The sequence below is a fragment of the Colwellia sp. M166 genome (genome assembly GCF_024585285.1).
In the GTDB taxonomy this organism is placed as follows: domain Bacteria; phylum Pseudomonadota; class Gammaproteobacteria; order Enterobacterales; family Alteromonadaceae; genus Cognaticolwellia.
This window is the reverse complement of record NZ_CP040755.1, coordinates 4,210,016-4,440,701: the sequence shown is the minus strand read 5'-3', so window position 1 is coordinate 4,440,701 and position 230,686 is coordinate 4,210,016. Positions and strand designations below refer to the sequence as shown.

Here is a 230,686-nt window from a genome sequence, read left to right as displayed (position 1 = left end):
GAAACAAACGCAGAATTCACGCTGTCTCATTTTATCAATCATAATCTATTTTTTACCTACAACCTAAATATCAATTTACCTGATGCCCGTTACTTTCTATTTGTTTTTTAACTTCTGGATGGGTATCAAAGGCACGAACAACTGCGCTTAAACGACTTGCTGTGCCTGTAGCTCAAAACCAAGCTCATATATTTTCAATATAAATTAATCTTTAAAGTTTTATCTGCAATAACGCTAAGGTCTAATTTACTCTATGGTGAGAATAAATTAAGGTATCAAGAGTGATTTTAATAAGGATACTAAGATGATTTACCGACTCGCTGACACTAGCCCCAGTTTACATGACAATAATTTTATCGCCCCCAATGCCACACTTATCGGAGATGTTGTCTTAAGTGAACATGTCAGCATCTGGTTTAATGTGGTTATTCGCGCCGATATGGCAACCGTCAAGATTGGCGAAAACACCAATATACAAGATGGCTCAATTCTGCATGTCGATACAGGTTTCCCTATGACTATCGGACGTGATGTCACCGTCGGCCATAAGGTGATGCTTCATGGCTGTACTATCGGCGATAATACGCTAGTGGGCATGAATGCGGTGGTGCTTAATGGGGCTAACATTGGTAAAAACTGCTTAATTGGCGCTAATAGTTTAGTTACTGAGAATATGCAGGTACCTGACGGACACTTAGTATTAGGATCGCCAGCAAAAATTATTAAAGCCCTTGATGATTCTACCCGTGAAATGTTTACACAATCGGCTAAACATTATGTTGAAAATGGTCAGCGCTATTTAAATGAGTTAACTGAGGTAGAGCGTTAACAGTTAATACTTGCCGCTTGGTTCGTCCTTAAAACTTAGCGGCAGTACAAAGTAACGGCCACAACACAGCTGTTTTAAGGAGATTATTTTCATATTAATCGCTTTAGTAGACTTTATTTATACACAGCATTATGGCATTTCCTGCAATAGAGAAAATACCTTTTTATCTGTAGGCATTGAGTGATAATAGCTGCAAATATTGGTTTAAAAGGTTGAGGTTAATATACTCATATCAGGTCATCTAAAGGACAATAATCTTACCCTCATTTGGCTAGGAACCTGCTCATCACATTAAGAAGGCTAATATGCCCAAATATAGCCATCTTCGCAAAACATGCTTTTACCCTGTAAGTGTCAAAATCACAGCAGTCAAACTTAGCTTAAAAGGCAATAATCATGAATGGATATTACCTAAAGTTATTATACCAATTTTCTTCCCACTCAGTGAAATTTAAAGGTTTAGCGGCACAGGTTCACCGTTCCAGACTGAACCTAAGTACATCCATGTAGGCAAGGCATTGGTTGAAGATAATGGTTATTCTCGACAACTGCTCCTGCGTTGTTCTAATGACTCACATCCCTGTGAGAACCTTATCGACATCAATAATACGGCCTGTAAGCCTTTTAAAATCAACCTTGGGGAGCTTACAGCGGTTCGATAACCGCCGATAACTCCCTTCATTTAGAATAACTATATTGACAAAATGATCGTTGTTCTCAAAACGCTGATAAGCGCTGAGTGGGAACAAACTTAATAAACTTGGTATTATTGCTTGCTTGTTTGATTGGTTGTAATCCAAGCTGTTTTATAGGTATGATAGTACTTTGTTTTTGTTCGGAATTTTTTCTTATTAGGCAATATCACTCTGGGTTATTTAAGCAGAGTGATATTACGTAAAGGAGTATGTGGTGTCCGGTAGTATATTATCCAATATTTTTGTTGAAACATTAGATCAGGCAATTGATAGTGTTGTTGTTATCGATTCTCAAAATCTTATTTTACTCTACAACCAAGCTGCAGAAAAATTATGGGGTTACTCTAAAGAAGACGTTATCGGTAAAAACGTTAAAATTCTCGTTCCAAATGAAATCAAGCCCAACCATGATGCCCTAATTAATAAAAATAGAGATACAGGGGTTAATAAAATTGTTGGCACCAGCCGTGAAGTTCCTATTATCTGTAAAGATGGGAGCCAAAAATGGGGGGCAATGTCTATCTCTAAAGTATATTCTGACGGTAAAATTTTATATACCGCCTTTATTAAAGATGTAACTCAGGCGGTATTAAACAGAAAACGTTTAGAGCTACTCTCCTTAGTGACAGATCAAACGGATAATGCCATCATCATTGTTGATGGCTCTTGGAATACAGCTTATATCAACCAAGGATTTACGTCTCTTTTTGGCTATAATGAATCGGAAGTGCTAGGAATTTCTCCTATTTCAGTTATTGCACCTCATTTAACAATAAAGTATGCCGATATGCTAAGGCTGCGGCATAAAAATGGCGAAGCCGTTAAAATTGATGAAATGCTGCAAACTCAAAAAGGAGACCGCCTATGGTGCTCTATTATGAGCAATCCTATATTTAATGAGCAACAAGAACTCACTCATGTAGTGATTATTCTTTCAGAAATCACTAAAACCAAACTACATGAAGTATTGCATCAGCGCGTTCTGGGCGCCATTGCTCATGATGAACCTCTAGAATGTATTATGGAGTCAGTGTGTCATGAAGTTAGTTTATTGAGTGACGATGTTGCTCCGGCGATTATGAAGCTTGATGATGAAAATAACTTACAGCTATTAGCGGCCCCTAAGCTACCTTCATTTCTTCGAAAAATATTAAATAAATTACAAGTAGCAGAGGGAATATCAGCTTCAGGTACCGCTGTTTATCGTGATAAAGCTGTTTTATGTCCTGATATTCAGAGTGATCCATTGTGGGTTAATTATAAAGAAGAGATGCTCCCGCTAGGCTATACCGGCAGCCTTTCCGTTCCTATTAAAGGAAGTGAAGGCTCACCTATTGGCGCAATCACTTTTTATTATAAATACCAAAAAACACCCTCTAATTTGCATCAAGATTTAGTCAATGTATTAGATCCGCTATGTGCTTTAGCGATTGAACGAGAAAAGCAGCGAGAAAATATTAGAAAGCTTGCTTACTACGATGCTTTAACAACATTACCTAATAGAAGCCTGTTACACGTTAATGCAGAACACCTATTACAAGAGGCAAATAAAAACAAAACCAAGTTGGCCTTTTTATTTTTAGATGTCGATCGATTTAAACAGGTCAATGACTCTTTTGGACACCCCGTTGGCGATCAATATTTAATTCGATTAGCTGAAAGGTTATTAACAGCACAACATACAACAAGCGTTATTGGAAGATTATCTGGAGATGAGTTTGTTGTTGTTACCCCTTATACAAAAATTGAAGAATTAAATGTTTTTGTTGACGAGCTAAGATTAAAAATCTCATCACCGCTTACTATACAAGATAATAAACTCATGCCATCAATGAGTATTGGTATTAGTATTTTTCCTGATGATGGTCATGATGTTGCTACCTTGATACATCGTGCAGATATGGCTATGTACCAAGCTAAATCTTCTGGTAAGGGACGTTTTTCCTACTTTAGCCATGAATTAAATCAATTAGCACAAGAGCTACAAATGCTTGAGGTAGAGCTAAGGAAAGCGATTAAAAATGATGATCTTGAATTATATTATCAACCACAAGTGTCAATGCAAGATGGAAGTATCAGTGGTGTTGAAGTGTTATCTCGATGGAATCATCCTGAATTAGGTGCTATACCACCGAGTAAATTTATTCCTATTGCAGAAGACTGTGGCTTGATCGGCGATTTAAGTCAGTGGGCTTTACATAATGCTTGTAAACAAATGTCATTATGGAAAGCAAAAGGGATCATCGTTCCTACTATATCGGTTAATCTTTCACCCATTAATTTCCATAACGTGGATTTATGTGAACAGGTTATGAATGAGTTGCAAAGTTTTAACTTAGCACCCTCTGATTTGATTTTAGAACTAACTGAAAGTGTGCTACTTGATACTAATCCCAGTACGATGAAAGTGTTATTAGATATTCATCAAAAAGGGATCCACTTTTCAATGGATGATTTTGGTACCGGTTATTCGAGTTTAAGTTACCTACAAAAAATTCCGATAAAAGAACTTAAACTCGATCGTAGCTTTGTTCAGCATTTAGAAAGTGACAGTACGAGTCGAGCACTAAGTCAGGCGGTTTTACAAATAGGTGAAAGTCTTAATATTAAGGTTGTGGCTGAAGGGATAGAGAAAAATGAACAGTACCAAATACTCAAAGAACAAGGTTATCACATTGCACAGGGGTATTTATTTTCAAAACCATTAAATTCTGTAGATATTGAAATTTGGCTACAACAATTACTTATTAAAAACACACCATTGAAGGTTAATGAATCATATGTTATTTCCGAATAAAAAATTATTACTCAAAATTGAAAATCTTGAAAAAGAGTTGGCTGAATTTCATCGTATTCAGCACGATTTAAAAGAGGAAATGAATTATTTTTGTCTTGATACTAAAGGTACCATTAAAGAAGTAAACAATCATTTTTTACATTCATGTGGTTATGCAGAAAACGAAGTGTTAAATAAAAACATCAAAGATTTGATTGTAAATGACTCAATGAAAAAATTACATTGTCAAAATATGTTAGCGGCTATTAAAGTTGGTAAACACTGGCATGGGGCAATTCAAATTGTTGCTAAACCAGGTGATGAATTATGGTTTCGAAGTATTGTTCAACCGGTTGTTAATGATGCAAACAATGAGATAAGAATTGCCGTTTACTCTTCAGAGTTAACCAACACTATTGTACATTCAAGAGAACAGCAAGACATGTTAGGAGCACTCGATCGCTCTTCCGCGGTTATTGAGTTTACCCTAGACGGTATTATTCTTAATGCCAATAATAATTTTCTTGAGGGTATGCTCTATGCTAAAAATCAAATCATTGGCAAACACCATGAAATGTTTTGTAGCCCAGAGGAAGTAAAATCAGCAGCATATAAAAACTTCTGGAAAAGACTTAATAAAGGTGAATTTATTTCCAGTAGATTTAAACGCTTTGATAGTCATAGAAACCCAGTTTGGCTTGAAGCATCTTATAATCCTATATATGACGAAAGTGGTGTTTTATATAAGGTTGTTAAATTTGCAACAATAATTACCGAACAAATGACCAGGGAGTTTGCCGTTGCTGATACGGCGGCTATCGCATTTGATATTTCTAAAAAAACAGATGAAAATACAGCCAAAGGGATCAGTGTTTTACAGTCGACTATTGCAACAATGGAGCAACTTTCAACACAAATGCGCGAAGCCAGTGCTGGAGTTTTTGACTTAGACGAACAGTCTCAAAAAGTGGCAGTGTTAGTCAGTAATATTAGTAGTATTGCTGACCAAACCAATTTACTTGCACTTAATGCTGCGATTGAAGCAGCAAGAGCCGGTGATCAAGGGCGTGGTTTTGCGGTAGTTGCTGATGAAGTTCGTCAACTTGCTTTGAGGACAAGCTCAACAACCGTTGAAATTGTAGAGGTTGTTAATGATAATAAAAAATTAACGGAAAATGCAGTATTCTTGATAGAACAAAGCTTGGCAAAAGTACAAGATGCATTAGACCTCTCTAATAATGCAGGTGCCGTGATGGATGAAATTCAAATTGGAGCTCGGCAAATTGTTAATGCGGTAGGACAGTTTAATGATAACTTATAATTTGAGTTATATAGACGTTCATAATTCCTGTGGATTTTAGATAGTTAATCTTAATTAAAATAGCCTAAGCCAAAGTGATAATAATACCAAGTCTATTTAGTTTAACATTAACTCTAGGGGCTATTGATCTTTCATTTTAGTCTCTGCTATTAACTAATTTTGGATAACAAGGCTAAAAGTGTCTGATATAGTGATACCAAACCTATTAAGCTGTCTCTCTCAGCGCTTACCAGCGGTTTGAGAACAACGATCATTTTTTGAATATAGTTATACCAATTTGATTAAATTTCTTCCCAATTCAGAGCGCTTCTCGATATTCAAAAACAAGGCGAATTTGTTTCGGTTTAGTCACTCTAAATCAAATAAATGTAACGATGTTAGTCGATATCGAGAAAGCTCCCAGAGCTCGAGTTTAAAAGCTTTACCGTAAGCGTTATTAATTTTGACAAGGTGCTCACAGGGATGTGAGTTATTAGAACAACGCAGGAGCAGTTGTCGAGAATAATCATTATCTTCAATCAATGCCTTGCCTAAATCGTTTTTCTTCAAGCTGAAATTCTACACTTTGAAGTGTCATGGCTATATACCAATCAGACTAATGACTTACTCACTAAGCGATAATGAATTTGTTTGGTATGACTCCTAACGTTAATTTTTTGATAAGAAAAAGGCTGATCATCTCAGCCTTTTTATGGTTATTATGTTGAATAACGGCTTCTTTAACCCATCTATTTAATAGGTAAGCGTAACCTTAATCCACATCGTGCAATGGCCAGAGTACAATATAATCTTCAAAGTCTTCCAGTTCAACATCGTCATCTTTAATGATTTTACCACGCACTGACATGCCTGCTTGATGCATGGCTGATTTTTTACCGTTATGTAATAACGGGTGCCAAGACGGCATACCTCTGCCCTCTTTTAAGCGTCTATAAGTACAACTTGGCGGCATAAAAAACACATCATCCAAGTTTTCTTGTGTCAACTGTACACAATCTGGCACTAATACAGTACGCTGTTCATACTTTGAACACTGACAGCTTTTATCGTTGAGTAAGTGACAAGCAATGCTTGAATAATTCATTTGCTCACCTTCAGCAATATGCGTCGTTGGCATTAGCTCGGTTTCATCTGTGGTGCTTTCATCATCAATAAACTTGTGTAAACAACATTTTGCACAGCCGTCACACAATGACTCCCACTCAGGGCGAGTCATTTCATCAAGTGTTTTGGTTTCCCAAAAACGCTCTATTGGTAGTTTTTTTGCTTTATCTTTCGACAGCGAGCGATTATTTTTTTTACTCATAGGGCTTCTTATTGCTATGCAATTCCGACTATTTAATCGCAGGGTATTTAATATGATCAGATAAATGTCCCACTGAACTGACAAAATAATAGGATAAATTCCAATGCATTAAACTTTTATAGTTATTGTAGGCTAAATAAGCTCGACCTTTTACACCATCAGGAAAAACCAATGTTGCCTTAACATCAACCTTAGGGAGATCACTGCCATCAGTGCGTCGTACGCCTAACGCTTGCCACTGCGCTAAGTTTTTTTCACTTTTAGCCCATGCTTTTAGCCAATTTTTACGACCACCGGTATTTTGGGGAATAGCAAGTGAGGTATCAAAGTCACTTGGCAGTTTAACCTGGCGACCCCATGTTAAGTTATTATTCCAACCTTCATTTTTTAAATAATTTGCCATTGATGCAAAAACATCAGCTTGATTGCCCCAAATATCTTTTTTTCCATCACCGTCGCCATCAACAGCGTAAGCAACAAATGAGGTTGGCATAAATTGATTTTGTCCCATAGCACCGGCCCAAGAACCTTTCATATTAGCGCTATCAATGTGACCTTCTTTTAAGATGTTTAATGCCGCCCATAATTGCTTTTTAAAAAAAGCTTCACGGCGTCCCTCATAGGCTAAAGTCGATAATGCTGAAATAACATTATAGTTGCCCATTATTTTGCCAAAATTCGTTTCAAGTCCCCAAAGTGCGACAATAAAGCGGGCTTGTACCCCATATTCAGCGGCAACTTTATCCAATAGTACTTGATGTTTTTTGTACATAGCTCTGGCACGTTTTATTTTCCAATCGGGTAAACGCTTAGGTAAATAGGTATCAAGTGTTTCAACTTTTTCTGGTTGACTGCGGTCAGCTTTCACCGCTCGCTGATGAAAAACAGCCTTAGCAAACGATTCATCAATTAAGGCTTGTTCATAACCTTTTGCAAGCGCTTCTTGCTTAAGTTTTACTATGTATTGCTCGAAACCGGCTTGCGTAAGCGTCGGCGTTGTTTTACTTTCAGCTGCAAATGTTGACTGAGAAAATAGTACTAAACACAGTGAAACTGATAAGGCTTTTACTGATTTGATATAACGCATCATGATTCCCCTGTAGTTTTCTGCTTAGCGACTTTCATACTGGCAACATGCCCCTTTAGTAAGTCTTCTTCCTTTGGGGTTATTTGCAAGTAATAACCTTGTTCAACTAAGCTTTCTTTTACCTTAGTCAGATCAGCAAAACCAAGCTTAACTTTAGTTGCAAGATTTAATACGGTAACCATTTCAGGCTTACCAAACATTTTCATCAGCGCTTCTGGTACCTCAGAAAAATCATCTCGTTTATTAATAAAAAGATACGTTTGCGCTTTTTTAGCACTTTTATAAACACTACACAGCATAATGGAGACCTATGATTGAATGGTTTTAGGGAACTTTATCACTTTGTGACTTAACATGACTTCTTTACGGTATTAATCAAGATATTTATTCAGTTAACCGCTAAGATATCGAGCCAACGTAACACAGTAGTCTGACAAGTTCTTTGAACTTATGTAACACTTTGTTCGCCACTCGTTATGTTTAGCATAATGACTAATTTACTTTGAAGCCATTTTCAACAAATGCGAGCAATTTATCGCCGAATAAAGGTTTACGCCAACCCCGCATAATATCGACCAAGTGAATATTATTTTCAGCACCGTTAAGTTTAAAGTGCCATGATAAAAATTGATTGATTTGCTTTTTCGAGGCAAAATTTTCCGCTTGTAAATTAGTAGCTTCACTTAATTCATTGATATAACTCTTCGCTTTTTTAAAGTTTTGTTTATATCCAGGGTATTCATCTAGTCGAACAATGGCTTCAGGTAATTCAGCATTTTTCTCTTCATTGACACGTTTTAGTACCGCCAACATTGCATTACCTTTATGTTTAACATCAAGATATTCAACACCTTCAATATTGGCCATAATCGCGACATTTTCGGGGTTAACTTGTGCTAGCGCTAATAAAGTATGATCTTTTGCGATAAAGCCAATCGGTCGATCTTTTTGTTGTGCTTGTTGATAGCGCCAGATGGTTAATTGTTGTAACCGGTAGAGCTGCTGCGAATTTAAACGCCAGGCCATTTTAATATTACGATACAACAAGCTTGCGTCAATCGGAGTGAACTTACGCTCAACCATAATATCACTTTCTTCTTGTGCAGCCGCTAGCCAGCCAGACTTTTCAATATCTGACATTAGTCGAGGTAAAACATTAAATAAATGTTCAACATCGGCAGCAGCATAGTCAAGTTGCTTAGTGGTTAATGGTCGTTTCATCCAATCGGTTCGAGACTCTGATTTATCAAGTTCAATGTCAGTATAATGAGCAATCATAGCGGCATAGCCCATTGATAAACCGTGACCTAAAAATGACATGATAATTTGACTGTCAATTAAGTTAGCCGGTCGACAATTACCCGCAGTAAGAAAAACTTCAAGATCTTCAGAGCAAGCATGCAATATTTTTTGAATACTAGGATTTTCCAGTAATTGCCAAAATGGCGATAAATCAGTTAACGCAACAGGATCAATTAACGCTAATGTTTTACCATCATTTATCTGGATCAGACCTAATTTAGGATAAAGCGTGCGGGTACGAACAAATTCGGTATCAATAGCAAGCACAGAAGCTTGCGTATAACGTTGACAAATTTGGTGTAATTGCTCAGAGGTTTCGACATAAATTCTTTCAAGAGTTTCTTGCACGTATTGTCCTATATAAATTGGCTACTAAGGTAAACGAGTTACGTTACCATGATATCGTTAAAGCGAGTGATGAGGTTAAATATTACAATATCTTATTTTTTCACGCTTGCCAAAATGAAATTTAATTGTTTAACGCAAATAAAAATGACAAGTTCACCTTTATTAGGGAGCTTGTCATTATTTGGCTTTTTAAAATGCTACTGATAAAAATGCCGGTAGCTTTCTACAACTGACGATTAACGTCTACGTCTAGTCGCCTGTTGGCTACGGTGCTGATGTTTTTTCACAGAGCGACGAATTCTTCTGCTTTTCGCATTATCCATCGCTTTTTCATCTACTTTAACTTTACTTTGAGTTTCAGGTGCTAAATCAACCAATTTTCTGTAGTAGTTAACATCTTGTAAATTCAATTCTGTCCAGCCACCTAAAGGTAACTGACGTTTCATTTCCATATCGCCGTAGCGAACACGGATCAAACGGCTAACTTGTACGTCTTGGCTTTCCCATAAACGACGAACTTCACGGTTACGACCTTCAGATAACACAACATGGAACCAATGGTTACGACCTTCACCACCACGATAAGTTATTTTTTGAAATTTTGCAGGACCATCTTCTAACTTAACGCCATGGCGTAATGTTTGTAGCATGGCTTCGTTAACTTCACCAAATATGCGTACCGCATATTCACGTTCAACTTGTTTAGACGGATGCATTAAACGGTTAGCAAGTTCACCATCGGTAGTAAAAAGTAACATACCTGACGTGTTAATATCTAAACGGCCGACAGCAACCCAGCGGCTACCATCAAGTTTTGGTAAACGGTCAAATACCGTTGGACGGCCTTCAGGATCTTTACGTGTACACATTTCGCCTTCAGGCTTGTTGTACATTAACACCCGACAAAAGTTTTCTTCTATCGGTTTTAGCTTAATTTGGTGACCATCGACACGAATAAGCTCGTTGCCTTCAACACGGTCGCCTAAATAAGCAGTTTTGCCTTCAACACTGACACGGCCAGCACTGATATAGGTTTCCATTTCTCGGCGTGAACCGGCACCCGCTCTAGCGAGTACTTTTTGCAATTTTTCAGACATAGGTCTTAACTCTCTCACGTCAGTAACTTCACAGTTAATCGCGGTATTTACCACGCTACTATTACGTCTCTGTCTCTTTAAGTTTAGGGTCAATAAACCCTGCGTTTTGGTTATACTTTAGCTAAACCGTTTAATTAGCAATGTCAGTCATTGGCATTAATGCCGGCAACTGGTCGAGCGAGGTTAATGAAAAGTAATCAAGAAATTCTTGTGTACTAGCGTATAACACCGGTCGTCCAGGTACTTCTTTTTGACCAACAGTTTTAATCCAATTTCGCTCAGTCAGGGTCTTAATAATTTGACTACTGACGGCAACACCGCGAATATCTTCAATTTCTCCGCGAGTTATTGGCTGTTTGTAGGCAATTAGCGCTAAGGTTTCTAAAATAGCACGTGAATATTTCGGTGCTTTTTCTTGGTACAAGTGCGCTAAATCTTCACTAAGCTCACTAGGTGTTTGAAATCGATAGCCTGAAGCTACTTTATTAAGTTCAACACCGCGGCCTTTATAATCAGCCTGAATAGTGATAATTATATCACGAATTCGCAGATTACTAACACGATATTCAATTAAAAAATCACGTTTTAGTAATTGTACAGATAACGGTTTATCAGCAATGAATAATGCCGCTTCAACTAAACGCTGTAACTTTTCATCATCAATGTCTTTATGACGGATTTTATCGGGTATCATTACTAGTTACTTTTATCATTAGGTTGATTTATTAGCTGTCATTAATAGTTAAAACTGAGGTTTAGGCTGAGATTAAGACTTAGGCAGACTAACGTGTATTTCGCCATAAACCTGAGTTTGAATACAAGTAATGAGTGACTCTTTTATTAACTCAAGAATAGCTAAAAATGTCACTACGACTCCCTGTCTTCCCTCTTTAATAGTAAACAAGTCACTAAAGTTGCAATACGCTTGATTATCTTTAGCCTCTTTAAGGGTCGACAGTATTTTTGCCATGCGTTCTCGGGTTGATAAAGATTCTTTTTGAATATGATGATGTTCAAATGCCTGTGTACGTTTTATTACCCCTTGTAAGGCAGCAACTAACTCGGTTAAATCAACTTGCGTATTGGCAATTTCAGGAACAAAGTTTTCGGCTAATTCAACCTTGGCAATAAAACTATCACGGTCAATTCGCGGTAGTTGATCAATGTTTTCGGCCGCATTTTTGATCACTTCATATTCTTGTAGTTTTCTCACTAACTCAGCACGGGGGTCACCTTCGTCTTCTTCAACTGCTTGTTTAGGCAATAATAGTCGTGATTTAATTTCCGCTAAAATTGACGCCATCACTAAATATTCCGCCGCCAGCTCAAGTTTAATATCTTTCATTAAATCGACGTAAGTCATGTATTGCGTAGTGATCGGCGCAATAGGTAAATCTAAAATATCAAATTTTTGCTTACGAATTAAATATAATAATAGATCTAATGGCCCTTCAAACATCTCTAGAATGACTTCAAGTGCATCGGGCGGAATAAATAAATCTTGCGGCTTTTCAACCATGGCTTTACCGCGTAGCAAAGCAAAAGGTAGTACTTGCTGCATCATAATCCCAGACGTGGGATTAGGATCCTGCCTGCTCGTACTTGATAGTTTAGCCTTAAGATCAGACATCGTTAGCTTTTAACATGATAGCGTTATATTCCGGTTTATAGGTTCGCTCAATGATGGGCGTTCATAAAACTTTATTGAAACGGCGTAGGATCACCTTCACCAACACGAATAATTTCCACTTCATCATTAGAAAAGTCAATAACTGTAGTCGGATGCTCGCCTAAATGACCACCATTAATAATCAGGTCAACTTGATGCTCCAAAATATCGCGAATGTGCTCTGGATCAAACTCAGCCATTTCAGCACCGGGCATGATCAACGTTGTCGACATGATCGGCTCACCTAATTCGGCTAACAAAGCTTGAGCAATGTTATTATCTGGCACACGAATGCCAATGGTTTTACGTTTTGGGTTTAATAGCCGTTTCGGCACTTCTTTCGAGCCTTTAAAAATAAAGGTATATGGGCCTGGAGTGTTGTTTTTTAGTAATCTAAAATAACTGTTATCAACGCGCGTATATTCAGATAACTCCGATAAATCACAACACATTAGGGTAAAGTTATGCTCTTTATCGATAGAACGAATGTTACAAATACGCTCTAAGGCCTTTTTATCACCAATATGACAACCTAAGGCGTAACCCGAGTCGGTAGGGTAAACAATAACACCACCTTGATTAATAATAGCGGCGGCTTGTTTCATTAAACGCCCTTGCGGATTATCAGGGTGAACATAAAAAAATTGACTCATAATACACTCCAGCTAAATTATAGTTTGATCATGTTACTGTGCTGCAAGACTAAGTTTACTGTCAGCACAACTTTTATTCTAATTTTTTGGTGTAGCTTGCCCTTGCCATAGCTGCCAAATAGCGTTGGCCTGCTCTGGCATGACTAAATTACGCCCTAAATCACTCCAACGACTTGGCTGATGAAAATCAGAGCCCATCGAGGCATGTAAATTATATTCTAAACAAAAGCTTAGCATTAATTTACGTTGTTCCTTGTTCATCTGCGGCAGCACCACTTCTAAACCATCGCCTTGTGCAGCCTTGAAATCGACGATTAAGCGTCGTAACCATTTCGTTGATAGGTCATACCGGATAGGGTGTGCCATTACCGCAACACCGCCGGCAGCATGAATAGCCGCTACAGCGTCTTCAATACTACACCAGTTAGGATTAACATAAGCACGTTGGCCTTTGCCGATGTATTTATCAAAAGCAGCTTGCATTTTACTGACCACACCACGCTGTAGTAATACTCTAGCAAAATGCGCTCGGGTGATTGAACCTTCTCCAGCCATAGCTTTAGCGTCGGTATACACATCATCAAAACCACATTTTGCCAGTTTTACACCCATAGCGGTGGCACGATCCTCTCTGCGCTGCTGCTGTTGCAAAATTAACGTAGTTAACGCTTGATGCTCAGGAGCAATATTTAATCCAACGATATGAATTTCAAAGCCCTGCCATTGGGTTGAAATTTCGATACCATCGATCAAAGTTAATGGAATATTTTTTTCTAATATAGTTTGTTTTGCACTAACAAGACCGCTAACCGTGTCGTGATCTGTGATCGCTAACACGTCAATTTGAAAGTTAACCGCCCGTTCTATCAACTCTTGTGGCGTCAGTGCACCATCAGAGCAATTAGTGTGACTATGTAGATCAACCCGTAAGTTTGAAAAATCTTTATCATTTGTAAAATCAGTGGTTGACATCATTACGCGAATCGGTTCTTCTATAGGGACTTAAAACTGCCTAACACAAATGCAAGTCGCTATTTAGGCAAGTGAATGAAACAATTTTACTGAGATAAAACAGATAATGATACAAGTAAAACAAACTATTTCTCTAATTTGGTGGTGGCATAACTCGACATAATTGGGTTGTGATGTTTACTTGTAAGTAAAAAATTCGAAAACCCGCACCCTATTGCGGGTTTTTTGCTTTTAATTAATTGAAAATATAACGAGTTAAAAATGTTACGAATTAAAGTTAAACGTTGGTTCTTATGGTGGCTTCTGCCTATTTACGCTGGATGACCGTTGTTAAATAAATGATTAATAGGAATACCCATGAGCAATTACCAAGAAAATAATATCACTAAATCGCAGCTTGATACTGCACAAGATACGCTTCAGCCTGGTGCTGTGACGACCATCACTGATAGTCTACGTTACCAAAGCGATCCTCTCGCGGTTTTTCACACTTTATGTGCTGATAAAACAAATACACTATTACTTGAATCTGCCGAAGTTGATAAAAAGCATCAATTAAAAAGCTTACTATTGATTGATACTGCAGTAAAAATCGTCTGCAACGCAAATAGTGTTACCTTTACAGCATTAACTCACAATGGTGAAAATGCCCTTGCCTTTGCCAAGCAAGCTTTAGCTGAAGATGCCCAGATAACAGGTGATAAACAAGCATTCACCGCTACTTTCACCGAAATACCTCAACAACTCGATGAACGTTCACGCTTACTTGCTGTTAACCCTTTTCAAAGCTTACGTTTATTTACACAATTAAAGAACAGTAATCATCACCCTTTTGCCGTGTTTCTTGGTGGTGCTTTTGCTTTTGATATGATGGCAATGAGTGAAAGTCTGCCAGAGGTTAATGACGGTGAGAACAGCTGCCCTGACTTTGTTTATTACCTTGCCGAAACATTAGTGGTAATTGACCACGAACAACAATCAAGTGAAGTAATCGCCAATCTATTTACCGGCGAACATTATCAAAATGCGCAAAGCTTCGCCTTAGCAAAAATTGCCGCCATTAAAGCCAGTTTATTAGCGGATATAACAGCAAATTTTGCAGCAAAAATAAGTAGAACTACAACAACTAACAAGCCGAAAACAGCGCTAACTTGTGACATTGACGATGAGGCTTTTTGTAATATTGTTAATGACTTAAAAGAAAATATTTTGGCTGGTGATATTTTTCAGGTAGTGCCTTCTCGTACATTTAGCCTACCTTGTTCGAACACCCTCAATGCCTATAAAGCCTTAAAACACCATAACCCAAGTCCTTATATGTTTTATCTACATGACAGCGAGTTTTGTATTTTCGGTGCTTCTCCTGAATCAGCGCTTAAATATCAACAAAGCAATCGACAAGTCGAAATTTACCCTATTGCAGGGACACGCCCTCGTGGCTTTAATGCTGATGGTAGCCTATCACCGGATTTAGACAGCCGTATTGAACTCGACTTACGCTTAGACAAAAAAGAATTGGCTGAACATATCATGTTGGTTGATTTAGCGCGCAATGACATTGCTCGCGTGAGTCAACCCGGCACACGACATGTTGCTGATTTATTAAAAGTTGACCGTTATTCGCATGTTATGCATTTAGTTTCTCGTGTTTGCGGTACATTAGAAGTGGAATTAGACGCGCTGCATGCTTATCAAGCTTGTATGAATATGGGCACGTTATCGGGTGCCCCCAAAGTTAAAGCAACGTCTTTAATTCGAGAGGTTGAAGGTAAGCGTCGTGGCAGTTATGGCGGCGCTGTTGGCTATTTAACGGGTGATGGTGATATGGATACTTGTATCGTCATACGTTCAGCATTTGTTAAAAATAAGCAAGCACAAATTCAAGCCGGTGCCGGGGTAGTATTTGATTCTGATCCGCAATCAGAAGCCAATGAAACCCGACAAAAAGCGCAAGCAGTGATCAGTGCTATTAATGAAGCTGAAGATAAAGAGTTGATCGTTTCTCATCAAGAAAGAGTCCAAGTCAGCTCAAATAATACCGCGCCAGCACAGGAGGTTAAATAATGAACACTACTAATTTAACAGCCAACACCTATGCGACATCAACACCAAATACACTACCTGAAATTGTCATGTTAGATAATCTTGACTCATTTACCTATAACTTGGTGGATGAGTTTCGTTGTTTAGGCTATCAACTCACTATTTACCGTAATACGCTCAGCGCTGAGTTTATTTTTCAAAAGTTGCAAGAGAAGCAGCAAAGTAACAGTGCTGGTGTTATTTTAGTGCTTTCTCCTGGCCCAGGTGACCCAACACATGCTGGCTGTTTAATGCCATTGCTTGCGCGCTGCGCTGGGAAATTTCCAATTTTGGGGATTTGTTTAGGTCATCAAGCATTAGTACAGCACTATGGCGGGGTTATTGACCGAGCACCTGAAGTGGTACATGGTAAATCTTCAAATATGCGTCATAACAATGTTGGCGCTTTTAAAGATATTACGAATCCTTTACCTGTTGCTCGCTATCACTCGCTTTTTGCCCGTAGAGTACCGCAACAACTGACCATAACGGCAGAGGTTACTTTATCTAGCGATAAAGCAGGTATTACCTTGCCTATGGCTATTGAACATAGCTTAGATGCAGCAATCGGCTTTCAATTTCATCCAGAGTCAATATTAACCACATTTGGCACCCATTTATTAGCACAAAGTCTTAGCCATTTATCAACCTTAGCTAATCAAACCATCTACAAAGTACAAGGCCATGCTCATGACAACAACTGCTCTTAACCTTACTCGTTCACAAAACGGCCAAAAAGCAAACAATGATGATATGACTCATAGTGCGCTTAATACCTTAGTCAGTGGTGATTCGTTAACACAACAACAAAGTCACGATGTTTTTGAACAAGTAATTAATGGTCATGTTGCGCCTGAGCGTTTAGCGGCAATTTTGACGGCATTAAAAATGAAAGGTGAAACTCCTGCCGAGATTGCTGGTGCAGCGATTGCTATACGTGCCAATGCAACCCCTTTCCCTACCCAAACGACTGCGGTTGCCGACTGTGTTGGTACTGGTGGTGATGGTGCCAATACCATCAACATTTCAACTACTGCAGCTATATTAGCAGCAGCCTGTGGCTTAAAAATGGCAAAGCATGGTAACAGAAGTGTTTCCAGCATGTCTGGTTCAGCTGATTTGCTTGAAGCCTTTGGTGTTAATCTGACTATGTCACCTGAAGTGGCAAGTCAATGTTTAGCACAAGCCAATATTTGCTTTTTATATGCCCCTGCCTATCACACTGGCTTTAAACATGCGGCACCCGTGCGTAAAGCCATGGCAATACGAACCTTATTCAATATTTTAGGACCATTAGTTAACCCAGCAAAACCCGACATAATGCTGCTTGGTGTTTATATCCCTGAATTAATTACCCCGATAGCTCAAGCATTATTATTAACCGGCGTTAAACACGCTTGGGTGGTACATGGTAGCGGCTTAGATGAAATAGCTTTACATGGTAAAACTCAAGTCACTGAAATTGATGATGGTAAACTCGTACAAAAAGATATTTCACCGGCAGATTTTGGCTTGAAAAACTATACTTTGGCTGATATTAAAGGGGGCACGCCTCAAGAAAATGCCGAAATGGTAAAAGCAATATTGGCAGGTAAAGGTCAAGAAGCGCACAATAGTGCGGTGATCATTAATTGTGCAGCGTTACTCTATCTGCATCGTGAACAATTACATGGTCAAGCCGACACTTTATTGTTAGCAGCGCAGCATGCCGCTAAAGTACTTAGCTCTGGCGTGGCAGAAAAAACCTTAGCAGATTTAGTGCGAGTATCTAATTCAGGAGTAACCGTATAATGAGCAATATTCTTGAACAGATTGTCGCTAATCGCCGCTTAGAGATAGCAAAACTAAAAGCAACTATGCCATTAGTTAGTTTTATTGATGATTTAACGCCATCAAAAAAAGACCTTTATAAAGCATTAACACGGACAGCAGAAAAGCCATATGCGGGTTTTATTTTAGAATGCAAAAAAGCATCGCCGTCGAAAGGCTTGATCAGAGAAGATTTCAATGTTACTGACATTGCAGGAATTTATGATAACTATGCCGCGGGCATTTCAGTATTAACTGAGCATAAATATTTTCAAGGTGACTTTAGCTACCTTAAAACCGTGAGTGATTTAGTCAAATGCCCAGTCTTAAATAAAGACTTCTTTTTTGACAGCTACCAAGTTTATTTAGCAAGGCACTATGGCGCTGACGCCATATTATTAATGTTAAGTGTGCTAAGCGACGATGAATATAATGACTTAGCCGCGGTGGCTCAGTCGTTAAATTTAGCCATTCTAACGGAAGTATCAAATGAAGCAGAGCGTGATCGCGCTGTTGCCTTAAACGCAAAACTCATTGGCATTAATAATCGTAACTTACGTGATCTTTCTACCGATATATCACGTACCTTTGACCTAGCGCCAACGATTCCAGATGACCGTATTGTTATCTCTGAGTCAGGCATTTATAACAACGCGCAAGTCAGAGAACTTGCTCCGGCTGTTGATGGCTTTTTAGTCGGCAGTTCGATCATGGCAGAAGCTGATATTGACCTCGCCTGTCGTCAGCTTATTTTTGGTCACCATAAAGTTTGCGGCTTAACCCGCCCTGAGCATGCCGTTTTTGCCATTGATGCAGGCGCTGAATTTGGCGGTCTTATTTTTGCCGAGAAATCGCCAAGGTGCATTAGTAAAGCACAAGCAAAAACCATTGTTAGCAAAAACTCGAGTCTTAAATATGTCGGCGTGTTTGTTGATCATCCTCAACATGAAGTTATTGCCTTAGCTAAAGAGTTACAGCTCTCGGCCGTACAATTACACGGCCAAGAATCTGATGATTATATTGCCAGTTTACGTGAAAAATTAAGCCAAGACTGTCAAATATTCAAAGCTTTACCGGTAGAGAGCGTCGTACCGAGCCTTACCAACCATGTTGAGCACATCGTACTCGACGGTAAACATGCGGGTAGTGGCGCAAGTTTTAACTGGCAAGCGTTAGCTGATAGCGAACAAGACTTATCCCGCTGTTTTTTAGCCGGTGGTTTACAATTAGATAATATCACCCAAGCTTGTCAGCAACTGTGCAATCAAGAATTATTTGGCTTAGATATCAACTCAGGTGTTGAATCAAGCCCTGGCATTAAATGTCGCGATAAACTGCAACAAGTTTTCGCCCAAATACGGAATTATTAAGATGTTAAAATCTACAAATGAAGATCAGGTTAAAAAAACCTTACCCGCCTATTTTGGTGAGTTTGGTGGCATGTTTGTTGGTGAATTATTGGTACCTGCTTTAGAGCAGCTTGAACAAGCTTTTATCGAATCACAATCCGATGAAGCGTTTTTACAAGAGTTTAATAAACTACTGACCAGTTATGCTGGTCGCCCAACACCGCTGACTTTATGTCGTAATATTGTTAAAAACCCATTAGCAAAAATTTATTTAAAGCGTGAAGATTTACTTCACGGCGGCGCGCATAAAACCAACCAAGTATTGGGGCAAGCGTTACTCGCAAAACGCATGGGTAAAACTGAAATAATTGCGGAAACTGGCGCGGGTCAACATGGCGTAGCCACAGCGATTGCTTGTTCGCTATTAGGTTTGAAATGTAAAGTTTATATGGGCGCAGTTGATTGTCAGCGTCAACAGCCGAATGTTTTTCGTATGCAACTGATGGGCGCTGAAGTTATCCCCGTAACCGCTGGCAGCGGCACGCTAAAAGATGCGGTTAATGAAGCATTACGCGACTGGTCAGCAAATTACGAAAACGCCCATTACTTGTTAGGCACTGCCGCAGGGCCTCACCCATTTCCGACTATTGTTCGTGAATTTCAGAAAATGATCGGTGAAGAAGCCAAGCAGCAACTCCTTGCAGAAGAAGGTCGCTTACCTGATTACGTTATCGCCTGTGTTGGTGGTGGCTCGAATGCTATTGGTATGTTCAATGACTTTATCGGTGATGCAGGCGTGAAACTAATTGGCGTTGAAGCCGGTGGTAAAGGTATTGATACCACACAACATGGCGCAACATTAGTCGCGGGTACTAAAGGCATGTTACACGGTAACTACACTTACATTATGCAAGATAAGGCCGGACAGATAGAAGAGTCTTACTCAGTATCAGCGGGTCTTGATTATCCTGCCGTTGGTCCACAACATGCGCATTTAAAAGATACTGGTCGTGCCCAATATGTGCCTATAAATGACGATGAAGCCTTAGCTGCATTTCAATTATTAGCACGTAACGAAGGTATTATTCCTGCACTAGAGTCCTCTCATGCCTTAGCACACGCTTTGAAAATGGCTGACCAAGTTACAACGGAAACCCTATTCTTGGTCAATTTATCTGGTCGAGGTGATAAAGATTTAGCCCATGTAAACGCAATTATATCACCAGAGACTGCTGAAAAAAGTGATGTGAAACATAGAGGAGAAGCATAATGAACCAAGCAACTAACCTTGGTCAGCGTTATGACCTAGCCTTTGGAAAATTAGCCAAGAAAAATGAAGGTGCTTTTATACCTTTCGTTACCATTGGCGACCCTAATGCTGAACAGTCGTTTGCCATCATAAAAACCTTGATTGACGCCGGCGCAGATGCTTTAGAGCTTGGTATACCGTTTTCTGATCCCAGTGCTGATGGTATCACGATTCAAATGGCAGCTTTACGCGCTTTAAATGCCAATATTAATACCGATGTTTGTTTAGAAATTTTAACCCGCGTTCGCGCTTATGCACCTGACATCCCTATTGGTTTACTACTTTATGGCAACTTAGTCTTTGCCCGTGGCATTGATAACTTCTATCGTGATGTCGCGCACGCTGGCGTTGACTCTGTGCTTATTGCCGATTTACCGATACGCGAAAGTGAGCCATTTAGACAAGCAGCTACCGCACATGGCGTTGCAGCTATTTTTATTGCCCCACCTAACGCGAGCGACACGACTTTACAAAAAGTCGCTGAATTTAGCGCCGGTTATACATATGTATTAAGTCGAGTTGGCGTAACAGGCACAGAAACTGAAGCAGAAATGACCGGCCATAAACTGATTGATATTTTAGATAAATACCAAGCAGCACCATCAGTTATTGGCTTTGGTATATCAAAACCTGAACAAGTTAAAGCGGCATTAGCAACCGGCGCAAAAGGCGCAATAAGTGGCTCTGCGGTGGTTAAGATTATTGAAAATAACTTATCCGATCATCACGCGATGTTAAAAGCGTTAACTGAATTTGTTCAAGCAATGAAACAAGCAACCAAGCTATAATTATGACTAACTGAGATAGCCTAATCTAATGAAATTTGATTAGGCTAAACTCTATTGCACAACGTTATAAGAGTAAGTAACTCCTTCACATCGACATACAGGAGGTATTAATGTCGTAATACATCGACGGTGACTATTATATGTAGTCATTCAAACGTTGCCTAACACCGTTAAATATCAGAATATAACTAAATTTGACCGGTAACGATAAGCTTATTACTGTCGTTGATATTTCATATCTTAATGTTAGCTAATACCACAAAATCGACCTAATTTAGACGTGAATTTATCACCATAAAGCGTCTACTTTGCCACCATTGCTGTCGTTCGCATAATGGCAATAGTGATCTATCTCACTTGGTGATTGATACTCTTAAGAGCATATAATTATTGTTTATTGTTATTTTGGTAAATTAAGACTATAAAAGTATGGTGTTCGATACATTTTATAAGGAAATTTACTATGTCCAATATTAAATCTCGCGAAGAAATATTTATTGAATTGTCGCTTTCTCAAAGTATGAATGTAGACAACCTTCCAGAAAACCTACAAAGTCCTGAATGTGACATCGCATGGCCTCATATTTCATGGGTTCGCACAAACAATAAGGCATATATGAATTATTTGGAGGCACTTTCAGAGGGCTAAGCGAGAGTTTATGCTGTGCTCATTGCTCAGGATCATAACATTAAAGCGCAAAATTTTATTTGGAATTGTTATTCAATTGGAGGTGAAGCAGCATTTAATAAATTAGCTGATCAAGCCAATTTGCCATTCGGAGTAGGCGGATAATAAAATTAAAAAAACATACTAATGTGATTAGCCAACATTCAATGAGCTTGCAGGAGGCATCGAACCACCAATCCCGATTGATTATTCAATCGACTGGCGAGTTAGCCACCAATATAGCGGTCAAAGAGACTTTAAACCATAGCGATAGTTTTTCCTACTTTGCAGCCATTAGTACCAAAACTCAGCAGTGTATTTTTTCAACTTGTTACTTGAATAAAAATAAATAGATTAAAAAATAGCTTGAGCATACGAATCATAAGGAAAGTACAGTATGTCAGATGAAGAAGCCAAAAAACAAATCAGCCCTAAAGATTTGAATGTACTGAAACGCAATGCCGTAGTAGATGACGAAGATTTAGTATTCACTCCAAAAGTGAGAAAAAAAGTACCAGAAGATACAGAGAACACCTCAGGCTCCTTTGAAAAAGGTAAAGGCAATAGTGAAGATATTGTTCTAGATTCTATTAAAGTCGTAAATAAGCATTTAACCATCGATCTGATTGACGGGGAACCATTGTTTAATTTTGATGATAATGTACTTCAAGTGACGAATAGCGAACCAACTCCATGCCAAATCTCAGGTTTGCAAGAATACATGTATGCTTTTGGTATAGATAATGTTAGCCAAAAAGATATCCAAAACTATTTTGATAAGCATAAAGGGGAGGTAATATGCGACTTTTTAGGCTATGAACCCTTTAACCTTACTAACTTATCTCCTAGTAAAGCAATCAGCATTAGAGGTATATGCGCTAAAGCTGGCGGGAAGCCAATTGCTAACTTTTTAGGATACGACTCACTCAAACCTAATGATAAAGACCCTAATGGCGATCCACCCAACAACATAAAAGTGCCTACTAAAGTAGTTGTTGCTCAATGCTTCGCACCTGATGTTAAGGAATACCTACTCAATATTAATTTTGTTAAATCAAAAGAAGCTGAACAATCTTTGAATTTAAAGCTTCCCGTAATTGGCTTATTCAGTTATTCATCCCACAAAGTTACACTTGAGCAAAATGACGAATTTAAAGATAAATCTGTCGAATTCAACATAGGCATAAAAGTGATTCCCGTCATATGGGTACATTGGCTAGGCCATTTTTTTGTTACTTTTAAAGAAGTAGAAGTGACACCACACATTTCTTACCATTTCATCAAAAATAAAGAACAAACACTTACTGTCCTTCGTGATAAATTTGAACTTACCAAACATAGCGGTGACATAGACAAAACTATCACTAATGGATCAAAGCCAATAATTTCATCTATCGAAAAAGCAGAAAGTAAAGAAGCTTTTATAGATTTAAACGTTGGTAATATACTGGTAAATTCAGGCTTAATCCCCAAAAATATAAATTTGACAATAAACGCTAAATGTTCTTTTAAGTCTAATACGAAAATTAGTTTTGAGCATTTATTACCTGCTGGTCATATCTATAAGTTAGAGAATTCGGATTGTCCATATATCACTAATTGGCATGCGCATTAATATGGTTGCCAATTAGGGAAATCAACAGGCCTTAGGTTTAAACCACCTAAAATAATCACTTTAATCGTTTAATAATAAAGAACATTAGGTTAAAACGAATTAGTGGAACGCCCGCTTCTATATCAGTTTAAGACAATTAGGAGGTTACTATGAGTGACCCCAATGAGCTTGAAGCAGACCTTAGCCAAGACTAACTACTAATGTCGTTTTAGCGCGCAAAGTTTACATTAGTAGCTTTATAATGAACGACTGCTATGGTGAATTTTCGACTGTCTGGCTTGATTAAAACTTATAAATTAAACTGTCATATCGAGTTTGAGTTACGATATATTAGATTTTGTTACTTAACCTGAACTTTGAATAATGAGTGCTTGATGTTCAAGTGAATCAATAATTTAAGTCATTAAGCGAAGACCATCGCAAGGTTAACATCACAATAAGTACCATCAAGGCTTCATTTTATTCCATTATCAAGGCAGAACGTTTATCAATAGCGGGCTATTTATCGACGTTTTAACGCGGAGAGTGGGTGAAAAGGAAGTGTTGAGAAAGTGCTGCTTATCCAGAGTTCAGGTTACTTAGTGTTTATCTGGAACAAAAAACTGACCGTTCATTGACGTGAATGGATCTACTAATGACTCAAAATACAGGATGGATAAACAGACTTCAACATCGTCATTCCTTCACATCCATGTGATCATGACATACCGTTCATCCTGAACATAAAAAGCTCATAAGGTTTAACTTATGAGCTTTTTTTAGCACTTAACTTTTGAAGCAACGACACGACTAACTCGTCATTAGCTCTAATCGCCGATTTTTGCCCAAGTATCACGTAAGCCAACTGTACGGTTAAATACTAGTTTTCCAGCGGCGCTATCTTCTGCTGATATTTTGTTATCTAAACAAAAATAGCCTTGGCGCTCAAATTGAAATGCTTGTTCAGGTTTTGCTGTCGCTAACGATGGCTCAACCTTGGCATTGCTAATAATGACCAATGAATCAGGATTCATTACACTATGAAAATCTTCTGCTGCACCTGGATTAGGCACAGTGAACAAACGTTCATACAAACGAATTTCAGCATCAAGACTTTGCTCAGCAGCAACCCAATGAATCACACCTTTAGGTTTAGTACCGTCAGTTGGGTTTTTACCTAAAGTTTCAGGGTCATATTGACAGTAAACCGTAGTAACCTTGCCGTCTTCATCTTTGTCACAACGTGTCGCCGTGACAACATAAGCACCACGTAAACGTACTGCTTTATCTAGCACTAAGCGCTTATACTTTTTGTTCGCTTCTTCACGAAAATCTTCCGCTTCAATGTAAAGCGTTTTAGCAAATGGCACAATACGTGAGCCTTGGCTTTCATCACTTGGATGGTTTTTCACCTCAAGACTTTCAACGCTATCATCAGGGTAATTCTCGATAACTAATTTAATAGGGTCGAGTACAGCCATCGCTCGTGGTGCATTGTCATTTAAATCTTCACGGATACAAGCATCTAAGACACTCATTTCAACGGTGTTGTCCATTTTCGTTACGCCAATGCGTTTGGAAAATTCACGTAATGAACCTGGTGTAAAACCTCGGCGACGAAATGCAGCAATCGTTGGCATACGCGGATCATCCCAACCACTGACTAATTTTTCTTCAACAAGATTATTCAGCTTACGTTTACTCATCACGGTGTATTCTAGATTTAAACGTGAAAATTCATACTGACGCGGCGTAGTTTCAATAGAGATATTTTCAATAACCCAATCATATAAACGACGGTTATCTTGAAACTCTAAGGTACAAATTGAATGGGTAACACCTTCAATTGCATCCGAAATGCAATGTGTAAAGTCGTACATAGGATAAATGCACCACTTATTACCTGTTTGATGATGATGAGCAAATTTAACCCGATAAATAATAGGATCACGCATACACATGAAGCTTGATGCCATGTCAATTTTAGCTCGCAGCGCGCACTCACCCTCTTTAAAGCCCCCCTCTTTCATCTTTTCAAATAAAGCCAAGTTCTCTTCAACAGACGTGTCACGAGAAGGACTATTTTTGCCCGGCTGTTTTAATGTACCGCGATACTCTCGAGTTTCTTCAGCGTTTAAAAAACAAACATAAGCCAAACCTTTTTCGATAAGTTCAACAGCGTAGCCGTATAAACGATCAAAATAATCTGAAGAATAATGAATATCACCCGCCCATTCAAAACCAAGCCACTTAACGTCTGCTTGAATAGAATTTACGTAATCAATATCTTCTTTTTCAGGGTTGGTATCATCAAAACGTAAGTTACATAAACCATTGTAATCTTGAGCAATACCAAAGTTTAAACAGATAGCTTTCGCATGACCTATATGTAAAAAACCATTAGGCTCAGGCGGAAAACGTGTTTGTACTTTATTATGTTTGCCACTGGCAAGATCCGCATCGATGATTTGGCGAATAAAATTGGTTGGACGGTTTTCTACTTCCGACATCCACAGAACCCCTAAAATATTAAAATTTAAATAATGTAATTGAAGATATTATATCAATAGAATTAACATCAACGCACCTAAAGAATAGTAATTCTATCTTGAAAATGACATATATAATGGAATAACCTTAAGATACCAGACACCGTGATAAGTAAAGTCACGTTAAATAAGCTATTGAATGAAAATAATAGCCTCGAATAAAAAGACCCTTTATTGATCATTAACACAAAACTACTAAAAAATAACCGCTTGAAATGGATTACAGCTCCGAAAACTTATCTTAGTTAAATAATTGCTTTGCACTAGCTAAGCGCCCTATCATTGAAGATAAAACTCAATAAACACATTCACATCAGATAATTATGTTGTTATCTTATCGGTTATAAAATATTTTTTGACGGTTTAAATAGCTCTTCATGCCTGAATGTTCATCTCCATTAAACGCCAACTCAGCTAACGCTTTTGTCTTAAAAGACGCGAAGCAATGGCAACAGAAATCTAACAGTCAAATGCTTGTTAATGGCTATTATCGAGCAGGTACTAAAAACGCCAAACGTATTCATTTATTACACGGCACCGGTTTTTCCGCCATGACTTTAGCAGCCATGGCCTCACAACTGCCGAGCGATTGGTCCATTTGGTTAACGGATGTACCTGGACACGGTGGTTCAACACAGCCTACAACAAAAATGCCAAATTGGCAGAAAATGGCTAATACTGTCGCCGATGCTATTTATCAACAAGCTAACGTGAAAGAAGATGGTCCTCTTATTGGTATTGGTCATTCAATGGGTGGAGTGCTAACCTTACTTGCAGGGGCTAAATATCCTGATTTATTCAGTGAGATTATTTTACTCGATCCGGTTTTATTCCAAACAGAGATGATCATAGCGCAACAACTTATGCGTGTAACCGGGGTTTGGCGGCAAAGAGCAATGGTTAAGTCTGTCGCCAATCGTACAGCAGTATGGCCGAACGTTGAAGCGATGAGAATAAATATTGCGAGCAAGCCCTTTTATAAAACCTGGCACCCACAAGTTATTGATGATTATTGTCAATACTCGACTGTTAAGCTTAAAGACCAAGTAGATTCACTCACTCTAAGTTGTACACCAAATTGGGAAGCATCTATTTTTGGCTCTTACCCAAAAGGTTTATGGCAAGCAGTACACAATATTGATATACCAGTGAAGATACTTGTGGCAAATAAAAGCTATTTTTTTATTCCAAAAGCAGTTAAAAGAGCCGCGAAAGTTAATAAAAATATTCAATGGCAATCATTTGGTCAATACCACTGTTTTCCAATGGAAGAGCCGGCAGAAACAGCAGAAATAATTACTCGCATAATGAACGCCAAGCGTTAATAGCAAGTTTAAACATACATGCTATTAATCATTGCACTGACGTTTTATGATACTTTACCTAAATTCGACTTAAGGGCTAATAGTGTTTTGAAATTAAAACATATAACCGCTTTCCTGCGACTTGAGTTATAGCTTAACACTGCTATTTAATGACTGAGTTATTTAATGGCAAATAAATTTATCCACAATAGTGAGTTAAAATGACTGTAAATAACATTAATTTTAACGATTACTTTAACCATGCCTTGCTGAGGAAATTCTTGTTGAAATATATATTCGGCTTCATTTTTATTTGCTTTATATTTACAGTAAAAGCTAAAGACTTAAGCTTAGAAGTGGTGAGTGAACATTGGCCGCCCTTTATCATTCAAAACGCCGAGAAAGCTGAAGATGTTTCAGGTATTGTCACCAATAAAATTAAAGATATTCTGACGCTTTCTAACCTTAATTACACCATTAATACCTACCCTTGGGCTCGTAGTTATCATTTAGCAACAACTAAGCCCAACGTGCTTATTTATTCTATATATAAAACAAAAAAACGTGCCCCGCACTTTACATGGTTTTGCCCAATTCACCCAAAAACTCCGGTAAATATTTATAAGTTAAGAAATAACAAAACTGACATAACAACATTAACGTCACTTAAAAAAGCAGTTATTGGTGTTCTGCGAAATGATAACAGCCATAATTACATGCTTAATAATGGCTTTACTGTCGGTGGTAATTTAACTGTTTCGTCTAATGAAGAAAGTAACATTAAGAATCTCTTGAATGGAAAAATCGATGCTGTAATTCAATCTCGGGAAGCACTAATCTATCGTTTACAAGCAACGGGGTTCACCATAGATGACCTAGAAGTTGGCTTTCAATTACATCAGAACATGAGTACTGAGCATTGCATGGCTCTGAGTAAAGGCTCATCACCTGAAGTGATTAGTGCCCTTGAAACAGCATTTAACCTTTGGCAAGCTCAGCAGAAAAAGTAATTTTTCAAGCATTATCGAGGTGTTTTATCTTAGTCATTGATAATCCGTGTTTATTTATAAGTTGTTTGAAAATTTGATGTTCCCTATTCATAATTATAAATTGAACGATTCAAGCTCGATTACAGGTCAATATGGATAGATAATTAAAAGTTAAACTTAACGAGGTAAAAATGAATATTAGAGCATTACTAATATCTGCAATATTGTTTCCCTGTATAACGCCCCCTCTGGCGATAGCAGCAGACACTGAGTCACCCCAACAGGTGATGACGACAGGGCTAAACCATATTGGCCTCACGGTTAAAAATCTATCAGCATCAAGTGATTTTTTTATCCACACCTTAGGTTGGAAACAAGCGGGAGGCTATCCTGATTACCCATCAATATTTGTTACCGATGGCAAGATTTTTGTTACCTTATGGCAAACGAAAAATCCTGAACATGCTATTGAATTTGATAGGAAAAATAATATTGGATTGCACCATTTAGCCTTGACAGTTAATAGTGAAGAAACCCTAGAAGTATTACATCAGCGATTCAAACTGATGCCGAGTGTTGTTATAGAATTCGCTCCTGAACTCAATGGTAAAGGCCCAACTAAACATATGATTATTCGTGAACCTAGCGGTAATCGTATTGAATTTGCTTACACACCGTCAAGAAATAAATAGCGCAATGCTCCCCTGCTATTGACTTTGTATGACATAAAAAAGCGCAGTTTAACTGCGCTTTTTAGTTTTAGTTTTAGTAAAGCTAAATTGCTTATCTAAAACTGAGCAACAACTTGTTCAACAACCATTTTAATCGCTTTACTTGGATTATCTTGCTCCGAAGATTTAATACGCTTTACAGCCCAACCATGCCATACCGGTTGATGACTTTTAACATCATATACATCTATCGCCAGCTTTCCTTCAGTATAGTTTTTAACATAATTATCATTGTTTATAACCATACTGCCGTAATAGCCATGGCCCCAAAAAAAACCGCTGCGATAGGTTGATGGTAATGAGTCAACTTTAACTTTATCTCGACTCCCCATCGTATATGAAATAGTAAAATCGGCAGCTTCGGCATCACTGACCAATTGATAGCCTTTAGCAATAAAAGCTTGTTCAATAGCGTTATCAATACGTACTTTCATCACAGGATTAGCATCAACAGGCTCCGCTAATACTTTACTTTCATTAAGCCAAGCAAAGGTTTTATAATGCGATGTGCTAATTTCACTATTGCGATCAAAGTCAACTCTGGCTTGTTGTGTTGAGACACAACCTGCCATTACCCCCATCAGTGCTAGCAGTACAATTAATTTATTTTTTAACATAAATCCTTCCAAATAACTTTGCTGTATTAAAACTCGAAAACCAGACTATCATAAATAGAGCAGTATACCCATGACACTTCAAGATGCAGAATTTTAACTTGAAGCGTCAATGTGACTTTAAAAATACCCTACTTTATTATATCCCCATACCACCTTATGATACAGAATTGACTCAAACTTCCTGAAATTCGCATATTAAAGAGTTATGACTATATGACCCCGCATACCAGTAATTAATCTCAAAAGTTGTGCCCTTGAGCTAACAAAAAATAAAAACTTATAAGTAATGAGCAGTTTTTCATTGACAGCTGCAAGCAAACCCCTTAAAACTATGTGCATAGTTTTTATTATATTTATTTTCTGACATGAACTTAATTAACACACTTATTTATCTCCTCACAGTCGTCTTGGTCTTGCAACCAATGCGTGGATAAAGTTGTGTGTAAAAAATAAAATAAAATTTCAACAACAAACCCTCGCTCTGCAAAGACCGAGGGTTTTTTTTACACTTTATTCATAAAAATTTAAATTATTAAAGGGATTACATATGACAAAAGAACTATTTTCAGGTGCTGAATTGGTGGTAAAAACCCTATCAGCACTTAAGGTTAAATATCTATTCGGTTATCCGGGGGGAACAGTATTAGATATTTATGACGCACTTTTTCGCCAAGATGACGTCGAGCATATTCTGGTACGTCATGAGCAAGCAGCAACCCATATGGCGGATGGTTTTGCGCGCGCCACTGGCGAAGTAGGTGTAGTTCTAGCCACTTCAGGCCCCGGCGCTACTAACTGTATTACCGGTATAGCTACCGCCTATATGGATTCAATACCTATGGTGGTACTTTCTGGTCAAGTACCAACGGGGCTAATTGGTGATGATGCTTTTCAAGAAACCGATATCGTTGGTTGCTCTCGTCCAATTGTTAAGCACAGCTTCAACTGCCGCAATGTCGCTGATATCCCGAATACCATAGCTAAAGCATTTTATATTGCTAGCACAGGCCGACCTGGCCCTGTTGTTATTGAGCTTCCTAAAGATATTTTAATGCCACAGTATACCGCTGAGTTTATCTTAAATTCAGCGGTCAATATGCGCTCTTACAACCCGACGGTGAAAGGACATCACCGTCAGATTAAAAAAGCGGTACAAGCTATCACACAAGCAAAGCGCTTGGTTATCTATTCAGGTGGTGGCGTAATTATCGCCAATGCTGCAGAGTTACTAACACAATTAGTCGAAAAGCTTAATGCACCAATTACTAATACTTTAATGGGCTTAGGCGGAGTATCTGGCTTGCATGATAACTTTATTGGCATGTTAGGTATGCACGGTAGCTTAGAGGCGAATAAAGCCATGGCACATGCTGATGTGATTCTTGCCTTAGGAGCAAGATTTGATGATCGTGTTACTAATAATGTTAAAAAGTTCTGTCCGAATGCCACTATTGTGCATGTAGATATTGATCCCACATCAATATCTAAAACAATTAACGCACATATTCCGGTCGTAGGTTTAGTCGATATTGTGCTGAAACAATTACTTGCTGAGCTTGAAGAAAAGCAATTTTGCATTAACGAGCCAGAAAACCAAACTTGGTGGCAACAAATAGCACAATGGCGAGCAGTTAAAAGCGTTAGTTATCAACAAACTGACAGTAAAATAAAACCTCAACGCGTTATTGAAGCTATGTATAAAGCAACCAACGGAGATGCTTACGTATGCTCTGATGTTGGTCAACATCAGATGTTTGCTGCACAATATTACCCCTTTGCCAAACCAAGACAGTGGATCAATTCAGGCGGGCTTGGCACGATGGGCTTTGGCTTACCTGCGGCTATGGGAGTAAAGCTAGCCTTTCCTGATAGTCATGTTATTTGTATTACTGGCGATGGCTCAATCCAAATGAATATTCAAGAGCTGTCTACGTGTCTGCAGTATAATTTGTCCGTTGTCATCATCTCACTAAATAACCGTTCATTAGGTATGGTACGCCAATGGCAAGATATGGTTTATGGCGGTCGTCATTCCTCTTCTTATATGGAGTCTTTGCCTGACTTTGTCAAACTAGCTGAGTCTTATGGTCATGTCGGCATTCAAATTAATGCCCTTGAAGAGTTAGAAGAAAAAATACAACAAGCTTTTGCCATTAAAAACCGTCTTGTTTTTGTTGATGTGCTTGTCGATGAAAATGAACATGTATACCCGATGCAAATACGTACCGGTGCAATTGATGAAATGTGGATAAAAAAAGGAGTTAAAGCCTAATGCGCAGAATTTTAGCCATATTATTAGAAAACGAAGCTGGATCACTGTCTCGCATTGTTGGCCTGTTTTCACAACGAGCATTTAACATTGAGAGTTTAACCGTTGCCCCCACGGAAGATCCGAGCTTATCTCGTATTACCATAGCAACTAAGGGTAATGACAAAATACTTGAACAAATAGTTAAGCAAGTCAACAAACTTATTGATGTCATAAAAATTACTGATCTAACTGAAAGAAGTCATGTCGAGCGAGAATTATTACTCATTAAAGTATTAGCCATGAGTGATAAATCACGTACCGAAGTAAAACGTATAACAGATATATTTAGAGGCGCAATTATCGACATAGGTAAACAAACCTACACTATTGAGTTAACCGGTGACGCAGAAAAAATTAATGCCTTTATCAGCGCATTAGCCAATGAAACAGAGATCATTGAATCAGTCAGATCAGGATGTGTTGGTATTGCTCGTGGTGAAAAAGCATTAAGAGTAAAGCAGTAAAGCAGTAAAGCAGTAAAGCAGTAAAGCAGTAAAGCAGTAAAGCAGTAAAGCAGTAAAGCAGTAAAGCAGTAAAGCAGTAAAGCAGTATATAACAGTGTTATATTAGCCCAAAAAAGTAAAAAGCCAGCAAGTTGCTGGCTTTTTCTCAAAAGTGCTTGATTACCTTTTATTAATTCAGCTTATCGTTAGAAAAATCTACGGCGTAAGCCAACTAACATTAGTAAGCATAAACCACTAAAACCAATACCTGCGCCTTGTCTTTCAACTTTTTCTTCAACTTCACTACAATCTTCAATTTCACCATTTGTTGGCTTCAAGGTAACCGCACGTACGACATCTTCAAATAACGGCTCACCTTGTGAATCAAGCATTAACGCGCCTTTTGCATCGCGGCGAGGAACTCTAATCAACGCTGTTGCTGAGATTTCATCTGCATCATTAATGTCACGCGCTTCAATAATAGTATAAGCACTATCACAAGTTAAAAAGTCATTTAAATCAGTAAAAACTTTACTGGTAATATCATAAACAAAACCATGAGTTCTTCTAGGAGAACTACTACCGCTATCATTATGGGTTTCGACTTCACCTTCGCCGACAATTTTACCCGCTTCATTAATGGCACGAGCAGTACTTGAACTGCCGGTGAAAAAATCGGCAGGTAATATCATTTCCATTTTTTCCGCATTAGTATCAACATGATAAAACTTAGTACGCAGATTACCGTTAACATACGTACTAGCATGCCCGACAGCAATACCCTCATCATTAATATCATAGGCACGCGAATCAAAGTACTTACTGTGATCGTCAGTAAAATCTTTAACCTCACCGTCTTTAAATACCACTGCGTATAAACTTCGACTTTCATTAACGCTAGGATTCGTTTCATTCTCATCCCACCAGCCATGAGCGAAACCAACAGCAACGCCATGACTATTTACCGCTTGTGCTAAATTAGTATATTCGCGCGTGTCATCTTCATGAGGAGTAACTAGCTGCCCTAATGTTTCTGAGCTGAGTATACCTTGTTCATCAATAGTCCACTTTATTGCTTCAAGATTATAGGCACCGGCAATAGCTCGCTGCACACAAATACTATAAGGCAAATCTTTAATTACATCAGGATCAGCACACCCTCCTGAGTCATCAGTGATAGCATCAATACCGGTTTGATCAATACTTGTGCTCGCATAACCGACAGCGATGTGTGAATCACTGACATCTAATATTGCCGACTCCCCACCAAAGCGCTGCTCTTCAGGTAAATCCGTTTCACTTGGAGGAATGACTTCAATGATAGTAGTGCCACCATTGGGCGAGAAAAAACCTCTGGTGGTGAAATCTCGTGCCCAATAGGTAATTTCATCGCCATCACTATCAGTAAATTCAAATGGTAAATAAGGTGCTGAAGCATTACCGTAAACCCAACCTTCATTGGTAATACCACTAATGTAGTCTTGCGTAGAGCGTGTATAATCATCGCTTCCAACGAATTTTTCATCAAAAACATTTAATAACTCAGTGTCACCATTAAAGTTAGTCATCGCATAAATGTCACCAACTTGTTGGTAAAGCGTGTTGCCAACTCGAGCTTTGAGGAGTTGGATAACCCATGACAGATCATTCGCTGTTGGATTGCCCGCACGTAAGGCTGCCTCATTCTCAATACTTTCTAAGCCATCAATTATCTCATGATTATTAGTCGCCAATGCAACAACAGAATCATAATCATCCTCGTCAAAGTATTGAAATTGAACAGGAAAGTTATAAATATCCGTGCCTGATATCGCAGCTTCACCATTATTATTTTCTTGTTGTGAGTAAGTATATTTTAATGCGCTAACATCACCTTTATCGATAACTTGATATGTTGCAGCATTAACGGCGGATATTCCTAATGCACTAGTAATACCTAATGCTAAAATCGATTTTACAAATTTGTTCATGTAACTACTAAACCCACTTTCGTTATTAATCATCTAATTCTTGCCATCTAGCATAAGTAACTTCGAGTTTCGACTCACTTATCGCTAACTGGTTCAATATCGTATTGGTTTGCTCTGAACTCTGATTAAAAAAATCAGCGTTATTTACTTGCTCTTGAAGGTCCGCTATTAGGTTTTCAAGCTCGTCAATAACTTGTGGCAAAGACTCTAACTCTCTTTGTTCTTTATAAGAGAGTTTTTTCTTTGTCGTTAGTTCAATTTTTTCATTCACCGCGGTTACTTTTTCTTCAGGTTTTGTTTTTTTCACTGAAGGTGCCATGGCTTGACGCTGTTTGTCTTTATGCTCAAGGTAGCTATCGACATCGTCATAACCACCGACAATTTGTGTGATATGTCCAGTGCCATCAAAATAGAGACAGCTACTGACACAGTTATTGACGAAATCACGATCATGGCTAACTAAAATAACCGTTCCTGCGTAATTTGCAACGACTTCTTCTAATAACTCTAATGTTTCAATATCCAAATCATTGGTTGGCTCATCCAAAATCAATAAATTACTCGGACGTAAAAATAAGCGTGCTAATAATAAACGGTTTTTTTCACCACCCGATAAGGCGCGAACAGGAGTACGAGCGCGTTTAGGGCTAAATAGAAAATCTTGTAGGTAACCTAATACATGTCTAGGCTTGCCGTTTACAACCACTTCTTGCTTGCCTTCACCGACAATTTCTTGCACAGTTTTACTCAGGTCAAGTGCATCACGATGTTGGTCAAAATAAGCAATGTCTAAATTAACGCCAGAACGCATTTTTCCGCTGGTTGCTTGTTGTTTACCCATGATCATTTTAATCAGGGTAGACTTACCGGTGCCATTCGCACCGATAAAGGCTAAACGGTCATTACGGGTGATCAATAAATCTAAATTTTTGATCACCGCTTTGTCATCAAAAGCGATAGTTAAATCTTCCGCTTCAAACACTAACTTACCTGAGCGATCACCTTGCGTGATATTCATCGTGCTTTGATTACGTACATCACGACGAGCTTGACGTTCATTACGAAGCTTCTCAAGGGCTCTTACGCGGCCTTCATTACGCGTACGACGTGCTTTAACACCTTGTCTAATCCATACTTCTTCTTCAGCTAAGCGCTTATCAAACAAAGCGTTTTGTTGTGATTCTACTTGTAAATCATGCGCTTTTTGTTCGATATATAAATCGTAATTGCCTGGGTAGCTTTTTAATATGCCACGGTCAAGATCAATAATACGCGTAGATACACCCCGAATGAATGCTCTATCATGGCTAATAAACAATATCGTACCGGCAAAATCTTTTAAAAATGACTCTAACCATAAAACGCTTTTAATATCTAAATGGTTGGTTGGCTCATCCAATAATAAAATATCAGGTGCTGTTACTAAGGCTTTCGCTAACGCTAACTTACGTAACCAACCACCAGAAAGGTCGCAAATTTTATCATCTGGATTTAAAGCCAACGTTGTCATCACAGTTTCAATACGTTGTTCATCTTGCCAAGCGTTAGCCAGTTCAAGTTGTTCTTGAACATTGGCTAATTTAGTCAGATTTTTTTCAGATGGATCTTCAGTAACATCATGAATAATACTGTGATAGCGCTTAATTAAATCCGCATTTTCTTTCACGCCCTGAGCAATATAATCAAAAACACTGATATCTGAAGACTCTGGTGGGTCTTGCTCCAACATGGCCACTTGCATAGTACTAGATTTTAGCACTTGGCCATCATCTAAGGTTTGTAAGCCCATTAACACTTTCATTAATGTTGACTTACCTGCGCCATTTCTACCGACTAAACAAATTCGTTCGCCTGTTTGTACACTCAGATCTGCTTTATCTAAGACCTTGTCTTCACCAAAGGCTAATTCACCTTGTGAAATACGAATTAATTCCATAAATTACAACAACTCCAAAATTTGTGCTTGGTCAAATGGCCAAAATAGTTTTTTGTGATCTGATAAACGCTCTAGCACCGGAATACTAATACGATACAACTCGAGCAGTTTTTCATCATCAATAATATCGACAACGCTAATCTCTTCAACAGGGATATCGGCTGTACATAGCGCTAATGCGTCATCGCATAAATGACAGCCTAAAGTGCCATATAAATTAAACTTAACCGACATCTTAATTTACCTTACGCGTGAACAACCAACTGTTGTGAATATGCTTATTACGTTGAAAATCTTTGTCGCGAGTTTTCTCGCTCATCTCTTGCACATTTAGCCCTAACGCAGCAATAGCTTCAAAATCCATTTTGAAATTACGTTTGTTATTGGTAAAAATTAATTCTCCACCTTCTGCAACCGATTTCATACCATCAGTTATTAAGCTAACGTGATCACGCTGTACGTCAAAACTTTCGCCCATGCGCTTAGAATTAGAAAAAGTGGGTGGGTCAATAAATACCACATCAAATTTTTGTTCGTTCTTCTGTAGCCATTGCAAACAATCTGCTTGGATAAATTGATACTTATGGCCGCTAAGGTTATTCAATAAGAAGTTGTCTTGTGCCCAACTTAAATAGGTATTCGACATATCTACCGTTGTTACCGTAGTTGCACCATGCAATGCTGCTTGCAAAGACACTGAGCCGGTATAAGCAAATAAATTTAATAGTGATTTGCCTTTCGATTTTTTAGCAACTATTTGACGAGTTTTACGATGATCAAGAAATAGACCAGTATCTAAATAATCCCAAAGGTTCACTTTTAGCTTTGCGCCATACTCATCAACAACCATTGATTTTTTGGTTTGCTCAACACGTTGATACTGTTCTTTACCTTTTTGTTTTGCTCGGGTTTTAATAATGACTTTATCAGTAGGAACATCAAGCACTTTAGGTGCAAAATAAACCACTTCTTGTAGTCGTTTTGCAACTTTCTCTGGCTCAATAATCGATGGCGCACTGTATTCATGAATAACCAGGTGATCACCATAAACATCAACCGCAACATTATACTCTGGAATATCAGCGTCATATAAACGATAACACTCTATTTGCTCTTGCTTTAGCCAACCTTTTAAATTTTTCTTATTTTTTAATAATCGATTAGCAAATGCCGAGTCTTTTTGTTCAAATTCAGCATTAACATTACTGCTAGAGACTTGTTTGTCATCTAAATTATAAAGTGCAAACTGACAATCTAACGGCCCGTTTTTAAACTTATAACGTTTAAAAGTCACCATTTTCATCATTGCTAATAGCTCAACATTGGCTGTTAACACCGCTACTCGCCAATTAACAAAATGAGACTTGAATTTTTGTCCTAACAAAGCAAAACTTTCAACGAGTTCAGGTAACTCACCAATTCGCTCACCATAAGGAGGGTTAAATAGGATAGTTCCTTTCGGGCCAAAGGCATTTTTTATATCGTTAGCATTTTTACAAGAAAACTCGATAAACCTTTGTACACCGGCATTTTTAGCATTTTGTTGCGCAGTTTTTAGCACCCTGCTGTCTAAATCAACACCAAATGCTTTTGTTTTTAGTTGCGTTAAACCAACATGTGAATGCTCAATAGCTGCTGACCTTGCCGCTTTGAAATCATCATTTTGATGTCCTAGCCAATAATCAAAGCCCCAAGTAGCTCTATCAATGCCTGGCGCATAGCCTGCCGCCATCAATACTGCCTCTATAACTATCGTGCCTGAGCCACACATAGGATCAACAAGCGGTTTAGACGTATCATCTAACCAACCTGAACGGGTAATAATAGCGGCTGCTAAATGTTCTTTTAACGGTGCTGCACCGGTATTCTCACGATAGCCCCTTTTAAATAATCCGCGGCCAGAGAAGTCTAAATAAATAACTACTTTTTGTTTTAACAGTCGAGCTTGAAAGCTTACTTGCGGTGAAGACTTATCTACTGAAGGTCGGTCTTCGCCTAAATCACGAAAGTGATCAACAACAGCATCTTTAACGGTTAATGCACCAAACTGACTATTTCTAATTTCATCGCTAGTGCCGACAAAATCAATAGCAAAGGTACTCGCTGCGGAAAATTGCTCAGACCAAATGATTGATTTTGCCGCTGCATAAAGTTCATCTTTATTGTTCGCATCTCCTTCGCCCAATTTAAGCAGTATGCGAGTTGATAAACGACAGTGCAAACATATATAATATGCATGCTCAATAGTTGCGTTAAAATAAACCCCTTCAGGCTTTTGAACAACATGCTCAGCTTTCAAATCTTTAAGTTCTTGTGCCAGTAATATTTCTATACCTGGAGAGGTTAATGCTAAAAATTGCTGCATAAAGGTTTTCCAATCTAATTTATGCCCGCGATTATAAACAAAGACACGTTCCACTTATAGGCATTTTACAAATTAGCGCAAACTATCTAAAAATTTATCTTGTATTCATTGCCATTTATCGTCTACAACCGCTACTTGCTTGAAATACGATTGATTTAAGCACAAAAAACAAGCAAGAAAAATATAGAACCAATAAAAGCTAAAATTAATATAAAAACAGGTTGCAAATCACTTGATGTATCCTTATTATACGCCTCGCTTTCAGGGAAGCCTCAACGGGCAATACTTTAAGTATTCTTAAGTTAGAATTTAAATAACTTGGCTTACCTAGTTTACTAGGTCATTCGGACGCGGGATGGAGCAGCCTGGTAGCTCGTCGGGCTCATAACCCGAAGGTCGTCAGTTCAAATCTGGCTCCCGCAACCAACTTATTGAAATATAACTATTTATTTATAAATAAATGTGTTTTAATAATTCTCTAACAATCTGAATTAAAATGATTATTGGCTTCTTACTATTTAACTAAAGTAAGTCATTCGGACGCGGGATGGAGCAGCCTGGTAGCTCGTCGGGCTCATAACCCGAAGGTCGTCAGTTCAAATCTGGCTCCCGCAACCAATTCTTCTAAAGAGAATTAAAACCTTTAGGGCTTCCTACTAATAGTAGGTCATTCGGACGCGGGATGGAGCAGCCTGGTAGCTCGTCGGGCTCATAACCCGAAGGTCGTCAGTTCAAATCTGGCTCCCGCAACCAACTTGTTACTAAAGTATAAATCAGTAATTCTTTTATAACAGAATCAAATAATTATAGGCTTTCTTGATATTCATTATCAAGTCATTCGGACGCGGGATGGAGCAGCCTGGTAGCTCGTCGGGCTCATAACCCGAAGGTCGTCAGTTCAAATCTGGCTCCCGCAACCAACTTCTTATAATATTCAATGAATTAACTTATTTAAGTTATATTACATTTAATAACAAACTTACCTTTTTTGTCTAAAGTAACATTCTACTCTCATTAATATTTATATATAATTTAAACACATCAATAACTTAATCTAAAAAAATTCATTATGAATTTTGCACTATATAAAGTGCCCTTACTGTACTGTAAGGTATTTTTCATCTGTCTTTAACAATAAAGCCATCAGTAATGCATGCTATCGCTATAAAATAAACACAACCCCCTTCGATAAGCATTAACTAGTTGTATGATGAATATCATTATTACTTTCTAAGCTGCCTGTGCGGCAGTGAACACGTTTTCGCTGCATTTAAGCGTTTCTCATCATCGAACCAAAATTGCATCCAGCCTTGAAAATATTCTGTGGGTCGATATTCAGATTGGGGTGTCATCCACTCAATGGCTTGTTCAACGTCGTTGGCCATATATAAAGGCGTCCCCCCTCCCCCTGAAAAGCCGACAAGAACACCGGCTTGTGCGAGCATATGCATAGCCGCTTGTGTTATAGAAGTGCCATTACCAAGCAGCAGCACGGTTGTGTTGGCGATGGGTATATTAAAGTAGAGGTTTTCTTTCTTAGCTTCGGTTAGATAGAGAACCCTACCGTCTTTTTGCATTACACGGCAATACTCTAAATAATACATATTGGCACGCTTTGAGTGCAGAATGGCTTTCAAATCCGTTGAACTTATATTTTCCATTGTAATAACATCACTTTAATAAAATCCTTTTATCTTAATACCTTGCTCCAGTCGTTTTTTATTGTCAATAAATATGAGTGCTTATTACAATTTTTAACATTTAGCTCAACACCCTATTTATTGGTGCTAACAAACCCTGAAAATTCAACTGGTATTAAATGCTTATTCTGGACAAATAGAACAATTATATCGTTAGCTTATAGCAAGTCTATTAAGTTTGTTCCCACTCAGAAACTTAGTAAAATTGGTATGACGTTAACTTCCCGTGTTGATAATGCCATGACAATCAAAGTGATATGTGAAATGTTTTTTGCTGAGCTACTCAATAACGAAAAGCTGGTACTACTCAAGCAACAAAATAGATTATCGAATAGTTGGATGGATAAAGTGCTTAAACGTTCAGCAAATAGCAAAGTAAAAAATTGGAATTCTAGATTGCTTGGCCATGCTTAAATAATATTAAATATTGGCACAAACAGGGGTAAAAGAAATCCAATACCTTAAAATTAAGCCTCTGATTAAAACCCCAATGTAATGAATTAACATTATTCCGCTAGCTAATGGGCTTAAAATAAAGTTATTTACTGAGATCTCAAGTTTCAAAATCTATGATAGCCACGTATAAACATCGAATATAAATAACAAATTTCTTAATATAAAAGACAAAATAAAGCTTAAGATAAGGTAATATAAAGCCATACTTTACAAAAAGCTGAATAGCTAATAACTAAGAGATTACTTTTTGATGAGCGAAGACTTTACTCACATTAATGCTGACGGTAATGCCCATATGGTTGACGTTACCGAAAAAAATGTTACCGAGCGCACTGCTATTGCACAAGCTTATATTGAAATGTCGCCAGCAACCTTATCAATGATTGTTGAAGGCAAACACCACAAAGGTGATGTTTTTGCTACGGCAAGAATTGCGGGGATTATGGCCGCCAAAAAAACCAGTGAACTTATCCCGCTTTGCCACCCGCTGATGTTAACGAAAATTGAAGTCGATATAGTGGCACAGCCAAAGCAAAACCGCGTCGAAATTACCGCTCTTTGTAAGCTGTCAGGTAAAACTGGGGTCGAAATGGAAGCCTTAACCGCAGCCTCAACTGCGGCACTAACCATTTACGACATGTGTAAAGCTGTGCAAAAAGACATGATTATCACCAATATTCACCTCTGTGAAAAACATGGTGGAAAATCGGGTAGCTACTTGCATAATTCTGAAATTAAATAAAGGAGTTGGAAATGATTAAGGTATTATTTTTTGCTCGCTTACGTGAACAGTTATCAACTGATAGTTTACAAATTCAATTAAGCGAGAATATGACCACAGACACTATTCGTCAACAATTAGCTGAAACAGATGCTTTATGGGCAAAAATTATGACCGCAGACAGTTTGCTTGTTGCCGTTAATCAAGAAATTACTGATTGGTCACAACAAATTGCTGATGGCGATGAAGTCGCATTTTTCCCTCCAGTAACCGGAGGTTAAAATGATTAAAGTACAACAGAGTAATTTTGTTGTTGCTGATGAATATCTGAATTTAGCAAACGATAATCAAGATGGTGCTGTCGTCACCTTTGTCGGTAAGGTCAGGGACTTCAATGAAGGTATTGATGTCCAAGGATTGTCCTTGGAGCATTACCCTGGCATGACAGAAAAAGTACTAAGCGATATAGAAAATAAAGCGCGTGAACACTGGCCATTAAACAAAGTTACCATTATTCACCGATTTGGTGACTTAAAGCTCGGTGAACAAATTGTTTTTATTGGGGTTACAAGCCCACACCGTAAAGCGGCATTTGCCGCATGTGAGTTTCTTATCGACTTCTTAAAAACCCAAGCCCCCTTTTGGAAAAAAGAGTTAACAAGTAAGGGGAGCGTTTGGTTAGATGCCAAAAATAGTGATGACGACGCCTCACAACAATGGCAAGAAAAACTCAGTGACTAAGCTCAATAAGAAATAACTATTACACAACTAATTACAATAATGACTACGAGATAATTCATGTTGAAAATCGGACGTTATCAGCACTTTAAAGGCAACTTTTATCAAGTGTTACACATTGCTACTGACAGTGAAACCGAAGAAGCCATGGTGGTTTATCAACCTGAATACGGTGAAAGAGCCATTTGGGTTAGGCCTTTAGCCATGTTTGACGAAACCATTGAAAGAGATGGTAAAGTATTTAAACGCTTTCAATATGTTGATAGCGAAACTTAACTGTTTCTAATAATAAAGTATTCCATAACGATGAAAATATCTTTAAATACTGGGCATGCTGCGCCAACATTATTGGCGAGTAGAATTTACCTTAGGCCTATAATTAAAACCGATTATTCAGCTATCAAGCTTTATCGCCAAGATGCTGAAAACTGTCGCTATATTCGTCCTGCGGAAAGTGATACTAAAATAATGGAAATTGTTGAACAATTATCTCAACCTTGGCACTTGGCTATTGGCCGTTGGAATGCTTTAGCTATCTGTTTACAAGATGATAATTCGTTAGTTGGCGAAATAGCCTTTCGCATTGAAGATTGGGATAATCAACGAGGAGAAATAGGTTACCGCTTAAGTGCTGAAGTTGCAGGGCAAGGGCTATGTAGCGAGGCGGCAAATTTACTTATTAGTTATCTATTTCAAACTCTCGGCTTCTTTAAGCTTATAGCGCGATGTGACCCAAGAAATATCGCCTCTTTTCGTATTATGGAAAAACTAGGTTTTGTGCGAGAGGCCTTTTTTAAACAACATTATCTTATGGGTGACGAATGGGCTGATCAATATGATTACGGTTTGTTAGCCAGTGAATGGTCAGTAAAGTAATTTCAATATTATTATTGATGATGTTAGAGTGAATGCATTAGCAAGCGAGAACAAACATTATTTAGCCGTTGTAGTGGTCTATTAATAGCCTTGAATAGAAAAAGAAAATATAAAGGGAATTGAATGCTTAAGGACAATATGTTCAAGGTTACACGAATAAAAAAAACCTCCGACTTGAAAAGTAAGCCATTAAGCCTTACAGCTTTAAAAGTGTTTTTACAGCAACTCATCCTTTCGAAAAAACGATTACTAACCGCCCTCTTACTGACACTTGCCTATTATAGTTATTATGTCATATACAAAGAATACCGAGCTCAACAACAAAGCAAAATTATCGTTGCAGCACCCAAAATCAATGACATTTATTTCTTTGATTTTCGTAAAATACGCGACAATCTTAGACCCAATGAAAAATATCGACTTGCCAAAGTGGTTGATATAACAGGAGATGTTATTACGCTAGTTTATGGGAGTTTATATTACGCACGCCAACATGCAGCGCTTAATAGTATTTATTATGGACAGCTGACATATAAAGATTACTTTGAGCCAAAACGCTTTGATTACCAGCAAGAGCAGCTTAGTCAAAAATTCAGCTCAGGCGCTATTTACCTCGCTTTGCGTCCTACTCACGATAAACTTTTAGGTCATCGTGTAGGACCCGAACAAAGAAAATTTAGAGAGAGTATTTTCATTCAAGGACGAAAAGAAAATTTATATGGTCAAGCTTTGCTTAACGAACGCTACAGTGAAACTAACTTAAAACAAGCATTTGAATTATTCACTCAATCGGCCAGTTATGATTATGTTCAGGGGCAAGTAAACCTAGCGCAAATGTACATTAATGGCCAATATGTAGAGAAAGATCTTAATCAGGCACTTTATTGGTTAAATTTAGCTTCACTGCAAAGTCATAAGCCAGCCATTTTAAAATATGAGATTATTTGTAAACAGGTATCTTCATGCCATATTTATGATTTCTTTCAAAACCTAGTGGCATCAGGCGTGGAGGTAAAAGTACGAAGATTAACGCCTAACTTTACCCTACAAGACTAACCTATCCCAGTTCGGGTTATGCTACTTTACTCAACCATACTATTTATACCAATTCTACTAAGTTTGGTATAACGCCATATTAATTTATCCAGCACTGCCTTCATCATACAAAAGCTTAAGGTTGGCTCCAATATTCAAGCACTTGTTTAGCTTTACTTTTATCAGAAAAATCCACATTACTATTAACGACTTCACGTAACAAATTAAAGGCTTCGCGGTCTTGCCCCAATGCTTTTAAGGTCATTGCCATATGGTATTTAATTGCGACATTAGAAGATTCAATTGCTAAAGCTTCACGCAGTAAAGCTAAGGCTTGAGTGTAGTCTTTTGTTAGATAATATATCCAACCTAAGGTATCGAGTGAGTCTGGAGCATTATCTACTAAGGCTACCGAGCGAGTAGCGTACTCTTTGGCTTGTTCAAATTTAGACTGTGACATAGCAATAAAAGCAGCATTATTGAGTAACATAGGTTGATTACCATCTAAGCCAATAATTTTATTGTAAATTTCTTCTGCTTTAACCCAGTGTTCATTATTAATATAAACCTCGGCTAATGCACTTAACAATATTAAATTATCAGCATTAATGTTCAAGGCTCTTTCTAGTAGTGTGATCGCTTTTTCTTGTTGCTCCATGGCTTGATAAACCAAAGATAGGCCCGAAACCGTACTGATTTTATTTGACTGCTTTATCTTTAAATAGCTTTGCTCTGCTTGCTGATATTGTTTATTAAGAAAATAAGAATGAGCTAAAATTTCAATAAAACGATCCGATGCTTTAGCTGCACCATCAAAAGCAAGTAACACCTCAATAGCATCATTATAACGTGATTCTTGATTAAAATAATTTGCTAGTGCCAGAACTGGCTCTAATGAAGCCGGAGCCCAGGCTATTGCTTTTTGATAAGCAGCCACTGCAGCGGAAAATTTTCTGTCTTCTTGGTATGCTTTCGCGATAAAATAATACACTTGTGATTTATTAGCATCAAACTTAAGTGCACTACGATAGCTTTCTATCGCTAATTGCACCTGTTTAGTATTGATATACAAATGCCCTAACAATAAGTAAACATTATCTGTTTTTTTCTGGGTAAGTATAAAAGCTTTAATCTCCTCAATTGCCTCACTATAATTACCGAGGTGCACCAGAACAGAGGCAAAGTTAATAATTAATTCTTCATTGTCAGGTTGCTGTTCCAACGCCTTTTGATACATAAGAATAGCGTTGTTATCTTGGCCCATACGCTGAAAATGATTCGCTATCGCTTTTAATATCTCAATATCGGTAGGTAATTGTACTAACGCATTTTTCAGTTGTGTTAACCCTTGTTCAGGTTGTCCCATGATACTGGTGACTTGAGCTAAACTAATAATTGATTTAGTATGTTGCTTATTTAATGTTAATGCCTGTTGATACTGTGTTTTAGCTTTTTCAAAATCCCCAATAGATTGATAAACAAAACCTAAATGATGTATAAATTCTGGGTTTTTAGGTTGTAATAAACTTAACTTTAATGCAATTTTTACTGCCAGTTCAGTTTTTCCTTCCTCCAAATAAGCCTTAACCAACAAAAAACTGGCAAACACTTGTTGCTGTTCATTAAAGTCACCTTCAGTTAATAGCTGTATAGCTGGGGCTCTTTGATTGAGTGATAAATACGTTTTAGCAAGTTGAAGATCAACATTTTCAGATGAGTGTAAGCTTTTAGCTTGTTGAAAATATACTAAGGCCGATTCGTATTGCTGTAATTCAAGATAGCAAACCCCTAACAACGTCAGAATTTGATGATTATTACCATGCTGAATGAGCGCCTTAACTAGTTGAGTTTTAGCATCTTCAAAGTCGCCCTGCTCCATTGATATCCTTGCCATTAATAACTTGGCATTAGCATTAAAGTTATCTATTTTAATATATTGATTAAAGTACTCTTTGGCCAGTGCATATTGATTTTGTTGGTAAAAAATAACACCTGCTAGATATAAGTATGACGGATTTGAGTGTAAATCAGTTTTTGATATTTTCGCTAACGTCTGAGCTATTTCTGCTATTAATGTATTGCTACTAGCTAGATCATTATCTTGTACCGCAATTGCCGCTTGAATAAATTTTGCTCGTGGTTCATTTGGAACTTTTTCTAATACCAACAAGGCATCGCTTTTCGCGGCGGTATAGTTTTTCAACTCAAATGATAACGTTGCTCTTAGGATAAGTGCTTCAACGTTTTCAGGATCATTTAACAATACAGTATTAATACTGCTTAACGCATCGTCATAATTGCCTATATTTTGTTCTACACTTGCCTTTAAAAACCATGCTTTTTCAGGTGGAAATGGCATAGCCAACACCTGTTCAACTAAAATACTAGCGTCGTAATATTGAAACCGATTTACTTTTAGTTGAGCTAATCCTAATGTCGCATCTAAGTTACTGACATTGAACTTTAATGCCAGATTAAATGCATTTTCTGCGAAATTCAGTTCTCTTAAGCCTAAATGCGCTAAACCTTTTAAAACATACATTTTAGCGACAAAGATTTGATCAATATAGTTATCATCAAATAGATTGAGTACTTCATTATATTTATTTTGCATTAACAGCGCTTTGCTACGTTGTAAGGCAATTTTTTTGTAATCCCCCCCAAGCCCTTCAATAATATTTAATTCTGTTTCCGCTAACGCGCCTTGTTCAATTGCTAGTAATAAATCAACCATTAAGAAACGTGCTGGTATATTACTAGGCTGCTGTTTAATGAGGTTTTTTATATGGAGTTTAGCTTCATCATATTGATGTTCATTAAACTTTTTATTTGCTAATTCAAAAAGTTCAGTCGCATCACCAGCAAATACTGAGAATGTAAAAAATAAAAAAATAAAATGTTTAGCTAGTTTCGTCATATCACTATCAATTTAATCGAGGCATAATTACATTATCCGCATTAATAACCATAAAATGCAATTTAAAACCATATTCAATCAATATAGCTTAAAGTAAGTGTCAACTTATTTTACAATATTTAATTGCCCAACTTCTAACATACCTTTAGCTAATTGATTTTTTTTGAAGAAAAAATACCGGTATAATTCTTGCTAATAAAAAGAATGACGACATTTGTAAAAAAGAGCTTCAAATGAGAATTAGCAAACATATTTCAACATTAACTAACGCTTTAATCGCCAGTTTTTGTATATTGATGGCCTTTCCAAGCATGGCAACCCCTACAACAACCGATAAACTCATAAGTCATTATTTTGCTGGTGATAACGATTGTAATAACCCGTATTTTCAAGATCCTGGTAGTAACAGCTTTAGTACCTGTAAAGTGGCTATCGGAACATTTGATGTTGATAAAGTTTATTTAGCCGATGTCATTGCTAAATTTGACACTATTAAAGACTCTACTTCTCCAAGCTATACTGAAAGCGACAACTACGCTGCAGATATTGAGCAGGCTGATTGGACTTTTGGCAATAATGGCGGTGAGCTAGATAGTGATTATAAAGTCGGTACTTGGACATATACTGGTGGCTCTCCAGGGATACGTTTTTGGACAGCTAAAGCTGGTAATGGCTTTAATCTCTTTTGGCTGGTGGATGATACAACCGATGCAAACAATGCATGTAATCCTGAAACTTATACGCTAGCCTGTCTTAACTTAGCTAAAACAGTTACCAGTGGTAGTTGGACAACACCTGTTGGCACGAATGGAAAAAATAAAGGTCTATCACATTTAACCTTTTTCGGTGGAACAATTACTACATGTCAGCAAAACTGCAGCCCAATCGTAGTACCAGAGCCACAAACCATCATGTTATTTGCATTAGCAATGTTAGGATTCGTTGTTCGCCGAGAGCGCTCAACGATAAAACAATCTTAAATCCATAATAAATACAGAAAATAGCCCTAGGATTTGTATAATTCCTAGGGCTATTTCTTGGCTTTTAAAGAGTACTTATTTACTCTACTTCAAGTATTAACTTACCGGTATTTTCATTTTTTAACATGATTTCGTGGGCATTTTCTACATCACACCAGGAAAATTGCTGATAAATAACCGGCTTAATTTTTCCTTGTTCAAGGCATTGATAAAAGTCTTGTTTAAATGCCTTAATTAACTGTGTTTTATACTCATCGTGTCGGCTACGTAATGTTGTCGCATGAATATTTACCCGTTTAGCAAGCATTTTACCCACGTCAACATTTTCAGCAAAACGACCACCAAGTAATGAAATAATCACGATATGTCCATCTAAAGCACAGACATCGATATTTCTATTCACATATTCACCGGCAACCACATCTAAAATAACATCATAGCTACGCTTTTGCTGTTTAGTCCAAGCAACAAAATCAGTACTTTGATAATTTATTGCCTCATCAGCACCTAACGCTTGACAAATTGCCGCTTTTTTATCGTTGCCCACAGTAACACTTACATGACAGCCTAGGGATTTAGCCAACTGAATAGCAGCAGTACCCACACCACTAGCACCCGCATGAATCAACACTTGGCTATTAGGCTGTAAATTAGCAATGGTAAATAAGCATTGATAAGCCGTTAAATAAGCTTCTGCTATCGCTGCGCCTTCGACATAAGTTAAATTTTTAGGCAGTTTGATTAAGTGTTCGGTTTTAACTTTTACATATTCTGCATATGCGCCACCAGGCACAATAGCAAAAACTTGATCACCAACATGCCAATTTTGCTGTTCGCCGCCAAGCGCAATAATATCACCACAGGCCTCAATGCCCAGTATGGTTGATTCACCTGGTGGAGGTGGGTATTGTCCTTGCTTTTGTAAAATATCGGCGCGATTTATCCCAATAGCTCTTACTTTGATTAAACACTCATCAGCAGCGATGGTCGGCTTTTCGATATCATTAAAACTCAGTTGTTGTAGATTATTAATAGCAATATAACGCAATGTATTTCCTTTTTAGCAACTCATCGTTAATCTCAATTTAGGTTAAAAAACCAACAATTAATTGATTTACAAGAGTATTGATTAAATTTATTTACTGTATATTTTTAAATAATAAATTAATAGTCCTGAATAATACCAACTTTACTAAGTTTCTTCCCGCTCAGTGAAATTTAAAAGCTTTAGAGGTACAGATTCACCGTTCCAGACTGAACCTAAGTACATCCATGTAGGCAAGGCATTGATTTCAATAATGGTTATTCTCGACAACTGCTCCTGCGTTGCTCTAATGACTCACATTCCTGGGAGAGCCTTATCGACGTCAATAACACAGCCTGTAAGGCTTTAAAAATTAACTAATGGCAAAAAAATGATGCTCTTGCCAAGGTACTTGCTTTGACTCTATAGTTTTAACTTCTGCTTGTGGTGGTCCATGCGCCAACCACGCCAACATTTTATTGATACTTTGCTCTTCGCCACACATTAATATTTCGACACGACCATCCGTTAAGTTACGTGCGTAACCACTTAAACCATGATCAATAGCAATTTGCTGACTAGAAGCTCGAAAATAAACCCCTTGAACCTTGCCACTAACATGCGCCATGTAACTTACATTCATAATTCACACCTTATTATTAGCTTATCGCTGTTATTATTTTTACTTTTCATTTCTAACAAAATAGTGAAATCAAAAATAGTTAAAATAGAGCATTGCACCTATGTCATGCATTGACTACACTCGCGCAATTATTGTTAATTATAAGTATAGCCATATGTCAGCAAGAATTTATTTAAAAGTTGCGCGTGAAAAGTCACTACGCCGGAAGCATCCGTGGATTTTTTCTCAAGCCATCAATAAAATCAAAGGTAACGCTTTACTTGGTGATACTGTCGATGTCTTTGATAATAAAGGAAATTGGCTAGCTAAAGGCGCATATTCTCCCGAATCTCAAATCAGAATTCGTGTTTGGAGTTTTGATATTAATGAAGAAATTGACGCCAATTTTTTTCGTAATAAATTGTTAAGCGCACAAAAAAGACGCGATTGGTTCATCGCAGCCGGTGGATTAACCGGCTATCGCCTGATTGCTGGCGAATCAGATGGTCTTCCTGGTATCACTATTGATAAATATGATAACTTTATTGTTTGTCAGTTACTTAGTGCCGGTGCTGATTTTCATCGCTATACCTTAGTTGAATGTTTAAAAGATCTTTATCCTGGTTGTCATATTTTTGAACGTTCAGATGTTGATGTGCGTAAAAAAGAAGGTTTAGAGCCGGTAACCGGCTGGTTAACCGAGCCGCAGGAATCAACAGAATGTATTATCGAAGAGCACGGCATTAAAATTCATGTCGATATTGCTAAAGGGCATAAAACAGGTTTTTATTTAGATCAACGTGACTCACGCCTTGCTGCGGGCAAATATGCTAAAGATAAAACAGTATTAAACTGTTTCTCTTATACTGGGACTTTTGCCTTACATTGTGCGGCAAATGGTGCCAAAGAAGTCATTAATGTCGATGTATCAGAATCTGCCTTAGCGCTTGCAAAACAAAACGCAGAGCTTAATCAGCTAGACGACAAAAATATTTCATTCGTTAAAGCTGATGTCTTTAAGTTATTACGTCAATACCGTGAAGAAAAACGTACTTTTGATATGATTATTCTTGACCCACCTAAGTTTGTTGAATCAAAAGCACAGCTGACCGGTGCTTGCCGCGGTTACAAAGACATCAATATGCTGGCGATGCAGTTACTGAAACCCAATGGCACATTATTAACATTTTCTTGCTCAGGTTTAATGGAATCCAACTTATTTCAAAAAGTAGTTGCCGATGCGGCATTAGATGCAAAAAGAAATGTTTACTTCGTTGATAGACTTCACCAAGCGGCTGATCATCCTGTAGCATCTAACTATCCTGAAGGTTATTATCTAAAGGGGTTAGTTTGCCAAGTAGAATAGCTGAATAATCAAGAAATAAATCGTAGCTAGTCTCTGAGACTAGCTACGGTAAATTTGATAATGACTAATGAAAAGTGGCTAATCAATTTCAGAAATATTAATGCCAATTAAGTAACAGTTAGCGCTCTCTTCCGTTACTCTCACCACTTTACCTTTAACATCGAGTGGCTGAACAGAGCTATTAGCTGATTGCACACTAATATGTACCGCAGTATTCATCTCTAAAGGATGTTCCATTTCAATTGCTATGCCTGTGGCACTCAAATCACGACAAGTGGCTAAAATTTTACTGTTAGCTTCATCATCAATAATGGTCACGGTTACTTCACTGTTTAGCATCATGCGATAAAAATTACGTTTGTCATCGTAGTTAACCATTACTACTCCAAGGTGTTTCTATAATTAGTATTGCTATTATTTATACTCACCACAACCATCACTGTCAAATCATTGCACTAAATTTAACTGTATTCTTTAAGGTAGTTCAATATTCGTTTTGCTGAAATAGGAAAAGGTGTTTTTAAGTTTTGCGCAAAAAGAGACACACGTAGCTCTTCAATCATCCAAGAACCTTGCATTAACTCTTTACGCAAAGGTTGTCCTTTCGGTTGTTGAGCAACTACCGTATCTAACGCTTGCTGTACTTTTTCAACTTCTAACATTTTAAGTCGATCTTGATTCGGATCAATTTGCAACTTTTCTAGTCGACGCTCCATAGCTGTTAGGTATCGAGCAATATCATCTAAACGCTGATAACCGGCTTTAGTGACAAAACCTTTAAAAACTAAAGCTTCTAACTGTGCTTTAATATCGCCATGCGATTGCACAACATTAAGCGACATTTTAGCTTTTATTTTCTTGCGTACGTCATGAGCTAAACTCAGCACACGTTCAACTTTTATCGCGGCACTTAATACACAATCAGCAATTTCAGCGCGTACATGCTCTTTACAAGCTTCAAACGCTTGTTGCGCGCGTGGTAACTCGCCGTATTCATTTACTAAAAACTGACAACCAGCGACAATACAATCATCGAGTAAATCGTTAATTGAACCAAATGGATTGAAATATAACCCCAATTTAGACTTATTAGGTAGTTTCTGTTGTAGATATTTTACGGGTGACGGTATGCTTAATAAAATTAAGCGACTGACACCATCTAACATCGCTTGCTCTGCTAAACTTTCATGTTCAAATAATTCAATCGCGACTGACTTGTTTTTATCCACCAAAGCCGGAAACGCTTTTATGGTGATATTAGCCACTTTCTTTTCGTAGCTTTTCGGTAAGTCTTTAAAGTCCCAGTTAGCAATATCACTACGTTCAATGCCTTTGTCTGCGACCTTTTTAATGGAAGCTTGCACTCGACCTTGTAAACTATCTTTTAATACATCTAGATTTCGTCCTTGCTTGAGCAGTTTGCCGTTTTCATTAACAATTTTAAAATTCATTGCTAAATGTGGTACTAACTCGACACCTTGCCATGCATCTTCAGGCAAACGTACACCCGTCATTCTTAATAACTGCTTTTCAAGCGCAGCAGTTAATGCGCTATCAGCACCCGAGATTGCGGCAACGCAAGCTTCAGCATAATTAGGTGCGGGCACAAAATTACGTCTTAACGACTTAGGTAAACCTCTAATTAATGCGGTGATCAGCTCAAGTCTTAAGGCCGGAATTAACCAGTCAAAACCGATATTTTCAACCTGGTTCAATATACCAACGGGGATCAAAACACTGATACCGTCATCTTCATCACCGGGGCTAAAATGATAACTTAACGGCAGGGTTAAACTGCCCTGCTGCCAAGTTTCGGGATACTCATTGACTGAAAGCTTAACCGCAGTTTCTTTTAATAAAAAGGCTTTGGTAAAGTTTAATAACTTAGCATTGCTTTGTTTTTCAGTTTTCCACCAAGCTAGAAAGCTGCGCTGACAAATGGCGCTTTCCGGCAATTTTTCAGTATAAAAGTCGACGAGTTGTTGTTCTTCAATCAAAAAATCTTTGCGACGAGCTTTTTGCTCTAGAGCCTCAATTTCATCAACGAGTTGACGATTATCCTTTAAGAAGGCTTCTTTCATGGTGCTATCACCATTAACCAAAGCTTCACGAATAAAGATTTCACGACAAGTATCAGGTTCAAGTTTATTAAAATTTACTTTACGCTTACCGACAATAATTAAACCGTAAAGTGTCACTTGTTCGAACGCCATTACAGCGCCTTGTTTCTTTTCCCAATGTGGTTCGCTGTAGCTACGCTTAACTAAATGCTCTGCCAATGGTTCAAGCCATAAAGGGTCTATTTTTGCCGCCATGCGAGCAAATAAACGACTGGTTTCCACTAACTCTGCTGCCATCAACCATTTAGGTGCTTTTTTAGCTAATGCTGAGCCAGGGAAGATAAAAAACTTACTGCCGCGTGCGCCTTTATATTCTCGGTTTTCATCTTGTTGACCTAAATGACTCAAGAGTCCCGATAATATTGCTTGATGGACAATATCTACATTACCGTTAACGGGATTTTTTTCAGCTTCTTCAGATAAATCTAACTCAATACGGCTCATCGGGATTTTTAATTCCCGTAACGAATGCGTCAACTGACTGTAAATATCTTGCCATTCCCGAATTCGGACATAGGATAAGAACTCTTTCTGACACAAACGACGGAATTGATTATTGGTTAACAGCTTTTGCTGTTCTTCAACATAATTCCATAGTTTAAGTAAACCAACAAAGTCTGACTGCTTATTTTTGAAACGGCCATGGTTTTCATCTGCTGCTTGTTGCTTTTCATGTGGTCGCTCACGTGGGTCTTGAATACTTAGCGCGCTGACAATAATAAATATTTGTTCAATACAGCCTAAGTCTGCTGCCGTTAAAATCATTTTAGCCAAACGTGGATCTATCGGGAATTTCGATAATGAACGACCAACGGGCGTTAACTTAACATGGCTCGCGTTGGCATCAATTGCCGCTAGCTCTTCGAGTAAACGAACGCCGTCATTGATATTGCGATTATCTGGTGGCTGTACAAAAGGAAAGTCTGCAATCTCACCTAAATCTAACGCCAACATTTGCAATATAACCGTGGCTAAATTGGTGCGTAATATTTCAGGGTCGGTAAATTCAGGGCGATTTAGGTAGTCATCTTCAGAATATAAACGAATACAAACACCAGAAGATACACGGCCACAACGACCCGCCCGTTGATTGGCACTGGCTTGTGAAATAGGCTCTATCGGTAAACGTTGTACTTTTGTACGGTAACTGTAGCGAGATATTCGCGCAGTACCTGGGTCAATCACATATTTAATGCCCGGCACGGTTAAACTGGTTTCAGCAACGTTGGTCGCTAAAACAATATTACGACCACTATGTGGCTTAAATATTAAATTTTGCTCGGCAACGGTTAAACGCGAATATAAAGGTAAAACATTGGTATGACGTAAATTTGCCTTTTCTAAAGCACGTGCGGTATCGCGAATTTCTCGTTCGCCGTTAAGAAACACCAGAATGTCGCCATCCGTTGTTGCGCCGCGACCATCGGAACTCAGTTCGTCTACCGCATTGAGAATGCCGGAAATAATATCGGCATCACCATTACTTTCGTCACTCATTTCGTTCAGCGGACGATAACGCATTTCTACTGGGAATGTTCGACCCGAAACTTCAATAATCGGCGCTAGTTCCCCGTTTGCGCTAGCAAAATGTTTAGCGAACTTTTCAGGATCAATGGTTGCTGAGGTAATAATGATTTTTAAGTCAGGACGTTTTGGTAATATTTGACGTAAGTAACCCAAAATAAAATCAATATTTAAGCTGCGCTCATGGGCTTCATCGATAATTAAGGTATCGTATTGACGCAATAGCCGATCTTTTTGCATTTCAGCAAGCAAAATACCATCAGTCATTAACTTGATATAACTGTGTTCGCTTACTTGGTCGTTAAAACGTACCTTATAACCAACAGCGTTACCTAATTTAGTATTAAGTTCATCGGCAATACGATTTGCCACAGTTCTCGCGGCGATACGACGTGGTTGCGTATGACCAATAATACCGTCAATGCCTCTACCAAGCTGTAAACATATTTTTGGAATTTGGGTAGTTTTACCTGAGCCCGTTTCCCCGGCAATGATCACCACTTGATTTTCAGCGATAGCCTTAGCGATAACATCAACATTTTGAGAAACCGGTAGGCCTTCGGGATAACTCACCTTAGGTAAATTAGCGATGCGAACTTGCTTATTTGCTATTGATTGCTCAATCGAGACAGCAATTTGTTGTAAGGCTTTGTGCTGCTTATCGACATGCGTTATTTTTTTCACGCTCAATAAGCGCTTTCTAATACGGGCTTTGTCGGATAATTTAACCTGATGTAAAGCATCAAAAAGTGACTTTACGGTTATTTTTTCCGAAGATGATTCGTTGTTTATTTCAGTAGTAGAATTAGCGGGAATAACAGTGGACAAAACAGACTCAAAACAGATAACAAAAATGCAGTTTAACAGGTAAATAATAGCAAATGAATACGTATTCTTATCACGGGCATCCTTTTACTATTATTTATTCTGCAAATATATCAAATTTAAATTAGTATAATAATAGCTGTTGGCATTTGTTCGGCACAGGCATTAACTTTTATAACTTGAACGTAGATGTAAATCGATGGCTCGAAGGACATCGTTTCGAGATATAGTACCAACTAAATGTTCTCTATCATCCACCACCGGATATACCTTAGGTTTATTTTTCAACATTTGCTGGCCCAGCTCTATCACGCTGTCATAGGGTTTTACCGTTAAAACATCTTTGCGCATTAAATCGGCAACATCAGCAATATGTTCGTTATAGTAAATGGTCTCAATCATTTTAGCTAAAACATCACTTTCTGATAAAAAGCCTATTAAGTGATTATTTTTATCAATGACAGGCCCACCAATTTGCTTGGTTTTTAAAAATCGTAACGCCGCTTCTTCTATCACCATCTCTGGCGTAAAAGTGACTGGATAATGGTTCATATATTCTTTGACTAGTAATGATTCCATAGAAATTCCCTAAAAATTAAAATAACCAAACCACAAATAATCTAATTTGTGTGTATATCATTAACTGTAGACGCATTTGCAAATAAATCATCCATTTAGAAAAAATTTATCAATTTTTTTATTTTAACTGCTAGTTAACTTACCAAGGCTAATAATGCCGGTTGCGTACTTGATGAAAGCGACTGTTCAATACTTTTGTAAGCGCTGGCGAAATCTTTTCTTAAATGTGACTTTAAATGCCCTTTAACTGTTTTCATCGCTTGTTTTTTTAATAGACAAAAAAGCGCTAAGGTATATAAAGTTTCCGGCTCTGTTAAGGCCGCTTGACGATTTAAACTGGCATTATTACAAGAGCCACAACCGCCTCTGAACTGATAGGCCGTATTGGCAAAAATAACCCCAAAGCCCATAAAACAAGCCACAAGATCTATCGCTTGTGGCAAATACGCTTGGCCACCAGGCGGTAATACTTTGTTTGAGGTCACTAAAATCCCCGCAAGTGCTTGAGTAATAGCGGCAATAAAGTCTTGCGGTTGATTTACTTGTTTAGGTGTAAAGCCTAACATTAGAGGAGAATTATCTGGGCTAAGTGAAACTTCGGCATGGTCTCCACGAATCGTAGCTCCTAAAACTAAGTCTTCAATAGTCGTGGTGGATGTCGGCACGGTTGATATTAGTTCAATCGGCCATTTTTGCATACCAGCATAGTTTTTAGTGTTAACAAATATCGCTCGCGCCATTTCATCAATACTCGACACGGTACCAGGATAAAACTCATTAGTGGGTAAGATCAAACGGGCGTCATTTTTTAAGACGTTAATATCAAAATTTTCAATCGCCCATGCAAAGGTATCAAGGATCCAATTTTGAGTATTTTCGTCAATAATTTCTTTTGGGCTAAACAGTTTTGCCAACATAATTTCTACAACTTCTAAAACAATTAGCGCTTGTTTGGCTTATATTTTGTTGCTTTATAAGTTAAAAAACATAACAACCGCAACCAAGGCTAATAAAAGGTTAATTTTTAGTATTTTGCGCCAATGCCCATTGCCAAGCCTTAGTGTTATACAAAGGCACTGTTGATATTGAATGGTGATGGCTTCCTGATGACTCTTTCGTTGAATAAGACAGGTAAATAAGGGTTTTATGTTCAGCGTCATAAATGCGTCTGACTTTTAAGCTCTTAAATAAAATACTTTTAGATTCTTTAAAAACCACTTCGCCATTTTTTGAACGATCAATTTTTGCTAAAGCTTCAGCGGTTATTTCACCGGTTTGTCGACAAGCAATACTCATATCAGACGGGTCAGAAAAGTCTAAATCGGCCTCGACATGGCTAATATGGCAAGTAACGCCGGTTATAATAGGGTCTTGGTTGGCTTTTATCACCACATCTTTAGTGGTAAATAAGCCTAAACTTACTTTACCGACATCATCCGAACAACCGGCAAGCGTTATCAAAGCAATCAAACTAAGACAAAGTTTACTTTTGGGTACATTGATATTTTTTACTGATTTTTTTGCAGTCATGCTATTTTTTAAAATCGTCATATCTCTAATCATCTTTAAAAATTCCAACAAATTCTTCGCCATTTGACGATTTACTCGCACGATACATACCCGAACTATTGAATGGCATGGTAATATTTCCAGCGCTATCAATAGCAATAATACCGCCTGAGCCACCGGCCGCAACTAAAACATCATTTATCACCACGTTTGCCGCTTCTTCAAGACTAATTCCTTGGTATTGCATACGTGCACAAATGTCTGCCGCAACATGATAGCGAATAAAGTATTCCCCATGCCCGGTAGCTGAAACAGCACAACTGTCGTTATTAGCATAAGTACCTGCGCCTATAATAGGTGCATCGCCCACTCGACCAAAACGTTTCGCTGTCATACCTCCGGTACTTGTACCGGCCGTTAACGTACCTGACTTATCAAGTGCTACCGCACCAACCGTGCCGTATTTATATTCATTACTCAGGGTTTTATGGGCGGCTTGGAAGTCTTTTAACTCTTTTTCTTGTTCGGCTAACTGCTTTTTAGCTTTTAACAAAGATTGATACCTCACATTGGTATCAAAGTAATGATTATCAACCAATGTTAAACCTTGTTGTTTAGCAAATATTTCAGCACCTGTACCGCTCAGCATGACATGAACAGACTTTTCCATGACCTTTTCAGCCAATGCTATCGGGCTTTTTACGGTTTTCACACCAGAGACCGCACCAGCGTTCAAAGTTTTACCGTTCATAATAGACGCATCAAGTTCATGCTCACCATCAAAAGTATAAACAGCGCCTTTGCCGGCATTAAACAATGGTGAATCTTCCAATATTTGAATAGCAGCAACAACCGCGGCTTGGCTAGATTCGCCAGTGGCTAACATCTGATAACCTATATCGCGCGCCTGCTTGAGCTTAGTTTCATAAGCTAAACGTTTTTCGTTACTCATTTTACTTTTATCTATCGTGCCAGCACCACCATGTATGGCAATAGCAAAAGCCTGCTCTTGCTGGGCCTGTACGCCATTAACCATAAATAGCTGCATACTTGCTAAGGCCAAAACTGTTATTAATAGTGCTTTATTATTCATAATAAGCTCGCCATAAATAGTTCTAGTATAAAAACATATACCGGTAATGTGCGATAAATCAGCATCATTTACAAGTATTCACCTCGTCCGAATATAGACATTGATAAACGCTTTCGCTATGGTACTGGTCATACCATTATTATATTTGCTAACAAGCCAAGGACGCCCATGACTGAGCAACGAGTAACTGTAAAGATCATTAACAGTATAGCCCACGTTAAACTTAATCGTGCTGACAAGCTTAATGCCTTAGATATGCCGATGTTTATCGCTATTCGTAATACCATAAAAAAATTAGGTAAAAATCGCGATATTCGAGCCGTTATTGTTTCAGGTAATGGCGATGATTTTTGTTCAGGCTTAGATGTAAAGTCAATCATGAAATCGCCAACAAGTATGGTTAAACTGCTGTTTAAGGCTTTACCCTGGCAAGCCAATTTGGCACAGGTAGTTTCTACTGGTTGGCAAAATATTCCTGTACCGGTAATTTGTGCCATTCATGGTCGCTGTTGGGGCGGTGGTTTACAAATTGCGTTAGGTGCTGACTTTAGATTTGCCACACCTGACAGCTCGCTCTCTATATTAGAAGGTAAATGGGGCTTAATACCCGATATGGGTGGCACCATTGCCCTGCGTGACCTAATCGCAATCGATCAAGCAAAAAGACTGGCGATGACAGCTGAAATGTTTACTGGCCAACAAGCGCTAGCACTAAACTTAGTGACAGAAATAACAGCAACACCTTTGGCCGATGCACAAGCCTTCGCTGAATCCTTACTTAGCCAATCACCGGATGCAATCGCTGCGAATAAAAAACTTTATAACAAAAGTTGGCAAGGCAGTAAGGGTTGGGCTTTATTTCGCGAATCTTACTATCAAATTAAAGTCATGATGGGCAAAAACATGCAGCGCAAGGTTTATAATCAAACGCACGATATTGAACAGCACAAAACATTTTTACCTCGAAAAAAATGGTAAGCTCAAAAGATTAATAATGGGGAAAAATATCAAGGCAGCTTGTAGCAAGATGGAAATAAAAATTGATGATTTAACTAGCGGTGAAGTGATCTCATTATTAGAAGAACATTTAGCCGATATGTATGCAACATCGCCTGCAGAAAGCGTTCATGCCCTTGATATAAAAGCGCTAAAAAGTCCAGCTATCACCTTTTATAGCTGTTGGAAAAACGATGAATTATTAGGTTGTGTGGCACTACGAGAACTTGATATAAACCATGTCGAACTTAAATCCATGAGAACAGCCTCAAATGCACGCAAACTTGGCGTCGCTTCAAAGTTAATGCAACACATATTAGCGATAGCCAAACAACGTCATTACCAGAAAATAAGTTTGGAAACTGGTTCTATGGACTTTTTCCAACCCGCTAGGCAGCTTTATAAAAAATATGATTTTGACTACTGCGGACCGTTCGGCGATTACCAGCTAGACGCCAATAGTAAATTTATGACCCGTAATATTTAATTCATATGCAGTAGCTCAAAATCGGTCAGAGGTTTTGATTAAAAGAGTTCAATCTAACCTGACCGTCCCAAAATTCAACATCGCGGTCATACACTTTTGAGTTACCAACGATCAATTTTTGCGCAACGCGGAATAAGATGGCTCAAAATATCAAACGTCAATTTTCAAATCTTAAAGCTGACATGCTTCTGCATAATTATCAGGTATGGACTAAACTTAAAGTAGAAACAGCCTGCTTTGTGAGCAAATCCTATGAACATTCCAGACGCTAGTTTTTTGACATGGTAACAACAATTCAATACGGAGCAAGATTGTCTTAATTATCTTAAAAAGTTGAAGTGGCCAAATAGTTTTGTTTGTCCTCGTTGTACTCACAATAAAGGAACAGAACTACATTGTCGTCAGCTAACAGAATGTGAACATTGTCATAAAAAATATCCATCACCTCAGGTACTTTATTTCATAGTAGTAATTTACCGCTTCTCAAGTGATTTTGGGCTTTGTATTTTATCGGCTCAGATAAAGGAAGTATCTCAGCGTTAAGATTGAGCAAACTCATTGAAGTTAATTGGAGAACAGCTCGGCTTATTTTAACTAAAGTCAGTGCAGCAATGGGGCATAGAGACAGTCGATATCGTTTATCTGGGACAATAGAGTTAGATGATGCTTTGGTTGGTGGAAAACATAAAGGAAAAAGAGGACGAGGTGCGCAAGGTAAAACCCCAGTAATAATTGCTGTAAAAACCGTCAAAAAAGGCCAAATTTATTGCGATGAAAGCAGTTCATGCAGTAAATTTCAATACTGTTGATGACTTTGTAAAGCACCACTTACTTACAGGGCAGCATGTGAGAACTGATGCCTTTAGGGGCTTGAACATCATTAATAAAACTCAGCAGCATGAACCGAAAGTAGCCCCAAGTAATAAAGTAGATGAATGGCTACCTTGGTTTTATATAGCGATAGGTAATTTAAAAGCATTCTTGCTAAGGACATTTCATGCTGTGACTAGAAAATTCTTACAAGAATACCTTGATGAGTTCTGTTATCGCTTCAACCGTCGATTTGTAGAAAAACAAATACCTAATAGGTCGTTAAATTTAGCTATTATTCATACGCCATTTAAATCAACCTGAAAATAGTACATAAGCATATAAATAAATTATAAAAAGCAAGGTTTACATTTTAAGCAGAGCTTATTACTTTCGTCATTATCTTTAGTCTTTTTAAATCCAATTTATTCGAAGATGTAACTGTTATTCAATAAAACTAAGTAATAAATATACAGCTAAAACTACGGCAACCCACATAGCCATACTACCAATAGGATAGTTTCGTGAGAGTAATATGCTCAAACGATCATTTTTTCCAGCAAAATAACCTAAGTAGATATTAAACCTTAATTTCAAGCCATCTCGTAATGTACGATCAGCTTTCCAAATAACACTAAACATTTGTTGTAATACGTTTGGTATTGCTCGACGATAAATCCAATCAAAATCTAAGTGGGTTGAACGTAACTCTGGTGGATACATGCCTTTAAGGTTAAGCCAAACAAAAGCCAATGCTGAAAAGAATAATAGCTGAGTTTGTGCTAACACATGGGTTGCATCGTATGGATTGTAACCAGTGTCATAAGGTAGCAATGAATATAGTGCTTGTGGGTAAATACCAATAGCAATACAAAGCATGGCAGCAATTGTCATTGCTAATAACATATTGTTAGGTGGATCATTTGCCCTGATGCCTGAGTCATGAGCAAAAAAGGCAAAGTATGGTATTTTTATACCTGCGTGATGGAATACCCCTGCCGAAGCGAACAATAACATAAGCCAGATCCAGTCATAACCTTCTTCAAGCGCAGCTGTCATCACCATTGATTTACTAACGAAACCACTAAAAAGAGGAAAAGCGGAAATGGACGCTGCACCAACAATACAAAGTATGGTTGTTTTAGGCATGGTTTTATATAAACCACCAAGATCAGAGCCATTTATCCGGCCTGTCATATGCAATACAGCCCCCATTGACATAAACAACAAGCCTTTAAAAATAACGTCATTAAAAGCGTGAGATACCGCGCCATTAATAGCAAGTGCTGTACCTATGCCTATACCAACAACCATAAATCCTACTTGATTGATTAAGCTGTACGCCAATACACGACGTAAATCATTTTCAATCACCGCGAAAAATATGGGGAAACAGGTCATAGCTGCGCCAATATATACTAAGATTTCAGCACCAGGGAAAGCACGTGCCAACGCATACACGGCTACTTTGGTGGTAAAAGCACTAAGAAATACCGTACCTGTTACGGTCGCTTCTGGGTATGAATCTGTTAACCAATTATGAGCAAAAGGAAACGCACATTTTATACCGAAAGCTATCAAGATAAGCCATCCAGCAATGCTATCTAAGCCAATATATCTAAACGCTAAGCTATTATTTTCATAGGCATAAAAAAGCGTTCCCGCAAGCAATATAACACCGGAGAGCACTTGAATAATAAGATATCGCATAGCTGCATCATGGGCACGCTGAGTTCTGCGAGCCAAAATCAGAAATACCGAAGTGAATGCTAGTAACTCCCAGAAGATGAATAAGGTTAACAAATCACCGGCAAACACAGCACCTAAAGCACTTCCTGCATATAACATTGCTGCCACTTGTTGCATAGTATCGCGAAGGTGCAACGAATAAATAATGCCAATGAGTGCGGCAATGTGAAAAACATAGCCAAACATTATGCTCAACTTATCTACGCGGTAAGGCGTTAATTGATAATCAAGAAAAGCAAACTGTAAGTGAATTCCTTCTGGGACCATCCATAAGTGTATTCCACTGAGAATAGGTATTGCGATCATTATTGCACTTCGCAACATACCGCGAGTTAATAATAAAAGTAATGCACCAATGAAAAAAGGTAAAAATGGCGGGATCTCAGTCATCCACATGCTGATCTCCTTTTTTAATCGTACTACCTTTGGTTGTTTCTTTAGAATTGTCGTAATAATCTTCTGAGCGCATCAGAAAAGTTCGCATCCAACTCGCAACAATAACTAAAACCACACAGCCAACAAAACCATAGATAGGATAAAAAGCCCATAACTTGTCCCATTCATGCATAGTATGACGATGAATAATAAAATCCAAAACGACCAATAAGACACAGCACACATAAAAGATATGCATTAGACGTTTTACGTTCTTAGGATCATCAAATAGGTATTTTTTCTCATTTTTCATTAATTATTCCCTACCGGTCAAAACTGCTGAAGCCAACTCAAATAAAGGTTGAGGGTAAATAAATAACATTAAACAACCTATTGTTGTTACAACGATAGCGATCAATGAAGGCAAAGGTGCTTCTTTTATTTCAAAGCCCGACAATTTATTTTCAGAGGTTTCACTCTTATTAGTAACATTCATAGACTCTTTAAAAGACATGAGATTAGGAAAAAACGCATGAAACGGAATCGGCAATAAATAAGCAATGTTAAGTAAAGAACTCAGCATTAAAATCACCATGAGTACAAATTGTTCTGTTTCTATCGTTCCCATCATTAAATACCATTTGCTCCATGTTCCTCCAGCAGGAGGAACGCCAATAATACTGAGACTAGCAATAAAAAATGCGATCATGGTTAATGGCATTTGACGACCAATACCTCGCATTTCACTAATTTTTGATTTATGTAAGGTCACTAGAATGGCACCGGCACAAAAGAACAAGGTTATTTTGCCAAAAGCATGCATAGCAATATGCATAGAGCTACCGATAACGCCTGATGATGTTGCCAATAGCGCACCTATGGTTACGTAACCTAACTGACTAACAGTTGAGTAAGCTAACCGTGCTTTTAAATTGTCTTGTTTCATCGCAATGATGGAAGCAAGTAAAACTGAAGCGCCAGCTAAATACAGTAAAAATTGGGTAGTGGGTAATACAGCCAGTAAATCTAAACCGAAGATAAAGACACATACTTTTAGCACGGTAAATACGCCAGCTTTTACCACCGCAACGGCATGTAAGAGTGAACTGACAGGTGTTGGTGCAACCATAGCCGCAGGTAACCAGCGATGAAATGGCATAATAGCGGCCTTACCAATACCAAAAATGAACAGTACTAATAAAATACCAGCAACCCCTTTATCAACATCATCAGCAAAAATACCGCCGAGTTTAAAGTCTAATGTGCCCGCAACAAACCACGTACTAACAATTGCGAGTAGGAAGAAAACGATTGAAGTAGTTAGTAAAATACCAAGATAGGTTCGCCCACCCTTTTTAGCTTTTTCTGTACCTGCATGTGTAACTAAAGGATAAGTAGATAGGGTTAATACCTCATAGAAAATAAACAAAGTAAAAAGGTTAGCTGAGAAAGCCAGTCCCATCACCGCACCAATAGCAAGGGCAAAACACACATAAAAACGTGTTTGATTTTTTTCATGATGACTGCGCATATAGCCAATGGCATAGATGGTCGTAACTAACCAGAGAAAGCTAGCGATTAACGCGAACAACATGCCCAGTGGCTCAATATCAAAGCTTATCGATAAGCCGGGTAAAAGCTCCCACCAGAAAACACTAATAGATTCTCCCGCTAATACACCTTGATATAAATTAACCACTAAAAATATTAATATTAAACAAGATGCAATTGTTACACTTTCTCGAAGGTTAGCGGATTTTCCTGTTACAACAATCGCAAAAGTCGACAATAAAGGAGTAACAATCGCGAGTTGCAGCATTAACTCTAAGGTAATATTCATAATGCTACTCCAAATAAACTCTGAGCAGCAGCTTCTGCTACCTGCACACTAAGGCGAGTATCTATCCCAAAATAAATATTGGCGATGACAAGAATCCATATAGGAACAAGAAAACTCATAGGCGCTTCTTTAATTGCTGAATTGTTATCAAGTGGCTCGTTAAAATAAGCAACTTCTACAACTCGCCAAACATAAATAACCGCTAACATTGACCCTAAAAGAATAAGTGCAGCAACAGGCCACCAACCTTGCTCGATTAACGCCATCAGTAAATACCACTTACTGACAAAACCAACGGTTAGCGGCACACCAATTAAACTTAACCCGCCAACAACAATTGCCGCCATAGTAAATGGCATTTTACGACCTAAGCCTCGAAGGTTATCAAGCTCAACGTTACCTACTCGATAAACAACTGCAGCTAAAGCTAAAAATATTGCACCTTTCATTAACGCGTGATTAAACATGTGCAATAAGGTTGCAGTTAACCCTGTTACGGTACTCAAACTAAAGCCAACAATCATATAACCTATTTGAGCGATACTTGAATAGGCAAAAAGTTGCTTAACGTTACTTTGGTAAATTGCAGAGGTTGAAGCGACAAAAATACCAATTAGGCCAAGCGCCATGAATATTGTCTGCAACGGAATATGCGTAAAAGAAAATGAGAAGCCAAAAACTGAAAAGGTAAATCTAATGAGTAAATAGACAGCGACTTTGGTTGCCGTTGCGGCAAAAAATGCGGTCACAATTGATGGCGCGTAGGCGTACGCATTGGGTAGCCACAAATGTAGTGGAAACATCGCTAATTTTAAACATACACCAACAATCACAAAGGCAAACGCAGCGAGTACAGTACGTGATTGCTCGACCTCAGGTAAACGTTGTGACAAATCATGCATATTGAGCGTGCCGGTCATTTGATACATCAAGCCAATGCCAATCAAAATAAACGTGGCTCCTATGGTTCCCATGATCAAATATTGATATGAAGCCCAAAGCGCTTGTCTTTTATTACCCATACCGATCAAAGCATAAGCAGATAACGATGAGATTTCTAAAAAAACAAAAACATTAAAGGCATCGCCTGTCGCAACAATACCCAACATACCGGTCAGGGATAGTAGATATAAAACGTAAAAATAAATGTGTTTATCTTTCGGTATTTCTTTTTCAAGACTGGTTTGAGCTGCAAATAAAACGACCGTACTTATGCCTGAAATAATTAACAGTAAAAACGCATTGAGCTTATCAATTCGATATTCTATTCCCCATGGGGCTTGCCAACCACCCAGCTCGTAGCTGATCACGCCTGATGCCATCACTTGTTGCAATAACAAAATGCTGACAGCAAATGCCAAGCCACTGGCAATTATTGAAAAGAACCATACCAGTTGAGTACGCTTTAACATTAAACAGATAGGTGCCGCCATAAGTGGAATAATCACCTGCAAAATAGGTAGGTGTGCTATCACGCTTTTTTCTCCAAGTTACTTTCTGACAAGGCTTCATTATCTTGTTGTTGAATTTCTTCTTCTTCAATTGATCCGTAAGCTTCTTTTATACGAACGACTAATGACAAACCTAAAGCAGTGGTAGCAATACCCACCACAATGGCAGTAAGAATAAGTACATGGGGTAAAGGATTAGAATATTGAGTAATGCCATCAGCTAAAATAGGTGCAGTTCCGCCTTCAACTTTAGCCATGCTGATATAAAATATGAATACAGAGGTTTGAAAAACGGCGAGCCCAACAATTTTCTTGATTAAGTTGCCTTGAGCAATCACGATATATAAACCACTCATCATCAGGGTGATAACAACCCAGTGATTAAAAAGATCCATTAACATTATGATGGCTCCTGATTTTGCACGCGCTCTTTCTGTTGATGTAATTCTTGGCGCCCTGCAAAGTTGAAAAAGATAATAATCATCACTGAAGCAACCGTACAACCAACACCCCATTCGATTAACAAAATACCTAAATGTTGACCCGCAATAGGATCACTCGCTAGCACATTGTAATCAAAGAAATTCCCGCCGCTCATTAAGGAGACAATTCCAACACTGCCATAAAGCAACACACCAATAGCGGCAATAAGTTGAATAAATGTTTGATTGATGACCTTGCGGGCGGTACTTAAACCAAATAGCATCGCATATAAAATAGTAGCGGCGGCAAATATCACCCCGGCTTGAAAACCACCCCCAGGGCCAAAATCACCATGAAATTGAACATATAACGCGAATAAGAAAATAAAAGGGATTAACATTTTTGCCACGATACGAATAACCAAATGTTGTTCATGCATAGAATCATTTATTGATGCAATTTCTTCTTCATCTTCTTTACGACGTGCAACGGATAACAGTGTTAATACGCCAATACCCGCAGTGAATATAACCACTACCTCACCAAAAGTGTCGAATGCTCTATAACTAGCAAGTACAGAAGTTACAATATTAGGTACGCCAATCTCTGACATTGAGTCATTAATATATCGAGGTGCTACATGTTTGTGAATTGGTGCATCTGCAGCGCCAAAGTGTGGCATATCTAAGGTGCCATATATCAGCAAACCTCCCGTTATCAAAACAATGAACAAGGCCGATAATGGCTTATGACGATTTGTTTTTTCTTTTCGTCCCGTCATGGCAATAACAACCAACATCAGTAAGGTTGAAATGCCCGCTCCTACAGCAGCTTCAGTAAATGCAACATCCACCGCATCCATAGCAACAAAAAAACTCGCGGATATAAGTCCATAAATACCCAAAAGCATGACGACAACAAACAGATCTTTCGATCGAATTATCGCAATAGCAACAACAACCAATAAGGTAAGTAAAATAATATCAATTAAGGATTCGATGACGACGTCTCCTTATTATTATTTTTCTCATTATTTAAGTTTTTAGGCATTAAGCCATTATGAAAAGCGGCTTTAGCTAATACATGACTTGTTGTCGGCCCAATGAGTAGTGTTAGAAGCAGTACCATAACTAGCTTAGCGAACACTAAAAAATCTGTGCTGAGTACCATAAGACCGATCAAAATCATTCCAGCACCTAAGGTATCTGTCACTCCAACCGCATGCATACGTGTGTAAAAGTCTGGAAAACGCAAAAGACCAATACCGCCGGAAATACAAATAAAGCTGCCAAGCAGTAAAAAAAAGCCACTACATATTGTTATTACAATATCCATTTAAAGCTCCTTTTCTATCGATTCATTATCATTAGGCGCATGTTTAAATTGATTAGTATCTGAGTAACGTAATACTCCGATAACACTGATAAAATTGATGAGTGCATACACGATGGCAATATCCAAAAATTCAGGCCTGCCCATTACAAAGCCTAATAAAGAAATAAGTAACACGGTTTTAGTGCCAAACATATTTACCGCTAAAATACGGTCGTATAAAGTTGGCCCAGCAATGCCTCTAATGATTGCTAAAATCATAGCGACAAAAATAGCGAGTGTAGCGGCAATTAACATTAGCGTTCCAACATGGTTACACGGCGATCCATTTCACCGATTTCTAACGATTCAACATCCTTATACAGCAAGGCATGTACAATAATCTCATCATCAACCAAGTCTATAGCAACAGTACCTGGGGTTAAGGTAATAGAATTGGCATATATCACTTTTCCCATATCAGTTTGTTGACTAATTTTAATTTTCTTTAGCGTGGGTGATATACTCTTTTTTCCAAGCCAAATATGCTTAATTACAGTGATATTGGCTTGAATAATTTCTTTGGTGAGCCACAAATAGTAGCCAAATATATTACGTGTTAGATATAACGGTTGGGATTCTTGGTCAACAACATTCATTTTATGAGCAATAGCTAAAACTAACACGATTGACGCGAAGCCAAGAGATAATATCAGCAGCGAGTAATGACCTGAATTGAGCAGCCAAAATGCTGACAATGTAATAAACAAACTAATTGTAAGTTTCATAAATCCTCAATAAGAATCACTTTTATAACGGTATTTCGTTAAGATAAATGATGATTAATCACCTTTACGATGAAAGCTTCCGTGAAAGACTTCGAGTCGCTTTTTGAATTACACGGTCAATGACGAAATACAGGTCAACTTGAGTTTCCTCAATGACGATATTCGGCATGCGATAAAGTGACAATGTTAGCGAACAATGTTTTTCAGTATTGCCGTTTGGGCTAATATTCTCAGATATTATGAAAGTAATACACGAGATATATGCCGCCATCTTTGATAGCGCAAGCCTAAGCTTAAGTTGAATATCTTCTTCTATTGACTGGTCAAGCTCACTCAAACAATTTTGAATGTCTATTTTCATTGCTCAATTACTTTTTTCCAGACGAACATGCTGTTGTTAATGTATGCATCAGCAAAGAATTAAGCTGTTTTACTGAAAGAAATGTACTAGCTGAATCATTAGAGAGGCTTTCAATAATAAGCTCTTTTAGCTCATCAACAGTTATACAGGAATGACTTAAGGGTTTACGCTGTGCTAAATTTCCAACTCTATTAGCGTATGCTCTTTCTACTAATGTAGAAGGTTCTTTAATATTTTCGTCAATTAGTGAAACATTCTCATTACCAGCATTTAATAGACCATTAAAGAATCCTTTAATGTACATAACACACGGCAACGTTTTAGCATTATCAGTAGTCGTTTGAAAAGCATTACATGAATTAAGCAAGTATTTATCAGTATTAATCCCATTTACTTCAGTAGCTAGCGAAGAAAAAGACAAAAGTGATGTTAGTAGCACGATACCGAAGCTACGAACTTTTGCTCTACTTGTAATAAAAGCAGACTGAATAACAATCAAAAATAGAGAACGACTTTTACGATGTTTCATAATTTTCCAATTAAATAAGTTACGAATACCATATTGTTATAGCGCACTTGTTGTTGTTGGTAAATTCGAATATTGTTTACATTATCATCGAATAAAACTGATATAAAAATTATGAGCCCTTTAAATTATAATCACCTGTATTATTTCTATGTCGTCGCTACTGAAGGCAGCATTACCAAAGCAAGTACAAGATTAAATCTAACGTCGCAAACGATAAGTGGTCAAATAACTAGCTTCGAGGCGCAAATCGGTGTCAACTTATTTGAACGAAAAGGAAAGAAATTATCTTTGTCTGAAATGGGGGGTACTCATATATAGCTATGCCGAAGAAATTTTTCAGTTAGGAGATGAAGTAAAAAATATTTTAAAAAGAAAACAACCAGAAATATGGCATACATTCACTGTTGGCATAACCGACGTTATACCTAAAGTATTAGCACACGAGTTACTGGCACCTGTACTAAAAATGAGTGAACCTGTTCGCTTGATTTGCGTTGAAGGAGATCAGGACCATTTATTAACAGATTTATCAGTCAATAAAATTGATTGCATTTTAACCGATCAACCACTTCAATTGGGTAGTCATGTAAAAGCATACAATCATTTACTCACTGAAAGTGGATTTACCTTTTTTGCAGCTCAAACTTTACTGAAAAATTGCCACGAAGAGTTCCCTCAATGTTTAGCAGACTTCCCTTGGCTTATGCAAAGCAAAAAATCTGCGATGAGAGCACGTTTATCATCATGGTTAGAAAAACACAATATTGCGCCAAATGTTGTTGCTGAATTTGATGATAGCGCATTAATGAAATCTTTTGGCCAAACAGGTTTTGGGGTGTTTAGTAGCCCAACTCTTATTGAAGAATACGTTGCAGATAAATATGGAGTTAAAATTTTAGGTCGAACTGACGAATTCAAAGAGCCTTATTATATTATTTCTCCAGAGCGTAGATTAAAGCATCCAGCGATTCTTGAAATTGTTAATGCGGCTAGCATGTAATGGCGTCGTTGGTTTTGCCACCTAATTAAGTTTTTCTCGAGAGAAATATATAATTAAGCCAAGAAAAATTGATTATTATATCTCGCAAAAGGGGCGACTTAGAAATATTCTTCTAACTGTCAGTTATCTCTGGAAGTAGTGCGCATAATATTGGTGATAATTCACATAATAATGAACCTGAGATCGGCTTAAGCGACAACCATAGTGTTTAGCTCTAGATCAGATAGGTTAAGGTTAAACTTTGGCTTGTTTTCTTTCAGGCAATAAGCCACCAATCCCGCCATTAAATTAAGCATAAAGCCATTCATATTGCGATGTCTTGAGTGTTCAATAAATGAAATATTCTTTAATTGGTCGTTAATCATTTCAATGATAAAGCGCTTTGAGAGCATTGCTCTATCCCATAATGACATCGCTTTTGCTTTAATGTTTTTACGAACCGTGGTGATAAGTTTTACGCCTCTATCAAATACCTTAGCCTCTAGTACTTTGCTCAAATAACCTTTATCTCCGTATAATTAATCTGTCAGTCCACGAGCTAGTTCAGCAACCGGTTGGGTATCGTGGACGTTTCCAGTAGTCACCTTTGCTACCACTATTTCAGCTTTATAATTAACGATAATGTGAAGCATAAATCCATAAAATCATCCCATCGCTCCTTTACCTCTTTCGCTATTCCATCTTCAAGTAGCTGTTTTGGCCATTGAGGAATAAATACTTTGCAAAAATCATCGAAATCGCAGTATAAATCAACGAATTTCTTCATGCCTGTTCCTTGTGTGATTGAATCGTTCTTGGTCGAAAGATCCGATCACGGAACAGGTATTTAGTTCAATTTCTTATCCCGAACTGGGGTTAATTAGTACCGTTTTTTGGCATTAGTTAGCTGCCTGAGGTGGAATATCAACGGCAGTAATGTTTAGCTTTGTTAGTTAAACCCTGAATTTTGAATCGTTAGATAAAGCCTGAACAGCTATAATTCATCATATTAAATCACGGCTATTGGTTATTTATATACTGGGTTTTCTTACCAGCGAATCCATCAAATAGTTGTTGATGTGCCGCTTTTGAGAAGCTATCAATACGGTTTTCGTATTGTGCTATCCAGTCAATTAACATCGTTAAATTAGCATCTTGAGCTGCTTTGCTCTCGTACTTATGAGATTCCCAAGGTCGATTTTTGGCATTCTCGATACAAAGTGCTATAGGTAAATTAAGAAAAATCACTGCACTACATTCAGTTAACGTATACGTTAATAAATCACTGTAACAGCCTTCTATCACCCAGTCTTGATGCTGACTAATGAATACACTAATTTCAGCAACTGAGACATCAATGCGTTGACGTTGTGGTGGTGATGTAAGTGAAACAGCAGGCAGCCACGCTAAAGTGTCTAAATCTAAATGCGCAAGCTGCTCTTGTTTTGCTAATTTTTTCGCTAAGCTAGATTTACCCGATGCTGAATTACCAAAAATAACGATTTTTTTTGCATGGTTTATATTATCTTGCATAGCAACCGCCCTACGCTAAGTTATTATTGTCGGCTTGCCAAAATAGTGTTGAGACTTTTTAGTCTGTTGAAACTGCACTCGAATCATCAGCTAAAGTATTGCTCTGTGCTTCTTTTTCAGCAATAACCGCGCGTTCTGCCTTAGAAATATACTTAGGCTTATTGGTTTTTTGCTGCTTGGCATTCATTTTCTTAACTTTTGCTTTCAAGACTTGATTGATTTTCTTTTTACGATTCATAGTGCGGGTTTACTTATTTTGATAACTAACATTTATATTAATACTGATAATAAAATTCAATCAGCTTAGCAAGCTGATTGAATTAACAAACCAGCCAGTACTGCTTTATTTAGCCTGAATTTTTGATAACGGATATCGCTTATTAAGCGTTCAGGTTATTTCAGTAGTGGATGATCAGCCGGTAATTGTTTCGCAATCCATAACGCTAATTTATGCTTCATGCTTGCTAAATCTTCACCATCTTTTGGTAACGGTTGAATAAGTTTATCATTTACCAGTAAACGATATAAGCTTTCAATTTTTTCCTTCGCGGCATTAGTGGCTGAAAAGCCTTTATAACCGCGATTTTTTGCATAATTTTCACCAATAACAATGGCTTTTTTTAATAATTCGGCTTCATTTTTTAACTTCTTCATTTGCAGATATTTTTCCTTTCTATTCTTAAATATTAAGCTGTTAGGTAAATGCGGTAACAACATTTAAGCGATATCGCTAATCTCACGTTAAGCCGTAGGCATATCGAAATAAAAGCCATTGAGTTTATTACCATCTAAATCTCGAAAATAGCCGGCATAAAAACCTTCCATTTCAGCGCGGGGGCCTGCAGGACCTTCACAGCTAGCACCAAGTTCAAGTGCTTTTTGATAAAAGGCATCAACTTCGTCGGTAGAGTTGAGTTGCACAGCAACCATAACACCGTTACCGACACTAGCCGGTTGGCCATCAAAAGGTTTAGTAACGGCAATACCGGGTTGCTCAGGATCTCTTGACCATGCGACAAACTGCTCGGTTTCTAAAAAACGTCCTGCACCTATGGTGGCAAACAACTCATCATAAAATGCCACTGCGCGCGCTAAATTATTTGTGCCTAACGTAACGTAACCTATCATAGTATATTCCTTGTACTGGTGTTTTAGTAATCAGACAACATTGATTTATCAAACTGATCGGTTGATATAGTTAAATTTTTATTTTCTAAGCGAGTATTTAATTCGCTAAGATCTTTATTTAGTTTCGATATTGTTAAGGTATTATCATCTAATAAATATATCTGTTTTAAACTAGTATAATAAAAATGCAAAATAATCAGAGCATTAACATCTTCATTATCAGCTGCTGCTTTGATTTTTTTCAGCTTACGATAGATCAAATTTTGCTGCTGTTTAACTTGCCAAACATAATACACTTCATTAAAGAATGCGCTAGATCGTAATCTGTGTAAAGCAAATACACAGCTTAGCAAGGCCAATAATACGCCAAGAAAATTATAGCTAAAATTGCTATCTGTAGCTGCAGCATCGCTTGCCAGCTCTCCTGCAACTTCTCCTGTGGCTATTATTGTTGGCTCGGGGCTAATTATAGCCGTGTCGGCAAACAACATGATCAGTCCTTGTCCGTAGGCCAAAGCCAAAATCAGCAAACTAGCAATAAAGCTAACAATAATAATATTTAGATGTTTACGGTATACGGATTTTTCAATGTCTTTTAACTTCATGTCTCAATTTACTTCTTAAAGGTTATCAATAGTTGTGATTTTATTCACTTAAATAGCATCTGTTGCTAAGCCAGAATAGCGTTTTACTTGCTGACTAACACCAGTTTGCCAAACTTGTTGGTTACTCGCGATACTCAATTGCTGCTTTGCTCGCGTGATGCCAGTATATAATAATTCTCGCGACAATAATTTATTGTCTTTTTGCTCTGGCAATACCATAGCAACATGATTGAATTCGCTGCCTTGGGTTTTATGAATGGTCATGGCGTAAACGGTGTCAAATTTCGGTAACCGCGAAGGTAATATCCAGTCATAATCGCCATTTGCATTCTCGAACACCGCCATTAAGTGCCCTTGTATATTACGCCATAATAGCCCGACATCACCATTAAAAACCCCTAAACGATAGTCATTTTCGCTGATCATGATCGGTTGACTCGGATATAAAACATAATTGGAGTCAAAGCGATTAACAGTAATCGCTGCTTTATCACGTAAAATATCAATCACCAATGCGTTCAAGTTTTCAACACCTTGTGGCCCTTTTCGAGTCGACGATAAAATTCGAAATTTTGCCAATAAAGCAAAAGCCTCTTCAATATCGTCACATTGGCTTAACGGTAAGTAATATTGCTCAACAAGTCGTGTTAGCCAAGTGTCAATATCGCCCGATAACAAGCTTAGTTGCTTGTCATTACCTACTGCCTCGCTCTGCTGCAATAATTGCCAGCTTGCTTGATGCTGGCCTTTAATAACATAATTGGCCATGCGCCCAATAGCCCCTTCACCATCAAAGCGGCGACTTTTCATTAAAAAAGTTACGCAATCAGCATTGCTGTAGTGGCCATCATTGTTGGTCGATTCGTTATCTTGAGTCAGGGTTTGATAACCGGTAACTTGTGAAAGATAGTGATAATTATCAGAGCTATAGCCTGGATGAGGTCGTGGCGCAAAATCGGCTAAAACACTACCAACAGCTACTGATGGCAGTTGATCAGCATCACCGAGTAAAATCACTTTTGTGCTTGCAGGCAAGGCACGAAAGATACGCGTCATCATCGGCAAATCAACCATTGAAACTTCATCAATCAGTAAAATGTCAATGGCCAGTAAGTTTTCTTGATGATGACGAAAGTTAACCTGATCAGGAATAACCCCCAACAATCGATGAAGGGTTTGCGCCTGCTCAGGAATAAGGTCTAACACCTTATCGTCAATTTTACCGCGAAAGCCTTTTACTGCATCGGTGATCGACTCAGATAAACGCTGTGCTGCCTTGCCGGTTGGTGCAACTAACGCTATGCGCGGTAGCGTGTTCTCCTCGCTAACCTGTTGATTGGCCTGTTTGTTCGTATGGTCACTGGCAAGCATCACTAAAGCCGCCAGTAATTTTGTCACTGTATAGGTTTTACCTGTGCCTGGGCCTCCGGCAATAATAGCAAAATCTTTATTCATGGCATTGGCTACCGCCACGGCTTGCCAATCAATTTCACTATTACCCTCTTCTTGCTGAGTTGCCAACTCGGGAAATAATGCCGCGATAATATTTTTTATCTGTTCGACATCTGTTGAGCTGTTATCAGCTTTATCAGTAGTGGGCTGAAAAGATATCATTCTGCGCGTGGCGACAACTTGTTTTAAATCTTGCTCAAATTGATAGTAACGGCGCAAATAAAGCCGCCCGTGGCTGAGTACTATCGGCTGTTGCTCGCTTTCTATTAACGGCAATTTTGCTAATAATGCCCTTAGCGACTGAATATCACTAAATAAAAATCCAGTAACATGCTCTTTAGTGGCTTGGCTTACATGAGCATTTACGCTGTCACTGCGGTCTAAATTTGTGCCGTCACTAAAAAGTCGTTTGCCTGCGACTTCTAGCAACGGCAAGCAGCTATGTCCCTCTCTTAAACTCGCACTTAAGGCGATAAGTAAATGAAACCATTGTTGTTGATCAGATTGTAGCTCTTCACTAAAACATGCGCTGGCTGAGGTATCTGGCGCCGTAAAGGTTATACTCTGGCTAATTTCTTTAGCAAAAAAATAGTCAACGGCCATTAAACCGACTAGATGACTTGCTGCCTGATTAAATGAACTGTAAATTTCCATTGTCGGGTGATTTAGCTTATTGGCAAGTTCAGACATGGGTACTTTCTCCGGCAAAAATATCATCTAACTGTGCTAATTCTGCCAAGGTTATTTGACGATAATAAACCCCACAACCATGATGCTCAGCTTGATTACTCATACCACGTAAATAAAGATAATAAATACCACCAAAATGTTGCTTAGGATCGTAATCGGCTAAGGCATATTTTAAATGTCGATGTAATGCCAAGGCGTAAATAAGATATTGTAAGTCGTAGTGACTTTTCTCAATATTATGTCGCATAGCTGAATCATTGTAATCACTGTACTGATCCCCCAAATGGCTAGACTTGTAATCACAAACATAATATTTACCGTCGGCATGAAAAATTAAATCGATGAAACCATGCATCATACCTTTTAACTGCTGATAAGAAGGTAAATGGACTCTATGCCCATGCCGACTTGAGCTAACGCTATTAAGGGCATTGTCTTTACGGGTATTTCTATGTTCGGTCAGCAGTTTGGTTAATTGACTACTACTGGCTGAACGCATCGGGTAATAGAATTCAGTTTCACGTAAGGTATCTAACGGCTTAAGTTGTGCTAGTGACAAATCACGACTGTCAGTTAATGGCGTATGTAATATGGCTTCTAACCATTGTATCAATCGTGCTTCACTATGTTCTTGTGAGCTTAATGCACTAACACCTTTCGCATCATCATTAACTTGTTTAACTGTATCTGCAGTTGCATCGATAACACCGTATTTAACCAGTGGCCAATGGCAACTTTTTTGCCAATCAGGGGCTGAAAAATCTGTTTGCTCTAAAATATCATGTAATAAATTACCGGTTTGTGCACCTTTGGTTAAGGTAAAACGTAATTCATGGCTGTTAATGTTGCTAGGGTTATTTAAATGTGGGTTAAGGCTAGATTCTAGTTCATTATCTCCTACTGCCAATACACCATCTTGATTATCTCTGTCCGGCGCAGAAACACCATTATGACGTAAGTTTTTACTTAAGGCAGAAAATGAGCTTAGCCACCAATCACGTTCAATTTTACCGTTAAAACGCGCCACCGCTGGCTGCGGCTTCTCCGTGCTGGCAAGGTCGGAGCCAATCTTATTTTCGTGCTGACTAGCTAACTGATGATCTAACTGATTGTCAGTCGATTCATCAGACAGATAATTATCTAACACGGTAAGTGCAATTTCATTCGGATTGTCTTGTACCAATTGTTGTAAACTGGTCGCTATATCACTATCAGCAGTCCATTTTAAGGTTTTGCCTAAAGGCGATTTTTCAAAATGTTCAAAGCCCGTGCTGAGAATATAACAACGTTTCTCCGCGCGAGTTACCGCCACATAAAGTAAACGAATAGCTTCTGCATAGGCTTCTTCAGCCATCGTTGCTCGCGCTGCTACGCTGCCATCTAAGCTATGCTGTAACACGCCATTTTCATCATGATATTCGATAAAACTGACATTACGGTTACCAAATTTAAGCGGGTCTTTATGGCGGGTAGCAAAAGGTACAAAAACCACCGGATATTCCATGCCTTTCGAGCCATGTTGGGTAATGATACGGATCAGGTTTTCATCACTTTCTAAGCGTAGTTCGGCTTCAACTTCAGGGTTATCAATTTGGCTTTGTTGTTCAAACCAAAACAGCAACTCTTGTGGCTGACGATGACGTTGGCTTGCCCCTTGAAGTAATTCAAACAAATGTAACAGGTTAGTTAATATGCGATCGGCATTATTGTTGGCGCCATAACTATCAGCATTATCGCCGACATCAATATGAAAATGTTGATGCATTAACTGCAACGCCATACTGATAAAGCCTTTGAATTGCCATTCATTACGCAGCTTCTCAAAACTAATTTTTAATTTTTGCCACTGCGGTTCATCATGCTGTAATTGTAATAATTTTTCACGATCAAAGCCCATTAACGGACTAGCTAATGCCGCGGTATATAAGCGATCATTTTCAAGAAACAGTATGCCTTGCAGCACTTGTAATAAATGTTTGGTTTCATCACTTTGCAATAAGTTTGCCCGATTACTCATAAACACGCTGGCTAAACCGCATTGATTTAATGCCTGCTTTATTGCCGCAGCTTCAGTGCCATCGCGTACTAATAGCGCAATATCACCACTGCTAATATTGACATCTTGGCTCGCCAACAATCGAACAATTTCATTGGCACACCAGCTGGCCATATTCCCGCGGTAACTTTGCTTTACCGCTTTGGCTTTACCGTCTTTACTGCTGCCTTCTTGTTCAACATTAAAATGAATAAACTGCAGCGCATTAAACTCGCTATCTGCAAACAGCTTTTCATGGGCATTAGGCGAGGCTTTCACCGGTAAATAAGGGATTTGATAGCCGAACACATCAACCGCATCAGCCGATAAATCATTACCATAAAACAAGCGATTATATCCGGTTACCATCGCGGCACTTGAGCGCCAATTAGTATCCATCAACCATTGATAATCACAGTCGTTACGTGCTGAAAGATAGGCAAATATGTCACCACCACGAAAGCCATAAATCGCTTGTTTAGGATCGCCAATCATATAAAGCGCAGCGTTGGCTTGATGATAATAAATTGCTTTTAAAATAGAGAATTGTTGTGGGTCGGTATCTTGAAATTCATCAATTAACGCCACGGGAAATTGCGAAAAGATACTATTTGCTAATACTTGCTTAGGTTCATTCACTAGGCAGTGATGTAAAGTGCTGATCAAGTCATCAAAGCCCATGACATTGGCTTGTAGTTTTTTACGGGTGATTTCTGCCCTAATATGATAAATACCTGCTCTGACAACTAACAAGGCTTTGGCACGGTTCAGTTGCTTTGCCAACTCCGGATGCTGTTTTTTAACTTGATTAACGCTAGCAAAAGCTTCAACTAATTCAGCTTTCAGTTTAGAGCGACCAAAGCGGCGACCATCAATAAATGCGTCGGGCATCTTACCGTGCTGACCTTCAACATCAGCCGAAAGCGCAGCTAGCCAAGTCAATAACTGGGCTAATTCTTGTTGACGTTTTTCTCGTTCAGCGCCCTTTTTAACCTCGATCAGTGCTTCAGTTAACAAGGTATTATTTGCCTGTAAACTGGCAATCGCTTGTTCAACTAAAGCTTTAAATTCAACGCTAATATTTTCAGGATCTTGCACATGCAGGGCATTTTCTGTCGTTAAAGCTTTGGAGAATTGATTAATAAAGCTATTCGGCTCAGACCAAAACTCAGTCACTAGCCGAAAGGCTTGATTATTACTTTCATTGGTTAAGGCTAACACACGATACCAATCTTGGCAGGCTTCTAACGTAATGTCTTGGGTGTCTGTTTCCATCAGGGCATTAAAGCTGATACCGCTGGCAAAGGCATATTGATTTAGCACACGCTTACAAAAACCATGAATGGTAAAAATGGCGGCTTCATCGATATAAAGTAATGCTTGGGTTAATCTGGCTTTTACTTCACTTGCGCCAATACCTTTACCTAACAGGTTGTTACTTAAGCTTTTAAAGTAGTCGTCTTCAACCACTAAACGGTCCCAGTTGTGCAAACTTTCTCGAATAAAATCATCAATACGACCACGAATTTCTTCAGTGGCGTCTTTGGTAAAGGTCATCACCAAAATTTGTTCTATCGGTAATTCGCGCTCTAATAACAGCCGAAGAAATATACGGGTAATGTTGTGTGTTTTACCGGTACCGGCACTGGCTTCAATTAAGTGTTTGCCTTGCAATGCAATGGTATTGGCATTTAAATTTTTCATGGCTGTACTCATGACAATGCTCCCGACTTAGCGGTTACTTTAACGGTCTGCAAAGCATCGAACATAGGTTGATACAATGCGAGTAATCGCGGCGATATGTCGTCAAAGTCGGGGCATTTTCGCCAAAAATACTGTATGTAAGGCTCATCACCAAAGGCTTGAAAGCTATTACTGTCAGTCCAAAACTGTTCAAACTGTGCTTGCTCAAACACTTTACTCTTTCGTACTTTTTCAGCAAGGTCTCCGTTAAGTAACAACGGCTGATGTTGGCCTAAAAAGTAACTCGCCACTAAGCATAACAATTGTGTTTTTGCATCAACAAGTTCACTAAAATAAAATTGACTCGGTTTCTGACTTTTAGTGTCAAAGTAATAACCATGCGTTGCCGTGATATCAGCAAATAACTCATGAGTTGCCGCATCAGTTTGCGCGACTTGAATAATCAATTGATGCAAATATAAGGTAAATAAATCTTTAGCTTTGGCACTGCTACTGCGATAAAACACCGCTTTGTTAGCCACTAAGGTTAGTTTAGTACTTAACGTTAAGCGTTGAGGCAACACGGCGGTTAATATCGCTAACTCGTCTGCTAAGAATAACCCCGGCGCTGTTGATGAGGTATTTTCTGAGCTGCCAGCAAGATTATTGCTGAGAAAGTGCGCCAAATTCAGCGTAACACTGCAATCGTTCTTAGTCAGTATTAAGTCTTCACCTTGCGCCAGCTCAGTAATAATAAACTGACTAAAGTTTTCGCTGTCTTGTTGCCAGCCTTTTATTAGCTCATCGGTACTGGGTAGATCCGGCAAACTGCCCGAAAGTTTGGCACTGAGCAATAACTCCTGACAACTTTGCTTACTTTGTGTTGGTGCTAAATAATAACTAAGCAAGTCTTGTCTGAGCAGGTAACTATCAAGATGATTAGGGACAAAAGGTTCGACATCATTGATCAAGGTATTGGTATTATCTAAATACAAATAAAGTGCCTTTTGTGCATAATAACGCCCAGGATGTTGATAAAAACGAATGAGTTCACTAGCGACCAAGTGTGCTTCACTGTTGACTACATCGAGGGGGTCACCTAAATCAGCATCCGCTGACTTTATTGCTGTCGTTAGCGCTGGATTTTCTCGGCGTAAATTTAGCCAGTTGGCATCAAAGCTGGCAAATTGCCCTAAATAGTTTTGTTCACTAAACGCTTGCATCGGCAACTGCCTAACTTGGCTTAAGATATTAACTTCACTGTCACTGTTTAACCCCAGCAATTGCCAGCCATAGCCTCGCGCCAGATACTCCATCAACTCTTTCAATACTAACGAAGGCTGACGATCTTTATTATTCTTAATGTTTTTACCTTGAAAACTTAAATATAAAGCTTGGCGAGCTGAAATTATCGCCTCTAAAAATAAGTACCGATCATCGCCACGGCGTGATCTATCGCCAAGTTGCGCCGGTGTTGTGGTCATTAAATCAAAACTCAGTGGTTGGCGTTGACGTGGAAACTCGCCATCATTTAAGCCTAAAACTGCAATAATTTTAAACGGAATACTACGCATAGGCAGCATAGAGCAAAATGTGACTTGGCCAATCATAAATTGGCGACCTGGATCGGGCTGACTAAAGTGATTATTAAGAAAATCGCGAATAACCGCTAAACTGATATCAGTGTGGTAGCCCGCGTGCTGACAATATTCCACTAAAGATTCGATAGCCGAGCGCACAATAGCCAAACCATTATCATTTTCGTCATCAAACAGTTGCGTTAAAAGCTCAAACAAAAATTGTTGCCATTGCGTCGCACTTCGTGCTTTTGACATTTTGGCAGCGGTCAGTTGTAGTTGCTCAATAATTAACATTAACTTACCAAGCAACTCACTGTCACTGCCTTCAATGGTCGGCAATAGCAGTTGGTTTTGATAGATAACACGGTGATCTGCAAAAGCAAAGCCACGCATTAAGCGACTTAACCCTTGCTGCCAAGTAAAACTGTCAGTGGCATCATCTAACGTAGTGGCTGAGCTTTGAGATAAAACTTGTTGTTTATGGGTCTTATCTAGGCCCCAATGTACTGCTGATAACTCAAGCCAATGGGTAATTTTTTCAATATCATCAAGGTTAATAGCAAAGCGAGCTTGCATAGCAGGCAAACGTAATAAGGCAATTAAACTGGAGACTTGAAAACGACTATCAGGCAAGGTTAATAATTGTGAAAATGCCGCCACTAAGGGCTCAGCGTCTTTACTAATGCGATCGGCAATTGAACAAGGTAGTGGCGGCACTTCATCAGCAATATCTTGCCAACCTCGAGTAAACACGGCATTAACGTAGGGTGCGTATTGCTCTACTTGCGGACACATCACGAGTACGTCTTTCGGCGTTAAACTTTTATCTTGATTAAATTGGTGTAATAACCAATCGTGTAAACCTTGTACTTCACGCAGCGCACTATGAGCACTGGTGATCAAAACTGAGCCGTCTACTTTTGGTGCCTCTTGATAAATATTCGGGGTACTGTGACGAGCATCTGATAACGATAAAATATCTTCTTGCACACAGGCTAAAACACTTGCTTGCTTGCGTTCATCAAGGCTTGGCTGGGCTTGCTCACTGCTTGCTTTCTCGTTGTTTGCTTTCTCGTTGTTTATTTGCTCAGTGGCTAAGTCAGCAACCGCTGACTCAAAGACGTCAATATTAATGGTACTGTATTGGTACAACAGCGCCATAAACTCACGCCCTTGCTGGCCTAAGTTAGCTAACAATGGGTTGCCAACTTGCAGGTTTACATCGGCTAAATCAGCACTTTCTTGGTGAGAAAAGTCAGTACCTTTAAGCCAAGCTTCAATGGCATTTTTTTCTGTCACCACATCGCCCCAATAAGCATAACAGGGATTTAAATGGAAAAAATGCACATCAATTTGCTGGCTAAGCGCATTGATAAATTCAAGCCAAAGCGGTGCCATGGCATTAATACCAAAAAATGATAAGCGTTGAGGCAATATTTGTGCTTTTAGTTTCTCAGTATTATTTAAGTTTTTTATCGCTAATGCTACCAAATCGCGAGGGTCGTAAGCTTGTTCTCGTACCAGTAAATGCCACAGTTTACCTTGCCAAATGGCATTACTTTCAAGACTCTGCTCAGCTTCATCTGAGCCCGATGAGCTTGCATTGTCAGCTTGATCAAAAGCGTTAAATACCCCTTGATGCCAATCGTGGATCCATTCAGGACGAAATATTAAATATTGTTCATATAAATCAGCTAACTGACAAGCTAATTGATAACGTTTTAACTGCTTTGCATCGCTGTAACTGCTATTTTCGCTGTCGTTGTCAGCGCTATTCGCTTGCCAATATTGAGTAGCGACTTGAAAGCACTCGTCACCGGTGACTTCACTTGAGGCCAGTAAGGTATCAATTCGCCAAGCAAGTACTTCACGTGAATAAGGTGATTGCTCGGGCACATCTTCATCACTGGCTAAATTTCGAATTAAATTCCACAAAAACTGTGATGGCAACGCATAGCGCATATTCATGCTAATGCCGCGTTGCTCAGCAAGCGACATATTCAACCAATGTTGCATGCCTGCATTTTGTACAATAACGGTATCTTGAGCGAAAACAGGAAGTGGGGAAAGCTGCTGAATTTTATCAAGCAGAACTAATAAATTTTCCATTTTATTAGCAGGATAAAGATAGAACAAATGCACGCCTTTTTAGCCATTTTTCTGATGGTTAAATTTAACCACATCAAGCGCAAGAACACTAGGGTCTGTTGATCTTCACGGTTAAATTTTGTTTGAGATAACAGTATTTTAATCGCGGCAAGTGGTCTGTAGTCTAATCATGCTAAAAAACACGACTCACAACTACCATATTCTGCAATCGCAAAGGACCAACATCCGAGGAGACAACAAAGATAAAAATACTTTTAGCCGAACCCTTCAGACAGCGTTTGTTGGGCATTTTAACTGCGTGATCATCTTTTTATGTGAAATAATATCAGTCAATACGATGATGTTAACACCTCAAGCAAAAATTGATTTCGATGCATGAGGTGTTGGTTATTTTAGCGCTCAACTTATTGGCTTAGGCTTTATTTAGACGAAATGATTTTCAGGTATAACGTACCAAGTACCGCAGCAATAACAGAGGCAATTAAAATAGCTGTTTTAGCATATTGTAACTGTTCAGCTTGTCCTGCAAAGCCCAAAGTGGCAATAAAGGTCGACATAGTAAAGCCAATGCCGGTTATCAATGATGCGCCTACAATATGTTGAAAGTTAACACTATTAGGCAAACTGCCTAATTTAAATCTCAGGCTCAACCAACAAGCACTCGTAATACCAATAAACTTGCCAAGTACTAAACCCGAAATAATACCTAAACCAATAGGATGTTGAAGGCTGTCAACTAATGAGTTCAAGTTGACAACTACCCCGGCATTTATTAAGGCAAACAGCGGTAAAATAAACAAAGATACCGGCAATTCTAAAGCATCTTCCCAACGGCGTAAGGGCGTACTCGCCCGTTCAGCAACATCACGCACTTCAAGTACCTTGTCATGATCTTGCTTATTTGCCAGCACATCGACTGTTTCGGCACTACGTTGCAACGAACTTATCTTAGATTTCGCTTTATTAAGTAACTTATCTGCGGCTAACTTAGGACGAGCGGGAACGGTTAACGCAATTGCCACACCCGCCACTGTGGCGTGAACACCAGAATTGAGCATCAATAACCAAATAACAACACTGATAATAATATAAAACATGGGTTGACGAATGCCGGCATAATTCGCCAGCACTAAAAATGCAACCAACGCAGATGCACCAGACAAATGCCCCACTGATATTTGCTCAGTGTAAAATATTGCAATAACTAATATAGCACCAATATCATCAACAATGGCGAGGCCAACAATAAAGGCCAGTAAGCTGGCAGGAATATGTTTTCTCACTATGGTAAGCACACCAAGAGCAAACGCTGTATCGGTGGCCATCGGAATACCCCAGCCGATTTGAGAGTCAAGCGAGTAATTAAATAACAAATAGATCAGTGCTGGAAAAATCATACCGCCTAAAGCACAGAAAATGAGCATACGACGATTTTCAGGCTCCGCCAAGTCGCCCACGAGTACTTCGCGCTTGATCTCAAGACCGAGTAAGAAAAAGAATATCACCATCAAGCCATCATTAATAATGTGTTTGAGTGAAGCTTTAAATTCAAAATCGCCAAAAAACATGCCAATAGGCGTGTGTACTAAATCAACATATGTGGCTGAATAAATTGAGTTTGCCCACCATAATGCGACGATAGTAGACAATAAAAGAAACAAACTAGAAGTGGTTTGGGCACGAATAAAACTGGAAAGTGGAGGTTGAATATTCTCTAAACCACGTTGTAATAAATTTTTAGCGTTATTGGTCATCGAATCTCCTTAGTGTTCTAAATGGATTAGAAAAATGGGAGTTGGCATAATAAAATTATATCTGTGCCAACGATTAACGATTTACCCTACTAAGGTATAAACTTAACTGCGTAAATGCAAATGTTCCGCATTAATATCCCCATGCAGCTTCAAAATGCAGGGGGCAGCTGCAATGAGCAATGTCTTTAGGCAAGCATTGATTAGAGAAAATGACTGTTCTCGGTAACTGCCCATGCCTTGCCCTATTGCCCTTCATCCACCTAGGAATCTTATCAAAATCAATAACCCAGTTAATAAAACCGGTAACGTTAAGCAGCTCACATAGCAAGTAGCTCAGTCACCAACAAATCACTTAATAGCAAATTACACGAGCGGCAATTATTGTATGCCAAGCTTAGCTAACCACAATTGCCAACGTAAACGCCGATAGTGGTATTTTAGTTTACTCCGGTGATGATTAAGTGCTTGCTTACTGTCCTCACGGTTAAATTTTTGATACGAGTATTGCTCAAAGCTATCAGCTATAACGACAAAATCCGCTAATAATCTGGGGCAATTTTTGGCAATATAATCAGTAAATTGCTGACCTGTCATCGACTTCTCCTTGACTAAATCATGTTTAGCCATTAACGCTAGGGTTTGCAAGTATATTTGGGTGATTTTATGCTGGTTTTTCCCCTTCGCAGGCACAAGTTTATAGCAACTAACGACTAACACGATTAAAACTAATACTACCAGCAGATAAAATGCATTTTTACCTGCTTTTAAATTAGCTAACAACTGAGCCATCACACGACTTTGTTTTTGTCCGGTATATCCAATAACCCAACGCGTCCAGTGGTAGTCAATAGCCTCGATTTGCATTTTAAGTTGTTTATACCACTGCATAGTTCGCAAGGGCTGCAACGAAAAAAGTCCTGACGATAAATCAGCATATTCCTGCATTAAGTTGTTCGAGAAGCCACTTTCCACCCGTTCAGGATCAACCGCTGCCGTTGGGTCTATTCGCTGCCAACCTTGCTCAGGCAACCATACTTCTGTCCAAGCATGAGCGTTACGCTGATAAACACTTAAATAGTTGCCATTAGGATTAAACTCTCCCCCTAAATAACCTACCACCATACGCGCAGGAATACCCGCAGCACGCATTAAATAAGTAAAAGCACTAGCATAATGCTCACAAAAGCCAGCCCGAGTATCAAAGTAAAACTCATCCAAGCTATTGTTGTTCAAGCCGGGTGGCTGCAAAGTGTAATAATAATTGTTTTGATTAAAGTCAGCTAATACCCGACCAATTAACTTTGCATCATCACTATAACGCTGACGTAGTTGTTGTGCTTTTGCTGTTAACTTTGGGTTATTCTGTGTAGTTAATGCCAGATTCAAAGACCGTGTTGCATCAGTCAGCTGAGGAGAGAGTATAGTGTCAGGGTAACTAGTAACTTGATAACTTAATGTTTGGCTAATAATGCCATGATAAAACAAAGCAAAGTCATTACGCTGACCAATGTTAGCTTGCTCACTTGTTGCAAAGTCGAGCGCAAATAACCAAGACTGAAAACTAGGCTCAGCAATCACCTGATAACCGATCCCTTTGCCACGCAGTTCAATATTTACAGCACTGTTGGCATGGCTTAAATTAGCAAAATCATTACTCTGCTGACGACCTTGTGTTGAGTATTGCTCGGCCTGTTGCCAAGTTGTGCCATCAAAATCATCTAACACCAACGCCCGCCAATACAATTGCGCATGCGCTGGGCTGCGATCTTCAAAACTAACTCTAAAGGCTAATTCATTCGACAAAGCTAACCGCGCAATATCACCAATTTTAACCCGCTCGGAAAGCCCTACCTTTGCAGATTTAACATTCGGCACTTGCCAAAGCGGGCTTAACTTTGGAAAACCAACAAATAACACAACGGCAAAAGGTATTGAATAAAGGCTAAGCTTACAGAGCAATTTAACTTGTGTTGGTAACAGCATTTTAGCAGTAAAAAAGCTCAGTAAAATATAAAAATTAGCAAAAACTAAGACAATAATCGCTAATGAATAATAAATTGATTGCATAAAAATTAATGATGATGCGGCAACAAAAACACCTAATATCACTAATTGATATAAGTCTTTACGGTTAAGTATTTCAAACATTTTCAAACTATAAGCGAAACATAATAAATGGATCATGCTTAGCAATAATCCCAACTCACGTCCGGCTGCTGCAATAACAACACTGCCAGTTATGGCTAATAATAATATCGCCCAAGTGGGTAATATTGCCGGCGCTGGGTAATAACAGGAAGTTTGATTTGTTGACGCGTTTAACAAGGACTGTCGCGTGGCCTTAACATGCACAGCAAATTGTGTTGCTAAAGCGATGCTAGCAAATAATATATACAGCCAATGAAACTGCATAGCTAAGGTTAACAGGTTGAGAAATTGCAAAACTAACAAGGAAAAAAACACATTACTATTGAGCATCAGCGGCATATCGCTATTGCGTTTATTGTTTTTGCTATTTTTAACTTTACTCATAGCCCTCCCGTTAATCACCGACCAAGCTCAACATTTAGCAAGAATTCATTAATTCGTTTACTCTTTCCCGAATCTATTTTTATTAACTTTTGATAGCCAAAACAGCCTCAACGCCCAAACTAATAACATGCTAATGCCGTTAAGCATTTTAAGGTGTGTTGGGCACTATGATGATACGCAATACTTTGATGAGGTAACTTTAATGAAAAAGCAATTTGCTGCTCATGACAGTCTTTAATTGCAAAACTTAACCAACTTAAACGCTGTTCAAGATTACCGGCCGGTAAGTGATCAAAATCCAATTGTAGCTTTGCCGATAATGCTTGTTGATATTGCTTAGTTAACCAACCTTGGCCACGGGCTACTTGCCTCCATGCCACACGGCTAAAGGGCTCGCCAAGTTGATAATGTCGCAATTGATGAAATTCATCTTGTCCAGATTGAAAACTGTCTTGATAACTTGCAACACTATTATTTATTTCTTCACTATCTGCACCTCGTTGAGCAGCAGACCAAGCATAAGCAACAGGCTCGGGATATGCTGTAATTTGTTGAGCAAAGTCGAGTCGAGTCCAAGTTTTAAATAAGCCAAAACCATACTCACTAATAATCAACACTCGCCCAAGCGAATATTGACCACGTTGACACACCTGATATGGCACTTGTACCTTGTTTTCTCCTACAACCAATTGCTCGAGTGTGACTCCCAACAGTTTATCTTCACTGTTCAATTTATCGTGCTGGCTTTTAGTCATAGTGGCTGACTGTTCCAAAGCAAAACGAATACTAAAGCGTGCTTTGTTACTGCTGACAACAATAGGAAAGTATAACTTTGAGCCAACAAAGCCTTGCATTGATTGGGTAGCTTGAAATCGTAAGCCAGAAAGATTTAAAAAACTATGGTGTAACACGACAATGAAAAAACTCACCAACAAATAACTAAGCAAAATAATGACATTATTCTGATAATTTGTGCCAAGCAAAAATAACAACAGCATAAACAGTACAAAACAAGCACCGAAACGCGTTGGCATAATAAAAATATTACGATAATTTATCTGTTGCTGACAACCTTGAGGAATACGTCGTATTAGCCAAACATTAATCCGCTTATTTATGAAAGCTTTTAATGCTGCTGATATCGCGGTAAAGACACTGCTTTTTTCTTTGCTGAGCAAGTAGCGCTCCTTTTATGGCAATTAAATTCAATAGACTCGCTTAATGTATTGATTTAACAGAACGGCCTCGTTTTAAAGTAATGGATTAGTTGGATCAACTTGCGACAGTATTTGCTGAGAAAGCTCATTAACTTCATCAAAAATATGATGCTGCTGTGGTGCTAATCTATGTTCACATACTGCCGAAAATACCGCCTGAATATCATCAGGAATAACATAATCACGATTTTCCATAAATGCCCAAGATTTAGCTGTGGCTAACAAAGCTTTTCCTGCTCGTGGTGATAAGGCTTTTGCTTGTGATTCTACCTGCCTACTTACTCTACAGAGCGCAATAACATAATCGATAATTGCCGGAGCCACAGTAATCTGACTGATATGCAGCTGTATTTCACGTAACTGCTCAACCGTTAAGAATGCTTTAATATCAGTTGTATCATGATGGGAGCTTGTTGCCTGTAATATTTTTCGCTCCGCATCTATGTTAGGAAAGCCTAACGAAAGCCGCATCATAAAACGGTCTAGTTGTGATTCAGGCAGCGGATATGTACCGGCATGCGACATAGGATTTTGCGTGGCAATAACAAAAAAAGGTTCAGGTAGCTGATGTGTCACACCATCCACACTCACGCGCCCTTCTTCCATGGCTTCTAATAAAGCACTTTGGGTTTTAGGGCTTGCTCGGTTTACTTCATCGGCAAGTACTACTTGGTTGAATATCGCCCCTGGATGCAAGAGAAATGATTTTTTCACATCATCAAAAATAGTAATACCAATAACATCAGCCGGCATTAAATCTGAAGTAAATTGAATTCGCTGGTATGACAAACCTAAGGTTAACGCCAAAGTATTCGCTAAGGTTGTTTTACCCATACCGGGTAAATCTTCAATTAAGATATGACCTTTAGCAAGTAAACAGCTCAAGGCTAATTTCACTTGATGAGGCTTGCCAATTACCACCGATCCAATTTGAGCCAAAATATTGGCAACTGCCGTTTGCATATATTGATATCCTCATAGTAAGACTATCAGCATAAGTAATTATTAAAATAATACCAAGGTAAATAACCCCTGTTCGGCTTAATGGACATTATAACCAGTTGACTCATAGCGTTATTGATTTCGATAAGGTAATAACCTTTATCAAAATCAATGTCTTGCCTACATGGATGTACTTAGGTTCAGTCTGCAACGGTGAACCTGTGCCGCTAAACCTTTTAAACTTCAACTGAGTGGGAAGAAACTTAGTAGAATTAGTATAATACCGAAATAAGTTGTCGAAATAGATCACCGAGAAATTAATATTATTTATATCAAGCACCTAAACTTAGTTAAGAGCCACCTTATATAGGTAAAATGACTAACGGATAACAAAACATAGAGATGCAACTCAGCGTATTTTCCATCATATTAATAAGCATTTAAAGCTCAGATAAAGCAATAGAATGGTGGGATAATACTCATGTGGCGAATAACTTAATCCTAAGTCTGTTGCCTAATATTTATCCCCTAAAGTGAATGATTGGCTAAAAAATTGAATTAAGCCAACATTTCAGTAAAAATCACCGCCTTACTTGACCTCAGTCAACGACCAACAATAAAACTTTATGTCATGCTATCAAAACGGTGTAATTCAATGCACTCAATAAAAATATACATTGGCTAGTGGTTTATAGCTTTTTTAGGCAAGCTGCGCTTTAGTTTCAAGCACTCGTTTGTCATTTGCAGCACAGATTTAATAAATATTCGCGAATATCACTCGCGTTTTGAGGTAAGTTATGGATATAGATTTTAGCGAAATAAACTATTTAGTCGACCCATGCAGTCGTACGTTACATGCCGACTATCAACAGTTTTTGCTATCACTAACTGGTCTTACCGTTATAGATATCAAAGGCGAGAGTAGTAATGAATGGCGAGTTATTTCAACATTATTACATGGAAATGAACCTTCGGGTCTTATAGCAGTACATCGATGGCTGACCACGGAAAATTCATTACCTCAACCTAAAGCCAACATTCGTATTATAATTTCATCGGTTGAAGCTGCTACACATCAGCATTTATTCAGTCACCGATACTTACCGAATGGTGTTGACTTGAATCGTTGTTTTAACGAAGAGGCGATAAGAAGCAGTAAAGATGGCGAAAATAAAGATATTGACGGTTATATCCAACGCGCAAAGTTAATAGAAACGGCAATAAGAGAAGTGAACCCAAGATCAATTATCGATTTACACAATACCTCAGGCAATGGCCCAGCTTTTGCTGTTAGTACCTTGATCAGTCCAAATGTTTTATCGCTTGCTTCCTACTTTTGTGACACTTTAATCTTGTCTGATATCAGCATTGGCGCAATGATGGAGTTAGACTTCTCCTGCCCTGTGGTAACAATTGAATGCGGAGGCAGTGCTGATGACCAATCACACGAAGCGGCTTATAATGGTATTAAACAATTTGCTCAATGTGATATCCGTTCTGCTTTGCCACAAGATAAAGCCGTACAAATACTTTATAAACCTCTGCGTTTAGTGATTAAAGCTCAGCGAAAACTTTCATTTAGCGAGCATGATGAAAGCTATAGTGGTGTAACCCTAAGAAAGAACATTGAACAATTTAATTACGGTGGCTGCTGTGAAGGTTTATTACTCGGTTGGCTAGATGATAACGGTTTAGAAAATCTGGAGATGCTCAATGATCAAGGGGTTAACGTCATCGAAAATTACTTTAGAATGGATGACAATAAGTTGGTTTGTGCCACCAGCATAAAAATATTTATGGCATCAAATCAAACTGACATAGTGCGCTCAGATTGCCTATTTTATGTGGTTAATAACGTCAACAATCATCTTTAATCATCAAATTTAAAGTATCAGTGTCGAAGCACCTAGCTAAACGGTGCTTCGGCAATAGCTTGCTCAAGGGCAATACTTGCTATCCCTTGTTCACGCAGGGCATGAATATATTTTAAGGTTTTGAAACTATCAAACCATACCGTCAGTTGTTTATTAAATTGCGCTTGTTTTGCTGATTTTTGCTTGCTGATAAAAGTGAGTAAACCAATATTTTTCAACGCTTGCTGTGTTGTGTCAGACAAGCCGGCAAACCAAAGTTCGGGCTGCAGCCGGTGTTGCCATAATATGGCAAAGGCCTGTAAACACGCTTTTAATTCGATGAAAACTGTTGGATGATAATAGAGGTAATCTTGCCCTTGCTCGGTAAGTTGCATAATGTTTTGTACTGCCGGCCCGGTGCCAAACGGTACTCGTTGCGAAGGTCTAGCATCGAGCTTGATAGTCACATCGGGCAAATAAACCACATCCCCTAATTTCGCGAGTTTATTCAACAAATAAAAATCTTCTCCAGCACTACGTTTAGGAAAACCGCGCGCTTGACAATACGCCAACATATCAAAAGATAACGTACTACCAATAGTAAAGTAAGCGTAAGGAGATTGAGCATACGCCAAACCCGCAACATAATAACGTAAAGCACGTTCATAAAGCTTATTGGCTTGATAAATGGCTTGCTGATCACTGTGGTGATAAAAATTACAGCAAGTTGCTACGGCCTGTTTAAGTGCTAAATTATCGCTAGCATGTACCGTAAAGTAATTATCAGGTAAATAAGCATCGGCGTCGCTTGAATGGATCCACGGGTTTGCAATAACACCAGCATAAAACAATGTAACCGCTAAATCGGCACCAATTTTTCTTGCTAAACCTACCCCTTGCTCAGCAGGAATAGCATGATGATAACGATTAACCATTAAAATAGCGGAGTTTATTCGCTGGTTTTTATTTGCTTGACACAATTCAATTAACTGTAAGTTATCTTGCTGCCAAATGACCCCACCTTGTTGCGCAATAGCGTTACTCAAATCTACTTGTGTTTGATAATGCGCAAGGCCGAGATCATTATCAGGCTGGTTAATCACCACAATCAGTAAACAACTCTGCTCAACAAGTACTGAGTTAACAAAACGCTCAATAAACGCGGCGGTTTCCTCAAAGGCAGGGATCACAAGAACCTGCTGATAACTCAACCGCTGTGGAAACGAAGTTAAAGATTGTGTTTCTGGCTCGGCATAATGCGCTAAATATTTAGCACAGGTATTGTGTCCTTGTCGCACAGCATTAGCATGGTTCATATTGAAAATTCGAATTAATGCAAAGCAGCTCTAAACGGTAATGCCATGCAAATATCAGCCTCTATCTCTAAAACTTCATCTAAACGCTGATCAACATCAGCCTTATCAAAATATTCATAAGCGAGTTCAATAAATAAGTTTTTATGCTTTTCTTCTGATTTAGCAATACTTTGATAGAAGTCTTTATCTTTACCTTCGGGTAATGCTTGTGCCACTAAAGAAAATCGTTCATGACCGCGAGCTTCAATAACGCCGGCAACGATTAACCGATCCATAAAAAACACATCACTGCCATTACGAAAAACTTTACGAATTTGGTTAATATAAGGGTCTTTTTCATCAGCACCTAATTGGCCACCACGGGCATAAATTAACTTTAATACTTGTTTAAAGTGAATAAGCTCTTCAATGGCTAAATCGGCCATAGCTTTCACCACAGACTTACGATCGGGATAGTGAGAAATCATCGACATCGCCATACCTGAGGCTTTTTTTTCTGCTGCCGCGTGATCGGTTAAAAAGGCATCGAAGTCACTAAGCACAACTTCGGCCCATGCTTTAGGGGTTTGATATTTTAATTCGAACATAAATACGTTTTACTAATTGAAGAAGGAATAAATAATGGCGGTATTTTACACGCCTCATAATTACCGACAACAAAAACCTAAAGCAAAGCACAAGCTAAATAACAAAAGGCTGACGTGGTTTAATGGATTCGACTACCCCAGTTAAGACATAATAACCTTAACTGGAGAACATAAATGACAAAACGTAAAAAATACACCAAAGAGTTTAAACTTGATGCAATTTCTTTAGTCAGAGATCAAAATATTAGTGTATCTGAAGCGAGCAGAAATCTAGGTATTGGAAATCAAATGCTTGGCCGCTGGATCAAAGAAGCAGAACAAGAAGATGGTCAAGCTTTTCGAGGTAACGGTAAGCTAACACCTGATCAAGAAGAAATACGTAAATTAAAAGCCCAAGTAAAGCGCCTGGAGATGGATCGTGAGATATTAAAAAAAGCGACGGTCTTCTTTGCAAAAAGAAACGAAGTGAAATATTCGTTTATTACCCATCATAAGAAGATCTGGCCTGTGGTACTTATGTGCCGAATATTGGGTGTAAAAAGCAATAACTATTATAGTTATCAAAAGCGTAAATTAGATAAGCCAAGTGATTCAACACACCAAGAGATGCTTGAGTTAGTAAAGGATATTGCCAAATTTAGTGACAATACCTATGGCGAAAGACGTATTAAAGCGGTACTGAATGCGTTGAGTTTCCGCGTAAGCCGATGGACAGTAGCCAAATTAATGAAAGAGGCTAATGTTTGGGTTCGTTACAAAAAGAAATATAAAGCAACAACCAATAGCAATCACAATAAGCCGCTTTATAAAAATGAGCTTGAGCAAAATTTCATCACAGAGCAGCCAAATCAAGTGTTTGTTGGTGATATCACTTATATTTGGACTGCGGAAGGTTGGCTCTATTTAGCGGTTGTTATCGACCTATACGCTCGCAAAGTTGTTGGCTGGAGCATGGGGTCAAGAATGAAAGCTCAACTTGTCTGTGATGCACTAACGATGGCTGTTTGGCAAAGAAGCCCAGAGAAAGGACTTATTGTTCATTCCGATCAAGGTGTTCAATATGCAAGCCACCAGTACCGAAAATTACTTAATAACAATGGCTTTATTGGCAGTATGAGTAAAAAGGGCTGCTGTTGGGATAATGCCGTTGCTGAAAGCTTCTTTGGTAGCCTAAAGCAAGAGCGTGTTCATTGGAGAAATTATGAAACACGCTATGAAGCGCAACAAGATATAATGAATTACATAACCATGTGGTACAACAGTAAGCGACTACACTCTTACTTAGGGTATCAAAGCCCAAATGATTTTGAATTAAAAATTAATGAGTTAGAAAAAGTAGCTTAACTAGGGTGACTGAATTTACTTGACCAGGTCAGGCTGATTTAAAACGGCTAACAATTAATCAATAAGTATTAAGCGCTGAGCAAGATCCTAGTTTAAATTCCTCAGACATTGGAACTTCACTTCATGAAGTAAATTAACATTATTGTTAAAAATTCCCTGTATCGCTAAAAAGATACTTAATGAATAATCAAAATAAGGTAAGATCGAGTCATAACATGGATGATTTAAAATACAGAACTCATTGTAGGTATTTTAATGAGTATCACCTTAAACCTAAAAATGTTTCTATATTTATGTTCAAAAAATTATTCAATAAAATTTTTAAAAAATCAAAGAAAAACACGGCCAATCTGTACTACTTTGAAAACAGCAAAAAAACAACTAATGCTCAGCAAGAAACCGAACATAAACAAACTGACATTGAATATAGCGTTAAAAATACAGTATCTATTGCACCTATAATCCGCTCGTTTGATGAACAATATCAACAAGATTTTTATGACTATCTATTAGGCTCTTCCCCTTCGGTTAGCTCTTCGTATAACGACGAGTTATCAAAGCTTATTTCTGAAAAAATAGAAAATTTATTAAAAAGTCCAAAGTTAATTTTAGATTCATTACCAACCTTGCCATTATCGTTAACAAAAATAATGGCACAATTAAATAATGATGACTTTGATGCGAATGAATTAATCAAACTTATCCAACAAGAGCCAGCTATTGCCGCTAAGGTCATCGAGCTTGCCAACTCTTCTTATTACAATCGTCAAAGTAAAGAAATCAATGACTTAAAATCTGCTTTTATGGTGCTAGGTGTTAACGGTTTATCAGAAGGAGTTATTAACGGTTTTGTTAGTCGATTAGTGCCACACCCAAGTATTTACTTTCGACAATATGGTCAAAAAATCTGGCAACATAGTTTATCTACTGGCATAACCGCTAAAGCGCTGGTGGCGAAATCACCTTTAAAAGCTCATGCAGCTCAAGCCTACTTTATCGGTTTAATTTGTAACTTGGGTGATCTGATTATTTATCAATTATTAATAGATGCTTTTGCTGTAGTACACCCTGACTGCCAGCCAAACTCAGTATTATTTAAAAATATGATGGCTAAAAATTCAAAAAGACTAACTTACTTTATTGCAAAGTATTGGAATTTTCCTAACTCTATATTGGAAGTTTTAGCACTACAGGCACAAGTAAAAAAATCAGCGTTATTACCGGCACTACACAAGAAAATGCCCATTGCTTGCTTTATTTATGAAGCTAAAGTCATCAGCGAATTACAAATGAGATTAACGCAGCAAACAATTGATAATGATTATATAAAAGAGGTATCAACGTCGTTACTTTTCACTGAACAAGCCACGGTACAATTAAATTTGATACTAGCTAATAATCAGTTAGAAAGCGCCTAGCAAAGTGAGATCAATACTGCCTTTGGTGTTTAACTACAAAATAGTTAAACACCAAAGGCCTATCGCGGTAAGTAATACATCATTAGCACACAAAAAATAACAATACCCCAGAATGCTTTCACGAAAAAACTTAACCGTGCTTTGCCCTCGGGGTGGTGTTTTGTTAACGCCATACCGCAGTTAGTACAGTGTTCGAGTTTACTGTCATTTTTTACTTGGCAAAACAAACAAGAAACTTGTTCGTGAGACATAATGCCCCCTAAAATAAAATGCTTCGCTTATTCAATTAACTCGTTATTGGCTGGTTAATTGATGGTAAAGCTGCGGCAAACGCACCGGCAGCTGATCAGGTCTTAAAATAACCGTGTAGCCATTGCTACCAAACAAATAAGGTAAATAACTTTGCGCTTCTTGGTCAATGGTTATACAAAAAGGTTTAATGCCCAGTTTATTGGCTTCTTTTATGGCTTGATGAGTATCTTCAATGCCAAATCGCCCTTCATAATGGTCAATATCATTTGGCTTGCCGTCGGTGAGTATTAATAGCAATTTTTGTGTACTGCGTTGCTCAACTAAAACTTTTGTTGCTTGACGAATAGCCGCACCCATTCGAGTATAAAAACCAGGGCGAATAGAGCGCACCCGGCCACGAATAACATCATCATACTTTTCATTAAAGTTTTTCAACAACGTAAAACGCACATTGCTACGCTTTACTGACGAAAAACCATACATGGCAAAACTGTCGCCAACACTATTTAGCGCTTCACCAAACAGTAACATCGAGTCTTGTACTACATCGATAACACGACTATTGTCATCTAAATAAGCATCAGTCGACATCGATAAATCAGCTAGCAGTAAAGTAGAAATATCACGATTGTTGCCACGAAAGCTGCGATAGTGCCCCTTTTCTTTGGTCGGTGATATTTTTGACTCTATATGAAAATCAAGCCAAGCAGCAAGATCTAACTCTTCACCTTGGTGCTCACCCTTGAGCCAATACCGTACACTGCGCAGTTGTTCAAACTGAGCTTGTATTACTTTCGCTGTTTTTTGTAATTTAACCGGTAATTTTTGTGCTGTGCTGTCTTTAGGTAGCATAGGCTGTAAAAGACACCTATCAGCTTCTAGGCACTGTTTCTTATAGTTCCATTCGGGTATTTTAATGCCTTCGCCTAAGGGTAAATCATCTTCGGATGCTGAAGGCAAATCCATATCAATTTTTATACGGGCACTTTTTTGACTTTGCTGCTTCGCAACGGTAATTTTATCTAAGTCTTCAGCAATACGTTGATTGTCATCTTCATCATCGTCGCTGTCGTCAGTACCTCGGTCAAGTTTTGAAAATTCACTCCAAGAAAAAAGACTTTCAAGGCGAAAAATCATCATGCCATCTTTATCATCACCGGAGTCAACCCGTTCACCTTGTTTTCGGCTGGTTTCACTCTTTTTCGCTTTACTGAGTTCAGCTGCTTCTAGTGCTTCATCACTATCATCAAATTCAGGTAATACTTGCGGATCAACGTGTGCTGAAGGATATAACCACAAATATACCGCTTGTGGTGCATAGTTTACCGTTGGAAATTCTTTTACTGAGCCAGGTGATAAAATAGCTTGATTGATCGCCTGCTCCATTAATTGTTCGGCTTTAGGTCGTTTTGAATGATCGGCGCGGCTACTGACAAAAGCCTTTGCAAGGCGCTGATAACGTGGAACAAGTGCCGGAAAGCGCTCAAGTACATCGAGTACAAGTTGTTGGTTATCTATCGCCCAATGACGAAACTTACCATCATGCTGTGCGGCTAATATTGCTAACCAAATATACAAATCATGGTTTAATTCTGCGCGGGGGAAAACCGCTAAAGTTTCAGGTAAACGTAAGCTTTCATCATCTTGCCAAGCAAGACTAATTTGTTGGTTTTCACCGGCAATTTTTTCAAGAAAACTGCGACGTACAATGTAGTCACGATCACTTGCAGCTTCAACACGCTTAACGGCTGCACCACCTAAAGCACGATAAACCAGTCCTATCGCGTGGCTTACTTGTGAAAACTGCACCGCGGCATCAGCATATTCAGTGCTAGCTTTACGCGTAATATACTTATGCCAAAGACCGCCTACCCACTCTTCCATTTTGTTCTTCCCAAAAGGATTACTGTTTTATTCAACTTACTTGCAGCTATGCTAACAAAAGATTTATAAGTGAATTGTGATGTATGTCAAACCAGGTCAATTAAGCGCATAAATTTAACTCGTTATTTCTCACCGAGTACAGCTTATTTTACTTTGTCTTTTGGCACCGTTAAATCAGGTAAGTCGGCATCACCAATACTTTGTAGCACTAAGCCCATCATAAAACAAAAAAATGAAATTGAGCCATAAAAGGCTTTCATCACTTTATCTTCAGTGTCGGTTAAGGTCAGCAAATAACCAGCACAAATCAAGGCAACAATAATGCTGATTATGCCAATAATTTTTGCCGTGCGTTGCAATATATGCTTATTTTTACGTTGGGTTAATTGGTAGTCACTCAAGCATTTCTCCTCATGTTAATCCGGTTTACATTAACGATTCTATTTTCACTCAATAATAAAGCCGCGGTATTACTACCACGGCTTTAATTAACGATAGCAGTTTTCATTCAACCACTTGAATTTAAACTGTTAGTACAATGTTATGCTACTTTCTTTTCTTTAACGAAAAAGCTAGCTAAGTAAGCAATAAGACCAATAAGGAATATTACACCAGCAACTTCACGTAACCAGTAGAAGATAGCCAATTTGTCTTGTGTTGCCATAAAGCTTAAAGCTTCACCACTTTCTGGTAAGCGCTGTAACCACACTTGTAGTACACCAGCACCGGTTAAGAATAAAGTAATAAATACCATCGCCACTGTCATCAGCCAAAAGCCCCACATTTCAGTAACTTGTGCTTTATTACAGTTAGCTTCACCAATACCACGTAACTTAGGCATAGCATATGACATTATGGTCATAACGATCATTGCATAAGCACCGTAGAATGCCATATGACCATGAGCCGCAGTAATTTGTGTACCATGAGTATAGTAATTCACTGGCGCAAGTGTGTGTAGGAAGCCCCAAACACCCGCTCCTAAGAACGCCATTACTGAAGTACCAAGTGCCCATAACGTTGCCGCTTTGTTAGGGTGCTCACGACGACGACGGTTAACCATATTAAAGGCATATAATACCATAGCAAAGAAAGGTAACGGTTCGATTGCAGAGAAAATTGAACCCACCCACTGCCAGTATTCAGGCACCATCAACCAGTAGAAGTGATGACCTGTACCTAAGATACCTGAGATCAACGCCATGGCGATAATGACATATAACCATTTTTCAATAACTTCACGGTCAACACCGGTAACTTTGATTAATACAAAGGCTAAAATTGCACCCATGATTAATTCCCAAACACCTTCAACCCATAAATGGACAACAAACCACCAGAAGTATTTATCTAATGCTAAGTTAGTTGGGTTATAAAATGCGAATAAGAAGAATACCGCTAAACCGATCAAACCTGTCATCATCACCATATTGATAGCGGTTTTACGGCCTTTCAAAATAGTCATACCCAAGTTATACAAGAAGCCTAAAGCCACAACAACAATACCTAATTTAGTGATCGTTGGTTGTTCAAGGAACTCACGCCCCATGGTTGGCCATAAATCGTTACCTGTGATGTGTGCTAACGTTGCATAAGGTACAAGTAAGTAACCTAAGATAGTAGCGACACCGGCGGCAGCGAAAATCCAAAATAGCGCCATGGCTAATTTCGGGCTGTGCAGCTCGGTTTCAGCTTCTTCGGGCACTAAATAATAAGCAGCACCCATAAAGCCAAAGAGTAACCAAACAATTAGCAAGTTGGTATGAACCATACGTGCTACGTTGAAAGGGATCAAGCCACCGACAATATCGCCGATAACATATTGTAAACCCATCAGTAAGCCGAATAATATTTGGCCTACAAACAAGATCATAGCAAAAACAAAATAAGGTTTTGCAACGGCTTGTGATTGATATTTAAGAGTATTCACGCCATTATCCTTCTATGTTTGGTGGCCAGTTATTAGTATCCAATTCTGAAGTCCACTTAAGGAATTCAGCCAGATCATCAATTTCTTGGTCTGATAAATGGAAGTTCGGCATTTGACGACGACCAGGAATGTTTAAAGGCTGAGCTTTCATCCAACCGTTGAAGAATGCCTTAAAGCCAGCCTCTCCACCACGACGATCATAAACATTAGCCAGTTCCGGCGCGAAATAAGCACCTTCACCAATTAATGAATGACAGCCGACACAGTTATTGTCTTCCCATAACGCCTTACCGCGCGCTACAGACTCAGTGATATTTTCTCGATGATCCCGTTTGGGCATCTCTTTTGTTGTGTGGAAAGTCAAAGCAAGAAATATTAAAAAGAAGAATACACTTCCACCATAATAAATATTTCGAGCCATGCCTTTTGTAAAGCGCTCTGACATGGTATTTCCCTTATTAAAAATATGTAATAAAGCAAACTCATCATAAGGTAATCTCAACGTGCTCACTTTGATGAAAATCAAGTTTTTAGAAATGTGTAACAAATAAAGTCAAAATTGCTTGAATTAAAGTAAAAAAATACTGTCTTTTTATTTATAACAACGGTTTTTTCATAATATCAAGCTTCCTAAATCCTTAATTTTTGTAGGGTTTTTAATCCTAACCTCAACAGTATAGTTCAATAATAGCCCGTATATAAAATAAATTCTGCCGCTTAAAAACAGCTTATTTCATGACTAAAATTTGCCTTGACAGAGGTAAAAAATGCTTGAAATTACTGATAATTAAGAGTCAACTTTCACTAGTAAAAAGTGCAAATATCACCACGTTTAAAGTACTAAATCGTCAGTTATAAAATTAAGAAACTCACTTTTTCATACTCATTTATAGCTCTTCTAAAGCAACAAGTTAAATTTTTAATGGCTTTAACGATGAGCATTTGTTTATATTTTCAATCCTTCCTGCAAAACGTTGCCTTGTACTAGCAGTTGTTGCTCTTTTTACTGATAGCTCTGTTCGGCTTGAAAAAGAGAACTAGCGAGACCTTTAGTGTAATGTTAGCTTGTTCGAAATGCACATAAAACAACCAAAAGTAACGCTTTTTTCAAACTAATACCAAGTCGACTAAGTTTGTTCCCACTCAGCGCTTACCTACGTTTTGAGAACAACGATCATTTTGTCAATATAGTTATTTTATATAAAGGAAATTATCGGCGGTTATCGAACCGCTGGTAAGCTCCCGAAGGGTGATTTTAAAAGCCTTACAGGCCGTGTTATTGATTTCGATAAGGTTCTCACAGCGATGTGAGTCATTAGAACAACGCAGGAACAGTTGTCGAGAATAGCCATTATTTTCAACCAATGCCTTGCCTGCATGGATGTAGGTACTTAGGTTCAGTCTGGAACGGTGAACCTGTGCCGCTAAAGCTGTTAAATTTCACTGAATGGGAAGAAACTTAGTAGCATTGGTATTAAACATAAATAATGGTAATAATAATGGGGATAACAATCACGTAAGCCAACATGATATTGCGCCAAAATCGAGGGGCGTGCTTTAACTCCATAAATACATCAATAATTTGCTGACCTTTCATCGCAATAATCAGCATAACAATACTAATAAACGCTAATGTGTTGAACGAGCTCGATTGAAAGTACTGCCCTACTGCAACAGAGACAAAGGTTAATAAGATTAACCACCCCCAGCTTACTGCAAAGCGCTGCCAAGCTTTCATCATCTTAATACTCCCTAAATAACGTATATTAATGGAAATAATATAATCCAAAGTAAATCGACCATATGCCAGTAGCATGCCCCCGATTCGAAGCCGGAAAACTCATTTTCTGATTCAGGATCTCGATATTTACCTTTATAAACATTTATCGCCATATAAAGCAAAATTACCATGCCTAATAAAATATGCATAAAATGAAAAGCAGTGATTAAAAAGTACAAAGTAAAAAAGGTATTAGTTTCAATATCAATACCTTGAGAAAATAAGGCTTGATACTCCCATAATTTTAAAACCACATAGACCAAAGCAAACATTAACGCTAACACTAAACGTGAAACCGTTTGCTTGTCGTTATTTTTTCGCATTGAATGCAAAGATATAGCAACAAAGTAACTACTGGTAATTAAAGCAATGGTATTAATAAGGCCGGCAACCTTATGAAGTTGTGCCTTACCTTCGGCAAACATAGTTAAATTTAAGTTTTCGGCAACAGCAAAACCAATAAAAAATACCGCAAATACCGTTAACTCAGCCAAAATAAAAAACCACATGGCAAGATCACCGGGTAGTTTTTTATTTTCCTCATTTATATGCATAGCAACTTCTGCACCCGAAACATCAGTAGGCATGGTTATATTGTTAGGCATCAAAATAAATTTTCGCCACTTCCATAATTGAATTAACCGTTTGCAAATCATCCGACAACGGCTCCGCTAAACAACAACGACAGACTTCTATCGGATCCATGCCTGAAGACATCATTTTGGCGGCGTATATTAGCAGTCTTGTCGAAGCAACTTCATCCAAGTCGTTTTCTTCTAAGCGACGTAGTGCTTGTGCTAACTCGACTAATTTAAAGGCAATACTAGGCTCAACGCCGGTTTCCTTGATAATAATATCTTGCTCAACTTGGCTTTCAGGGTAGCCAAAGCGTAAAGCAACAAAACGTTGGCGAGTACTCGGTTTCATACCTTTGAAAAGGTTTTGATAACCTGGGTTATAAGAAACCACCAACATAAACCCTGGTGCAGCCTCAATGAGTTCACCGGTTCTTTCCAGTGGTAAAATGCGCCGATCATCAGCAAGCGGATGCAACACTACTGTAGTATCTTTACGTGCCTCAACCACTTCATCTAAATAACAAATACCGCCTTCACGTACAGCTTTCGTTAATGGACCATCTTGCCAATAAGTGCCTTCAGGTCCTACAAGGTGTCGGCCAACTAAATCAGCAGCAGTTAAATCATCATGACAAGCAACGGTATATAATGGCTTATTGAGTTTTTCTGCCATATGAGCAACAAAGCGTGTTTTACCACAACCGGTCGGCCCTTTTATCAATACGGGTAAATGGTGATTGTAAGCGTATTCAAATAACCCGACCTCATTATCTTGTTCTTGATAGTAAAGCGGCTCTTGTGAGCGTTTTGTATTGTCAGCAGCAATAGCAACCGACGCATTTGAATTCATAGTAGCCATAATTTCCTATTTACACTTTTCTATAGAGGATAACGAAATAATACTCGCTAAAGTACGCTCAAAATCAGGCCAAGGCAATTGAAGAGTGCTGAAATACAAAGAAGAATGGCGGCTATTTGATACCGATCAAGCCAAGGTGGATCTTTCAACATTCTGTGCGAAAAATCACATAACTGGCATATAGGTTTTATCCGCGCATGGCTATTAGTAGCATTAACTAAGTGTAATATCGAGGAGTAATAATGTCACCTTTGACTAATAGCGTCACCAAACCTGAAGGTTAATTAAGTCATCGCAGTACAAAAAGTTTGAAATAAAGCAGTATAAATGCCGGTTTAGCTGCATTTCTCTTTATATTGTGCAAAGTCAGCGAGATAAAGACATACCAACTGGACATTTTGAGCTATATTTCATAGTCTTTATCATAAATATTAGTCAGTAATTTGCGCTAGATATTGAAGTACATGATAAAAAATTTCTCTTTCAAAAACAGAGCAATCAATGTTTAAAATAACTAAATTATTAGCTTTGTTTTTACTATTTTCCTTAATGGCAAGTTCAAACGCCAAAGCAGCCAAAAAATTAACTTGTGCTACCACTCATTACCCACCTTACACCATTTTTGACGAGTCAAAGAATGAGTTTATAGGCTCTGATATAACACTACTACAGCTGTTATTTAAAAATATCGACCTAGACGTGGAAGTGGTTAACCTGCCTTGGGCAAGATTAAAAAAAGAAATAAAAAAAAACCATTATGATTGTTATTTTTCCTTAGGAAAATTGCCAAACAGAGAAGTATTCTTAGACTACACAGACACCCCAACACATATTACCAAGATTGCCATTTTTTCAGCTAGAGATAATAAAAAATTAGATTTAACTAATAAAATAGTTGGCGTACACCGAGGAATCAATTTCCATCTAGACATTGCTCATTTGCATCAACTAGAAAATGCTAGCTTCAAGAAGTTACCTTCCAATGATGTTTTATTTAAAATGTTAATTAACGAAAGACTCGATGCGGTTATCACCAGTAAAGTTGTTGGCGAGCATATCCTAATAAATCAACACCCTGATTTTATGGCAAATATTACCAATATTACCCGTTATCAACTGCCAACATATATAGCCTTTAAAAAAGACACCATTGATATTAGCGTGGTAAATAAAGCACTGTTGAAAATCAAAACAACAAATCCTCTACTATTTCAAAAATAATCCCTAGCTTATAACCTTCAAACATCCATTAACCATACTATAAAGCTTAATGATCGCGTGCAAAGCAAACATTTAAACCCCGTTCAATCGATATTTTCGCTTCCTACTATCAGTTTATTTACTTGCGGGTAACCACTTTAACCATGCCGAGCATTTTCGGATGAGGGCCGCACTCATAGGTAAACTCACCTAGTTCTGAGAAGGTGCGCTGGTAGTTTTCACCCGGGAAAATATAATCAGGCTCGGCTTTTACCAACTGCTTAAACCAGACATTATGGTATTGACGCTTTTCAACATTCTGCCAAATTACGGTGTCTCCTTGCATCACCGTAATTTCAGCAGGAATAAATTGCTTTTTAAATATTTCAACTACCACTTCTCTGGCATTAACAGAGCCTAAACAGCCAAGTAGTAAAATGATCACCATAAATATCCGCATATAAAATCCCTTGGTTTAAACAGCCATAAGGCTCATGTATTATTTAACCGTACACTTACTCTGATAACCAACTCACTGCATCAGCAACATTTTCAAAGTACTTAATTTCACCTGAAATAAACCAAGCACCAATTTTAGCAGCAATTTCTTGCCAGTTTTTATTGCCATAAATAGCAATTTTACGAAATTCATTATTGTGTTTTAAACCCAGCTTAAAGTCATCCCACGCCGCTCTAAGCTCCCAACCTTCAAGTTCTGTGCCGTCGATAAGTACCTTCACTTCAGGAGCTGTTACTTGTGATAACGCTGATTCAAGCATCGGCGTGATCAATTCATAATCAGCATGCGTTAGCTTTCCTACTGCTTTCAGTGCAAGAAAAACATGATTATTAATACGTTCAATGCCAATTGAAATGCCGTGTTTGGTTGTACTCATGATTGTATGCCCTTTCATTGTGGAGAATAAATAATAGTCGCAATTAGCAGAAATAAATACGCTATCAATACGCAACATTGTGCCATATCAAATAATAGTGCCATAACACTTCAAGATGCAGGATCCAGTTTAAGCTTGCCCATTTCAGGCAAAACATTGATTTAGATAATATTTATTATCGGTAACGGCTGCTGAATTTAACTAATATCCTACATCCATGTCGGAAGCACATAAAAAAAGCCTTTTGTTTACACAAAAGGCTTAGTATTTTTGCTTAAATAAGCGATATCACTTCATACTGAACTGAACTTAGCTTAGTTAAACTGAACTGAACTGAACAAGACCATAAGATTATAGTTTTGCTGCATTAATTTCAGCTTCATCATTATCAAGTGCTAACTTGTAGCCAAATGAAACATGGTGATAACGACCGCTAGTGTAGTCATCATGGATAGCAAAACCGAAGTTGTATACGGTACCTGCTTCAATGCTAACATCACCGGCTTTGTCAGACTTAAGTTTACGCTTAACCATCACAGTCCAAGTGCCATTTTCAAGACTTGCACTTACTTCGCCGCCTTGACCACCGTGCATTTGACGTTCAGCTAAAATATAACCATCTTCAACGATACCTTCACCGGCTTTATAACGCACAATATCCATAAACTTGTTTGAATCAACCGCGGCTTGTATATCGCCTTCAGCTTTTAACTTATCCCAACCGCCAAGTGCTTTACCACCTCGGCCTTTAAGTTCAAGATCAGTACGAGACTCGGTAATATATTTGGTTAAACCGTTTTTAAAGTCTAAGCGTTTGGCTAAATCAGAGCCCATTAGCACCTCGTTTTCTGGTACAAATGGCATACCATTTACATCAGCATGACATGTGCCCCAACAGCCAGCACGGTCAGCATATTCAACTTCATCAGTGGCTAACATAAAGGCAAGTTTCATTGAGTTAGCTGGGTCCATTTTACCACCATCAACAAATGGTGCTGGTGTATGGTCAGTTTCCGGCCAGCTAAACTTCAAGTAAAGGTTTTCAGCATCATGGGCAGCATTAATGGTGACATTAAAACTTCCGCGTTTACCTGGAATTAACGCTGGGTCTTCAATTTTTTCACTTTCACCTGAAGCGATATTATTACCGATATCAGCAATTTCTTCCGAGTGACATTCAGTACAACGATCCCCTTTAGTAAAAGCACGCTTACCACCATGGTTACGGCCTAAAATCCATTCCATTGATGCCGTACCTGGATAAAATACGCCAATATCTGTCGCGGTAGACTTACTCCAATCAACATTAATATCACTGCTGTTGGCAGCAGCACTATTACTAGCCGCTTTTGCTATGCCTTTTGGCGCCGCAGTCATATTACTTGTTGCATCAGCAACCGCTTTTTCAATTTGCGCTTGAATTTTTATTTTCTCAGCTTCTTTGCTCGCTTTTAACTCTGCTTTTTCAGCCGCTTCTTTGGCTTCAACACGTGCTAAACCGTCTAAATAAAGCTGTGGTACTTCACGAATGTAATCTGGATTTGGCGCTTCAAGTGCTTCAAGCTCTTCATCAGTTAATTTATCTCTCACACCATGGTGAGCAATACCCTTATGACAATCAATACAGGTTTGTCCGGTTTCAAAGGCATTTAAATGCTGCTTACGCGCGCGAGGCTTTTGAAACTCAGGGTTCATCGATTCAAAGTTATGACAGTTACGACATTCACGTGAATCAGTATCTTTCATCGCACCCCAAACACTTTTAGCGAGAGTAAAGCGATGTTCATTGAATTTTTCTTTAGTATCTAATTTGCCGGTTAACCAAGAGAATACTTCTTTTGATGCTTGTATTTTTCGCACCACTTTGTGGATCCAAGGTCTTGGCACATGACAATCAGGACAACCCGCTCTAACGCCGGTTCTATTGGAATAATGTATGGTCGGTTTATATTCTTGATAAACGTTGTCTTCCATTTCATGACAACCGATACAAAATTCAGTGGTGTTGGTTGCTTCCATTGCTGTGTTAAAGCCACCCCAAAAGATAATACCAACCACAAAGAAGATCACCGCTCCGGCAACCGTAGTACCAAGAATTAGTCGACGAGACCAAAAGCTGGGTTTGCTTACTGTGTTATTTACCATAATTGACTCTTACAGAATAAAGCGAAAATACGTGGGTATAACATCAGCTATACCCACTACTTAACTTGATACAGTGGTATTTATTTAAGTAAATTAATGCTCAACATACCACCGACCAATTAAGGTACTTATTAGGTTTTGTGGTTCATACGGTTAAATACGTTGAACTTACCTGTTGGCGTTGTTAAGCCTTTGATACGTGTTTTTTCTTTAAGTGTTTTCGCATCATAAACTACGATTTCGCCCGTTGGGTTTTTCGCATCTTTACGGTTCCATACTGAAACCCAAACTTCACTGCCGTCGTTATTGAATTCCATGTGAAGTGCCGCTTTACCTGGCTCTGTTGTTACACGGATAGTTTTAACGATTTCATGGGTTTTCTTATCAAAAACTTGTACAGATTGTTGAATTTCTGGCTCAGGGTGTTTAAGTTGATCAGCCCATACGTAGTCAGACGTTTCGTGAGTACGGATGAATACACCAGCACCGTCAGTTTCAACTTCATAACAAAGTTTCCATGCATTGTCTGGATGTCCAATCGGATCATTACCCCAAACAGATACTAGTCCAACACCTAAGTGAGTTGTGCCGCCCACTGGCCCACACTCTTCATCAACCCAGTTAGCACCTGGACCTGGATGAGGTAAGCTGTCAACTTTGATGATTTTTTCTAACGCACGTTCTTTAGTATCAACAACTACCATAGCGTTTGATGCGTTAGCAGCAATTTGGAAGTAACGACCGGTAGGATCAAAGAAACCATCATGTAAGAATTCTGCAGAAGCAATGCTAGTAATGGTTAAGTTGTCTAAATCGTTATAATCAACTTGTAACATTTGACCGGTTTCTTTAACCGCAACGATGAAAGAAGACGTATTTGGCGCAGTATAAATTGCCGCTACACGTGCTTCGTTAATAAATTCACCTTTGGTATTATAACCACGAGTTGAAACCACTTTAAGTGGGTTTAATGTTTCTGCATCCATGATAACGAAATGCGCAGGCCAGTAACCGCCAGCAATAACGTATTTACCGTCACCTGATACCGCAATATCACGTGCGTCGTATGCCATTTTAGTTTCAGCAACTAGCATTTTGTCAGGTGTTTGCCATAAATCGATTTTGTTAACTTTACCGTCACGACCAATGGTGTACCAAAAACGACCAACATCTTTCGCATGATCAACTTTATGATGCTCAGTGCCTTTAATTACATGAACCGCATAGCCAGTATCGATATGAGTAATGATTTTTTTCGTATCGCCATCAATAATTGCCGCAGTACCTGCGTCACGCTCGATAACAACAAAGAAGTTTTGCCAATTTAAACCATGCATAGGTTTAGTTGGGTAATCTTTTGGTGCAATATATTCTTTCGTGTAAGAACGCATTTGCTCTAAAGACATTTCTGGCGGTACTGGCGGAGTCATTTGAATAAATGTCGCCAAGTCACTGATTTCTTTTTTATTGAACAAGTCATCAAAGTTATTCATGCCGCCTTCTGTGCCTAAAGAAATAATTTTCTCTAAACGTGCTTGGCCTTTCTTAAGCGTGTTTTCTGGCTCAAGATTTTTACCGGTAGCGCCTTTACGTAAAACACCATGACAACCAGCACAACGCTGGAAGTAATGTAATTGTGCTTTTTCAAAATCTGCTTTAGATAGCGTTGGCTCTGCTGCTGATACGGTCATACTAAGACCAGTAGCTGCCATACCGATAGCTAAACCAAGTGCTGAAAGACTATATTTAATCGTTTTCATAGGATCATCTCCATTTACAAAATTAACTAGCTTTATGTTTTTTAAAATATTATGTTTTTTTATCCATCTAAAATTTCTATCAGCTACTTAGTAATGCAGACAATAGTTAGACAAATGAGCTGCTTATAAAATGTTGTTCTGAAATACTGAATTGAGTAACTGCTTACTTATAAATTTCAACTTCAGAGCGCAAATATAAAGTAGTGCAACTATTCATTACTTTGCGAAGAAATAACCTGATGCAGATCAAGTTTTAAAAGTTTACGAACGGAATAGATTTACAACTTGATCGAGGTCAACAAATAAATAGGTTTTACGCGCATCACAGGTAATTCGTATTAGAATCGGCGTGAGCAAGATAACTTAACCAAAACCTTTAATTGAGTACTACTTATGAATAGTCGCAATAAATCTTTAATATACGCAGCCATAGTTGGGTTGATTATTGTTGCCATATTTTTAGGCTTCTTATCAAGCATAACTAACCCGATATCTTGGCTACTCATTGTTGTCTTGGCGTTAACCCCAGTGCTTTATGAGAAAGTAAATAAAACCAACGAAATACAATGGAAAGAAGAATACAGTGTTGGTATTGAAAGCTTAGATAATGATCACAAAAAACTGATCAGTTTACTTAACCATTTTACCACTGCTTATGACTATGCAATGAGCGAAGAATTCGAGCGAGAAGCGCTTAATGACTTGATCAATTATACCAAGTACCACTTTGATCGTGAGGAAAAGCTATTAGAACAACATGATTATCCTAACTTAGTGGCTCATAAAGCCCAACATAAACAAATGATTAAACAAGTTGAACGTTTTATGGATTTATACAATGAAAAAGGTCATGAAGCATTAAATGAAATTAGTGAGTTTCTCGCTAATTGGTTAATAAATCATATCAATGGCACAGATAAAGAATATAGTGAACTGTTAAGCCAAAGAGGCGCTAAATAGCTACGCTGACCCAAGGTAATGACACTTAAACACCGGTCATTAGCCACCATGTATACTTGCTGTATTACTAAAATCTTTAGTGATACAGCAATATTTATTTTTTACTAGCAAACTGACTTGATGAAAAGTCATGCGAGTATCACTCGTAAGCATTAACAAAGTAGTAAGCATTAACAAATGGCGGATAACGCTAAAACCCGCCACTTTATCCTCGTTTAAGTGCCACACTCGGCATTCGAATAAAAAACAGCTAAAATCAAGTTAGCCGCAATTTAAAAGCCACTTTCAAAGCAATTAAAAATAAAAACCAAATTATCAGCCAAATTTTCAACTGCAGTTACAATTTATAACAAAGCAAGCTAAGATGTTAAATTCGATTGCTGATAGTATAGTAATGCAACAATTTAGCTATAAGCAGCTTAAAAATTATCTACAGGTTTCGTGGTTAAGCTCAATACAACCACTAATCTCCATGTCAAACAGCGTTTAAAGCGCTGCTGTTACCGACAATTTCTATATAAAACAAGTTATTTTTAAATCACTATTATGCCTGACTTTTTACTTTCTCAATTGCTTGTTACCGTCACACTTATTATTGAGTGTTGTGCCATGCAACTAAAAAACAAAAATTACATTCTAGCGGCCTTATCCGTTAGTTGCCTCTTTAATGGCATGCATTATTTATTGCTGGAACAGCAAACAGCAGGCTATATATTTTTATTTTCAAGTTTACGGTTTTTAATTTCAATTAAGTGGAAGTTTCAATGGCTATCAGTGGCAGCACTTAGCGTCAGCCTACTGATCACCATAGCCACCTACAACGGTGCTTTAAGTATTATTGGCTTTATCGCAACAGTATTCGTTACGGTTGGGTCATTTAGCCATAACGATAAATTTTTACGCGCGATGATGGTAACGGGCGGTTCATTGTGGCTACTGCATAACCTGCTTTTATGGACACCTGTCGGCATATTAGTTGAAGTGATTTTTGTTGGCAGTAGTGCCATTGGTTATTATCGATATTATATTGCGAAAAAAACGGTTAAACTTTCTTCGTAAACAAATCGTTAGGAAAAGTTTTGAAGATAAAAGCCTGTTACGAGCTGGTAGTTTATTATGCTATTTTTGCCTTGCTGTTGCCTTTGTTATTGCTACAAGCCGTTTGGGTGCGACTTACGATAATAAAACTACCTGAAGCGACAGGCGAACGCACAGGAAATAGCGGCAAAAACAATGCCATTAAATTACTGATTCTTGGCGACTCTGCAGCAGCCGGCGTTGGTGTTAATCAGCAAAAGCAAGCATTGGCAGGACAGTTACCGCTATTACTTACCAAGCAACATCCAATAAACTGGCAGTTAATCGCCAGTAGCGGCTTAACATCTACTGACATCATTAACGAACTTGCCTTATTACCAGCGCAAAAATTTGATCTTGTTTTAATTTCAGTTGGTGTCAATGACGTCACGCATTTCACCCGCCAAGCGCAATGGACTGAAAACATAAATACTTTGATTACGATATTGAGCAGCAAGTTTAGCGCCGACAAGGTATTATTTTCCAGCGTTCCTCCTATGCATTTATTTACCGCCCTGCCTCAACCACTGCGTTGGTGGTTAGGTTTACGCGCGACTAAGCTAAATACTTTAATGGCCGCGGTACTTGCTAATCAACATCAAGGCGCTAACAACAAGTGCTCAGTATTAACGGTTGATATACCCTTTAACCCTGAATTTTTGGCAACAGACGGTATGCATCCATCAACGTTAGCTTACAATGTTTGGGCAAAACAAGCCGCAGAGCAGTTCAGCATATTATTAACAGCGAACGAACATAAAAACGAACGACAAAGCCAGCTGAAATAATGAAGCAAAGTACGAGCTCAACACTTAACCATTATAAATTTACCGTAAATAAATTAACCGTGACAAATTAAAGGTCAGAGTTTTATGTTTAAAAAAATATTACTACTACTTATCGTAATAAGTTTAATCAGCTGTAAGAGTACAGCCGATCTTGCCTCAATTCGTAGTGTTGAAAGCTTAATTAAACAAATAAAATCTGACGATACTGATGTGGTTAGCATTGCCAATCAAGCAATTAAAACCAACAAACTTATTCAACAAGACATCACCAATATCAAAGCCTTGCTCGATGAACTAAGCAAGCATATAAATAACGTTTGGGGTGAAGATAAACCACAGCTTCCCAGCAATAAAAAACTAGTTAAATATACTAACGATTATAAAGCCCGTGCCATTGTAGACTTTGAAAAAGGCCGCATTTTAATTGAAACACTCGCCGACAGTTCGCAAGCGAAAACTATCAGCAATTTACAAAGCGCCATCGTTACGACGTTGCTAACAAGCGCAGATCCAAATAAAACCGATATATTTTCTAGCGATGCGCCAACACTTTCAGGCAAACCTTATTTATATCAGCAAGTGATAGACCAAGACAAAAAGCCCATTCAATACCAATGGCGTGCTAATCGATTTTCGAAATATTTAACCGAGTTTAAGCTGCAAAAATATACTAAAAATAGCAAACAGATTTATGCGGTTAGCATTAGCATGGTTAAACAACACCAACATTTACGTGAAGAAAAATACAGCCAATATGTACTGGCCTCTGCTAAGCGTTATCAAATATCACCGCAACTTATCTACGGAATAATTGAAACCGAAAGCAGCTTTAACCCTTTTGCTGTCAGTAGTGCCAATGCTTATGGCCTAATGCAAGTAGTGCCCAAAACTGCCGGTGCTGATGTTTATCAACGTATTAAAAAGCAACCCGGCGCACCAACCAAACAGCAACTTTTTGATCCCGCCTTTAATATTGATATTGGCGCAGCCTATTTACACATTCTCAACAATAACTATTTGAAAGACGTTACTAATGCCACCAGCCGCCACTATTCGATTATTTCCGCCTACAACGGTGGTAGCGGTAATGTATTAAAAACCTTTCATAGCAACCGTACCACAGCCATGAAAGTGCTCAATACAAAATCTGCTAAAGACGTTTATTATTTACTGACAAAGAAACACCCAAAAGCAGAGTCTCGTCGCTATTTAGAAAAAGTGACCAAGGCTGAAAAGAGTTATTTGTAAAAGTAAAATAGTGCTTAAAAGTATTAATTTTCCGATTTAGGAATACTCTTACAAAGCATTTAACACAATAAGGAATATTGATGTCTCAAACGGGTATTTATGAACAACTCATTACACAGTTGGTTGAGCAAAATTTAGATCGTGATGCCTTTTATGTTGGCGAGCGCACATTAGAAGCTGGTGAAGCCGCAACGCTATTATCACGATTTTTAACGCGAATTATTGAAATTGCCATGGACTCGGTACCCAACGGCGATAGTAGAATCCATCAGCAAATAAAACTCGCCAATACTATCGTGCAATGGCTTAGTCAGCATATTCGCGATGAAGCACTGATCAGTGAAAACCTGTTAGACAGCCAAGGTAAAATTCTTACCGCACTATTTGATAAATCCAATCCTATTGCAGCAGACTTACCCAAGTACGTTGAATCAATAATGCCGATTACTGGGCTTAGCCAAAGTGAATTATTTTGTGGCAGTAATGTTGGTATCTCGCTAGAGACTGAGATCAAAAGAGAGATCCAATCATCTGATAAAATTTATTGGTTAGTGTCTTTTATCAAGTGGGCTGGTATTCGAATATTTAAAAACGAGTTAGAAGCATTTACCCGTAGTGGCAAACAGCTAAAAATAATCACCACGTCTTACATGGGCGCGACCGATGCCAAAGCCGTTGAGTTCTTAGCCTCTCTACCAAACACCGAAGTAAAGCTCAGCTACAACACTAACCGTGAAAGATTACACGCGAAGTCTTATTTATTTAAGCGAAACACAGGCTTTCATACTGGCTATATTGGCTCTTCTAATTTATCACATTCAGCATTAACCAGTGGTTTAGAATGGAATTTAAAAATCACCTCACAAGAAATCCCCCATATTATTGAAAAGTCGCTCAGTACCTTTGAAACCTATTGGCAGTCACCTGACTTTGAACACTTTGATGGCAAAGCAGAGAGTAAAGAAAAGCTCCATGACGCCCTGCAAGCAGCAAAAGGCAGTTTTAACAATGCAGCGCCGAGCTTTTATTTCGATATAAAACCTCATTCTCACCAACTAACTATATTAGAAAAACTACAGGTTGAGCGTAATTTACATAATCGTTATCGCAACTTAGTGGTTGCCGCTACAGGTACAGGTAAAACCATTATTTCAGCTTTCGACTTTGCTCGTTTTTACGATAAAAACCCTGAAGCTAAGTTCTTATTTATTGCCCATAGAGAAGAAATTTTAAAGCAGGCACAAGGCGCATATCGTGGCGTATTAAAAAATAGTAGTTTTGGCGAATTATGGGTCGGCAATAACAAACCAAGCAAATATCACCACCTTTTCGCTTCTATTCAAAGCTTAAATTCACAAATGAGCAACCCAATTGACACTTTAGCGTTAAGTGAAGATTACTTTGATTATATTGTTATCGACGAAGTTCATCATATTGCAGCCAAAAGCTACCGCGAAATATTAAAACACTTTAGCCCGAAAATACTATTAGGATTAACCGCGACACCCGAGCGTCACGATGGTACAGATATTCTTAGTGATTTTTGCCATGTAATTGCCGCTGAAATACGCTTACCTGAAGCGATTAACCAACGCCACCTTTCACCCTTTCAATACTTTGCTATCGATGACGATACCGATCTGAGCAAAATAAAATGGTCTAAAGGCCGTTATGACATTGCTGAATTAACCAACCTTTATACTTATAACGACCAACGTGTTTTACGAATACTACAAAGTCTTGATGAAATTGTTACTGATATCGCTCAAATGCGCGCGCTGGCATTTTGTGTCAGTAAAGAACACGCAAATTTTATGGCGAAAAAATTTACTCTGAAAAATATAGCTTGTGGCGTGCTAACCAGCGATAACAGTAAAGATCGTGAAATCATGCAGCAACGCTTAAAATCAAAGCAAATAAACGTACTGTTTGTGGTCGATATCTTTAATGAAGGTGTCGATATTCCAGAGCTTGATACTTTACTGTTTTTACGCCCAACAGAAAGCTTGACGATATTCTTACAACAACTAGGTCGCGGGCTGCGTTTAACCGATAACAAAGAATGTTGCACAATATTAGATTTTGTCGGCAATTCGCGACCAGAATACGACTTTTCACATAAGTTTAGAGCATTAGTTGGCAAAACCAATCAAGCAATAGCAAAAGAAGTTAAACAAGGCTTTCCTCATTTGCCTTTGGGTTGTCGTATTGAGTTACAAGAAAAAACTCAAACCATGATCTTAAAAAACATCAGCCAAGCAACACTGAATAAAAGCCGATTAATTAACTTAATTATTAATTTCCCTCATGTTACTCATTTACCTTTAACATTAAAAAACTTCTTACATATCAACCCTAATATTACCTTAGAAGATATCTACAAAGTTAAAGTTGGAAAGTTTGGCGGTTGGCAAGCCCTAATAGCGATAAGTAAAAATAAAGCCATAGATGAAAGTAAACAGGCGCTTTATGCGGCTTACTATCGCGCTATCAACAACCGATTAATGATCTGCACTTCAATATCTTATTTACGCTTTATTAAAGCCCTTTGTGATAACAACTTTGCGTTGCCATTAACTAACTTTACAGGCGATACAGTAAACTCTGAGCATTTATTTACCCTGATGTGTCATTACGACTTTTGGGACAAAGCGGGTAAACAAGCTGGCTTTAACCGCCTTGAAGAAAGTATTAAAGCTCTCAGAGATAAAAGCCTTCAAAAAGAACTCAGCGAAGTAATCGATATACTGATTGAACAACTAGAAGTAAGTGAATTTGCTATGCCAAAAGTTGGCAACCCAATGGTAGATACATCACCGCTAAAAATGCATGTCCGCCATCCAAAAGAGCATATTTTTGTCGCTTTTGGTGAGAGTGTTTTTTCAAGAAAGTCATCAAGCCGCGAAGGTGTTTTAAACATAGCTGACGCTAATACAGAATTATTGTTTGTTACTTTGAATAAGAACGAAAATCAGTTTTCAGCAACCACCATGTACCATGACTATGCCATGAGCCCAACGCTATTTCATTGGCAAACACAAAATAGTGCTAAGCCAGAATCTGGTCGAGGTTTAGGCTATATCAAGCAAAAAGAAAACAACAAAACATTCATTTTATTTGTTCGCGAGCAAGCCAAAGACGAAAATGGAAAAACCATGGGCTTTGTAAACTTTGGCCCGGTTGATTTTGTCAAATATGAAGGTAGTCAACCGATGAATATTACTTGGAAACTTAAACATCCCATGCCAGCATATTTGTGGCATGAGACGGCTAAGTTGGCGATAGGTTAAGAGTGCATAATAAAGTCTCTAGTCATGGAGTTGCTAGATACCTTCCTTACACTAGAAAAGCATAATCAATAGTTATTTGACTATAAAGTTAAATATTTTTAGTTAATTAAATGGACTTGATTATTATTTTCAAAAAGTACTATTGTATTCTAGTAAATTGGCATAATTTACAATATTCTGTACATAAATACAGCTTGACACACATTGCAACTAATATATAGTTGCACATCCAAAATATGGACTATAATCTGAAATGAGCAGAAAGGAAAAACTCAAACAAGCATTACTCAACCGACCAGCTAAATTCAAATGGAAAGATTTAGTGGTAGTAATGAAAGATTTAGGCTTCATTATGAAGAACGCTAAACGTGGTTCAGGTAGGAACTTCTACAATCCAACAACTGGTCAGGTTGCAAAATGGCATGAACCACATCCGGGAAACGAAGTTTTACAATATGTCGTCGACGAGGCGATTGTGTTAATCAAGGAACAAAAAGATGAAAAGTAAGCTACTTGAATACAAAGGTTATTATGCCTCTATAAATGTATCGGTAGAAGATGAATGTGTATTTGGTAAGGTAGAGTTTATCAATGACAGTATCGTATTTGGAGCAGATACAGTTGCAGAGCTTAAAGTTACTTTCAAATCAGAAATAGAAGATTATCTAGAATTTTGCAAAGAAGTTGGTAAAGATCCAGATAAGACGATGACAGGTTCTTTTAATATTAGAATTGGTGAAGAACTGCACAAAAAAGCCTTGGTTCGTGCCAAGTTAGATAGTGTTACTTTGAATGAAGTGATAAAGAAATCGGTAGAGCAATACGTTAATTCAGCAACTGAAATACACAACCATGTTAATGTAAATGTTCAAAATGTAGATAATAAAAGCGTAACCACACAGCCTTTTGAATTGTCACCATCCACTGCTTGGACCGCAAGCGAGGAGGTTTCGCATGGATCTCACTAAATTAAGGTTGCAGTCGGCTGATATTACAAGCTTTAAATACGAAGATTTATCTTCAAACAAAAAAGCATCCACTTCAGGATTCTTAAAAATAATTCTTGTACGAAAAGAAGAGATAGAAGCTAGTAAAGATCGTTTACTAATGCTCTACACGGGTACTGTTACTGCATTTGAAGGAGAGGAAACGCCTTCACCAAAGATAGAAAGCAAAGTAATGAATCTTCATATTGAGTTTTCTATGAAGTACTCTGGCGTGTTTGATATAAACAAACTCCCGTCTCAGTCTCAAGAGGCTGAATGGCTTTTTAAGAAAGATGCTGGTGTATTTTTACACAGTGTTGTCAATCGGTTTTTAGCTGATACTACTTTTAAAGCGATTCAATTACCCCACCAGTAATAACAGTTAACCCTGAAAGTTAGTGGTAAACTACTTTCAGGGTTATTCATTAATTTCAACCAAATGGTTAGCATAAAATTTAAAAACTCACCACTCTCTCAACTGCTGCATTTCTTTCAATCGGCCTCGCTGCATCACCAGCGCCTCAAACAAATCATCTATTGATTCGTTGTTAGAACTTAAGCCCGGTAAGGCGATATTTGCTTCAGCAAAAAAGCGTTTACTTTGTATGGGCAGACTTGCTGTTGTTTGTTCTAGTGCTGTTGAAGGCATAAAAGATCTAGTGCTTATTTTATAGCCCACTGGCACTTCATTCACTTCATTACTTTGCGTTGAAACAGACAAGTTATTACTGTCATTCAGCCAAGCTGTTTGCCACCAATGCTGAATTCTTTCTTTCGAGGCTTTTAATTTATGCTCTGTCGGCAAGCGATCGCTTTTTTGATTGTTAATTTGGCTATCGGTTGGCAGTAAATTCCATAAATCGTTATTGGGCCAACGGGCAAATGGCATGCTGTGATCAATATCGTATTTTTGTTGTAACGATTTTGCTGACCACACACACTGAATTTGCTCACTTTTCGGTAGTTGCTGTTTAAGCTGTTCAAAACGATTTCGTACTTCGGTGGTTGTGCGTTTAGGCTCTAACCAATTCAGTGCTTGGTATAAATGAAACTGCTTTTCAGACGTTGCATATTGAGCATTACCCGAATAGCTCGCCATGGTTTTAACCCACTCACTCACAAGAACTGGTTCAATCCAACAGGCGTAACGATTAAACGCTAGCCATGTTGATTCAGGTAATGAGAACTCACCCCATTGCTCAAGGGTTTGCAAATCAAGAAAGATACTGGCTTTGGCTTTAACGGTTTTACTAGCAATATCAAATACCTTTGCACCGCTACCAGCCTCTTGATTAGGAAAGGTAATATAACGACAAGGCATGGTTTTAATATTACTGACTGCTGCTGAAATGGTTTTATGCAGTGCAATGGCATCTTCACCGGTGAATAAATTACCGATGCGATAATCTGAGGCACTACGATGGGTTAATTTGTGCCAGCCATCAGCTTTCATAAAACCCATGTTTGGGCTTTTACTCGGTGATTGAAATAACTGATGGCTATCTATTAAGTCTTTGTACTGATGACACCAATAAAGCGCGACTAAACCCGCAGGTAAAATAACGCGATCGCCAAATGGCGATGATTCTCTTCGCAAAACTGCACCGGGGTGGCCATCGGCAATGCGCAGTAATACTCTTAACAACGCCAGTTTATGAGTTGCAGCCTTGCCATCATTAATCGCGACATGGCGAATGAATGGGAATGCACCTGTGCCATCGTCTGGCATTTGCAGCACAAGGGTTTGCCAAGAAACGTGGTTTCTGCCGAGTTTATCGGTTTCTTTTGCTGTTGCTAACTTGGTAAATAGGCCAACATCAGTCGCTAGACGTTTTAACTCATCAGCACAGACGATATGCATTTTACGCTGTTTAAAGTCGTCGTCGGTCTGGCCGTGGCGAAGTGATATAACTATTTTACCGCCGGGTTTTAATAAATTGGCAAGTTTACGAATTGAACGAGCACGAGCACTTTGCGAAATATGCATCCACACCGCACTTAACAAGATTAAGTCAAAGCTAACTTCTTGTTTAGTAATAACGCTTAATGATGGCAACGCATCGTTGAGCCATTTTACTTTTAAGTCTTTGGTGACTTTAGCGCCTAATTCGGCAAGTTCAGTGGCAGGTTCAACCGCAAAAACTTGAATATTGTTAGCGGTTTTATGTGTTTTTTCAGCAAGCTCAGCAAAATACTTAGCATCTCGGCCAGCACCAGCGCCTAAGTCTAAGATACGTGCATTGGAATTTTTAAAAATGGCAGGTAAAAACTGCGACCAACTTTGGTGAACCTCTTCAAATGATTTTGAAAGGTATTGTCTAGCAAGGTCTTTGGCGTTCTCATTATAAAACTGAGGGGTCACTGCATCATCCTAATTACACTTCGTCCATAAGCTCAAAATACATTATGTCGAACCAAGACTGATTTAAGTGTAATAAATTGTCAATGAGTAATTAGATAAGTGACTAACTTAGTTGATATTAATCAAGATAGCTATGGGTGTAAGCCGCGGTATTTCGTCTTTATTCTTTTGCCTTGTAAAGCCTTAAATCAGCTTGGTTAAAATGAATGTTCAAGCTGTTGTATCATTTAGCATCGTGATTAGCATTAACCGTCAATCACGATGCAGCCTAAACTACAGGTTAATATTATTGATAGCTTGTGCGTTCAAGTTCGTATTTTTTCATTTTATCGTAAAGGGTTTTTCTGGCTAAATTTAGCGCTTCCATGGTGTCTTTAATACAGCCTTCATTGCTTGCCAGCGCTTCTTCAATAAGAAATTTCTCAAAAAATTCAACTCGCTGGGTCAGTCCCATATCGCTGTGCATTGAGTTTGCGCACGTATTTTGGTTTAGGTTAAATGCTGCCGCTTCACCCAGCAAAATATAACGTTCGGCTAAGTTACGTAACTCCCTGACATTACCCGGCCAACCATAACTTAATAGTTGTGTTTTATGTGTTTGTGATAATGGAATAAGTTCTTTTTTATAACGTGCTGAAGCTATTCTGGCAAAGTGCAAAAACAGCAAAGGTACATCTTCAATGCGCTCTCGCAAGGGAGGAATATCCACTTTCACTAAGTTCAAACGGTAATATAAATCTTGACGAAATAAACCTTGCTCGCACAGCTCTAATAAATCAACTTTGGTTGCCGCTATCACTCTAACATCAAGTTCGATGCCTTCATTAGCGCCTAAACGCACCACTTTTCGCTCTTCTAATACCCTTAACAGCTTCACCTGTAAGGCCATAGGTGTACTTTCTATTTCATCAAGAAATAAAGTGCCACCATTAGCGTATTCAAATTTACCAATACGTTTTTTATCGGCGCCGGTGTAAGCGCCCTTCTCGGCGCCAAATAGTTCACTTTCGATAATATTTTCAGGAATTGCGCCACAATTAAGCGCAACAAAATTACTGTCTTTGCGAATGCTATGGTCGTGTAAATAGCGAGCAACTAACTCTTTTCCGGTCCCTGTTTCGCCATCAATGAGGATATCTGCCGGTGCATCCATTACTTGATTAAGCATATTACGCATTTGTACAATGTTGGGCGCATTGCCTAAAATTCTTGGTCCGGGTGAGCAGTGTGTTTCTATTTCTATTTTTAGTTGTCGATTTTCAAGCACTAAAGCGCGCTTATCTAATGCTCTTTTCACCGTATCGACTAAGTCGTCATTGTTAAAGGGCTTTTCAATAAAGTCATAAGCCCCATTGCGCATGGCGCTTACTGCCATTGAAATATCACCAAAGCCGGTCAGGAGAATAGTTGGAATGTCTGAGTCAATATTTTTCACCTCAGCCATTAACTGGTGGCCATTCATTTTAGGCATATTAATATCGCTGATCACAACACCCGGCCAAGTATCACTGAGTTGATTTAGTAATTGATGCGCTTGTGAAAAGCTTTGTACTTCAAAGTTGCGTAATTCGAATGTTTGTTCAATGGCGCTACGTATATGCTCTTCGTCATCAATAACAAATACGACCCCCACTTTTTCTGTTTCCATAATATTTCCTTGATTACCTGTTTACAGGCAAGCTAATGGTAAAAATAGCGCCGCCATCGGGGTGGTTGCTGACGTTAAGTTTACCTTGCATTGATTCAATAATTCGGTGTGAGATAGACAACCCTAAGCCTAGGCCAAAGTTATCTTTGGTGGTAAAAAAGGCCTCGAAAACTCTGTCGATATTATCAACTAAAATACCAGGACCATTGTCTCGTATTTCAATAATAACCCGTTGCTTAACTTCAGCGACAGAAATCATGATTTTTTTCTCTTCTTGTTCACTAAGCGCTTGTATTGCATTGCTCAATAAATTAACCAACACTTGTTCAAAACGAATGGCATCACCATAGACATGCACGGGATCTAAACACGTTTTACTGGTAAATTCTACCTTAGCGGCTTTCGCTTGATGCTTGACGATACTCATCGCTGCAACTAGGCTCATCTCAACATCAACGGTAGTCGCGGCACCTTTACTTTTTTTAGAGAAACTATTAAATTGACTGACAATATCGCTGAGCCTGTCAACTAATCCAATGATCAGTGTCAGGTTGTTTTTTACTTTGTCTGCCATACTGCGCTCTTGATAAGCTAGGGCATTTTCTGAGTAACTGCGTAAAGCCGTTAACGGCTGATTAATTTCATGATTAATACTTGCTGACATACTACCAATGAGCGCAAGTTTTTCTGATTGAATTAATTCATCTCGCATTTTGTTGACTTGAGTTTGCGCCTGCTGACGTTGCGCTATTTCTTCATGTAATTTGGTATTGGTTGCGCTTAAATCAGCGGTGCGCTCTTTAACTTTATTTTCTAACAGCTGCTGAGACTGTTTAAGTCTGCGGGCATTTTTAACCCGTTCGTTAGCAAACAAAAATAAAAACACCATTAACAAGTAGCCACTAACACTCTGAATAACAAGTAAATTTTGCTGTTTTTTGATCGGCGCTACTGAGCTCCATAAATGCACTTGCCAATTTGCGGTTGTCATCAGTTTACTCAAAGCAAAAACCTGCTCTGTGCCTTTATTTGATGCAACCTCTAACAGTTTATTACCTAAGTTTTGCGGCAAATAACGATTGGAAATATCAATAATGTTTAGTGCCGATATTTCTTGCTCGGCATAGCGTTTTTCTGACATTAAGTTTTGTTGCTGTACTTGTGATAAATCACCAATGGTTTTTAATCGCCAATCAGGTCTGTCAGAAATAAACACTACATCATCGGGAGCAACAATTAAAAAGTTAAAACTATTATTTAATACCGTTTTTTTATACTGCTCTTCAATATCAGCGATACTTATTTTTAAGGCAATAACACCCTCAATGTTATTATCAATTATCACAGGGTAAGCATAATAAAAGCCTCGCTTACCGTTACTTAAACCAACAGCATAGTAATCGGAGAGCTTACCTTTTAAGGCGTTTTGAAAATAAGGTCTGAAAACGAAATTCATGCCAATAAATGAGGTTGGTGATTGCCAGTTGCTCGCACCAATAGTGATACCATTTTTATCAATTAGGTAAATATCAGACGCCTGAGTCATGGTTCTCACATCGGCTAATAAATGATTCAGTTTTGCCAGTTTTGTTTGGTCTTGGGGGAATAATAAGGCTTGTGCTAATACCGGCTGTTTCGATAAAACTGTAGGTACTCGGTCAAAGCGAGCAAGAATATTATCGATATAACGAACTAAATTAGATAATTGTTGGTTCGACTGTTGATACATCTTCTGATAAGCCTTGCTCATGCCTATCATTTGCGTCAGTTCAATAGTCAGTAATAAACCCGCCATGACCAAAGTGAAAACTAGATAGTTTCTACGCTTTGATTTTTCTTGATGTGCCACAATTTTACCTTATGAATAAACCAATACTAGAGCCGTACTAAAGCCAGAGTCATACCAGAGCCCTTAATTTCTCGCTTTACTGGGCTACGCGATAAAATAATCGAAGAGTCAATAAGGTTGGTATCATAGTATTTTATCAGCTTTTACCAGTCAAAACGTTGTTTACCATCATGCATTAGCTATTTGGTATGAAACAAATACATTATTCCATATCAAATGCCAAACCAGATAGTCGCAGTTTAGCGCTCTGAATTGGGAAATTTAATCAAATTGGTATAAATCAAACTTAATCTTTAAAGCTAAGCAATTTAGCTAAATAATGAATGTGACTAATATAAGTACATAACATGCTACCGCCCCATAATGACATAGGTACGCTAACATTAAACTCACTATATTTTTTACTGACGCTAATTGGCGGATCTCCACATATCTATACTTTTTCATGGGTGGATATCAATACGTAAGCTGATCAAAAATAATAACAAAAAATATAATTACCTTTATTAACAACAAGATAAAAACATGGCGTTGTCTTTGCTATGCATAAATTAGAATTATTATAAAAACACAACATTGTGAGAAAGTTTATGACTGATATTAAAGACAAAGCAACGCCATTACGTATGCTCATATTAGGACCAGCATTAATGCTGTTCACCTTATTAGTACCTTGTCCCTTTGAAGGCATGTCTGCCGAGGCCTGGCACACTTTAGGTTTAGCATTATGGATGGCCACTTGGTGGATTTCTGAAGCAACCCCAGTTTCAGTTACCGCCTTTTTACCCTTAATCGTTGCGCCAATTGTTGGCATAGCACCGATTAAATTAACTACATCATCTTATGCCCACCCTTTGATATTCCTTTTTCTTGGGGGCTTTTTTATCTCTATTGCGATGGAAAGATGGAACTTACATAAACGCATTGCCTTAAAAGCTATGTCGTTATGTAGCACTAAGCCTAGCCATCAAATAGGCGGGCTAATGCTCGTTACCGCATTTTTATCTATGTGGATGTCAAATACGGCAACCGCCGTAATGATGCTACCAATTGCTTTATCAATCATCGAAATGGTTAAACAAAAACAAGATGGTAAAAACGCAAGTAACTTTGCAAAACCGATGCTTTTAGCCATTGCTTTTTCTGCCAGCATTGGTGGTTTAGCCACATTAATTGGTACTCCGCCTAATGCACTAATGGCAGCTTATTTAGCTGATAGCTACAACATTGAAATTGGTTTTGCTCAATGGATGATCATCGGCGTGCCATTAACAATAATACTTTTAGCTTTATGTTGGGTAATTTTAACCAAGATTTGTTACCAAGTTAATGAAGGCGAACGCATCGACACTAACAGCATGTTTAAAGACAAGCTGAAAGAATTAGGCCGCATGCATAAAGGCGAGAAGCTCGTACTATTTTTCTTTGCTTTAGCAGCCTTAGGTTGGATATTTAGACCGGTAATCGCCAGCTTCACTGGCTTAGCGATATCTGATACTGGCATCGCTATGTTTATCGGTTTAATGTTATTTGTAGTACCGGTTGACCGTAAAAAAGACATTCGTATTTTAGCCTGGGAAGACACTAAGAAGTTACCGTGGGGTGTATTGTTACTTTTCGGTGGTGGTTTAGCTTTAGCAAGTTTGATTAAAAAATCAGGACTTGCCGGTTACATTGCAACTCAGCTTGAAGCAACGTCAAATATTCCGGTGATAGCCGCTGTGTTAATCGTTACGTTAACAATTTTATTTTTAACAGAAGTAACCAGTAATACAGCAACTGCCGCAAGCTTTTTACCGCTACTAGGCCCAATTGCTGTGACGTTAACTGATGGACCTTTAATGTTAGTGATACCTGCGGCATTAGCTGCCAGTTGTGCCTTTATGATGCCAGTGGCAACACCACCTAATGCGGTAGTATTTAGCTCAGGTGAATTGCGTATTGCGGATATGGCAAAAGCAGGCTTTTGGCTTAACATTACCGCGGTAGTTTTAATCGTTATCATGATGTTAACTACCGTGCCTATGGTGTTTAATATATAACCGCTAGCTGTATTTCTGAAATAAACACCAGCACATTAAGCTGGTGTTTATTTTAATTATCTATTCCAATAAATCACTGCAACAAAGTACTGCAACAAACGACTATCAAATACTTCAGCAAAACGCCTAGTACATCTCCAAGTCTTTATTTGACCCCCTTTATCAATAAGCCAGCTTAATAAAAATAAAATAATATGGATCTATAAGCTGAATAAACAAGACTATTTAGACTGTTGTTACGAGCAATTGCTCAAGGTTTTTCAGCCTGCCAGACTGTACATTATACCAAGTCTATGTACGTTCTAAATTTTAAGGCTTGTTTTGCAGGAAATTAAGGCTTTATCAACTCCTTGTAAGATAATGCCTTAGAAACTTTCAATTTATACTTAACCTCAGTTTGGGTTAATGGACTTTATAACCTGTTGATTCATAGTATTATTAGCTAAATTATTCACGACATTTTTAAGTGAAAGATTAAAAAAAGCGCAATCATGGAGTTTAGGCGCTTAGCAAGGAATTTTTACAAACCAATAGCGAGCTATTGGGCGTAAAAATAACGCTGATAAGCGTTTAAATGGCATTGTTGGGTAAAGTAGCTTAACCCGAACTGGGGTTACTTAGTTAAAGCAACTTACTGATAAATTTTACAATGATTGACTTGAATTATTTTTTCAGTTTAAGAAAATAATCAAATATTTCAGGCACGTTACCTTTGCCCATACCGGCATCAAATGCCGCTTGTAAATTAGCAGAAGAGCCTTCTGCAATTTCAGACCGCGTGTCAAATTCTTCAAGCATTTTTAGAAAATAACCTAAGTCTTTATTGGCATTAGCAATTGAGAAACCAAGGTCGCTAACACCGTCAACAGCATAGTTTTTACAAAAGTGCATGAAAGGTGAATTGGATGGTCCCGTTGACATAATTTCAAACAATTGTTGACGATCAACACCAGCAAGCTCGGCAACAGCAAAAGCTTGAGACATAGCACAAACCGTGGTCATGCCAATGAAGTTATTAATAAGCTTAGTGGTGTGCCCTGCACCCAATGCGCCTAAGTAGAAGATATTTTCACCTTGATCTTGTAAAACTGGCTGAACTTTGTCAAAAGTTGCCTGATCACCGGCAGCCATAATGTTAAGCAAACCATCTTTAGCATGTGCTGGTGTGCGCCCTAGTGGTGCGTCAATCATGCCTGCGCCTTTAGCTGCTAAGTCGGCACCAATTTTTTTAGTTGATGCTGGAATTGAAGTACCAAAATCAATCAGTACTGCGCCAGCTTTGATACCCGCTAGAATGCCATCATCAGCATAAAAAATGCTTTCAACAACCGCTGAAGTGGTTAGACAAAGCATAACAATATCACTTGCTGCGGCGAGTTCTTTTGCCGAACTGGCAACATTAGCACCACGGGCAACACAGGCTGAAACTGCGTCTTTATTTAGATCTAACACGGTTAGTTGGTAGCCCTTTTTCTGCAGGTTTTCTACCATGTTGCCGCCCATAAGGCCTAATCCGATAAAACCAATGGTTGGTTTTGTCATAATATTCTCCTAAAAGTATTCACTGAAGTTTAACGGTTAATTCATAACCGTATGCCTAGACAAAGTAAGTAACTTTTATTTCAATTATACTGATGAAATTTTTCAATAATTGATGCTAAAAAGTTTCAATATTTTTATGAGCAGCGTAAACTGCTCATCTTTATGGCTCGATACACTATGCGTTAGAATTTAGCTTTTACACCAAATTCCCACTTAGTGCCTGAGCGAGAGTAATCAGCAATAGTGGTATCGTTACCCCGGGTCATCACTTGTGGTTCGTTGGTCAAGTTAAGGCCTTTTAAGAATAAGCTAACACTTGAGTTAACTTTATACTTAGCAGACATGTTCATGTAGATAGCGTCTTGTACATATCGGTGTGAACGATCTGGAAAAGGTAAGCCGTTAGGTTGTAAATATTTAGAACGATACTTCCAAAGTAAACGAACAGTGGTGTCGTCTCCTTCCCAGTAAACTGATGCTGAGGCGACATTTTTTGAAAAGCCAAATAAGTTCGCATCTGGCACAATACCGGCACTGGCAGGCTCATCAGTGACAAAGTTAGAGCTTGCGTAGTTCCATGCAAACTTAGCACCTAAACCATTAAACGGCTCAGGCAATTCAACAAAGTGCTTTTGACCGGTGATTTCAACGCCTTTAATAATAGAGTTATCGTCAGAGGTTTGTTTAACTAAGTGGCTAACGCCGGTGTAAGTTGTATCAACACCATCTAAATTAACGATAATGTCACGTTGCTCAGTTTCGCTTTCATAGCCACCGGTGAACGATTTATGATAGAACGCTAAGGTTAAAGCAGCATCTTCTGACGGATAATATTCAAAAGATACGTCATAGTTTATCGCAGTGTATGGGTCTAAATGGTTACCATTGGCTTCACCGCTACGAATAACAGACGAATAGTCAGTATTGGTACTAGGATCACAAATTGTGTCATCTTCATCTTCACATGTTTCATAGCTTACCCCTGCCGACATCGCATTTAATTGAAAACGAGACATAGAACGATAGGCCGCTGTTCGAACATAAAATTCATCAGTTACGTGAAAAGTTAAGTTTAAGCTTGGTAATACTTCGGTGTATTCTGAAGCTAAGTTGACGCGTTCAATATCACCCGTTGGGTTAATTTGTGCACTGTAAGTACCCGTTTCTTCATCGGTGGTGATATAAACTTTGTCACCCCAACCTTGAGATTCCGTTTCTGTTTTTACCACACGAACACCAACGTTACCGTATACCGGTATACCACTGATTTCAGTATCAAAGTTACCCATAACATAGGCAGCTGTGATGGTTTCAGTTACGTCACGGTCAGCACCATCACGGCCATCTTCACGTTCACCTATATCATAAAAAGCTGTGCTCGTTGCACCGGGTAATTGCCCCAAAACTTGACCAATAAAACATTTATGATCATAAGTAGCATAGCGCGTTGCATCACCGCCACTGCCAGGCTCTTCAGTAAATTGAATATTATTTGAATGGTCATTTTGGCAACCATTGATAATGCCATTAATGAGTTCTGAGTTGGCTTCTGGGTTTAGTTCATCCCAATTATTATCTTCGTTGTCACTAGCGCCGTATTTTTGTGAACCATCGGCAATCACTAACGAGACATCATTAGTGACAAAATCAAGTAGATGCTCTTTCGAGTATCGAACACCGACTTTGACACTTGAAAAGTAATCATTGTCGAGTTGATATTCGCCATCTAAATTGATAGCAAAAATATCATCGTTACGATTATCATGTGCACGTCGATATTCTACGTAAGCATGATCATCATTAACAAAATTATTCATGTCACTTGCGTCAAATACTTCTGAAGCGGCAAACCCGTCATCACCAGGTCCTAAACGATTGTTATCTAGCCATGTTAACGTTGGTACATTACGGCCACGAAAATCTAGCGCATAGTTATAACGCTCTGTTGAACGAAATTTAGTTCGTTGGCGTAAGCGGTATCGATAGGATTCAGAGTATGATAAATCAAGCGCAAGGGTTAAATCTTCAGTTGGTGCATATTCTATTTCGATACCGCCACCGCGATATTCATCAACCTGATTACGGTTTTCGCCCTGCAACGTTGGTCTTGCTTCACCCGTTGAATAAAGTAAGGTGTGATCGTCAGCAATAATGTGATCAGCGAGATCATCGATGCGAGAATCTAAGGCTAATTCCATACGTTTTTCAGTGTACTCTAAATCAGAGTATTCATAGTCAAAATTAATTTCTAAGTCGTCGCGAGGTACCCACTGAAAAGTAAATACTGCACCGGTACGCACATCTTCATCTTCACCTGTGCGCCAGTAAGCGTCATTCGGTACATAAAAAATGCTACTTGGGTCAAAATCGGCTAAGTCGGTATCTATGCCCAACTCAGGTTCACGACCAACGCGACCTGAGCTGACACCTTGCTGCCCAGTAGCACAATTACTACCGCCTACTAAGTTTGAACCATCAGCAGCACGAAGCGCACAGACCGCCATTTGTGAATTACCACCGTAGTTTTCTTCTGGATTTGAAGAATCAGAATGGCTAAGTCCGAAAGTAAACCCCATATCGCCTAGGTTATCGGTTTCCCATTGCTGCACAGTCGAGACAATAAGCTTTTTGCCCCAAGGCGAGCTGCCGCCTTCAACATCGTCATAATACGAATTGTATATGCCTGTTGCTTGAACCGTTGTTTGCGCTTCACCATAGTCAACAGCGCGCAGAGAATTAACATCGATAGTACCTGAGGTGCCACCTTCAACTAAATCAGCTTGTTGAGATTTATAAATGACGACTTTGTCGACAAGCTCAGATGGGAATTTTTTGAAGTTAACCGCACGACCAGCGCCGGCATTGGTGATCGTTCGGCCGTTAAAGGTTGAGTAACCCCAATAAGAGCCTAAACCACGAATTGATATTTCGTTTTGGCTGCCTTTTAGACGGTGACCAGATGCACCAGAAATATTCTCAATAACATCAGACAATGATAAACCAGGTAAATCGCCAAAGTCTGCTGCGGCTACTGCATCAACAATTGCCGTACTGTGCTTTTTCTCGTTCAATGAACGAGTCATAGTACGTCGTAAGCCCCCACTGACTTCAATTACTTCAATGTCAGCTTCCACTTTCTTTTCTGTTTCTTCTTCTGCAGCCGTGGCTGGAAAAGCAAGTAAGGAGAGTAATGTAGATGCACACAAAAATTGTCTAGGATAGCTAGCCTGCTTACGCACAACTCTGCTAATTTTATTTAACTTATTGAAAGTAGCCATTGATATTTCCGATTCATTATAGTTTTTATACTCGTTGTGCTTTATTCAAACAATATAAATCACAATTGTCAACCAATCTGGTAATACAAAACATTAAAAACCACCAAAACATAACTTACCAATAAATACAATTAACATAACCAATTAACATTAATCTATAATATTGCAGTTATTATTAATGTGGAGTTTAACGATTATTTTTTAAGTGTAGTAGAATAAAATAGACATAAACAGAGATAATTATAGTAACGGCAAGGTAAGAAAACAATTACCACAAGCTTAAGCATCATACACAAGATTACCAAAACTAATTTTTGGTTGACCAAAACACACTACATAGTGTAAAACCTTAGTTAGGCCATTTTTTCGCGGGATATATTCTATTAATAACAAACTTACTCGAATAAAAGCCTGACAAAAAACACTACTTAAAATATACCGTCAGCCCACATTAGATACACAAGTTTGTGCGATTCAATTCATCTTAGCCGTTAGGACAATTATGCAAATACATAAGACTTTTTTTACTTTCGTTACCTTATTTAGCTTATTTGGCATAGTTAGCTGTGGGGGTAGCCCAAGTAACAATACCGTAACAACAACTGTCCCAAAGCAAGTTATTGATCCAGTTACCACGCCCACTGTTATCGATGACATCAGCTGTGGTGTGAGTTATCCACTACAAATTTCAGCTATAAATGATGTATCGACTGATGCCGAGCTACCAACTTTATTCGATAGCAATAAAACCAAGGTTTCCAACTGGCAGGCCGACACAACCGATAGCAAGTTATTACTAACGCTTTCAGAGCCAGCCCTGCTCAAACAGCTGATTATTACTTGGAAAAACCTAGACTATGTGCATTTATTCAATATTTACGGCTCTAAAGACCAAAAAAATTGGCAATTACTTAATAGCAAAACCCAAAGCGAAAAGAATTCACTGTTCCCTGGGGTAATTAACTTAGACCAGTTAAACACAGAAACGGCGCTGTATTTACGCATAGATCTCGCTGGTAACGACGTTTCTCAGCCAAGTAGTATTTTGGAAATTGAAGCCTTTGGTTGTCAAGAAGATGTCAGTCATAACATCGAATTAATTGATTGGTACTTAAGTGTGCCAACCGATGAAGACAACAATGGCAAATCAGACAGTATTAAGGAAACCGCGCTCGTTGGTGGTTATGCTGATCCGCGCTTTTTTACTTTGTCAAAAGATGGCGGCGTGGTATTTACCACCTCAGTTTCAGGCTATCGCACCTCAACTAATACTAACTATGTACGCTCAGAGTTACGAGAAATGTTACGCAGGGGCGACACAAGTCAGCAAACCCAAGGGGTTAATAAAAATAACTGGGTATTTTCTACTGCACCACAAGCAGACCAAGACAATGCCGGCGGTATTGACGGCGAACTCAATGCTGAACTAGCAGTCAATAACGTAACAATCACCGGCGAAGCCTATCAAATAGGTCGCGTTATTATTGGTCAAATTCATGCTAATGATGATGAGCCTGCCCGACTTTATTATCGAAAATTGCCAGGCAATTCAAACGGCGGCATTTATCTCGCGCATGAAACCCTTGGCGGTGACGATAGCTATTACGACATCATAGGCAGTCGCACTAATACCGCAAGTAACCCCGTTGATGGTATCCCGCTAGATGAAAAATTTAGTTATTCAATAACGGTTTCTGGCCATACGCTTACTGTAAAAGTTGTCAAAGCTGATGGCAAAGCGTTTGAACAAGTCGTAGATATGACGACAAGCGGCTATGACCAAGGCAACCAATATATGTATTTTAAAGCTGGGGTTTATAATCAAAATAATTCCGGCGATGCCCATGATTTTGTCCGAGCGACGTTCTATCGAATCGATAATAGCCATAGCGGTTATTCAAACTAAAACAATAAGATAAGAGATTAACCATGAAGAATTTATATTTGCTATTTTTTTTGCTCAGCTTTACCAGCATGGCTGCAGAAACTAACACTGAGCGCTTTTTCAACGACCATCTGATCATAGAGTTGTCAACAGAGTTTAAGGCCTTATCTGACTCCGCTTTAGACAAGCGTTATGGCAAACAAAAAAATCCTCCCGCTTTTGCATTTAGCGATAAAGATAAATCGGTCAGCTTTACTTTTACGCAGTATTCCACGCCAGCAGATAAGAAAAGTATGAATAAAATTCATAAATCGCTATCTAATATCTTGCGTAAATCTAATGACAAAGCCCGTTGGAAAAAAGACAAAGTATATAACCGACTAGGAACTAAAGTTGCTGTATTCGAGTACGAGATCAAAGCTATTGGTAAATACCAATTCAATCTTACTTACGCATTACCCGTAGACGGAAAATTAACCTTTATTTCATTTACCACTACCGATAAAAAATACAAAAACAAATGGCTAGCCCTAGCCAGAGCAAGTATGGATTCAATACAGATCAAGGGTATTTAAGTGATAAAACACGTAAAAAATCCTCCTTTTCATCATTAGTCACTCGCTAAAAACTGATAAACCCAACCGCAATCCTCACATATTGGTTGACAAAGTGGCAATACAAATTAGTATTAAGATTAAACCAAATAGCAGCGAAATTTTTTTACCAAAAAAATAGTAGGATTATAATAATGAAAAAGTTAATGAATAAAACGATTGCTATATCAACCATTGCATTAGCAATGGTTGGTTGTAATACCGATACATTGCCTGACAAAATAGGTAACTCGTTTGGTCAACTTTCGCTATCAGGGGAAGCTAAAGTTGGTGAAACACTCACAACAACGTTAACCGATGCAAATGGCTTAGATGCATCAGCCGTTTCTTATACTTGGATGGCAGACGACGTAGCAATTGCTAGCGCAACATCGAGCTCTTTGTTATTAACTGACACTCAAGCCGGCACAAATATAAAAGTTACCGTTTCATACACAGATAACGATAACTATAGTGAAGTAATTACCTCTAACCCTACAGCCGATGTGTTAATCAACTTTATTGGCGCTATAGAAATATCAGGTACTTTAGAGTCAGGTAAGCTACTGACTGCGACCGTATTAGATGACAATGATTTTGACCCTGAAAGCGTAGTATATAGTTGGCTTGCAGATGATGTTGCTATTGTTGATGCAACAGAGTCTATCTTTGCGCTGACCGATGATGAAATAGGAAAAACCGTCGTTGTTACTGCTGCTTATAGCGATCTTGACGGTTATACAGAAACGCTTACTTCTGCAGCGACTGGCGTTATTGCTCCTGCTTCGGCGAATACGCCAGCAACATTTTCAGGTGATTTAACAGCAGCAATTGCTAACAATGTTAGCGGTGCGATTACCGGCACAGTCGTCGTTAGTGATGATGACGCCAATGAAAACGCAATGGAAGCTCAAGCTAACTTAACCACAACCTTCGGGACATTTTCTGTGTTAGCTACAGGCGAATGGACTTATACGCTTGATACTGCTAACACAACAGTGGCTTCATTGGTTAATGCCAATGATATTGTCACAGATACGGTAGCCATTAGCTCTGTTGATGGTACTGCGGCAGAAGTTGTTTATACCATTAGCGGCGCCGAAGATGTAGCACCAACAAAAGTGGCAAGACTTACTGATAACATGACAGATGATGCCGGTGAGTTACGTTACAAGTTATCTTCAAGTGATATTATCGCTGCCGGTAAATTAACTGTGTCGTTCCTAAAAGAAGCCGCGATTGTGAAAGATGCTTACATTGGTTTATTTGGCTCTTCAACCAGCACCAATAATGCGCTGATCGATTTACGCATTCAAAACAGCGGCTTTGTTATACGCAACAATGAAGGTGTTGATATCACCATTCCATTTACTGCTGACAAATGGACTGATATTGAATTAACCTGGGATGCAACTAACGCTTCTGCAACCGTTGCACCAATGTTAACCCTGACTATCGACGGCACTAGTGTAACTACCTCACCATTTGCTTCTGTGTCTGAATCATTGAGCGATGTGGCTACTGGCGTTCAAACCGTTATCTTTAAGTTAGGTGATGATGGCTCTGTTTCTGGCGATGCCGCTTACTACCTTGATAACTTCAAACTTTATGCAGATATTGCCGGAACTACCGTACAATTTGAAGACGACTTTGAAAGTTATGATGATGGCGCGTCATTAGATACTGATAACCCAGCTTCTCCATACAATTCATCGACTGCTGAAGCGTTTGTTGAATTACTTAGCGGCGGCAACGGCAACCCTGATAATCTTACGGCAAGAATTACCGACAATATGACAGATGATGCCGGTGAGTTACGTTACAAGCTATCTTCAAGTGATATTATCGCTGCCGGTAAATTAACTGTGTCGTTCCTAAAAGAAGCCGCGATTGTGAAAGATGCTTACATTGGTTTATTTGGCTCTTCAACCAGCACCAATAATGCGCTGATCGATTTACGCATTCAAAACAGCGGCTTTGTTATACGCAACAATGAAGGTGTTGATATCACCATTCCATTTACTGCTGACAAATGGACTGATATTGAATTAACCTGGGATGCAACTAACGCTTCAGCAACCGTTGCACCAATGTTAACGCTTACTATCGACGGCACTAGTGTAACTACCTCACCATTTGCTTCTGTGTCTGAATCATTGAGCGATGTGGCTACTGGCGTTCAAACCGTTATCTTTAAGTTAGGTGATGATGGCTCAGTTTCTGACGATGCTGCGTATTATCTTGACGAATTTAAATTATTTTCTGATATAGAGGGTACAACAATACAATTTGAAGATAACTTTGAAGGTTATGCTGAAGGCGACTCGTTAGATGATGATAATGCATCATCACCTTATAATTCAGCGACTGCTGAAGCGGTTGTTGCTAAAAAAGCAAAATAGCATTTAGTTATTAAGTTGAGAATAAAAATAGCGCTTTAATGGCGCTATTTTTTCATAAACGATAACGTTTAATTTAACGCTAATTGCCTAAAGCTGTTAATAACTAAACACGATAAATAACAACGATAAATAAAATTAATATACAGGAGTGCTTTATGTTTAAAGCTGTATCTACCCTTTCCCTTGCTTTGCTGATAACCGGCTGTGCGAGTACATCTAATGTTCCTGCTGGAAAATTTGATCTCTCGCATTGGAAAATCACTATTCCGTTAGACCGAGATAACAATGGTAAGGCTGATGATATCGACACTAAGGCATTACAAAGTTATCAAAACCCTGATTTTTTCTATATTGATGCCAATGGTGAGATTGTATTCACCTCACCGAATAAAGCGGTAACAACACAGGCATCATCTAACACCCGTAGCGAATTAAGACAAATGATCCGTGGATTAGACACCTCAATTGGTACTAAATCATACGGCAACAATTTTGCTATTGCTGCACATCCAGATGCGGCTTACTTTAATCAAATAGGTGGCAGATTAGACGCAACCTTAAAAGTAAACCATGTTGCTAAAAGCGCCAAACATCCGAAAAAACCGGCTTATTCTGTGGTAGTTGGACAAATTCATGCCGGAAAAGATAAAGAAGTTATTGCACAAGGCAAGGGTTTTGGCTGGGGCAATGAACCGATAAAAATTTATTACAAAAAATGGCCAAATCACAATACAGGGTCTGTGTTTTGGACCTATGAACGCAACCTAGCTAAAGATAACCCCGATAGAACTGACATCGCTTACCCTATTTGGGGTAACACTTGGGAAAACCCAAATGATCCAAAAAATTCAGGTATCGCGCTAGGTGAAGAATTTAGCTACACGATAAACGTTGTTGGCAATCTCATGAAACTAACATTTACTCAAAAAGATAAAAACACTGTTAGCTATGATATTGATCTTTCAAATAATATCGATGCTTATGGCAAGCTAGATGAAAAGGATAACAGCGCAGGTTACAGCGGTGATTGGCTCTATTTTAAAGCCGGAGCTTATAACCAATGCTCAACCAAAGATGCTGATGGCATTTGGTATGCGGGCTGTGCCGGTACGGGTGATTGGGCAATAGACAAAGCAAACGGCGATTATACTAGCGTATCATTCTCAGTACTGACATTGAGCGAAACAGCGACAAAAAACTAGCAACAAAGAAACAGCTAACAAAGGCATTATCTAACGTAGATAATGCCTTTGCTACATAATGACAGCTTTGATTTTAATCTAACGCCGATCTAAAAATTAAGTCACCTATTTTTAAGTTCTGCCATCTAGGCTGACTTACTTCAACATCATTATTTAATAGAAAGTCTTTTATAAACTTACTATCGTTTGGGTTGCTCGTTTGCATATATTGTGGCTGCCACTGATTGTCCTCTAAAAACCAAAGAGTAGCGGAAGTAGAATAATTATTTTCTTCAATAACAATATAGTCTAATTCACTATCAGCATTTAAATCTTGGCCGATAAAGTAATAGTTATTACCTCGATAAGTAGCCCATTCATTTTTAAGTTTATCACCATAAACCTCCTGAATTAACGCCTCTGGAAAATCACTTTTATTAGGCCAATAAGTCACTAACTTATTGAAATATTCAGCGTTAAATCATCTTCGGCTATGTTTTCATGATTAATAAACATTCTATCGATCATCACGGCTTTTTCAGGTGCGGAAACTATCAACTCTGTTTTTAGCTCTTGTAACGCCAAATTGCCTTGTCGACCTAATGAGTGATCAAAATATTGATAATCAAACTTATCATAAGATATTTTGCCATCATGCAACCTTGATCATTGACTAGCTGCAGCAATGCTTTGAAAATTGAGCAGTGGTGAGTTAACCAGTAGCATAAATACCAGCACGACAATTCCCATAGATATATTCACTGTACTGAGTATCTCTAACCAAGCATCTCGTTGCTTAATAATGCCCACTAAATACCCGACGCCAGTAAAACACAAATAAGCACAGCCCAACAACGGTCAACCGTTAAGCCATACTGGTCAATACGAAGCCAATTTCCATACAATGAAATAAGGCTATAAATAGGTAGTACCGCAACACCAATAAAAATTAATCGGTGCAAAATATGATGGTAAGGACGTTCATGTGAAGCATCTTGATAAACCGTATTGACAAAAAATAGCGTTAACGCCTGAAGCCACATGACTAACATGCTTCCGGTACCGGTTTGCCAAAGCGTGTCTAAGCCGGTAAAAGGCAGTGTGGCTAAAAACCCTAAAGAAACAACGGTTAATGCTGGTAGCAAAAATTTAATCAAGGTTTGGAGTATGGCACTAAAACAACGATTGATTCAGCATTAAATTAGCGTATTCTGCGTAATTAAATACTTATTTATTTGGAAACTTTACTTTGAATAAAATTGCACAAGGCTTTTTGTTGCTATACGTTGTTTTTAGCTTATCTGGCTGCATTGCGGTTACTGTTGTATCTACCGCGGTAGGTGTCACTACAACAGCTATTGGTGGAGCTATCGACGTTGTCGATGCCGTTACTCCAGATATTATGGATGACGACGATGATGAACAAACAGAAGACAATGGTAACGACAACGGAGAAGGTTAGACGAGTAAATATATTTAAGCTTTCAACTCAACAAGCTTATCTATTACACCTTTAATTGAGACCTTAGGGTAATGCCCTATTATTATCCTATGGTCATTTTATTGAATTTAAAGCGGTATTGCCAAACTGCTTTTCCTTTTGTAGAGCCAGCACTAATGAAGAAGCTTATCTGCAGAACAACTTATCAAGTCCCCCTGATAACGTAAAATAGAAGTCATGACAACTTTTACTCTATATCCTTCATAGGGAAGTATTACCGATAATTACATCGCCAGAAAATACCCATGGCTATTTTCGCCACCACTGTCGTATCTGACCTATTTAATGTTTTTTGCTTGCCTTGGATTATTAATACGTTATCTGGTAAAGTCCGCGATTAGCATAGATCTATTCCATGGATGTTAATCAATAAAAATCATGAATAATAAAACACCAGTGAACACCAACGGACAACCTAGTATTTTGTGGCACGATTATGAGACATGGGGTATATCGCCAAAATTTGACAAGCCATCACAGTTTGCCGGTATTAGAACCGATCTTGATTTAAATATTATTGGTGAGCCTGAGATGTTTTATTGTCAGCCGCCACAAGATTATCTGCCGCAACCCGAGGCCTGTTTAGTCACAGGCATTACACCACAAAAAGCATTACGCGAGGGGTTAACAGAGGCAGAATTTGCTGATCGTATTCATGGTTTATTTTCTCAACCTGACACTTGTGTTGCCGGTTATAACAGTATTCGCTTTGACGATGAAGTGACACGTTACTTATTTCATCGCAATTTTTACGACCCGTATGCACGTGAATGGCAAAATGGTAACAGCCGTTGGGATATTATCGATATGGTCAGGGCTTGCTATGCCTTGCGACCAGAAGGTATTGAGTGGCCAACGGTTGAACGCGATGGCGAACAAGTGGTAAGTTTTCGTTTAGAGTTGCTAACAAAGGCTAATGGTATTAGCCATGAAGCTGCCCATGATGCAATGAGTGATGTTTACGCCACCATCGCAATGGCAAAGTTGATAAAAGAAAAGCAACCTAAGCTATATGACTTTATTTTCAACTTAAAAAACAAAAAACAAGTAGCTGAATTAATTGATGTTTATAATATGACACCGATTGTTCATACCTCAAGTAAAGTGTCTTCTGCGCATGGTTGCACAAGTTGGTTTGCGCCGGTTTGTTATCATCCAATAAACAAAAATGCGGTTATTACGGTTGATTTGGCACGTGATCCTACGCCGTTATTTGAGTTATCGAGCGAAGAAATCAAAGCACGTTTATATACCCGTTATGACGACTTAGCAGCAGACGAGTTACCGATCCCGGTTAAGTTAATTCACTTGAACAAATGCCCTGTGGTTGCGCCGGCAAAAACATTGTTACCTGAAAACGCTGAACGCTTAGCGATCCCGCGTGAGCTTTGTTTAAATAACTTAAAACGCTTAAAACAACATGCAGAGCTTAGAGATAAGTTAACCGATGTGTTTGCTGAGAGTGACTTTGGTGATGAACCCGTTGAAGCAGAGTTTGCGCTCTATGGTGGCAAGTTTTTCTCTCATAGCGATAAAGCACAAATGGATATATTACACCAGCTACCACCAGAGCAATTAGGCACACACCCTTTTCAGTTTCAAGATGAGCGTTTAAGTACGCTATTGTTTAGTTATCGGGCACGAAATTTCCCATTAACCTTAACCGATAGTGAGCAAAAAAAATGGCAAGCACATTGTCAAAATCGTATTCAACATGGTAGTAAAGGCTTATTGAGCGCAGATGAGTTCATGATGAAGTTAGAGAACTTGGCATTTGAATATGAGAACAACACCGAAAAAATGCAATTGTTGAAAGCATTATTTGAATATATCAATAAATAACCTCAACAGACGATTGCTGATATGGGAGGTACTCAACACTGTACCTCTCATCACTGAAAACACTTATTATCCACCCTACTTCAGTAAAATAATATGCCTAGTTACTTGTCGTAATTCATTACTAGACATAGTTAGGCATAGCTACAAGTAACTTAATATCCCAAAACATTTCAACCTTACTAAGGTTTATTACACCTTAAGTCACGAATAAAATTTATCTGCCACAAGCGACTATATTTGAGCAAAAGTGATTGAATATATGCTATAAATATTAACAACATAAACTGTAGTAGATTGAACAATATGAACAAAGTATCTTTTATTGGCTTAGGTGTTATGGGCTTTCCAATGGCGGGTCATTTACAGAATGCTGGCTATCAAGTCACCGTATATAATCGCAGCCAAAATAAAGCTGAAAATTGGGTTAAACAATATGGCGGTGCTATGGCGAGTACTCCGGCCAAAGCAGTAAAAGATAGCGACATTGTTTTTGTCTGTGTCGGTAATGACGACGACCTACGTCAAGTTGTATTAGGACCAAATGGTGCATTTGCAGGCATGAAAGCAAAAGCTATTTTGGTTGATCATACAACGGCATCAGCAAGTGTTGCCCGTGAACTAGCGCAAAAAGCGGCGGCTATTGATTTAGCTTTTCTCGATGCTCCTGTTTCAGGCGGCGAAGCCGGTGCCGTTAATGGCCAGTTAACCATTATGGTGGGCGGTGAAAAAAATATATACGCCCTTGCTGAAAGCGCAATGCAACCCTATGCAAAATTTAGCAAATTACTTGGCCCGGCCGGTAGTGGACAATTAGCTAAAATGATGAACCAAATTTGTATTGCCGGTGTTGTTCAAGGCTTAGCTGAAGCTTTACATTTTGGTAAAAACGCAGGATTAGATTGCGAGCAAGTCGTTGAAGTTATTAGTCAAGGTGCAGCAGGCTCTTGGCAAATGGATAATCGCCATAAAACCATGATAAAAGGCGAATATGATTTTGGTTTCGCTGTCGACTGGATGAGAAAAGATCTTGATATTGCATTGAGCGAAGCCAAAAACAACGGCTCTACACTGCCATTAACCGCACTCGTTGATCAATTCTATGCTGATGTACAAAAAAATGGCGGCAGTCGTTGGGACACTTCAAGTTTACTGACACGCCTATAGCAAAAAGCCACGTCGCTATAGACTTAGCAACCAGCAACCAGCAACCATGGAATAATAATTCTAGTGCGTGAATCTTGTTAATCTCACGCATTTACCTTATGCTGTTTTTAACATTGATCCGACCAGTTAACGATAATGACAAATAAAATTTACACGTTTGGTGCGACTAATTATAAAAATGAAACCATTGATTTTACTAAATATAAAGGTAAAACATTACTGATCGTCAATACGGCAAGTGCTTGTGGATTTACACCACAATATGCTGGGTTAGAAACTTTATACCAAGAATATAAAGACAAAAACTTTGAAATATTAGCTTTCCCTTGTAACCAATTTGGTAAACAGGAAAAAGCTGAAAATAGTGAGATTAAAAAGTTTTGTGATCTGAACTTTAATATTTCATTCGAGCTGTTTAGTAAAATTGAAGTTAATGGCAACAACGCACACCCGCTATACCAACATTTAAAAACTCAGGCGCCTGGCATTTTAGGCAGTAAAAGTATTAAATGGAATTTCACCAAGTTCTTGGTTAATAATCAAGGTGAGGTAATAAAGCGTTATAGTCCAACAACTAAACCGGCCGACATTGCCAATGATATCGCCGCAATACTTTAATCACCTTTGCATCTTCAGTGTTCAAACAAAACGGCAATTAATATACAATTGAGTAACACACCATTGATAAACGGTTTTGTTACTCACCGTAGTGAGTAATGCTAAGCAGACAAAACCACACTTTTTACTTTAAAGCTCATCACAATATGTTTCAGGTTTAGATTACTTGATTCCCAACAAGTAATTTTAATTCCTAATATGTATAAAGACTGGCGCCCCATACTCTAAACTTAGAGTAGTGACAAAGTATATTTAGTATTGTCACCATACTTCCCTAAGTTGTTTACATTCATTTAGGGTAATTACATTGGTGGAGAGCTTGTATGAGTGTTATTTGGAAAAACCATGCAGATCGCTTAATTGAACTAATTAACAGCAATAATGAAACCCATGCTCATTTATACCTAGAGCAGTTAATGCTTTTTCCTGTTGATATTCAAGATAAAATCATTAGTGATGTTAGCCGTTTAAAACATTGTAACTCCGACGAAGTCGCCGGAATTATTAATCGATATATGATGTTTGAAATAAAATAAATATCTAGCTTGTGCTAACACTTTTTAACGCTAGCGAATGTCATTAAGTGTTAGCTATACTTTGTAAAGTTAATTCCCTAGACTAGCTAACCAACTGTTGCTCACGTAGTTGTTTAATTTCATCGCGTACTGAAGCCGCTAGCTCAAATTCTAAATTTTGGGCATGATTAAACATCATGTTTTCTAATTCTTGTACCTTAGTATCAATCTCTTTCGTGGTTAGCAAATCATATTTACCTTCCGGCTCTGCCGCTTTTAATGCCGCTGCAGCCCGTGTTTTACCACCATCAAGATCCATCACATCAGCAATAATACGTTTAACGCCGCGTGGCGTAATATTATTATCAAGATTATATTGATGTTGTTTCTCACGACGACGGTCAGTTTCGTCAATCGCTTTACGCATTGAGCCGGTAATGCGTCCTGCATACAAAATTGCTCGTCCGTTTATATTACGCGCTGCTCGTCCTATGGTTTGAATAAGCGAGCGTTCTGAGCGTAAAAAACCTTCTTTATCGGCGTCCAGAATAGCAACTAAAGACACTTCTGGCATATCTAAACCTTCACGTAATAAGTTAATGCCAACCAGCACATCAAACTTGCCTAAACGAAAGTCACGAATAATTTCGACTCGTTCTACCGTATCAACGTCCGAATGTAAGTAGCGCGTTTTTACTTGGTGTTCATCTAAGTAATCGGTTAAATCTTCCGCCATTCGTTTGGTTAATGTCGTCGCTAATACGCGTTCATTAATTTTTACCCGTTTGCGAATTTCAGACAATAAATCATCAACTTGGGTTTCAACCGGACGAACTTCAATTTGCGGATCAAGTAAACCTGTAGGGCGAACAACCTGTTCAGCAATTTCACCCGCTGACTTTTCAATTTCATAATGGCTTGGCGTCGCAGATACATATATGGTTTGTGGCGATAAGGCTTCAAACTCTTCAAACTTCATCGGACGGTTATCAAGTGCAGAAGGTAATCTAAACCCGTACTCGACTAAGTTTTCTTTACGTGAACGGTCACCTTTGTACATAGCGCCAATTTGCGGCACAGTAACATGCGATTCATCAATAATTAACAAACCATCACTGGGTAAATAATCAAATAAGGTTGGTGGCGCTTCTCCAGCGCCTCGGCCTGATAAATAGCGAGAATAGTTTTCTATGCCTGAGCAATAGCCAAGTTCGGTCATCATTTCAATATCAAACTGTGTACGTTGGACTATTCGCTGTTCTTCTACTAATTTATTGTTTTCTTTTAATTGCGCGGATCTATCTTTTAATTCAATTTTTATATTTTCAACCGCAGCAAGGATTTTTTCTCTCGGTGTTGCATAGTGAGTTTTCGGGTAAACCGTGACTCGCGCGAGTGTACGCTCGACTTCACCCGTTAATGGGTCAAAAACACTAATCCGTTCAATTTCTTCATCGAATAGCTCAACACGTAAAGCCATACGATCAGATTCTGCTGGAAATATATCAATCACATCACCACGCACGCGGTAAGTCGCTCGCTGAAATGCCACGTCATTACGCGAATATTGTAGTTCAGCTAATCGTCTTAAAATGTCGCGTTGGTTAATAATGTCACCAACACTGATGTGCAACATCATTTTTAAATATGAATCCGGATCACCTAAACCGTAAATAGCAGAAACCGACGCGACAATAATAACGTCTCTGCGCTCTAATAATGACTTAGTAGCCGATAAACGCATTTGCTCTATGTGCTCGTTTACCGAGGCGTCTTTTTCAATAAAGGTATCCGTTGTTGGTACATAAGCTTCTGGCTGATAGTAGTCATAATATGAAACAAAGTATTCTACGGCGTTATTTGGAAAGAACTCTTTCATCTCACCATAAAGCTGCGCAGCCAAGGTTTTATTAGGTGCTAGCATCATAGTTGGGCGATTGAGCTTTTCAATAACATTGGCAATGGTATAAGTTTTACCTGAGCCGGTTACGCCTAATAATGTTTGATGCGCTAGTCCTGATTCAATACCGTCAAGCAATTGAGCAATTGCCGTAGGTTGATCACCACTGGGGATATAATCAGAATGTATTTTTAATGCTCTCATCAAACAACAACCTCTTCCGGTAGACGGTCTTTTTTACACTGTTTATCAAACAAGTTATATGAAATCATTGCCATTACAACATTGCCAAGTAAAGCGCCGATAAAAAATCCCTCTAAGCCAAACCATAAACTACCGACATAAGCCAAAGGTACATAGCAAACAAATAAACGAATAATGCTGAGCGTAAGCGCCACCATAGGTTTATGTAGGGCATTAAATGATGAGTTTGTTAAAATAATCACCCCTTGAAAACCATAGCCTAAAGGTAAAATCCAAATAAAAAGTTTAATAATATCAGCTACCGCCTGCTCTTTAGAAAATACTTGCGCAATAAACGGCGCAGCTAACACTAAGATAAGATAAATAAACACCTGCCAAACTAAAACAAATTTAATTGATGTTTTATAGCCTTCTTCAACACGCTTTATATTACCGGCACCTAAGTTTTGGCTAATAAAAGGTGGTAAGGTCATAGACAGCGCCAGTACCACTAAGCAAGCTATCGATTCAATTCTCGAACCCACACCAAATGCAGCAACCGCTGATGCGCCATAATTTGCCACGATTGCGGTAAGTACGGCAGCAGCCACTGGGGTTAACATATTGGCGCCAGCCGCCGGCAAACCTATGTGCAAAATTCCACGTGCTGAGCTAATAAAGTCTTTAATGGTCATTAAGCGCGTATGAATCAAGCCTCTTTTTAGCGCTAAAATATATAACACATAGCCTGAGCCAAATATCCACGATACTGAAGTAGCAATAGCAGCACCTTGAATTCCCATCGCAGGTACCGGGCCAAAACCAAAAATCAAAATAGGGTCTAATACCGCGTTTATCAACCCTGCACTGCCCATAATTAAACTCGGTGTTTTGGTATCTCCTGAGGCACGTAAAACTGCATTACCTATCATAGGACCAATTAAACAAATACAACCTAAAAACCAAATATCCATATATTGATGAATTAAGGGTAACAACGCTTCACTTGCGCCCAAAAGTAAAAAGGTTTCATCAATATACAAATAGCCTACAACTGCCAGAAGCCCAACAATTATCGCCGTTAAATATAAAGAACTGGTCGCTAAATTTTTTGCTGATTCTTTATCACCTTTTCCCAGTGCTTTGGCAATAACAGCCGAAGTTCCTATGCCTAACCCAATAGTTAAACTAATAACCGTAAAGGTAATAGGAAAAGTAAAGCTTATGGCAGCTAAAGGCTCTGTGCCTAATAAACCAACAAAAAAAGTATCAACAAGATTAAAGGTCATCAATAAAATCATGCCGTAGATCATCGGAATGGTCATTAACTTCAACGTTGGAGCAACTGGATCTTTGAGTAGATTAATTTGGCGGTTTCTTTTAATTTCGGTCATTAATAGTTTCAAAATAGCTGATAAAGCGAATGCTTTAACCATTGTAAAAGATAGTGCTAGGACTCGCTACGTAAATATTTTATTTCGAAGCAGAATAATGTCATTCTCAGAAATTATGCTTGGTTAACAAATAATTTAATTCGCTGGTTGTTCAAAGAAATACACAACAAACGTGACAAATATCACTCTTGCACAAAAAACACACGAGTATGGTCATAAACACGACAATACGCTACTAACAAGCTGTTATTAAAGAAAATTTGAAACATGCACAATAAAAGTCCACCTTGCTGTAAGCCGCATTCTACTGTTCATATTACGTAAACTTACACTTTAACTCACATAGTTATCCACAGAATAAGTGGATAACTATGGTTTATATCCCCCTCAAAATAACACTGAGTATTTATTCAGCAAAATATGAGTGATTTTCCCCAACACTGCCTGCAATTTAAGCAAACAGTCAATAAAATGATTTTTTTCTAAGTTTTGTGTTGACAGTCTGACAAGCTGCCTTTAATATTCCGCCCCGTTAGCCAATAGCGGCTTTCAAAACAATTCCTCAATAGCTCAGTTGGTAGAGCAACGGACTGTTAATCCGTTTGTCCCTGGTTCAAGTCCAGGTTGAGGAGCCAAATTTATATATTGGTTTCAATGTTGCTTGGTAAAGCAACGGACTGTGCTGTTATTATGTCAGCGTTTGTCCCTGGTTCAAGTCCAGGTTGAGGAGCCAAATTTATATATTGGTTTCAATGTTGCTTGGTAAAGCAACGGACTGTGCTGTTATTATGTCAGCGTTTGTCCCTGGTTCAAGTCCAGGTTGAGAAGCCAAATTAAAAAGTAATGGCTAGTAATTTAATTACCAGCGGTTATATTAGAAAGAATAATTCCTCAATAGCTCAGTTGGTAGAGCAACGGACTGTTAATCCGTTTGTCCCTGGTTCAAGTCCAGGTTGAGGAGCCACATTAAGAGCTTTGCTCTCTTCCTTGATAAAGGAAGTAAAATTTTTATTCCTCAATAGCTCAGTTGGTAGAGCAACGGACTGTTAATCCGTTTGTCCCTGGTTCAAGTCCAGGTTGAGGAGCCACATTGAAGAAACCTGCTTTTTAGCAGGTTTTTTTTCATCTAGAATTTAGTGAAACCAACCCAATTGCTAAACGTATCAACCGCTCAGTTGCTAAACGTATCAACCGCTCAGTTGCTAGGGCAACGGACTGTACTCTTATCAAAACAAGCGTTTGTTTAGCTACCTGCCCTCTGTAAATTCAGTGTATCCCTATTTTTATTAACTGTTTTTCCGGTTCAGGCATAAAAAAAGCAGCAATTACATCATTGCTGCTTTGATAATTAACACTAAAAGCTTAATAAGCTCTAGATTGACCGTGCTATTGCGGTATTGACAAAATTAGCGTTTAAACTCTGAAGTTTTGCTCCACTGTGGCCACACATTTTCATTTGATAATTCATAACCAATTTCAAAGAAAGCTTGCATATCTTCGACAGCTCCAGAAAGGTCCCACTGTTCATTATATTCATCACATGCATTGTGATAACACTTAGCTAAAATAGGATCTAAAAGCGCTCGTAATGCTTTTGTTGCTTCATCAACTGGCTCTTTACCACTTTTAGCGTAAAGTGCTGGAACACCTATATTAGCGAAAGCAAAATGGTCAGAACGATAGTAAATACCGGCTGCTGGACGAGGGTCACCTGAAATAACGCGACCTTGTTTTTTAGCAGCTACTGTTAAGTAATCATCAAGCTGTGATTGACCTAAACCGTAAACGGAAACATCTTTACTACGACCATTAACATTTAATGCATCCATATTAATGTTGGCCACCGTTTTAGCCGCAGGGATCACTGGATTTGCCGCATAAAACTTAGAGCCGAGTAAACCTTGCTCTTCAGCTGTTACCGCCATAATAGTGATTGAGCGAGCAGGTGCCACCGGTAGCTTTGAGAACGCTTCAGCAACTTCAATAAGGGCAGCTGTACCTGAAGCATTATCAACAGCACCATTATAAATTTGGTCGCCATCTTTGCTGCTATCTTTACCTAAATGATCCCAATGGGCAGTATAAAGAATATGTTCGTCAGGTTTAGTACTGCCCGGTAAAGTGGCAATAAAGTTATATGATGTTGACTTTTTGACGGTATTTTTTACTGCTACCGAAGCTGTTAAATCCCCCATATCAAGATGATAACTACCTTTTGCAGCTTGTGCTTTTGCCGTTTCAAAGTTTAAGCCTGCTTTTGCAAAAAGCTCTTTTGCAACTTCATTATTAACCCAACCTTCGACGGCAACACGTCCTTTATTAAGATCTTCACGAACAAAACCAAATTGTGGACCTGTCCATGAATGTTCTACTACTGACCAACCATATGATGCCGGTGCAGTTTCATGGACAATGATCGCCCCTTCAGCACCTTGACGGCTCGCTTCTTCATATTTATATGTCCAGCGTCCGTAATAAGTCATGGCATTGCCATTAAATAATGCCGGATCTTTGGTAGCAAAACCTGGGTCGTTCACTAAAATAACAACCGTTTTTCCTTTAACGTCAAGTCCTTCGTAATCATTCCATTGATACTCAGGCGCATTAACACCGTAGCCCACAAAGACTAATTCAGAATCTTTAAGTTGCTCGAAATCACTAATGCGACTAGAGCCCATAACCATATCATGGCCATATTGATAATCTTTACCACCTATAGATAAGGTCATTTCTGGTGACGCTTCAATAGAGACCATAGGTACAGCTTGTAAAAAGCTTTCGCCATTACCTGGCTTGAAACCTATCGCAGTTAACTGTTTAGTCAAATAATCAAGCGTAAGTTCTTCACCTTTGCTCGACGGTGCACGACCTTCAAATTCATCAGAGGCCAGCACTTTAATATGCTCGATGAGTTGTTCTTTATTAATGCTGTTGTAACTCGCTGTTACATCTGCAGCACTGTTACTTTTAACAACATTTTCAGACCCACAGCCAAATAAAACAGCAGAGGTAAGTAAGGTAAAAGCTAAGGTTTTTTTCATATTTTTATTCTTAAGTTACGAGTGATGCAACGATTATAAACAAATACAGGGGAAATTAGGTAGGTCTAAGCAATAAATTTATATTGGCAAAAAATCACAGATAAGCCACAGATAAATCACTCCATATTTTTAAGTAATTTATTCTATTGGCTTGCCAATACTAATGAAGTGCTTATTAGACAAATATGCTGAGGTTGCGAGCTTACTTTTTGATATAAATCATATTTGCCTACATTGAATGTTGTTACTATGCTAACGTTTTTAATCAATGAGTTACTTGTTATGCCACTATCTCGTAAAAGAAGCGTTCAGCACAAAGTTCATATCCCATCTTCAGCACGTGAAAACCAATATTTACTTGCTAAGTTCACTATTACAGATAAATTAATCGAGAATGTTGCCGGTGCTATTGATCATACGAGTGAACAACCATTTTTAGCCTTTTATAAAAAGCTCTCTGCACTATTTTTTAAAATTAATGACCAGCTTGATATTGAAAGTGGCCAGTTTGTTGCCAACGACAAGTTTACCCGTATTCGCTTTAGCCCTGAAAAATTAACCGCCCAAACGGCACAACAAATTTTATTTCTTTATAACTCTCACTACCATTACAGTCAAAATGCTTATTTTGATGCCACAAAAATGGCCAATAAAATACATTTGGTGTTTTTGTCTAACGGTGATGATGTCAGACATAACTCAGCAATATTCCACCAAAAAGTTGTACAAGCCATTACTCAGTTTACTGAACAAACAGGGCTCGATACTCAAGATGTTCGTATCAGCGATCATCAGCATTTAACTTACGATTTATTTGCCAAAGATAAAGGTGTACAAGGTAATCAAGTGCATAAACTTCGTAGTATCTCTAATCGCTACGCTGCTGATGGTATTGCTTTACCAAAAAATACTGATGAATTAACTTACGCGATTATTGATCTACCGATTAACCGTCGCTTGCGTAATATTGTGCCATTAGATCATAGTGAGGGTGAAAATTACAGCCCGCTATATAGTTTTATTTCTGACGCTTTTGTCGATGCAGCTGAAAAACATAACCTTCATAATGGCGCTGTTATCGCTAATGGTTTAGTACCTATTGTGCGCCGCAGTGATGATGAAATGGCTGTAGCTAAAGGTGAGCTCTACATGTTGGGATACAATCCTAAAAATAACAATGGTGGCTATGTTTGCAAATGGGTAGCCGATCAACTTGTTGATAGCATGCAGCTTATTTTTGTTGCTAGTGAGCAAGATAAAACCAGTCACGGTTATGGTAAATTTTTAATGCAAATTGAGTCTGCTTTACATGCCATTGCTCAAAAGCTGAAATATATTAACGACAAAGAAGAGTTAACCGTTCGTTTCCACCAACACATTGGTTTTTATCAAGAATAAAGTTGAAACATTTGTATCTATGTGATTAAAAAATAAAAAACGCGCTAATAGCGCGTTTTTTATGCTGTTATCGAATTGCCCAGAATTTAATTTCTTGACCAGTTAGAAATGCTTCTGCGTTCTGCCCTTGCATTAACGCTAATGTTGCTAAAATTCCGGCCTGAATACATTGCGGTGCAACAACGGTGATTGAGCGCGGTGCTTGTTCCACAGGCCAACCAGTTTTCGCATTTAAAATATGACTATAGCGCACAGTAGCTTTTAATAGAAAACGCTTAGCATCGCCACTGGTTGCTAGTGCACCTTTAAGTAAGCTTACTACCATGGGCTTACGATCAACAAACCCTGGATGTTCAATGCCTACTTGCCATGGCACATTCTCTTGACGAGGTTTATTCGCCGCTAAATCACCGCCCAAATTGATCAGTACCGGTAACGAAGTTGATTGACTAGCGATAAGCAACGCTCGATCAACGGCATATTCTTTACCAATACCTCCAAAGTCTAGCTCCATATTTTTCGGTAAAATAATTTGCTGTTGATCAAACTGTACTTTTGGCCAACCAATGTTTTTAAGCGCTTTCTGCACACTTGCTGTGTTAGGAATATTATCGCTACCGTCAAACTGCCAAACTTTGCGAAGTACCCCAGAAGTGATATCAAAGACCCCTTCGCTCAGCTGATAACAAGTATCGGCAAAATTGAGTAAAGCGTAGGTTTCTTGATCAATTGCTAGCGATTGTCCGCTACTATGATTAATAGCCGAACAAACACTACTTGCTTTATAGCGTGAATATTTATCTTCAATACGCCAAACTTCATCAGCAACAAGTTGGCCTAAAGTTTGTGCTAGCTTTATATCACTACCTGCAACAATTACTTCACAAGGGCTGGCCATGGCATCAAAACGAACGTTATGACCATCTTCCGTTGCTAGTACTTTAACTTGTCTGTTTATCGTTTTCGGCAAATCACGTCCTATTGCATCTATTAAGCATAATGTCTATACCAATCCAGCTAAGCCTTAAAAATCGCCCTTTCGGCGCTCATATAACGCTAAGTACTCACTTATTTAGATGAAATGGTCTTATAAGTGCGTCCTTGCACAAAGTACTTTAAAATGGAGATTAAAATGAATAGCTTACTTGCGCAATAATAGCGTCAACACTTTCATATAAATCAGCACTTTCAAGCACTTCAGGTACTTGATAACCTGAGTTTTTAGGGTTTTGACGATAATACTCCAACCTAAACGATAAATCATTACCGTCGCTCATCTTCATACCATATTTCAAACCAATCGTGTACGCGCTCATTTCACCAATACGATAATCGGCGCTCGCAAACATAGGCATAGGGCTTGATTGGGTTAAAAAAGGCTGATAAAAATCAGCGGCACTTTGTTGATAGAAACGTAAATGTGGCTCAAGGTAACTGGTACTCGTTAACGGTACTCGCAGTCTTGAGTCAATGGTATGAGAGTCTAACTTCCAGTCATCCCACATATAGCGATAAGAAACATCAACTACATTTTGCTCAAAGTGGTATTTGGTTTGGGCAAATAAACTTTGCTTAACCCGGCTATCTGGTCGACTTTCATAAAGGTAATCTTGTGCATAACCATTACTGTCGAGCACACTCAATACTTTAAAAGGGTCACTTAAATAACCATCAACCGTTGAATAAGAATAATTAAACTGCATTAACATTCTACGGTTTATCACTTGAGTAAAACCTAGCATAATATCAGTCGTGGTTTTGTCATCGCTATCGGTGCGGCGCGTAGCATCAAACAGCTCTTTACTCGCACTTTCACCACTACCGTAAGCCGATGGCATGCTAGTAAAGGCAACAGGAATCCCACCTTCAGGCTCAAAAGTGTCTTGGAAATAACTCAAGCCCAATGAAAATGTTGAATTTTTATTATTAAAGTCATAGGCCAGGTTGCCATTAATGCCTAGTGATAAATAGTCATATTCTTTGGAAATATGTCCCCCCGCACTGCCAGTATAATTCTCAGCTAACGGTTGAGTCCATTGCGCATTAAATTGCACACGAGTATCTCTAAAGGTGTCATCGAGTGGCGTGGTGTTTTTGTCTGTTTGATAACTGCCTTTACCAGAAGGACGCGTAAAGGTTTGCACATTAGGTTGCGCGGTAGCACCATTCGCTGAAGCACCGGTTAATGAATCAATAGTCAACTTCAGGTTAAGTACTTCATCATTCTCGAAGGTTTTTTTCGCATTGATAATAGCTTCTGCGACTGATACCCGATCGCTTTCACTGTAATACAAAAACGCCGTATCAAAATCCCAAGATGATTCTTCAGTTACTTGCTGTGGCTCTTGTGCATAACCAACAGCGGATACAGAACCGAGCAATGTTGTCGTGGCAAGTGTTAATGCCGCCTTAATATTTACCGGACTCTTTTTCTGAGTTAATTGCATCCGCACCCTCCGCCACCAAAGCTTTTACCGCCGCTTGACGCTTCTTTACTAAAATAAATATGATCATCAAGCGCGGCATCTAAAGGAGATGATGTTAATGCCATTTCATCTTTTGCCAATAAATCACGCTCCCAAGGTTGTACACCTAATGAAGAGCAACCGCTTACCAGTGATATTGCTAAAAATATTACCGAGTAGCAAAGTCGACTAACACGATAAGGCTTTAAATATGATCGGCTCATAACCATTTCCTTACTATTGATTTAATAAAGCAGTAATTTCTGCTTCATAACTTTTAATTCTATTGGTGAAAAAGCCACTGTGGCTTTGTCGTATCTTGCCTTCTCGGTCTATCAACATACTGCTTGGCATACCCTTAATATTAAAATGTCGAGCAATGTGGCCCTTAGGGTCGTAAATCACCGGAAAACTTACGTTGTTACGGGTTAAAAACGCTTTTGCTAGTGCTAGCTCAGCATCAAGGTTAACGCTGACAACCGCAAAACCTTGCAGATGATGTAGATGTTGCATTTTATTCATCCAAGGAAATGACTTGCGACATGGCACGCACCATGAAGCCCAAAAATCGAGATAAACCACTTCACCTTTGTGCTGCGCCAGTATCGCTTGCAAAGCAACTTGTGATTGCGCTAAACCTTCATTTTCTGCACTGTGAGCCTGTATACTAAGGCCTAAGAGCAAACTGACAGTTAGACTTATTAAGTCTTGACGAACTTTGCTATAACACTTGAGCTTTCTACTACTGAGCTGTTTCGTCATTATTATTTATATCTAGAGACATTCGGCTATTCAATATAGTTTTTATTTCTTAAGCCAAGCTTAAGACAGTTTAAGAAAAGAAATCTTTTCTTACGCTATAACATTCATTAGGATAAAATAGCTAAAAGTTTTCTACCCTCCATCAAATCACTAACATTTAGGTAAAATACTCTTGATAGATATCACCTTGCTCAGCCTATTTATTCCAACATTTTTTATTGTCAGTTTAACGCCTGGCATGTGTATGACACTCGCGATGAGCTTGGGGATCACTATTGGGGTAAGAAGAACATTTTGGATGATGTATGGTGAACTACTAGGTGTTGCTACCGTTGCTGTTACTTCGGTATTAGGTGTTGCTACAATAATGACTAAATTCCCCCAACTATTTCAAGCATTTAAAATGCTAGGAGCATTATACTTAGTCTATGTGGGGCTCAATATGTGGCGAGCCAAAGGTAAGCTTTCGACAAGTTCTGATCAAGAGCCAAAAACCATTAAAAAGCGTAGTTTATTCCAGCAAGGTTTTTTTACTGCAATTGCTAACCCGAAAGGTTGGGCATTTATGATCTCACTATTACCGCCATTTATTAGTCAAACATTACCCTTAGCACCACAGTTAGGCATTTTGGTTGCGGTAATATTAACCTCTGAATTTATCTGTATGACGATCTATGCCACGGGTGGAAAAACTATTGGTAAGGTTTTAACACAGCGTAATAATGTGCAACTGCTCAATAAAATATCCGGCAGTTTAATGATTTTAGTGGCAATTTGGTTGGCGAGCAGTTGAGCATTGCGCTAATTAATGGCTTCAACATTGGCATGTCGCTATGACTCAATAGCCCCATTTTAGGTGGGCCCCCCCAAAATTTAACTTAACTTAACTTAACTTAACTTAACTTAACTACGATAACTGACGATAGTTAGCATTTTCGTCTGTGTTTGGTTATCAGCCATAGTAAAGGTCAACCACACTTGCCAAGTCATTTGCGCTGCGGAGCAACTCCCAACTAATAGCTCACCACGAAATATTTGCTGGTTATGCTTATTGGCTAATAACGCCTTCTTTTGTGCTTGCGCTTTTAAACTCGACATTTTATCTACAGCCAGCTTATCTGTAGCAACCTTAGGCTCTAAAAATACAGGAATTTTACCCATAAACATGTCGACACCCTCCATATAGCCACTCACCGCTTTAATACGATTAGCGCCAGTGTAGTTAACTGACATATTAAATGCTTGCTCCGCTGTTATTCTGTTAACATCAAATAACACTTCCACACGACCACCAGCCAGTTCAAAGTGACATTGACTTTGCTGTTCAATGCATTGCATAACGCGAGGTTGCTTAGCATTCAACTGATGGCTTTCGCTTTGACTTTGATCATTACAAGCACTGAGCATAGTTATTAGCAGTAGCACTGAAAAATTTCCAAGTGTTTTTTTACGGTTTGTCATCAGAAGAGACCACAGATAAGGAATTAATTGCCATGATACCTAAAACACAGTGATATTTATCACTTTTTTAAGCCTTGTTTTTGATTTGAAACAAACCTACTTTAATTTGCATTCGTTATAATTCATCTCGTATCCGATTTTTCATATTCAACCGCGCTTAAAGTGACCATAGGCAATAAAATGACAACATGTATTAAGGTAAAAGAACCTAACATCAAATACGTAGACTGTGATAATTGCTCAATGCAACCTATTTGCGTACCGTTGAAAGCAGGAAAAACAGAAGTATCGATCATGGACAGTTACTTGTCTAGGCGCAATATCGTCAATAGCTCAACACCACTATTCCACGAAAAAGAAAGCGCCAATGCAATCTATGCCGTTTGCGCAGGTAGTTTTAAACTCACGGAAATAACCCCAGAAAATAAAGAAAAGGTCATTGGTTTTCGCTTTCCTGGAGAATTAATCGGTGAAGATGCTATCCATACGCAGCACTACAACTACAATGCGGTAGCAGTTGGTACGACTAGCGTTTGTAAAATTGATTTAAAAGAGCTCAATGAATGCGGAAAACTGATGCCAGAGCTACAATTGAACTTAATTTCTTTATTGAGTAAACAAAATTCCATGCTACGTGAGGAATTTACATCTGTCGTAGCAAAACATACTGCCGAAAGTTTATTAGCCGCGTTTATTCTCAATATGCTAAAACGTAATGCACAGTACCAAGAAAGTGAAACCAAATTGCATTTACCCGTTGGCCGCGATGTTATTGCCAATCATCTGGGCTTTCGTCGGGAAACTCTCAGTCGCATATTTTCTAAATTCCAGCATAAAGGTTTACTGACAATTCATGCGAAAGACATGGAAATCTTAGACTTAGATGGATTGAAAAATATCGCGTATGATTAATTTTGTCGCACTTTTCACAGTGCGACACTTGCATATACAATATTTTATGACTCTTCCCTGCCGTCACTAAATGTGTGAATTTCAATCACAAGTTAAATCGCTGTTTTAACTAAATTAGCCTACTTTTAATAGTAACCGTCCACTGATGTAGTAATAATTTCCATCTTACTAATCACTTATCTAACAAGATTAAAGCACCAGCAATTTTTTTGTTGATTTAAATCAAGCTTTACGGTTGATTTATGTCATGGGCGAAAGGTAAAATTACATCGAATTTGAAACAACTCACTACAGATTGTGACAATTATCACGGCTTCTCAGCATTTTTCATAAAAAAGCCTATTTTTTTATAGAAAATGCAAAATTTAACCTAGTAACGGAACAATAAAAATGACAACAACGCTTGATCATCCGTCCTATAACTTCAAAGTGGTGCGTCAATTCACCGTAATGACAGTTATTTGGGGGATCGTTGGTACTCTAGTAGGTGTTCTTATTGCAGCACAATTAATTTGGCCTGCATTAAACTTTGAAACACCTTGGTTAACCTATTCTCGTCTTCGTCCACTGCATACCAATGCGGTAATTTTTGCTTTTGGTACCAGTGCACTGTTTGCTACTTCATATTATGTGGTACAACGTACATGTAAAACTGTCCTCTTCGGTGGAAAATTAGCAGCTTTTACATTTTGGGGCTGGCAAGCCATTATCGTTCTTGCCGTGATAACTTTGCCACTTGGTTACACATCAAGTAAAGAATACGCAGAGCTAGAATGGCCGATTGATATTTTAATCGCCGTTGTCTGGGTCAGTTACGCTATTGTATTTTTTGGTACTTTAGTGAAACGTAAAACCTCGCACATCTATGTTGCAAATTGGTTCTTCGGTGGTTTCATACTTACCGTGGCGGTATTGCATATAGGTAATAGCATGGCGATCCCTGTCTCAATGTTTAAATCCTATTCCATCTACTCCGGCGCGATCGATGCCATGATGCAGTGGTGGTATGGCCATAATGCCGTAGGCTTCCTATTAACCGCTGGTTTCCTAGGTATGATGTATTATTTCGTACCAAAACAAGCTGAACGTCCGGTTTACTCTTACCGTTTATCAATTGTTCACTTTTGGGCACTAGTTTCTCTATATATTTGGGCTGGTCCTCATCACTTACACTACACAGCTTTACCTGATTGGGCTCAATCAGTAGGTATGGTTATGTCTATCGTATTATTCTTACCATCTTGGGGTGGTATGATTAACGGTATTATGACGTTATCAGGTGCATGGCATAAACTTCGCCACGATCCAATTCTTCGTTTCTTGATTGTGTCATTATCGTTCTACGGTATGTCTACATTTGAAGGCCCGATGATGGCAATTAAATCAGTGAATGCACTTTCTCATTACACTGACTGGACTGTTGGTCACGTTCACTCAGGTGCACTAGGTTGGGTTGCAATGGTGTCAATTGGTGCTATGTACCATTTAATTCCAGTACTATTTAATCAAGGTCGTATGTACAGCATTCGTTTAATCAACATTCATTTCTGGATGCACACAGCCGGTATCGTTTTATATATTGTTGCTATGTGGATTTCAGGTGTAATGCAAGGGTTAATGTGGCGTGCGGTTAATACTGACGGTACCTTAACTTACAGCTTTGTTGAAAGTTTAACAGCGTCATACCCATTCTACTTCATCCGTTTTATTGGTGGTGTATTAGTGGTTGCAGGCTTTATTTTAATGGCTTACAACATGTTTAAAACTATGGGTGCTAAAGACGGAAGTCTTAAACCTGTAGAAATAGCTTAAGGAGCCAGACCATGATCAACAAACACGAAAAAGTTGAAAAAAGCGTTGGCTTATTCTTTATCTTTACTATTTTTGCTATCAGCATCGGTGGTTTAGTTGAAATTACGCCATTGTTCTTCCAAAAAGCAACCACCACACCGGTTGATAACTTGCGCCCTTATACCGCTTTAGAAATGGAAGGTCGTGATATCTATATCCGCGAAGGTTGTAATGTATGTCATAGCCAAATGATCCGTCCTTTTCGTGCGGAAACAGAGCGCTATGGTCATTACTCAGTTGCTGGTGAAGGCGTATGGGAACATCCACATTTATGGGGTTCAAAACGTACAGGGCCAGATTTAGCCCGTGTTGGCGGTCGTTATAGTGACGATTGGCACCGTGCGCATTTACTTGACCCTCGTTCTGTTGTACCTGAGTCAAATATGCCTTCGTTTAAATGGTTAGCTGAAAATACCCTTGATGGTGAATTAACAGCGAAAAAGTTATCAACATTTAACTTCTTAACACGTAATCGTAGTCATAAAGACGAGCAAGGTAATGCTATTCCTCTTTACTCTGAAACTGAAATTGCTGGTGCAGAAAAAGCAGTTAAGGGTAAAACAGAAATGGATGCATTAATTGCATATCTTCAGTCTCTTGGTCATGCGTTGAAATAATGATGATGGACTATGGCACGCTTAGAGGGCTAATTGCCCTATTAATATTGGCATTATTTATTGTCATTGTGGTTTGGTCATATTCAAAAAAACGCAAATCTGCGTTTGATGAAGCGGCAAATTCAATTTTTGAAGAACCAACAAAAACTGAATTAAAACATTCTGACAAAAATAACAAACAGGAGACTAATAATAATGTCTAGCTTCTGGAGTATTTGGATTACCGTTCTTACCTTAGGCACACTAGTAGGTTGTTACCTACTGTTGCGTTGGTGTTTAAAGAACTTTGCAGGCGTTGAAGAAGGTGCGTCTATGGGACATACCTTCGACGGCATTGAAGAATTAAATAATCCACTACCAAAATGGTGGAGTACGTTCTTCTTATTAACAATCATTTGGGGTTTTGGTTACTTATTGCTTTACCCTGGTTTAGGTAACTTTGAAGGCTTATTAGGCTGGAAGAGTTCAAACCAAGGTATATTGAACTTATCTGAGTCAAAAGCGAGTGTTGCAAAAGCAAAAGAAGCTGGCATGTTAGTTCAGTATGACCGTGAAGTAGCGGCAGCTGACGCAAAATATGGTCCAATCTTTGAAGCTTATGCTGCACAAAGTATTGAAACCTTAGCTGGCAATGAAGAAGCATTAAAAGTAGGCCAACGTCTATTTTTACAAAACTGTTCACAGTGTCATGGCTCTGATGCTCGCGGTACAACAGGCTTCCCTGACCTAACCGATAAAGATTGGTTATACGGCGGTTCACCTGAAATGATCAAAGCCACTATTATGCACGGTCGTAAGGCTAATGGCATGATGGCTTGGAGTGCGGCATTAGGTGGCGAACAAGGTGTTAAAGAAGTTGCTGCTTTTGTACTTAGCTTAAGTGGTCGTGAAGTTGATACGACAGCTGCTGAAGCAGGTAAAGTTAAATTTGCTATGTGTGCTGCTTGTCATGGCGCAGAAGGTAAAGGTAGTGCTGAAATGGGCATTCCATTAGGTGCTCCAAACTTAACTGATAACGTTTGGTTATACGGCGGTTCACCGCGAGCAGTTGAGACGTCAATTGCTAACGGTCGTGCTGGTGTAATGCCTGCTTGGGATAAAATCCTAGGTGAACAAAAAGTTCACGTGATCAGTGCCTATGTTTACAGCTTGTCACAAAATTAACAACAACTAAAATTAACGGGTTTATCTGCCCTTAAAAACAAAACCTTAGTGTTTAATTACACTAAGGTTTTTTATTATTTAAATGAAAATTAAAGTTCATAAAATTAACACTTTTTTGATAGTTCCCGTATAAGAAAAGTCGTATAATGTCTGCACTATCAGCAAAGAAGAAAATTTCATGAAAACATCTTGGTATCAAGAGCCTTGGGCATGGCTTGTATTTATATTGCCTTTTACTGCTGTCGTTGCCGGTATCGCTACTTTTATTATTGCCAATACCAATCCAGACACATTAGTGGTCGGTGATTATTATAAAAAAGGTAAAGCGATCAATCTTGAATTAGGCAAAATTAAGCAAGCACAAAAGTTGGGCATGCGCTTTGGCTTGAAGCTTGTTGACGATCAACTGATCATTCGTCCAACCGGTATCGAAAAAGAATTCCCATTACTCAATGTTAATTTCTATCATCCAACACTGGCCGATAGAGACTTCTATTTAGCACTAACAGCAGATGGTAATGGTAACTTTACCCATCACTTTGAAGCTGGCCAAGACGTTTCAGGTAAATGGCGTGTAACGCTTAGCCCATTTGAAGATCACTGGAAAATTCAATCTGTGATCACCTTACCTCAAGCTGACTATATCGATATTTCGCCAAATCCTGCGGTCGCAAATTAACAAAAGATTATTAATGGGTATAGGTTAATGAGCATAAATTGTTTTCATTGCGGTGAACTTGTCCCCAGTGGTATTGATTTAACAGCAAACATTGAAAATATTAGCCAACCTATGTGCTGCATAGGTTGTCAAGCTGTTGCCCAAACCATTGTCGATAACAACTTAACCGACTACTACCGCTTTCGCAGCGCACCGGCCCAAAAAGGTGAGGCCTTGATCCCGGAGCAATTGCAGCGTAACGAAATTCTCGACGAAGAAAGTTTACAAAGTGAATTTGCTTATTACCATGATGGTTTTAAAGAAACCATATTAACCATTGAAGGTATCAGTTGCTCAGCATGTGCCTGGTTGATAGAAATGCAAGTCAGCAAGCATCTTGGAATTAATAAAATAAATGTTAATGCCACAACACAAAGAGCAACAGTGCAATGGCAAGAAGAACAAGTAAAATTAAGTGAAATTCTGAGCTTAATAGAAAAAATTGGCTACCATGCCCTGCCCTTCAAAGCCAGCACTGCAGAAGAGCTAAATAAGAAACAAGCAAAGAACTTCATCAAACGTTTAGGCATATCAGGCATATTAATGATGCAAGTGATGATGATCGCCTTTGGTTTATATTTTGGTGCTTTCTCTGACATGGCTGAACACAATTTAGTTTATTTACGTTGGACCAGCTTTTTCTTAACCATACCAATTGTCACCTATGGCGCTTTCCCTTTTTATAAAAGTGCGTATTTTGCCCTTAAAGCGAAACAGCTTTCCATGGACGTACCGGTATCTATTGCCATCAGTCTTGCCTTTCTTGCCAGCGCTTGGGCAACATTTACCCAACAAGGTGAGGTATATTTTGAATCAGTGTCAATGTTCACTTTTTTATTGTTGATCGGAAAATTCTTAGAGTTTCGCGCTCGCTCCCGAGCCGCAGATGTGTCAGCAAATTTGTTAAAACTAATGCCGATGACAGCGACTAAGCTCGTTGACCAGCAAGAAAGCTTTATCGCCGCAACACACTTAAAGGCAGACGATATTATTTTAATCAAGCCTGGCGAAACCATTCCGGCTGATAGTGAAATTATCTCAGGTAACAGCCAAATTAATGAGGCGATGTTATCTGGTGAGCAACTACCTCTGCATAAAAGTGAGCAAGATATTATCTATGCCGGCACCATTAACGGTGATGGCAACTTAACGGCAAAAGTAAAACACAATAATCAAAAGTCATTTTTAAGCCAGCTGATTCGTTTAAGTGAAAACGCACAAACGCACAAACCAAAGCTGGCAAAACTGTCAGATAAAATCGCGCAATACTTTGTCGCATTAATTCTGATCACTGCCTCTTGTACAGCATTTTACTGGGCTCAACATCAACCAGCAGAAGCATTTTGGATTACTTTATCGGTATTAGTGGTCACTTGCCCTTGTGCTTTATCGTTAGCAACACCAACGGCATTAACTTGTGCAACCACTCGTCTCAATCGTGAAGGTATCATGGTAAAGTCTGGTCATGTCTTGGAAGCCATGCCTAAAATAGACGCAATAGCCTTTGATAAAACAGGGACGCTTACCACCGGTGAATTTACCATCACAGAAGTGGTTACTCATGGTAAGTTTTCCATAGCGAGTAATTCCGAAGGTAAAGCGCAAGTTTTAGCTATTGCCGCCGCACTTGAAGCACACTCTGCTCACCCCCTTGCCAAAGCTTTCACTTGTTATCGAGATTTTAATCAAAAAATCTCACAGGTCGTTGTAGCACCAGGAGCAGGTATTAGCGGTGAAATTAATCAACAGCATTATCGCATCGGTAAAAACTCATGGTTACTGCAAAATAACAACCAACAAGCTCATAGTGCACAATGCGTACTGATGGAAAATGAAAGCTTAATAGCTGAATTTTATTTACATGATGGTTTGCGTGATGATGCCACAGATTTAATAAAATTTTTACACACTGAAAACATTAAAACCCTCATGCTTTCTGGTGATCATTTAGCTGGCTGTAACAAGTTACAAGCCCAATTACAGCTAGATAATGTCCAGGCAAACTTATCAGCACAAGATAAAGTTAACGCCATTAAGCAACAGCAAGTCACTCACACTGTCGCTATGATTGGTGATGGTGTTAATGACAGTCCAGTATTGGGTGCTGCACATTTATCTATTGCCATGGGAAGTGGTACAGATATAGCAAAAAGTGGTGCTGATGTTATATTGTTGAACAATAAATTAGCGTCGATTCAAACATTAAGAACGGTCTCTGAACGTACCACGCGTATTATAAAGCAAAATTATCTTTGGGCGTTTGGTTATAATGCCATTGTATTACCACTGGCTGTTATGGGTTATATTGCTCCCTATATGGCGGTAATTGGCATGTCTGCCAGTTCAATACTCGTAGTGAGTAACTCTTTAAGGTTGTTAAAAAAATGAGTGTGATTTATGTTCTAATTCCCATTGCAATTTTACTTACCATTATCGGTATTTACCTATTTTTTTGGGCCGTCAAAACCGAGCAATTTGATGACTTGGAAAAGCAAGGCATGAGTATTTTATTTGATGATGACAATGATAAAGCCGCTAAGGATAATAACAAAAGCTCAACAGCAACAAATTGCGTACCTAATGAAAATAAAGTGCAGAAAGACAAAATAGTAATAAGTAATCAGGTTAAAAAGTAGTTTTATGAGCCTTGATTTTTTTTCTGCTTTTATTATTGGCTTGCTGGGCTCAGGGCATTGTGTGGTGATGTGTGGTGGTATCAGTACTATGCTAACCACCGCGATATCAGATGCCTCTCAACAGAAAAAATACGTTATTATCTTTGCCTATAATTTTGGCCGTATTGCTTCTTATAGTGTGATTGGTGCTCTAGTCGCCTTCACCAGCTCAATGGCAACAAAAGAAATTGGTTTGCCTGTTTCATTACTGAAAACCATTGCGGGTATTTTCCTTATCCTATTAGGTTTATATCTAGGACAATGGTTAATGTGGTTAAGTCATGTTGAGCATTTAGGCAAAAACCTTTGGCGTCATATCTCACCAAAAACAAAAAAATTCATTCCGATTAAAAATATTAACAGCGCTTTCGCTTTAGGCGCATTATGGGGCTGGCTACCCTGCGGGCTAGTGTATTCAACTCTAACTTGGGCTTTGGCTAGTGCCGATGCAATTAATGGCGCTCTGATCATGTTTTTCTTTGGACTTGGCACTTTACCTGCTTTACTTTCAGTATCATTAGGCACAATCAGCATTAAGTCATTGCTGAGTAATGCATTATTCAGGAAGTTAGCCGCCATTTCAGTTATTTTTTATGGCTTTTACACTATACTTATTGCATATTTATAATACATCTAATATGATCCTAGTCATTAAAAAGCCAAAAAAAGCTATAGGTTATTATGAGTCAAAAATCATGCACAGGTCAGCAACATATTCACTGTCAAAATTGCAGTATCAGCGAACTATGCTTGCCATTTTCTCTTAATGATAAAGAGCTCGATACGCTCGACAATATCATCGACCGTAAACGACCTATTCATAAAGGTGAGCAAATCTTCAATGATGGTCAGCCTATGCACGCCCTTTATGCTATTCGTTCAGGTACATTTAAAACCTATACCGTCAACGAACAAGGTGAAGAGCAAATTACTGGCTTTCATTTAGCTGGCGACTTACTTGGCTTTGATGCGATCGCAGAATCAGAGCATCCAAGTTTTGCTAAGGCTTTAGAAACCTCTATGGTTTGTGAAATTCCTTATAACACCCTCGACGCTCTGTCTAATACGATGCCAAAATTAAAGAAACAAATTTTGCGTATGATGAGTACAGAAATTCGTGAAGATCAAGAAATGTTAACCTTACTGAATCGGAAGAATGCTGAGCAACGCTTAGCAACATTTATCAGTGCATTAAGCAGTCGTTATCATGCTCGTGGCTTATCAGCTTCTGAGTTTCGTTTATCAATGACTCGCAGTGATATTGGCAATTATATTGGTTTAACCGTTGAAACGATTAGCCGTCTGCTTAATCGCTTCCATAAGAATGGCTTAATTCAAGTCGATGGTAAGTTAATTATTATTCTAGATATTAATAAATTAAACGAGTGCGCAGCACTCTAATTTAATTTTCTCACCTAACATCATAAACTTCCTTATTCAGGTATTTCACGCTATGCTTAGCGTGAAATACCATTTATATTTGACACGATAATAATTTGATTTAAAACAACTATTATTGTTACAAAGTAGACTATTGTTATAAGTACAGTAGGTAATTGATAAAGGAATTAACTATGGAAAAGTATCAAAAAATACTCGCGGTTGTTGATCCAACAACTGAAGATCAAAAAGCGTTAAAACGTGCCATCGAACTTGCACGTAAAACCGGCGCTAGCATTACCGCATTTTTGACCATATATGATTTTTCTTATGAAATGACTACCATGCTATCAAGCGATGAGCGTGAAGCCATGCGTCAATCGGTAATAAATGACAGAACACAATGGTTACAATCCATTCTTTCAGAACTCAATACCGGCGAAATCAGTATTGACTGTCAAGTTATTTGGCATAACCGCCCATTTGAGCAAATCATTAACCAAGTTTTAAAACATGGCTATGACATAGTTATTAAAGGTACACACCAACACGACAAACTTAAGTCGGTTATTTTCACTCCTACCGATTGGCATATTTTACGAAAATGTCCATGCCCTGTTTTATTAGTCAAAGAACATTTATGGCCTGATAACGGCAATGTTGTTGCCGCATTGAACATTGGTAGTGATGAAAAAGAGCATAAGTCACTTAATGACAAAATCACCGCTGAAGCTAAGCAGCTAACAAAAGTAATGAATGCAAATTTACATTTGGTTAATTCATTCCCTGGTACTCCAGTAAATATTGCCATAGAAATTCCAGAGTTTAACGCTAGCGATTATAATAGCTCAATGCTAAAGCATCATGAAAATGCCATGCAAGAGCATGCTAAGGCATTTAATGTTGCCAAGGAAAATACTCATATTAAAGAAGGCCTACCTGAAGATGTCATTCAAAGCCTAGCAAACAAATTAGATGCCGAGCTAGTTATTTTAGGCACGGTTGGTCGTACCGGCTTATCAGCAGCCTTAATTGGCAACACTGCCGAGCATGTCATTGATAGATTGAATTGTGACGTATTGGCCTTAAAGCCTGACGGATACATATCTCCCCTTGATGTCGACTAAGGTTATATAACACCTTAGTCACATAAATATTAATAACATAAAGTTGAACTCAGACAATAAATTGTCTTGTTCAACTTTTTTCATTTAATTGCTTGGGCTATACTACGCGCCGCAATTTATCAGGAATTTACTATGAGCGCAGATTTAAAATTGGCCCTTTCCCCGAGCCAAGAAACACAATTACATAAACTCGAAAAACGCTTACGCCGCCATGTCGGTCAAGCTATCGCCCAATATAATATGATTGAAGATGGCGATAAAATCATGGTGTGTTTATCCGGAGGTAAATTATGTGTAATATAATTATCAGAAACTAAATAATCGGTTAACAACAATAGTTTCCATTGTAAGAACAATAAGATAGTAAATTTATATTTATTTACATCCGTTTTTATAATGTAAACTATTTTTTTTACCTATACACTTAAGTAACCATAAAATACGGAAATCATTTATGAAGGTTATTACATACAAAAATAATGGAAAAACTCGTTATAGTATTTCTGATGATAGATATATTCCACTACATCACATAATTACATATTACCTACAGGTTGAACTTGGGAGAAAATCTAGTAACACAATAGAGAGAAAAGCTTATGAGTTATTGTTTATTTTTAAGTATTTCAAAAAGAGAGGGATAGATTTGATTCAAAGCATTGAAGAGTTAAATTTTATTAGTGAGGAAGAAATTAGTATCTTTGCTAAGTCGTGTAAGTTGAAAGCGCAATTAGTTGATAAGGAAGTCGTTACAACAATTTTCACCCAAGTGTCACTTAGAAATTTAATGGCTCGAAATCAGCCAACTGATAATATTGTAGAAGAAGGTACAGCTAAAGGTAGATTTGATACTTTTATTCATTTTTTCAAATTTGTCTTTCGTCGGAATCATGCCCGCAAAGTATTAACGCAAGCTCAACAAAATAATTATAAAGAATGTTTGATTGAGTTGGTCACTTCAAAAAAATCAATGGGGAGTTGGAGTAAAAAAATATCCGACCCTTTCATGTCTAATTTCTCTGACGAAAAATATTTTGAGTTACTTGACATAATTAATCCTAGTAACGACAACAATCCATTCAGTTCAAAAATTAGGAATGAGTTAATAATCAAAATCCTTATCGATACAGGAATAAGACGAGGAGCTGTCGCCAAATTAAAAATAAGTGATGTATTTAATGACAAAGAACCGAGAATTAGGGTTACCAAAACCCCTGATGATGTAACGGATCCAAGAAGAAATAGAGCATCTCAAAAAACTAAGCCTCATGTTTCCCCGCTGAGCCCTGAGTTAGCATCGAGGCTTGAATATTACATTAAGGAGATACGAAGCCACATACCAAACACTGATACACATGAGTTTGTATTTGTGACCGAAAAAAATTGTAGAGGAACAATAGGGAAACCTCTGGCTTTGCGGAATTACAATAGTATTTTTAAGAAACTAAGTAATATTTTAGGCGTAGAGGTCACACCACATACGCTCCGATATAAATGGAATGAGGTCTTTGATGTAAATATTGATTCCTTAGCTAAAGAACTGAACCTTGACTCTCAAACAAAAGAGGATATCAGAAAATACGCTATGGGTTGGACAGCTAACTCTGAAATGGCTGATATCTACAATAACTTTAGGTTAGCTGTAAAAACAAGAGAGCATCACTGACGTGGTTTAATGGATTCGACTACCCCAGTTAAGACATAATAACCTTAACTGGAGAACATAAATGACAAAACGTAAAAAATACACCAAAGAGTTTAAACTTGATGCAATTTCTTTAGTCAGAGATCAAAATATTAGTGTATCTGAAGCGAGCAGAAATCTAGGTATTGGAAATCAAATGCTTGGCCGCTGGATCAAAGAAGCAGAACAAGAAGATGGTCAAGCTTTTCGAGGTAACGGTAAGCTAACACCTGATCAAGAAGAAATACGTAAATTAAAAGCCCAAGTAAAGCGCCTGGAGATGGAGCGTGAGATATTAAAAAAGCGACGGTCTTCTTTGCAAAAGAAACGAAGTGAAATATTCGTTTATTACCCATCATAAGAAGATCTGGCCTGTGGTACTTATGTGCCGAATATTGGGTGTAAAAAGCAATAACTATTATAGTTATCAAAAGCGTAAATTAGATAAGCCAAGTGATTCAACACACCAAGAGATGCTTGAGTTAGTAAAGGATATTGCCAAATTTAGTGACAATACCTATGGCGAAAGACGTATTAAAGCGGTACTGAATGCGTTGAGTTTCCGCGTAAGCCGATGGACAGTAGCCAAATTAATGAAAGAGGCTAATGTTTGGGTTCGTTACAAAAAGAAATATAAAGCAACAACCAATAGCAATCACAATAAGCCGCTTTATAAAAATGAGCTTGAGCAAAATTTCATCACAGAGCAGCCAAATCAAGTGTTTGTTGGTGATATCACTTATATTTGGACTGCGGAAGGTTGGCTCTATTTAGCGGTTGTTATCGACCTATACGCTCGCAAAGTTGTTGGCTGGAGCATGGGGTCAAGAATGAAAGCTCAACTTGTCTGTGATGCACTAACGATGGCTGTTTGGCAAAGAAGCCCAGAGAAAGGACTTATTGTTCATTCCGATCAAGGTGTTCAATATGCAAGCCACCAGTACCGAAAATTACTTAATAACAATGGCTTTATTGGCAGTATGAGTAAAAAGGGCTGCTGTTGGGATAATGCCGTTGCTGAAAGCTTCTTTGGTAGCCTAAAGCAAGAGCGTGTTCATTGGAGAAATTATGAAACACGCTATGAAGCGCAACAAGATATAATGAATTACATAACCATGTGGTACAACAGTAAGCGACTACACTCTTACTTAGGGTATCAAAGCCCAAATGATTTTGAATTAAAAATTAATGAGTTAGAAAAAGTAGCTTAACTAGGGTGACTGAATTTACTTGACCAGGTCACACCTCTCCCGCCAAAGGGAAATTAGCTCTAGGGTAATCAGCAGAAATACTTCAGTTTAAGCGTACTCATATTTTAGCTTTAACTCTTTATTAAACTTACTTCATAAAAGGTTACCTAATGCCAAAAAAATATTACAAAGGTACTCAACCATCACCATATAAAAAATTTTTAGCCAACGTCCGTTTGAATGGCGGAGATCTAAACGCTACTTTCATCACAAGCGCAGACTTGGTTAATAAAATATATTCTGAAAGGTGGCAACTAACAACTCTATCAACTCGTGGACTAACAACAGATTTAAAACGTTTATATAATTTAGAGTTGTCTTATGAAAATACACAAATGCTTCTTAAGGTATTTAAATATTGGGCCAAAACAATGGCTGCGGGAACAACAGAATCACGTATGGGGGTAATTTGTAAATTAATCAGTAAATATGGATTTCAAATAATTTCAGATTCGCCTTTTTTAAAAGGTAGTTATGCGCAACTGACTACCTCGCATAAAAAAAATCTCAATTATATATTTTTAGTTTTACACGATATATTTTTAAATAAAGAGTTTGAAACTCAGAGAGATTGGTGCAAAGAGAATCTTCCAGACGAGAAGGTCAATCCTCATGACCCTGTCAATGGCGCTTATTCTGACACTGAATTTAATGCTCATATTGATAGAGCTTTAATAGATGTTTCTTTTAACCGAAGTAAGTGGCTTGCAAAAAAGCAAGACACTACTTTTCTAGCCTATTCAGCAGCTATTTGTAGGACTATTGCCTTGATTAGTAGTCGTAGAGGCGCGCAACTATGTCAATGTAAAGTATGTGACCTATCTGAGTATGGTATCAATAATGATGACATTCAGATTGACCAAAAACTTATTTCAATTTTATTTCATAAATCAAAAATAAATGATGCTGGATTCAGATCAAAACCAGAAGGAGATTTCTTTCCATTCTCCGAAGTATTTTCTCAGATTATTATTAATTATTTAGTGGACTATAAGGCATTGATTAAAAGCTATTGCGACACGTTAAAAACGGTGTTCAAACAAGTTCCCTGGGAATGTTTACCTCTCTTCCCTGATCTTTTGTCAATTAAGTCTAAAAATGACCTAATCTTGCCCAATATGCACTCCGATTTACTTCATCGTAACCTTGCTGGGAACATGGGTTCAGCAACTTTCAGTATTAACAGAGTTAGGCACACAACAATTACTCGAGGTACGGAGTTAGATTTAAATAATGCTGCACTAGCGCGCTTAACAGGAGTAACCATACCTGCAGTTAAAAATTATAAAGACTTAACTAAACAATCAAGACACCTAATCAATGAACTATTTTCTAAATGTAACTTGTTAGACATATCCTTTAAATGGACTCGACAAGATTATAACGAACATTTTGCTAAAACTTATACCGATGAGTTTGGGAGAGAGATAGGGGGAGTAAAAAAGGACACTGGATGTTCTGGTTGTACAAAAAAACTAGGGGCCCCGCTGGGGTGTTATGCATGTGGGGCAGATTTATTCATTCCTTTTATTGAAGCAGACCATCAATCACAATTGATCAAAGCTCAAGCTAAACAAGGTTTCCTTGAAAAGGTAGGCTCTAATCACCACCAATTATTTGAAATCAAAGCCATCATCAAACGTATTTTGGCAGTTATCCATTTACAAAAAGAGCAGTTAGTTATTGTCGGAGATAGCTTAGATGAACAAGTTTAAACAGTTTGAAGAAAATCTAGTAAAACAAGCAAAGCAAAGTTTTGAGAAAACAAACTTAATGCATAAATGTGATGGCAGTGGTATTGCTGATTGGTATGATGACTGGGCCTGCTTCCCAAATAAAAAAAGAACGCTTTTACGCTTTTCCAAATGGGTTAATAACTCCAAAGAAAGTAGATTTGATGTAGCAAGGGCTTTTGCTATTGAATTTGTAAATCGTAATTTAAGCCATGAAGAAATTCAAATATCAATACAATATGCGTTTCGAGCCTGTAATCACCTAAACAAAAGAATTTATAACATTGAACAAGAAGACTTCTTATTTCTTTTAGCTTCATTTAAAAAATTAAACTATTCAATTAAGAATGGATATCACTTCTGGAATTGGTGTAAAAAAAACCAATTAATACCTGAAAATTTAATCCCGCCAACAGTAAAAGATAATCGAAATAGAAGTCCTGAAGAAGAAGATCTTCGCCATTCAAAAATGTTAATCTCCGACGAGCAAGTAGCAGCTATTGGTGTTGCATATAACGAGCTTTATTCTGATGACGGTTTAAAAAAGTATGGGTTTAAAGCATACCCTCAAGAATATTTAGCCATAGCTTTTTGTACCTTAGGAATGGCAACACCGTCAAGGTTAGACGTAGAAATTTGGGGCTTGCCAGCCCAAAAAATAAAAACACATATAGATACTAATATAAAAAGTGACGAAAAATCAAAAGTATCACATTTTCTCTTCTGGAAAGGCTCTAAAAACTATCCTGACAACCTCACTATGTTACTTAGCGTACTTAAAGATAATGTAGAAAGAATTTTTGAAGTAATAGAAAAAGAATCTTTGCCAGCCAAAATACTTTCATTCTTTATGGCTAACCCTTCTCTTTCGTTGAACAATGTGATGGAGGAATACCCCAATTATAAATATGAAATAGATACCTACCCTAATTTAAATTTTCAGTCAAAAACCAATATATTGCGTATTCTCATGACTTTGATCACCGATTCTCATCAGCTTTGATCACTTGATTTATCATTTTGTAGAGCCATTCTTAAACTAACTTAACTGATCATCATCAGTCAATTTATTTAACTGTTTTCGTATCGATTCTCCTTTTAAATTCACCTTGATTGCACCATGAATAAGCCTGTCTAAAATAGCATCAGCGTGCGTTGATTCTCCGATCATTTCATGCCAGTTTTCCTGTGGTAACTGACTAATAATGATGTGTGATTTATAACCATACCTCGCATCAATTAATTCAAGTAAGTCACTTCTCTGTTGAGCACTGAGTGGCTCAAGCCCCCAATCATCTAAAATAAGTAAGTCGACTTTAATGAGTTTACTCAGTAACTTTCGATAACTGCCATCGGCCTGTGCTAGGAATAGACTTTCAAGTAATTCTTTTAGCCGAATATAAAAAACGCTTTTACCTTGTAGGCAATGTTCATGGCCTAAGGCACACGCTAGGTATGTTTTGCCACAACCTGTTGCGCCCGTGATTAATATATTCTGATGTAAACTCAGCCAGGTACTTTGGCTGAGACTACGTATTTGCGTTTTATCTAGGTTGCGCTTCGGCGAGTAAATGAGTTGGTTTAATTGACCCGGTAACCTGAATTTAGCTTGTCGTACAAGTCGATCGATTTTTCTTTCATCACGTGTATCAATTTCATGTGTGAGCAATAAACTGATGCGCTCTATAAAGCTTTGCTCTTGATATAGGTTTGGCTGTTCAAGCTGTTGCTTGAGTGCTTGCTTTATACCCGATAACTTGAGCAGTTGAAGTTGCTGATTAATGGTGTCTATCATGTTGGTATTCCTTAATGGTAGTAATCTGTGCCACGTATGTTGCTATGTTTGACTGATTTTTCTGGCTCTGTTTGCTGTGTGGGTAAGGGTTGCTGATCTAACCCTTTTTTTTAATATCTGTTTAATTGATCTAAGCGTGGTCGTATTCATACTGATTGCCCGATAACATGCTTGTTCGAGGCGTGGTTTTGAGTAGGTTTTAGCTAAACTCAACACGCCTAAACAGCTGCGGTAAGCTTGCTCAGGATGGCGTTTTCTATTAAGCAGTAATTCAACAACCTGATGGGTATAATCACCGATACTCAATGCCCATGAGCGTAAGTTTATTGGTGACTGCTCATGCTGTTTTTGATGCGCCTTTGGCATATGATGTGCCTGTGTTGTATGTCCGCCTAAACGGTTCGACCTTGGATGTTGCGCAATCAAGGTATCGTGATGATAAAGCTGTACGAGTTGATTGGTGATGTGTGCACGCAATTGTTTCTTAACCCATTGATGTGGCACGCTGTAGTAGTGTTTTTCTATGTCAACATGATAATCAATGTGTACACGCACCGTTTTGATTTGTGTGTATTGATAAGGGTTCTCAGGCAATGGTTTTAATGCATTTTTATCGACTAAATCAAATAGCTGCTTGCGTGATTGTTGGTATTGCTTCATCACCTTATTGTTCATCACGTCAAGTAACTTTGCTATTTCATGATTTAATTGCGCTAAACTATAAAAGGTTTGGTGACGCAAACGCGCCATGATCCAACGCTCTACAATTTGTACACCGACCTCAGCTTTGGATTTATCTTTGGGTTTATAAGGTCTAGCGGGTATGACAGCGACATTAAAGTACTCTGCTAGCTGGTGGTATGTCGGGTTTAGGTCAGGCTCGTAGCGACAAGTTTTACTCACCGCACTTCTGAGGTTGTCGGGAATAACAACGTCAGGAACACCACCTAAAAACTCAAAGCAACGGGCATGACTCATCACCCAATCTTCAAGTTGTTGACTATAGGTTGCCTCAGCATAGGTATAATTTGATGCGCCTAGTACAGCAACAAATACCTGAGCGGTACGTTTTTCCTGTGTCGTAGGGCAAGTGATGGCAATTGTGGGACCACAATAATCGACAAACAGTTTTTCACCGCCTTTATGCTGCTGACGCATGGATAGCCGCTGCGTACCTAACCACTGCTTATAAGCACGGCAGAAGTGACTGTAGCTGTAATAAGGCTCGCCCACTTTTTCAAGTAACTCATCAAACACGAGCTGCAATGTTAAGAGTTTATGTTGTTTTAAATCCTTATTGATACTTAACCAATCAGGCGTTGGGTATCTTTTCTTACGTGTTGAGAAGCGCCTTAGTTTGGTATTGAGAAACGAATTTTGTTGCTGCTCCTCTGGAATTGGCCATTGATTAAAGCCTAATTCATTCGCCTTTTTAACATAATTTGCGACGGTGCCAGGCGAAATATTTAAGCTTCTTGCGATCTCTCGATGAGATAACTTTGCTGAGTACTTCAGCCGTAAAATAGAATGTAATTTACTCATAGATATAGGTTTTGTTGCCATTATTGTTATCCTCACCAAACGATTTAGATAACGGTTTAACATACCTACAAAAATTGATAAAACATGAACTCAGTGACGAGTGGTATTAAGCTTTGATCGGCAAAATCATTAAGAGCACAAAAGTGATCATTTACAAGTGATTTTAGTGATCAAAGCTTAATGAGAATAAGCGATCAAAGTTAATGCCATTGGGTGATCAAAGCTGGAGAGAATATGCAAATATATTTCATCTTGGTTTGATTATAGGACTTTACGATGAAGAGCCAATACTGCCAGTTGATGGACAACACGATGAGAACATAAAGATTAATAGACCAATTCATTGGAAAAGATTTAACTATTTACAAAACATTGACAATGATGCCTTAATATTAAGTGACTCCTCCATTATTTCGCTATATAGAAAGTCGACTCTCGGAATTCAACATCTTTACGCCTCCCGACACCAAAGTTTTGAACCTTTTAAAGATTACCTGTTTAAAGGAAAAGATAGTACAACATTAACGCAACTATCTGACTTAATCATAGAATCAAATAAATTTGTAAATGGCTCAGTGGAAAACATTACTCGAGGTAAAAATGTAAAAACCAAAGTATCAGAAGCTATGTTTGTTTTCACGTCATTAACACTTAACAAAAGGAGAGAAGGAAGAATAAACAATACATTTAATACTAACATAGTCCCTATTCCTAGTATGTATAGCTTGCAAATTTCAACTAAAAGGCCACATTACAATCGAAAATGGATTGAATCGGCACTGGCCTTGGTGGGGTTAGAAGGTATGGGATTTGCCCCTCACCAACTAAGGCACTGGGTTAACCATCACGCTAAAGAAAGCGGCATACCAATCTCAGTTATTAATCTGTGGTCAGGTAGAAAGGATGCAGACCAAGCGTATGAATATATTCATACAATTGATGAAGATAATGCCAAGCAAATAAACTCTATCCTTGTTAATAAATCAGAGATGGAACCATCTTCCGACATTAAGTTTACTAGTATTAAAAAAATTAAAGATATACGTAAATTACCTGCAACAATTATGTCAGAAGGTGTATGCATTCAAGATTTGGTTACTATGCCTTGTCGTTTCTTAAACGATTTTATGACAAGTTGTTTTGGTTGTAATGAAATGTGTTATATCAAAGGTGATGAAAAGGGATTAAAGCTTCTAAAGTATGATTTAGATGTTCAAATGGAAAGACTTAGTACTGTGGAATCACATAAAGATTTTGCAGTAAATAAAGCCTCTCAAGAATGGTATAAAACTCACTTAAATAAAACATCTGTACTAAAGGTTTTGATAGAAATCCTTGAAAATCCGGCAGTCCCTGATGGATCAAGCGTTAGGATGGCTGGTGATTTAACAGCATTAGAGTTCAGGGTACAAAACTTAGATACAGCGGACATAGCAGTGAGACAATTATCACTTGAAGATACTAGTAAATCATTAAAAATTTTAATTGATAGTACAAAAACAAAGAAAGCCACTTCAAATCAAAGGTTAGAGAACTTATTGAGTAGTTACGGGGTTAAAAATGGCAAAAACTAATTTAGATGGGAGAATAAAATTAACTCGTCAGTTAGAGACCAAGATAGTAGCAATACTTCGACGATGGAACTCAAAAGTAACTTGGGACTTAGTCATTGAGCGAATTAAACACGAGTTAGATTTTGACGTAACTAAACCTACACTTAGAAAATTTGATAAAATAACGCGTGAATTTGAAAACGCAAAAGGTAGGTACAAAGGAGTGCATACGCTTCCTCGTACCGTGGTTAAAAACATCACTGAAGCTGGTATAGATTATTACAATAAATATAGCGCTCTGCTTGTAGAAAAAGAGGTTATGCAAGAGATGCTTGACGAGCAATATGCACTTATAGAAAAGATGTTTAAAAATGCAGAAGAAATCCCTAATTTATCAATTGATAGGCTTCTTAGAGAGCGACCTGAAGATATGACTTAATTATAGGCTTTGAGGGAGTCAGCATAAAAAGTAAAATTAAAACCTCATAAGTCGAATTACGTTAAGCTTGGTCTATGATAGAATCCTTTCGAAAAAATTTCCCCATACGTTTAATGGTAATAATAGCGCAATGAATACTAAGCATAACCTTAATAACAAGCTCGAAAAAAAAATCCGTCACCTTACTGGTAAAGCTATTTTTGATTACAATATGATCGAGGAAGGGGATAAAATATTCTGTGGGTTGAGTGGTGGAAAAGATTCTTTCGTAATGCTTGATACCTTACTACATCTTCAGCGTGTTGCCCCTATAAAGTTCGAAGTCGTCGCAGTTAACCTAGACCAAAAACAGCCAGGTTTTCCTGAAGAAATTTTACCTAACTATCTAAAACAAAAAGGTATTGATTACTATATTGTTGATAAAGACACCTATTCTGTAGTAAAAGAAAAAGTTCCTGAAGGTAAAACAACATGTTCTTTGTGCTCGCGACTTAGAAGAGGATCGCTGTATGGCTTCGCGGAAAAAATTGGCGCAACCAAAATAGCCTTGGGTCATCATATGGACGACATCGTTGAAACCCTGCTAATGAATATGTTCAATAATGCAAAGTTGAAAGCCATGCCGCCCAAGCTGCTCAGTGACGATAAACGCAACATCATCATTCGACCGCTTGCCTATTGTCGAGAGAAAGATATTGCGCAATTAGCTGAGATTAATAACTACCCTATCATTCCTTGTAACCTTTGTGGCTCACAAGAAAATTTACAAAGAAAAAAAATAAAGAAAATGCTTAGTGGTTGGGATCAGGAAACTCCAGGTCGTATTGAAAGTATTTTTAAAAGTACTCAAAGTGTCAGCCTTTCCCAGCTTGCTGATACCAACTTATTTGATTTTTCTAACCTTATGCTTGATAGGACTATGGAACCGAAAGTACAGCAATTCGAAGGAGCAGCTATTTCTTCTTCAAATTTAATCGACATAAAAAATATAGAAATTATCGATGCTTCTTAGTGAGCAGTTGAAACACACATATTTGTGTGTTTCAACCTTCTAAGTCTACTGAACCCCAAACGCCTTATAAGCGGCATCCACAGGGTCACTATAAAAGCTCACTTGGAACTTACTAAAGGTTTCTGCTGGGAAGTCCAATTTAATAAAGAGAGTTGTTCTTATTTCATTTCAGGTAGAAGCTCCGCTGGCTTACATTCTAGGGCCGCTGCCAATATATATAACTTATCTATAGTGATATTTACTTCACCTCGATCAATACGACCAATATAACTTCGATCAATTTGACTCTTTACAGCTAATTTATCTTGAGATATTCCTTTAGCTGTTCTTACGGAGCGAATTTTTTCTCCGAATCGTTTAGATAGTTCACTCACTAGAAAATTCCTAAGCAAATGAGCGACTATTCCATATTGCGGATTATAATATCACAGAGTATAATCCGTGGGATTATAATCCCACACAATGAATCTATTGTTTTATATATATCTAGGAAAATAAAATGAAATTGAATCAGTCGTTGGCTCAAATTATTTCAGCGCCCAATTTTGATAATTTTTCTGCTGTAGAACTACGAGCTGCATACATAACTCTTCATTCTGACAAACAATTAGCTCCTAGTACTGCTCGACGATTTGTTTATGCTGAGCTAGTAAAATTAGTAAAAAAGGGTTGGTTGAGAAAAACAGTTTCAAAGAAAAAAGAAATTACAACTTTCATTAAAACAAACTCATTTAATGCCAATGAAATTACTTATGTTCATGAGGAAGAAAGCAATGAAGTGCTCCCCCCTTCCAACACAATACAAAACTCTCTGCAGGAACGTTTAAAAAAATATAAAAATGAACTTTTGATGAGTTATGGAGAATCGAGTGAGTATAAACAGCTTTGTAATGACTTCCCTGAATTATATGAACTTCTACAGCCTCAGTACAATAATGCCCGTGAACAAAACGCTAGACTATTGGGTAAAATAAAAGCTGTAGAAAATTTAATTAATGATGGTAAAAATAAAGTAGTATGAAACTAAGAAAATGGCAGTCAGCATGCGTTCATAAAGCATTTAAAAAATATTTGAATGGCATTACTCATTTTTTAGCATTAGCTACACCGGGTGCTGGTAAAACATTTATGGCATCTGAGTTAGCTGACCAGCTTTTAAAAGGCGGCTTTGTTGATTTAATTATTTGTTTTTCTCCGTCTTCAATTGTTTCTCAAGATTTTAGTGAAAGCTTGCAGTTAAAAACACAAGAACGATTTGATGGACTTATGGGAGCTAAGGGTCACTCCCTGACATACCAAAACTTACAGTATCTCGATGAAAATTTTTGGCAGTTATTCCATAGGTACCGAGTATTCGTGATCTTTGATGAAATTCACCATTGTGCTGGCTCTAATATTGATAATGCTAATGCATGGGGCGAACAAATAATATTAAACATTCAAGATAAAGCTAAATATACATTGGCGTTAACAGGAACACCTTGGCGCTCTGATGCTGCTCCTATCGTTCTTTCTAACTACTTACACCCTAGCAACAAAATATCCTGTGATTACGTTTATGGGCTTGCTGAGGCTATTCAGGATGATGTTTGTCGTATACCGCAGATAATCGCAGTTGATAATAATAATATTTCTGTTGTAGATGACGAAGAAACAAAAACATTCAACAGTTTTAAAAGTTTATTATCGCAGTCAATCATCCCATATCAGGAAATTATTGAAAGTGAAGAGGTAATTAAATACGTTATTTCGTCTGCACAGAAAAAGCTTAGCGCAATTAGGATTAAAAACTCTGACGCTGCGGGGTTAATTGTTGCGTCATCGGTGGAGCATGCAAGACAAATCTCAACGTTAATGAAAGCCTGTTTTAACGAAGATGCCGTTGTTGTTACTTACAGAGAAAATGAGCCAACCAGTATTATTCAACAATTTAGGCATGCACAAACTAAATGGATAATATCCGTAGGCATGATCAGTGAGGGAACTAATATCCCCCGATTGCAGGTTTGTTGTCACCTCACCAATATCAAAACTGAAATGCACTTTAGACAGATTTTAGGCCGAATACTCAGAATGACAAGTTCAAAGAATCAAGACGCTGTTATGTATATGCCTGCAGAGCCTAAGCTGTTGGAATATGCTTACCGAGTTAAGCAAGATGTACCTTTTGAAGCTGATGTGGTTAAGTTTGAAAAGATGAGCACTAATGTTGAAGACGATGTAGATGATGGTGTTGCCCATGCAGTTAAATTTGACAAGACAAAATCCAACCCTCCCAAAATAGAGATTAAATTAAATGGATTTGATAGTGTTTCTGAACATGCTACCTTCGATGGAGTTAACAAAACAGTTGATGAACATTTTTTAACAAGCTCTTATGAAAAAGTCGTCAATATATTTGGGCGATTTAAGCAAGAATCGATAGCTCTTGGGTTAAGCGAATTGAGGTAATTATGATTACAGTTGAAAAATTTAAGGAAAAGTTAGGGCTGTCTAACCAACCTAGTTGGTTACATGTTGCAGTTGATGCTAGTAATGCAACCCAATTTTATATCGTTGGTAATGGGGGTATGGGAACTACAATAAGCGCATCTATTGAAAGTTATTCACCTGAAATCAAAGAGTGCGTAGTTAGCATGATTAACTCTGGAGAGCTTATTAAAAATGAAAAGAAAAACCTTTTGCTCGATAGAAATATCCTAGTACATTATTTACCTCTGTCAGCAGTTCAGGAGGATGGAATATGAGGGATTTCAAAACAGTTAAGCGACAAGAGGTCATTAAATTAACTTGTGATGGTTGTGGCCTACAAGCAAGTGCTGACGGTGACTATGAATTTCAGGAGTTTATTTCAGTTAAACGCACTTGTGGCTACGGAAGCATTCATGGTGATGGCAAACAAATTGATATTGATTTATGCCAGCAATGTTTTGCTGATATGTGTGGCGATACTCTGACGATAATTGACCCTTTAGATAATCAAGATTCTAACTCCTATGAAGATACGCTGGAATATCAAAATATCTTTGAAGCCATCACAAAATCAAAGCATGAAGCTAATGAGTTAAAGCAAGGTAGTGATAACAAAATTTTTGCGCGCGAGATTTTATCCGCCAACCGAATATCCACCCAAAAAGAGCTTCAAGCGGCCCTTAAACGCGTAGAGCAGCTTTGGGATGCTCAATACCATAGTGCTGAAGGTAATGAACTGCACAAGCTTGCAGATTTAATATGTGCCTATGAAAATAAAAGTTGGGATAGCTATTTTGCTCAAATACCACTGGCAGATGATAATTTTATGTCTGAAAGGTTGAACTCTATTGAGGGTTTACCCCTTGAAGAATCGGGAGTGGCAAGTGGCATATTAGCGGATACTCCAGTTAATAAAAATATAGATGAAGATGATTCACGTCAATCAGCCATTGATGAAGAAAATACCGATTAAGGAGAAATTCATGTCACAAGTTGAACCAAACAGTGCAAAAGAACTGCTCGAAACGATTGAAAAAGTATGGGCTAAATATCCAGACTTACGATTAACTCAGTTATTAGTGAATGTTATCAAGCCTTCTGAATCTTGCTCTGAAATATATTATGTAGAAGATAGTAAGCTAGTTAAATTACTAAATGAATTAGCAGCGGAAGAACTAGAAACATCTGATGTCTAGGCAAATACCATTGATGAATTGCTCATGTGAGCTGATTAATCAGCGGTCGATAAGTCAGAAGACTGAAACGTATTAAAATTAAATTATTACGAGATAAAAAATTTGGATACTGAAAAACTGATCCGCTTAGGACAAGAGCTACAGGCTGAATTACAGTTTGGCCCCGAAGACGGGGTAACCTCTAAGGCGCAATATGATGAAATTCTGAAACTTATAGATATACTTACGTATGATCACGAAACTCATGATAAGAACTGGGCATTGCTAGAAGTCCTTGTCCCTGCCATTACACGGTATGACGATAATAATGCTAATTGGCCTGAATCACCTTAAACAAAGGGCATGCACTAAGAGGTTTACCAAATACAACCGTTGGATTGACTGAGCTTACTTAACAATGAATAAAAAACTAAAATGCGTAGCTATTGCCGACACTCATGGTATGTACAGAGATATCAAAATTCCTGATGGAGATATTCTCATTCATGCTGGAGATATCACAAGGCAAGGGAGATTACATGAACTTTATGATTTTAATGACTGGTTAGGTGAGCAGCCGCATCAACATAAAGTTGTTATTGCTGGCAATCACGACTGGTGCTTTGAAAGTCACCCTAATGGAAGCAGAAGCGCTATAACCAATGCTATTTATCTACAAGATGAATCAGTCGTCATTAATGGGGTTAAATTTTATGGCTCACCATGGCAACCTTGGTTTTTAGATTGGGCTTTTAATTTACAACGCGGCGAAGAGATACAAGAAAAATGGGATTTAATCAGTAATGATGTCGCGGTATTAATTACCCATGGACCAGCTTTCGGTATATTAGATAAAGTTGCTAGAGCTAACGTGGGCTGTGAAAATCTATTAAGTAAGATTGAAGAGATAAAACCCAAAGTTCATGTTTGTGGGCATATTCATGAAGGATACGGTGAAGTTATTATAGAAGGCATTAAATTTATAAACGCCAGTATAAATACTGAACACTACAAACCTATTAATGATCCAATTTTATTTACATTGGATTGAATACAGTGTATTTCTGAACAAAAGCTAAAGACAGTAGCTAGCCAATTGCGGACGTTAAGCCTTTGCAAATTCAGGAGCATATTTAGGGTAATATTAACCTAAATTTTCTGCTCACTTGTGGGGCTGATTTTAGCTCATTGCTGCCGTTGGCTACTCGTATCTGTACATTCACTTTTGCCACAAAGAACTAAACCGCTCGCGCGGTAATGGCGTTCTTGGCTACCACTGAATTCCTTTTCAACCTTTGTACTTTTTACGACTCTAACTCCTCAGGCATTTCGCCTATAACCCGAGGAGTTCATCTCATGAATATCAGCACTTACTTCCCACCTGAATTACTTAAACGTCTTGAAGACGATATCACCTTACGTAAACTCGGCTCAGGTAGTCTCGTGGCCTACGTTAGAGGGATTTCTAAACTCTGCGATTATCTGCAACGCTCGCCAGAAAATATTACGGCTGAAGACTTACGACTATTCCAATTACATTTAGTTAATATTGGCACCACAGGTCAAACGATTAATGTCACCTTGACCGCCTTGCGCTTCCTATACAATATTACACTGGATAAACCCGAAGTCGTGTATAAGCTCAGCAGTGTACCGGTCGCTCGTAAATTACCCGAAATACTCAGCATGGATGAAGCCAAACAGCTCATTGATTCGGCGATGCACCCGAAATTTAAAGCGGCATTGGCCGTAGCTTATGGCGCTGGTTTACGGGTGAGTGAAGTCGTCAATCTCAAGGTCAGCGATATTGACAGTGAACGAATGGCACTTCGGGTTGAACAAGGTAAAGGCCAACGAGACCGTTATGCCATGTTATCCCCGGTATTGCTTGAACACCTGCGCAACTGGTGGCGCTTTGCTAATCAACAGGGGCAGATGTTTGAAGGGGGTTGGTTATTTCCGGGCAATAACCCTATCTATCATATGACCTCTCGCCATTTGAGCCGAATATGTAAAGCCGCCGTTTCTACAGCAGGTATCACTAAAAAGATATCTATGCATTCCTTGAGGCATAGCTTTGCCACGCACTTATTGGAAGCCAAAGTGGATATTCGCGTGATACAAGTACTGCTTGGACACAGTAAACTCAATAGCACCGCCTTGTATGCGCAAGTTGCGACGGATTTATTAAAAGAAGTCACGAGTCCGTTAGATACCATCATGAAGAAGAAAGGTAAAGCAAAGGAGTGAGTCGGTCATGTCTCGCCCTAAACTGGAAGTAGCGGATGTGTTTCGTGTTGCGGGTCAAACTTATCGTGATGAGAATGCAGGCCATTTAAGCTTACAACAACACAAAGTCATGTCAGCCATTGAACACTGTCGAACCAGTGTGCTCGGGGGGCATGTTTTGCAATGCCCTGAATGTGAGCATGTTCAGGTTGCCTATAACTCTTGTCGAAATCGCCATTGCCCGAAGTGCCAAGCCAGCTCAGCTAAACGCTGGTTAGAGGCTAGGCAAACAGAGCTATTACCGGTTGAGTATTATCATTTAGTCTTCAGTTTACCTAGCGAACTTGCTGATTTGGCTTATTACAACAAGGACGTGATGTATGGAATTTTGATGAAAACGGCAGCACAAACCTTATTAACCATTGCGGCAGATAAAAAACATTTGGGCGCACAAGTGGGGGTAACCTTCGTGTTGCATACGTGGGGAAGTGCCATGATGCACCACCCACACGTGCATGGGATTGTCCCAGGCGGTGGACTGTCTCTCAATGGTAAACAATGGCTCAGTTGTAAAAAAGGCTTCTTCTTGCCTGTTCGGGTCTTATCGCGTCTGTTTCGCCGTTTGTATTTAGCGCGGCTCAGCGAGGCTTATCAGCAAGGTAAATTACAGTTCTTCGCCAACACGAAAACGCTAGCAGATGAGCATGAGTTCAATGCTTGGTTAAGTAAACACCGTAAAATGGAGTGGGTTGTGTATGCCAAACGCCCGTTTTCTGGCCCTGACGCCGTATTAAGGTATTTGGCTAGATACACTCATCGAGTCGCAATTGCCAATTCTCGCTTAGTGTCGATGGATAAAAATACTGTCAGTTTCCGCTGGAAAAACTACCGTGTCAAAGCACGATGTCGACAACGTGTGATGCAACTGAGTCATGATGAGTTTATACGTCGCTTCTTGCTGCATGTACTGCCCTCGGGCTTTCACCGTATTCGTCATTATGGTTTAGTGGCTAATGCCGGTAGAAAGCGAAATCTGCAACAAGCAAGGCGGTTACTCAATGTGCCAGCGCTTGAGACAGCAGTACAGGAAGCCGCAGAAGTAGCGAAGCTAGATCGTACTGATCCCTTTATCTGCCCGAAATGTCATACGCCAATGATGATCATTGAGTTGCTTGTTGGGATAAATTATCCTCGCGCTCCGCCTGAGAAGATCATTAATCCAGTAGAGAGAATGACGTTTAAAAAAAGGACAGTATAATCGTCAGGGATAGCTTTGCCTTACTGGCTGAAAAGGCGTTATCACATCAACAAAAGAGAGTGTATTTATGATGGAAAATCGAATGGTTGTGACTTACCACGGTCAATCCAGACAAGTTAAGATAAAAGCCACCCTACAACTACCACCCACAGAGATACAATCCCCATAGGCACTTGCTTCCCGCGGTTTCTTCATTGTGGGCTTTGTCGACATCCGCTCCAATTAGGGCATCATCACGGCTTAGATCATGACACTGATGATCTACAAACCTACACAAAGTGATCATAAATCCTATGGCGTTATGTGCCCCATAGTGAGATAGAAAACTAACTTATTTAATGACCGAAATAATAGGCTCAATATAGTCATTTAGTCCTTACTCAAAACATACTTGCTAGTTCAAATTTTATCGCAAATTTTTTTAATCTACTTTGAGCTTAAAATATAACCTTTTCTTAAATGAGTACACATTAACAACAAAAAATAGAAAGTAATTTTAAAGAAAATTAGTACTATTTATGATTTAAACAATGAAATTTTCTATTTCTGTCTATTTTAACAAACTAATAATACGTAAATATTGACATGTAGACTCTTATAAATAGGTCATTTTATATTAATTATAAATAAATTTAAAAAGTTATTGCACATAAGGCAAAGACAGCTATGCCATGCTTGAAATCCTGATGCGTTTGAAAGAGTCCGCTCCTATTCATTTTGATTTAGTTGCCGTTAATCTTGACCAAAAACAACCCGGTTTTCCTGAGCACATATTACCTAATTACCTTGAATCACTCGGGGTTGCTTATCAGGTTGTTGAAGAAGACACCTATGCTATTGTCAAAGAAAAAATTCCTGAAGGAAAAACCACCTGTAGCTTATGTTCACGTTTACGCCGAGCATTGTTATACAAAGCGGCAAAGGCTCTAGGCGCAACAAAAATAGCACTAGGCCATCATCGTGACGATATGGTTGAAACGTTAATGCTTAATATGTTTTACGGTGGTAAGCTCAAATCAATGCCGGCCAAGTTAGTCTCTGACAATGGTGAGCATGTGGTTATTCGTCCATTAGCATTTTGTAAAGAACAAGAGCTTATTCAATATGCTCAGCTCAAACAGTTCCCTATTATTCCTTGTAACTTATGTGGCTCTCAGCCAAACCTACAGCGTCAAAATATCAAAGCTATGCTACAAGACTGGGATAAAAACCACCCTGGCCGTATAGAGTCAATGTTTACTGCGATGCAAAATGTTGTCCCTTCACATTTATGTGATAGTGAACTCTTTGACTTTAAAAGTATCAATGCGACTTCTGGTATTATTGATGGTGGAGACACAGCTTTTGATCAGGAAATTTTTAGTCAAGCAACAGCGCTTGAAAGTAATAACTCTAAAGTTAATTCTGCCGACTTACTACAAGTAGTAGAAATTAAATAACACCATATATTTATCACCCTTTTAGCATTTTATTTTTGAATAAGGCTTAGTTATGCTCGAAAAGTTATTTCAGTTACAACAACATAAAACCACCGTGAAACAAGAGATCATTGCCGGTTTTACCACCTTTTTAACCATGGCTTATATTATTTTTGTCAACCCCGCGATGTTAGCCGATGCCGGCATGGATCACGGCGCTGTGTTTGTTGCTACCTGTATTGCGGCCGCCATTGGTTGTTTAGTGATGGGCTTGCTTGCTAACTATCCGATAGCTCTAGCGCCCGGTATGGGGCTAAACGCCTTTTTCACCTACACGGTAGTACTTGACATGGGATATACCTGGCAAGTGGCCTTGGGTGGCGTTTTCTTTTCCGGGCTTATTTTTATTATTTTAAGTTTATTTAATATCCGTGAATGGATAATTAACAGTATTCCGCACTCATTACGCTTTGGTATCGCCGCAGGCATAGGTTTATTTCTCGCGTTTATCGCCTTAAAAAATGCCGGTATTGTTGTTGATAGCCCAGCAACGCTGTTAACTTTAGGTGATATTACTTCAATGCCCGCAATCTTCGCAGCAATCGGGCTGTTTCTTATTGTCGGTTTGGCAAATAGAGGCGTCAATGGTGCGGTGATGATTTCCATTTTAGTTATCACGCTACTAGGCATTATTGTTGGCGATATCCAATATCAAGGTCTGGTTTCTCTGCCGCCTTCTATTGCTCCGACATTCATGCAACTCGATATTGCCGGCGCACTCGAAGTCGGTATGCTTTCGGTGATATTTGCTTTTCTTTTTGTCGATTTATTTGATACTTCAGGCACACTAATAGCCGTCGCACAACGTGGTAATTTACTTGATGAAAAAGGCAATTTCCCTCGTTTAGGTAAAGCACTTTTAGCCGATTCAACCGCCACTGTGGCAGGTAGTATGTTAGGTACCTCAACTACGACTAGTTATGTTGAAAGTACTGCGGGTGTAAGTGCTGGAGGTCGTACTGGCTTAACAGCCGTTACGGTAGGTGTGTTATTTTTATTATCATTAATGTTTTCACCATTAGCGGCCATGGTACCGGCTTATGCTACAGCCGGACCATTATTTTATGTTGCGGTATTAATGCTAGCAGGCTTGGTAAATGTTAAATGGGACGATTTATCTGAAGCTGTTCCAGTGACAATTATTTGTATTACCATGCCATTAACATTTTCAATTGCCAATGGTATTGCCTTTGGTTTTATTAGTTACGTAGCCGTACGAGTTTTTAGTGGCCAATTTAATAAAATTGATATCAGTGTATTATGTTTAGCGGTATTGTTTTTATTAAAATTTGCTTTTTTTGCCTAACTTTTGCTTTTAAACTTTTATTTACTGGGAAAACATCAATGTCTATCACATCTAAAATTTGTAAGTCGGTGCTTTTTACAAGCATAGTATTAACCGGATCGGTCAATGCTAAAACATTATGGAGCGACAACTCCATCAGCTATCTAAATAATACTAACGATTATCAAGTATATGAAAACGATAACGTTAACGTAATTACATTTGAGCACGCCTCTGGTCATAACTGGGGCGATGTGTTCTTTTTTTTAGATCGCATTACCGCCAGTGAAGATGATAACCATGTTCGTTATGAAGAAACCTACGGTGAAATTTCTGCACGTTTAAGCCTTAGTTACCTAACAGGTGAAAAATTAGCATTTGGTGCCATCAGCGATTTATATATTGCTACAACCTATGAGCACGATACTGGCAACAGCGGTGGCTTTGGTTTTGGCTTTAACAATTACTTAGTTGGCGTGGGTGCATCGTGGGATGTTTCAGGTTTTGACTACTTACAAAGTAATGTTTACCTTGCTGAAAATGACGATACTGACAACGATTATCAACTTACACTCGCATGGGGGTATCCAATCGCTATTGGCAATCATGATATTATTATTGATGGTTATATTGATTGGTCATCAGCTGCAGACGATCATAAAGCTGACTTTCATTTTAACCCGCAAATACGCTTAGATGTGGGTAAATATTTTGGTAAAGCCAAATTTTTTGAAGTCGGTTTCGAATACTCATATTGGCATAATAAGTTTGGTATTAGTGGTTTAGATAATGAAAACACCCTAAGTGCGATGGTAAAGGTACACCTATAACAGCACAATTGTTGTTAGCGCCTTAAGCCAGCTTAAAAGTTAAAACAGCAATCAGTAGAAAAATTAAAAGCTCATTAGCAAACACTAATGAGCTTTTTTATATGTAAATTGAACCGCTAAATAAATACAGCTTTTAACCATTTCACTTTGCGCATTTATTTGCTTATCAGTGATATCTCATCAGCTTTAAAGCGATTAAAATAAGCCTATGACTTATTTGGAATAGTGAAATACTTACGGTTATGACGGATCATCTCGGTTAACTCCAAAACATAATCGGTACCGCGTTCAGAGTAGGGAATTAAGCCTGTGGCAAGAATTTCAGGTGCTAATGGTTGATTTTGTTCTCGTAACTGGCTTCGTATAGTGCGAAAAACCGTGTAGGCACTATTGGTATTCATATTATGTAAATAACGTGCAACACCCTGTTTTATAGAACTGTATGCCGCAACTTCATGCTTAGCACCGGTATTACGACTGCCCGGCACCATACCACAGCCTTTTTTGTAACACCAAACGCCAAAGAAGTTCAAACCAATACGGGCAAATCGCGATGTTCCCCAAGCTGACTCGTTAGCGGCTTGAACTAAGATCAGTGCTGGTGGAATGATGTCGACTTTAACCTGTAACTCATACAGTTGTCTTAAAAGTGAAAACTTTTTACTGACTTTATATTTTTCAATTAAACTGTCAACTAGCGCAAGATCTTGCTCACTAAACGGCTGCTCTAGTGTTAATTGTGCAATTAAGCGTTCAATTTCAACACGTAGAGTTAATATTCTATTATTTTCAGCAAACACGGCGGGTTTTATAAAAGCAAAAAATTGTCGCTTTTTCTCTTTTACATCGCGAATTTTAGCAAAATTCGGCAACTTAACGTCATGCAGTGGCTGTTCGACTTTTTTTACTACTTTAGGTGTCACTTTAGGCGTTACTGGTGTTTCATCCTCGATATGCTCTTCTATAGCTATAAAAGTAAATGGAGCGATTAAACCAATACCTAATAAGGCAAGAAATATTAATCCTAAAAAATGCTGTTTATTAAATCTTGTCAAGCCAATAGTTCCTTAAGCAATAATCTTCAGTATCATTCACTAAGTAAAATCTGCAAAGTAAATACATTAAGCAGAAAAAGTATCCGTAATGGTATTGGTTTGATCACCAGATGCTGTCATTTGTAAACCAAAAATTTCCCGATATAAAATACCTTTTACGTTATAAAACATCGGCGCGATATAAGCTAAACAAAAAATAAATAAAGCTATAGCAACAAAACCCAGTTCAGAGCCGCCTGCCGCAGCTATCGGCAATGCAGAAACCACAACGGCCAAGGCTAAGACCGCATAAAGCGAAAAAATTTTAAACCACTGAAAACGGGTTGCTTGCAAGCTCACCGAAATGGCTTTTATTGGCGACATTTGCTTTTCAACAATTAAAGGCAAGGCCAGCGATAACGCCACGGCTAAAAATATCCCAGGTAAATAGAATAAGGTTAGCCCAATAGTCACCAGTGTTGACGTTAATAAAGCACAAACAGCAACCCAACTACCACGCTTTAAAAAAGCAAAAATCAATTGTGGCCGTGTTTTTAAGCCGACAGAATGAAAAACCCCCATCATTTCAACTCCGACAATGAATGGGTAGACCACTAACGTCACTATGATATTAAGCAAGGTTGCCGATTGTTGGTCTTGAATGGCAACTTCAATGCCACCTAATTGACTACTCACTAACATAGAAACCAACATACCGATGATCAAACAAGTTACTAAGCCCAAATTAATTGCCATACGTGACTTTAAAGTGATTTGCCATGCTTCTTTTAATATCGCGGTAACATCAAGCGAGTATTGACCTTTAATCGCTTCTTCAACACTACCACCAACTTTTACAACCGGATCTTTTTCCACAAAAAATATTACCTAATTCGTAAACGCGCTATCAACGTTTATCATCTCTTAATTGCCGTCAGTATATCGTAATTTGTACCTGTGTGTGAATAAGCAGAAGAAAGTTGTGAAAATTTGATAAAATACTCTTTTATCAGTTAGCTATTATTTTTAATTTTTGCCAACAGGCTCTTGAAGTACTGAGCACCTTTCTGCTCGGCTAAAGCAATATTATTATCGGGAATAGCTTGCGGGTTTTTATAAACACTCAAGACTCTTGCCATACCTTGTTCACGAATTAAGTGCAATGTCGGGTAAGGTGAGCGATTAGTAAAATTACTAGCATCGTCATAATTAGCATCGGCAAAGCAATACTCAGGATGAAAAGTCGCAATTTGAAAAACACCTTCAAAGCCCTGCTCAACCACAAGTTCATTAGCGTAATCAACCAAATCTAAAAAACGATTAAAGCTTCTAAAGCCATCACGGTAAATTAATAAACTGGTTTCTATTTCCGAGTTAGCTTGTAAGTAATGGCATTGTGCTAGTAATTCAGTTAACGCTGACTTTAGCTGTTCTTGGGCGCTGAGATGATAGTGAATGGTTTGATTAACAAATTCTTTCTTCGCGAATGGGCAAAAATTCAAACCAATAATGACTTGTTCAAGCCATTGTTTCGTATGTTCTATTTCAGGTATTGTTGTCATAGTATGGACTTAGTTTAGTTTACTTCTTATTCAAGTGTTTATTTTAACTCTGAGTACTTTGCTGCAGTTGCCACATGGTAAAATAATGGCCTTTTTTGGCTAATAAGCCCTTATGCGTACCCTGCTCAACAATTTCACCCTGCTGCATCACCATGATATTATCAGCGTCTACTATAGTTGATAACCTATGGGCAATAACTAAACTGGTTCTATGCTCAGCAACTTCTTTTATCGCGGTTAATATCGCTTGCTCTGATTGGCTATCAAGCGAAGATGTTGCTTCATCAAAAACTAAAATCCGCGGATTTTTTAAAATAGTACGAGCAATCGCTACTCGCTGCTTTTCACCGCCAGAGAGCTTTAAACCACGCTCGCCAACAATAGTTTCCATGCCATCAGGTAGTCTAGCGACAAAATCTGATAAATGAGCCATTTTAAAAGCATTATTAACTTTTACTTCATCAGCTTTAGGTTCACCATAGTGAACATTGGCAAACAGCGTATCATTAAACAACACGGTATCTTGCGGCACAATACCAATATTTTTTCGTAAGGAATGTTGAGTAACTTGGCGAATATTTTGCCCATCAATGGTTATTTGACCACTGTCACAATCGTAAAATCTAAATAATAATTTAACTAAAGTTGATTTTCCTGAGCCGCTTTCACCAACTACAGCCACTTTTTGCCCAGACTTAATAGTGAATGATATATTTTTGATAATTGGACGTTTAACATCATAAGCAAACGACACACCTTCAAAGTTAATTTCTGCTTGAGACAAACTTAGTACATCAGCATGTTCATCATCTTCTACTTTGGGCTTCTTCAACATCAATTCAAACATCTGCTCAATATTGGCCAATGAGCCTTTGATTTCACGATAAACAAAACCTAAAAAATTCAGTGGGATAAAAAGTTGCATCATGAAAGCATTAATCAATACGAAGTCACCTAAGGTCATTTTTTCATAAGTTACTTGATAAGCAGCAAGTGCTAACATCGCCGTCATTGAGCAGGAAATAATCAGTGCTTGGCCGCCATTTAAGGCAAATAAAGATAGTCGATTCTTCATCTTTGCCTGTTCCCAGCTAGCTAATTGGTTATCATAAGCTGAGGCTTCATATGCTTCATTCGTAAAATATTTAACCGTTTCATAATTCAGTAAGCTATCAATAGCACGGGTATTACTCGATGAGTCAGCCTTATTCGCTTCACGTATAAAGCGTGTACGCCAGTCTGTCGCATAAACAGAATACCCGATATACAGCACGATAGAAGATAGCGTAATAAGCGCAAACCAAATGCCATAATTCACTAATAAAATCCCCACCACCATGACAATTTCGATCAGCGTTGGGATAATATTAAAAATCATAAAGCGCATTAAGAAATTAATGCCTGAAGTCCCGCGATCAATATCGCGTGACAAACCGCCAGTTTGGCGATTTAAATGAAAATCTAAATCTAATTTATGCAGATGCTGAAAAACTTTTAGGCCAATTCGACGAATTGCTCGTTCAGTAACACGTCCAAACAAGGTATCACGAATTTCAGCAAATATAACTATGGTGAGTCTAACGAGTCCATAAGCCCCCACTAAAGCAAACGGCACTAAGTAAACGCGGTTTTCTTGCTGAGTATCTAAAACATCAACAATATCTTTAAGAATAAAAGGTAAATAGACGCTAGCAACTTTGGTCAGTACTAGGCAAGCTAAAGCAAAAAATATACGTGCTTTAAACTCAAGTAAATAGGGAACTAATAGCTTAACAACACGCCAATTAAAGGTAGTAACTTCTTGCTCGGGCTGATGGGATGATCTGCGCATAGGGTTGATAAATTCCAATTAACGTTTAGGAAAAATACAGCGAACTTATGTCATAATATATTAACATCGATACCGTATTAGGTCTGAAAAATATTCACTTTTCATCACTGGCACCGTTAAGAAGAGCTCATTGTCTATGAACTTTTTTTGTAGTTGTGCTAACGTGAAACTATTCTTCTAATTCTGTGACTCGCTCTTATGTTTGCCTTGATTAATAATATTATCGATCGCTGTTTCTTTACTGCTATTTTCATATTGGGTGTGCAGTTACCTGAGTTTATGCAGCAATATCAGCAGCGCCTAGCAGGTCATTTGGCTGAAGCTCAATCGCAATTAAATCAATTTGAAATGATAGCCCAACAGCATTTTGATGGCAGCATAGTGACCATGATCACACGCTACAAAGACAATAGCGAAGCCGCTATTATTAGCACAGGAGAACTCATTGAACGCTTATCTTTGCGTGTTGACTACCTCGCTAACCACTTAGCACAGATAAGCCAATCCGATTATCTAGACAATGTTTATCTGTTTATTTGGCATTTAGACCGAGAAATTGCTAATGGTACTGCTGAGCACTTCTCAATGGCCATTCCGCTTGAGCTAAACGCTATTGCTACTGGTGGCACACTGGCTATTACTGCTCTGATATTAAAAGCATTAAGCATCAGCGTGGTTAAATACCCTTTCAAGAAAAAGTTAGCACAAAAAAATTAATCATGCTTTTATTGCACAGCAAAAAAGGTTGCCAAGGCAACCTTTTTATACAGTACTAATGCAAGTACAGCACTAATGCAAAACTGAACGGTTTACTTATTCGCCATTGCCGTCTTCGACGCGACTTTTAAGTTTTTGCCCAGGACGAAAGGTTACGACTTTACGTGCTGAAATTGGAATATCTTCACCGGTTTTAGGATTGCGTCCAGGACGCTCACTTTTAACTCGAAGATCGAAATTACCAAAACCAGACAACTTTACTTGCTCGCCTGTTTCTAGCGTTTCACGAATTTCTTCGAAAAACACTTCAACCATATCTTTTGCGTCGCGCTTACTCAGCCCAACTTTTTCAAATAAATGTTCTGCTACTTCTGCTTTTGTTAGCGCCATTATTTAATCCCTCAGAGATGCATTTAGTTCAGTTTTCAATGTATCAACCACTCGGTCAACTACGTCAGTGATATCCTTTTCTGCTAAGGTTTTATTATTATCTTGCAATGTCATTGCTATTGCTAAGCTCTTAAAACCAGATTCAATACCATTACCTCGGTATACATCGAACAAGTTTAGATCAACTAAATAATTTCCGCCAACCTTTTCAATAAGTTGTAGGACATTATTTGCACTTACTTGCTCTTCAACAACCACAGCTATATCACGTCTATTGGCCGGAAAGCGAGATATGTCGCGTGCTTGCGGGATGTTTTGTGTACAAATTTCAGTCAATAAAAGTTCAAAAATTAATGTTCGGCCATTTAAACCTAATTTTCTTTCTAATTCAGGATGTAAGGCACCAACGTGACCAACTAAAACACCATTTTTGTGAATGGCAGCCGTTTGGCCTGGATGTAAAGCATCAACTTCCGCCTTTGAGAAAACAAAAGCACTTTCGTTACTTGTTAGACTAAGCAAAGCTTCAACATCTGATTTAATATCGTAAAAATCAGTTGCTGCTTTTTCGATATCCCAATGTTCTTCACTACGTTGACCGCTAACAATACCCGCGATCATATTATCTTGACGAACGCCATTCTCAGCACTTTCATCAGGAATAAAACGTAAACCGGTTTCAAATAAGCGCACTCGCCCTTGTTGACGGTTTTGGTTATAGGCTACAGATTGTAATAAGCCGGTCCATAAACTGATACGCATTTCTGACATTTCAGATGAAATAGGATGTGGTAAGGTCATCGTTGCTTGACCAGGATGCAATTGCGCCTGTACTTTCGGGTCAACAAAGCTATACGTGATCGCTTCTTGGTAACCACGATTAACTAAAACATTACGTAACTTACTTACCGGTAGCTGTGCTTCTTTTTGCTCACGCATCGCTAATGTCGCTTTTGGTGAAACATTAGGAATATTGTTGTAACCAAAAATACGCGCGACTTCTTCAATTAAATCAACTTCAATACTGATATCAAAACGATACGCAGGTACAACGACTGTCCATACTTTCTCTGCATCGACACCGTCTTCAGTAACACTAAAACCTAAACGCGTTAGAATATTAGTTACTGTTGCATCATCAATATGATGGCCAATACGGCTATCTAATTTGGCACGACGTAAGGCCACTGTTTTTTCAGCTGGAACATGCTCTTCAGACATAGCTTCAACAATAGGTCCGGCTTCACCGCCAACAATTTCAAGTAATAATTGTGTCGCACGTTCCATGGCATCACGTTGTAGCTGAGGATCAATTCCACGCTCATAACGGTGTGATGCATCGGTATGTAAACCATACTGACGTGCTTTACCTAAAATAGCTAAAGGGGCAAAAAAAGCGCTTTCTAAAAAGATATCTTTAGATTCGCTAGTAACACCTGACGCTAAGCCGCCAAAAATACCGGCCATGGCCAATGCTTTTGCATCGTCAGCAATAACTAAGGTTTGGGTCGACAATGTCACTTCATTACCATCTAGCAATGTTAGTTTTTCAGCGTCATTCGCCAAACGGACATTAATGCCACCATCAATCGCAGCTAAATCAAAGGCATGCATTGGATGACCTTGCTCTAAAAGCACATAGTTCGTGACATCAACCACAGGGTCAATTGCACGTGTGCCACAACGACGCAGTTTTTCCACCATCCATAATGGGGTTTGTGCATTGATGTTAATATTTTTAATCACCCGGCCTAAATAGCGCGGACAGGCTTTTTCAGCTGATAAGGTAATCGCTACCGTATCGTCAATCGTTGGCGTAACCGCGGTGATAGTTGGCTCTGTAACGCTTAAGCTATTCAATACACCAACTTCACGAGCTAAGCCTTTAAGGCCTAAACAATCACCACGGTTAGCGGTTAAATCGACGTCGATGGTAACATCATTAAGATCAAGGTATTCTCTTACGCATTGACCAATAGGTGCATCACTGGCTAATTCCATGATGCCATCAGAATTATCAGCTAAACCGATTTCTGACTCACTACACAACATACCGTGTGAAGGTACACCGCGAAGTTTTGCTTTTTTAATTTTAAAGTCGCCCGGTAATACCGCGCCAACAGTGGCAACCGCAACTTTTAAACCTAAACGACAGTTTTTAGCACCACAAACAATATCGACTAACTCGCCGTCATTAAAATCTGGTCCTAAATTAATTTTTGTTACTTGTAATTTGTCTGCATCAGGGTGCGGACCACATTCAACCACTTCACCAATTAATACACCACTAAATTCGCCTGCAACAGGCTCAACGGCGTCTACTTCAAGACCAGCCATGGTAATTTGATGGGCTAATTCATCTGAAGATATAGCAGGATTTACCCACTCACGTAACCAAGATTCACTAAATTTCATTATATGGCTTTCCTACTTGAACTGTTTTAAGAAGCGAAGATCATTTTCAAAGAATGAACGTAAGTCATTTACGCCGTAACGTAACATGGTTAAACGTTCAACCCCCATACCGAAGGCAAAACCAGTATAAACTTCAGGATCAATGCCGACACTGCGCAGTACATTAGGATGCACCATGCCACAGCCCAATACTTCTAACCATTTGCCGTTTTTACCCATAATATCAACTTCTGCAGAAGGTTCTGTAAATGGGAAATACGATGGACGGAAGCGAATTTCTACTTCTTCTTCAAAAAAGTGATGTAAGAAGTCATGCAACACCCCTTTTAAGTGCGTAAAACTCACGTCTTTATCAACCATTAAGCCTTCCACTTGGTGGAACATTGGCGTATGCGTTTGGTCGTAGTCATTACGGTAAACTTTACCTGGCGAGATGATACGCAAAGGTGGTTGTTCTTTTTCCATGGTACGAATTTGCACACCCGAGGTTTGTGTACGTAAAACCAATTTAGGATTAAAGTAAAATGTATCGTGGTCTTGACGCGCTGGATGGTGCTCAGGAATATTCAAGGCATCAAAGTTATGAAAGTCATCCTCAACTTCAGGGCCTTGTTTCACAGAGAAACCTAAATCACCAAAAAAGCTTTCAATACGCTCAATAGTGCGCGTCACTGGATGTAAACCGCCTAATTCATCACCACGACCGGGTAATGTAACGTCAATAGATTCTGCGGCAAGTTGTTGCTTGATAACTTCGGCACGTAATAACTCACCACGCTCAGTTAGCAGCTTTTGTACCTGCTGTTTAGCGATGTTAATCACTTGACCCGCTTTGGGCTTTTCTTCTTTTGGTAACTTGCTCAGGCCTTTCATTTGTTCAGTGAACAAACCTTTTTTTCCTAAGAAGTTAACGCGAACTTGGTCAAGTTCTACAGGATCAGTTGCCGCCGCAATAGCTTGTTCTGCCTGCAATATAATATCGTCTAAATTCATGAGTTCCTCTAAAGCGTGTTCAAAGCGCCCATATTTCTTAGTATTTAACTATAGGGCATTAACATCGGCCTAATTTGGCCTTTAGCTAGACTTTTTCGATTAATAAAATGGTGAATGATTTTACACAAAAAATTACTGATAAAGTAGGGTAAATCTACGTTTTTCAACAAAAAGTTAATGTCTGTAATTTTTACTTTTATAAAACTAGGTGATTTTTCAGCTTATGATGGCTTAAATATTAATAAAATGACAAAAACCTATACCCGCTCCACTTCAAAATGCAGATTTCAGCAAGTCGATAACGGGTTAGCACCAAGGCATTGATTGAAGACGAAACCCTGGGTGGTGAAGGTAGAGCGAAGCAGGATGCCAGAGCCGAGAATAGTTATTCTATTATCGAAATCAATAACGCTGGAGATGACTCGTTATCGGCTTGCCCGCAGGGAGCTATGCTAGAAAATTAGTCCTGCGTTGCAGTACTTGATAAGTGAGAGACCATTATCGACGTATCGCGCCTTGATCAGAATGCCTAGCTTAGCGCTGAAGTTGCATCTTGAAGTGGTACGGGTATATTACGTTAAACATAAAAAAGGCTTCTATTATCGAAGCCTTTCTTTACGCAAAACACAGGTTTAAAAGATAGTATTAGCGCCTATAGGTTATAACCCACCTCATCATGCTCTATTAAATCTAAACCGGTAATTTCCTGCTCTTTTGACACCCGTAAACCTTTAGTCATAAAGCCGACTAATTTAAATAACAAATAAGAGACAACCGCGGTATAAAGAATAGTTGAACCGATACCAATTAACTGCACAGTAACTTGCCCTAACATAGTACTAATACCTTCAGCATAGCCAAAACCACTAAAGGCACCTAGCTCTGTCGAGGCAAAAACACCGGCTAATAAAGTTCCCAATATACCGCCGATACCATGGACAGGAAAAACATCTAAAGAGTCATCAATTTTAAGTTTTTGCTTAATATAAACCGTTGAGTAAAAACAAACGATACCGGCTGAAACACCAATAATTAAAGCGCCACCAGGTCCAACAAAGCCTGATGCTGGCGTAATAGTACCTAAGCCCGCAACCATACCAGTAACGGCACCTAAAACACTGGCTTTACCAAATTTTTTCCACTCAATTGCCGCCCAAGTCAATGCCCCTGCTGATGCAGACAAATGTGTCACTATCATTGCCATAGCGGCGTCACCATTAGCGGCCAAGGCACTACCACCATTAAAACCAAACCAACCAACCCAGAGCATACCCGCACCGGTTACTGTCATTGTCAGGTTATGTGGCAACATTGGCGTTCGTGGAAAACCATGGCGAGGCCCTAACACTACCGCAGCAACTAATGCAGCAACACCGGCGGTAATATGGACAACAATACCACCGGCAAAATCATATACGCCCATTTGTGCTAACCAGCCACCACCCCAAACCCAATGAGTTACGGGAGCATAAACAACGAGTAGCCATAAACCTGAAAACAGTAAAACTGCAGAAAACTTCATTCTTTCAGCATAAGCACCAATAATTAAAGCAGGCGTGATCACCGCAAAGGTCATTTGAAAAAGCACAAATAAACTTTCAGGAATATCACCAGCAAGGGTTTCTTTGGTCATTCCTACCATTAACACTTTACTGAAATCACCAATCCAAGCATTGCCTTCACCAAACGCTAAACTGTAACCCACAATGAACCATAAAATGGATGAAAGTCCAGCAATAGCAAAACATTGCATTAAAATTGATAGGATATTTTTTCGACGAACTAAGCCGCCATAAAATAAGGCTAAACCCGGTAAGGTCATTAATAGCACCAACGCGGTAGCCGTTAATATCCAAGCAGTATTAGCACCATTAAGCGCTGGCTCGGCAGCAAAACTTGGCAGAGAAAAAGTTAACGCCAACAGTGTGATTAATATTTTATTCATTTTACATTCACTATTAAAATTTTTAGGCTAAGTGTACAGAATTAAATTGCCGGTTTTCGAGTAACAGTACTTAATTAAATGGCATCATCATCTGCTTCACCGGTTCGAATACGCATAACACTTTCAATATCAGTAACAAATATTTTGCCATCACCAATTTTTCCAGTATGTGCTGAGCTAATAATGGTCTCTACAACTCGTTCAGCAAAATCATCTTTCACAGCAATTTCGAATTTAATTTTTGGCAGAAAATCAACTGAATACTCAGCACCACGATAAAGCTCAGTATGGCCCTTTTGACGACCAAAACCCTTCACCTCTGTTACTGTCATACCATCAATGCCAATTTCACTTAATGCTTCACGAACATCATCCATTTTGAAGGGTTTAATAATTGCTGTGACTAATTTCATTCGCTCACCTTTAGTGCATTTGTTATCAATTAAATTGTAAAATTCATTATTTATAATATTACTAAGCACCATTTATACCCAAAATAAAAAGAATATTAAATTCAACAACCTACACACAAATCAAGGCATTAACCAACGCAGCAAAGCACCATAACAGTGCAATTGAGCGCTAGATTAGTGCGATATTGGTGCAAGACAATCCAGTCGCATCAAAAGAGCGCAGCGATTAATAGATGATAAAAGCAGCTTACTTGAGCAGCCGCTTATAAACCAAAGAAAGCAATTTTATTACCGATATAAAAAAGCCCCGCAATAGCGAGGCTGTTTATAGTCAGTAACGGTTAGTCTTTAGTGTCTAATCAATCAGCTGATATTCAGTACGTAAAATATCAATGATCTCTTGCTTCGGGTTACTCGATAAAACAATCGCTTTTCCGGTAATTTTTTCAGCGATAGCAAGATAAGTTTCAGATAATGACATTAGCACTGCTGCAGGTAACTCATTGTCACGGGCCAATGCTTCACGTTCAATCATGCGGTCTTTATTTAATAAGATATCGGGATCTGGGAAGTGACTCAGCAATAGTTGGCGGAAACCTTCTTTCGAATTCTCAACAATATTGCCCAATCTATACTGCGCACCATCCCAAATACGTGATGAATCAGGTGTGCCCACTTCATCCATATAGATAAGTTTGTCATTGCCGTTACGGTCTTTGACATAACCAAACTCAAACTTAGTATCGACAAAAATTTGCTCCAGTTTAGCTAACGCAGCTGAGATAACATCAAAACCTTCGGTTAGTAGCTTTTCATATAAGGCAATATCGTCAATTGCTTTGAAGTTAAAAGCAGTAAAATTATCGACAATATTCTGACGAGTAATATTGACATCATCAACCGCTGGCACACCAGGAATTCCCGGTAAAATGCCTTTAGTTGACGGGGTTTGTAGCAATGTTGGTAATTTACTATCTTTTTCAAGACCATCGGCTAATTGAATACCACAAAACTCTCGTTCACCCTTAGCGTACGAACGCCACATTGAACCGGTAATATATTGACGACAAATAGCTTCAATCATTACCGGCTTAGCTTTTTGTACTATCCACACAAAAGGGTGTGGTATATCAAGAATATGACTATCAGCTAAGCCTTGCTCTTTAAATAATTTAAACCAATGATTAGAAATGGCATTTAATGCTGCGCCTTTACCTGGCACACCTTTCATGCCACCTTCACCATGCCAAATGCAATCAAAAGCTGAAATACGGTCACTGATCACCATGATGGCTAACGGTGTATCGAGTGCAACATCATAGCTTTTTTCTTTAATTAGGCGTTGGCTGTCCGCAGGGGTTAACCAATAAACAGAACGTACCTTGCCACTATGAACAGCGATATCAGTACGGATAGGCAAATCATTATTTACCGCTAAAATTTGTTCAGCAACACTCATAATAAAACCTTCAAATTAAATTTAAACTAATTGTAGCGAATATCATCTTTGCTATTTACAACAGGAAGTAAAATAGTATTCGCTAAAATTAACAGTTAACTATTTTAAACCATTAATACGAAGGAATTTAGTTTAATTTCAAGGTTAAAGATTAGTGAGTACTTTAAAACGCTGAAAGTGAACTAAAGAACAAGTAAGAATGATTAAAAAAAGAAAAGGACGCCTAGGGCGTCCTTATCTCAATACAAATATCTCAAACTTATGCTAAAGAAGCTTGTGCTTTTTCAACTAAGAATGTGAAAGCTGCTTTATCGTATACTGCGATGTCAGCTAGGATCTTACGATCGATTTCAATAGAAGCCTTTTTAAGACCATTAATGAAACGGCTGTAAGATAAACCATTTTGACGAGCTGCCGCGTTAATACGAGCAATCCAAAGTTGACGGAATTGACGCTTACGTTGACGACGGTCACGGTATGCGTATTGGCCAGCTTTAGTTACAGCTTGGAAAGCAACGCGATAAACGCGACTACGAGCACCGTAGTAACCTTTAGCTTGCTTTAGAACCTTCTTGTGACGTGCACGTGCTTGTACACCACGTTTTACTCTTGCCATTTTCTATCTCTCCTATTAACCGTGACGTAAAAGTTTTTTAACTGACTTTATGTCAGAAGCAGCAATCATGCATTTCGCACGAAGATGACGCTTAACTTTAGTACGGCGTTTAGTCAAGATATGACGAAGACCGGCTTGTTTAAATTTATAGCCTGTGGCTGTCGGTTTAAAGCGCTTTGCAGCACCTTTATTGGTTTTCATTTTAGGCATGTTAATAACTCCGCATTGTTATGCCAAATTTAAAGTAAACTAGGCGAGAGTTTCTTAGCGCTTAGCAATTAAGCTAAGATATTGAACTCTACTTGTAGGCCTTGTTTACCAGCTTAAAGATAATAGCGGTGAGCTAATTATTTCAAGAAATAATTAGCTACTTGTCAAACCGGGTATTATCTATTTTTTAGGGGCTAGAACCATCACCATTTGACGCCCTTCCGCTCTACGAGGGAAAAACTCGACTACAGTCAATTCTTCTAAATCGTTTTTAACACGAGTTAAAATTTCAAGACCAAGTTCTTGGTGGGCCATTTCACGGCCACGGAAACGTAATGTTACCTTGACCTTGTCGCCGCCTTCTAAAAAGCGTTTCAGGTTGCGTAGTTTGACCTGATAATCGCCTTCATCTGTTCCAGGACGGAATTTAATTTCCTTAACCTGTATTTGTTTCTGGTTTTTACGCTGCTCTTTCTGTTCTTTCGCTTTTTCATAGATAAACTTGCCGTAATCCATAACGCGAAGAACAGGAGGTTTTGCTGTTGGGCTGATTTCTACAAGATCTACACCTGCATCTTCAGCTTGATCCATTGCTTCATCTAATGTGACGATACCACCAGGCTCTCCGTCATATTTAATCAAACGAACTTCATTGCCTGCAATACCTGTGATTAACTCATTTAAACGATGTGCTGGCTCTTTTTGCCCGCCACGTTGTCCACCTTTAATAGCCATGTTCCTCCAAAGAACGTTGTGACCAAGTAAGCATTAATTTTTTAGCTTACTTGGGTTAAATAATAATGTTGCGTGTTTAGTCAAAAAAGTGCTTAGCGACGAGTCTTCACTTCATCCGATAATTTAGCAATAAAATCGTCAACCGACATTGTTCCTAAATCTTCACCACTTCGAGTTCGTATTGAAATTTCACCGGTTTCCATTTCTTTATCACCGACAACTAACAAATACGGAACACGCTTTAAAGTATGCTCGCGGATTTTAAAGCCTATCTTCTCATTTCTCAAGTCTAGTTTTGCTCTAAATCCACTTTCTTTTAGTTTTTTAACAACTTTTTCACAATATTGACCTTGTTTGTCGGTAATATTCATCACAGTTGCTTGAATTGGCGATAACCACGTTGGAAATTTGCCGGTGTACTCTTCGATCAAAATACCAATAAAACGTTCAAGTGAACCTAAAATAGCACGATGGATCATCACCGGAATGTATCTTTCGTTGTCTTCACCAACATAAGTTGCGCCTAAACGCTCTGGCAAAGCAAAATCGAGTTGCACAGTACCACATTGCCAAGCACGTCCCAAACAATCCATTAAAGTAAATTCAATCTTAGGACCGTAAAATGCACCTTCGCCCGGTAAATATTCAAATTTAATATCACTGTCAGTTAATGCTTGCGCTAAACCTGCTTCAGCTTTATCCCAGATTTCGTCACTACCAATACGATTTTCTGGGCGTGTAGAAAGTTTAACAATAATGTCTTCAAAGCCAAATGAGCCATAAACGTCATAGACCATTTCGATACACTTGGTTACTTCCGCTTGAACTTGAGATTCCATACAGAAAATATGGGCATCATCTTGCGTAAAACCACGAACGCGCATTAAACCATGTAAAGAACCCGATGGCTCATTACGATGACAACAGCCAAATTCAGCAATACGTAACGGTAAATCACGGTAAGATTTTAACCCTTGGTTAAATATCTGCACATGACCCGGACAGTTCATTGGTTTTATTGCGTATTCACGCTTTTCAGATTCAGTGGTAAACATGCCATCAGCATATTTGTCCCAGTGACCTGATTTTTCCCAAAGGCTGCGATCCATCATCATTGGTGCTTTAACTTCGTCGTAATCATATTCGTGTAGTTTTTCACGAATGAATTTTTCTAACTCAGTATAAATAGTCCAACCATCGTTATGCCAAAACACCATGCCGGGTGCTTCTTCTTGCCAATGGAAAAGATCTAAGGTTTTACCAATTTTACGGTGATCACGTTTTTCAGCTTCCGCTAATCGTACTATATAAGCTTTTAATTGTTTTTTATCTGCCCATGCTGTGCCGTATACACGCTGCAACATTTTATTATCTGAATTGCCACGCCAATAAGCGCCAGCAACTTTCATCAATTTAAAATGATGACAATGACGCATGCTAGGTACATGAGGACCACGACACATATCGATATATTCTTGATGATGATAAAGTGCTGGTGTATCAGACTTATCAATATTTTCATCAAGAATTTCTAATTTATAACTTTCGCCACGTTCAGTGAACGCATCATAAGCGTCTTGCCATGTACCTGTTTTCTTAATCACTTCGTAGCCAGTTCGCGCAAGTTCTGTCATGCGTTTTTCTAGCTTAACTAAATCGTCTTCGGTAATTGACTCTTCTAAGTCAACATCATAATAAAAACCATTATCGATCGTTGGGCCAATCGCCATTTTGGTGTTAGGCCATAATTGCTTAATAGCATGGCCTAACAAATGTGCACAAGAATGACGAATGATCTCTAAACCTTCACTATCTTTGCTGGTAATAAGTTGCAGCGCCGCATCTTCTTTAATTAATTCACAAGCATCGACCAATTCACCATTAATACGACCAGCGATGGTGGCTTTAGCCAAACCAGGACCAATATCAAGGGCAACGTCCATCACAGAAACAGCTTGTTCAAAAGTGCGTTGACTACCGTCGGGAAGCGTAATTACAGGCATGTATTTTCCTTTGTTCAGTGGCGACACACACTAAGTGCCGCTTGAATATTATAATAATTTTTATAACAACATTATTGATTATTAAGCAATTAATGACGCTATATAATGCTAAATTCGATATTATATCGTCTGGCTACTAACGCAATAAACTATAAATAGTGTTCATTGCGTTAAACCGAGCACGGAATATAGGGTAATTTGCCTTAATTTGCAACGACAAGGCGAGTATATTGAGCAAGCAAACTAAAAAAACATCTGCTGTAACAACCCTATGGCTTTTAACAACGTTACTGAGCTTATATTCAGTGTCGAGCTTGGCAGTAAAAAGCACACCTCAAAGTATGGATAAAAGCAAACATGAAGCTTGGCAAGTATGGCGCCAAGACGCCGAGCTCAAGGTCAGTTATCGTGCTAGCCAATATGACGACTTAATTGAAATAAAAGCACAAGCGCAACTTGCCTCTAGTTTGGCTGGTTTTATTTATTTTATTGAAGACTTAAGCCTATTACCTCATTGGCTCGACAATGCTGAATCGGCAAAGGTTATTAATCAAATAGCCCTTAACGAAAATATATTTATTACCCGCTTTAAAGGGTTATGGCCAGTTTCTGCCCGCGAAATGGTGGTGTATTCTCATTATTGGCAAAACAATGATTTGTCAGTTGAAATTGCCGTAAAAGACGCTAGTGATAGCATTACTGCCACCAAAAATACCGTTCGTATGCAAGTCATTAAAGCACACTGGCAGATAGTCCCGACAAAAGTTAACCAAATAAAGATTAATTACCAATTTATTGTCGACCCTAAAGGTAATATTCCGCAATGGCTCACCAAACCTATGACTCTCAATGGCATTTGGACAACACTCAATAATATTAGAGAGCAACTACCACACAGTCAGTGGCAACAAAAAAGCCGAATAGATATTCAAGAGTTACGCTAAGCCTTATTGCTATTTCAACTTTTATTCCGTAGCAGTAAAGGTCGTGTGCCTATACAATTACAGGCACACTAGCATTAGCCTAAGACCCTTTTATGGTAACGGGCAAAGCTCTTGCTCTTTTTGGTTATAATAATCTGCTGACAAGCCGAGTAATTGCGGCACGGTTGCTGAAATGGTAATAGATGAAAACGTACCAACTAAAACGCCTGAGAACAGCGCCATAGCAAAACCTGCTAATGACTCACCAGCAAAAATCCATACCGCTAATATTGTTGCCAACGTGGTTCCCGAGGTGATCAATGTTCGCACTATGGTAGATTTTATTGCCAAGTTAACAATACTCTCAACGCTCTGTTGATTATTCCTTTTCATAATTTCACGTATTTTATCGCCGACAATAATAGAGTCATTTAATGAGTAACCTATAATAGCGAGTAAACTGGCCACTATGGTTAAATCAAAAGGAATATCAAACCAAGCAAAAATTCCCAACACGATAATAACGTCATGACAAAGCGCGATAACCGAACCTGCAGCTAAACGCCATTCAAATCTAAATGAAAGATAAAGTAATATCATTACCACCGAGGTAATTAACGCTAAGCCTCCTTGGTTAATTAATTCATCACCGACTTGGCTACCAATATAAATTGAATCTAGTGGTGTGATGGTTAACTCACTTTGCTCAGAAAAATCGCTCAGCCATGCTTTTCCTTTCAAGCTTAGCTCGTTATCTGCTTGTTGAACGCTCCAGTGCCTGCCATTTTCAGCTGATTTCAAACTAAAACTGTCAGGTAGATATGAGCTTAACAATGTTTCCATATTTTGCTGGGTAAGTGACTCTTGTGTAGTGAACTCGGTCAAATAGCCGCCGGTAAAGTCTAAGCCTAAATTAAGTCCTTTACTGAATATGCCCAACAAAGAAAAAATAACCAGCGCAGTAGCGAAATACAAACTGATAAGGCGAAATTTACTTAAGGTTTCATGTTGTTTTAAAAAAAGCTTGTTCATAATTTTACTCCAAGTAACTGAGACTTGTTTTCACGGATCACTAAATTAGTTAAGGCTTTTGAGACAAAAACACCGGTAAACATGCTGGTTAAAATGCCTAAGCAGAGAATAATTGCAAAGCCTTTTACCGCGCCATAGCCGATAGCATATAAAATGATGCCGGTGATCATTGTGGTAATGTTGGCGTCTAAAATAGTAGAAAAAGCATTTTTATAGCCGCTTTCAATAGCAAAAAGCACTTTACGGCCGCGCTTTAATTCTTCTTTTATCCTTTCAAATATCAACACGTTAGTATCAACAGCCATACCAACGGTAAGTACCAAACCAGCAATGCCCGGCAAGGTTAGTACGGTGCCTGGCAGCAACGACATCAAACCAAGTAAGCTAATTAAGTTTAATCCCAAGGCAGCATTGGCGATAAGCCCCAAACTGCGATACCAAATAAACATAAAGAGTAAAGTAATACCAATACCTATAGTTAACGCTTTGATACCGTTATCTATATTGTCCACACCTAATGTTGCTTCAATACTACGTTGCTGCACTATGGTTACCGGGGCGGTTAATGAACCTGCACGTAACAATAACGCGAGTTCTTGCGCCTCTTGTGGGCTCGACATATTGGTGATACTAAATTGTGCGCCCAAATGCTGTTGAATAGTGGCAACATTAATCACTTTGCTTTTTTTCACCATTTCATCATTTGCATTTCGATAAAACTCAGAAAATACCGTTACCATAGGTTTGCCAATATTTTGTTTAGAAAACATTGACATTTTTTTGCCACCCACCCCATCTAAAGTTAGATTAACTAATGGCATGCCCATTTCGTCTTGGCCTGAGCGGGCATTTTTAATATGGCTACCGGAAAACACCACTTGGCTATTCATTCTAAGCTGACGACCCGTTTTGTCTGTCATTTGCGTTATACCAACCGCATTAGAGTTCTCAGCCAATTGATAAAAGTCTAACGAAGCAGTAGCACCAATGATTCTTTTTGCTTCTTCTGGATCATGTACACCCGGCAGTTCAATACGGATCCTATTTTTGCCCTGTTTTTGTGTCACCGCCTCGGTAATGCCAAGCTCTTCTATACGACCACGCATGGTTTTCAGCGTTTGGCTCATGGTTTCTTGACGAAATTTAACTTGTTCTGTTGCTGAATAAGCCAAAACAACTTGGTTATTGTTAACCTTGCTTTGTGTTAATTCCGGATAGCTTTGATCAATTTTTGTTAATAATTTTTCAACAGCACCTTGCTTTGCAGCGGAGAAACCGAAAGTAATGGTGTAATTATTTGGCTGAGATACGTTACTCAAGCGAAGACGCTCCGTAATCGCTAAAGATTTCACGTCTAATGCAATGCCTTTCAATTTATCAAACAATGCTCGTTCGGTATCGACATCAAGGACAAATAACACGCCGCCACTTAAATCTAAACCGAGTTTTATCGGCTCACCATGAAACACTTTCAACCAAGCAGGCGTGTTGTTTTCTATCGAACTTTCAATCGTATAATTTTCAGAAAACTGTTTTGTTAATAGTTTTTCAATGGCGGCTTGATCCGCTTTACTTGCTAAAGTAATCGTGGTGCTTTCTGCCGATGCTCTGATCTCATCGATAGTTAGCTTGTGCTTAGCTAATACTCGATTAATTTCTTGAGCAGATATTGGCACACTTTGACTGTTGTGGCTTACTAGCTGAACCGTAAATTTATCAGAATATAAATTAGGTAAAGCACTAATAACCATAAATAGTAATACAAATATAATGACAATATTTTGCCATTTAGCCTTTTTAACCGGCTTGGTGTTACGTGAATTCATCATAAAATCTCTACATAAAAATCCACCGAAAATTGCTATAACTCAATTGAGATTAAGCAAATACGGCAAGTAACTGATAACTAATGATCAGTATTAAAAAACGCAAATAATTGATTTTTAAAGCTCAGAAAATACCTTGGGGCATTTACATGGAGCAAGAGTGGATGAATTAACTGTGGTAAATGGTACGTGATGAATATAGGGAGTTGCCGTCTTTCCAGCCGGAAAGTCGAGACGAATTTTTACTATGGCTTAATTGTTCGTACCAAGGTGTAATTAATGGCGGATTGGCTAAGTTTTTAAATAGCCCAGCGGTGAGTTTAATTTTAAAAAACTCAACCACTAAAAAGTATTCTGGAGTACTTTGTATTTCTGTGTTGAACAATGACGCGTTAAAACCATTGGTTCTCGGTAAGTTATATAAAACCTCAGGTTCATCTGTGTCTAAAGAAACTGTTTTTTGCTCTATTTGCGTAACGATTTTATCTATTGCAGCGTTATCATGAAAAAGTTCTGCGATCGGCAAAGCGCTAGCGGTTTTAGCTAGTACTAATAAAAATAACATCACTGTTAATTTACGCCACATGAACAAAGAACACTCCTTTAAGGTAAACAAAGATATAAGGGACTTTATTAACTTTTCAATAGCTCGAATTAACTTTTTATTTACGGTGAGTTAATTCGAGCAGGGAGTTTGAACTAGCTTGGAAATAAAAACAACTAAAACAACTAAAACAAACTCACAGCGCGATATTTTTTATTACGATTGATAACTTTTAAGCATTGAAAGCGCCATCGCCTCAGCGACTTTTATACCATCAATACCGGCAGACAAAATACCGCCTGCATAACCTGCACCTTCACCAGCAGGATATAAGCCTTTACTGTTGATACTTTCTAAGCTTTCTTTATCACGGGTAATATTAATCGGTGACGATGTACGCGTTTCAACCGCGGTTAAGGTTGCATCTGCCATTGAAAAGCCTTTGATTTTACGCTCAAATGCCGGCAATGCTTCACGAATAGCTTCAATAGCATAAGCCGGTAACGTTTCGCTTAAATCACAGTATTTTACCCCTGGTTTATATGACGGCTCTACAGCGCCATGCTCGCCACTTTTGCGCCCTGCAAGAAAATCACCCACAAGTTGCACAGGCGCATCATAGTTTTCGCCGCCAAGTTTGAAAGCAGTTTCTTCAAGACGACGCTGAAATTCAATACCGGCAAGCACATTATCTTTACTGCCGTTTTCATCATAATCTTCCGGCGATATACCCACGACAATAGCACTGTTAGCATTGCGTTCGTGGCGTGAGTATTGGCTCATGCCATTAGTCACTAAACGCCCTTCTTCTGAAGCTGCTGCAACCACCGTACCGCCAGGACACATACAAAAACTATAAACAGAACGACCATTTTTACAATGATGTACCAACTTATAATCCGCTGCACCTAAAATAGGGTGACCAGCACTTTTACCAAAACGGGCATCATCAATCACCGATTGCTCATGCTCGATTCTAAAACCGACTGAAAATGGCTTAGCTTTAATAAACACGCCTTTTTCATGCAGCATAGTAAAAGTATCACGCGCACTGTGACCAATCGCAAGCGCAATATGCTTAGTTTTTAACACTTCACCCGTAGCCAACGTTAAGCCCGTGACTTGCATGTTGTTGCTATCGTCATCTATTTTTTCAAAATGGATATCGTCAACACGTTGTTCAAAACGCACTTCACCACCCAAACGGTTTATTTCAGCGCGCATTTGCTCAACCATAGTGACCAACTTAAAAGTACCGATATGAGGTTTACTGACATACAATATTTCATCAGGTGCGCCAGCATCAACAAATTCATGTAACACTTTGCGGCTATAATGTTTAGGGTCTTTTACTTGGCTGTAGAGCTTGCCGTCAGAAAAGGTGCCGGCACCACCTTCACCAAACTGCACATTCGATTCAGTATTAAGAATTTTTTTACGCCAAAAACCAAAGGTATCTTTAGTACGTTGACGTACTTCTTTACCGCGCTCTAAAATTATCGGCTTAAAGCCCATTTGCGCTAACAGCAAACCAGCAAATAAACCACAAGGCCCCATACCAATAACCACTGGACGCTCGGTTAAATTCTCTGGTGCTTGGCCAACAAATTTATAGCTGGTGTCAGGACTGGCTTTAATATTTTGATTTTTAGCATGCTCAGCAATCAGTTCGGCATTTTTTGTTGTATCGACATCTAAGGTATAGATCAAAATAATATTGTTTTTTTTACGCGCATCGTAGCCACGCTTAAACATTGAAAAACTTGTTAGCTGCTCAGCGGTGATGTTTAATGTTGCAAGAATAGCTTGCTCTAATTCTTCAGGTTGATGATTTAGTGGTAATTTGACGTTAGTTAAACGCAACATATAATGTATCCAAAGCGAGACTAGGGTAAAAATTTTTGCCATTTTACCTGATAGTACTAGCGATACCAAATACTAAACCTGAACAATACAAAAACAATAATTGAATTTGCTAGTAAGCTAGGTATGATCGGCGCTTTCATCGCAGCAGTGCGAGTCGATTTAAGATCTCAACAAGATAAAATGAGCAAAATATAATGGCCTTTGTAGTTACTGATAACTGTATTCAATGCAAATACACTGATTGTGTCGCGGTATGCCCTGCTGATGCTTTTCATCAAGGACCCAATTTTTTAGTCATTAACCCTGAGTCATGCATTGATTGCGACCTATGCCCAGTTGAATGCCCAGCAGAGGCTATTTACCAAGAAGATGAAGTACCAGAAAACCAAAAAGACTTTATCGAGCTTAACGCTGAATTAGCAAAACTATGGCCTGTGATCACCGAAGTTATACCCGCGCCAGAAGATGCCGAGCAATGGGACGGCGTACCAAATAAAATTAACCACCTGATCACCGATCTCGATTAATACCAAGTTAATACCCTTGATTAGCAAAGGCATTAGTGATTATCGCTACGCTTTATAGCTTAAAATTCGCACTTTGCTTAAAAATGTCCATACTGAAAATACCGTTCATCAAGTGAGTATTTAGGAGGCAACATGCCCCATAAACTTAAAGAGCAACGTATTGAATGTCCAAACTGTGGTCACAACATCCGTGTCAGCTTAGACGCTAGCGAAGGTGATCAAGATTACTACGATGAATGTCCCGCCTGTTGTATGGAAATACATTTGAATTTACATATTGATGAATACAATCAAAAAATTCAACTGGCGGTTGCAAGTGACGATGAGCAAGTATTTTAAACGCCTTACAGGCATCATCACTAAACAAACCTTGTAGCTTGTAGCTTGTAGACAGCAATATATTGACATAATAGATATGTTAGGGCGTTTAATAGCATTACTCAAATGAATGCTAGCGTAAATTCATTCGCTCAATGGTTTGTACTATGGTCATGGTTTGCTGATCAAATTCAATGTTAACCTTATCGCCAATAACCACCTGTTGTAAATTGGTACGAGATAAGGTTTCAGGGATCAAATGCACCGAAAATAAATCACTAACTTCCGCGCCAAGCGTTAAACTAATACCATTGATACTAATAAAGCCTTTAGCAAAGATATATTTTTGATACTCTGGCGCTAAACTAAAGCTGAGTGTGCAATTATCTTTGCTGTCAATTCGTTCGATAACAACAGCTTGAGTATGAACATGACCACTGAGCATATGGCCACCAATTTCATCGCCAACTTTCAAAGAACGCTCAACATTAACTTGTGTCCCTAAAGCAATATTTGCCAGATTAGATACCCGTAATGTTTCATCAATAACATCAAAACTGATAAAGCTTTTATCCGATGTCAAATGACCAAACTCAACCGCGGTTAAACAAACACCATTAATAGCAACGCTGGCCCCTATTTCAAGCTGTTCAATTAAGCGATTTTCCAAGGATACTTTTAAGCTTATCGCATTATTTTTACTAATTATCGCAATTACTTCAGCTTGTGATTGCACTATACCTGTAAACATATATCATCCAGATAAATAACTTTATTTTTGCTATCTTAGCAAGAAAAACCTAATGATATAATTGCCTTGATGAACATTAATCGCTTTTTTTCCAATAGTAAAAACCTAATGAAATTGGCTTACCCAATTTTAATTGCTCAATTGATCCAAAATTTAATGGGCTTTGCTGACACCGTTATGGCCGGCCGTGTTAGCGCTACTGATATGGCAGCCGTTGCTGTTGCCAGTAGTGTTTGGTTGCCATTGATTTTAACCATTTCAGGCTTGGTTATGGCACTGGCAAGTATTATTTCGCAATTGTCTGGCGCTAAACAATTTGATGACGTAGCAAAAGCAAGTTATCAAACCGCCTGGATAGCCGTCTTCTTTTCAATTGTCATCATTATTGCCTACTACATCGCCACACCTTTATTAATAAACTCAATCGCTCTAGAGCCTGAGCTAAAACATCTGATGTTCGACTATTTGGGTTACATAGTTTGGGGTGGTCCAGGTTATTGTCTTTACTTGGTATTACGTAACTACTCTGAAGGTTTGTCTTTTACTCGCCCAACCATGATCATCAGTATCTTGGGCTTATTAATTAACATCCCCGCTAACTACATATTTATTTATGGTGAATTCGGTATGCCAGCACTTGGCGGTGCGGGCTGCGGTATTGCAACAGCCATAGTGTACTGGGTGATGTTTGCTGGCATGCTGGCTTATACGTATTTTTCAAAGCACTTAAAACAGGCGCCGCTGTTTAAAAAATTCTATTGGCCTGATTGGGCAGCAATGAAAATTATTCTAGCTTTAGGCATGCCAATTGCATTTTCATTACTTTTTGAAGTCAGCTTATTTGCTGCCGTCGCGATAATATTAGCGCCATTTGGTGCTAATGTAGTTGCAAGCCATCAAATAGCGATTAACTTCTCAGGACTTGTTTTTATGGTGCCACTCAGTTTAGCCATGGCAGTAACAATAAAGGTTGGCTTTGAAGTGGGTAATAAAAAGTTAGAAAATGCTAAAGAACTTTGTCGGTATTCTGTCATATTAGGATTAATTATTGCTGTTGCAACAGCAGCCTTAACGTTACTGTTTAGCACACAAATAGCCGCCATTTACACCACGGATACAGAGGTACTTGAACTTGCTGCTAGCTTAATGTTTTTGGCCGCTCTATTTCAATTTTCAGATGCGATACAGGTTATTTCAGCAGGCGCATTACGTGGCTATAAAGATACAAAATCTATTCTGTATATTACTTTTTTCTCTTACTGGGTTGTTGGCTTATCACTGGGGTTGATATTAGGCCTAACCGACTGGATAGTGCCAGCAACAGGCCCTTATGGTTTTTGGGTTGGTTTTATATCAGGTTTAACCGTTGCTGCTGTATTACTAGCTTGGCGTTTAAAAGTAGTGCAACAACGCCTCGATCAACAAATCGCGGTAGAGGCCTCAGTGTCATAAACCCATGTTCATGCGATTTATTAGGCTATTTGCAGTTTAAATGCACAACAATAACGACAACTGCTGAATTAATCAGCAGTTGCATAGTATTTTAAATAAAATCACTTGCACTTAATAAAACAGATCGCTAACATAGCGCCTCGTTGAGTTGCTCAACGTTTGTAGTAAAAAGCTCGCTTAGCTCAGTTGGTTAGAGTACTTGCATGACATGCAAGGTGTCACTGGTTCGAGTCCAGTAGCGAGCACCAAATTAGGGTTCATTAAGAACCCAGAAAGAACCCGAAAAGCCTTTATTAAAAGTTTCTCGGGTTTTTTTGCGTCTAAAATTCATCTTAAAAAGTGTTTAATCACTTGCTAGTATTCCCAATTAAAATTTTAATAACAGTAGGTTAGTAAATGCATACATTATCTCAGTTAAAGTCTGGAGAACTAGCAGGTATCACACGTTTAAAAATATCTGAAAATTTAACCTGCTTCCCGGTAGAGATTTTGTCATTAGCTGATAGCTTAGAAATTCTAGACTTATCAGATAACCAATTAACCGCGCTACCAAACGAACTTGTTAAGCTAAAAAAACTGAAAATAATTTTCGCCTCAAATAACCTTTTTACTGCCCTGCCAGAAGTACTAGGTGGTTGTGAAAATTTAGAGATGGTTGGCTTTAAGTCGAACCAAATTAAGCACGTACCTGCTGATGCTTTACCCGCGAAATTACGTTGGTTGATATTAACCGACAACTGCATTGAAACGTTGCCTGACAGTTTAGGTGAACGCCCAAGATTACAAAAACTGGCATTAGCAGGCAATAAGTTAACGGCCCTACCCTTAACTTTAGCTCAGTCAGTTAACCTTGAATTAGTGCGTATTTCAGCGAATAACTTAACTGAATGTCCAACACAGTTACTTAGCTTACCTAAGCTTGCTTGGTTTGCCTTTTCAGGTAATCCTTTTAGCCACGCAGAACTTAATATCGTATCAGTGCCATCGCTCAAAGCATCAAGTTTTGCCTTACACAATGTGCTAGGGCAAGGGGCTTCAGGGGTTATTTCAAGAGCAACGTGGCATGAAGCCCAAACAGAATATCCTCATGAAGTGGCCGTTAAAGTTTTTAAAGGCTCGGTGACCAGTGACGGTTATCCAAAAGACGAATTACAAGCATGCTTAAAAACCGGCAGTCATAAAAACATCGTTCGCTCTTTAGCACAAGTTAATGAGAACGGTTATTTAGCCTTAATTATGGTTTTAATACCCGAGCATTTTAAAAACTTAGGCTTACCGCCAACGTTCGATACTTGCACACGTGATACTTTTCCGAGCGGATTTACTTTAAAGGTTAACGACATTGATAAAATAATCACGCAAATGGAAGCTGTATTCGAACACTTACATAGCAATCAAGTTTGTCATGGCGATTTATATGCACATAACACCTTATTTGATGATAACGCTAATATCATTTTTGGCGACTTTGGTGCAGCAACTATGTATCACATGTTAGATAACGCTCAGCAGGCATTAGTGAAAAATATTGAGCGCAGAGCATTAAATTACTTCATTAAAGATTTATTAACTATTTGCCATCAACAAGATCAACATAGCCCAATGTTTAGGGCGATTGAACAAAAAATTAGTCGTAACAATGCAAGTTAACACGCATTAAATCATAATAACCTAGCCTGTCGTTTTATTTTAACAGCGCTAATGTCGAAATTATTAATGAGTTATCACTTACCCTTGTTATAATGTCACGACGCAAATTTTATAGAAGACATCATGAACTACATCTCAATTGACGAATTAAAAAACGCTTGGATATTCAAGCATAAAAGCCTGCCGATTAAGATAGGTGATAAACGAATGATAAAGCCTATGGCAACAAGCCGCGCCAAAATGCTTTGGGATGGCAATATTAGTAAACAGGTTGATCATCCTGACTTCTTTAAAAAAGGTGATTGGCCAGAAAACAGTAAAAATTGGACAGATAATGGCAAATGGGAAAGCATATGGGATAGCGACGATAGTGCTTTTACCCGAGCAAATATTAGCCCATTTAGCATGGGATAATAATACCGTAGTTTATTATTGCAGTGCTCGTGATAACGTTATCGAAACAACGTGGGCGGTATTCAAGCGTTGTTGGAAAAACTTTTTGTTCATGGATGACGGTGCTATTTTAATTGCTAAAAAACGCAAAGAAACCGCACAGTTTCTTTCAACCGGTTATTTTAAAGTAGGCCACAAACCGATATAAACACTGATTAAGATATTATTAAGCGTATTTATACTGTATTGATATCTCTGATTAATTAACTGTAATGCTTTATTGGGAATATTTAGGTCAACACTATGTCGAACTCTATGCCATTAGAAAAAATATTTATTATTATGGCCATCATACTCGGCTTAGGCTCAGCCGTTGATTTAGCCTACTCTATAATAAGCTTAGATTTCGCATTCGCTGAGCTATTACGGTGCTTGTTAAATATTATTATTGCGGTGTTTTTATATCGATACTTTAAGAAAAAACAGCAAGCTAAAATATCCTTAACTACAAAAAATGAGCAAAGTATCATTAATTAAAACACCAGTTAAAGCATGATTGCTTAAAACATCATCAGCGACTAAGTTTGGCGATTACCAACAACCATAACGCTAAAGCCATTATCAGCATTTGATACATCAATATTTATCTAAGCGATAACACATCAACGCAACGTGACCAGCGAGTTTTTGGCTCACATTCGAATAAGTTTTCAAATATATTGGGCAGAGACTTTTTGACTTTCAGCTTTATGGAGTAAGCATTTAATGATAGATATTTTAGCTGTTTTTATTACTTTTTTTGCCGTTATAGACCCAATCGGCACGGTACCAGTTTTCATCGCTGTAACCGATCAATATGACCAAAAAACCAAGCGCCGCATTGCTTTATTATCTACCATTGTTTCAATGTGCGTATTATTGTTTTTTGTTGTTGTGGGTGAATTTGTACTCAAAGCGCTATCAATTCCGTTGCCTGCATTTCAAATATCAGGCGGTATTATATTATTCCTCTTCGCGTTAAATATGATCTTTGGCGACAGCAAACCTGAAGAAGAAATAAGATTATTAGATCAATCTCATAAAGATACTGCGGTTTTCCCACTTGCTGTACCTTCAATTGCAAGCCCTGGTGCAATGTTAGCAGCCGTTTTACTCACTAAAAATTCGGTATACAGTATTTGGGAGCAAATACAAACAGCGGCGGTGATGCTGTCAGTGTTAGTGATAACTTATCTCTTAATGCTGCTAGCGGGCTCTATTAATAAAATTATAGGCAGCAGTGGCGCTAGTGTCATAAGTCGAGTGATGGGGTTAATACTTGCCTCTGTTGCAACGACAAACATTCTTGTAGGTTTCAGTGAATATTATAGTGTTCAGTAAGTATAACTAACGCATATCTTACTCAAGCGCTCTTCATTTTTCTTGAGGGGCGTTAGCAAACAAACTTATCAATATCTTAAAACACGAGCGACAACTTGACGCCAGCAAATGCTTGATTCTCAGCTTTCCAATATTCACCATCAATTTGTCTTAAACGCGTAAAGGCTTCAATCTGTACGTGCTCAAATTTAATTCCAGCGCCAACGCCAACATAACCATCAATATTGTTAGCGTCATCATAACGACGCCGATTACTCACCACAAAATTGTTGTCGTCATCAGCTGAGTAAATACGGTAGTCATCATCTTCATCACGATCTTGAAGTACTAATTCAGCTAAATCAAAACCAACTTCTGCATAGGCAAAGACATCGGAAAAATAGCCTACTTTCAATCCAGCTTCCCATGCTAAATAGTCATGTTTAATATTATCTCGGTCGGTAACATCGCCATGACCAATGGAGGTTAAAACAGAAATACCAAAGTTTGAATCTCGATTGGTTAGCCACATTTCAGCGCCAATACCCGAAATATGATCCTCGTCATTAACTTCATTTTTAATAAAAAAGCCAAACCTAGGGCTTTCGTATGCTTTAGCATTAAATATGGAAAGAAATAACAGCATAAAGAGCAAAGTCAATAATAAAGCAAACCTCACTTTACTTCCCCTGCTGTACTTACGGTAATGTTGCGTTAATATCGACATTGTAGTGCATACTCTTTGAAGTGCTTAATACCGTAAGCTTAAGTAAAATAACTGTTTAATTCAGTAGCCAAACTGTCAGTTAAAGCATAATTAATGTCAGAAAATGTAAGAAGCGATATAGCAAACAAGAGTTGTATAGCAAGAATAAGCATGGGGTAAATACAGACTCATCTGAACAAACTCAATTTTTATGAGCTTATAAAACCATGATGTAACGATGAAAAGTAGCTTGTAAATTAGCCATTATCAAATAGCCTACAATAACCCAAAGCAACAAATACTATGGGTCTATAGGCTCGTAAACTAGACGTTCATGATCTTGATTAAGGCTTTAAGCCTGTTCTTTAATAGCTTCGGCGCTAGGTATTTTAATCGTTTTTTGATACGACTTCGCTAGGCTGAACACTTGACGTTTCACCCGAATCTTCACTAGACAATAGCACCGCAAACCAACTCCCTTCTGCCGAGTTTTCTAAGGCAATTTTGATGATCATAGTCAAAGGGACTGACAACAACATGCCAACGGTACCTAATAACCACCCCCAAAAGATTAATGAAATAAACACCACTAAGGTTGAAAGCCCAAGACCTCGCCCTAAATAACGCGGTTCAACGACATTGCCCATCACAGTGTTAATGGTTAAATACCCTAAACCAATAAGACCTGCGGCGGCTGGCCCTAATTGTAAAACAGCTAATGACATTGCTGGTACAGCAGCGATAATTGAGCCAATATTTGGAATGTAATTAAGTAAAAAGGCTAACACGCCCCACAATAAGTAAAAATCTAAACCAAAGGCCCACAACATAGTTGAAACAATTATACCGGTGGCAATACTTACTAAGGTTTTTATCGCGAGGTAATTATTTACCGACGCTAAAAACTGATCGATTTGTTTTATGCGTGCTTGTGGGTCATCTAGTGCCAAATGTAATTTATGCGACACCGAAGAAGCTTCAAACAGCATAAAAATCACAGTAATGATAATTAGAAATAAATTCGCCATCACACCACCTAAGCCACTAAGCATATTCGCAGCTAAGCCCATAGCGGCTGAAGGATCAAAATATTCAATTAATAAGTCTGACGATATTTTAATATTGTAGGCATCAAGTTGCTGAGTTAACCAGACAAAATGCTCTTGAAGCTGTGCTCGGTATTCAGGAATAAGTTGCGATAACTCATTTAATGAATTACCGACCAGCCCAGCAAGCGACAGCGCTATTGAAACAAAAATTCCGATAACAAAAACAACCGCTACCGGTTTTGGTATTTTATAGTGCGCCGCCTTAACCACCAACGGATTACAAATAATGGCGATAAACGTCGATAGTAAAAATGGCACCAGTAAGGTTGCTGCGGTTTTTATACCGGCGAGTACCACGAATAATGCCGCGGTCACTAATAAAAACTTCACTGCGCCGTCAGTCTTACCTTGTAAAGCCATTTAATAAACCCTGAGTGTTATTTAATTTGATATAAGTGATTAAAACTATAAGCGATTATATAGCCATCAAGCCAGTTTTTCTTAAATCACGTATCATTATTTCTTGCTTATTGATCATTACATAGTGCGTCGAATCAAAGTAACGCTGGATAAATTAAGTAAACGCCAACAGCTCAGCATACCAATCAAACCGACAAAAAATGCGCCAGCCCCTACACCCACTAACCAATATTGAAAATGGAAACTACCAGACATATTAAAAACTTGGCTTTGTAGAATATAAACCGCTATTTCCATCCCTATGCTGGCCATTAAACCGGCGATAGCCCCTAAAGCAACAAACTCATATAACACACTATTACGCAATAATTTCCCGCTAGCACCTAAGGTTCTTAAAATGGCAAGCTCGCGCTCTCTTTCTTCCATACTGGCTTGTACTTGGGCAATTAACACTAAACTACCGGCCAGTACCACCAAAATAAGGATCAGCTGAATTGCCACTGAGACTTGCTCAATAATATTATTAAGCTGCGCCATAATAGCGGCAAAATCCATTAATGTAATGGTAGGAAAATCAGCCATAAAGCGATAAACCAAATCTCGGTCTTGCGCCGATATCGACCAAGCTGAAATTGAAGTCGTCGGAAATTTCTCAAGGACACTTTGATTAAAAACCATAATAAAGTTTAACTGACGACTTTGCCAATTTACTTCTCTGATACTGGTTACTGGCACAGTAAATTCGTCTGAACCTAAGGTAAAAGTTAAGTTATCTCCTAACTTTATCTCTAAACGTTCGGCTATGTTACTTTCAATGGATACTTGTGGTTTAGCTTCACCAACTTGCCACCACTGACCGGCAATTATTTCATTTTCTTCTGGTAATTCAGTGCGCCACGTTAAGCCAAGTTCTCGGCCCATGCCCTGCCTACTTTTTTTCTGTGCTGTTTTCTTAGTGGCTTGCTTTTCCTTGCTGGCAGATGTTGCTTCGCTTGGCTCTTGGTTGTCGTCCTTATCTTCATCGACGGTCTTTATGCCATTTATTGCCGATAAGCGACCACGATAAACATGATAAAAGCCTTGATTGGCAATATCATGCTGTTCAACAAACTGTTTTAGTGGTGCTATTTGCTCTTCGCTAATGTTGATCAAGTAATGGTTGGGGGTTCCTTCGGGAAACTGCTGTTCCCACTCCGACAATATTGAGCTTTTCATCACGGTAATTAATAGCAATAACTTAATGGCGATAGTAAAACTGACCAGTTGCACGCTGTTTTCGCTAGCGCGACGTTTTAAGTTAGCTAATGCCAAATGCCATGATTTACCGGCTTTAGTGCCAACACTGCGCCCAGCACTCATTAAGCCTCGACCAAACAGCAATAAAATAAAGGAGACAAAAACACCGCCGAGCAATAACGCTGCGCTCATCACTAGGTCTTGACTAAAAATAAACAATAACAGGAACAGCGCCAACAGTGGAGGCAGTTGATGCCAGCCAAATCGTGCCACTTTATTCTGGCTAAAACCACGAATAACATTTAATGGTGAACTTTGTACTAAGCTCATAATAGGATGAATAGCAAAGGCTATTGCACACAATAAACCGGTAAATATCGCGGTTAGAAACGGTACAAAGGTCAATGGCGCGTCTGCTAATGATAAGTAGCTTGCAATCGCATTAACGCCCAATAACATCAATCCATAGCCAACCACTAAGCCAGTTGCAATACTTAAGCAACTCAGTAAGGTCCAATGTAAACAATATAACTTTCTAACATGCGAAATTGACGCACCAAGTGCTTTAAATATTGAGACAGTAGACTGATGACGTTGGCCATAACGCCGACTTGCTACCGCTACCGCAACCGCTGCTAATACAATACCGAGCATACTAGCCAGTGATAGAAACTTCTCAGCCGTGTCGAGAATTCTCGATAACCTGTTTTGTGCAGCTTTGGCATCGTACCAACGCTGTGATTCATTAATTTGCGGTTTGATCCATGTTTCAAAGGTTTCAATGGCATCCGTTTCACCCGCAAATAAATATTTATAGGTTATCCGACTACCCGGCTGAATTAGCTCAGTTTTTGGCATATCGGCAATATTAAGGATCACCGTTGGGCCAGCAATAAAAGCACGATATGAACGATCGGGAATGTCAGTAACAATACCCGCAATGGTCAGCGGTGCTAAACCAATTTCAATAGTGTCCCCGATGTTAACATCTAAACGACTTAACACGCTGGGTTCAACCCAAGCAGTACCTAACTTAGGCGCACTGGCAATAATACTTTCAGTTTGTGTTAATGAGGTTTTTATTTTTAACTCACCGCGTAAAGGGTAAGTATCTGACACGGCGTCAAGTTCACTGAGCAACATATTGTCGCCAGCAAACACCATGGACTCAGTTTCAATTTTTCGAGCAGACTGTAATGCTAATGCTTGGCTTTTTTCGATAATGCTAGGGTCAATTTCCGACGACATTCTTAACACACGATCGGCGCCAATCGTATTGGTGCTATTAGCAACAATGGCGTGTTTAATTTGGCCCGAAAAACCGGTTAATGAAAATACCGTAGCAACGGCGAGTACGATAGCAAGAAAGATAATCGTTAATTCGCCGCGACGAAGTTCGTGGTGCAATAAACGTAATGACTGAGCAAACCACATTGGTGATGCTTTGGGGGTACGGTTACTCATGATTATCCTACTTGTGGCACTGACATTTCAACTTCATCACCATGCTCAGTTGTGGCCAATTCGAGTTTCTCTGTTAGCACGCCACTGTCCATTTCAACTTGTCGCTGACACCTAGCAGCCAACTTAGCATCATGAGTTACCAGCACTAAGGTTGTGCCCTCTTTAGCATTTAAATCAAAAATTAAATCGGTAATATGCTGCCCGGTCTTACTATCTAGGTTTCCTGTCGGTTCATCTGCAAATAAAATATCGGGTTTAGAAATAAATGCCCGTGCTATTGCCACACGTTGCTGCTCACCACCAGACAGTTGAGAGGGATAATGATCAAGTCTATCAGCTAAACCCACTTGGCTAAGTAAAGCTTCTCCTCGTGCTTGCGCATCAGGTAAGTTTGCGAGTTCTGCAGGCAACATGACATTTTCAAGTGCAGTTAAACTGTTAATTAATAAAAATTGTTGGAAAATAAAACCGACATGCTGTGCCCGAACTTGACTACGTTGCTCTTCATTAAACTGGTGTAATGGCTTGTTTTTAAGATACACTTGCCCTGAGCTTGGTAAATCCAAGCCGGCTAAAATAGATAACAACGTCGTTTTACCTGAGCCAGACGAACCAACAATAGCAAGTGATTCACCCGCAGCTACCGTTAAATTAAGTGGTTGAAGCAAAGCGAGTGTTTTATCTTCAACTTGCACTGATTTTGTTAGGTTATTTACGCTTAAAATACTCTCGGAATTTACATGCATGAAAAATTATCCACTTTTAATATTATTTATTAGCTTATTTTTTGTCACTACAGCTAACGTAGCCGCACAAGATAAACAGACCAATACGCTTGATAACGACATTAGTATCAACCCAGTCCGCAAAATTTTGCTCTTAGGTGATAGTATCAGTGCAAGTTATGGGATGAAACCCAAACAAGGTTGGGTTCATTTACTCAATCAAAAGCTTATTGAGCAACAGCAACCATACACAATAATAAATGCCAGTGTTAGTGGCGAAACGACGAGTGGCGGGTTATCTCGGTTGTCAGGCATTTTGGCGAGTGAAAATGTTGATCACTTGCTGATCGAACTCGGTGGAAATGACGGTTTACGTGGCTACTCTCCAAAGCTGATCAAAAATAATTTGTTACAAATGGTTCAGTTAGCACAGAGTAAAAACATAAACGTTTCAATGATTAAAATCAAAATAACACCAAATTATGGTCCAAGATACAATAAAATGTTTGAACAAATATTCGAAGATGTAGCAAAATCCAGCAATATCAATTTATTACCCTTTTTTATGGAAACTGTTGTGATGGATAAAAGCCTTATGCAAGCAGACGGAATTCACCCAAATGCACAAGCACAACCAATAATAGCTGATTATGTTGAGCAGCAATTAAAAACAATAATGACAACGGAGTCTTAACTTAACATGGAATTTATCTGGATTGGCTTCGCTTTTATTTGTGGTCTATTAACTAAATTAATCTCACTCCCCCCTTCAATCGGCTATTTGGCAGCAGGATTTATCTTAAACGCCTTGGGGTATCAAGCGGATAGTATGGTCACTGCCTTAGCTGATATTGGCATTACGTTAATGCTATTTACCATCGGGCTAAAACTAAATATCAAGGACTTAGTTAAGCCTGAGATCTGGTTCGGTAGTGTTAGCCACAGTATATTATGGTTGGTAATTGGAATGCTGATTTTAAAAACTATTGCATTCATTAGTGTTGGATTTATCAACGAATTAAGTCTAATCACATCAGCATTAATTATCTTTGCACTAAGCTTTAGCAGCACGGTATGTGTGGTCAAACTGCTGGAGGAACGCGGTGAAATGCGCACGCGTCACGGTAAACTTGCCATCGGTATACTGGTGATGCAAGATATTATTGCTGTAGTCTTTTTAGTACTGGCAACCGGTAAAGTGCCAAGCCCTTGGGTGGCATTATTGTTACTTTTCATTCCATTAAGGCCTTATATTAACAAGGGCATTGATAAAGCAGGACATGGTGAATTAATTCCATTAATGGGCTTTTTTATTGCTTTTGGTGCTTATGAGTTATTTGAACTTATGAAAGTTAAAGGTGACTTTGGTGCTCTCTTAGCTGGCATGTATTTTGCGACGCATAGTAAAGCAAGTGAGATAACCAAGTCATTATTAAGCTTTAAAGATTTATTTTTGATTGGTTTTTTCTTATCCATCGGTTTCACCGCCCTACCAACCATGGAAATGCTTGCCATAGCTTCGGTACTAACACTGATGTTACCGGTTAAATTTTTGCTATTTTTCTTTATTTTGGTCAAGCTAAAATTACGAGGAAGAACAGCATTTTTGTCCGCTTTAGCTTTGAGTAACTTCAGTGAGTTTGGCCTGATTGTGGCCGCACTCAGTAGTAAATCTGGCTGGCTGTCTCCTGAATGGTTAGTTATCCTGTCATTAGCTGTTTCAATGTCGTTTATTATTACCAATGTGCTTTATAATTTTGCTCATGATTACTTTGCTAATAACAAAGAAAGATTCAAACGTTTTGAAAGCAAACAACCTTTAGCAGAAGATAACTTTGAGCAACCTTGTGAAGCCCCTATTGCCATTATCGGTATGGGTCGTGTCGGCATGGGGGCCTATTATGCATTAAATGCTCAAATTGGTAATCAAGTTTGGGGCTTAGATGCAGACAAAGATAAAGTCCAATGGTTAAATGATAAAGGTATTCAAGCTTACTTGGGGGATGCTGAAGACGCAGACTTTTGGGAGAGCATTGACTTGAGCAGAATTGAACTAACACTATTAGCTCTGCCTTCGGTACAAGACATTATCAATATTACCGCCCAAATAAAACGTACTAATTATCGAGGTAAAATTGCTGCCATAGCAAGGTACGATGATGAGCGCATAGCATTGGAAAGCTTTGGTGTTGATAAAGTGTTCAACTTTTACACCGAAGTGGGTGTCGGTTTCGCTGAAGAAAGCATGAGCTTAATTAAGCCGGTACAAGTACTAGAAGCTAGTTAAACAGTCTGATAATGCCGTTGAGGCTATTATTGTCATCTAAGATATGGGCAATCATGAAACTAGCCGTATTAATTAATAACTAACTAAGTAAATCAAGTGGGTAAATGTGCCCGCTTGATATCGCACTACCTTCGCTATATGTCTATCCATTGACGCATGTCAACTCGTCAAAATCAGCTGAGAGCCTATTGTTGACATTAGACAGTTCATGAATTTCTTTTTCTCTATCTTGCTTTAGGCTACATAGTGCCAGAGAAAATATTAACAAGTAGGAAAAGGGTCTAACGGTAGAGGAGTATAGATCACCTCTACCTAATATATCGATCTAAAACCTAGCTTCAGAATTAACGTTTAATACTTCACCAGATATTGTCATCAAAAAGTAAATAGTTTGGTTATCTGATTTATTATTTGCACTAATAATATAGCGATTTCCGTCTGCTGATTGTAGCTTTAAGTCATCTGTAGTTAAGTTTTTCCAGCTTTCACTTAATTTTCCAACTTTAAAACCAAGGTCTTTAAAGGTAAGTTGTTGAGTGGCTTTAGCTGCAACTTGTATTGCTGCTTTAGGGCTTATTTTCTCGTGATCGCCATGTGCAAATACTAAACTTGTGCTAAACATCAATGTTATAAACAAGGCTGTAATAATGCTTTTCATTTTGAACTCCAGTTTTTTAATTAAATTTAAAGTATATTTATAGTTTCTTTTATTTAATAGATTTGACGTGGTTTAATGGATTCGACTACCCCAGTTAAGACATAATAACCTTAACTGGAGAACATAAATGACAAAACGTAAAAAATACACCAAAGAGTTTAAACTTGATGCAATTTCTTTAGTCAGAGATCAAAATATTAGTGTATCTGAAGCGAGCAGAAATCTAGGTATTGGAAATCAAATGCTTGGCCGCTGGATCAAAGAAGCAGAACAAGAAGATGGTCAAGCTTTTCGAGGTAACGGTAAGCTAACACCTGATCAAGAAGAAATACGTAAATTAAAAGCCCAAGTAAAGCGCCTGGAGATGGAGCGTGAGATATTAAAAAAAAGCGACGGTCTTCTTTGCAAAAGAAACGAAGTGAAATATTCGTTTATTACCCATCATAAGAAGATCTGGCCTGTGGTACTTATGTGCCGAATATTGGGTGTAAAAAGCAATAACTATTATAGTTATCAAAAGCGTAAATTAGATAAGCCAAGTGATTCAACACACCAAGAGATGCTTGAGTTAGTAAAGGATATTGCCAAATTTAGTGACAATACCTATGGCGAAAGACGTATTAAAGCGGTACTGAATGCGTTGAGTTTCCGTGTAAGCCGATGGACAGTAGCCAAATTAATGAAAGAGGCTAATGTTTGGGTTCGTTACAAAAAGAAATATAAAGCAACAACCAATAGCAATCACAATAAGCCGCTTTATAAAAATGAGCTTGAGCAAAATTTCATCACAGAGCAGCCAAATCAAGTGTTTGTTGGTGATATCACTTATATTTGGACTGCGGAAGGTTGGCTCTATTTAGCGGTTGTTATCGACCTATACGCTCGCAAAGTTGTTGGCTGGAGCATGGGGTCAAGAATGAAAGCTCAACTTGTCTGTGATGCACTAACGATGGCTGTTTGGCAAAGAAGCCCAGAGAAAGGACTTATTGTTCATTCCGATCAAGGTGTTCAATATGCAAGCCACCAGTACCGAAAATTACTTAATAACAATGGCTTTATTGGCAGTATGAGTAAAAAGGGCTGCTGTTGGGATAATGCCGTTGCTGAAAGCTTCTTTGGTAGCCTAAAGCAAGAGCGTGTTCATTGGAGAAATTATGAAACACGCTATGAAGCGCAACAAGATATAATGAATTACATAACCATGTGGTACAACAGTAAGCGACTACACTCTTACTTAGGGTATCAAAGCCCAAATGATTTTGAATTAAAAATTAATGAGTTAGAAAAAGTAGCTTAACTAGGGTGACTGAATTTACTTGACCAGGTCAATTATTTAAGACCGTGTTTCGAGTATTCTCCTTTTACAATAAGTTGAACGATAACGGGGGAGTTAGAGGTGTTTTTCCAATACCATCCGTGGGTCCCTGAAAATGGTGCGGTAAAACTACCTTTCATCTCACTCAAAGTTGCTATGGCATAGCTTTCAAAATAGCCTGTTTTGTCGCCTTCAGGTTCTCCGTGTAGGTCAAAATACAATGCAGAACCATCGGTTATCCATTCGTACTCAAGCTTTTGATATTGCGCCATGATAAATTTGTACTCAACACCGCGACCGGCAGGAACAAGCACCTCTATTGTTTCAGAAGCGCCTTTTGATTTTTTTGATGCTTCTGGTGTTAATAATTGATCGGCATTTTCATCATTCCCTTGATGAAAAACAGTTAAGCCAAGTTCATGCCCAATTCCGGTAGGGTCGATATCATATTCAGCAGGCAATATAATGATTAACAGTGTAAATGCTGCGAATACTATGCTGAAAATCGTATATTTTAGCAGCGCAGAGTTTGTTAATACCATCGTTTGTGGCGTTGCTTGTTGCATTTTTTCTTGCTCTTTATCTTGCATAGTCTTATCTCTTAAAATAGGTAAAGTTGAATAGAAAAATTTCATCAATTAGTTAATGAAATAGCCCGTAAGTTGTAAACCGACCAACATAAACCCAGCGCTCATTAACAAACAATTGGTATTTTTCGCAAAGCGAGTAAAACTGCTGTGCGTACGCCAAAAATTAATAATTAATAATATAAAAGCTAAGGCGGTAAATTGCCCTAATTCAACCCCAACATTAAAGGCGATTAAGTTGGTAATTAAACCGTCATCTGGAATTTGAAACTCTTGCAGCTTAGTTGCTAATCCGAAACCATGAAAAAGGCCAAAAATTAATACGGCTAATTTAGCATTAGGTGATTTGCCAAAAAGCCGATTAAACCCTCCTAAGTTATCAAAGCCTTTATAGACAACAGACAGACCGATAATGGCATCAATTAAGTAAGCGTTAACTTGAATATCGCTAATCACACCGAATAGTAAGGTTATGCTGTGCCCAAGCGTAAACATGCTGACATATAGCAAAACATCTCTGCTTCTATATAAAAAGAACAACACACCGACAAGGAATAATAAATGGTCGTACCCTGTCACCATGTGCTTAGCACCGATGTATAAAAATGGAATTATCTGCACACCCGTATTTTGTTGTAAAAATGCACGTGTACTATCGTCTACACCATGAGCAAATGCTTCTATTGGTAGCCATAGCGCCATAAGAGCGATAAGGCTTAATAAGCCATATCGCTGATAATTATTAAACATTCACTGTTTCCTTTGTGTCAGCGGTTGAAGAAGTTGTCCCTTTAGGAAAGGTTTCTTTGTGGCTGTGTAATAAACGGTATAAAGCAGGTAGTACAAATAGGGTTAATAAAGTAGATGAAATTACTCCACCAATGACAACTGTTGCTAGCGGACGTTGGACTTCAGAGCCAATGCCAGTATTAAGTGCCATAGGTACAAAACCTAGTGAGGCAACAAGTGCAGTAGTTAGCACAGGCCTAAATCTTGTCAAAGCCCCTTCAATAATGGCGATATCTAGTGCAACACCTTCACGTCGCAGTTCTCTGATAAATGACACCATAACTAATCCATTTAAAATGGCGATGCCAGATAGGGCAATAAAGCCAACAGCTGCTGATATTGAAAACGGAATATCGCGCAGTAACAAGGCAAAAATACCACCGGTTAATGCCAAGGGAACACCTGTAAATATAATCATCGAATCTTTAAAAGAGCCGAGTGCTAAGAATAATAAACCGATGATCATCACAAGAGTAATAGGCACTACAACGGATAATCTTTGCGATGCAGATTGCAGTTTTTGATAGGTACCACCGTATTCAATCCAGTAACCCGCAGGTACATCAACAGAGTTTTCAATAGCGGCCTGAATATCTTGAACAAAAGAGCCTAAGTCTCTTCCTCTGACATTAGCCGTAACCACGACTCGTCGTTTACCATTTTCTCTATTGACTTGGTTAGCTCCTTCGACCAGCTCTAGAGTGGCAACTTCTTGTAATGGTACATACTTATCGCCGATGAGCTGTACAGGTAAATAAGCCAAAGCATCGACATCTGTTCTTAGGTGTTCAGGAAGACGAACAACAATATCGGATCTTCTATCACCTTGATAAAACTTACCTGCAATGGTGCCACCTAATGCTGTTGCAAGTTGATCTTGTAGCTCTTTTATACTAATGCCATATTTTGCTAATTGCTCATGATTTGGATTAATAGTCATCATGGGTAGACCAGTAGTTCGTTCAACTTGTACATCAGCTATCCCTTCTACATTAGCAATAGCATTGTTTATATTTTTTCCTAATTCAGTTAAGGTTTCAAAGTCATCACCAAAAACCTTAATGGCAAGTTCAGCACGTACACCTGCAAGTAACTCATTAAATCGCATTTGGATAGGTTGAAGAAACTCATAGCGATTACCAGGAATAGGTTCTACTACTGCGGCTAACTCTTCGACAAACTGTGCTTTAGTCTTGTTAGGATCAGGCCACTCACTACGTGGTTTTAATATAATGAAATTATCAGCAACACTTGGTGGAACCGCATCAGTAGCAACATCTGCGGTACCAATTTTCGCAAATACTCGCTCCACCTCTGGCATTTGAGTTATTTTTTCTTCTAATACTTTTTGTAGCTCAACTGCTTGAGTTAACGAGGTGCCAGGAATGCGTAATGCATGCATAGCTATATCGCCTTCATCCAAATTTGGCACGAACTCACTGCCCAGTTTATTGACTGAAAAACCAGCTATTCCAACAAGAGCAATTGCAGCAACGACAACAAACCAACGTACTTTGAGCGCAAAAGTCAACGAAGGTCGGTATAGCGCAAGTGAAGATTTAATGATGATATTTTCTTTTTCTTTAACAGGGCCTTTGAACAAAATAGCAATAGCAGCAGGTACAAAAGTTATCGATAATAACATAGCGCAACATAAAGCAATAACGACTGTTATTGCCATCGGATGGAACATTTTTCCTTCAACACCTGTTAGTGCAAATATTGGCAAATACACTGCCGTTATAATGAATACACCAAATAAAGCAGGACGAATGACCTCTTTCGTGGCATCAAAGACCAATGATAAACGTTCATTTAGCTCTATAGTGCGTCCATTTGAAGAAGCAGTACTTAGCCTTCTCATGCAGTTTTCAACGATAATAATGGCACCGTCTACGAGTAAGCCAAAATCTAATGCACCTAAGCTCATTAAGTTTGCACTAACTTTTGTTTGTACCATGCCAGTAATAGTCATTAACATGGCAAAAGGAATAACCGCAGCCGTAAGTAATGCAGCTCGCATATTACCTAATAAAAGGAACAGCACGACAATAACTAATAATGCGCCTTCTAAAAGATTCATTTTTACCGTATCTAAGGTTTTTTCAACTAACTTAGTACGATCATAAACAGCTGTGACAGTGATGCCTGAAGGTAAGCTGTTTTTTATTTCTTCGAGTCTTACGCCAACGGCTTTAGCAACCTTTTGGCTATTCTCTCCAATGAGCATAAAGACCGTACTCATCACCACCTCTCTACCGTTTTGTGTTGCTGCCCCTGTTCTTAACTCTTTTCCTTCTTGTACCTTGGCAACATCAGATAGTCGGATAACGCTACCGTTAGCTGTTTTAACCGGGATTGTCGCCAGATCATTTAACGTTTTTGCTTGTCCTGGTATACGAAGTAGCCATTGAGCGCCATTTTTTTCTATAAAGCCTGCGCCTTTATTGTCATTGTTATTTTCAATTGCTTGAATAACATCTTGCTGACTAACACCAAAAGCCAGTAATTTTTTAGGATCGAATGCAATAAGGATTTCACGTTTAAAACCACCAATAGGGTTCACTTCAACCACGCCTTGCACTTGCATTAACTGAGGTCGAATTATCCAATCATGTACGGTTCTTAAGTCAGTAGCTGTAATTGGCTCTCCTTTATCATTAACTGCATTAGGCTCTGTATCAACAGTGAACATGAATATCTCCCCCAACCCAGTAGCTATTGGACCAAGCTCAGGCTCTAAACCACTAGGTAAATCAGATTTAGCTGAAAGTAATCGTTCGTTGACAAGTTGCCTTGCAAAATAGACATCCGTTTC

The 230,686-nt window shown here is 38.5% G+C and carries 203 protein-coding genes, 8 tRNA genes and 7 pseudogenes (1 of these 218 only partly in view); 107 read left to right on the top strand and 111 right to left on the bottom strand.

The window, feature by feature from the left end:
* Window positions 1-304 precede the first annotated feature (304 nt).
* The 4 genes and pseudogenes from FGD67_RS20070 (at window position 305) to FGD67_RS20055 (ending at window position 5,621) form a co-directional block, all read left to right on the top strand.
* Entirely contained in the window at window positions 305-829 is a 525-nt protein-coding gene (locus tag FGD67_RS20070; protein ID WP_257172790.1) for a gamma carbonic anhydrase family protein, read from the top strand.
* A gap of 909 nt (window positions 830-1,738) precedes the next feature.
* Entirely contained in the window at window positions 1,739-4,321 is a 2,583-nt protein-coding gene (locus FGD67_RS20065) for an EAL domain-containing protein (RefSeq protein WP_257172789.1), read from the top strand.
* A pseudogene (locus FGD67_RS20060) lies at window positions 4,296-5,069 on the top strand (PAS domain-containing protein); the annotation flags it as partial. The gene FGD67_RS20065 and the pseudogene FGD67_RS20060, both read left to right, overlap by 26 nt.
* Window positions 5,070-5,081: 12 nt before the next feature.
* A complete protein-coding gene (locus tag FGD67_RS20055; RefSeq protein ID WP_257175175.1) occupies window positions 5,082-5,621 on the top strand; it encodes a methyl-accepting chemotaxis protein in 540 nt (179 codons plus the stop codon).
* 751 nt (window positions 5,622-6,372) lie between these two features.
* Here the strand turns inward: FGD67_RS20055 and FGD67_RS20050 are convergent.
* The 9 genes from FGD67_RS20050 to FGD67_RS20010 all read right to left on the bottom strand — a co-directional run bounded on the left by FGD67_RS20050 (window position 6,373) and on the right by FGD67_RS20010 (window position 14,058).
* Window positions 6,373-6,837, bottom strand: coding sequence for a YcgN family cysteine cluster protein (locus tag FGD67_RS20050; RefSeq protein ID WP_373567891.1), 465 nt, complete (start codon window positions 6,835-6,837; stop codon window positions 6,373-6,375).
* 118 nt (window positions 6,838-6,955) lie between these two features.
* Window positions 6,956-8,014 carry a lytic transglycosylase domain-containing protein gene (locus FGD67_RS20045; protein WP_257175174.1) on the bottom strand — a complete coding sequence of 353 codons (1,059 nt, stop codon included), beginning with the start codon at window positions 8,012-8,014 and terminating at the stop codon, window positions 6,956-6,958.
* Entirely contained in the window at window positions 8,014-8,313 is a 300-nt protein-coding gene (locus FGD67_RS20040) for a YcgL domain-containing protein (RefSeq protein WP_257172787.1), read from the bottom strand. Before FGD67_RS20040 ends, FGD67_RS20045 begins: the two co-directional genes overlap by 1 nt.
* Window positions 8,314-8,506: 193 nt before the next feature.
* Complete coding sequence (gene rnd / locus FGD67_RS20035; protein ID WP_257172786.1) at window positions 8,507-9,664, bottom strand: ribonuclease D; 1,158 nt, start codon at window positions 9,662-9,664, stop codon at window positions 8,507-8,509.
* A gap of 236 nt (window positions 9,665-9,900) precedes the next feature.
* On the bottom strand, window positions 9,901-10,761 hold the full coding sequence (gene rluB / locus FGD67_RS20030) for a 23S rRNA pseudouridine(2605) synthase RluB (protein WP_257172785.1): 861 nt from the start codon (window positions 10,759-10,761) through the stop codon (window positions 9,901-9,903).
* A 130-nt stretch (window positions 10,762-10,891) separates the two neighbouring features.
* Window positions 10,892-11,455 (bottom strand): SMC-Scp complex subunit ScpB, encoded by a 564-nt coding sequence (scpB, locus tag FGD67_RS20025; RefSeq protein ID WP_257172784.1) that lies wholly within the window; start codon window positions 11,453-11,455, stop codon window positions 10,892-10,894.
* A gap of 72 nt (window positions 11,456-11,527) precedes the next feature.
* A complete protein-coding gene (locus tag FGD67_RS20020; RefSeq protein WP_373567810.1) occupies window positions 11,528-12,391 on the bottom strand; it encodes a ScpA family protein in 864 nt (287 codons plus the stop codon).
* 71 nt (window positions 12,392-12,462) lie between these two features.
* On the bottom strand, window positions 12,463-13,083 hold the full coding sequence (locus tag FGD67_RS20015; RefSeq protein WP_257172783.1) for an L-threonylcarbamoyladenylate synthase: 621 nt from the start codon (window positions 13,081-13,083) through the stop codon (window positions 12,463-12,465).
* A gap of 78 nt (window positions 13,084-13,161) precedes the next feature.
* A complete protein-coding gene (locus FGD67_RS20010; protein WP_257172782.1) occupies window positions 13,162-14,058 on the bottom strand; it encodes a PHP domain-containing protein in 897 nt (298 codons plus the stop codon).
* Window positions 14,059-14,412: 354 nt separating this feature from the next.
* On the opposite strand from FGD67_RS20010, the gene FGD67_RS20005 reads away from it, so the two are divergent.
* From FGD67_RS20005 to FGD67_RS19970, 8 genes are all read left to right on the top strand, one after another.
* Window positions 14,413-16,119, top strand: coding sequence for an anthranilate synthase component 1 (locus FGD67_RS20005; protein ID WP_257172781.1), 1,707 nt, complete (start codon window positions 14,413-14,415; stop codon window positions 16,117-16,119).
* A complete protein-coding gene (locus FGD67_RS20000) occupies window positions 16,119-16,847 on the top strand; it encodes an aminodeoxychorismate/anthranilate synthase component II (protein ID WP_257172780.1) in 729 nt (242 codons plus the stop codon). The genes FGD67_RS20005 and FGD67_RS20000 overlap by 1 nt, the downstream gene beginning before the upstream one ends.
* A gap of 43 nt (window positions 16,848-16,890) precedes the next feature.
* Entirely contained in the window at window positions 16,891-17,928 is a 1,038-nt protein-coding gene (gene trpD, locus FGD67_RS19995) for an anthranilate phosphoribosyltransferase (protein WP_257175172.1), read from the top strand.
* Window positions 17,928-19,316: a bifunctional indole-3-glycerol-phosphate synthase TrpC/phosphoribosylanthranilate isomerase TrpF gene (gene trpCF / locus FGD67_RS19990; RefSeq protein WP_257172779.1), complete on the top strand. Its 1,389-nt coding sequence runs from the start codon at window positions 17,928-17,930 to the stop codon at window positions 19,314-19,316. Before trpD ends, trpCF begins: the two co-directional genes overlap by 1 nt.
* Before the next feature lies 1 nt (window position 19,317).
* Window positions 19,318-20,565: a tryptophan synthase subunit beta gene (trpB, locus tag FGD67_RS19985; protein WP_257172778.1), complete on the top strand. Its 1,248-nt coding sequence runs from the start codon at window positions 19,318-19,320 to the stop codon at window positions 20,563-20,565.
* Window positions 20,565-21,392, top strand: a complete 828-nt coding sequence (gene trpA, locus FGD67_RS19980) for a tryptophan synthase subunit alpha (protein WP_257172777.1) — start codon at window positions 20,565-20,567, stop codon at window positions 21,390-21,392. Before trpB ends, trpA begins: the two co-directional genes overlap by 1 nt.
* 463 nt (window positions 21,393-21,855) lie before the next feature.
* On the top strand, window positions 21,856-22,041 hold the full coding sequence (locus FGD67_RS19975) for a hypothetical protein (RefSeq protein WP_257172776.1): 186 nt from the start codon (window positions 21,856-21,858) through the stop codon (window positions 22,039-22,041).
* Between the two features lie 415 nt (window positions 22,042-22,456).
* On the top strand, window positions 22,457-23,674 hold the full coding sequence (locus tag FGD67_RS19970) for a hypothetical protein (protein WP_257172775.1): 1,218 nt from the start codon (window positions 22,457-22,459) through the stop codon (window positions 23,672-23,674).
* Between the two features lie 806 nt (window positions 23,675-24,480).
* On the opposite strand, the gene glnS is transcribed toward FGD67_RS19970, so the two are convergent.
* Entirely contained in the window at window positions 24,481-26,163 is a 1,683-nt protein-coding gene (gene glnS, locus FGD67_RS19965) for a glutamine--tRNA ligase (protein ID WP_257172774.1), read from the bottom strand.
* Between the two features lie 416 nt (window positions 26,164-26,579).
* Between glnS and FGD67_RS19960 the strand changes: the two genes are divergently transcribed.
* From FGD67_RS19960 to FGD67_RS19950, 3 genes are all read left to right on the top strand, one after another.
* Window positions 26,580-27,527 (top strand): alpha/beta fold hydrolase, encoded by a 948-nt coding sequence (locus tag FGD67_RS19960; RefSeq protein ID WP_257172773.1) that lies wholly within the window; start codon window positions 26,580-26,582, stop codon window positions 27,525-27,527.
* 263 nt (window positions 27,528-27,790) lie between these two features.
* Window positions 27,791-28,516: an ABC transporter substrate-binding protein gene (locus FGD67_RS19955; RefSeq protein ID WP_257172772.1), complete on the top strand. Its 726-nt coding sequence runs from the start codon at window positions 27,791-27,793 to the stop codon at window positions 28,514-28,516.
* A gap of 170 nt (window positions 28,517-28,686) precedes the next feature.
* Window positions 28,687-29,187: a VOC family protein gene (locus FGD67_RS19950; RefSeq protein WP_257172771.1), complete on the top strand. Its 501-nt coding sequence runs from the start codon at window positions 28,687-28,689 to the stop codon at window positions 29,185-29,187.
* Between the two features lie 95 nt (window positions 29,188-29,282).
* On the opposite strand, the gene FGD67_RS19945 is transcribed toward FGD67_RS19950, so the two are convergent.
* Complete coding sequence (locus FGD67_RS19945) at window positions 29,283-29,843, bottom strand: DUF4136 domain-containing protein (RefSeq protein WP_257172770.1); 561 nt, start codon at window positions 29,841-29,843, stop codon at window positions 29,283-29,285.
* Between the two features lie 547 nt (window positions 29,844-30,390).
* On the opposite strand from FGD67_RS19945, the gene FGD67_RS19940 reads away from it, so the two are divergent.
* A complete protein-coding gene (locus tag FGD67_RS19940; RefSeq protein WP_257172768.1) occupies window positions 30,391-32,115 on the top strand; it encodes an acetolactate synthase 3 large subunit in 1,725 nt (574 codons plus the stop codon).
* On the top strand, window positions 32,115-32,618 hold the full coding sequence (ilvN, locus tag FGD67_RS19935; protein ID WP_257172767.1) for an acetolactate synthase small subunit: 504 nt from the start codon (window positions 32,115-32,117) through the stop codon (window positions 32,616-32,618). Before FGD67_RS19940 ends, ilvN begins: the two co-directional genes overlap by 1 nt.
* A gap of 185 nt (window positions 32,619-32,803) precedes the next feature.
* Here the strand turns inward: ilvN and FGD67_RS19930 are convergent, their stop codons facing one another.
* From FGD67_RS19930 to rlmKL, 4 genes are read right to left on the bottom strand one after another with little or no spacing between them, the layout of a single operon-like run.
* Window positions 32,804-34,567, bottom strand: coding sequence for a DUF3466 family protein (locus FGD67_RS19930; protein ID WP_257172766.1), 1,764 nt, complete (start codon window positions 34,565-34,567; stop codon window positions 32,804-32,806).
* A gap of 25 nt (window positions 34,568-34,592) precedes the next feature.
* Window positions 34,593-36,503, bottom strand: coding sequence for an ATP-binding cassette domain-containing protein (locus tag FGD67_RS19925; RefSeq protein WP_257172765.1), 1,911 nt, complete (start codon window positions 36,501-36,503; stop codon window positions 34,593-34,595).
* Window positions 36,504-36,506: 3 nt separating this feature from the next.
* Window positions 36,507-36,737: a glutaredoxin family protein gene (locus FGD67_RS19920; protein ID WP_257172764.1), complete on the bottom strand. Its 231-nt coding sequence runs from the start codon at window positions 36,735-36,737 to the stop codon at window positions 36,507-36,509.
* Window position 36,738: 1 nt separating this feature from the next.
* Window positions 36,739-38,868, bottom strand: coding sequence for a bifunctional 23S rRNA (guanine(2069)-N(7))-methyltransferase RlmK/23S rRNA (guanine(2445)-N(2))-methyltransferase RlmL (rlmKL, locus tag FGD67_RS19915; protein WP_257172763.1), 2,130 nt, complete (start codon window positions 38,866-38,868; stop codon window positions 36,739-36,741).
* Between the two features lie 349 nt (window positions 38,869-39,217).
* Between rlmKL and FGD67_RS19910 the strand changes: the two genes are divergently transcribed.
* The 4 genes from FGD67_RS19910 to FGD67_RS19895 all read left to right on the top strand — a co-directional run bounded on the left by FGD67_RS19910 (window position 39,218) and on the right by FGD67_RS19895 (window position 39,788).
* Window positions 39,218-39,294: transfer RNA gene (locus FGD67_RS19910), tRNA-Met, on the top strand.
* A gap of 115 nt (window positions 39,295-39,409) precedes the next feature.
* A tRNA-Met gene (locus FGD67_RS19905) sits at window positions 39,410-39,486 on the top strand.
* Window positions 39,487-39,544: 58 nt separating this feature from the next.
* Window positions 39,545-39,621 (top strand) — tRNA-Met (locus tag FGD67_RS19900).
* A gap of 90 nt (window positions 39,622-39,711) precedes the next feature.
* Window positions 39,712-39,788 (top strand) — tRNA-Met (locus FGD67_RS19895).
* Window positions 39,789-40,124: 336 nt separating this feature from the next.
* Here FGD67_RS19895 and cas1f read toward each other — a convergent pair.
* Window positions 40,125-40,529: pseudogene (gene cas1f, locus FGD67_RS19890) on the bottom strand (type I-F CRISPR-associated endonuclease Cas1f); the annotation flags it as partial.
* Window positions 40,530-40,778: 249 nt separating this feature from the next.
* Between cas1f and FGD67_RS19885 the strand changes: the two are divergent.
* From FGD67_RS19885 to FGD67_RS19855, 7 genes are all read left to right on the top strand, one after another.
* The gene (locus FGD67_RS19885) at window positions 40,779-40,982 is read left to right on the top strand and encodes a hypothetical protein (RefSeq protein ID WP_257172762.1); all 204 of its coding nucleotides are present in this window, start codon (window positions 40,779-40,781) and stop codon (window positions 40,980-40,982) included.
* A gap of 292 nt (window positions 40,983-41,274) precedes the next feature.
* Window positions 41,275-41,766, top strand: coding sequence for a cyclic pyranopterin monophosphate synthase MoaC (moaC, locus tag FGD67_RS19880; protein ID WP_257172761.1), 492 nt, complete (start codon window positions 41,275-41,277; stop codon window positions 41,764-41,766).
* Between the two features lie 11 nt (window positions 41,767-41,777).
* Window positions 41,778-42,026 carry a molybdopterin converting factor subunit 1 gene (gene moaD / locus FGD67_RS19875; RefSeq protein WP_257172760.1) on the top strand — a complete coding sequence of 83 codons (249 nt, stop codon included), beginning with the start codon at window positions 41,778-41,780 and terminating at the stop codon, window positions 42,024-42,026.
* Between the two features lies 1 nt (window position 42,027).
* Complete coding sequence (gene moaE, locus FGD67_RS19870; RefSeq protein ID WP_257172759.1) at window positions 42,028-42,486, top strand: molybdopterin synthase catalytic subunit MoaE; 459 nt, start codon at window positions 42,028-42,030, stop codon at window positions 42,484-42,486.
* Window positions 42,487-42,543: 57 nt separating this feature from the next.
* Complete coding sequence (locus tag FGD67_RS19865; RefSeq protein ID WP_257172758.1) at window positions 42,544-42,759, top strand: DUF1653 domain-containing protein; 216 nt, start codon at window positions 42,544-42,546, stop codon at window positions 42,757-42,759.
* 30 nt (window positions 42,760-42,789) lie between these two features.
* A complete protein-coding gene (locus FGD67_RS19860) occupies window positions 42,790-43,359 on the top strand; it encodes a GNAT family N-acetyltransferase (RefSeq protein WP_257172757.1) in 570 nt (189 codons plus the stop codon).
* Between the two features lie 123 nt (window positions 43,360-43,482).
* Entirely contained in the window at window positions 43,483-44,415 is a 933-nt protein-coding gene (locus FGD67_RS19855; RefSeq protein ID WP_257172756.1) for a tetratricopeptide repeat protein, read from the top strand.
* Window positions 44,416-44,530: 115 nt separating this feature from the next.
* Here FGD67_RS19855 and prsT read toward each other — a convergent pair whose 3' ends face one another.
* Window positions 44,531-47,311, bottom strand: coding sequence for an XrtA/PEP-CTERM system TPR-repeat protein PrsT (gene prsT, locus FGD67_RS19850; RefSeq protein WP_257172755.1), 2,781 nt, complete (start codon window positions 47,309-47,311; stop codon window positions 44,531-44,533).
* Window positions 47,312-47,544: 233 nt separating this feature from the next.
* Between prsT and FGD67_RS19845 the strand changes: the two genes are divergently transcribed.
* On the top strand, window positions 47,545-48,291 hold the full coding sequence (locus FGD67_RS19845; protein ID WP_257172754.1) for a PEP-CTERM sorting domain-containing protein: 747 nt from the start codon (window positions 47,545-47,547) through the stop codon (window positions 48,289-48,291).
* A gap of 79 nt (window positions 48,292-48,370) precedes the next feature.
* On the opposite strand, the gene FGD67_RS19840 is transcribed toward FGD67_RS19845, so the two are convergent.
* Both FGD67_RS19840 and FGD67_RS19835 read right to left on the bottom strand, forming a co-directional pair.
* Window positions 48,371-49,339, bottom strand: a complete 969-nt coding sequence (locus tag FGD67_RS19840) for an NAD(P)H-quinone oxidoreductase (RefSeq protein WP_257172753.1) — start codon at window positions 49,337-49,339, stop codon at window positions 48,371-48,373.
* A 349-nt stretch (window positions 49,340-49,688) separates the two neighbouring features.
* The gene (locus FGD67_RS19835; protein ID WP_257172752.1) at window positions 49,689-49,958 is read right to left on the bottom strand and encodes an acylphosphatase; all 270 of its coding nucleotides are present in this window, start codon (window positions 49,956-49,958) and stop codon (window positions 49,689-49,691) included.
* A 154-nt stretch (window positions 49,959-50,112) separates the two neighbouring features.
* Here FGD67_RS19835 and FGD67_RS19830 point away from each other — a divergent pair, with 154 nt between their 5' ends.
* Window positions 50,113-51,303 (top strand): class I SAM-dependent methyltransferase, encoded by a 1,191-nt coding sequence (locus FGD67_RS19830; RefSeq protein WP_257172751.1) that lies wholly within the window; start codon window positions 50,113-50,115, stop codon window positions 51,301-51,303.
* A gap of 78 nt (window positions 51,304-51,381) precedes the next feature.
* Here the strand turns inward: FGD67_RS19830 and FGD67_RS19825 are convergent, their stop codons facing one another.
* The 6 genes from FGD67_RS19825 to FGD67_RS19800 all read right to left on the bottom strand — a co-directional run bounded on the left by FGD67_RS19825 (window position 51,382) and on the right by FGD67_RS19800 (window position 58,953).
* Window positions 51,382-51,681: a PilZ domain-containing protein gene (locus tag FGD67_RS19825; protein WP_257172750.1), complete on the bottom strand. Its 300-nt coding sequence runs from the start codon at window positions 51,679-51,681 to the stop codon at window positions 51,382-51,384.
* Between the two features lie 83 nt (window positions 51,682-51,764).
* The gene (gene hrpA / locus FGD67_RS19820; protein WP_373567890.1) at window positions 51,765-55,712 is read right to left on the bottom strand and encodes an ATP-dependent RNA helicase HrpA; all 3,948 of its coding nucleotides are present in this window, start codon (window positions 55,710-55,712) and stop codon (window positions 51,765-51,767) included.
* A gap of 225 nt (window positions 55,713-55,937) precedes the next feature.
* Window positions 55,938-56,351, bottom strand: a complete 414-nt coding sequence (locus FGD67_RS19815; protein WP_257172748.1) for a CBS domain-containing protein — start codon at window positions 56,349-56,351, stop codon at window positions 55,938-55,940.
* Window positions 56,352-56,485: 134 nt separating this feature from the next.
* Complete coding sequence (locus FGD67_RS19810; protein WP_257172747.1) at window positions 56,486-57,268, bottom strand: hypothetical protein; 783 nt, start codon at window positions 57,266-57,268, stop codon at window positions 56,486-56,488.
* A 100-nt stretch (window positions 57,269-57,368) separates the two neighbouring features.
* Window positions 57,369-57,902, bottom strand: a complete 534-nt coding sequence (locus tag FGD67_RS19805; RefSeq protein ID WP_373567808.1) for a CreA family protein — start codon at window positions 57,900-57,902, stop codon at window positions 57,369-57,371.
* A gap of 4 nt (window positions 57,903-57,906) precedes the next feature.
* Complete coding sequence (locus FGD67_RS19800; RefSeq protein ID WP_373567807.1) at window positions 57,907-58,953, bottom strand: isoaspartyl peptidase/L-asparaginase family protein; 1,047 nt, start codon at window positions 58,951-58,953, stop codon at window positions 57,907-57,909.
* A gap of 168 nt (window positions 58,954-59,121) precedes the next feature.
* Between FGD67_RS19800 and FGD67_RS19795 the strand changes: the two genes are divergently transcribed.
* The 3 genes and pseudogenes from FGD67_RS19795 (at window position 59,122) to FGD67_RS19785 (ending at window position 61,570) form a co-directional block, all read left to right on the top strand.
* On the top strand, window positions 59,122-59,931 hold the full coding sequence (locus FGD67_RS19795; RefSeq protein WP_257172746.1) for a crotonase/enoyl-CoA hydratase family protein: 810 nt from the start codon (window positions 59,122-59,124) through the stop codon (window positions 59,929-59,931).
* A 49-nt stretch (window positions 59,932-59,980) separates the two neighbouring features.
* Window positions 59,981-60,436, top strand: a complete 456-nt coding sequence (locus tag FGD67_RS19790; protein WP_257172745.1) for a GNAT family N-acetyltransferase — start codon at window positions 59,981-59,983, stop codon at window positions 60,434-60,436.
* 252 nt (window positions 60,437-60,688) lie between these two features.
* Window positions 60,689-61,570, top strand: a pseudogene (locus FGD67_RS19785) (IS1595 family transposase).
* Between the two features lie 120 nt (window positions 61,571-61,690).
* Here the strand turns inward: FGD67_RS19785 and FGD67_RS19780 are convergent.
* The 11 genes from FGD67_RS19780 to FGD67_RS19730 form a co-directional block, all read right to left on the bottom strand.
* Window positions 61,691-63,391 carry a Na(+)/H(+) antiporter subunit D gene (locus FGD67_RS19780; RefSeq protein WP_257172744.1) on the bottom strand — a complete coding sequence of 567 codons (1,701 nt, stop codon included), beginning with the start codon at window positions 63,389-63,391 and terminating at the stop codon, window positions 61,691-61,693.
* Window positions 63,378-63,683 (bottom strand): hypothetical protein, encoded by a 306-nt coding sequence (locus FGD67_RS19775; RefSeq protein WP_257172743.1) that lies wholly within the window; start codon window positions 63,681-63,683, stop codon window positions 63,378-63,380. Before FGD67_RS19775 ends, FGD67_RS19780 begins: the two co-directional genes overlap by 14 nt.
* A gap of 3 nt (window positions 63,684-63,686) precedes the next feature.
* On the bottom strand, window positions 63,687-65,210 hold the full coding sequence (locus FGD67_RS19770; RefSeq protein WP_257172742.1) for a monovalent cation/H+ antiporter subunit D family protein: 1,524 nt from the start codon (window positions 65,208-65,210) through the stop codon (window positions 63,687-63,689).
* Window positions 65,207-66,685: a monovalent cation/H+ antiporter subunit D family protein gene (locus tag FGD67_RS19765; RefSeq protein WP_257172741.1), complete on the bottom strand. Its 1,479-nt coding sequence runs from the start codon at window positions 66,683-66,685 to the stop codon at window positions 65,207-65,209. Before FGD67_RS19765 ends, FGD67_RS19770 begins: the two co-directional genes overlap by 4 nt.
* Window positions 66,682-67,062, bottom strand: coding sequence for a cation:proton antiporter subunit C (locus FGD67_RS19760; protein WP_257172740.1), 381 nt, complete (start codon window positions 67,060-67,062; stop codon window positions 66,682-66,684). The genes FGD67_RS19765 and FGD67_RS19760 overlap by 4 nt, the downstream gene beginning before the upstream one ends.
* On the bottom strand, window positions 67,062-68,048 hold the full coding sequence (locus FGD67_RS19755; protein ID WP_257172739.1) for a Na(+)/H(+) antiporter subunit B: 987 nt from the start codon (window positions 68,046-68,048) through the stop codon (window positions 67,062-67,064). Before FGD67_RS19755 ends, FGD67_RS19760 begins: the two co-directional genes overlap by 1 nt.
* A gap of 23 nt (window positions 68,049-68,071) precedes the next feature.
* Complete coding sequence (gene mnhG / locus FGD67_RS19750; RefSeq protein ID WP_257172738.1) at window positions 68,072-68,419, bottom strand: monovalent cation/H(+) antiporter subunit G; 348 nt, start codon at window positions 68,417-68,419, stop codon at window positions 68,072-68,074.
* Window positions 68,420-68,713: a monovalent cation/H+ antiporter complex subunit F gene (locus FGD67_RS19745; RefSeq protein WP_257172737.1), complete on the bottom strand. Its 294-nt coding sequence runs from the start codon at window positions 68,711-68,713 to the stop codon at window positions 68,420-68,422.
* Complete coding sequence (locus FGD67_RS19740; protein ID WP_257172736.1) at window positions 68,713-69,183, bottom strand: Na+/H+ antiporter subunit E; 471 nt, start codon at window positions 69,181-69,183, stop codon at window positions 68,713-68,715. Before FGD67_RS19740 ends, FGD67_RS19745 begins: the two co-directional genes overlap by 1 nt.
* Before the next feature lie 64 nt (window positions 69,184-69,247).
* Window positions 69,248-69,544 (bottom strand): HPF/RaiA family ribosome-associated protein, encoded by a 297-nt coding sequence (locus FGD67_RS19735; protein ID WP_257172735.1) that lies wholly within the window; start codon window positions 69,542-69,544, stop codon window positions 69,248-69,250.
* Between the two features lie 7 nt (window positions 69,545-69,551).
* Window positions 69,552-70,073 carry a hypothetical protein gene (locus tag FGD67_RS19730; RefSeq protein ID WP_257172734.1) on the bottom strand — a complete coding sequence of 174 codons (522 nt, stop codon included), beginning with the start codon at window positions 70,071-70,073 and terminating at the stop codon, window positions 69,552-69,554.
* A gap of 111 nt (window positions 70,074-70,184) precedes the next feature.
* Here FGD67_RS19730 and FGD67_RS21960 point away from each other — a divergent pair, with 111 nt between their 5' ends.
* Window positions 70,185-70,391 (top strand): LysR family transcriptional regulator, encoded by a 207-nt coding sequence (locus FGD67_RS21960; protein WP_373567889.1) that lies wholly within the window; start codon window positions 70,185-70,187, stop codon window positions 70,389-70,391.
* A complete protein-coding gene (locus FGD67_RS19725; protein ID WP_257172733.1) occupies window positions 70,324-71,073 on the top strand; it encodes a LysR substrate-binding domain-containing protein in 750 nt (249 codons plus the stop codon). Before FGD67_RS21960 ends, FGD67_RS19725 begins: the two co-directional genes overlap by 68 nt.
* A 188-nt stretch (window positions 71,074-71,261) precedes the next feature.
* Here FGD67_RS19725 and FGD67_RS19720 read toward each other — a convergent pair.
* From FGD67_RS19720 to FGD67_RS19660, 14 genes and pseudogenes are all read right to left on the bottom strand, one after another.
* Window positions 71,262-71,741, bottom strand: a pseudogene (locus FGD67_RS19720) (IS982 family transposase); the annotation flags it as partial.
* Window positions 71,669-71,839: a hypothetical protein gene (locus tag FGD67_RS21955; protein ID WP_373567895.1), complete on the bottom strand. Its 171-nt coding sequence runs from the start codon at window positions 71,837-71,839 to the stop codon at window positions 71,669-71,671. The pseudogene FGD67_RS19720 and the gene FGD67_RS21955, both read right to left, overlap by 73 nt.
* 233 nt (window positions 71,840-72,072) lie before the next feature.
* Entirely contained in the window at window positions 72,073-72,585 is a 513-nt protein-coding gene (locus FGD67_RS19715; RefSeq protein ID WP_257172732.1) for a shikimate kinase, read from the bottom strand.
* Between the two features lie 58 nt (window positions 72,586-72,643).
* A complete protein-coding gene (locus FGD67_RS19710; RefSeq protein WP_257172731.1) occupies window positions 72,644-72,823 on the bottom strand; it encodes a DUF2986 domain-containing protein in 180 nt (59 codons plus the stop codon).
* A 155-nt stretch (window positions 72,824-72,978) separates the two neighbouring features.
* Entirely contained in the window at window positions 72,979-73,239 is a 261-nt protein-coding gene (locus FGD67_RS19705) for a DUF5062 family protein (RefSeq protein WP_257172730.1), read from the bottom strand.
* Window positions 73,240-73,326: 87 nt separating this feature from the next.
* Complete coding sequence (locus FGD67_RS19700; RefSeq protein ID WP_257172729.1) at window positions 73,327-73,713, bottom strand: VOC family protein; 387 nt, start codon at window positions 73,711-73,713, stop codon at window positions 73,327-73,329.
* Between the two features lie 23 nt (window positions 73,714-73,736).
* A complete protein-coding gene (locus FGD67_RS19695; protein WP_257172728.1) occupies window positions 73,737-74,318 on the bottom strand; it encodes a DUF3087 domain-containing protein in 582 nt (193 codons plus the stop codon).
* Between the two features lie 48 nt (window positions 74,319-74,366).
* Window positions 74,367-76,460, bottom strand: a complete 2,094-nt coding sequence (gene recD / locus FGD67_RS19690; protein ID WP_257172727.1) for an exodeoxyribonuclease V subunit alpha — start codon at window positions 76,458-76,460, stop codon at window positions 74,367-74,369.
* A complete protein-coding gene (recB, locus tag FGD67_RS19685; protein WP_257172726.1) occupies window positions 76,453-80,211 on the bottom strand; it encodes an exodeoxyribonuclease V subunit beta in 3,759 nt (1,252 codons plus the stop codon). Before recB ends, recD begins: the two co-directional genes overlap by 8 nt.
* Complete coding sequence (gene recC / locus FGD67_RS19680) at window positions 80,208-83,900, bottom strand: exodeoxyribonuclease V subunit gamma (RefSeq protein ID WP_257172725.1); 3,693 nt, start codon at window positions 83,898-83,900, stop codon at window positions 80,208-80,210. Before recC ends, recB begins: the two co-directional genes overlap by 4 nt.
* Before the next feature lie 386 nt (window positions 83,901-84,286).
* The gene (gene nhaA, locus FGD67_RS19675; protein ID WP_257172724.1) at window positions 84,287-85,621 is read right to left on the bottom strand and encodes a Na+/H+ antiporter NhaA; all 1,335 of its coding nucleotides are present in this window, start codon (window positions 85,619-85,621) and stop codon (window positions 84,287-84,289) included.
* A gap of 378 nt (window positions 85,622-85,999) precedes the next feature.
* Window positions 86,000-88,153, bottom strand: a complete 2,154-nt coding sequence (locus FGD67_RS19670; RefSeq protein WP_257172723.1) for a DUF3488 and transglutaminase-like domain-containing protein — start codon at window positions 88,151-88,153, stop codon at window positions 86,000-86,002.
* Between the two features lie 119 nt (window positions 88,154-88,272).
* A complete protein-coding gene (locus tag FGD67_RS19665) occupies window positions 88,273-89,331 on the bottom strand; it encodes a DUF58 domain-containing protein (protein ID WP_257172722.1) in 1,059 nt (352 codons plus the stop codon).
* 72 nt (window positions 89,332-89,403) lie between these two features.
* Window positions 89,404-90,333 carry a MoxR family ATPase gene (locus FGD67_RS19660; RefSeq protein ID WP_257172721.1) on the bottom strand — a complete coding sequence of 310 codons (930 nt, stop codon included), beginning with the start codon at window positions 90,331-90,333 and terminating at the stop codon, window positions 89,404-89,406.
* 776 nt (window positions 90,334-91,109) lie between these two features.
* Between FGD67_RS19660 and FGD67_RS19655 the strand changes: the two genes are divergently transcribed.
* Window positions 91,110-92,186 (top strand): succinylglutamate desuccinylase/aspartoacylase family protein, encoded by a 1,077-nt coding sequence (locus tag FGD67_RS19655; protein ID WP_257172720.1) that lies wholly within the window; start codon window positions 91,110-91,112, stop codon window positions 92,184-92,186.
* Between the two features lie 32 nt (window positions 92,187-92,218).
* Here FGD67_RS19655 and FGD67_RS19650 read toward each other — a convergent pair whose 3' ends face one another.
* Window positions 92,219-93,481 (bottom strand): hypothetical protein, encoded by a 1,263-nt coding sequence (locus FGD67_RS19650; protein WP_257172719.1) that lies wholly within the window; start codon window positions 93,479-93,481, stop codon window positions 92,219-92,221.
* Window positions 93,482-93,495: 14 nt separating this feature from the next.
* Window positions 93,496-94,068 carry a tRNA-(ms[2]io[6]A)-hydroxylase gene (locus FGD67_RS19645; protein WP_257172718.1) on the bottom strand — a complete coding sequence of 191 codons (573 nt, stop codon included), beginning with the start codon at window positions 94,066-94,068 and terminating at the stop codon, window positions 93,496-93,498.
* A gap of 174 nt (window positions 94,069-94,242) precedes the next feature.
* On the opposite strand from FGD67_RS19645, the gene FGD67_RS19640 reads away from it, so the two are divergent.
* Both FGD67_RS19640 and FGD67_RS19635 read left to right on the top strand, forming a co-directional pair.
* Window positions 94,243-95,412 (top strand): IS3 family transposase, encoded by a 1,170-nt coding sequence (locus tag FGD67_RS19640; RefSeq protein ID WP_257172717.1) that lies wholly within the window; start codon window positions 94,243-94,245, stop codon window positions 95,410-95,412.
* Window positions 95,413-95,591: 179 nt separating this feature from the next.
* Entirely contained in the window at window positions 95,592-96,830 is a 1,239-nt protein-coding gene (locus FGD67_RS19635; RefSeq protein ID WP_257172716.1) for an HDOD domain-containing protein, read from the top strand.
* Between the two features lie 59 nt (window positions 96,831-96,889).
* On the opposite strand, the gene FGD67_RS19630 is transcribed toward FGD67_RS19635, so the two are convergent.
* From FGD67_RS19630 to FGD67_RS19595, 8 genes are all read right to left on the bottom strand, one after another.
* Entirely contained in the window at window positions 96,890-97,081 is a 192-nt protein-coding gene (locus FGD67_RS19630; RefSeq protein ID WP_077284767.1) for a hypothetical protein, read from the bottom strand.
* 43 nt (window positions 97,082-97,124) lie between these two features.
* A complete protein-coding gene (locus tag FGD67_RS19625; protein ID WP_257172715.1) occupies window positions 97,125-98,966 on the bottom strand; it encodes a nitric oxide reductase activation protein NorD in 1,842 nt (613 codons plus the stop codon).
* A 143-nt stretch (window positions 98,967-99,109) separates the two neighbouring features.
* Window positions 99,110-99,367 (bottom strand): hypothetical protein, encoded by a 258-nt coding sequence (locus tag FGD67_RS19620; protein WP_257172714.1) that lies wholly within the window; start codon window positions 99,365-99,367, stop codon window positions 99,110-99,112.
* A gap of 140 nt (window positions 99,368-99,507) precedes the next feature.
* Window positions 99,508-100,896 (bottom strand): cbb3-type cytochrome c oxidase subunit I, encoded by a 1,389-nt coding sequence (locus FGD67_RS19615; protein ID WP_257172713.1) that lies wholly within the window; start codon window positions 100,894-100,896, stop codon window positions 99,508-99,510.
* A 4-nt stretch (window positions 100,897-100,900) separates the two neighbouring features.
* Complete coding sequence (locus FGD67_RS19610; RefSeq protein ID WP_306556770.1) at window positions 100,901-101,398, bottom strand: cytochrome c; 498 nt, start codon at window positions 101,396-101,398, stop codon at window positions 100,901-100,903.
* 972 nt (window positions 101,399-102,370) lie between these two features.
* Window positions 102,371-102,637 (bottom strand): cytochrome C oxidase subunit IV family protein, encoded by a 267-nt coding sequence (locus FGD67_RS19605; protein ID WP_257172712.1) that lies wholly within the window; start codon window positions 102,635-102,637, stop codon window positions 102,371-102,373.
* 11 nt (window positions 102,638-102,648) lie between these two features.
* Window positions 102,649-103,281, bottom strand: coding sequence for a cytochrome c oxidase subunit 3 family protein (locus tag FGD67_RS19600; protein WP_257172711.1), 633 nt, complete (start codon window positions 103,279-103,281; stop codon window positions 102,649-102,651).
* Window positions 103,274-104,113, bottom strand: coding sequence for a CbbQ/NirQ/NorQ/GpvN family protein (locus FGD67_RS19595; protein WP_306556769.1), 840 nt, complete (start codon window positions 104,111-104,113; stop codon window positions 103,274-103,276). The genes FGD67_RS19600 and FGD67_RS19595 overlap by 8 nt, the downstream gene beginning before the upstream one ends.
* Before the next feature lie 501 nt (window positions 104,114-104,614).
* Between FGD67_RS19595 and FGD67_RS19590 the strand changes: the two genes are divergently transcribed.
* Window positions 104,615-105,334 (top strand): ABC transporter substrate-binding protein, encoded by a 720-nt coding sequence (locus FGD67_RS19590; RefSeq protein ID WP_257172710.1) that lies wholly within the window; start codon window positions 104,615-104,617, stop codon window positions 105,332-105,334.
* Between the two features lie 118 nt (window positions 105,335-105,452).
* Here FGD67_RS19590 and FGD67_RS19585 read toward each other — a convergent pair whose 3' ends face one another.
* From FGD67_RS19585 to FGD67_RS19570, 4 genes are all read right to left on the bottom strand, one after another.
* Window positions 105,453-105,773, bottom strand: coding sequence for a plastocyanin/azurin family copper-binding protein (locus tag FGD67_RS19585; RefSeq protein ID WP_257172709.1), 321 nt, complete (start codon window positions 105,771-105,773; stop codon window positions 105,453-105,455).
* Between the two features lie 55 nt (window positions 105,774-105,828).
* Window positions 105,829-106,209 carry an STAS/SEC14 domain-containing protein gene (locus FGD67_RS19580; RefSeq protein WP_257172708.1) on the bottom strand — a complete coding sequence of 127 codons (381 nt, stop codon included), beginning with the start codon at window positions 106,207-106,209 and terminating at the stop codon, window positions 105,829-105,831.
* Window positions 106,210-106,560: 351 nt separating this feature from the next.
* A complete protein-coding gene (locus tag FGD67_RS19575; protein WP_257172707.1) occupies window positions 106,561-108,354 on the bottom strand; it encodes a NapC/NirT family cytochrome c in 1,794 nt (597 codons plus the stop codon).
* Window positions 108,355-108,485: 131 nt separating this feature from the next.
* On the bottom strand, window positions 108,486-110,114 hold the full coding sequence (locus tag FGD67_RS19570; protein ID WP_257172706.1) for a nitrite reductase: 1,629 nt from the start codon (window positions 110,112-110,114) through the stop codon (window positions 108,486-108,488).
* 393 nt (window positions 110,115-110,507) lie between these two features.
* Between FGD67_RS19570 and FGD67_RS19565 the strand changes: the two genes are divergently transcribed.
* The 8 genes from FGD67_RS19565 to FGD67_RS19530 all read left to right on the top strand — a co-directional run bounded on the left by FGD67_RS19565 (window position 110,508) and on the right by FGD67_RS19530 (window position 118,839).
* Entirely contained in the window at window positions 110,508-111,074 is a 567-nt protein-coding gene (locus tag FGD67_RS19565; RefSeq protein WP_257172704.1) for a bacteriohemerythrin, read from the top strand.
* A 546-nt stretch (window positions 111,075-111,620) separates the two neighbouring features.
* Window positions 111,621-112,133 (top strand): YgjV family protein, encoded by a 513-nt coding sequence (locus FGD67_RS19560; protein WP_257172703.1) that lies wholly within the window; start codon window positions 111,621-111,623, stop codon window positions 112,131-112,133.
* Window positions 112,134-112,153: 20 nt separating this feature from the next.
* Window positions 112,154-112,939, top strand: coding sequence for an SGNH/GDSL hydrolase family protein (locus tag FGD67_RS19555; RefSeq protein ID WP_257172702.1), 786 nt, complete (start codon window positions 112,154-112,156; stop codon window positions 112,937-112,939).
* Between the two features lie 84 nt (window positions 112,940-113,023).
* Window positions 113,024-114,187, top strand: coding sequence for a murein transglycosylase domain-containing protein (locus FGD67_RS19550; RefSeq protein WP_257172701.1), 1,164 nt, complete (start codon window positions 113,024-113,026; stop codon window positions 114,185-114,187).
* An 80-nt stretch (window positions 114,188-114,267) separates the two neighbouring features.
* A complete protein-coding gene (locus tag FGD67_RS19545) occupies window positions 114,268-117,477 on the top strand; it encodes a DUF3427 domain-containing protein (RefSeq protein ID WP_257172700.1) in 3,210 nt (1,069 codons plus the stop codon).
* A 253-nt stretch (window positions 117,478-117,730) separates the two neighbouring features.
* On the top strand, window positions 117,731-117,985 hold the full coding sequence (locus FGD67_RS19540; RefSeq protein WP_257172699.1) for a hypothetical protein: 255 nt from the start codon (window positions 117,731-117,733) through the stop codon (window positions 117,983-117,985).
* Window positions 117,975-118,445, top strand: coding sequence for a type II toxin-antitoxin system HicB family antitoxin (locus FGD67_RS19535; protein WP_257172698.1), 471 nt, complete (start codon window positions 117,975-117,977; stop codon window positions 118,443-118,445). The genes FGD67_RS19540 and FGD67_RS19535 overlap by 11 nt, the downstream gene beginning before the upstream one ends.
* Window positions 118,432-118,839, top strand: coding sequence for a hypothetical protein (locus FGD67_RS19530; RefSeq protein ID WP_257172697.1), 408 nt, complete (start codon window positions 118,432-118,434; stop codon window positions 118,837-118,839). The genes FGD67_RS19535 and FGD67_RS19530 overlap by 14 nt, the downstream gene beginning before the upstream one ends.
* Before the next feature lie 87 nt (window positions 118,840-118,926).
* Here FGD67_RS19530 and FGD67_RS19525 read toward each other — a convergent pair whose 3' ends face one another.
* The 3 genes from FGD67_RS19525 to FGD67_RS19515 form a co-directional block, all read right to left on the bottom strand.
* Window positions 118,927-120,825 carry a class I SAM-dependent methyltransferase gene (locus FGD67_RS19525; RefSeq protein ID WP_257172696.1) on the bottom strand — a complete coding sequence of 633 codons (1,899 nt, stop codon included), beginning with the start codon at window positions 120,823-120,825 and terminating at the stop codon, window positions 118,927-118,929.
* 286 nt (window positions 120,826-121,111) lie between these two features.
* Complete coding sequence (locus tag FGD67_RS19520; protein ID WP_257172695.1) at window positions 121,112-122,473, bottom strand: sigma-54 dependent transcriptional regulator; 1,362 nt, start codon at window positions 122,471-122,473, stop codon at window positions 121,112-121,114.
* A gap of 13 nt (window positions 122,474-122,486) precedes the next feature.
* The gene (locus FGD67_RS19515; RefSeq protein ID WP_257172694.1) at window positions 122,487-124,322 is read right to left on the bottom strand and encodes an ATP-binding protein; all 1,836 of its coding nucleotides are present in this window, start codon (window positions 124,320-124,322) and stop codon (window positions 122,487-122,489) included.
* 590 nt (window positions 124,323-124,912) lie between these two features.
* Between FGD67_RS19515 and FGD67_RS19510 the strand changes: the two genes are divergently transcribed.
* On the top strand, window positions 124,913-126,364 hold the full coding sequence (locus tag FGD67_RS19510) for a DASS family sodium-coupled anion symporter (protein ID WP_257172693.1): 1,452 nt from the start codon (window positions 124,913-124,915) through the stop codon (window positions 126,362-126,364).
* Between the two features lie 663 nt (window positions 126,365-127,027).
* Here FGD67_RS19510 and FGD67_RS19505 read toward each other — a convergent pair.
* Both FGD67_RS19505 and FGD67_RS19500 read right to left on the bottom strand, forming a co-directional pair.
* Window positions 127,028-127,906 carry an NAD(P)-dependent oxidoreductase gene (locus FGD67_RS19505; RefSeq protein ID WP_257172692.1) on the bottom strand — a complete coding sequence of 293 codons (879 nt, stop codon included), beginning with the start codon at window positions 127,904-127,906 and terminating at the stop codon, window positions 127,028-127,030.
* A gap of 182 nt (window positions 127,907-128,088) precedes the next feature.
* Window positions 128,089-131,184, bottom strand: a complete 3,096-nt coding sequence (locus tag FGD67_RS19500; protein WP_257172691.1) for a TonB-dependent receptor — start codon at window positions 131,182-131,184, stop codon at window positions 128,089-128,091.
* Window positions 131,185-131,686: 502 nt separating this feature from the next.
* Between FGD67_RS19500 and FGD67_RS19495 the strand changes: the two genes are divergently transcribed.
* The 4 genes from FGD67_RS19495 (at window position 131,687) to FGD67_RS19480 (ending at window position 137,266) form a co-directional block, all read left to right on the top strand.
* The gene (locus tag FGD67_RS19495) at window positions 131,687-133,090 is read left to right on the top strand and encodes a polysaccharide lyase family 7 protein (protein WP_257172690.1); all 1,404 of its coding nucleotides are present in this window, start codon (window positions 131,687-131,689) and stop codon (window positions 133,088-133,090) included.
* A 23-nt stretch (window positions 133,091-133,113) separates the two neighbouring features.
* On the top strand, window positions 133,114-133,644 hold the full coding sequence (locus FGD67_RS19490; protein WP_257172689.1) for a hypothetical protein: 531 nt from the start codon (window positions 133,114-133,116) through the stop codon (window positions 133,642-133,644).
* Window positions 133,645-133,817: 173 nt separating this feature from the next.
* Window positions 133,818-136,064 (top strand): VCBS domain-containing protein, encoded by a 2,247-nt coding sequence (locus FGD67_RS19485; RefSeq protein ID WP_257172688.1) that lies wholly within the window; start codon window positions 133,818-133,820, stop codon window positions 136,062-136,064.
* 155 nt (window positions 136,065-136,219) lie between these two features.
* Window positions 136,220-137,266, top strand: a complete 1,047-nt coding sequence (locus tag FGD67_RS19480) for a polysaccharide lyase family 7 protein (RefSeq protein ID WP_257172687.1) — start codon at window positions 136,220-136,222, stop codon at window positions 137,264-137,266.
* Window positions 137,267-137,339: 73 nt separating this feature from the next.
* Here the strand turns inward: FGD67_RS19480 and FGD67_RS19475 are convergent, their stop codons facing one another.
* Genes FGD67_RS19475 through FGD67_RS19460 form a run of 4 tightly spaced genes read right to left on the bottom strand, consistent with a single transcriptional unit; the run spans window position 137,340 to window position 138,402 of the window.
* Window positions 137,340-137,699: a hypothetical protein gene (locus tag FGD67_RS19475; protein ID WP_257172686.1), complete on the bottom strand. Its 360-nt coding sequence runs from the start codon at window positions 137,697-137,699 to the stop codon at window positions 137,340-137,342.
* Window positions 137,699-137,905 carry a hypothetical protein gene (locus FGD67_RS19470; RefSeq protein ID WP_257172685.1) on the bottom strand — a complete coding sequence of 69 codons (207 nt, stop codon included), beginning with the start codon at window positions 137,903-137,905 and terminating at the stop codon, window positions 137,699-137,701. The genes FGD67_RS19475 and FGD67_RS19470 overlap by 1 nt, the downstream gene beginning before the upstream one ends.
* Window positions 137,906-137,911: 6 nt before the next feature.
* Entirely contained in the window at window positions 137,912-138,055 is a 144-nt protein-coding gene (locus FGD67_RS19465; protein WP_257172684.1) for a hypothetical protein, read from the bottom strand.
* Complete coding sequence (locus FGD67_RS19460; RefSeq protein WP_257172683.1) at window positions 138,055-138,402, bottom strand: DUF4153 domain-containing protein; 348 nt, start codon at window positions 138,400-138,402, stop codon at window positions 138,055-138,057. The genes FGD67_RS19465 and FGD67_RS19460 overlap by 1 nt, the downstream gene beginning before the upstream one ends.
* 92 nt (window positions 138,403-138,494) lie before the next feature.
* Between FGD67_RS19460 and FGD67_RS19455 the strand changes: the two genes are divergently transcribed.
* The 5 genes from FGD67_RS19455 to FGD67_RS19435 all read left to right on the top strand — a co-directional run bounded on the left by FGD67_RS19455 (window position 138,495) and on the right by FGD67_RS19435 (window position 142,906).
* Window positions 138,495-138,707, top strand: coding sequence for an NF038104 family lipoprotein (locus tag FGD67_RS19455; RefSeq protein ID WP_257172682.1), 213 nt, complete (start codon window positions 138,495-138,497; stop codon window positions 138,705-138,707).
* A 417-nt stretch (window positions 138,708-139,124) separates the two neighbouring features.
* Entirely contained in the window at window positions 139,125-140,588 is a 1,464-nt protein-coding gene (gene sbcB / locus FGD67_RS19450) for an exodeoxyribonuclease I (RefSeq protein WP_257172681.1), read from the top strand.
* A 303-nt stretch (window positions 140,589-140,891) separates the two neighbouring features.
* Window positions 140,892-141,752: an NAD(P)-dependent oxidoreductase gene (locus FGD67_RS19445; protein ID WP_257172680.1), complete on the top strand. Its 861-nt coding sequence runs from the start codon at window positions 140,892-140,894 to the stop codon at window positions 141,750-141,752.
* Window positions 141,753-141,887: 135 nt separating this feature from the next.
* Window positions 141,888-142,370: a glutathione peroxidase gene (locus FGD67_RS19440; protein WP_257172679.1), complete on the top strand. Its 483-nt coding sequence runs from the start codon at window positions 141,888-141,890 to the stop codon at window positions 142,368-142,370.
* Window positions 142,371-142,693: 323 nt separating this feature from the next.
* A complete protein-coding gene (locus FGD67_RS19435; protein WP_257172678.1) occupies window positions 142,694-142,906 on the top strand; it encodes a hypothetical protein in 213 nt (70 codons plus the stop codon).
* Between the two features lie 82 nt (window positions 142,907-142,988).
* On the opposite strand, the gene uvrB is transcribed toward FGD67_RS19435, so the two are convergent.
* Both uvrB and FGD67_RS19425 read right to left on the bottom strand, forming a co-directional pair.
* Window positions 142,989-144,989, bottom strand: coding sequence for an excinuclease ABC subunit UvrB (gene uvrB / locus FGD67_RS19430; protein ID WP_373567804.1), 2,001 nt, complete (start codon window positions 144,987-144,989; stop codon window positions 142,989-142,991).
* Window positions 144,989-146,362: an MATE family efflux transporter gene (locus FGD67_RS19425; RefSeq protein ID WP_257172676.1), complete on the bottom strand. Its 1,374-nt coding sequence runs from the start codon at window positions 146,360-146,362 to the stop codon at window positions 144,989-144,991. Before FGD67_RS19425 ends, uvrB begins: the two co-directional genes overlap by 1 nt.
* 559 nt (window positions 146,363-146,921) lie before the next feature.
* On the opposite strand from FGD67_RS19425, the gene FGD67_RS19420 reads away from it, so the two are divergent.
* From FGD67_RS19420 to FGD67_RS19410, 3 genes are all read left to right on the top strand, one after another.
* Window positions 146,922-146,997, top strand: a tRNA-Asn gene (locus FGD67_RS19420).
* A gap of 253 nt (window positions 146,998-147,250) precedes the next feature.
* Window positions 147,251-147,326 (top strand) — tRNA-Asn (locus FGD67_RS19415).
* Window positions 147,327-147,374: 48 nt separating this feature from the next.
* Window positions 147,375-147,450 (top strand) — tRNA-Asn (locus tag FGD67_RS19410).
* 318 nt (window positions 147,451-147,768) lie between these two features.
* Here FGD67_RS19410 and FGD67_RS19405 read toward each other — a convergent pair.
* Window positions 147,769-149,403, bottom strand: coding sequence for a M28 family metallopeptidase (locus FGD67_RS19405; RefSeq protein WP_257172675.1), 1,635 nt, complete (start codon window positions 149,401-149,403; stop codon window positions 147,769-147,771).
* 249 nt (window positions 149,404-149,652) lie between these two features.
* Here FGD67_RS19405 and FGD67_RS19400 point away from each other — a divergent pair, with 249 nt between their 5' ends.
* A complete protein-coding gene (locus FGD67_RS19400) occupies window positions 149,653-150,801 on the top strand; it encodes a DUF3083 family protein (protein WP_257172674.1) in 1,149 nt (382 codons plus the stop codon).
* Window positions 150,802-150,868: 67 nt separating this feature from the next.
* On the opposite strand, the gene FGD67_RS19395 is transcribed toward FGD67_RS19400, so the two are convergent.
* The 4 genes from FGD67_RS19395 to FGD67_RS19380 all read right to left on the bottom strand — a co-directional run bounded on the left by FGD67_RS19395 (window position 150,869) and on the right by FGD67_RS19380 (window position 154,028).
* Entirely contained in the window at window positions 150,869-151,771 is a 903-nt protein-coding gene (locus FGD67_RS19395) for an FAD:protein FMN transferase (protein ID WP_306556768.1), read from the bottom strand.
* Window positions 151,772-151,928: 157 nt separating this feature from the next.
* Entirely contained in the window at window positions 151,929-153,248 is a 1,320-nt protein-coding gene (locus tag FGD67_RS19390) for a DUF3570 domain-containing protein (protein WP_257172673.1), read from the bottom strand.
* On the bottom strand, window positions 153,239-153,490 hold the full coding sequence (locus tag FGD67_RS19385) for a DUF4266 domain-containing protein (protein WP_257172672.1): 252 nt from the start codon (window positions 153,488-153,490) through the stop codon (window positions 153,239-153,241). The genes FGD67_RS19390 and FGD67_RS19385 overlap by 10 nt, the downstream gene beginning before the upstream one ends.
* 13 nt (window positions 153,491-153,503) lie before the next feature.
* Window positions 153,504-154,028, bottom strand: a complete 525-nt coding sequence (locus tag FGD67_RS19380; protein ID WP_257172671.1) for a TlpA disulfide reductase family protein — start codon at window positions 154,026-154,028, stop codon at window positions 153,504-153,506.
* A 172-nt stretch (window positions 154,029-154,200) separates the two neighbouring features.
* Here FGD67_RS19380 and FGD67_RS19375 point away from each other — a divergent pair, with 172 nt between their 5' ends.
* Window positions 154,201-154,821: a LysE family translocator gene (locus FGD67_RS19375; protein WP_257172670.1), complete on the top strand. Its 621-nt coding sequence runs from the start codon at window positions 154,201-154,203 to the stop codon at window positions 154,819-154,821.
* 110 nt (window positions 154,822-154,931) lie between these two features.
* Here the strand turns inward: FGD67_RS19375 and FGD67_RS19370 are convergent, their stop codons facing one another.
* Complete coding sequence (locus FGD67_RS19370; RefSeq protein ID WP_257172669.1) at window positions 154,932-155,489, bottom strand: hypothetical protein; 558 nt, start codon at window positions 155,487-155,489, stop codon at window positions 154,932-154,934.
* Window positions 155,490-155,669: 180 nt separating this feature from the next.
* Here FGD67_RS19370 and FGD67_RS19365 point away from each other — a divergent pair, with 180 nt between their 5' ends.
* The 16 genes and pseudogenes from FGD67_RS19365 (at window position 155,670) to FGD67_RS19290 (ending at window position 171,603) form a co-directional block, all read left to right on the top strand.
* Window positions 155,670-156,401, top strand: coding sequence for a helix-turn-helix domain-containing protein (locus FGD67_RS19365; RefSeq protein WP_257172668.1), 732 nt, complete (start codon window positions 155,670-155,672; stop codon window positions 156,399-156,401).
* Window positions 156,402-156,791: 390 nt separating this feature from the next.
* The gene (ccoN, locus tag FGD67_RS19360) at window positions 156,792-158,213 is read left to right on the top strand and encodes a cytochrome-c oxidase, cbb3-type subunit I (RefSeq protein WP_257172667.1); all 1,422 of its coding nucleotides are present in this window, start codon (window positions 156,792-156,794) and stop codon (window positions 158,211-158,213) included.
* An 11-nt stretch (window positions 158,214-158,224) separates the two neighbouring features.
* Window positions 158,225-158,869, top strand: a complete 645-nt coding sequence (ccoO, locus tag FGD67_RS19355) for a cytochrome-c oxidase, cbb3-type subunit II (RefSeq protein WP_257172666.1) — start codon at window positions 158,225-158,227, stop codon at window positions 158,867-158,869.
* Complete coding sequence (locus tag FGD67_RS19350; protein ID WP_373567803.1) at window positions 158,869-159,072, top strand: cbb3-type cytochrome oxidase subunit 3; 204 nt, start codon at window positions 158,869-158,871, stop codon at window positions 159,070-159,072. Before ccoO ends, FGD67_RS19350 begins: the two co-directional genes overlap by 1 nt.
* Window positions 159,065-160,033, top strand: coding sequence for a cytochrome-c oxidase, cbb3-type subunit III (gene ccoP / locus FGD67_RS19345; RefSeq protein WP_257172665.1), 969 nt, complete (start codon window positions 159,065-159,067; stop codon window positions 160,031-160,033). Before FGD67_RS19350 ends, ccoP begins: the two co-directional genes overlap by 8 nt.
* A gap of 178 nt (window positions 160,034-160,211) precedes the next feature.
* The gene (locus tag FGD67_RS19340; protein WP_257172664.1) at window positions 160,212-160,712 is read left to right on the top strand and encodes a FixH family protein; all 501 of its coding nucleotides are present in this window, start codon (window positions 160,212-160,214) and stop codon (window positions 160,710-160,712) included.
* A gap of 27 nt (window positions 160,713-160,739) precedes the next feature.
* Window positions 160,740-163,139: a heavy metal translocating P-type ATPase gene (locus tag FGD67_RS19335; protein WP_257172663.1), complete on the top strand. Its 2,400-nt coding sequence runs from the start codon at window positions 160,740-160,742 to the stop codon at window positions 163,137-163,139.
* Window positions 163,136-163,387: a cbb3-type cytochrome oxidase assembly protein CcoS gene (ccoS, locus tag FGD67_RS19330; protein WP_257172662.1), complete on the top strand. Its 252-nt coding sequence runs from the start codon at window positions 163,136-163,138 to the stop codon at window positions 163,385-163,387. Before FGD67_RS19335 ends, ccoS begins: the two co-directional genes overlap by 4 nt.
* A gap of 4 nt (window positions 163,388-163,391) precedes the next feature.
* Window positions 163,392-164,054 (top strand): sulfite exporter TauE/SafE family protein, encoded by a 663-nt coding sequence (locus FGD67_RS19325; protein WP_257172661.1) that lies wholly within the window; start codon window positions 163,392-163,394, stop codon window positions 164,052-164,054.
* A 53-nt stretch (window positions 164,055-164,107) separates the two neighbouring features.
* Complete coding sequence (gene fnr, locus FGD67_RS19320) at window positions 164,108-164,827, top strand: fumarate/nitrate reduction transcriptional regulator Fnr (RefSeq protein ID WP_257172660.1); 720 nt, start codon at window positions 164,108-164,110, stop codon at window positions 164,825-164,827.
* A gap of 173 nt (window positions 164,828-165,000) precedes the next feature.
* Window positions 165,001-165,933 (top strand): universal stress protein UspE, encoded by a 933-nt coding sequence (gene uspE / locus FGD67_RS19315; RefSeq protein WP_257172659.1) that lies wholly within the window; start codon window positions 165,001-165,003, stop codon window positions 165,931-165,933.
* Window positions 165,934-166,065: 132 nt separating this feature from the next.
* Window positions 166,066-166,221 (top strand): annotated as a pseudogene (locus tag FGD67_RS19310) (tRNA 2-thiocytidine(32) synthetase TtcA); the annotation flags it as partial.
* Between the two features lie 166 nt (window positions 166,222-166,387).
* Window positions 166,388-167,599 carry a site-specific integrase gene (locus FGD67_RS19305; RefSeq protein ID WP_257172658.1) on the top strand — a complete coding sequence of 404 codons (1,212 nt, stop codon included), beginning with the start codon at window positions 166,388-166,390 and terminating at the stop codon, window positions 167,597-167,599.
* Between the two features lie 61 nt (window positions 167,600-167,660).
* Window positions 167,661-168,828 (top strand): IS3 family transposase gene (locus FGD67_RS19300; protein WP_257172610.1). Its coding sequence is split into 2 segments (ribosomal slippage): window positions 167,661-167,920 and window positions 167,919-168,828, totalling 1,170 coding nucleotides; the frame shifts between segments, so codons are not numbered across the junction.
* 149 nt (window positions 168,829-168,977) lie between these two features.
* A complete protein-coding gene (locus tag FGD67_RS19295) occupies window positions 168,978-170,582 on the top strand; it encodes a hypothetical protein (protein ID WP_257172657.1) in 1,605 nt (534 codons plus the stop codon).
* On the top strand, window positions 170,569-171,603 hold the full coding sequence (locus FGD67_RS19290) for a hypothetical protein (RefSeq protein WP_257172656.1): 1,035 nt from the start codon (window positions 170,569-170,571) through the stop codon (window positions 171,601-171,603). Before FGD67_RS19295 ends, FGD67_RS19290 begins: the two co-directional genes overlap by 14 nt.
* A 36-nt stretch (window positions 171,604-171,639) precedes the next feature.
* Here the strand turns inward: FGD67_RS19290 and istB are convergent, their stop codons facing one another.
* Window positions 171,640-172,395 (bottom strand): IS21-like element helper ATPase IstB, encoded by a 756-nt coding sequence (istB, locus tag FGD67_RS19285; RefSeq protein WP_257172654.1) that lies wholly within the window; start codon window positions 172,393-172,395, stop codon window positions 171,640-171,642.
* A gap of 11 nt (window positions 172,396-172,406) precedes the next feature.
* A pseudogene (istA, locus tag FGD67_RS19280) lies at window positions 172,407-173,958 on the bottom strand (IS21 family transposase).
* Between the two features lie 182 nt (window positions 173,959-174,140).
* Between istA and FGD67_RS19275 the strand changes: the two are divergent.
* From FGD67_RS19275 to ttcA (FGD67_RS19265), 3 genes are all read left to right on the top strand, one after another.
* Window positions 174,141-175,511 (top strand): hypothetical protein, encoded by a 1,371-nt coding sequence (locus tag FGD67_RS19275; protein WP_257172653.1) that lies wholly within the window; start codon window positions 174,141-174,143, stop codon window positions 175,509-175,511.
* On the top strand, window positions 175,498-175,929 hold the full coding sequence (locus FGD67_RS19270; RefSeq protein ID WP_257172652.1) for a hypothetical protein: 432 nt from the start codon (window positions 175,498-175,500) through the stop codon (window positions 175,927-175,929). Before FGD67_RS19275 ends, FGD67_RS19270 begins: the two co-directional genes overlap by 14 nt.
* A gap of 130 nt (window positions 175,930-176,059) precedes the next feature.
* A complete protein-coding gene (ttcA, locus tag FGD67_RS19265; protein ID WP_257172651.1) occupies window positions 176,060-176,941 on the top strand; it encodes a tRNA 2-thiocytidine(32) synthetase TtcA in 882 nt (293 codons plus the stop codon).
* A 158-nt stretch (window positions 176,942-177,099) separates the two neighbouring features.
* Here ttcA (FGD67_RS19265) and FGD67_RS19260 read toward each other — a convergent pair whose 3' ends face one another.
* The gene (locus FGD67_RS19260; RefSeq protein WP_257172650.1) at window positions 177,100-177,315 is read right to left on the bottom strand and encodes a helix-turn-helix domain-containing protein; all 216 of its coding nucleotides are present in this window, start codon (window positions 177,313-177,315) and stop codon (window positions 177,100-177,102) included.
* Window positions 177,316-177,440: 125 nt separating this feature from the next.
* Here FGD67_RS19260 and FGD67_RS19255 point away from each other — a divergent pair, with 125 nt between their 5' ends.
* The 12 genes and pseudogenes from FGD67_RS19255 to FGD67_RS19200 all read left to right on the top strand — a co-directional run bounded on the left by FGD67_RS19255 (window position 177,441) and on the right by FGD67_RS19200 (window position 187,668).
* The gene (locus FGD67_RS19255; protein ID WP_182254340.1) at window positions 177,441-177,962 is read left to right on the top strand and encodes a hypothetical protein; all 522 of its coding nucleotides are present in this window, start codon (window positions 177,441-177,443) and stop codon (window positions 177,960-177,962) included.
* Window positions 177,959-179,392: a DEAD/DEAH box helicase gene (locus FGD67_RS19250; protein WP_257172649.1), complete on the top strand. Its 1,434-nt coding sequence runs from the start codon at window positions 177,959-177,961 to the stop codon at window positions 179,390-179,392. The genes FGD67_RS19255 and FGD67_RS19250 overlap by 4 nt, the downstream gene beginning before the upstream one ends.
* 2 nt (window positions 179,393-179,394) lie before the next feature.
* A complete protein-coding gene (locus FGD67_RS19245) occupies window positions 179,395-179,688 on the top strand; it encodes a hypothetical protein (RefSeq protein WP_257172648.1) in 294 nt (97 codons plus the stop codon).
* The gene (locus FGD67_RS19240) at window positions 179,685-180,386 is read left to right on the top strand and encodes a hypothetical protein (protein ID WP_257172647.1); all 702 of its coding nucleotides are present in this window, start codon (window positions 179,685-179,687) and stop codon (window positions 180,384-180,386) included. The genes FGD67_RS19245 and FGD67_RS19240 overlap by 4 nt, the downstream gene beginning before the upstream one ends.
* Window positions 180,387-180,396: 10 nt before the next feature.
* A complete protein-coding gene (locus tag FGD67_RS19235; RefSeq protein WP_257172646.1) occupies window positions 180,397-180,609 on the top strand; it encodes a hypothetical protein in 213 nt (70 codons plus the stop codon).
* A gap of 102 nt (window positions 180,610-180,711) precedes the next feature.
* Entirely contained in the window at window positions 180,712-180,942 is a 231-nt protein-coding gene (locus FGD67_RS19230; protein ID WP_257172645.1) for a hypothetical protein, read from the top strand.
* A gap of 64 nt (window positions 180,943-181,006) precedes the next feature.
* Window positions 181,007-181,639, top strand: coding sequence for a metallophosphatase domain-containing protein (locus tag FGD67_RS19225; RefSeq protein WP_257172644.1), 633 nt, complete (start codon window positions 181,007-181,009; stop codon window positions 181,637-181,639).
* A 305-nt stretch (window positions 181,640-181,944) separates the two neighbouring features.
* Window positions 181,945-182,838, top strand: a complete 894-nt coding sequence (locus tag FGD67_RS19220) for a site-specific integrase (protein ID WP_257172643.1) — start codon at window positions 181,945-181,947, stop codon at window positions 182,836-182,838.
* A 7-nt stretch (window positions 182,839-182,845) separates the two neighbouring features.
* Window positions 182,846-184,075, top strand: coding sequence for an IS91 family transposase (locus FGD67_RS19215; RefSeq protein ID WP_257172642.1), 1,230 nt, complete (start codon window positions 182,846-182,848; stop codon window positions 184,073-184,075).
* A gap of 653 nt (window positions 184,076-184,728) precedes the next feature.
* Window positions 184,729-185,514 (top strand): annotated as a pseudogene (gene ttcA, locus FGD67_RS19210) (tRNA 2-thiocytidine(32) synthetase TtcA); the annotation flags it as partial.
* A gap of 52 nt (window positions 185,515-185,566) precedes the next feature.
* Window positions 185,567-186,859, top strand: a complete 1,293-nt coding sequence (locus tag FGD67_RS19205; RefSeq protein ID WP_257172641.1) for an NCS2 family permease — start codon at window positions 185,567-185,569, stop codon at window positions 186,857-186,859.
* A 38-nt stretch (window positions 186,860-186,897) separates the two neighbouring features.
* Window positions 186,898-187,668 carry an outer membrane protein OmpK gene (locus FGD67_RS19200; RefSeq protein WP_257172640.1) on the top strand — a complete coding sequence of 257 codons (771 nt, stop codon included), beginning with the start codon at window positions 186,898-186,900 and terminating at the stop codon, window positions 187,666-187,668.
* A 206-nt stretch (window positions 187,669-187,874) separates the two neighbouring features.
* Here FGD67_RS19200 and FGD67_RS19195 read toward each other — a convergent pair whose 3' ends face one another.
* The 4 genes from FGD67_RS19195 to FGD67_RS19180 all read right to left on the bottom strand — a co-directional run bounded on the left by FGD67_RS19195 (window position 187,875) and on the right by FGD67_RS19180 (window position 192,095).
* On the bottom strand, window positions 187,875-188,723 hold the full coding sequence (locus FGD67_RS19195) for a glucosaminidase domain-containing protein (protein ID WP_257172639.1): 849 nt from the start codon (window positions 188,721-188,723) through the stop codon (window positions 187,875-187,877).
* Between the two features lie 66 nt (window positions 188,724-188,789).
* Window positions 188,790-189,578: a hypothetical protein gene (locus FGD67_RS19190; RefSeq protein WP_257172638.1), complete on the bottom strand. Its 789-nt coding sequence runs from the start codon at window positions 189,576-189,578 to the stop codon at window positions 188,790-188,792.
* A 137-nt stretch (window positions 189,579-189,715) separates the two neighbouring features.
* Window positions 189,716-190,264: a DUF1415 domain-containing protein gene (locus FGD67_RS19185; RefSeq protein WP_257172637.1), complete on the bottom strand. Its 549-nt coding sequence runs from the start codon at window positions 190,262-190,264 to the stop codon at window positions 189,716-189,718.
* 43 nt (window positions 190,265-190,307) lie between these two features.
* On the bottom strand, window positions 190,308-192,095 hold the full coding sequence (locus tag FGD67_RS19180) for an ABC transporter ATP-binding protein/permease (RefSeq protein WP_257172636.1): 1,788 nt from the start codon (window positions 192,093-192,095) through the stop codon (window positions 190,308-190,310).
* 198 nt (window positions 192,096-192,293) lie between these two features.
* On the opposite strand from FGD67_RS19180, the gene FGD67_RS19175 reads away from it, so the two are divergent.
* Window positions 192,294-192,812 (top strand): DUF2937 family protein, encoded by a 519-nt coding sequence (locus tag FGD67_RS19175; protein WP_257172635.1) that lies wholly within the window; start codon window positions 192,294-192,296, stop codon window positions 192,810-192,812.
* A 96-nt stretch (window positions 192,813-192,908) separates the two neighbouring features.
* Here the strand turns inward: FGD67_RS19175 and FGD67_RS19170 are convergent, their stop codons facing one another.
* The 10 genes from FGD67_RS19170 to thrS form a co-directional block, all read right to left on the bottom strand.
* Window positions 192,909-193,202, bottom strand: coding sequence for an integration host factor subunit alpha (locus FGD67_RS19170; RefSeq protein WP_257172634.1), 294 nt, complete (start codon window positions 193,200-193,202; stop codon window positions 192,909-192,911).
* A 3-nt stretch (window positions 193,203-193,205) separates the two neighbouring features.
* On the bottom strand, window positions 193,206-195,617 hold the full coding sequence (gene pheT / locus FGD67_RS19165) for a phenylalanine--tRNA ligase subunit beta (protein WP_257172633.1): 2,412 nt from the start codon (window positions 195,615-195,617) through the stop codon (window positions 193,206-193,208).
* A gap of 12 nt (window positions 195,618-195,629) precedes the next feature.
* Window positions 195,630-196,610, bottom strand: a complete 981-nt coding sequence (gene pheS / locus FGD67_RS19160) for a phenylalanine--tRNA ligase subunit alpha (RefSeq protein ID WP_077284683.1) — start codon at window positions 196,608-196,610, stop codon at window positions 195,630-195,632.
* Between the two features lie 652 nt (window positions 196,611-197,262).
* On the bottom strand, window positions 197,263-198,555 hold the full coding sequence (locus FGD67_RS19155; RefSeq protein ID WP_257172632.1) for an ammonium transporter: 1,293 nt from the start codon (window positions 198,553-198,555) through the stop codon (window positions 197,263-197,265).
* Window positions 198,556-198,629: 74 nt separating this feature from the next.
* Window positions 198,630-198,968 (bottom strand): P-II family nitrogen regulator, encoded by a 339-nt coding sequence (gene glnK / locus FGD67_RS19150; protein ID WP_257172631.1) that lies wholly within the window; start codon window positions 198,966-198,968, stop codon window positions 198,630-198,632.
* A 355-nt stretch (window positions 198,969-199,323) separates the two neighbouring features.
* The gene (locus FGD67_RS19145; RefSeq protein ID WP_257172630.1) at window positions 199,324-200,427 is read right to left on the bottom strand and encodes a phosphoribosylaminoimidazolesuccinocarboxamide synthase; all 1,104 of its coding nucleotides are present in this window, start codon (window positions 200,425-200,427) and stop codon (window positions 199,324-199,326) included.
* A 259-nt stretch (window positions 200,428-200,686) separates the two neighbouring features.
* A complete protein-coding gene (gene rplT, locus FGD67_RS19140; protein WP_077284679.1) occupies window positions 200,687-201,043 on the bottom strand; it encodes a 50S ribosomal protein L20 in 357 nt (118 codons plus the stop codon).
* 15 nt (window positions 201,044-201,058) lie between these two features.
* Window positions 201,059-201,253, bottom strand: a complete 195-nt coding sequence (gene rpmI / locus FGD67_RS19135) for a 50S ribosomal protein L35 (RefSeq protein WP_257172629.1) — start codon at window positions 201,251-201,253, stop codon at window positions 201,059-201,061.
* 180 nt (window positions 201,254-201,433) lie between these two features.
* On the bottom strand, window positions 201,434-201,988 hold the full coding sequence (gene infC / locus FGD67_RS19130) for a translation initiation factor IF-3 (protein WP_085330060.1): 555 nt from the start codon (window positions 201,986-201,988) through the stop codon (window positions 201,434-201,436).
* A 92-nt stretch (window positions 201,989-202,080) separates the two neighbouring features.
* Window positions 202,081-203,991 (bottom strand): threonine--tRNA ligase, encoded by a 1,911-nt coding sequence (gene thrS / locus FGD67_RS19125; protein ID WP_257172628.1) that lies wholly within the window; start codon window positions 203,989-203,991, stop codon window positions 202,081-202,083.
* Window positions 203,992-204,221: 230 nt separating this feature from the next.
* On the opposite strand from thrS, the gene FGD67_RS19120 reads away from it, so the two are divergent.
* Window positions 204,222-204,935 carry an START domain-containing protein gene (locus FGD67_RS19120; protein ID WP_257172627.1) on the top strand — a complete coding sequence of 238 codons (714 nt, stop codon included), beginning with the start codon at window positions 204,222-204,224 and terminating at the stop codon, window positions 204,933-204,935.
* A 90-nt stretch (window positions 204,936-205,025) separates the two neighbouring features.
* Here FGD67_RS19120 and secF read toward each other — a convergent pair whose 3' ends face one another.
* From secF to FGD67_RS19100, 4 genes are all read right to left on the bottom strand, one after another.
* Window positions 205,026-205,946 (bottom strand): protein translocase subunit SecF, encoded by a 921-nt coding sequence (secF, locus tag FGD67_RS19115; protein ID WP_257172626.1) that lies wholly within the window; start codon window positions 205,944-205,946, stop codon window positions 205,026-205,028.
* A complete protein-coding gene (secD, locus tag FGD67_RS19110) occupies window positions 205,943-207,775 on the bottom strand; it encodes a protein translocase subunit SecD (protein ID WP_257172625.1) in 1,833 nt (610 codons plus the stop codon). The genes secF and secD overlap by 4 nt, the downstream gene beginning before the upstream one ends.
* A 166-nt stretch (window positions 207,776-207,941) precedes the next feature.
* Window positions 207,942-208,358: a hypothetical protein gene (locus FGD67_RS19105; protein WP_257172624.1), complete on the bottom strand. Its 417-nt coding sequence runs from the start codon at window positions 208,356-208,358 to the stop codon at window positions 207,942-207,944.
* Window positions 208,359-208,532: 174 nt separating this feature from the next.
* Window positions 208,533-210,182: an NAD(P)/FAD-dependent oxidoreductase gene (locus tag FGD67_RS19100; RefSeq protein ID WP_257175165.1), complete on the bottom strand. Its 1,650-nt coding sequence runs from the start codon at window positions 210,180-210,182 to the stop codon at window positions 208,533-208,535.
* A 194-nt stretch (window positions 210,183-210,376) separates the two neighbouring features.
* Between FGD67_RS19100 and fdxA the strand changes: the two genes are divergently transcribed.
* Complete coding sequence (gene fdxA, locus FGD67_RS19095; RefSeq protein ID WP_257172623.1) at window positions 210,377-210,709, top strand: ferredoxin FdxA; 333 nt, start codon at window positions 210,377-210,379, stop codon at window positions 210,707-210,709.
* Between the two features lie 132 nt (window positions 210,710-210,841).
* Window positions 210,842-211,048 carry a CPXCG motif-containing cysteine-rich protein gene (locus tag FGD67_RS19090; protein WP_257172622.1) on the top strand — a complete coding sequence of 69 codons (207 nt, stop codon included), beginning with the start codon at window positions 210,842-210,844 and terminating at the stop codon, window positions 211,046-211,048.
* Window positions 211,049-211,160: 112 nt separating this feature from the next.
* Here FGD67_RS19090 and FGD67_RS19085 read toward each other — a convergent pair whose 3' ends face one another.
* Window positions 211,161-211,778, bottom strand: a complete 618-nt coding sequence (locus tag FGD67_RS19085) for a riboflavin synthase subunit alpha (protein ID WP_257172621.1) — start codon at window positions 211,776-211,778, stop codon at window positions 211,161-211,163.
* A 108-nt stretch (window positions 211,779-211,886) separates the two neighbouring features.
* On the opposite strand from FGD67_RS19085, the gene FGD67_RS19080 reads away from it, so the two are divergent.
* From FGD67_RS19080 to FGD67_RS19055, 7 genes are all read left to right on the top strand, one after another.
* Complete coding sequence (locus FGD67_RS19080) at window positions 211,887-213,230, top strand: MATE family efflux transporter (RefSeq protein WP_373567802.1); 1,344 nt, start codon at window positions 211,887-211,889, stop codon at window positions 213,228-213,230.
* 171 nt (window positions 213,231-213,401) lie between these two features.
* Window positions 213,402-213,478: transfer RNA gene (locus FGD67_RS19075), tRNA-Val, on the top strand.
* A gap of 148 nt (window positions 213,479-213,626) precedes the next feature.
* Entirely contained in the window at window positions 213,627-214,880 is a 1,254-nt protein-coding gene (locus FGD67_RS19070; protein WP_257172620.1) for a leucine-rich repeat-containing protein kinase family protein, read from the top strand.
* Window positions 214,881-215,003: 123 nt separating this feature from the next.
* On the top strand, window positions 215,004-215,294 hold the full coding sequence (locus tag FGD67_RS21850; protein ID WP_306556767.1) for a DUF2947 family protein: 291 nt from the start codon (window positions 215,004-215,006) through the stop codon (window positions 215,292-215,294).
* Window positions 215,251-215,481, top strand: coding sequence for a DUF2947 family protein (locus FGD67_RS21845; protein ID WP_306556766.1), 231 nt, complete (start codon window positions 215,251-215,253; stop codon window positions 215,479-215,481). Before FGD67_RS21850 ends, FGD67_RS21845 begins: the two co-directional genes overlap by 44 nt.
* A 95-nt stretch (window positions 215,482-215,576) precedes the next feature.
* Window positions 215,577-215,810 (top strand): hypothetical protein, encoded by a 234-nt coding sequence (locus FGD67_RS19060; protein WP_257172619.1) that lies wholly within the window; start codon window positions 215,577-215,579, stop codon window positions 215,808-215,810.
* Window positions 215,811-216,038: 228 nt separating this feature from the next.
* Complete coding sequence (locus tag FGD67_RS19055; RefSeq protein ID WP_257172618.1) at window positions 216,039-216,653, top strand: MarC family protein; 615 nt, start codon at window positions 216,039-216,041, stop codon at window positions 216,651-216,653.
* Window positions 216,654-216,729: 76 nt separating this feature from the next.
* On the opposite strand, the gene FGD67_RS19050 is transcribed toward FGD67_RS19055, so the two are convergent.
* The 4 genes from FGD67_RS19050 to FGD67_RS19035 all read right to left on the bottom strand — a co-directional run bounded on the left by FGD67_RS19050 (window position 216,730) and on the right by FGD67_RS19035 (window position 222,253).
* The gene (locus tag FGD67_RS19050) at window positions 216,730-217,359 is read right to left on the bottom strand and encodes a hypothetical protein (RefSeq protein WP_257172617.1); all 630 of its coding nucleotides are present in this window, start codon (window positions 217,357-217,359) and stop codon (window positions 216,730-216,732) included.
* Window positions 217,360-217,727: 368 nt separating this feature from the next.
* Window positions 217,728-218,807, bottom strand: coding sequence for an AI-2E family transporter (locus FGD67_RS19045; RefSeq protein ID WP_257172616.1), 1,080 nt, complete (start codon window positions 218,805-218,807; stop codon window positions 217,728-217,730).
* Between the two features lie 117 nt (window positions 218,808-218,924).
* A complete protein-coding gene (locus FGD67_RS19040; RefSeq protein WP_257172615.1) occupies window positions 218,925-221,507 on the bottom strand; it encodes an ABC transporter permease in 2,583 nt (860 codons plus the stop codon).
* A 2-nt stretch (window positions 221,508-221,509) separates the two neighbouring features.
* Window positions 221,510-222,253: an ABC transporter ATP-binding protein gene (locus FGD67_RS19035; RefSeq protein WP_257172614.1), complete on the bottom strand. Its 744-nt coding sequence runs from the start codon at window positions 222,251-222,253 to the stop codon at window positions 221,510-221,512.
* On the opposite strand from FGD67_RS19035, the gene FGD67_RS19030 reads away from it, so the two are divergent.
* The gene (locus FGD67_RS19030) at window positions 222,252-222,926 is read left to right on the top strand and encodes an arylesterase (RefSeq protein WP_257172613.1); all 675 of its coding nucleotides are present in this window, start codon (window positions 222,252-222,254) and stop codon (window positions 222,924-222,926) included. The two genes, FGD67_RS19035 and FGD67_RS19030, sit on opposite strands and share 2 nt — an antisense overlap.
* A gap of 6 nt (window positions 222,927-222,932) precedes the next feature.
* Entirely contained in the window at window positions 222,933-224,519 is a 1,587-nt protein-coding gene (locus tag FGD67_RS19025; protein ID WP_257172612.1) for a cation:proton antiporter family protein, read from the top strand.
* 325 nt (window positions 224,520-224,844) lie between these two features.
* On the opposite strand, the gene FGD67_RS19020 is transcribed toward FGD67_RS19025, so the two are convergent.
* Window positions 224,845-225,177, bottom strand: a complete 333-nt coding sequence (locus FGD67_RS19020) for a DUF6488 family protein (RefSeq protein ID WP_257172611.1) — start codon at window positions 225,175-225,177, stop codon at window positions 224,845-224,847.
* A 127-nt stretch (window positions 225,178-225,304) separates the two neighbouring features.
* Between FGD67_RS19020 and FGD67_RS19015 the strand changes: the two genes are divergently transcribed.
* On the top strand, window positions 225,305-226,474 hold the full coding sequence (locus FGD67_RS19015; RefSeq protein WP_257172610.1) for an IS3 family transposase: 1,170 nt from the start codon (window positions 225,305-225,307) through the stop codon (window positions 226,472-226,474).
* Window positions 226,475-226,506: 32 nt separating this feature from the next.
* Here the strand turns inward: FGD67_RS19015 and FGD67_RS19010 are convergent, their stop codons facing one another.
* The 3 genes in view from FGD67_RS19010 to FGD67_RS19000 are tightly spaced (at most 48 nt apart) and all read right to left on the bottom strand, a layout consistent with a single transcriptional unit that may run on beyond the window.
* Window positions 226,507-227,082: a hypothetical protein gene (locus tag FGD67_RS19010; protein WP_257172609.1), complete on the bottom strand. Its 576-nt coding sequence runs from the start codon at window positions 227,080-227,082 to the stop codon at window positions 226,507-226,509.
* A gap of 48 nt (window positions 227,083-227,130) precedes the next feature.
* Window positions 227,131-227,829 (bottom strand): HupE/UreJ family protein, encoded by a 699-nt coding sequence (locus tag FGD67_RS19005; protein WP_081153518.1) that lies wholly within the window; start codon window positions 227,827-227,829, stop codon window positions 227,131-227,133.
* Window positions 227,822-230,686 carry the 3' portion of an efflux RND transporter permease subunit gene (locus tag FGD67_RS19000; protein ID WP_257172608.1) on the bottom strand. 297 nt of this gene lie beyond the right edge of the window, so only the last 2,865 of its 3,162 coding nucleotides appear in the window; its start codon lies off the right edge, out of view; its stop codon occupies window positions 227,822-227,824. Before FGD67_RS19000 ends, FGD67_RS19005 begins: the two co-directional genes overlap by 8 nt.

What these genes read in the sequence shown, in the direction of transcription:
- FGD67_RS19255 (WP_182254340.1), top strand. Translation starts at nt 177,441, where the DNA reads ATGAAATTGAATCAGTCGTTGGCTCAAATTATTTCAGCGCCCAATTTT.
- FGD67_RS21850 (WP_306556767.1), top strand. Translation starts at nt 215,004, where the DNA reads ATGAACTACATCTCAATTGACGAATTAAAAAACGCTTGGATATTCAAG.
- recB (WP_257172726.1), bottom strand. Translation starts at nt 80,211, where the DNA reads ATGAGTACAGCCATGAAAAATTTAAATGCCAATACCATTGCATTGCAA.
- FGD67_RS19245 (WP_257172648.1), top strand. Translation starts at nt 179,395, where the DNA reads ATGATTACAGTTGAAAAATTTAAGGAAAAGTTAGGGCTGTCTAACCAA.
- FGD67_RS19055 (WP_257172618.1), top strand. Translation starts at nt 216,039, where the DNA reads ATGATAGATATTTTAGCTGTTTTTATTACTTTTTTTGCCGTTATAGAC.
- FGD67_RS19570 (WP_257172706.1), bottom strand. Translation starts at nt 110,114, where the DNA reads ATGAAAACGATTAAATATAGTCTTTCAGCACTTGGTTTAGCTATCGGT.
- FGD67_RS19005 (WP_081153518.1), bottom strand. Translation starts at nt 227,829, where the DNA reads ATGTTTAATAATTATCAGCGATATGGCTTATTAAGCCTTATCGCTCTT.
- FGD67_RS19735 (WP_257172735.1), bottom strand. Translation starts at nt 69,544, where the DNA reads ATGAAAATAGACATTCAAAATTGTTTGAGTGAGCTTGACCAGTCAATA.
- recD (WP_257172727.1), bottom strand. Translation starts at nt 76,460, where the DNA reads ATGTCTGAACTTGCCAATAAGCTAAATCACCCGACAATGGAAATTTAC.
- FGD67_RS19185 (WP_257172637.1), bottom strand. Translation starts at nt 190,264, where the DNA reads ATGACAACAATACCTGAAATAGAACATACGAAACAATGGCTTGAACAA.
- FGD67_RS19385 (WP_257172672.1), bottom strand. Translation starts at nt 153,490, where the DNA reads ATGAGCCGATCATATTTAAAGCCTTATCGTGTTAGTCGACTTTGCTAC.
- FGD67_RS19225 (WP_257172644.1), top strand. Translation starts at nt 181,007, where the DNA reads ATGAATAAAAAACTAAAATGCGTAGCTATTGCCGACACTCATGGTATG.
- FGD67_RS19350 (WP_373567803.1), top strand. Translation starts at nt 158,869, where the DNA reads ATGATGATGGACTATGGCACGCTTAGAGGGCTAATTGCCCTATTAATA.
- FGD67_RS19815 (WP_257172748.1), bottom strand. Translation starts at nt 56,351, where the DNA reads ATGGAATCATTACTAGTCAAAGAATATATGAACCATTATCCAGTCACT.
- FGD67_RS19695 (WP_257172728.1), bottom strand. Translation starts at nt 74,318, where the DNA reads ATGAAGTTAAAAGACATTGAAAAATCCGTATACCGTAAACATCTAAAT.
- FGD67_RS19105 (WP_257172624.1), bottom strand. Translation starts at nt 208,358, where the DNA reads ATGTGGCGTAAATTAACAGTGATGTTATTTTTATTAGTACTAGCTAAA.
- FGD67_RS20000 (WP_257172780.1), top strand. Translation starts at nt 16,119, where the DNA reads ATGAACACTACTAATTTAACAGCCAACACCTATGCGACATCAACACCA.
- FGD67_RS19710 (WP_257172731.1), bottom strand. Translation starts at nt 72,823, where the DNA reads ATGAATCGTAAAAAGAAAATCAATCAAGTCTTGAAAGCAAAAGTTAAG.
- FGD67_RS19030 (WP_257172613.1), top strand. Translation starts at nt 222,252, where the DNA reads ATGAAAAATTATCCACTTTTAATATTATTTATTAGCTTATTTTTTGTC.
- FGD67_RS19490 (WP_257172689.1), top strand. Translation starts at nt 133,114, where the DNA reads ATGAAGAATTTATATTTGCTATTTTTTTTGCTCAGCTTTACCAGCATG.
- FGD67_RS20045 (WP_257175174.1), bottom strand. Translation starts at nt 8,014, where the DNA reads ATGCGTTATATCAAATCAGTAAAAGCCTTATCAGTTTCACTGTGTTTA.
- FGD67_RS19885 (WP_257172762.1), top strand. Translation starts at nt 40,779, where the DNA reads ATGACGTTAACTTCCCGTGTTGATAATGCCATGACAATCAAAGTGATA.
- FGD67_RS20010 (WP_257172782.1), bottom strand. Translation starts at nt 14,058, where the DNA reads ATGATGTCAACCACTGATTTTACAAATGATAAAGATTTTTCAAACTTA.
- FGD67_RS19380 (WP_257172671.1), bottom strand. Translation starts at nt 154,028, where the DNA reads ATGACGAAACAGCTCAGTAGTAGAAAGCTCAAGTGTTATAGCAAAGTT.
- FGD67_RS19100 (WP_257175165.1), bottom strand. Translation starts at nt 210,182, where the DNA reads ATGTTGCGTTTAACTAACGTCAAATTACCACTAAATCATCAACCTGAA.
- FGD67_RS19730 (WP_257172734.1), bottom strand. Translation starts at nt 70,073, where the DNA reads ATGAAACATCGTAAAAGTCGTTCTCTATTTTTGATTGTTATTCAGTCT.
- pheS (WP_077284683.1), bottom strand. Translation starts at nt 196,610, where the DNA reads ATGAATTTAGACGATATTATATTGCAGGCAGAACAAGCTATTGCGGCG.
- rpmI (WP_257172629.1), bottom strand. Translation starts at nt 201,253, where the DNA reads ATGCCTAAAATGAAAACCAATAAAGGTGCTGCAAAGCGCTTTAAACCG.
- FGD67_RS19045 (WP_257172616.1), bottom strand. Translation starts at nt 218,807, where the DNA reads ATGGCTTTACAAGGTAAGACTGACGGCGCAGTGAAGTTTTTATTAGTG.
- FGD67_RS19575 (WP_257172707.1), bottom strand. Translation starts at nt 108,354, where the DNA reads ATGGTAAATAACACAGTAAGCAAACCCAGCTTTTGGTCTCGTCGACTA.
- FGD67_RS19250 (WP_257172649.1), top strand. Translation starts at nt 177,959, where the DNA reads ATGAAACTAAGAAAATGGCAGTCAGCATGCGTTCATAAAGCATTTAAA.
- moaE (WP_257172759.1), top strand. Translation starts at nt 42,028, where the DNA reads ATGATTAAAGTACAACAGAGTAATTTTGTTGTTGCTGATGAATATCTG.
- FGD67_RS19405 (WP_257172675.1), bottom strand. Translation starts at nt 149,403, where the DNA reads ATGAAAAAAACCTTAGCTTTTACCTTACTTACCTCTGCTGTTTTATTT.
- FGD67_RS20020 (WP_373567810.1), bottom strand. Translation starts at nt 12,391, where the DNA reads ATGTCTGATCTTAAGGCTAAACTATCAAGTACGAGCAGGCAGGATCCT.
- FGD67_RS19790 (WP_257172745.1), top strand. Translation starts at nt 59,981, where the DNA reads ATGGAAATAAAAATTGATGATTTAACTAGCGGTGAAGTGATCTCATTA.
- infC (WP_085330060.1), bottom strand. Translation starts at nt 201,988, where the DNA reads ATGGCTATTAAAGGTGGACAACGTGGCGGGCAAAAAGAGCCAGCACAT.
- FGD67_RS19480 (WP_257172687.1), top strand. Translation starts at nt 136,220, where the DNA reads ATGTTTAAAGCTGTATCTACCCTTTCCCTTGCTTTGCTGATAACCGGC.
- ccoO (WP_257172666.1), top strand. Translation starts at nt 158,225, where the DNA reads ATGATCAACAAACACGAAAAAGTTGAAAAAAGCGTTGGCTTATTCTTT.
- FGD67_RS19805 (WP_373567808.1), bottom strand. Translation starts at nt 57,902, where the DNA reads ATGACGATTTTAAAAAATAGCATGACTGCAAAAAAATCAGTAAAAAAT.
- trpD (WP_257175172.1), top strand. Translation starts at nt 16,891, where the DNA reads ATGACTCATAGTGCGCTTAATACCTTAGTCAGTGGTGATTCGTTAACA.
- FGD67_RS19435 (WP_257172678.1), top strand. Translation starts at nt 142,694, where the DNA reads ATGAGTGTTATTTGGAAAAACCATGCAGATCGCTTAATTGAACTAATT.
- pheT (WP_257172633.1), bottom strand. Translation starts at nt 195,617, where the DNA reads ATGAAATTTAGTGAATCTTGGTTACGTGAGTGGGTAAATCCTGCTATA.
- FGD67_RS19425 (WP_257172676.1), bottom strand. Translation starts at nt 146,362, where the DNA reads ATGACCGAAATTAAAAGAAACCGCCAAATTAATCTACTCAAAGATCCA.
- FGD67_RS19535 (WP_257172698.1), top strand. Translation starts at nt 117,975, where the DNA reads ATGAAAAGTAAGCTACTTGAATACAAAGGTTATTATGCCTCTATAAAT.
- FGD67_RS20055 (WP_257175175.1), top strand. Translation starts at nt 5,082, where the DNA reads ATGACCAGGGAGTTTGCCGTTGCTGATACGGCGGCTATCGCATTTGAT.
- FGD67_RS19945 (WP_257172770.1), bottom strand. Translation starts at nt 29,843, where the DNA reads ATGTTAAAAAATAAATTAATTGTACTGCTAGCACTGATGGGGGTAATG.
- FGD67_RS19295 (WP_257172657.1), top strand. Translation starts at nt 168,978, where the DNA reads ATGCCAAAAAAATATTACAAAGGTACTCAACCATCACCATATAAAAAA.
- trpCF (WP_257172779.1), top strand. Translation starts at nt 17,928, where the DNA reads ATGAGCAATATTCTTGAACAGATTGTCGCTAATCGCCGCTTAGAGATA.
- FGD67_RS19655 (WP_257172720.1), top strand. Translation starts at nt 91,110, where the DNA reads ATGGATATAGATTTTAGCGAAATAAACTATTTAGTCGACCCATGCAGT.
- FGD67_RS19180 (WP_257172636.1), bottom strand. Translation starts at nt 192,095, where the DNA reads ATGCGCAGATCATCCCATCAGCCCGAGCAAGAAGTTACTACCTTTAAT.
- FGD67_RS19090 (WP_257172622.1), top strand. Translation starts at nt 210,842, where the DNA reads ATGCCCCATAAACTTAAAGAGCAACGTATTGAATGTCCAAACTGTGGT.
- trpA (WP_257172777.1), top strand. Translation starts at nt 20,565, where the DNA reads ATGAACCAAGCAACTAACCTTGGTCAGCGTTATGACCTAGCCTTTGGA.
- FGD67_RS20005 (WP_257172781.1), top strand. Translation starts at nt 14,413, where the DNA reads ATGAGCAATTACCAAGAAAATAATATCACTAAATCGCAGCTTGATACT.
- FGD67_RS19085 (WP_257172621.1), bottom strand. Translation starts at nt 211,778, where the DNA reads ATGTTTACAGGTATAGTGCAATCACAAGCTGAAGTAATTGCGATAATT.
- uvrB (WP_373567804.1), bottom strand. Translation starts at nt 144,989, where the DNA reads ATGAGAGCATTAAAAATACATTCTGATTATATCCCCAGTGGTGATCAA.
- FGD67_RS19705 (WP_257172730.1), bottom strand. Translation starts at nt 73,239, where the DNA reads ATGAAGAAGTTAAAAAATGAAGCCGAATTATTAAAAAAAGCCATTGTT.
- FGD67_RS19335 (WP_257172663.1), top strand. Translation starts at nt 160,740, where the DNA reads ATGAGCATAAATTGTTTTCATTGCGGTGAACTTGTCCCCAGTGGTATT.
- FGD67_RS19645 (WP_257172718.1), bottom strand. Translation starts at nt 94,068, where the DNA reads ATGTTCGAATTAAAATATCAAACCCCTAAAGCATGGGCCGAAGTTGTG.
- FGD67_RS19485 (WP_257172688.1), top strand. Translation starts at nt 133,818, where the DNA reads ATGAAAAAGTTAATGAATAAAACGATTGCTATATCAACCATTGCATTA.
- prsT (WP_257172755.1), bottom strand. Translation starts at nt 47,311, where the DNA reads ATGACGAAACTAGCTAAACATTTTATTTTTTTATTTTTTACATTCTCA.
- fnr (WP_257172660.1), top strand. Translation starts at nt 164,108, where the DNA reads ATGAGTCAAAAATCATGCACAGGTCAGCAACATATTCACTGTCAAAAT.
- moaD (WP_257172760.1), top strand. Translation starts at nt 41,778, where the DNA reads ATGATTAAGGTATTATTTTTTGCTCGCTTACGTGAACAGTTATCAACT.
- sbcB (WP_257172681.1), top strand. Translation starts at nt 139,125, where the DNA reads ATGAATAATAAAACACCAGTGAACACCAACGGACAACCTAGTATTTTG.
- glnS (WP_257172774.1), bottom strand. Translation starts at nt 26,163, where the DNA reads ATGTCGGAAGTAGAAAACCGTCCAACCAATTTTATTCGCCAAATCATC.
- rplT (WP_077284679.1), bottom strand. Translation starts at nt 201,043, where the DNA reads ATGGCAAGAGTAAAACGTGGTGTACAAGCACGTGCACGTCACAAGAAG.
- ccoS (WP_257172662.1), top strand. Translation starts at nt 163,136, where the DNA reads ATGAGTGTGATTTATGTTCTAATTCCCATTGCAATTTTACTTACCATT.
- FGD67_RS19670 (WP_257172723.1), bottom strand. Translation starts at nt 88,153, where the DNA reads ATGAGTAAAGTTAAAAATAGCAAAAACAATAAACGCAATAGCGATATG.
- FGD67_RS19835 (WP_257172752.1), bottom strand. Translation starts at nt 49,958, where the DNA reads ATGAATGTAAGTTACATGGCGCATGTTAGTGGCAAGGTTCAAGGGGTT.
- FGD67_RS19845 (WP_257172754.1), top strand. Translation starts at nt 47,545, where the DNA reads ATGAGAATTAGCAAACATATTTCAACATTAACTAACGCTTTAATCGCC.
- mnhG (WP_257172738.1), bottom strand. Translation starts at nt 68,419, where the DNA reads ATGGATATTGTAATAACAATATGTAGTGGCTTTTTTTTACTGCTTGGC.
- FGD67_RS19970 (WP_257172775.1), top strand. Translation starts at nt 22,457, where the DNA reads ATGTCAGATGAAGAAGCCAAAAAACAAATCAGCCCTAAAGATTTGAAT.
- istB (WP_257172654.1), bottom strand. Translation starts at nt 172,395, where the DNA reads ATGATAGACACCATTAATCAGCAACTTCAACTGCTCAAGTTATCGGGT.
- FGD67_RS19050 (WP_257172617.1), bottom strand. Translation starts at nt 217,359, where the DNA reads ATGTCGATATTAACGCAACATTACCGTAAGTACAGCAGGGGAAGTAAA.
- FGD67_RS19290 (WP_257172656.1), top strand. Translation starts at nt 170,569, where the DNA reads ATGAACAAGTTTAAACAGTTTGAAGAAAATCTAGTAAAACAAGCAAAG.
- FGD67_RS19530 (WP_257172697.1), top strand. Translation starts at nt 118,432, where the DNA reads ATGGATCTCACTAAATTAAGGTTGCAGTCGGCTGATATTACAAGCTTT.
- FGD67_RS19390 (WP_257172673.1), bottom strand. Translation starts at nt 153,248, where the DNA reads ATGCAATTAACTCAGAAAAAGAGTCCGGTAAATATTAAGGCGGCATTA.
- FGD67_RS19810 (WP_257172747.1), bottom strand. Translation starts at nt 57,268, where the DNA reads ATGTTGGCAAAACTGTTTAGCCCAAAAGAAATTATTGACGAAAATACT.
- FGD67_RS19975 (WP_257172776.1), top strand. Translation starts at nt 21,856, where the DNA reads ATGTCCAATATTAAATCTCGCGAAGAAATATTTATTGAATTGTCGCTT.
- FGD67_RS19920 (WP_257172764.1), bottom strand. Translation starts at nt 36,737, where the DNA reads ATGTCGGTTAAGTTTAATTTATATGGCACTTTAGGCTGTCATTTATGC.
- ccoP (WP_257172665.1), top strand. Translation starts at nt 159,065, where the DNA reads ATGTCTAGCTTCTGGAGTATTTGGATTACCGTTCTTACCTTAGGCACA.
- secF (WP_257172626.1), bottom strand. Translation starts at nt 205,946, where the DNA reads ATGAACAAGCTTTTTTTAAAACAACATGAAACCTTAAGTAAATTTCGC.
- uspE (WP_257172659.1), top strand. Translation starts at nt 165,001, where the DNA reads ATGGAAAAGTATCAAAAAATACTCGCGGTTGTTGATCCAACAACTGAA.
- FGD67_RS19830 (WP_257172751.1), top strand. Translation starts at nt 50,113, where the DNA reads ATGTCAGCAAGAATTTATTTAAAAGTTGCGCGTGAAAAGTCACTACGC.
- FGD67_RS19650 (WP_257172719.1), bottom strand. Translation starts at nt 93,481, where the DNA reads ATGAACCATGCTAATGCTGTGCGACAAGGACACAATACCTGTGCTAAA.
- FGD67_RS19745 (WP_257172737.1), bottom strand. Translation starts at nt 68,713, where the DNA reads ATGTTAATTGCCGCTACACTCGCTATTTTTGTCGCTATGATTTTAGCA.
- fdxA (WP_257172623.1), top strand. Translation starts at nt 210,377, where the DNA reads ATGGCCTTTGTAGTTACTGATAACTGTATTCAATGCAAATACACTGAT.
- FGD67_RS19155 (WP_257172632.1), bottom strand. Translation starts at nt 198,555, where the DNA reads ATGAATAAAATATTAATCACACTGTTGGCGTTAACTTTTTCTCTGCCA.
- FGD67_RS19400 (WP_257172674.1), top strand. Translation starts at nt 149,653, where the DNA reads ATGCTAACGTTTTTAATCAATGAGTTACTTGTTATGCCACTATCTCGT.
- FGD67_RS19215 (WP_257172642.1), top strand. Translation starts at nt 182,846, where the DNA reads ATGTCTCGCCCTAAACTGGAAGTAGCGGATGTGTTTCGTGTTGCGGGT.
- FGD67_RS19020 (WP_257172611.1), bottom strand. Translation starts at nt 225,177, where the DNA reads ATGAAAAGCATTATTACAGCCTTGTTTATAACATTGATGTTTAGCACA.
- FGD67_RS19010 (WP_257172609.1), bottom strand. Translation starts at nt 227,082, where the DNA reads ATGCAAGATAAAGAGCAAGAAAAAATGCAACAAGCAACGCCACAAACG.
- FGD67_RS19510 (WP_257172693.1), top strand. Translation starts at nt 124,913, where the DNA reads ATGACTGATATTAAAGACAAAGCAACGCCATTACGTATGCTCATATTA.
- glnK (WP_257172631.1), bottom strand. Translation starts at nt 198,968, where the DNA reads ATGAAATTAGTCACAGCAATTATTAAACCCTTCAAAATGGATGATGTT.
- FGD67_RS19025 (WP_257172612.1), top strand. Translation starts at nt 222,933, where the DNA reads ATGGAATTTATCTGGATTGGCTTCGCTTTTATTTGTGGTCTATTAACT.
- FGD67_RS19200 (WP_257172640.1), top strand. Translation starts at nt 186,898, where the DNA reads ATGTCTATCACATCTAAAATTTGTAAGTCGGTGCTTTTTACAAGCATA.
- secD (WP_257172625.1), bottom strand. Translation starts at nt 207,775, where the DNA reads ATGATGAATTCACGTAACACCAAGCCGGTTAAAAAGGCTAAATGGCAA.
- FGD67_RS19370 (WP_257172669.1), bottom strand. Translation starts at nt 155,489, where the DNA reads ATGACAAACCGTAAAAAAACACTTGGAAATTTTTCAGTGCTACTGCTA.
- FGD67_RS19795 (WP_257172746.1), top strand. Translation starts at nt 59,122, where the DNA reads ATGACTGAGCAACGAGTAACTGTAAAGATCATTAACAGTATAGCCCAC.
- FGD67_RS19035 (WP_257172614.1), bottom strand. Translation starts at nt 222,253, where the DNA reads ATGCATGTAAATTCCGAGAGTATTTTAAGCGTAAATAACCTAACAAAA.
- FGD67_RS19625 (WP_257172715.1), bottom strand. Translation starts at nt 98,966, where the DNA reads ATGGAAGAGTGGGTAGGCGGTCTTTGGCATAAGTATATTACGCGTAAA.
- FGD67_RS19275 (WP_257172653.1), top strand. Translation starts at nt 174,141, where the DNA reads ATGCCATTGGGTGATCAAAGCTGGAGAGAATATGCAAATATATTTCAT.
- FGD67_RS19825 (WP_257172750.1), bottom strand. Translation starts at nt 51,681, where the DNA reads ATGGTTAACTACGATGACAAACGTAATTTTTATCGCATGATGCTAAAC.
- FGD67_RS19560 (WP_257172703.1), top strand. Translation starts at nt 111,621, where the DNA reads ATGCCTGACTTTTTACTTTCTCAATTGCTTGTTACCGTCACACTTATT.
- FGD67_RS19170 (WP_257172634.1), bottom strand. Translation starts at nt 193,202, where the DNA reads ATGGCGCTAACAAAAGCAGAAGTAGCAGAACATTTATTTGAAAAAGTT.
- FGD67_RS19700 (WP_257172729.1), bottom strand. Translation starts at nt 73,713, where the DNA reads ATGATAGGTTACGTTACGTTAGGCACAAATAATTTAGCGCGCGCAGTG.
- FGD67_RS19060 (WP_257172619.1), top strand. Translation starts at nt 215,577, where the DNA reads ATGTCGAACTCTATGCCATTAGAAAAAATATTTATTATTATGGCCATC.
- FGD67_RS19960 (WP_257172773.1), top strand. Translation starts at nt 26,580, where the DNA reads ATGCCTGAATGTTCATCTCCATTAAACGCCAACTCAGCTAACGCTTTT.
- FGD67_RS19175 (WP_257172635.1), top strand. Translation starts at nt 192,294, where the DNA reads ATGTTTGCCTTGATTAATAATATTATCGATCGCTGTTTCTTTACTGCT.
- ilvN (WP_257172767.1), top strand. Translation starts at nt 32,115, where the DNA reads ATGCGCAGAATTTTAGCCATATTATTAGAAAACGAAGCTGGATCACTG.
- FGD67_RS19040 (WP_257172615.1), bottom strand. Translation starts at nt 221,507, where the DNA reads ATGAGTAACCGTACCCCCAAAGCATCACCAATGTGGTTTGCTCAGTCA.
- FGD67_RS19070 (WP_257172620.1), top strand. Translation starts at nt 213,627, where the DNA reads ATGCATACATTATCTCAGTTAAAGTCTGGAGAACTAGCAGGTATCACA.
- FGD67_RS19635 (WP_257172716.1), top strand. Translation starts at nt 95,592, where the DNA reads ATGAATAATCAAAATAAGGTAAGATCGAGTCATAACATGGATGATTTA.
- FGD67_RS19340 (WP_257172664.1), top strand. Translation starts at nt 160,212, where the DNA reads ATGAAAACATCTTGGTATCAAGAGCCTTGGGCATGGCTTGTATTTATA.
- FGD67_RS19780 (WP_257172744.1), bottom strand. Translation starts at nt 63,391, where the DNA reads ATGTGGATGACTGAGATCCCGCCATTTTTACCTTTTTTCATTGGTGCA.
- FGD67_RS19520 (WP_257172695.1), bottom strand. Translation starts at nt 122,473, where the DNA reads ATGGAAACAGAAAAAGTGGGGGTCGTATTTGTTATTGATGACGAAGAG.
- moaC (WP_257172761.1), top strand. Translation starts at nt 41,275, where the DNA reads ATGAGCGAAGACTTTACTCACATTAATGCTGACGGTAATGCCCATATG.
- FGD67_RS19325 (WP_257172661.1), top strand. Translation starts at nt 163,392, where the DNA reads ATGAGCCTTGATTTTTTTTCTGCTTTTATTATTGGCTTGCTGGGCTCA.
- FGD67_RS19580 (WP_257172708.1), bottom strand. Translation starts at nt 106,209, where the DNA reads ATGAGTACAACCAAACACGGCATTTCAATTGGCATTGAACGTATTAAT.
- FGD67_RS20070 (WP_257172790.1), top strand. Translation starts at nt 305, where the DNA reads ATGATTTACCGACTCGCTGACACTAGCCCCAGTTTACATGACAATAAT.
- FGD67_RS19585 (WP_257172709.1), bottom strand. Translation starts at nt 105,773, where the DNA reads ATGCGGATATTTATGGTGATCATTTTACTACTTGGCTGTTTAGGCTCT.
- FGD67_RS19740 (WP_257172736.1), bottom strand. Translation starts at nt 69,183, where the DNA reads ATGAAACTTACAATTAGTTTGTTTATTACATTGTCAGCATTTTGGCTG.
- FGD67_RS19235 (WP_257172646.1), top strand. Translation starts at nt 180,397, where the DNA reads ATGTCACAAGTTGAACCAAACAGTGCAAAAGAACTGCTCGAAACGATT.
- FGD67_RS19855 (WP_257172756.1), top strand. Translation starts at nt 43,483, where the DNA reads ATGCTTAAGGACAATATGTTCAAGGTTACACGAATAAAAAAAACCTCC.
- FGD67_RS19365 (WP_257172668.1), top strand. Translation starts at nt 155,670, where the DNA reads ATGACAACATGTATTAAGGTAAAAGAACCTAACATCAAATACGTAGAC.
- FGD67_RS19505 (WP_257172692.1), bottom strand. Translation starts at nt 127,906, where the DNA reads ATGACAAAACCAACCATTGGTTTTATCGGATTAGGCCTTATGGGCGGC.
- trpB (WP_257172778.1), top strand. Translation starts at nt 19,318, where the DNA reads ATGTTAAAATCTACAAATGAAGATCAGGTTAAAAAAACCTTACCCGCC.
- FGD67_RS19770 (WP_257172742.1), bottom strand. Translation starts at nt 65,210, where the DNA reads ATGAATATTACCTTAGAGTTAATGCTGCAACTCGCGATTGTTACTCCT.
- scpB (WP_257172784.1), bottom strand. Translation starts at nt 11,455, where the DNA reads ATGATACCCGATAAAATCCGTCATAAAGACATTGATGATGAAAAGTTA.
- FGD67_RS19865 (WP_257172758.1), top strand. Translation starts at nt 42,544, where the DNA reads ATGTTGAAAATCGGACGTTATCAGCACTTTAAAGGCAACTTTTATCAA.
- FGD67_RS19145 (WP_257172630.1), bottom strand. Translation starts at nt 200,427, where the DNA reads ATGAGTGTTGCTGAACAAATTTTAGCGGTAAATAATGATTTGCCTATC.
- ttcA (WP_257172651.1), top strand. Translation starts at nt 176,060, where the DNA reads ATGAATACTAAGCATAACCTTAATAACAAGCTCGAAAAAAAAATCCGT.
- FGD67_RS19940 (WP_257172768.1), top strand. Translation starts at nt 30,391, where the DNA reads ATGACAAAAGAACTATTTTCAGGTGCTGAATTGGTGGTAAAAACCCTA.
- FGD67_RS19605 (WP_257172712.1), bottom strand. Translation starts at nt 102,637, where the DNA reads ATGATGAAAGCTTGGCAGCGCTTTGCAGTAAGCTGGGGGTGGTTAATC.
- FGD67_RS19015 (WP_257172610.1), top strand. Translation starts at nt 225,305, where the DNA reads ATGACAAAACGTAAAAAATACACCAAAGAGTTTAAACTTGATGCAATT.
- FGD67_RS19925 (WP_257172765.1), bottom strand. Translation starts at nt 36,503, where the DNA reads ATGGAATTAATTCGTATTTCACAAGGTGAATTAGCCTTTGGTGAAGAC.
- FGD67_RS19495 (WP_257172690.1), top strand. Translation starts at nt 131,687, where the DNA reads ATGCAAATACATAAGACTTTTTTTACTTTCGTTACCTTATTTAGCTTA.
- FGD67_RS19440 (WP_257172679.1), top strand. Translation starts at nt 141,888, where the DNA reads ATGACAAATAAAATTTACACGTTTGGTGCGACTAATTATAAAAATGAA.
- FGD67_RS19205 (WP_257172641.1), top strand. Translation starts at nt 185,567, where the DNA reads ATGCTCGAAAAGTTATTTCAGTTACAACAACATAAAACCACCGTGAAA.
- FGD67_RS19540 (WP_257172699.1), top strand. Translation starts at nt 117,731, where the DNA reads ATGAGCAGAAAGGAAAAACTCAAACAAGCATTACTCAACCGACCAGCT.
- FGD67_RS19715 (WP_257172732.1), bottom strand. Translation starts at nt 72,585, where the DNA reads ATGCAAGATAATATAAACCATGCAAAAAAAATCGTTATTTTTGGTAAT.
- FGD67_RS20040 (WP_257172787.1), bottom strand. Translation starts at nt 8,313, where the DNA reads ATGCTGTGTAGTGTTTATAAAAGTGCTAAAAAAGCGCAAACGTATCTT.
- FGD67_RS19600 (WP_257172711.1), bottom strand. Translation starts at nt 103,281, where the DNA reads ATGCCTAACAATATAACCATGCCTACTGATGTTTCGGGTGCAGAAGTT.
- FGD67_RS19800 (WP_373567807.1), bottom strand. Translation starts at nt 58,953, where the DNA reads ATGAATAATAAAGCACTATTAATAACAGTTTTGGCCTTAGCAAGTATG.
- FGD67_RS19775 (WP_257172743.1), bottom strand. Translation starts at nt 63,683, where the DNA reads ATGAAAAATGAGAAAAAATACCTATTTGATGATCCTAAGAACGTAAAA.
- FGD67_RS19220 (WP_257172643.1), top strand. Translation starts at nt 181,945, where the DNA reads ATGAATATCAGCACTTACTTCCCACCTGAATTACTTAAACGTCTTGAA.
- FGD67_RS19640 (WP_257172717.1), top strand. Translation starts at nt 94,243, where the DNA reads ATGACAAAACGTAAAAAATACACCAAAGAGTTTAAACTTGATGCAATT.
- FGD67_RS21955 (WP_373567895.1), bottom strand. Translation starts at nt 71,839, where the DNA reads ATGAAGAAATTCGTTGATTTATACTGCGATTTCGATGATTTTTGCAAA.
- FGD67_RS19240 (WP_257172647.1), top strand. Translation starts at nt 179,685, where the DNA reads ATGAGGGATTTCAAAACAGTTAAGCGACAAGAGGTCATTAAATTAACT.
- FGD67_RS19760 (WP_257172740.1), bottom strand. Translation starts at nt 67,062, where the DNA reads ATGTTAATGGATCTTTTTAATCACTGGGTTGTTATCACCCTGATGATG.
- FGD67_RS19445 (WP_257172680.1), top strand. Translation starts at nt 140,892, where the DNA reads ATGAACAAAGTATCTTTTATTGGCTTAGGTGTTATGGGCTTTCCAATG.
- FGD67_RS21960 (WP_373567889.1), top strand. Translation starts at nt 70,185, where the DNA reads ATGAGCCCTTTAAATTATAATCACCTGTATTATTTCTATGTCGTCGCT.
- FGD67_RS19500 (WP_257172691.1), bottom strand. Translation starts at nt 131,184, where the DNA reads ATGGCTACTTTCAATAAGTTAAATAAAATTAGCAGAGTTGTGCGTAAG.
- thrS (WP_257172628.1), bottom strand. Translation starts at nt 203,991, where the DNA reads ATGCCTGTAATTACGCTTCCCGACGGTAGTCAACGCACTTTTGAACAA.
- FGD67_RS19860 (WP_257172757.1), top strand. Translation starts at nt 42,790, where the DNA reads ATGAAAATATCTTTAAATACTGGGCATGCTGCGCCAACATTATTGGCG.
- nhaA (WP_257172724.1), bottom strand. Translation starts at nt 85,621, where the DNA reads ATGACCAATAACGCTAAAAATTTATTACAACGTGGTTTAGAGAATATT.
- FGD67_RS19660 (WP_257172721.1), bottom strand. Translation starts at nt 90,333, where the DNA reads ATGCAAACGGCAGTTGCCAATATTTTGGCTCAAATTGGATCGGTGGTA.
- FGD67_RS19080 (WP_373567802.1), top strand. Translation starts at nt 211,887, where the DNA reads ATGAAATTGGCTTACCCAATTTTAATTGCTCAATTGATCCAAAATTTA.
- rluB (WP_257172785.1), bottom strand. Translation starts at nt 10,761, where the DNA reads ATGTCTGAAAAATTGCAAAAAGTACTCGCTAGAGCGGGTGCCGGTTCA.
- FGD67_RS19630 (WP_077284767.1), bottom strand. Translation starts at nt 97,081, where the DNA reads ATGTCTCACGAACAAGTTTCTTGTTTGTTTTGCCAAGTAAAAAATGAC.
- FGD67_RS19950 (WP_257172771.1), top strand. Translation starts at nt 28,687, where the DNA reads ATGAATATTAGAGCATTACTAATATCTGCAATATTGTTTCCCTGTATA.
- FGD67_RS19305 (WP_257172658.1), top strand. Translation starts at nt 166,388, where the DNA reads ATGAAGGTTATTACATACAAAAATAATGGAAAAACTCGTTATAGTATT.
- FGD67_RS19550 (WP_257172701.1), top strand. Translation starts at nt 113,024, where the DNA reads ATGTTTAAAAAAATATTACTACTACTTATCGTAATAAGTTTAATCAGC.
- FGD67_RS19270 (WP_257172652.1), top strand. Translation starts at nt 175,498, where the DNA reads ATGGCAAAAACTAATTTAGATGGGAGAATAAAATTAACTCGTCAGTTA.
- FGD67_RS19930 (WP_257172766.1), bottom strand. Translation starts at nt 34,567, where the DNA reads ATGAACAAATTTGTAAAATCGATTTTAGCATTAGGTATTACTAGTGCA.
- FGD67_RS19565 (WP_257172704.1), top strand. Translation starts at nt 110,508, where the DNA reads ATGAATAGTCGCAATAAATCTTTAATATACGCAGCCATAGTTGGGTTG.
- FGD67_RS20015 (WP_257172783.1), bottom strand. Translation starts at nt 13,083, where the DNA reads ATGAGTCAATTTTTTTATGTTCACCCTGATAATCCGCAAGGGCGTTTA.
- FGD67_RS20050 (WP_373567891.1), bottom strand. Translation starts at nt 6,837, where the DNA reads ATGACTCGCCCTGAGTGGGAGTCATTGTGTGACGGCTGTGCAAAATGT.
- FGD67_RS19545 (WP_257172700.1), top strand. Translation starts at nt 114,268, where the DNA reads ATGTCTCAAACGGGTATTTATGAACAACTCATTACACAGTTGGTTGAG.
- ccoN (WP_257172667.1), top strand. Translation starts at nt 156,792, where the DNA reads ATGACAACAACGCTTGATCATCCGTCCTATAACTTCAAAGTGGTGCGT.
- rlmKL (WP_257172763.1), bottom strand. Translation starts at nt 38,868, where the DNA reads ATGCAGCAATTTTTAGCATTAACCTCTCCAGGTATAGAAATATTACTG.
- FGD67_RS19595 (WP_306556769.1), bottom strand. Translation starts at nt 104,113, where the DNA reads ATGGCTACTATGAATTCAAATGCGTCGGTTGCTATTGCTGCTGACAAT.
- FGD67_RS19590 (WP_257172710.1), top strand. Translation starts at nt 104,615, where the DNA reads ATGTTTAAAATAACTAAATTATTAGCTTTGTTTTTACTATTTTCCTTA.